This is a genomic window from Maribacter aquimaris, assembly GCF_014596745.1.
In the GTDB taxonomy this organism is placed as follows: Bacteria; Bacteroidota; Bacteroidia; order Flavobacteriales; family Flavobacteriaceae; genus Maribacter_A; species Maribacter_A aquimaris.
Map to the genome: position 1 here is coordinate 230,686 of NZ_JABTCF010000001.1, position 230,686 is coordinate 461,371.

Genomic DNA, 230,686 nt, shown 5'->3' on the forward strand with positions numbered 1-230,686 from the left:
AAGGGGATGCCCGATACGAAACCCCCGCATGTGTACTACAATATCGATTGGAATTGGAACCTGAACAAGAAAAAACCTATCGATTTTTATTCGGCCCCGCCAAAGATGAAACTGAAATTGCAGATATTGGAAAACGTTACTTTAACGATACTGCCGAGAATGGAGCGAGCGGATTTGATACGGTCAAGCAGGAATACGACAACTACATATCCAAAGGCAAGGGGTGTCTGCAGATCAAAACCCCGGATCCGGCATTGGATAATTTCGTGAACCATTGGCTGCCACGACAAATTTATTACCACGGGGAAACCAATCGATTAAGTACCGATCCACAAACCCGGAATTACCTACAGGATAATATGGGTACTGGTTACATACAGAAAGAAGTAGCCCGTCAGGCCTATATTACTGCTTTAAGCCAACAAGAAGAGAATGGCGCCATGCCCGATGGCATCTTGATCCATGAAGATGCCGTATTGAAATACATCAACCAAGTGCCCCATACCGATCATTGTGTCTGGTTACCGGTCTGTTTAAAGGCCTATTTGGATGAAACCAATGATTACGGTTTATTACAGGAAATCGTCCCTTTTGCGAATACCAAGAAAACCGCGACCGTTGCGGAGCATATATCCCTCGCTATGCTTTGGTTGTATACGACCAGGGATGAAAGAGGTTTGAACTTTATTGAGCAAGGAGATTGGTGCGACCCCATGAACATGGTCGGTCCTAAAGGAAAAGGCGTCTCGGGATGGTTATCTATGGGAACCGCTTACGCCTTAAAAACATGGGCTGGGATATGTAGAAATAACAATACCATTGCACTTGCCGAGGAATTTTCCAAAAAGGCAGCGGAATTGAATTCCGCAATCAACACCCACCTGTGGGATGGCAATTGGTACGCTCGGGGTATTACCGATGACAATGTTGTTTTTGGTGTTAAGAAAGACCCTGAAGGACGTATTTTCTTAAACACCCAAGGTTGGGCCTTATTATCGGGTTGTGCCGACGAGGAAAAAAGTAAAAAAATCATAGCTGCTGTACAAAATGAATTGGAAACGCCCTATGGCGTGGAAATGTTGGCCCCTTCATTTACAAAAATGCGTAAGGATGTGGGGCGTGTTACCCAGAAACACCCGGGTTCTGCCGAAAATGGGGCCGTATATAACCATGCAGCAACCTTTTATATATTTGGCCTGTACACGACGGGGCATACTGAAAAAGCCTATGAGGTACTTCGTAAAATGATTCCAGGTCAGGATGAAACCGATTTGGTGCAAAGAGGACAACTACCGGTTTTTATCCCCAATTACTATCGGGGTGCCTATCGACAATTTCCGCGCACTGCGGGTAGATCAAGCCAATTGTTCAATACAGGGGCCGCCCCATGGTTCTACCGCTGTTTGATTGATGGTCTGTTTGGTCTAAGGGGTGATATAGACGGACTCCATATAAATCCACAACTACCGAAGGAATGGGATAGGGTAGAGGTCCTTCGTCAGTTTAGGGGAGCTACTTACAAGGTGAACATACAACGGGAAGCCGGTATTTCAAAAACAATAGTCGCTGTAAATGGCCAAATTTTGGAATCACCGGTCATTACAAACATCGAAAAAGGTATTTTTGATGTAGACGTTCGCATTCCGAAAGTATAGTTTCTCTATATCGGCAAATAGGTTAGGCCCACCAATGATATTCCGAATTCTAAAGCATGGGTGGTAATTGTGTGGCATACAATTATTCACGCACACCTCATATTATGTGTTGTTTTATGGGTTTACGCCCAAATTTTGTTCAATCGATCTAATTTTAAATTAAGTTCGTAAAATGAAAAAAATACTTGTTCTGTTTTCTCATCCCAAGTTCGAAAGTTCTAGGGCCAATGCCGTTCTGGTCGACCATATCAAGGATATAGAGGGAGTAACCTTTCATGATCTCTATGAGCGCTACCCTGATTTTCATATTGATGTACCGGCTGAAAAAGCATTATTAGATCAGCACGATGTCATTATATGGCATCACCCATTGTATTGGTATAGTTGTCCTCCTTTAATGAAACAGTGGATGGATATGGTTTTGGAGTTTAATTGGGCCTATGGCCCAAAGGGTAAGGCCTTACAATCCAAAATATGCTTCAATACCATTACCGCTGGTGGTTCACGAGATCTTTACTGTTCGGCCGGCACGAACACTTTCTCGGTAAACGAGTTCTTAAGACCATTTGAACAAACCGCAAAATTATGTGGAATGACCTTTTATCCACCTTTTGCCGTCATGGGAACCCATCAATTGACAAATGATGAATTAATACAACATGCCCATCAATACAGTTCCTTGATCGATTTATTACAACAAGGTGTTACTGTGGGCGATTTTAAAGGCTGTGCATTTCTAAACGATATTCCCCAACTAAATACCAATTAATTTATGACAGGAAGTATACTTTTTCAAGCCATCGTATTTTTAGCGGGCGCCATTATCTGTGTATCCATCGCCAAACGACTGGGTCTAAGCTCTGTTTTGGGATATTTGTTGGCCGGTGTTTTAATAGGTCCATACGTGTTGGGATATATTGGGGAAGACGGTCAGGATATTCTTCATTTTGCGGAATTTGGGGTAGTGGTCATGTTGTTTTTGATCGGACTCGAAATCGAACCCAAAAACTTCTGGAAAATGCGGAAAACCATTCTCGGTATGGGGGGCATTCAAGTGGCGGGGACCATGTTGCTATCGTATGCCCTTTTTTTGTTTATGGGTTTTGAATGGAAAGTATCCCTAGTCATATCAATGGCCGTTGCCCTATCGTCTACGGCTATCGCATTGCAAACGATTAAAGAAAAAGGGTTGATGGATACTACCTTTGGTTCTTCTTCCTTTTCTATTTTACTCTTTCAGGATATCATCGTGATCTTCATGCTGGGTGCCATTCCCTTATTGTCAAACGCAGAAGGGGGAACCACCGGGGGAAATCATGGCGAGCATGCCAATTTACTCGATACCTTACCGTTAGGGTTTCAAACACTGGCTATTATTTTATCGGTGGTATTGATTATCGTCGCAGGTAATTATTTAATCGTACCCATGTTACGAAAAGTGGCTAATACCGGGGTACGTGAACTGTTGATCGCTGCTGCCTTATTGATTGTTTTCGGTATCTCGTACTTAATGGAATATGTAGGGTTGAGTCCGGCATTGGGGGCGTTTCTAGGGGGTGTTGTACTTGCCAACAGCGAGTTCAAACACGAACTCGAAAGCACATTGGAACCCTTTAAGAACTTGCTTTTGGGATTGTTCTTTATGGCAGTGGGCGCTTCGATAAATTTTGTGGTCATTGCTAAAAGTCCCTTGACCATTGGGGGGGTATTGCTTGCCATCATTCTTTTAAAAGCCTTGGTTTTGTTTATTACCGGACATATTTTCAAATTAAAACTGGATCAAAAATTATTGCTCACCTTCAGTTTGGCCCAAATCGGTGAGTTTGCCTTTGTATTGCTCTCCTTTGCCTTCAACCTGAATATCCTGAATAATGACCAAATGGATATGATGTTGGTGATTACCGCCTTGACCATGACCTTCACACCGATTATCGGGATGCTGAACGAACGATTGATACTCCCTAGACTTGGAACCAAGGAATCGATACAAAGACCTATGGACCATATTGCAAAATCCCAAAAGATAATCCTTGTCGGTTTTGGACATTTTGGCAGTACCGTAGGTCGCTTTTTACGCTCACATGGGGTAGAGGCTACCATATTGGAACAAGACTCCAACCGGGTCGATTTTCTTCGTAAAATGGGCTTTGAAGTCTATTACGGAGATGCAACACGTATAGATTTGTTGGAATCGGCAGGTATTGCCGAAGCAAAAATACTGATATGCGCCATAGATAACCCCGATGTAACCCGTGAGGTAGCCAAACTGGTTAAAACCAAATACCCCCATGTGGAACTAATGATCCGTGCACAAAATAGATTTGACGCCTATGGATTGTTGAACATGGGTATTGAAAATATTTATCGTGAATCCCTGGAAACTTCCTTAACGCTCGCCAAGGACGTTCTCAGTAAGATGGGCTTCAGAAAATATACACTGAACAGGCAGGTGAAAAATTTCATAAAGTATGATGAAGAGACCCTAAGGCGGTTGGCAAAGGAACCTAAAGACGAAAAGAACTATATTTTTAAGGCAAGGCAGGAGTTGGAACAACAGGAAAAATACTTGAATGAGGATTTCAAAAGAGGCATCGTAGAATACGATAAGCATTGGGATAGTGAAGCCATTCGGAAGACGTTATTAAAAACTGAAGACAATATGTAGCACCCATAATGTTGTTCATCGATGAATTGTACGTGTTTGTCGAGATACTTACTTTATTGGTACATTAACGTTTTCAATACCAAGTGATACAACTAGCTTTGCTTTCAAATAATAATTGTTCTAAACAAAATAAATGAAAAAAATAGTAGTATCACTAACCCTAATAGCTGCATTATCAAGTTGCAATAGTGTTAAAAACATGAACACTTCAAATATTGCCGACGCAGCGTCCTTATTAAGTTCTTTAAGCTCAAATTCAACGGTACAACAAGTAGCCAGTCTGTTTAGTTTATTGGACACGAATAAAGATGAAGCCATCCAATCAACCGAAGCCATAGGATCGGTAGCCGACAATTTCGATGTGTTGGATACCAATAACAATTCAAGCCTTAACCTAACGGAATTGGAAGGAATACTTGCCTTATTAAAATAAAGGAACTGTTTCTTTAAGAAAAGGTATATTCTTTGGAATATGCCTTTTTTTTATGCCTTCTAATACCACTTTCTGTAAAATGTATACATCATTCCGTAAAATATATACGTTCTACCCGTAACATCACAGTACTTTTACACCGTAGAAATCCGAACTCCTGATGAATTCAAAATACAATGATCAATAAGGAATTATGGAATTGACGGAAAAAATTTATATTTAAGATCATGACAACCTTCATCCATATAGACTCGATTACCAAAGCGCATGAGTTATTGGGATTGCAGCCACCAAAACACCCTTTGGTTTCTATAATACCCGTTGAGGACGTGCGGCATGACTTTGATTTCGAAGATGTTCGATTAACTTTGGGCTTATATATTGTTAGCTTAAAGGAAGGAATGCAATGCAATTTCGGCTACGGACGAAATTCGTATGATTTCACTAATGGTACCATGATCTTCACGAAACCAGGGCAAGTTTTAACTCCTGAAAATCAAGGCACCTCTGAAAATCCAAAAGGGTGGATGCTTTTGTTCCATCCCGATCTTATCCGTAAATCGCAATTGGGCAATTCTATCGAAAACTATTCCTTCTTTTCCTATGAAATTTTTGAGGCACTTCATCTTTCTGAAGAAGAAAAACAGACCGTTACGGACCTTATCCATAAAATCGAAGCGGAATTCCGTCAGCATATCGACAAGCACAGTCAAAAATTAATCATAGCCACTATTGGGTTGCTGTTAGACTATTGCATGCGTTATTATGACCGTCAATTTTATGTACGCACTAACCTGAACCAAGATTATGTGTCGAACTTCGAGACCTTGTTGAGCTCTTATTTCCAGTCGAGCAAACCATCGGAACTCGGTCTTCCAACCGTGAAATATTGTGGTGAGCAACTTCAGATGTCCTCCAACTATTTAAGTGATCTCTTAAAAAAAGAAACAGGAAAAAGTGCTAAAGACCATATCAATACATTTGTAGTAAACAGGGCCAAAAACAAACTTATGGGCAGTAAGGCTTCAGTAAGTCAAATTGCCTATGACCTTGGTTTCGACTATCCCCAACATTTCAGTACCCTTTTTAAAAAGAAGACCGGTATAAGTCCGGCTAAATACCGAACCCTCAACTAAAACATATTGAAACGATTTTTAAAATTTCTTAAAAGAATGATCATAGCTTTAATTCTACTTGTGGCCGTATTGGTTAGTACATACTTTTTATTCAACGCCTACTACCCATCGTTTGGGGGTGAAGTAAATAAAGAACGACAAACAAAATATGCGACTTCGGCCCAATTCGATAATGGTAAATTCGTAAATATCCACCGTGTGAATATGAATAAAGGTTTTTCTGAAACCCTGGCTATGGCCCGCAAATTCTTTTTTGAGAAAGTAGAGAATGGAAGACCTAAGCACGATTTAGCGGTTCAAAAAATAGATTCTTCCAATATTGCCGATTATGCAAGTCCGACCCGATTTGTTTGGTTCGGACATTCTTCCTTCTTGATCCAGATGAACCATAAGAACATTTTATTGGATCCCATGTTCGGTGAAGTCCCGGCTCCGCTTCCCTTTTTAGGGGGAAAACGTTTTAGTGCGGAACTGCCCATTGAAATACGGAAACTGCCAAAAATCGATGCCGTTATCATTTCCCATGACCATTATGACCACTTGGATTACGAGTCCATTTCATTGTTAAAGGATAAAGTGGGTACATTTTACACACCCCTAGGCGTTGGTGTGCATTTGGAAACTTGGGGTGTTTTAAAGGAAAATATTGTTGAGATGGACTGGTGGCAGGAAACCACTTTTGATGATTTACAGTTTGTCTGCACACCAGCGAGACACTTTTCTGGCCGAAAATTCTCCAATGGCCAAAGTACCTTATGGTCTTCCTGGGTTATTAAATCGGCTACGGAAAATATCTTTTTCAGTGGTGATAGCGGATACGACAGTCATTTTAAGGCAATTGGGGACAAATACGGTCCCTTTGATTTTGCCATGATGGAATGTGGACAATACAACAAGATGTGGCCCGATATCCATATGTTCCCCGAAGAAACGGCCCAAGCCGGAATGGACTTAAAGGCAAAAAGGATAATGCCCATCCATTGGGGTGCCTTTAAATTGGCCTTACACCCATGGACAGATCCCGTACAACGTGTTACCAAAAAAGCAAAAGAATTGAATTTACCGATAATTACGCCCCAAATAGGCAATGCCTTTTTACTTCAGGATCAAAACATCGATAACCAGGATTGGTGGCGATAACTATAGATGACCTATTACCAAACCCATACCTGTATGGCATCCAAATGTTGAAAAAGGGATTTAATACATTGTTTCCCATTTCCGCCAAAATATAAAAAGTCTGATCCATGGCCATGGATTGCCGATTTTAAAAGGATCTCATTGACCTATAATGGTTTCTGAATTCCGACGGGGTACTTTTTGTTTTTAATTTGAATATCCTTGAGAAATACGCATAATCATCATACCCCAAAATTTCCGCAATAGCTGCCAAAGGGCTTTCGGAATGTACCAAAAGGCGTTTGGCCTCCAATAAAACACGTTCTGTTATAAGTTCTGAAGAGGTTTTGCTTAGGGTACTCTTTGTAATCCTATTCAAGTGCTTGGTGGTGATATTTAGTTTTTCAGCATAAAATGCAGGTGATTTTTCCGTTCTATAGAACTCTTGAACCAGGATTTCCAGATGTCGTAACGCGTTGAGGTAGGTCGATGACACCTCGGTGCCCTGTGATTCGGAAGTCGCGTACAAGCGGGTAAGGTCTATATAGGTAAGATGGATAAGGCTTGATAATTTCTGTTGCTTGAAAGGGTCCATTTTATGATATTCATCGTTTATCTCTTTAAAACGGGAAATCACAGGTTCAAGCGTATCGGTGCTCAATTGTAGATTTGGTGGATTCTCATAGGAATAATAAAATGGGAATTGGATAAGCTTGGCATTTGAAAAGGTAAATTCAAAGAAATCCTGCGTATGGAAAAAGATATAACCTTCGGGGTCATGCTCGAATTTCCACGAATGGGTCTGTCCCGGTTTTAGAAAAAACACACTACCAGACAGCACAGGGTAAGTGACAAAGTCAATTTCATGACTTCCTGTACCTTTTGAAAAAACGACACATAAAAAAAAGTCGTGCCGATGGGGAACATAGACAAGGTCTTTATTCTTACTCAAATGAGGCCCAAGTCGATTACTATAAAAATCATTTAAGGATTCTTCATTCTCAAATTGTTCAATATTCAGTATCGGTATCAAGGGCATATTCTTTAATAATGTCCTAAAAGTACAAAAAATAGCGATTATTATGTAAGTTAGAAAAGGGTTGTACAACTATCTTTGTTGGTGCTAAAACAGCGGTATTCAGCGATTCTTTAAATAAAAAACAATCAAAACCAGTCGTTATGAGCTTTTTAAAGGGAACAAAGATTTATAGTATATTCACAGGTGCATGTCCTGTTTGTCATAATGAAAGTATGTATAGGGTACAAAACCCCTATAAACTTGGCAGTACTTTGAAAATGAACGAACGCTGTAGTCATTGTGATACGAAATACAAAATGGAGCCCTCTTTCTTTTACGGGGCCATGTATGTGAGTTATCCGGTTGGCCTGTCATTTGCAGGTGCCGCATTCGTCCTGTGCTATCTTATCCTCAATTTAAGCTTGATTACGACTTATTGCATTATCGTTGCTGTGATGATCGTGGCACTGCCCATAATACTCCGGATTTCAAGGAATATATGGATCAATATTTTTAAAAATTATCAGAAACAGGAGTTAGGGACAGAATAAAAATAGCCATAGCCAAACGATTTACCATCCTGTACCATGCAACCTATGCTTGCCCTAGATCTGGATTATTTTGGAATGCTCCATAAAGTAGGACTCAAAACGTTTTAATTTGGGATGTAATTCTTCTGAATACAGCACATATTGGCATTTTTGAATGCTCTGGGTAATGGAAATAATAGCACTGGAGTCTGATTTTTGAATCAAGAAACCTGCATCGTCGATACTGAATATCTTCAATTGTGAGGTACTCACCCCATTCAATAGGAACAACTTATTCATGGTCTTGGGCGTTGAAATAAGAATATCCACCCCCTCAAAAATCTCAGATTTCTGTATATCGATATGCAATTCTTCATAACCGACATAAACACGTAACGAATTGTATTTGGTATACGTTAAAAAAGCTTGGTATAATTCCAACGCCTTTTCCTTGTTTTCTACCAGAACGACTGCCCTTGGAGCGTTTCCCACCGCTTCACATTTTAATTTGTGCAACGTGGTAAGTATAAGCGTGGTGGTTTTCCCACTATCTTTTGGTGCGGCACAAAATACGTTGGCTCCACTTTTTATAACCGGTATACTGCGGCTTTGAAAAGGGGTAGGGGTTGTAATATCCTTACGCTCTAGGCGCTCAAGTATATTGGTGTGTAATTTTTTAAAAGGCATAGGCTTTAAAAGGATAACGTTTTGGTATACTGTTCCATTTGAACAGGGCAAATATAACACCTTGAAATGAAAAGAAATCCTCTTCGCAAAATAGTTGCTTTTATACGTTTTGGACCCTTCCCTTTTTTAAAGCTGTTCCGGCTAAAATAAAAAAGCCTGTTTTTACGCTAAGTGGTTCAGAATAAAGGTGTAGTTTCGCGCCTCGTAAAAAAAGACTATGAAACGTATAAATCAATATAAGAAGCTCTTTGGTGTTGAAAAGGATATCGAACTTAAGACATTAAAGACCACATACCGTAATTTGGTAAAGGAATGGCATCCTGATAAATTTCAAGAAGGTGATGTCGAACGGGAAGAGGCTGAAGTGAAAAGTCGTTCTATTATTGATGGATACCATTTTTTGGTAAGTATCGCCCCAGAAACCTTGACTGCGAATCTAGACGCGTATACTGAGACCATCTCCAATTCAGGAATCGCGGAGTTTATCCATAACGGCTTGGTTTTGGAAATCACTTTTTCTGATGGAACGACGTACGAATACTTTGGGGTTACCAAACCTATTTATATAAAGATGGTAAATGCCAACAAATTGAATCGATTTGCAAAACGCTCAATCTATCCAAAATACACGTACAGAAAATCAAAACGTACCCTTCAGGAAGCTTAAACTGCGGAATAAACATACATCGTTAAGGCATATTTTATAGCCTTTAAGAAGAATTAGTACAGCACTTTACACGATTGCCCATTTCGTGTAGTTATCTTTGTGCAAATCCATTACATTATATGTCAAATCAATTTTCCGCTTTAGGAATCAATGAACAACTTCTAGAAAGTCTAACCGAATTAAAGATTTCCGTTCCCACGGATATCCAAAAAAAGACCATTCCAATACTCTTGAACCAAAAAGAGGATGTCGTTGCTTTGGCAAAAACGGGAACCGGTAAAACGGCTGCGTTCGGTCTGCCTTTGTTGCAATTGATAAACCCGGAAAAAACGGATGTACAGGCGCTTATATTGGCCCCTACACGGGAATTGGGTCAACAAATTTACACGAACCTCGTTTCGTATGCATCCCACAGTCCGGCCATTTCCATTGCCTCCGTTTGTGGTGGTATTCCCATAAAACCCCAAATAGAACGCTTAAAAGAAGCGACGCATATTATTGTGGCCACACCAGGCCGATTGATCGATTTGATCCAGCGTGAGGCCGTCAGCATTAAAAAATTGAAATATTTGGTCTTGGACGAGGCTGACGAGATGGTCACAGCCTTAAAGTCCGACTTGGATACCTTAGATGCGGAGATGCCCAAATCGAGAAGGACATTGTTGTTTACCGCCACCATGCCGGGAACCGTAAAGCAATTGGTACAAAACTATATGTCGAAACACGTGGTGCACCTAGAGGCCGATATGGCCCAAATGGGACACCAAGGTATAGACCATAAATACATCGTCGTTGAGCCCATTGAAAAGTTGGAGGTTTTACTTCATTTTCTAAATAGCAAGGAAGGACAACGTGGAATTATTTTTTGTAAGACCAAAGCGGCCGTAAATAAATTGGCAAAGAAATTGGCCATTAATAAATTCTCCTCCGGGGCCATCCATGGTAGTCTAAGCCAAGGCATCCGTGATCGGATCATGGGACAGTTCAGGGAAGGATACATAGATATTCTCGTGGCCACCGATTTGGCAGCCCGTGGTATCGACGTAAAGGAAATTTCCTATGTGGTCAATTATCACCTACCAGATACTTATGAGGCCTATGTACACCGTAGTGGCCGAACAGCTAGGGCAGGGGCAAAGGGACTTTCACTAAGCATCATACAAGAAGAGGAACTTCCTGATATTCCCGAGTTTGAAAAGGAATTGGGACTGGTTTTCTCCGAGTTGAAGAAGGAAAGTGAAGCCGATCGGGAAGAAATAAATTTGGTGCTTTGGGCCAAGAAAATATTCAAAACCAAACCCAACCGTACCGTTTCTTCTGAAACCAAAGAAAAAATAAAGACTATTTTCCATCATTTGACCAAAGAGGAATTGATGGAAAAAGTACTGGCCGATCATTTGATGCACGGTACTCCCCATACTAAAACCGAAGCTTCGCAAAAGAAGTAGTCCCTATGGCCAATACAATTCGCAATCAACAGGAAATACTGGACAAATTAAGGATTCCCGCATTGAACCCCATGCAAGAGGAAGCACTCGAGGTCATCGAGAAAACAGGGAATACCGTACTGCTTTCCCCAACGGGTACCGGAAAGACTTTGGCTTTCTTATTACCGCTTCTACAAAACTTAGATCCTGAATGCACCGAAGTTCAGGCTTTGATACTAGTCCCTTCGCGGGAACTGGCCATTCAGATAGAACAAGTGGTACGTGATATGGGTTCAGGTTTTAAAGTGAATGCCGTATATGGGGGTAGACCTATCTCCAAGGATAAAATTGAATTGAAACACACTCCCGCTATTTTAATCGGAACCCCAGGCAGGATCGCTGACCATTTTGGTAGTGGCCGTTTTTCGAAATCGGATATCAAGACCTTGGTATTGGATGAATTTGACAAATCGTTGGAAACCGGTTTTGAGGGAGAGATGAGTACCATCATCAATCAATTGCCAAATCTTGAAAAACGTATTCTTACCTCCGCCACCCAGGGTGTTGAAATTCCGGCTTTTGTACGATTGGACAAGCCGAGCATCATCGATTATCTGGACTTGAAGCAAGAATCCAGACTGGCCATTAAAACGGTGATTTCCCCCGATAAGGACAAATTACGGACCCTTGTGGATTTACTCCTCCACATCGGTAATCAACCGGGTATCATATTTTGCAACTTTAAGGACAGTATAGAACGGGTTAGTTCGTTTTTGGATAAAAACCGTATCAACCACACTTGCTTTTCAGGAGGTATGGAACAGCGGGACAGGGAACGCTCATTGATCAAATTCAGGAACGGAACTTGCCAAGTATTGGTCGCTACGGATTTGGCCGCACGGGGCATCGATATTCCCGAAATGAAATACATTATCCACTATGAGCTTCCAAGAGCCGAGGAAGAGTTTACCCATAGAAATGGCAGAACCGCCCGGGTAAACGAAAAAGGAACCGCGTATGTGTTGCAATGGGAAAAAGAATTCATACCCGAGTTTATCAAAGGTGTGGAAACTATCGATATATCAAAAAAAGCACCCCGTGAACCCCAATTCTGGGAAACCCTCTTTATTTCAGGAGGCAGAAAAGATAAGATCTCCAAAGGGGATATTGCCGGACTCTTCTTTAAACAAGGCGGTCTCAACAAAGACCAATTGGGTGTTATCGAATTAAAACAGGATTGTGCCTTTGTTTCCGTTCCTTTGTCCATCGCCGATCAATTGGTTCAAAAACTGAACAATTCCCGTTTAAAGAATAAGAAAGTACGTGTTACCGTCCTGTAATAATCGAGGGTGGCCGAACTTTTAACAACTCCTTATTATTATTTCTTGGAGCGAATCTTATTTTTGCAAAAATTAAAATAGGTGTAATACATTGATTTTACCATTAGACAGTTTGTATATACACCCCTTTTCAATTTGAAAAACAGTAATAATCATCATGGATAAAAGTCCTAAAGTAAGTGCCAAAAAGTCTAGAATACGGTTGTTGCACCAATACTATTCCTATACTGGTTTTTACGCCTTTGTCAAGTCCAGCTTAGGTAAGGTAATCATACCTATATCCTTATTTATCATAGGATTGTGGCTCGTTCATTTATATGTTATCGATTTTCATGATCTATTCACTTCGATTACCACAACGTATAGCCCCATAGTGATCCTTAGTGTTTTCCTTGCTACGGAATCGCTTTTAGGGTTGGTACCTCCTGAGATTTTTATTGCTTGGGCCGGTAAGACCGATACACCGATTATCTATTTATCGATCCTTGCGTTTTTATCCTATCTAGGGGGTATAATTTCCTTTTTTGAAGGAAAGGCCATTTCAAAAGTACCCTCGATGAAGACCTATTTTGAAGTGAAGATGGCAAAACATATGAAGATGATCCGCAAATGGGGTGGATTTTTAATTATAGTAGGAGCATTATTACCCATTCCCTTCGCTTTGACCAGTGTTGCGGCCGGACTTATCCATTACCGATTTCGAAATTATTTGCTCTTCGGATTATTGCGATTTGTACGTTTTTACCTGTATGCTATCGTTATATTCAATGTTTTTTAGGGAATAGCACTTATTTCTATCGAATTCATAACCGTTACGTGGGTTACGAGCACAGTTTATCTACATCGTAATATAAAGTATAAGCCCCTACCTTATACGTTGATTCCAGTTTTGGAAGCAAGGAATAAACGTAATTGCCGCCGCATCTATCCAAGATAAAAATATCCGAAAATTGATGAAACACGTATTTCAACCTTTTTTAATGCCCCCATGGTTGATGTTAAGATAATAGTACCTAATTCTGTATTATCGTATTTAATAATAAAATATCTTTAGACAGAATACATTAACAATCCATCGCATATGCATGCATACCTATTCCCTGGACAAGGCACCCAATTTCCCGGTATGGGAAAAGCGTTATATGAATCCTCCGAATTGGCACAAGACTATTTTAAAAAAGCCAACGCTATTTTAGGATTTTCAATTACCGATGTCATGTTCGAAGGGTCCAATGAGGATTTGAAACAAACACAGTTTTCCCAACCGGCCATTTTTTTACATTCCTATATCCTGACCAAGACCCTTGGAAGTACCTTTAAGCCCGATATGGTCGCAGGACATTCCCTGGGTGAGATAACCGCTTTGGCCGCCATTGGTTCCTTGGATTTTGAATCGGCATTGAAACTCATCGCCAAACGGGCCTCACTTATGCAAAAAGTATGTGATGATAAGAATATGGGTATGGCCGTGGTAGTGGGTTTATATGATGTAATCGTATCGGATATCTGTAAGCATATCGACGGTATTGTTGTACCGGCCAATTACAATGCCCTTAAACAAGTGGTTATTTCCGGAGAAAGGAAAGCACTGAAAGAAGCGTGTGACAAACTACGCCCGGGGGCACTTGCCATCGTGGATTTACCGGTAAGTGGCGCCTTCCATTCTCCCCTTATGGAACCTATTGTTGAGGAATTCAGTTTGGCCATTGCCGAAACCGAATTCAAAAAACCAACCTGTCCCATTTATCAGAATGTCACAGCACGCCCTTGCTATGAAGTTGGAATGATAAAGAAAAACCTCATCGATCAATTGACGCATCCGGTAATGTGGCGACACATTATGCTCCATATGGAAGAGGATGGGGCTACTGAATTTACGGAGATCGGTCCAGGAAACTTTTTAAGGGGACTTGTGCGTCAAATCCATAAAAATGTAACTACAAACGGAATTTCGTAAGTGGCAAGAATACATTCCAAACCATTTGAATTACAATCATTAAAGGACTGCCTAGGTCTTATGCGGTTTTCGAGTCAAACCACCACAGAATAATCCGGCTTTTCTTATTTCCCTGTGCCATGGGAATGATATGGTAATCCGCCTTTGCTTTTTTTAGTTGTTTTTCAATCTTAAGGAGGTTTTCCGCCTTGGCGACCAGACTGGAAAATACGCGTACCTGATCTTTGAACACCAAACTTTCCTTGATCAATCGTTTTATGAAGAGCGCCTCCCCACCATTACACCAGAGTTCATTCGCTTGTCCCTCGAAATTAAGCCTGAGTTCGTGTTTGTTGATGCCACCTTCCAAATTCCTAAGTTTTCTAAACGAACCTCTTTGGGCTTCTTCCTTAGTGCTGTGGAAGGGTGGATTGCAAATGGTAAAATCAAATTGCTCCCCGGGTTGGATAATATCCTTAAAGAGATACCCCTTATTCCCTTGGTGACGCACCTCGACGCGATCTTGTAAGGTTTTGGTGGATTCTATGTTCGCTTTCGCTATGGCTACGGCTTTGGAATCACTCTCCGAACCTACCATAGTCCAATTGAAATGTTGGGCTCCCAGAATACAATAGATACCGTTAGCGCCCGTGCCAATATCCAGTCCGCATAATTCGGCACCGACATCCATGCCAAATTTTTCCGAAAGAAAATCTCGTAAATGCAAGAGATAATCCAATCGTCCTGGAATAGGAGGGATGAGATACCCTTCTGGCAATCCGTAATCGGTGAGTTTAAAATCGGCCAAGAGTATCGCTTTATTCAAAGTATATACCGCCTGGGAAACACTAAAATCAATGGTCTCCTCTCCAGTAGGGTTCAAAACGATATACTTTTTCAATTCAGCATGGTGCGCTACCAATCTTTTTAGATCGTATCGTTCACCATATGGATTTTGTGGATGCATAATGGCAAAGATATAGGATTTAGAAAGGCCAAACTTGAAAGTTTTGCCTGAATGGAACCTATGCCCATTAAAATTTCAATTCAAGGCCGATATGATCAAACAACCCTTTTTTTATTACAATTTCATTTCCATCTAGGACAAAAAATCATTAAAAGATCCAAAAAACCGACCATTTTTTAAGATTTTACGTTAAATATTCTTTGAGCCATTTTATAGCCTTTAATTTAGCCGCCGATAAAGAATTAAGTTAAATAATTGAAATTTCAGAATATGAGTAAAGTAAAGGCCAACGATACGGTTAAAGTACACTACACAGGAAAATTAAGTAACGGTCAAGTTTTTGACAGCTCAGTGGATAGGGACCCTTTAGAGGTAACCTTGGGCCAAGGGGCCTTGATACCAGGTTTTGAAAAAGGCCTTATCGAAATGGAGGTCAATGAAAACAAAACAATTACCATTCCCAAGGAAGAGGCTTATGGTGAAGTACAAAAAGAACTTTTTCAAAAGGTAAGGAAAGAAGAGCTTCCTGAAGACATGGTACCTGAAGTAGGTATGGGACTTATGGCTAAAAATCCCGATGGGACCGAGCAGCCTTTACGGGTAGCCGAAGTAAACGAGGCCGATATTATCATCGATGCCAACCATCCCTTGGCTGGTCAAGATCTGACCTTTGAACTGCAAGTGGTTGAAATAAAATAGATTCCATCAATACATACTATAGAAAAAAAAAGGAAGGCGGTTCGCCTTCTTTTTTTTTGCATATCAAGCGATTTACAAAACCAATATCCCCTAAGGGGAACCATAACCAACCGCTGTCGTTTTATTCTATCAAAAATCCTTCTTTTAGACCAATAAAACCCTTCTTCCTACTAACTCTCTTTGGCTGAAATGTATTAATTTTGATTGTTCTACAATCAATACAATCAATACAAACCATGAGTATCCTAGTTGCCACAAATTTTTCCAAACTATCTGAAAACGCTATTCTCTATGCAGCTTCCGTAGCGAAAAAACTTCATACCAAGCTAATACTATATAACGCCTTCAAACTTCCTATCCATGCTTCGAATGCCCGTTTGTCAGCAACATTTGTTGAGGGGTTAATCGAAAAGAACAGGAATAGATTGCACGAATCCGCCCAGGATTTATATCAAAAATTCGGCATTGAGGTAATTGTCGAAACCAGTTTTAGTAGTTTGGACCAGGAAGTGGACCATTTGATGAAAGTACATGATTGCCGATTTTTAGTGATAGGGATGTCCCCTAAATCCATGGAACAAAATTTATTGGGAAACCCTGCAACGACCTTAATAAGTATGAAACGGTTTCCGGTTTTGGCCATTCCGATACATGCAAAGTTCACAGAATTCAAAAAAATACTGCTTGCTTGTGATTTGCTGGAAGATATCCCCGTTAAAACATTGGCCAAATTACGGCAATTAGCGGTTCAACTAAAATCGGAAGTCACTGTTTTTTATGTGGAGAAAGAACTTAACCAATTGAGGACGGTTACCCATGATTCCATTGATAAGGAATTGGAAGATGTGACCTATTTTTATAAGAATGTACAATCGAATACGGTTATTGATGCCTTAGAAGAGGAAATCAAAAAATCACAGCCTGATTTATTGGTAATGATGCCCAAAAAATATGGGTTCTGGGAGTCCATCATGCACAAGAGTAAAACAAGGGTAATGGCATCGGGATTGAATATTCCCTTATTGTCGATTCCAATCAAATAGTATTTGAAATCCTGTCTATCAAGATTACTTGGTATGCTTTACTACCAACCGTCCAATACGCATTGCATGGTATACGGTTCTTTTTCCGACAGGGGTAATTCTTCCAATTGATCACCTAGATAATTACCACTGGCGAAGCCCGTGGTGTTCTTAAAACGGTACGACCAACAGTATCTAAGATTGGTATATTCCTCGGAATAGGTAACCAGATTATCGACCAATACGGCATTATCAAAATCAGAGAACGCCAAAAAGTACCCGAGGAACTTATTGCGTCGTACGTCGGCATCCGAACTTTTATACATGTACATGCCACAATTGTTCATCACATTGTCATGTACGAACGTAATTCTGTTATGACCCTTATCGCCACCGTGGGAGTATTGGATATACCCCAAACGACCGTTGGCGGATCCACTGAGCATGGTCACCGTATTCCGGGCGATAATGTTATGGGTCTTATGCCAGCTAACGATAGGTCCGTCAGTATATTCACTGCCATCACCTTGTTCCATCACATTATCAAGAATATAGACGTTCTCTCCCGTGGCATTGACAATATCACCACCCGAATTGTGATGGAAATAATTGTCCTGTATCAAAATATCCTCGTCCACACGACCCGGGCCTTCGATATCAATCCCAAATTGTGGCGAAGTACCTTTTATATGATGGATTTCATTGTCCTTTATTTCAATACGGACACCGCCAACAATGGATATTCCTTGACGTCTGTTGTTATAAATGTTGTTATCGACAAAAGTAACATCGTTGGAGTCGAGTACCAGTGAACCATCCCCCGTGAGACTATGTATTTCCATGTTTTGGATCAAGACATTGTTATTGCCCCAAACGCAGATACCGTGTCCTTCATCATGGGCGGTCTTACCATCCTCGCGTGGGGTAAAAATATGGGTATCGCGTTCCCCTTTGATGACCCCATCACGTACGATGATATTATCGCCATTTAAGCGCAAGACACAGTAGTTCCATTTATCATTGGTGTCGATGGTCAATACGGCACCTTCACTGAAAACGAATTCCGTATTCCCGAAAATATCAATACCCCCATAATATATATCATTGATATCCTCACCCACCAAATATTCACCGGCAGGCAATACCACCCGGGTGTAACCTTCGTCATGGGCCCAATCAATAGCCTCTTGTAGATTGGTAGTGGTCTTGGCCGCATCGGTATTCGTATTCGGGATATCCCACCGGTCCAATTCGATCGTATATTCATTGACTGTCGGTATTTGAGGCAATTGGGCACTAAAAATCCGAATAGGCAAGCCTTCAGCATCCAAATCCTCCTGATCGGGAGTACTTGTTCCGTTTGCATCGGAATCATCATGGCTGCAAGAAGTATTAAAAATAAGGACAAAAATCAGTAGATAGTAAGAAAGGTGCTTCATGGGAATACTATAATCAAGGTTAAACGGAAACAACATCCATAAATCAATTTGTAACATGTCTGGATAAAGGTTGTAGCCATTATTTTAGAAACGTTTGCCTTATGAGTATAGTGTGAAAGATGGTATTTTTTCGATTAGATGCACCCTCAGGAAGACCCCCCGCTTCATTTAAGTTGACTATTTACCGCTATAAACGATAAGAACCCTGCTCTTGACACGCGCTTTGCCCATAATAATTAAAGTAAGTATCGGATGCGGTAAAACGATGTAACCGTCTAGCATAAAATGGAATAGCTTTAAAATAACAGTAGATAACCCCAGTGGCTAGACATAATTAATTGAAAAGAAACCAATTAAAATATTGTCCGTCGGAAAAATGGCACCATCTTTGCAAACAATAAATTATAATAAATTAAATTACATTACAATGAGTAAAGGAACAGTAAAATTTTTCAACGACACAAAAGGTTTTGGATTCATAACTGAAGAAGGAGTTGAAAAAGACCACTTTGTACACGTTTCAGGATTAGTAGACGAGATTCGTGAAGGCGACGAAGTTGAATTTGACCTTCAAGAAGGAAACAAAGGATTAAATGCAGTGAACGTAAAAGTTATCTAACATATACTTCAAGTTTCAAGAAGCCCTGACGGTAACCGTTAGGGCTTTTTTTATACCCCATTTCCAAAGGTCATGATACAGTATCACTTATGATACCTCCCAAGGTTTGAGAGAGGACCAGTATGTATGGAATAATCATTTATCTTTATTCCATAATAGGATATCATGACAATCACAGATTTCACCACACGCCTTATTGTTGCCTTATTGGCCGGATTAGCCATTGGATTTGAACGACAGTGGCATCATAAAACCGCAGGTTTAAAAACAAATATGCTCGTTGCTACCGGAGCGGCCATTTTTGTTTTATTATCCTTTTTATTGAAAGCGGATGAAGCAACCATCGATGTGTCAAGAATTATTGCACAAGTCGTTACCGGTGTCGGATTTTTGGGAGCAGGCATTATTTTCAGGGAAGGGGCCAACGTTCATGGGTTGGGTTCTGCGGCGACCATTTGGTGTAGTGCCGCCATAGGCTGCATCGCTGCTGCTGGTTTTTTTGTGGAAACCTTGATCTGTACGGCACTTATAGTTCTTATCAATTCCTTTTTGCAACCATTGGATAATTGGTTGAAAAAACGAAAGTGAAAAATATTTAAGCTACGGATATAGTTTCTTTTGGTTGGTTGTATTCGCTCCAACAACTTAGTAAATCCATTGCCACGAATTGAGCCCTACTTAAAATCAATTTCTTCATTATTTAGCATTTTATGATTATTCTATTATTTGTTTTACTTCACCACAGGTAAGCATCGCATCCCCAAAATAGGGGTTGACTACTTCTTTATTCTTACTCAACCAATACGCTCCTTTATTCGTATCTGCCATGGGACAGAATTCCACGTATACCTGTTCATTGACACCAAATAACTGGAGTGCATTAATCAAGTGGGACGAAAGATGTTTAAAATGATTTCTTTGTTCCGAAATGTCCGTTGAATTTAGAATTAAAGTTGCAGATGTCCTTATTTCATTTGCCAATGACATCCAATGATTATGTGCCTCTTTAACCGTTACTAGTTTCATATCTACCAAAGATAGATTATGCAATACCCTTTTTGATTCTGACTGCACTATTTTGGAATCATCTCTGGCCAAAGCATTCGCCATTTTTAAATAAGCACCATAAACCTCTTTCAACTGATTTTGAAATTCCTTTGATACACTTACTCTTTCATTCATATTGAAATGTCCGCCCTTCTTGTTTACCACAGCGGTACCTCCCATACCAAGATGTTCCCCATGGACCGTCTTGACTTTACCCCCTTCTTTGTTCATCATGGATTTTTTACCTTGTAATTGTGCTGCCGCATCAACGGTAAATGCTCCATTGGTTACTATTTCATCGCCATTGTCCACCCCTTCCAATACTTCTTGATTATTCCCGATTTGTTTGCCCAATGAAATTTCACGCATCTCAAAAACAGGTTGGGTCGAATTTTTCTTTAAATATACCACAGAACGTTCCCCTGTCCATAAAACAGCCGAGGATGGAATTATCATTGACTGTCCTATACTTGAGGTGATACCCTTGATTTTTCCCTCAACAAACATTCCTGGCTTTAAGGCTCCGTCTTTATTGCGAAGTACCACCCGTAATTTTATGGTTCTTGTTCTGGTATCTAAAACAGGATCAATAAAATCCACTTTCCCTTTAAATGTCGTATTGCCGTATGCATTTGTGGTTATGGAAATTTCTTGTCCTTTTTTAAACTGGTCGATTTGATTTTCATAGACATCAAAATGTGCCCAAACGGTGTTCAGGTTTGTGATTTTAAGCAAGGGTTGACCTTGCTTTATATAATCACCTTGTTCGACTAATTTTTCCGTAACTGTTCCTGAAACCGTTGCATATACAGGAAAGTTTTCTTTTACCTTACCTGTTTTTCCAATTTGGTCGATCTCACTTTCAGACAATTTCCATAGCTTTAGTTTATTGCGTACCGCATTGTACAATTCGGGTTGCGATTCCCGTAAAGATGCCGCTGTAATCAATTCTTGTTGGGCGGCATACAATTCTGGGGAATAGATCGTTGCCAGTAATTGTCCTTTGCGAACTTCTTCACCTTTAAAATTCACATTAAGGCGTTCTATCCTTCCTGAAAAATAACTGACTTGAACAGCATTAGCCTCCTCATTTTCAACAATCTTTCCGGACAGTTTTATTGTATTGTCCATTGCGTTACCATTCCCGACAATTGACGTTTGAATGTTTGCCAATGCCATGGCATTCTCAGTTAACCTAAATTGATCTGCCAATAATCCTTCTGAATCACCCGATGCAAGAATCAGATCCATGCCACAAATAGGACATTGCCCGGGTTCTGGTTGCATAATCTGAGGATGCATGGAACATGTCCACATTTGATCGGTTTCGGTTACCCTATCGTGATCATGCTTTATTTCATTCGTTGATGAACTGCTAAAGAGCAGCCATCCTAAAAAGAATCCTGCCCCCAATATCCCAATATATATGATATATTTTTTCATGGTTTAATTACTTAAATAATTTATGATTGTTGTTTGAACATAATAATTCCTAATAGATTCAATTTGGTTCATTTGAAACTTCAATTGCAATTCCTGGATATCCAATACATCATTGAAATCTATCGTACCCGTTTCATAGTTCTTAATTAAAATAGATTCCGCATTTTTGGCTTGCTTTAAGTTCTTTGCTTGTGTCACATAACTTATCCGTGCTGAAATCCTTTCGTTTAGCGCTTTATCCAATAGCGTTTGCAGCACATTTAAGCGTTCTTGCTTTTGCGCTACGATTTCCTGTTTTTTCCACTCGTTTTGTTTGGTTTTGGATTTGAATTTTTTATTGAAAATCGGTATTGACAAGAAAACCATTGGCATAATGATATCCTTTCCGTTATCACTAAAATCCATAGCCGGTCGCTCGTTTACATTAATATAATCCAATCCAAAACCAATCATTGGACTGCTTTCATTTTGATTTAATAATTCTGATTGTGTTACAGATTGATAGAGTTTATCGTATTTCAACAATTCAGGGTGCAATGCCAAATTTTCGATAGCGGATTCAAAATCCTTCGAAGGGATATCCAATTCATCGACTACCTGAACAGCCCTAGCTTTTTCCCTATTTAAAAGATTGTTGAAAGCGGTTTGTTCGGCAAGAAATTGTTGACCAAGAACATCCGATAATTGTTGCATTTCATTTTGACGCATTTGCAAACGCAAAACATCGACGGCCGAAGCCTTACCAACTTCGACAGATGTTAATGCCAATGTTTCGTACGTTTCAAGTAGTTTGATGTTTTCGGTCAAAACGGCTTGTTTTGCCTTATTTGCGTATAAATTATAGTACGATTGTGAAACCGAGGCTATTAATTTTCTTTTCGCTAAAACGATTTCCTCATATTGCACGTCGGCCAAAGAAGCCACATAATTTTCCCTTGCGGTAATATTGCCGAACCAGGGCAACATTTGTTTCGCCGATATTTTATAGCGTTGCGCCCCAGTACGTGTCTCCGGCTCACTTATAAAGTAACCCACATTAAATTCTGTATTTGGCAGGGTGTTCACTTCATTCTCTTTTTCGGTGGCAATCTTATATTGCAATTCAAACTTTTGGATCTGCGGACTATTGGTCAACGCCTCATCTATAAGTGTTTCCAATTGCTGTGCACTTGAAAAACCATAGGACATGAGTCCTACACCTAATAAAATAATTCTTCTCATTATATTGTTTTTTTAAGTTGCAACTCTTGTTTCCAACTAAATAAAACCGGAACTACAAATAATGTAATCAATGCGATCAACATTCCGCCAAAACTTGGAATTGCCATAGGAATCATAATATCACTTCCACGCCCTGTTGAAGTTAATACAGGCAATAATGCCAAAATCGTGGTTGCTGTTGTCATAAGACAAGGGCGAATACGTTTTTCTCCCGCCTCTACGATCGAATCCTTAATTTCTTTTATGTTTTTAGGTGTATTTCTACCAAAAGTCTGTGTTAAATAAGTTGCCATTATAACGCCGTCATCAGTTGCAATACCAAATAGGGCAATAAACCCGACCCAAACCGCAACACTTAAATTAATGGGATGTATTTGGAATAGGTTTCGCAGGTTATCCCCAAATAAATTGAAATTTAGAAACCAACCCTGACCATAGCACCAAATCATTATAAAGCCACCGGCAAAGGCTACTGCTATCCCGGTAAACACCATAAGTGATGTGGCTATGGAACGGAATTGGAAATAGAGGATCAAAAATATGATGGCTAAAGCCAAAGGTACGACCACGGATAATGTCTTTTCTGCCCGTAATTGACTCTCATAGGTACCCGTGAACTTGTAACTGATTCCCTTGGGTACTGTTAATTCCCCGGAATCTATTTTCTGTTGAATCAAGATTTGTGCATTCTCAACTACATTCACTTCTGCAAAACCTTTCAACTTATCGAATAGGACGTAACCTACCAAAAAAGTGTCTTCACTTTTAATTACCTGTGGACCCTTTTCATACCTTATGGTTGCCAATTCACTTAATGGTACCGGACTGCCTTTCCCAACGGGAATATAGATTTGCTTTAAATCCGTTGGATTGGTCCTTAATTCCCTTGGATAACGTACCCGCACCCCATAGCGTTCCCTACCTTCGACAGTTTGTGTCAATACCATTCCGCCAACAGCTACTTTCAATACATCTTGTACATCCTGTACCGTAATACCATAACGAGCCAATCTATCCCTATCAATGTCAATCAACACATACGGTTTACCTACAATACGGTCAGCAAATACAGCTTCTTGTTTTACACCTTCGACCTGTTTGAGGATATTTTCCAATTGAACACCAAAAGCTTCTATTTGATTTAAATCTTGACCTTTTACCTTTATTCCCATGGGTGCGCGCATTCCTGTTTGAAGCATCACCAGTCTGGTTTCTATGGGCTGCAACTTGGGAGCAGAGGTAACGCCTGGTAATTTGGTGACACGTATGATTTCGTCCCAAATATCATCCGGCGATTTAATCTCCGGTCGCCAATTGCGGTAGAATTCCCCATCATTGTCAGGGATCAGTTGTGTATTTCTAACATTGAGCATCATCGAATTAATTACCGTTTTGTTCTCGACAGAGCCTGTACTGAGCGTAGTCGAAGTGCTCGAACCGACAGCTATATTTTCGTTTTGGATCAATCGACCGTCTTTCATTACGAATAAACCATCATCGGTTTTATACCGTTGGCGTTCCCCATCTTCATTCAGCATATATTCAGGTTTATACTGAATAATATTCTCATACATCGAAAGAGGTGCGGGATCCAAAGCCGATTCTGTTCTTCCCGCTTTTCCTACAACGGTTTCAATCTCAGGAATGGTGGCTACGGCCATATCCAATTGCTTTAAAACACGTTTATTTTCTTCAACACCGGCATGGGGCATAGAGGTCGGCATCAATAAAAATGAGCCTTCATTCAACGAGGGCATAAACTCTTTACCCATATTCCCCATTATGAGAAACCCGGCAATAACGATAACTATCGGTATGGATAGGAACAAGGCTTTATGATCTAAACACCATCTTAAAATGCGTGTGTAATACCTTCGGAACAACGTAAATACGCCCAATAACCCAAAACAAACGATACTTACGAACATAAGATTCCAAAAGATACTTTTTTCTATTCCCAACGGTCTCCAATATTCCGCCAATAAAATGATAATCGCGAATACCGAAATGATGATATTACACTGGTTTGCCCATTTTTCAGTTACTTTTTCTTGAAGTTTCAATATTCCTACAACGCCAAAGGCAATTAAGGTAAATCCTAACCAATGGCCATATAAAACAACGGTTAGTCCCAATAGAATTAGAATACCATATAGCATATAATTAATAGACTTTCTTAAAGGTTTCCTTCTAAATAAAAATGCCGCAAAAGGTGGAATTAAAAACAAGGCCACAATAATTGATGCTGTTAAGGCAAAGGTTTTTGTGAAGGCCAGAGGCCTAAACAATTTCCCTTCCGAACCAATCATCGTAAAAACAGGAATAAAGCTAATTATAGTTGTCATTACCGCTGTAACTATAGCACTAGATACTTCTGCGGTTGCGTTGTAGACAATTTCATTAATTGAAAGTTTGTTCTTCGCAGCAGCATGAAGAACCCCTTTTATGGGTTCTACTTCGTTGGTTCCTTGCCCTGATGGCTCCATGTGCTCATTTTCATCGAGATGTCGAACAATATTTTCGGAAAGAATAACCCCTACATCGACCATTGTACCAATCGCAATCGCAATTCCGGAAAGGGCCACGATATTGGCATCAACGCCAAAGAACTTCATAGCTATAAACACCATTAAAACGGCAACCGGCAACAAGCCCGATATTAATATGGAGGCTCGAAGATTGAACACCATAATGATGATTACGAGGATGGTTATTAAAATCTCCAATGTTAAAGCTTCATTCAGTGTTCCCAACGTTTCCTGAATGAGTTCGGTTCTGTCATAAAAAGGAACAATCGTAACCTGTGAGGTCCTACCATCTGCAAGGACTTTAGAAGGTAATCCCGCACTTAACTCCTTTATTTTTTCTTTTACATTATTGATGACTTCCAAAGGATTAGCACCATATCGGGCAATCACAACAGCCCCAACAACCTCCGCACCTTCTTTATCCAATACTCCCCTTCGTACTGCAGGTCCCAAGGATACTTTCCCTAAATCTTTTATGCGTATTGAGGTATGGTCCTCAGAAGTGACCACTGCATTCTCGATATCCGATATCGATTTTACATAGCCCAGACCACGCACTAAATATTCCACTTGATTGATTTCCAACGTTTGTGCCCCAATATCCTTATTGCTTTCCTTAACGGCTTTTACCACCTGGTTTAAGCCTATGTTGTATTGTCGCATCAATTCCGGATTGACATCGACTTGATATTCCTTAACATAACCACCGATAGATGCCACCTCGGACACCCCACTCGCAGCCGATAAGGCATATTTTACATAGTAATCCTGAATACTGCGCAATTCGTGCAAATCCCATCCACCGGTAACATTTCCGTTTTCATCACGACCTTCAAGCGTGTACCAAAATATTTGCCCTAAACCTGTGGCATCTGGTCCCAAAGCGGGATTAACCCCTTCGGGTAGCAACCCACTTGGTAAGGAGTTCAGTTTTTCGAGAATACGACTACGACTCCAGTAAAATTCTATATCCTCTTCAAAAATGACGTAGATACTTGAAAAACCGAACATAGAGGAGCTACGAATGGTCTTTACCCCAGGAATACCCAATAGGGAGGTAGTTAAGGGATATGTAATCTGGTCTTCAATATCCTGAGGGGAACCACCGTCCCATTTGGTAAAAACGATTTGTTGGTTTTCGCCTATATCCGGAATGGCATCTACGGCTACTGGATTCCTTGGCAAAATTCCCGTATCCCAATTGAAAGGGGAATTAACAGTTCCCCACCCAAAAAAAAGGAGAAGTAGCAGCACAGCTACTAGTTTGTTTTCTATTAGAAATTTGATGCTTTTATTTAGCATTGATCTTGATTGTTAAACAGTTGGACATTGGCGTTTGAAAAACACCGAATACAGCAAATCATCCTTTTGGCCATAAGCCATAGGACAACACAGGTCTATTGTTTAAAAATCAGATTAAATAAGTCTCGTCAAGCTTGAAGATTTGCCTAAAGACGAGTGGTGGTTCGTACTTCTCGTAAGAGGATACGTTATTATCCAAACCTTCGAAAAGGTTCAAATATGTATAAACAAATGAGGCTATAAAAACGTGCTGGTCGAAAGAAATATGATCAACCTGTTGTTGTAATTCGTTTTGACCATCAACTACAAGTTTTTCGTTGTCACAGCAATTCTTTTTTGTAAGGGTACAACCTTCGGTAGAAGGCTTTTGGATTTCCATACCACATCCCTTTGCTTTATGGAAGATAGCGGCTTCTACTAAAATATCACCACAAAAATGCATATCCACGGTAAACGACATTGTAGAAAACAACACTACAACAGCCATTGTAAAAGACATTATTTTATGCAATACATTTTTCATAATACCGGTCAAAGGTAGAAAATTCATGGGCATTCTATTGAATATTGTGCTAATTTTAAGATTTCCGGGGTTAATTTAGTAGTTTAATTTGGGGGTAGTGACGATACGAATTTTGGGTGCGGTATTTGGTAATCGCCCAATTGTTGGTTTAAGTTACCCAAATAAAGTAATGCCAACATTAGACTTATAAAAAACAATGGCAAACCACATAAAAAGAGTTAAGAACAACCTTTTCCATTTTATAAGAAATTCATAATAAATCTTTTAGTTTTACGGCATGGTAAGAAATGTGCAAATTAGATTGTCCTTAAAAGAGGAAGGCGATCCTGACGGACTTCAAAAAAGGGTAGCAAAATATCTGGGCCTACCCGAAAAGGAGCTAACCATACATGTATTGCGTAAATCGATAGACGCCCGTAAGCCAAAAATCCAATTCAATTACAAACTGGCGGTTTATATCAACGAAGCACCTGACGATACGAAAAACACCTATCAATTTGATTATAAGGATGTTTCCAAGGCCAAGGAAATCCATATCATCGGCTTTGGACCTGCGGGCATGTGGGCAGCGCTACGGTGTTTGGAACTGGGGTACAAGCCTATAGTTTATGAACGTGGTAAAAATGTAAAAGATCGCCGACGCGATTTAAGGGCCATCAATATTAACCACATCGTCAATAGCGAAAGTAATTATTGCTTTGGGGAAGGTGGTGCAGGAACCTATTCCGATGGAAAATTATATACGCGAAGTTTAAAACGGGGCGATGTACAACGCATTTTCAAAAGCTTGGTCCATCATGGGGCAACCCCTCAGATCCTAGTTGATGCCCATCCCCATATCGGCACGAACAAATTACCCAAAGTGGTAAAAAACATTCGGGAAACCATCCTAAAATTTGGTGGCGAGATCCATTTCAACACTAAAGTAACGGATTTTATCATCAATGATAACCAGTTGAATGCCATTGTGTTGAACAATGAAACGGAAACCAAGGTGAAACGTGTCATTTTGGCCACCGGACATTCGGCCCGAGACATTTTTGAACTCCTCCATAAAAAAGAAATTTTACTTAAGGCCAAGTCCTTTGCGATGGGCGTACGGGTTGAACATCCTCAACATATCATAGATTCCATACAGTATCATTGCAAAGGGGATCGCAATGCATTGCTTCCTGCGGCAGCATACAGTTTGGTGGAGCAGGTAAAAGGCCGGGGTGTATATTCGTTTTGTATGTGTCCGGGCGGATTCATCGTACCTGCTGCAACTGCTCCCGGTGAAATCGTCGTCAATGGCATGTCCCCCTCAAAGAGGAATAACCTATTTGCCAATTCCGGTATTGTAGTCGAAATCAATGTGGATGAGGATATTCCAAAATACGAGCATTTGGGCCCCTTAAAAGGATTGGCCTACCAAAAGGATTTGGAACGGTTGGCATTTACCTCAGGGGGAAGGTCGCAAACAGCACCTGCCCAACGCTTAACGGATTTTGTTGAAGGCAAACTTTCCCAGGACCTGAATCCAACATCATACCAACCGGGATTAAAATCGGTTCCCTTACATTCCTTATTGCCCAAATTTATAGGAAGCAGATTGCGCGGTGGCTTTGCGGCTTTCGGCAAAAAAATGAACGGATTTTACACTTCCGAAGCCAATATCATTGGGGTTGAATCCCGTACCTCATCACCTGTAAACATTCCTCGGAACGATGCCTTGGAACATCCCGAGGTACATGGACTTTTCCCTTGTGGGGAAGGTGGTGGCTATGCCGGGGGCATTGTTTCCGCGGCCATGGATGGTGAACGCTGTGCCGAAGCCGCCATAGTGGGCTTATAATCTTAAAATAAAAAAGTCCGTCTAAAAAATATTCAGACGGACTTTCGATATCAACCAATAACTCGTTATTCCTCTTCGCTAGACAGCACATCGGCCATCTCCAACTTTTCGTCCATATCATTGTTTACAGGTACGGAATCTTTAAGGGCTGTAAATTTCCCCAAACGTTCAACCTCGTCCTCTTCCCCTGAAAAATAAGGGAAGACATCCATAATTGGGGATTCTGTGATGGCTGGGATGGTATAATCACCCATGGTATCCTTCATCACCACAATGGTATTGTCATAGGCTTCCTTTACATCGTTGGCCTGTACCAACAGATACATATTCGTTTTACGTTCCTTCCCACTTTCCTCATCAAAGGCGATCAAGGACACTTTGGATTTAAACCATCGATCCGAATTCTCAAAGGGATGTATCTCAGCGTAATTGGCCACTTTGATATTCGTAATCTTGATTTCCTCACTATCACTCAAATAGGCCGCCATTTCTTCGGTGATCCTACTTTCAGCCTCGGTATAGGAAACGGCATCGACCAAATAGGGTTCTGTCTTTACCTTGAGCATGCCTGATGCTTCATCCAATTTTCTGTATTTTACTTTACACTCATACCATGTTGCACTCATACTATTTTGTTTTAGGGGTGCCAAATATAGGGTTTCGCTTGAGGTATAAAAGTCAAAATCGGGAATAGATATCCACAATTTTAAGCAAAAAATTATATTGTTTTTAGCATGAGGTAGTTAGGGGCGTCCAAAGGTGTTATTAAAAACCTAAAGTGCATTCCTTTCCTATTAAAACCTCTGGCGTTATGTAACTTTGCACCGATAGAATACATATATTCATGAAAACGCAACATACCGCTTATTCCATATTGGACCTTGCCTTGGTTTCTGAAGGCCACACGCTTAAACAGACCTTTGATAACGTTCTTGAACTGGCACAACATGCCGAAACATCCGGTTACACCCGGTATTGGTTGGCTGAACACCACAATGCGTCGAATATCGGGAGTAGTGCCACTTCGGTATTGATTGGTTATGTTGCCCAAGGCACCAAAACACTTCGCATCGGTTCTGGGGGCATTATGCTTCCCAACCACTCCCCATTGATCATAGCGGAACAATTTGGGACATTGGCATCCTTGTATCCCAACCGTATTGATTTGGGATTGGGTAGGGCACCGGGAACCGATAGGGAAACAGCACAGGCCATACGTTCCGATTTTATGAATGCCGCACATGCATTCCCCGATGAATTGGAAAAATTGGAAATGTACTTTTCCAAAGAAAATGCCCATGCTAACGTACGCGCCACCGTAGCGGAAGGGGTAGAGGTACCCTTCTATATTCTGGGTTCCAGTACCGATAGTGCCCATTTAGCGGCAAAAAAAGGATTACCCTATGCCTTCGCCAGCCACTTTGCAACTACATATTTATGGCAGGCGCTGGATATTTATCGTAAAGAGTTTAAACCCTCAAAGGAATTACAGCAGCCGTATGTCATGGCTGGAGTGAATATCATTATTGCCGATACCGATGAGGAAGCCGAACGTTTGTCTACCTCCTTGATTCGTTTGATCGTTGGGATATTCACGGGCAAACGTCAATATGTGCAACCGCCAACTGCTATGACCCCAGATCTTCAAGAGGTGATGAAAAACCCTCAAGTACATCAAATGCTTAAGTATTCCTTTATCGGAAGTAAAGCCACGGTCAAAGCCCAGGTCAAGGAGTTTATCGAACAGACCAAGGCGGACGAATTGATTGCCGTAACCAATATTTATGGTGCAAAGGAAAGAATAAGGTCCTTTGAGTTATTTGCAGAGATCATGAAGGAGTTGAATTAAAATCCGGAGGTCAATTCCCATATTTACCCACGTTTCTTATTCTTCTTTTATCGTTCATCATTTATAAACATCACGGTATAAACGAAGGTAGTTCCACGACATAAGACTCTACAGACATACCATCATCACTGCCACTCCAATCCGACCCGAAAAGTACCCGGGTTCCGGTCGGACTGATAACGGCATGGGGTTCGCCCCAATAGTCAAATTCGTCCTCATCGGCCCTATGGTGTCCTATTCGGTATACCTCAACACTTCCTGGTGCTACCTTGGCAATTACCAGCTCTTGGTCCAAAAGTGATTGTCCGTCTTGTTCAAAACCCATCATGGAAGCTGCTACCCATCCCGGGTTTTTATGGGCCACTGCCGAAATATGCGTCCCGCTTTTAGGATAATCATACCCCAAATCCTCAGAAATTACGGGAATACATTCCCCGGTATTCAAATCATAGGCGATGATATTCCCTTGACACCCCCCATTTGGACCTTCACTAAAACTTACCGAAAAGTCGGTATCGGTTCCATTGGCCATTCTACCCAAACAGGAATGCTCAACCCCACTTTTATTCAGTCGGGCCTTCAAATCCCCATTGACATCGTAAGAGGATACATTATGGTAAAATAGGTTTCCACTCGGTGCGGGCATAGCCGCCGTATAATTCACATCATCAAGGTGGATCGTGGTCAATTGTTCAGTGGAGAACCGGTAGGCATAGGATGTATCATTATTACAACGAAATCCGATGACATCGGAATCCCACGACATCATTTGAACATCATCGCCCATACTAATGCTTCCATCACAGCCCGAAAGCTCCTTTAGATTCACCATGGTTTCTTTGCCCCCCGTTGATACGGTGTATTTGATAAAATCATCCGTAGTGGCATCCAAATAATATAGGATATCAGGATCATTGAAATCCCAAAACAATTGTTCCAGGTCATCAGGACGCACATCATCGAGATTCTTGATAAATGTATAGTCCATCCCATTCAATAATTGATGTACACCATGGGTCTGGTCGTACAGGATCATTCTGGTCTCATCGGCATTCCATGCCTGAATGGTACTGTACATGGGTTTTATCACACCGCCGTTTCCTGCATCCGAAATCCTACGAATGATCGTTCCGAAGGAGGGATCTACAATGGTTTCCAAATATTCTGGTTTTGCAATATCCTGCATGGGATGGGGTGATAGGTCATTGGCCGTCAGCTCTGTGGCCACATCTACCGTAGATTCATTTTCATCATTGGCTTCCCCTTCTTCATCGGGAGTATCATCAGGGGTTTCTGTTTCCTGTTCTTCGATGGCCTCCGTAGTCATCTGGGCTAAATTATCGTCGGAACAACTGTTTATGGCACAAGCAAGGCCTAACAACCAGAGGTGGATTTTCAATTTTCGCATAAGATTTCAGTAATGGGGTTAAAGGATGTACGAAATAAACTAGGGCAGTGGTTGTTTTGGTTATGTATTTCTTGAAATCCATTTTGTTTATTAATCTACAGACAAACCCTATCCGTCGAAAAATTTCTTTGGTATGCCATTAATCCCGTAAGTTGTCATAGCTTAATCAAAATAGCATCTATATGAAAAGGTACCTCTTACTTCTTAGCACTCTTGTACTCCTTTTTTCCTGTGAAAAAAAGCAATCCTTGGTCCATTATGTGGATCCTTTCATTGGTACCGATGCGCACGGACACACCTTTCCTGGGGCTACTACACCTTACGGCATGGTGCAATTGAGTCCGTCTAACGATTTTAAAACGTGGGATTGGTGTTCTGGGTACCATTATTCGGATTCCATCATCAAAGGGTTTGCCCATAACCATATCAGTGGTGCCGGACTCTCCGGTCTGGGGGATATCCTCATTATGCCGACCATGGGCAAGGAAACTACCTATGCCGGTTCTGATGAGGAAGTGGATACCAGCTATCGTTCCCGTTTTTCCCACGACAGCGAAAAGGCCTATGCCGGGTATTACGAGGTACTCTTGGAAGATTATAACATCAAGGTAGCCTTGACAGCCACCACGCGTTCCGGGTTTCATAAATACACCTTTTTAAAGGCAGGGGAAGCCGCCATTGTGTTGGACCCAACCCATACATTATTGCAGGTACCTGCTGAAACCGGTATCGAGAAAGTATCGGATACGGAGGTCCGTGGGTTTAAAAAGATGAATATGGGGGAACACCGCATGCGATCCGTATATTTTAGTGCCAAATTTTCAAAACCCTTTAAAAAAATTACGCTCACCGAAAACGATGAACCTATTCAGGGAACCGAAAACACCTCGAAAAGAACCAATGCCCTTGTCTATTTTGATGTGGATATGGATGAGGATATTGAAATCGTTGTTACCCTATCCCCAACGGATTATGAGGGCGTAGCCAAAAATTATGAAGTCGATTCGAACATGGATTTCGATGCTGCCCTAAAATCCGCCGAATCATCATGGGATGCGATCCTAAACAAAATCGTTTTGGGGGAAAATACTACGGAAGCTGATAAACGGACTTTCTACACCGCATTGTACCATACCGCTATTTCACCCAATATCATTTCCGATGTGGATGGGAATTATACGGTGGAAGGGGAAAAACAACATTCCGACTTTACCCAATTCAGTAATTATTCCACTTGGGACACCTATAGGGCCCTTCATCCATTAATGACGATTATCAATCCGACAAAAACCAGTGAAATCGTAAACAGTATGATTTCCCGAACCACCGAAGCCGGCGTGGGTCAGCCCGTTTGGGAACTTGGGGGATTCGATAATTACTGTATGATCGGATATACCACCGCACCGATTATCGCGGAGGCCGTGTTAAAGGATATTGATGGGGTCGATACCGAGGCCGCTTTTGAGACCATACGAAGTGCTGCTTTTGATATTACAAAACACAGTGCCGTCTATGATGTGAGTGGTCTGGCGGATTATATCAACTATGGCTATGTTACGGGGGAAACCGGTTCTTCGGTATCCAAAACCACGGAATACAACTATCACGATTATGCCATTGCCCAAGTAGCCCAAAAATTAGGCAAGACCGAAGATGCCGCACTGTTTACACAAAGAAGTTTGGGGTATCGCAGTCTCTACGACCCCAAAACAGGCTACCTCATGCCCAAACTAAGTACTGGGGACATGAATTATATGGATACCTCGGTTTGGGACGGAATGATCACCAATTATGTTTCAGGGAATATTTGGGCCTATTCGGCCTATACGCCCCAAGATATGGCCGGTAGCATTGCGCTGCATGGCGGTAAGGAAAAATATGCCGCTTGGCTCGATGGTATTTTTACCGACACCACCCAAGTAGGCGGGGCCCAGCATGTCGATATCTCCGGATTTATAGGAAAATACGGTCACGGCGATGAACCCGGACACCAAATGCCCTATTTGTACAATTACGTGAACCAACCTTGGAAAACCCAAAAGTACGTCAATACCGTTATGCGTACCATGTACTCGGACCGACCCGACGGAATGATCAACAACGAGGATTTGGGCCAAATGTCCGCCTGGTACGTCTTTAGTGCCCTCGGCTTTTATCCGGTTTCCCCGGCCAGTTTGGAATATCAGTTGGGAGCACCCTTTCAGGAGGAAGCCAACATACATTTAGACAATGGGAAAACCTTCACGGTACGGGCCAAAAACAGGACCAAGGAAAATTTGTATGTGCAATCCGCCACCCTTAATGGTGAAGACTATACCAAAACCTATATCCATCATAAAACGATTATGGACGGTGGGGTTTTAACCTTTACCATGGGGCCTGAACCCAACAAGGTATGGGGTGCTAAGGATGAGGATTCTTCTGTGGGGACCATAGGCCCAGCAAAACCCGAAATCTTGGTAATGGCCTCGGTAGCGCCTTATGACACTACGGAAAGTGCTTTCTTTACAAACGAACACCAAGCCGTGTTACAAAGTAATGACCCTAAGGCGACCATCTATTATACGGTGGACGGTAGCACCCCAACGGTAAAATCCGCAGAGTTTACCAAGCCCATTGTAATCAAGGAGAACACCACCCTTAAGGCCATTGCCATTTCGGACGGACTAAAACCTAGTAAGGTATACGAAAAACCAGTGTTCAAAAGCATCTTCCCTGCCCTTAAAAAAGGATATCCCAAATATACCATGGCATATCCCGACACCCCTTATGGCAAAGGGGACGGAAGCTTTTTGTTTGATGAACGTATCGGGAGCAGCAGTTATAGTGATGGCAAATGGACCGGGATAAAGAATACAATCGAGGTGGATTTGGATTTGGGGGAACAGGTAGCCCTCAAAGGGATTTCGGTAGGGATGTTAACCGATATTGCCTCTTGGATCTTCCCTGCCAAAAGCATTGAGGTCTTTGGCGGAAATACTACAAACAAGCTACAGCCGATTGCTTCGAAGATCATTGAACCCAATACGGATTATCCCAAGGAAGTCAACCGGTATTCCGTACCACTTTCCGGTAGGTATCGCTATCTTAAGGTAAAGGTACTTCCGTTGGCTGAAGGCCCCGACTGGCATGATGCCATAGGGAAAAAGGTTTGGTTGTTTGTGGATGAGATTATTTTGTATTAGAGGAAGCCTCTACATCCAGGATTAACCCTTATGTATAATTTAGCCAGTGTGTCATCATTCTTGATTATGGCTTTAGCCACTGGCCCAACCGATACAACGCAGAAACAAAAGGTACTTATGATAGGGTACGGATACCTGATTGGAAGCCTTACGTCCCTTTAAAGAGTATTAAGACTCTTGTCTGTATGTTACGTGGGAATTTGTACCGAACTACTTTGAGGATTCGTTTTTAGGATAATGGACTTCCACCTTACGGTGCATGGTATACAATCGGAACTTATCTCCATCTGGCACCAAGAGACCGCTAGATCTATTCCCTCCCATAATAGGGTTTTGACCATACTTCTTCCAATGAACCAAATCCTTGGAAGCGGCTACATTGGTAGACCAATCATGCCAATCTTCAAACGAGGTACCATGGTAATAGGCATAATACCATCCCTTATATTTGATTATTTGGTCTACAGCAAGTCCGTACTTATCATAGGTTTCCGGGCCCATGGCGATTACCGGGTCGTCTTGTACATTAGTCCATGTTTTAAGGTCTTTGGAAGTGGCCAACCAAACGCCCAAATCATTCCGTTCATAAAACAAATACCACAAATTGTTTTCCCTCCAAACGGTTGTGGTGCCAAACGGGCCTTCACTTAAAGGGGAACCGTCGGAATTCCGGATATCCAATACCTCATGATCTTCCCAATGTATGCCATCTTTTGACGAAAGCCTATGGGCCCTATCGTTTTTACCTTCGGCGAACATATGATAGATACCATCTACCTTTATGACCATCATATCTTCCGTCCAACTTTCATCAAAAATCGGTTTGTCGCTATACCGTTTCCATGAAATACCATCCGTGGAAGTTGCATAGCCCAGGAATACAGGTTCATCTTCCACGCGTTCACCACTATACCACATATGATATGTATCCCCTTCCTTTAAAATATACCCTCTTTCCCGTATGCTTTGATCCCAAGTTGCTTCACCCGTACCTTCAAATAAAGGATTCTCCGAAGCGGTCTCGAAGTCTACCAATTCATCGGGAAAAGGAATGGTATCCACTACAACAGCACTAATGCCAGGTATATCATTTTTTTCTGCTTGTTTTTTTGATTTGTTCTGACACGAGCAAAAAAGAATTGCCGAGATCAATATAAGAAGGTTTGTTTTCATAGCATTGGTCTAAATACCCTGTTTTGATTTTTCCAAGCTTTAAAGGTACTAAAGACATTTAAAATGGATATGCGTTTTTATTTTTATAACAATTACGGTAAAACAGAAAACAGAATTACTACTTAAGTACCGTACTGAGGTAGGAGGGGAGGGGAACCGTTAAGGTAAAGAACACCCTAACTAACCATCGATAAGACATTTACTGAAAATTTTTAATATCCTAACAGATTTCCGTAGTCATATACTTACTTGACCGGCATGTTTGCCGTAGGTTTTCCTTAAAACCATCCATAAAATCGAAGCCAGGTCATAGGTTCCCGGTAGTTTTCCGTATAAGAAGGCAAACGGACAATTACGCGACAGCTCCAAGGCTTAACCATACATATATTCCTACTAATTGAACAGAATTTCTTACTGAATGTACAATTGTATTCCTGATAATGAAGGAATTAGAATAGTTTTATACAGTTTTGGAATTTTGGTGAGCCTATTTTTTTCGATTATCCAAACTTAGGCTCTATTCCTAACAATCCCCCCTTTATTTACAAGCTATAAAAACTTCCCTCAGGATGCATAATGTATTCTTATTCAAACGAATATAACATTTTTAAATATTCTGTAATATGGAAAAAAAAGCAAAAAGTAAAGATAGACCGAAAAATGGTCCCGTCGTTAGGGTTCGATTGGTTTTTAAAAACCAAAAATACCATCTGATAAAATCCAAGGCCATTGAAAAAATGGGCCTTTTAAAATCAATAGAACTTCCCAAAAGCGAAAAAATCATAGGAAACTATATCGAATTAACGGATGCGAAAGGCAACGTGTTGTACCGTAACAACTACGAGGATGTCAGTGACCCATACGTGTCAATCCCTAATGAGAATGGCACTTCCACCATGATAAAAAGTAATTTGAAGGAAAGGCATCTCGAAATACTTGTCCCAAATATCCATTCTGCCGACACCTTACGATTGTACAGTTCTGGAAATGAGAATAACAAATGTGAAGAAGTTTTTAGACTTACAATGAAGGAGATTAAAGATTCCATTGAACCCAAAAACAGAAAAAAATGAACCAGATACTAGGAACTACGAAAATTTTGGACAACGGCCCTGACTCAGATCGATTGAATATTGTTTTTCTTGCGGAGGGTTATCAAGATACGGAACAAACCAGCTTTAATGATAGCTGCGATGAAATTGTAATCGCCATACAGAACGAACCATGGTTCGGTGATCTTCTTAAGGCCGTAAACATACATCGTATCAATGTAGAATCCAATGAATCAGGGGCTGATGACCCCGATTGTGACGGTGATGGTGCTGGAACCACCGCAGATACCTTTTTTGATGCTACATTTTGTGCCGACGGGGTAATTAGAAGGTTGCTGGTTGCAGATGCGACCAAAGCTCAAGATGCCATGGATGATCAAGTTCCCGAATGGCATGCTGGCGTTGTACTCGTGAATACTACAACCAGAGGAGGTGCAGGAGGGGCCATTGCCACTGCTTCGGTTCATGGAGGCGATTGGATCGATGTTATTCTTCATGAACTGGGCCATAGTCTGTTCGGTCTTGCCGATGAATATAACTATTGGGCAGGCTGTGGTACTGATACGGATCGGGACAATGCCCCTAGTGGCGAACCCATAGAGCCTAATGTGACCTCCAACAATTCGATCACCGGTTTAAAATGGGGCCATTTGGTCGATACCTTGACCACCCCGATTCCTACCATGGAAAATCCGGACTGTTCAACTTGCGATACCAGACCCAATGTACTCCCTAGCGTTGACATCATCGGATTGTATGAAGGGGCAAAATACTATCATTGTGGTAGGTACAGACCGGCTTATAATTGTAAAATGAGAAGTTCCTTCGTTCCTTTTTGTAGGGTCTGTGCAGAGGCAATCCATGATAGGGTACGCCCTTTTTTCGGTAGCGATCCGGCTTTAGGGGCATCGGTAAGCGAATTGGATTTTGGGGATATTGGCACCGGTGCTACCCGCACCCTGGATTTTGATATCAGTAATCTAGGAACAGTCGATGTAACCGGAATTAACATTACTATTGACAACCCTAATTATTTATTCAGTACTGTACCGGCCGGAAGTACTTTGGGTTCTGGTAATTCCGCGACGATCAGTGTCACCTTGGGCCCAGTATTCACTGTAGGAAGCCAACCGGGCTCAATTACCATCACCAGTAATTCCGATACCATTACGATTGGGCTTATCGCCAATGTATGTACGGCATCACCAGATTTGGATACAATTCCATTCGATGGGGATGACTTGGATTTCGGGGATGTGACCCAAGGACTCACCATGTACCGCAGTTTTGAAGTCCAAAATAGAAAAACTTCTTGTCCAGGTCCATTAAGGGTTGTCCTGACAGATCCAGTAGGGAATTTTTCATATGCCCCAGGCACTGTGCTCGATTTTGTATTACCGGCAGCAGAAGAGGACGAAATTTATACGTCACAAACCGTTTTCGTTGCATTTACGGCCTCCACAGGGGGATCAGGCATAGAATCAGGTTCTTTGACCATTACCACTCCGGATAATACGGGTATATCAACGGTCACCCTGAATTTGGTGGGTAACGTGGTACCTGAAAAAACTATAGATACCGTTCTGGTAATCGATCGCTCGGGTAGTATGTCCGATCCGACAGGTGAAGCATCGAACCGAAAGATTGATCACGCTATATATGCTGGTGACCTATATGTAGATCTTATGAAGGATATTGATCGAACGGGAGTAATAGGCTTCAACACAAGCACTGATGAATTGATAGGACTTACTTTAGCTGGATCCTTAGGTGCAGGAAACAGGGGTACGATTAAAAACGTCATCGATATTTCCAATTTAAATCCTACCGGTGGTACTTCCGTAGGAGCTGGAATTATTGCGGCAAGTGATTTGTTGGATGCAAGTACGGCGGATGACAAAGCCATAATCGTCCTTACCGATGCCAGACAGAATGTTGACCCCAGTATTGCCGAAGCAAATGTTGTAGTCTCAGGGAAATCTCCACAACAAAGGGTATTTGCAGTGGGACTTGGACTCAATCAGATAGAGGAGAATTTGGATTTGATGGCCAGCCTCACGGATGGGTACACCCAAATAACTCCAGATTTAGTGGGTTCCAAAGAGTTTTTATTACAAAAACTTTATGTTCAGATTCTTTCGGATGTCGAAGATAGCGCATTCGTCAAAGATCCCTATCGGGTATTGCAAGGAGGGAATAAACAATTTACCGAAATTAAAATAAGTGAATTGGAAACCTCCGTAGATTTCATTCTTTGTAACAGACCGAGTTCCGTTCACCCTAAATACATGAGAATTTGGTTGGAGGCCCCCGATGGTACTATTCTTAAACAAAGTGATGCAGCTTCCCATCCCAACTTAACTTGGACACAACAGGAAGCACATCAGATTGCAAGGTTAAGGTTGCCCTTTTTCCCTGCAAAACCACAATCACATATCGGCTCTTGGAAAGTTTGGGTAGAAAATTTTTATACCTACGAAGCGGTATACTCCCATTATGTGGAAAATCAGCCACCTCGTTATCCTTTGTATTATTCCGTAATGTCAAAAGCGAAAAGCAACTTCTTACTTAGGGGAAATTTGATTCAGGACGGCTATATGCCCAATACTTCATTTGAATTTATTTTAGATCCAACCATGCATGGTTTGTCCATTGAACTGGACTATAATCCAATTATTTCGATACGTAAACCTAATGGGAATAAAAAGGAAGTACAGCTATGGTTAGATGCTGACGGTGTATACCGGGGCACCTTTACAGATACCCATGCAATCGGTGTTTATGCGGCACAAACGGAAGTGAAAGCTACGTCGCCCATGGGCCATTCTTGTACCAGATTCAGGTATTTTACGGGCATCATAAGCAGAAAACCGCAAAATACGATTGATGACGGGCAAGGTGGCAACAACGGCCAAAATGATGAAATGAAGCGTTGTTGCAAGGAAATCAATCATCTATTGAAGAAGCTGATTGAGAAGGATTGTTAGGCACCTCCCAAGATGATTTGTAATTGTTCCTTGAGAATTAAGGACGAGAGTTAGGGTCTGTTCAAAAATAAGTATTTAGCTTGTTTTTAGGGCAGACCCTCTCTATTCAACCACAATGGTTCTCACCGAACCTACCTTATTCATTATTCATTCGGATTAGTCGAGGAAATAGGGTTGCAACCACCCAATGCATTTTGTCAATTTCTATTTATCATACTGTAAAAAGCATCTCCATTCTTTTACCACCCAACCAAACGTACACTATTTCTTACAGAATATACACTACTCGAGCGAAACGATCCATACCCTTTGTAATTTAAAGGATGCTAATGTCCTAATACCGATGTCAAGGTATTTTCCAATGTTCTCCCAAAACAAGCTATAGAAAACCTGCTGTTTATTCCGATACGCAGCACAAAAACCACCATTATGAAATTCAAGAACTACCTAATACCCCTTGTGTTATTGGCGTTTCTGGTGCTACTCTTATTTCAATCCTGTTATTCGGTACGCCTGGCGAGCGTTGAAGGGACACCCAACCCTGCGGCCCCTATGGTCAGGGATGACTATTACAGGGCCATGGAAGTTACCGAATTGGATACCGTGATAACCATTGGTGTGGAAAACAAGGATTTCACCTATCTCATCAAGGTAACCGATTTATGTCCCACCGGAAAACTGCACACCGTGGAATACACCAATACCTTCGGTGCGGTATTATTGAGCGCGGTTACTTTTGGCCGAAAGCGAAAAGTAAAAATCAAATATGTCTGCATGAAACCATAAAACTATTGCGATGGCCACAACAACAAAATTGACCTTAACGGAATGGGATACCTTGCATAATAACGGACCTTTTCCCCTTAAAATATTGTACAAAACCAAGTTGGCATCACCTGCAGTGATGTCTTCCGACTTGGACCGCTACAATGATGCGGCACAGGAAATACAGACGCTGATTACCGAAGCAAAGAACAAAAACGAAGGTTTTAGGGCCTATGGTTCTGCTTGGTCCATGTCCAAAATAGCCCATCAAAAAGATCGTATGCACTTCAATGCGCATATGAATACCTATTTCTCCTTTAGAAACCAAGATTTACATGCGCTGTCGGGCTATCAGGCGGAAAACCTTTTCCTTTTCCAATGCGGCAATGTGGTCAAAGAGATCTCGGAGAAATTGGCCGGACATGGAAAATCGTTAAAAGCCTCAGGTGCGAGTAACGGGCAAACGATTGCCGGTTGCATCTCTACCGGTGTACATGGTTCGGGAATCAATGTAGGTTCCGTTCAGGATTATGTTGTGGGACTTAACCTTATTATTGGTCCCAATCCTGGTGATATCGTCTATTTGGAACGCCATTCCAAACCGGCCCTGAATGATGCGTATGTGCAAAAACTGCGGTCACGGGTAATCCGTAATGACGGACTCTTCAATGCGGCCTTGGTTGGTTTAGGCTCCTTCGGATTCATCCATGGTGTGGTGATCGAAGCCCAGAACCTGTTCCTATTAAAACGGTATGTAAAGGAACTGAAAAAGGATACAGCCATTGAACTCGCCCAAAAGCAGCATTTTAAGGAATTTGATGGTATACCCGAAGAAGTGAAAAGTAATGGGGATGCCAATATTCCATATCACTTTAAGATATTCGTAAATCAATACAAGGATAACGGAAAGTATGTAGTGGAATTCATGTACAAGAAGCCTTATAAATTGAACTATCCCGATCCATTTCCTGTAATTAAAAAATCGCTTTATCGGGATTTGATCAATCTCGTGGTACAGATAGGGTCGAGCGTCCCTGCGAGTATTCCGGTGTTCATCAATATGCTCAAAAACTCCATTCTTCCCACAGTCAATGAAGTTTCCATAGGAACCTTGGCCGAAACGTTTTGGGATGCACCCTACCAAGGTCCCGCTTTCGCCATTTCGTTCGGGGTGAGTCACACCAATGCGGAAAAGGCGCTGAAAGTACTTACCAAAGTGAGTATTGATGAAGGACCCGTACCTGGGATTTTCGCGATGCGTTTTATTAAAAAATCCGACGCCACCTTATCCTTTGCCCGTTTTCCCACTACCTGTATGATCGAAATCGATGGTGTTCTATGGAATGAAAAAAAGAAATTGGGAACGCTCGAAGGCCTATCCAAAAAAATGATAGAGGCCCTACAGCACGAAAACATACCGTTTACCATGCATTGGGGAAAGAATGCCGATTGGAAGTTCACGGGGTTGGTCGATCATATGTATGGCACGGATGCGGTTACTTGGCGAAAATACCGCTGTTCCCTGCTGTCCGACGATATGCAGACCCTATTTTCCAACGCATTTTTAAAGGAAGTGAATCTGGACAAAAAAGAACCCAGTAACCCAATATTGGTGCAATCCCTTTTATAGTAAAAATGATTGTACCCAATTTGTTTTTATACCTAAGGAAATTTTCGGAAAACTGACAAGGAGGGGCATAGCTGGAATTTTACAATATATCCCAACTTACATTTGTAAATAATTCCATACCATCGCCCTATAATCCATTCATTGAAATTAAAGTACCTAATCAGATTGTAAACAACGAATTACATATTAATTTCCAAAAATTTAAACAGGGTTGAAAAAACCTAAAAAGGTTAAATCTATCTTAATTGCTATTGCCCGGCACATTATCATTTAATGGTAGTGTAATTTTGCTTATTGAATAATCGTAAAGGATCCTACGCTATGAGCAATCAATATTTATTACAACCCTATAAAAAGAACAACCTCAACCTAAAAAACAGGGTAGTTATGGCGCCCATGACGCGTAGCCGTGCCAATAACGAAGGTAAAGTCGCAACAGACGGGTTGCAAGGTTTATATTATGGGCAACGTGCTTCAGCAGGTCTGATAATCACAGAAGGGTCCCAGGTTTCGGAGCAGGCAGTGGGTTATATCAATACCCCGGGAATCCATACCGATGCACAGGTGGAAGGTTGGAAAAAAGTCACCCAACGCGTGCATGATAAAGACGGGAAAATATTCATTCAATTATGGCATGTCGGTAGAATATCGCATCCCGATTTTCATAATGGCGCATTACCACTATCGGCTTCCGCTATGAACCCCAACGCCAAATCATTTACCCCAGAAGGCTTTAAAGATACGGTTACGCCAAAGGAAATGACCATTGAAGATATCAAAAACACCGTCAACGATTTTAAAAATGCTGCTGCAAATGCTGTAGTAGCAGGTTTTGATGGTATCGAGATCCATTCCTCCAACGGCTATTTATTCCAGCAATTCCTTAATGGATGCTCCAATAAAAGAACCGATGATTACGGTGGAAGTATTGAAAATAAAACCCGTTTCTTTTTTGAGGTTTTGGATGCCATGAAAGATGTGATTCCCCAAGAAAAAATAGGGGTTCGTTTCAACCCCTCACTAAATGGATTATTTGGTATCACCATCGATGAAGAAACGATTCCGACGTTTGAATACATCATCAAAAGATTAAACGATTACAATTTAGCCTATGTACATCTTTCTGAACCGTTTACAGATGTTTCCGAAGTGCCTTTTGCCGTTACGGAAATCGCTAAACATTTCCGTCCCTTATATAAAGGCACATTAATGATCAATTCAGGGTTTGATCAAGACAAAGGGAATAAAGTGATACAAGAAGGTTATGCCGACTTGGTCGCCTATGGCAAACCCTTTATCTCCAATCCGGATTTGGTAGAACGTTTTAAGCATAATCTGGACTTGGCGGCATGGGACCAAGAAACCTTTTACACCCCTGGGGCGAAAGGGTATACCGATTATCCAAAAGTATCTGAATAGTAACTGATAGTTGAATTTAAAATATACACATTATGAAATTTACAAGAAAAGCAAACGCAGCATGGAAGGGTAGTGGAAAAGAAGGACAAGGGAATCTATCCACAGCAAGTAAAGTGCTTGACAAAACAAAATATTCTTTTCACACACGTTTTGAAGATGGCGAAAAAGGTACCAATCCTGAAGAGTTGATAGGTGCAGCCCATGCGGGATGTTTTGCCATGCAATTAAGCTTCTTATTGAACGAATCGAATTTTACGGCAACCACTTTGGATGTAGATGCCACAGTTACTTTTGAAGATGGGGCCATTACAAAAATCACCTTGAATCTTGAAGGCGATGTTCCGGAAATCGATGCGGAAAAATTCCAAGAAATAGCACATAAGGCAAAAGAAGTCTGTCCTGTTTCCAAATTATTGAATACGGAAATCGAATTAAAAGTGACCTTAAAAACAGTATAATAACGGTCTTATTTCGGAAAATCGAATTCGTCCTTATCGACCCTATGAAGTTCAGGGAAGACCTAGTTGTGGTCAATGATCAAATCACCCTATTGTTCGTGAATATGCCCTATGAGTATAAAAATGGTCCACGAGCATCATTCCCCTTTGAAGCTATAGGAAAATTGGGAACGTACGGCATCAGACCGTGAATACCCCCATATTGGGTTCGTGCCAATGGGAAAGTCCATAGGATTTTCCCCTTGGCACGTTCCTTTTGCTGTTTGTGGGGTACTGGCGCAAACAACATTCTGTCCCCCTTTCCGTTATTTTATTTGAAGCCCATTGTACAAAACCACAAAAGATGAAGAAAGCATATTTTTTTTGGATGCTTCTAACAGCATCTATTTATCCGATGTGTGGACAAAGTTTGGAAGAACTTCCCCTTTTCGATATATCACAATTGACCTATGAAGGCGCCTTCCGTATAAAAGCAAGTGAAAATGGCATATCGGACCTCAACTATGCCCAAGGACCCATCGCTTATAATTACGAAAACCATTCCCTCTTTATCGTTGGCCATGCCCACCAGCAGGCCATCGCGGAATATGCGATTCCCGAAATCGTAAAAAGTGAAACACTATCGGAACTGAACATGGTAGAGACCCCAATTCAGGTTTTCAGTGATGTGTTATCCCAAACTGCCGATGGGAACCCCGAAGGCATCGATAGGGTAGGTGGACTTTATTACGTGAACCATGGCGGGCAGGCCAAACTGATCGTCAATGCCTATGAATATTACGATGCCCCAGCGGACAATACCGTGAGTACCCTGGTCGTAAACGATGCCAATGCCTTGGAAACCGCTTCGGTAAGCGGTTATTACAATTTTGAGGGCAGCCCCCCAGCACATAGTTCTGGTTGGATATCTGCGATTCCCGAAGCTTGGCAAGAAGAATTGGGCGGTACGCATATTACCGGACATTCGAGCGGTATCCCCATTATATCAAGGGCCAGTGTGGGTCCCTCTGCATTTGCCTTCAAGATCAACGATGCCCTAAATACGACCCAATCCATCCAAACAACCACCCTGTTGGATTTCAAGCTGTCGAACCCCTTACACAGCGACCTGAGCAATGATTCGAAGACCAATGATATATGGACACATCTGTCAAGGGCTACCTATGGTTTTATCGTACCCGGTACCCGGACCTATTTGACCATAGGCAGTAGCGGGGGCCACGAAAGTGGTATCTGTTATAAATGCACCCAAGACAATGGTAACCTATGCGGCGGATATTGTACCCCCGAAGCCGATGACAATTACCAATACTATTGGCTTTGGGATATGAACGACCTGGTAGCGGTTAAAAATGGCTCCGTAAACCCCTATGACGTGAGACCGTACGACCACGGCTATTTCAATACCCCGTTTCAGGCCAATGGCTCAAAAAAAATCGGTGGGGGAACCTTTGACCCCAGTACCGGAAACCTGTACTTGTCCGTTCAAAGCGGGGATACCGAACAAGGCACCTACGCCAGACCCCCTGTTATCGTAGTTTACAATACCAATGGGGAAATACTGACCGAAAACGAACCGATCAACCAAGTTGAGATCATTATGTATCCGAACCCCACTTCCGGGATTCTTTATATAGAGGGACTCGTATCCAATTCGATCGTTCAGATAAACGAAATGAGTGGCAAACGCGTAAAGTCCATAACCACCGACGAAGCCTCCTTGGAAGTCGAAATGGGTGATCTTTCTTCAGGTGTATATGTGGTCTCCGTTAGCAATATGGCGACGAATCAGGTATATGCCCAACAGATCATTAAGGCCGATTAAGGCATTATACAACCCTAATGAATACTAGAGAAGAGGGAAAGGAATGCAACCATTGGGTTGCGTAAAAGTTAAAGATGGAAACATCAGATATTGATTAAATAATTTTTCTGAAACATCTTTTCGTAAACATCCTTACTGAACATATACAGTTTTGCGGGTTTTTTGGACACCCCGAATTGTTTCTCGTCCAAAGGGATGATGTATTTTTTATTAATGAGTTTTCTTCTAAAATTACGATTGTCTATTTCTATTCCTAAAATGGATTGATAAGCATCCTGTACTTCATTAATAGTGAATTTATCGGGTAATAATTCAAAAATAATGGGCTCTACCAAACACTTTGTTTTTAGATCCCCGTAGGCCTCATTAATAATCTGTTTGTGATCAAAACCCAATTCCGGCAGGTCCTTAACCGGAAACCACTTGGCGTCATATTTATTGTTTTTTAGGTCTACATCCTCGGTTTTCAGTAAAAAGTAATAGGCAATCGTCACCGTTCTTTTATCAAACTTTTCATTCTCGATCCATAACAAATCCTTTGCATTGGTCAAACGATCTGGGTCACCGAAAGCTTTAAATTGCTTTTTATACTGCTGTGTTAAGCCTGTAAGTTCTTTTAGGACACGGGTAGCCGCATTGTCCAGGGTTTCATCTTGATACACATGATATCCGGTAAGCACATGATCATCAACAAGTATTTCGCTTTTATCTTCAGATTCCAAGTAGCGTTTAATCAATAAGGCATTAAGGGACTTTGTATTGGTATCATACCCGAATACCACACAATCCACTGATAAATTCTGGATTATTTTAGATTCCATAGACCTTCAAATTCGTTTAAAAACAATTCATTAAAATTATTAAACGTCAATATAACATTTTATACCTCCCTTTTAAAACCCCTTGTCCACGGGCATTAAATATCAATACAACACATTTTAAAGCTAAAATAGCATATATTTATGACTAAAATCATAAAAGAATCTAAAAATAATTTATACATTTGAATAACAAACGTTTAAATGACGTTTATTAAAAGCAATTCACAAAAAGCAAAAATGACCCCATCCGAAGCACACTGTTATGTAACCCATGGTTTGCCTAGGACGAACTTAGGACATCACACTATTTTAAACCCATATTCCAATGTATTCAACGGATAGATCAAAAATCGCAAAACTGTCTTTCAAAATGTCGGGCCATCCCTGTATTTGTATAAAGCAGCAATCCTTAAAGAATATCATATAAGCTAATTCCAAAATTACAAATCATGGATACGACCAATGAATTCCAGCAATTCGAAAAATTAGAAGTAGATCAATTACCGATTGCAAAAAACAAATTGCACAATTGGACCCACTTTGCCGGTTTGTATGCCGCTGAACATGTTGCCGCCACCGAATTTGTCATTGGAGCGACCTTCGTGGCTTTGGGCGCAACGACCAAGGATATCTTATTGGGCTTATTGATCGGTAACATTTTGGCCGTATTAAGCTGGACATTGATTACCGCCCCCATTGCCGTAGAAACCCGATTAAGCTTATATACCTATCTTAATAAAATAGCGGGTGACTCCATGACCAAGCTTTATAATTGGGCCAACGTCATAATTTTTACGGTAATATCCGCAGCCATGATCACCGTTTCCGCTACGGCTGTTCGTTTTGCGTTCAATATTCCCCCTCAATTGAACTGGTATCCGACCAATATGTGGTTTGTGCTCATTGTATTAATCGTTGGTCTTGTTGTGGTTTCTATTGCTATCTATGGTTTTAGTGCCGTTTCTGAATTTTCGAGTATTTGCGCCCCATGGCTGTTCGTTATGTTCACCAGTGGTGCATTTGTTCTTTTACCCGCTTTATCGTTGGAAGTATTGGGAAAAACCATACCTGATGGCTGGACCGACTTTATAACGCTCGGCGACCAATCCATATGGACCGGTGTCAACAGTGATGGGCAACCAGGCATTGGTCTTACCGAAGTGATCGGTTTTGCTTGGGCAGCCAATACCATAACACATTTTGGACTTATAGATATGGCTCTATTCCGTTTTGCCAAAAAGAAAGTGTACGGATTGGCCACCAGTACAGGAATGATGTTCGGACATTATGTGGCATGGATTGCTGCGGGTATCATGGGAGCAGGAGCCGCCGTGATTCTCGGAAAATCCATCGTAGAACTAGATCCCGGTGATGTTGCGTACTACGCCCTTGGCTGGTCTGGTTTTGTAATCGTAATTGTAGCCGGTTGGACTACCGCCGTTGCCAATCTATACCGTGCCGGTTTGGCCGCACAGGCTGTATTTCACAATACGTCAAGGAAAACAACAACATTGATCGTAGGTTTGGCAACGTGTATCGTGGCCTGTTTCCCTTTTGTGTTTACACAGATCCTTCCGTTACTTACCTATGCCGGTTTAATAGTCGTACCCGTTGGGGGCATCGTATTTGCCGAACATCAAATATTTCCCCGCATTGGATATTCAAGATATTGGTTGCACTATAAACAACTAAAAACCAGTACCCCTGCGATAACATCATGGATTCTAGGTCTCGCATTCGGTTTTGGCTTAAATGCGCTTAACGTCATGTCTTTCTTTTATCTTTTTATACCCACTTGGATCTTCACCATAGCCGTCTATACGTTTTTGGCCGGAAAATATGGTGCTAAAAACAAATACCCTGAGGCCGAGGAAAAAGAAAGAACACGTAATGCAAACATTGAAAGATTCCAAGAACAACAAGCCAAAAAAGAAAGCAAACCCATAAAGGATACTACACTTTTTTCAAAGGTATTGAAGGTCATTTCAATGCTAACATTGCTAATCAGCTTAGTATTGGCCTGTATCGTACTGTTCGGCAGCTCCAATGAAACCATATACTTGGAGAATCGCGAGATTTTCTATCGGTATACATTTATATGTACTCTAATTTATTTTGCCACTGCATATTGGGCGCTCAAACGGGGAAAATCCCAAAAAAAATAAATCTCATGAATAATAGCATTAAACTTAATCAAAAGAATTTGGCAGAAATCGCCAAAAGAATGCCTTGTCCAACCTATGACAGGAGTAAATTGAAAACAGGGATTGTACATGTTGGTATCGGCGGTTTCCATAGAGCTCATGAAGCTTTTTACACCGATCGGTTATTGCATGATGAGAACATTACGGATTGGGGTATATGTGGTATCGCCTTATTGGAATTCGATACGAAGATCCATAATACCCTAAAGGAACAAGATGGGCTTTATACCTTGATTATCAAAGAATTGGATGGCTCACTTACCAAACGTGTCATTGGTTCTATTGTTGAGAATTTATATGCCCCCGAAAATCCAACAACGGTAATCGAAAAAATGGCAAGTAGCGAGGTTAAGATCATTACCTTGACCATTACCGAGGGGGGTTACAATTATAGTGAGGCCACCCAAAGTTTTGATTTTACCAATCCTAATATCCAATATGACTTAAAGCATCCGGAAGCCCCAAAAACAATTTTCGGTTATTTAACACAAGCCTTTAAGCTTAGAAAAGAACGAGGATTACAGGGCTGTACCCTGCAATCGTGTGATAACATCCAAGGAAACGGTCATATGGCCAAGAGGATGCTATTGAGCTATGTGCAAAAAGCGGAACCGGAATTGGTATCGTGGATAGAAACTCATGTGTCGTTTCCAAATAGTATGGTCGACCGAATCACACCGGCCACAAGTGCAGCCGATATTGAAAACCTTAAAGCATCCTCAGGCATTGATGATGCTTGGCCAGTGGTTTGCGAGCCCTTTAAACAATGGGTCATAGAAGATGATTTTACAGCAGGCAGACCTTCATGGGAAACCGTAGGTGCCCAATTTGTGGAAGATGTGGTTCCCTATGAAAAAATGAAATTAAGCCTATTGAATGCAGGCCATACCGTTTTAGGGATCATAGGTGCCTTACTGGGATATGACACCATCGATGAATCGGTTCACAATCCTCAAATAAGTGCCTTCTTAAAGCATTACATGGACATAGAGGTAACACCTACGTTGGGATCCTTGGAAGGCGTTGATCTGGACGGTTACAAAAAATCCTTATTGGAACGGTTTGGAAACATCAATATCAAAGACCAAATCGATAGGATTTGTTCTGAAAGCTCTGCAAAATTCCCAATTTTCGTTTTACCGACCGTAAACACCAATTTGGAAAAAAAGGGCTCCATTGCATTTGCATCCTTGGTGATTGCCGCATGGGCAATTTACAGCCTAGGAAAGGACGAAAAGGGCAATAATTTGAACATTAAGGATGCCATGAGGTCCATCTTGAACGAAAAAGGTCTTGCCGCCTCAAAAGGCGATCCAAAAGCCTTTTTGGAAATTGAAACCGTATTTGGCAAACTCAAGGATTCACCCACTTTTGTAGAGGCGTTTACAAAGGCCTATAAAAACATAACAGAAAAGGGTATTGCAACCTGTGTTATCGAACAAAACGATAAGGCACTTAAAAATTAGCGAAATGAAAAATATCGTTTGTTTTGGAGAGGTGCTATGGGATGTGTTCCCTTCACATAAAACTATAGGGGGCGCCCCATTAAACGTTGCCCTAAGGTTGCAATCATTGGGCAATACTGTTTCCATCATCACAAGAATAGGTGATGATGCGCCCGGTAAGGAAATAGTGGCCTTCGCAGCCAAGCATGGTGTTAACGTCGATTACATACAGGTAGATACAACTTTAGGGACAGGAGCGGTAAAAGTGACGTTGAATGAAAAAGGTTCCGCCTCCTATGACATTAATTTCCCAAGGGCTTGGGATAATATCCAATTCACCGAACAGGCCAAGAAAAAAGTCCAGGATTCGGATGCCTTCATTTTTGGTAGTTTGGTGGCTAGGAGTGAAACCTCCAGGGATACGTTATACGGACTTTTAAAACTGGCAAAATATAAAATCCTTGATATTAACTTAAGAAAACCACATTACACCCTAGAGGTTTTAACTTACCTTATGAAGCAAGCTGATTTTCTTAAATTCAATGACGATGAGATTTTTGAAATTGCGTCAGCCTTGGGGGCTACTTCAAAATCCATGGAAAATATCGTTCTATTCATGGCCGAACACACCCATTCAAAATCCATTTGTGTAACCAAAGGACGCCACGGGGCGCTGCTCTACCACAACGACACCTTTTATTACAATAGCGGATATAAAATAATCGTTTCCGATACGGTAGGTGCCGGGGATTCCTTCTTGGCCGCCTTGACGGATAAATTATTGAAGGGCACCCCTCCCCAAAAGGCAATCGATTTTGCCAGTGCCGTAGGTGCTATTGTGGCCAGTAAACAAGGAGCCAATCCTAAGATTGAAAATCAAGAAATCGAGGGTTTTATTCAATAATGTAGACGAAAATAAAGGTTTCCCAGAAATTATTCGATCCTTCAAATCTTAAGTAATCAATAATCTTGAAAGATAGTAGAAAACCGAGTGTGAAACCCAGGTTTAACCATAGCGTATTCGAACGATAAGGAGGAAGCACAGAATTTAAAGAATGACAGAAATCAACTCTTTACTTCAATTTGTTTTAACTGAATAAAGCCAAAAGCATTCAACAGTCTGATTATCAAATATGTAATATCAATTTCATACCATTTTACGCCAAAATTGGCTCTACTTGCGAACTTATGATGATTGTTGTGATAGCCTTCGCCCATCATTAAAAAATCGAATCGAAAAAGGTTTTTACTTGTGTTCTTCATTTTATAATTCACATAGCCATAAATATGTCCAAACCAATTGATTATAACTCCGTGAATAGGTGCCATTAAAAAAGTCACAGGTAATAATGACCATTGCCATGGTGAAGTCGTAAAGAATGCAAAAAATAGAATATAAAGCGAAATCCATAGTATTCGTGAAAATCGTGAACTTGCAAAGGCATCAAAAGCTTTCCATTGCGGAACGTTCTTGGTAAAACGCTGGTCAATTTCAATACGCTGTTTATTGATATCTTGATAGATGTTTTTTGTTCTCCACATCATCGCAAACAAATTAGCATCATGCGATGGTGAATGTGGGTCATTTTCAGTATCTGTATATGCATGATGCATACGATGCATAACACCGTACCCATAAGCACTTAAGTAACTTGACCCTTGAAATACCCATGTAAGGACAAAGGTGATGCGTTCCATGGTTTTTGACATGGTAAATACCTGGTGTGCCGCATAACGATGCAAAAAGAAAGACTGAAAAAACAAGCCTCCATACCAAAGCACTAAAACGAAAATAACGATTGCCATAAGTTTTTTCACAAATATAGCTTCAGACTATAAACAAAACAATGAACCTAAATCAATAAAAATGGGTCACACGCGTTTTCGAATTCTACTTAAAGCTTGGGCTGTTACCCCAATATAAGAACTGATGTATTTAAGGGGAACAACCTTTAGAAGTTCAGGACGCTCTTTAAATAACTTTAGATAGCGCTCCTCAGCCGTTAAATTCAATAAGTATTGTTCGCGTTTCGATTTGAGCAGAAAGAGTCGTTCTGCCGTAAGCCTACCAATAAGATTTCCTATTTGGGTGGTTTTATATACCTCCTGCAGATCATCATACGTAATACTTAAAATGGATGTCTCTGTCAGTGCCTGTAATTGATAAGTAGAAGGTTTCCTTGTTAAAAAAGAATCATATGCACTTATAAACTGGTTTTTGAAACTAAAGCCAAAAGTGATTTCCTTTTCGGGGTTTTCCTTTGGAATATATAAGCGCACAATACCTGCTTCAATAAAGGAAATATGGTTTTCTATCTCGTTGAGTTTTAAAAAAACCTTTTTCTTCGGAATAACGGATGGCTTTAATTTTGATGTGAAAAAATCCCAATCAGAATTAGATATGATCGCTATATGATCTAAGTAAGCTTTTATCTGTAACAAATCTTATAAACCTTATATTATGGCGTAAAGTTAAGGATTCCTGAAATTACATATAATGACTCGTTAAATGAAGTAACCTTACCAAGTATGGAGCTTCCTTATTACGGAATACCCGAATCATAATAAAGAGTAAAAATCATGGCAGAATTAAATGTATGCTTTAATTTTATAAAAAGTTTTAAAAGAGCCCATCGGTAACGATGAGCTTTTTTTATGAAATTACAAAGGTGCTTTTAATGCTACTAAAAGAGATTTAATATGAGCAAGGAAAAGTTTATGCAAGAGGCCGTAAATGCGGCTTTAAAAGGGATGCAAAATAATGAAGGGGGACCCTTTGGCTGTGTGATCGTCAAAGACGGAAAAATTATCGGTAGAGGTAATAACAGAGTAACATCGACCAACGACCCAACGGCACATGCTGAGGTTATCGCTATCCGGGATGCCTGCAAGAACCTGGATTCATTTCAATTGGAGGGTTGTGAGATTTATACCTCCTGCGAACCCTGCCCCATGTGTTTAGGTGCTATTTATTGGGCCCGACCCGATAAGGTCTATTATGGAAGCAATCAAGCCGATGCCGCCAATATCGGCTTTGATGATGCCTTTATCTATAAAGAGATTCCCTTACCCTATAACGAACGAAGTATCCCCTTTGAGCAATTGGTACCGGAAATAGCGATAAAACCTTTTCAGGAATGGGAGAAAAAAGAGGATAAAACGGAATATTAGTTCTAGATAGATCACATTCCACCATAAAGATCAAGCCTTTAGGGGTTTAAAGCTGATAAACAGTACGGTGTAAACAAACAACAGCAGTAAATACCATGAATTGAATACTAAGTCCAGATAATCTATCCTTCCTTTAGAAAAGCTCAAGATCATTAAAACCTGTGCACCATAAGGGAGTAACCCTTGGGAGATACAAGCAAAAATATCCAAAATGGAAGCTGTCTTTTTATTATCCAAATGATACTCATCGTTCAGGGTCTTGGCTATAGGACCGGCAATGATAATGGATACCGTATTATTTGCAATGGCCGTATTGATCGCCCCCACCAATGTAGCAATTCCATACTGGGCCGTTCTCTGGTTTTTTATAAGCCTTCTTATCTTGATCAAGATAAATCCAATCCCCCCATTTTTTTCTACCAAAGCTGCCAATCCCCCTGTAAGTAGGGATAATAGGAATATTTCCGACATGTTCGTAAACCCCGTATAGGCGATTTTAGTGGATTCCAAAAGGGTGAAATCACCATAAACAATCCCTAAAAGTCCGGCCGAAACCACACCTAACAATAAGGTTACGAAAACATTAACGCCCATGATGGAAAGGATGATGACCAATACATAAGGCATGATTTTCAAAACGGAATAACTATAGGCTACGGTAGCTGTTTCCATGGACTTTAATCCCAACCCTTGAAAGATCAATAAGGCCATAGTGAATAGGGCGGCAGGAACGGCCATCTTGATATTCTGTTTGAACTTATCGCTCATTTTACACCCCAGGGATTGGGTTGCGGCAATGGTGGTATCTGAAATGACCGATAAATTGTCACCGAACATACTACCCCCCAATAAGGCGCCAGATAATATGGCCAGGTCCGCACTGCTTTTATCCGCAAAACCTACCACTATAGGGGCCAAAGCGACAATGGCACCGACCGAGGTCCCTGTTGCTATCGATAAAAATCCGGAAATTATGAAGATGCCCACATAAATATATTGAATGACAATATAATCCAAACCAAGATTTACGATCGAATCCACACTACCGGTCTCGTTCGTAATTGCGGCAAATGCCCCGGCGAGTAAATAGATCAGGCACATGGTTACTATTTTATCATCACCACATCCTTTTAACAAGGTTTCTATTTTTGAACTTAACGATTGTTCAAATAGTATGAATGCGACAATAATGCCCATGATGACAGCAATAGGGGCAGGTAACGCATAAAAATCGTCTTGATAGATCCCAACACCCAAAAACGTGAAAACGAAAACAAATAGGGGTATTAAAGCTGAAAATTTAGGGGTAACGCTTTGAATAGTTGCCATTTCTCTTTCTTCATTTCAAAAAGGAAACAGCTCCCAATAAATGGGATCATGATGTAACATTGGGTCCTATTAATTGGCTTATCTATTTAGCACCTTGCTCTTTATTGCAGGTTGCTATCTCCTCTTATGGGATTCTTGATACTAATTTAGGGCCGCAAAATTAGTGCAAATAACGATCTGCTGTTCTTAAAAAAAGTTAATTTCCGAGGTGGAATTCAACGGCTATTTTTTACAACTTTCAGTGCCACTATTCCTTGGGCATGGGAACTTTCCCGTTTTGAAGGAAGAATGTAATTACACTACCTTTGTTGCACGTATTTCGTTAAAGCTGCTGTCCCTAAAAAATGGGAATGCCCATTTTGGAAATAAAAGAAATTCAGTGTAAAGAAATATGAGGTAAATCTATAGAGGATTCCATTTTTATAAGCATTCTGCTATAACGTTATACATCAGCACATTTCCAGCAATGAAAAGAACACTTTCTATTTTCACCCTTATACTATCTTTAGGATATAGTGCTACAATATATTCCCAACAAACGGTTGATGCTGCTGCTATAGACAATCATCTGACTTCCATTTATAAAAAGTTTAAGGACAATAAGCACGACTACGGTGGTACTTATGGGGAAGCGAGGGATAGCATTTTAATACGATTTCAAAATACCTTGGCTGAAACCCTTAAAAATGAATCATTAATAAATGTGAAATACGATTCATTATCCAAGTTTGTAAGAATCATTTCTTCTGAAGACGATAAACTAAGAATTTTTTCTTGGAATGAGTTTAGTGGTGGTACATGGCACATCTATAATTCCATGTATCAGTATAAAATAAACAATGAATTGGCTGTTGGTTTTTTGACAACTACCGAGAATCATAACATCATCGATAACACGGAAGTTTACCATTATCAAATACATCGTATCGACAATGATAAATACCTAGTAAAGGGGTACGGAACACACGGTAGCGGTAAAGAGTTTTATGTTTTTAGATTATTAAGCTTTAGTGATGGGGTTTTAAAAGATTGCAATGGCTGCTTTCATGGGGATGATAAATTCATGTATGAAATAACTAGAGGTCACGATGAGTTGATACCCCAATACAACCCCGAAACAAAAGAAATATCATACCATGGGTTAGTCGAAACCTATATCGATGGAGACTTGGATTCCCCATCGGGCTTCATGAAATCTACCGGTAAAATTCTAAAACTGACGTATGAAAACGGAGCATTTATACCCATGGAAGATTAATTCATTTTAAAATAGTGATTTCTCCTTTTAAAACCGCATTAAATTGCGGCGGCTAACCGACAAGCTTGATTTATGGCTCGTTTAGCATCTAATTCGGCAGCAACATCTGCACCACCAATTACATGTACTTTTATGCCTTTTGCCTGCAATGGTTCTAAAAGTTCTTTAAAGGGTAATTGACCTGCACAGATAACAATACTATCTACTGCCAATAATTTCTGCTCATTATTTTGGGTATAATGCAAGCCTTCATCATCTATTTTGGTGTACTGTACTTCATTGATGAACTGTACTTTTTTCTTTTTTAAGGTAGAACGATGGATCCAACCCGTGGTTTTGCCGAGATTGCCTCCAAACTTACCTTTGCTACGCTTAAACATAAATATTTCCCTAGGGGAGGGGGGTATTTCTGCCTCTATATGCTCAACCCCACTGCGAGCCTTTAGGGTCTTATCAATGCCCCATTCTTTAAGCCAAGCATCAATATGTAAAGCTGTACTTTCCCCTTCATGGGCGAGATATTCAGAGACATCAAAACCGATTCCGCCTGCGCCGATAACCGCAACACGCTTACCCACTGGTTTTTTCAGCTTCAATACATCTATATAGTTTAGGACTTTTGGGTGGTCAACACCCTCAATTTTCGGGGTTCTTGGTTTGATTCCGGTCGCTACAATAATCTCATCAAAATTGCCATTCTGTAAATCTTCTGCAGTTACTCGTGTATTCAGTTTTACCGTTACTTTATGCAATTCCAATTGTTTATTGAAATAGCGAATGGTTTCATAGAATTCCTCTTTGCCAGGTATTTGCTTTGCCAGGTTAAATTGCCCTCCAGTCTCTTTTTCAGCATCAAAAAGCGTAACATCATGACCGCGTTGCGCTGCTACTGTAGATGCTGCCAAACCTGCCGGACCAGCACCTACAACGGCTATTCTTTTCTTTTTTTCTGTCGGGTTATAATTCAGTTCCGTTTCATGACATGCCCTTGGATTCACCAAACAACTGGCAACCTTACGTTTAAAAACATGGTCTAAACAGGCTTGATTACAAGCGATACAGGTGTTTATCTCATCTGCCTTATTTGCTTCCGCCTTATTGACCCACTCTGGATCTGCCAAAAATGGTCGTGCCATAGAAACCATATCGGCATGACCTTCCGCTAAAACTCGTTCGGCAGTTTCTGGCATATTTATTCTGTTGGACGTAATTAACGGAATCGATAATTCTTCCTTCATCTTTTTGGTCACCCATGTAAATGCCGCCCTGGGTACTGATGTAGCAATGGTGGGTATGCGGGCTTCATGCCAGCCAATCCCTGTATTTATAATTGTCGCTCCTGCTTTCTCTATTTCCTTGCCTAAGGCAACCACTTCTTGCCAAGAGCTTCCTTTTTCTACCAAATCCAACATGGATAAGCGATAGATAATAATAAACTCCTTACCAACGGCTTCACGAGTTTGCTTTACGAGTTCAATCGGTAAACGCATCCGGTTTTCATAGCTACCCCCATAAGTGTCGGTACGTTTATTTGTTCTTTCCGCAATAAATTGATTAATCAAATAGCCTTCAGAACCCATAATTTCCACCCCATCATAACCCGCTAGTTTGGAAAGTTTGGCAGAATTCACAAAATCACGTAGAGTACGATTAATACCGGATTGTTTCAGCTTAAAGGGTTTAAAAGGGGAGATGGGCGACTTTATAGCCGATGGTGCCACTGCAAAAGGATGATATCCATACCGACCAGCATGTAGTATTTGCATACAAATCTTACCACCTTCCCTATGTACGGCATCCGTAATGACTTTATGGTGTTTCGCATGCTTTTTAGTGCTCATTCGCGCAGAAAAGGGACCTGTCCAACCTTGTACGTTGGGCGCAATGCCACCCGAAACAATTAATCCGACCCCACCCTTTGCCCGTTCGGCATAATAAGTGGCTATTTTTTCCATGCCATTTTTTTCCTCTTCCAATCCGGTGTGCATAGAACCCATTAATATTCGATTCTTTAGGGTGGTAAATCCTAAATCCAAAGGCTCAAAAATATGCTTGTACTTGGTCATTCTAGATTGCTTTTTAGTTCCACTTTATTATGCGTGCATAATAATGAACAAGATACGTTTTTAAAACATGACAACTAATGATACAGTTTTTTTTGAGTCCGGACAACCTATTTACAATCATATAAGTAGGTTTTGATTACCCGCAGTACTTCAACCGATTGTTTAAGACAAAACCGGGCAAACCCCTGTGGTGTATCGTTATCGGTTGAATTAAATAGGCGTCAAAGGGATAGGAGTGAAGTGGGAATGTATCTGGAATGGTATTCTAGTTGAAAGCATAACGATTCAATACCCTAATACGACACTTCAACATATAATGCTTTTGTTTTTTGGTGATTCCCAAGATATTTGATCCGCTGACCATTGCTTATTTTTTTGGTTTGCATGCCATATAAATAATCCCGTTATTCGCTTATAGGGTATCCAGGGAAAGGTGCCTTCATAGAGAAGAAGAATTGTTATGATTCTTTTCGGAAAAGTATCTTCTTCATGGATTGCATGTACATTCCACCCTATTAAGCAGAGCGTATACCACTAATAAGGTCACATTTATGCCATTATTGAATAAAAAGAAACGAATACAATATCTAGGGTTTGATGATTTCTGGTATTCGATCATGGGCATTCTTGTATTAAGTATTATCACAAACTATTTATTCAATAACCCATCCGAGAGAACATCCACAGCACTCGTTTTCATAGGTTGGGTCGCTTCCTTATTCTTTACCCTTTGCGATTGGGTCATTATACGAAGTATCTTAATTTCTTTGCGAAAAAAATACCCCGATTTCAAAGACGATAAAAAGCGGATTGGCATCCTTATTCTAGCTGTAATTTCCACGGTTTTTTTGGTGGATTTACTGGGGGGATATTTATCGGCGGGCGTCATCAAACTATTTGGGTATAGCTCACAACATGTAATACATTTAAAAGTACTTATTCCGGTCATTATCATGACGATTATGGTGATGGCCATTTATGAGGTCATTTACTCGTATGTACGCTTAAAAAAATCGATACGGGAAGAGGAACAAACCAAACAGGTAATGATACAGGCGCAGTTAGACACCTTAAGAAACCAGGCGCGTCCCCATTTCCTTTTCAACAGTCTAAATACCCTGCGGGATATCATTGACCAAGACACCAAGGAGGATGCCAAGGATTTTGTGGATAATTTATCCGGTGTATATCGTTTTATTATCGAGTCGGGCAACTCCAATTTAATTTCGCTAGGGGAGGAGTTGCAATTCGCGAAAGCCTATATTCATATCCAGTCGGAAAGATTTGGGGATAACTTGAAGTTGAACTGGAATATTCCTGACGCTAAACTTAGCACAATGATCGTCCCTATGAGTTTACAGCTTTTATTGGAAAATGCCATAAAACACAATATTGTTTCCAAAGCCAAACCATTGACCATAACCGTAACCATTACGGATGACCACCTGGTAGTACGTAATAAAATCCAACCCAAATCGAGCCAAACACCCTCAACACAAATCGGTTTGCAGAATATAAAAAAACGGTATCAACTTATAGCAAGTAAAACGCCTATCATCAAAAATGAGGGAGGGCATTTTACAGTTTCCCTTCCATTATTAAAACCATCCAAAGAAAAGTCATGAAAATATTGATCGTTGAAGATGAACCCCGTGCAGTAAGTCAATTAAAGCACTTATTGAACAACAGTGATTTTGATTTTGAAGTACTGGCTGTTATCGATTCCGTCGAGGATACGGTTTTATGGTTTAGAAATAATAGGACACCGGATTTGGTGTTCATGGATATTCAACTGGCGGACGGTTTAAGTTTTGAGATTTTCCGGAAAATAGAAGTAACCGCACCTATTATTTTCACTACGGCTTTTGACCAATACGCCATTCAGGCCTTTAAGGTAAACAGTATTGACTATCTCCTAAAGCCCATCAAACAAAACGACTTGGATGCTGCATTGATCAAATTCTCGAAATCCAAAAGGCTATCAACTCCCATAGAACCGAATATTTTAAAAGAACTTTTAGGTAGTATCCAAACACCACAAAAACGTTCGGGAATCTTGGTAAAGGAGGGGAGTGGCTTTGTACAAATACGGGTATCGGAGCTTTTGTATATGTATTCGCAGGACAGTATCACGTTTGGTATTACCCATAACAAACGCTACATCATAGATGAGACCATGGACGAATTGTTTGGGTCCTTGGATGACACCAAGTTTTACAGAATCAATAGGGGCCAGATCATCTCCAAAATTTCAATCCAAAAAATAGAACCCTATTTTAACCATCGCGTAAAGTTATCCCTATCAAATCCCCGTGACCAGGAATTTATTGTAAGCAGACAAAAGACCAGCGATTTTAAAGACTGGTTGAACCAATAGGACGTCCGTGATGTTTCAAGTAACATTCCCTACGTTTCAACACAAAGTACTGCTATTCGGAGGGGATTAAAACCATATTTGTGATGTAATCAAAAAACGACATCATGAAAAAATTACTTGTTATCCTCAACCTATTCATCTTCTTTCAATTATCGGCCCAGAAGGACGTAAGCGCAACGCAATGGCAAGAAGACCTTCGTTTTTTACAGAACACGATCCATAAAGACTATTCGTTTCTTTTCGTAAAAACGACCAAAGAGGATTTTGATACCCAGGTTGAAGCACTTTACCATGAGATTCCCAACCTAAGGGAACACGAGATCCGTGTGGGATTGGCACGTATGATATCCCAATTTAAATATGGTCATACCCAGATCCCCTATAGCACCATGGCCAAGAGCGGAATCTTACCCATCAATCTGTACCAATTTAAAGCGGATATCTATATTGAAGGCGTTCAAAAAGACCACAAAAAGGTTTTGGGCGCCAAAGTCTTGAAGATAGGTGATACGGCTATAGACAAGGCTATGGAATTGATTTATCCTGTAGTTCCCGTAGAAAACGAGCAATACTTTAAAGCCTATGGACTACGCTTTTTATTGGCGCCGGAAGTACTGCATGCACAAGGCGTTATCCCGGAACTTTCAGGGACGGTCACCCTTACTTTGGAAAAAGAGGGAAAGGTCTTTACGCATGAATTTAAAACCATCGCTATGGAAGATAAGCCGAAAGCCTTCAATTTCACATTACCGACGGCGGAGTGGCTCACGGCCCGAAATACGGAGACGACCCCTTTGTATTTAAAACATCTCGAGGATAAACTGTTCTATTTTGAATATTTGGAAGACATAAAAACACTCTATGTTCGACAGAGTTCCGTATTTGATGATGAAAACGAAACCCTTGAGCAATTTTATAAGCGACTGTTTGAATTTATTGATACGCACCATATAGAAAAGTTGGTCTATGATGTCCGTCTTAACGGTGGTGGTAATAACTACAACAATCTCCCATTGATAAAGGGCTTGATGGCAAGACCGAAAATCAATAAAAAGGGTAGTTTCTATTTTATTATCGGTCGTGAAACGTTTTCGGCCTGTCAAAATCTGACCAATGAAATCACTAGGTATACAGAAGCGATTTTAGTAGGGGAACCAACAGCGGAGAATGTCAATTTTTATGGGGATACCCGACCCGTAGTATTGCCCAATAGCAAGATTACAGCGTATTTATCGTATTTATGGTGGCAAGATATGCCCGCCTTGGAAAATGCCGATTGGACCGCCCCCAGCATTCCCGTTACCATGGGTTTTGATGACTATGTAAACAATCAAGACCCGGTATTGGAAGCCGCATTGACATTTAATGCCCATGATTTTGAACCCAAACCCATCGAATATATAACGGACCTGTATCTATCCGGACAAACACAGCAATTGGCCGAAGTACTTCCCAAAATGATACAAGACCCCCGTTATGCTTTTTGTGATTTTGAAATGGAATTAAACAAAAAAGGAAACCTATTATTGCAGAGTGGCCGTGTACCACAAGTACAGGCTTCCATTCAGGTATTTTCGATGGTTTCACAACTATTCCCGAATTCTGCAAGCACATATAAAAATCTAGGGGAAGCGTACATCGCATTACAAGACACCCCTAAAGCAAAAGAGGTACTCAAAAAGGCCATTTCCTTGGATACTAATGGAAAAATTGGCAAAGCTGCAAAAGGGATGTTATTGGAGATAGACCAATAATAGCGATAAAATCAAGTTTCTTGACCCAGCCTGTCCTGAGCGGAGTCGCAGGGATAGGAGGGGAGGGGAATCGAAGATTCGTGGCTTCATTGCCATGACTTTTAGATAAAGCAGGCGGTTTGACCATATAGTTGATTGTAAACCATATCAATTGAATGGTAGAATTCAGTTTTTGTAAAGGGCTTTTTGATAAAATCCGCACACCCAAGTTCCCTAGCTTCTCCCTCAAAACCTTGTTTGGTAGAACTGGATATAAAAGGCACTCGGTTTCCGAACATTTCAAGAAAAGAAAATCCATTCATACCCGGCATTTCAATATCGGACAATACCACCTGTGGTTTTGCTGTTTGTATGTACACCCAAGCATCATAAGAATCGATGAAAGATGTTGTGCGACCAATTAAAGGGTGGGTTTTGGCTAGCTTTTCAGCCAAGGATAACCATAGAAAAGAGTCATCTACGATGATCAGGTCAAGTTTCATATGTTTTGATTTAGGAACTTTAAATCTATCCTATTGTTTCAGAATGACAAATTATATTGGACGAAAGGAGCATTAGTGTCTTTAAAAGTCCATATCCGATGATTTTTCATCTTTTGAAATGTTCAATAAAACGCATAGTTTGAAAACACGTTAAGTGTCCGCAAAAGGAATAAAGGGCTACTTTACACGTGACACGTGCCAAAAGGAATTAGCCAGTGGCTGATTGCTTTTGGCGGCGGGTTGGGGCAGTGGCGTTTATTGCAGAATTTCCTTTTACATAATACCTGCCAATATGGTTTTAAAGAAACTTATTATACAAGCCAAGCCTGTCCCAAGTGGAATAGGAGGGGAGGGTAATGTGTATGCAATGGGTAAAATTAATTTTCAATACCAAGGACTATCCCTTAAAGGGTATAAAATATGCACTAAACAAAATCATACCACAAACTATTTTCGTTATAATCAGTAATTACGCTTGCTGTATTTTGTGCATGAAATGAATTAATTAAGTTAGAAACATCGAGTTTTATTAATTCTAGACAATTTGTGGTTAAGTCTTTCCTAAAGCCTTTCCCTTCCATTTCCAACACAAAATTCAAAGTAATTACTCTAGAAAATATTTTACCCAGATCAATCATTTTTCTTTGTTTTAACCCAGGATCAAAACTAAAATCCAATTCATTTTTGAAGTAAGGATAAGACTGATCGGTTAAATTGAAATCTTTAAGAAAATGATAGATATTAAACTCTTTTTTACGTTTCATAAGCTTTACAATCATCTCAGAAATTTGAGTGTATAGCATTTCGTTAGATCCCTCGAATATTTGAAAAGCCCTACTATCCATAATACCTCGTCCACCAACATTGTCAATTTTAAACCCTTTTGCTCCAGAAAGCTGTGTTAGTGTTTGTGCTGCTTCTTGCATTAAATCGGTTACAAATGCTTTCATGGTATTTGCCTCGATGCCTTCATTGGACAAGTCGTTTTCTATTCCACTATGACCACTACTTCTAAAACACATGGCAGAAGCAATAGTGTAAGCACCTTGAACTCTGGAAATTTGATATTGGATTTGGTCTAATTCAATTAGTTTTTTTCCACCAACAATTCGTTCATTACAATATTTGATAGACTCGTCTAACATTCTTTTAATGAATCCTGTTGCCATTCCCGGAAACTGCATTCTACTTCTGTGCAAAATGTCTAACATCATTTTTACACCAGAGGTTTCTGGTTGTAGTTTAAATTGAGCAGGAACTTTGACATCAACCTTATTTCTCCCGTAAGGAATCATGTATAAGCCTATATTGTCGTAATATTCCTCTACCGTTATTTGCTGATTTGGTTGGGTAACATCACAGATAAAAAAATCAATATCCCTGCTTAAATTGCCATTACTATTTTTTTTCCGGGAAGTAATTAACCAATAATCGGCCATACCTGTTAAACCTTGCCAATGTTTTGTTCCTTTGATGATATATTCATCCCCTACTTTTTCATTAAAGGTTTCCATACCCAAAGCATCACTGCCAAAACTAGGTTCAGTAATCATTAAACCGCCCATATTCTGCTTTTCTAAAAAGCGTTTAAAGATGTCGGCTTGAACGGACTTATTGGAATATTTTGCTACGGGCTCTAAAAACAAAGCAATGTTAATTCCAAATGTTAGTGATAAGGCAAGCGATTCGTATGAAGCACTTGATAAAAGTCTAAGGCATTCTTTTACTTTTACCCCTCTACCTCCAAAATTTTCCGGTATAGCTACAGATAATGGAGCTTTTGCCATAATATCCCTTAAGGCCACCACTGGTAAACCTCTTTCTTTACTAAATTGGTTTATGTCATACCGCTCATGAAAAACACTTTTTAAACTGTTTTCAAACTCTTTGATGTACTCTGAAAATTCTTGGAGCATTTTTTTCCCTAATTAGTTTTATACTTGTTAAAGATATGAGGTTTAGTATTTCTACAGCAATCATTTTTGATACTTTCAATAATGATATTCTAAGTAAAATTATTAAGACTCATTCTAATTAAAAATTAATTATAGCTTTTTTTTTAAAAATAGCCAATAAAAGACCAAAACATGTATTAAGATTAGCGTGGCCTCAGAAAACTTTTGAAAACCAATAGCTATTTTGATGCCGCTGTTAAAAAAGCATAGGAAAATATTAGTTCAATGTCTTAGCTATTGTTTTTTAAGGTTGTCCCTATCGGCGTAGAAGGAATAGGAAGGGAGTGAAACCTTTAGGTTCATGAATTCCTTATTATAAAATAACCAACCATGAATAAAGGAGTGTGGAATGGTATTTTATATGCAAACGCGGAAAAGAATAGAAGAGTTACAGTAATTTTGTGTTTCATATACATTATATAATTTCAGAAGCTTGTTAGAGAAAAGACAACAATTACCCCAAGAACAATTTATAGATGCAACTAATTTCATTTATTGTTTAGAAGCGGTTCATGAAACAGAAACGGACAAGGTTACCGAAGCACAAGAAAGCTTGGAACAATTGGCCTTGAAATATGGAATAGCAAGCATCTATAAAACCTGTGACACCATTGAAGGACTGGAAGATAGCTTAAACACACTGGTCTTGGATGATCATCATTTTAAGGATTATGAAATCATCTACATGGTTATGACCGGTGAGGCCAATAGTATTTGTTTGAATGACTACTACTATAGTTTACAGGAAATTGCTGAAATTTTTGAAGGAAGGTTACAAGGAAAGATCTTACATTTTTCAAATGCGAAAATCTTGGATTTGGACGAAGAGGAAGCACAATATTTTTTGGATATCACCGGGGCAAAAGGTGTTTCTGGCTATGGTAATGCACATAATGGAATAAGTAGCTCAAATCTTGACAAGGCCTTCTTCAACTTATTCAAGGAAGATGATACTATGTTGGATGTGGTAGAAGAGCTGCACCAAAGACACTACAATGTCTGTAAATTACTTGATTTTAGATTGTATTACTAAGGGCCGAGCGTTAAAAAAAGGTCTAGCAGACCTTTTTAGCGAAAGAGCCAGCCGGCGCGTTGGCCTTTTATCTACGGTTTTCTATAATACCAATAGGGTAGGGGTTCAATTAAGAATTACATTAGATCCTGAAATATAGCGTAGCGAGGCGTAATTGTTTCCATCCCGAGACTTCGGGAATCTGTAAGCCTTAAATGCAAAAAAGAACAGAACACGAACTCCGGGATAGTTTATACTTTCTTTTTCTAATCCACACACACTTTTGGGATTGAATCTTTATTTACCTTCCCTCGATGTGTACTACAAGGGATATTCTACGGATTACAAAGTTCGTTTGGCCTAGCACAATGGGGGAAAATCGACCTATATGTGTATGCTTTCTTTTTCCAATTCACACCCAACTTATGGGATTGATCCATCACCCCTTTTATTTATTTCACTACTTCCTTTTCGACTTCAATAACGAATTTCAATAAGCGTACAACCTACTTACTTTTTGACTAAAAAAATAGACCCGTTTTATTGTATAATAAATTGTTACTTTCACAATTCCATACACACCTAAAAATGAAGAAAAAAAGGCAATATTCTATCTTAAAAAGTATATATTTAATACTATTCGTGAGTTCTTTGATACAATGTTCACCAAAAGTAGCATCCTCGATTTCAGAAGAAGCATGGGATGCGCTACCCGCAGATGGTCCAAATATCTCATCGTTTGACGGTATCTATTACATTTCTGATACCGCATCTGGAATGTATGCAGCAACTGAATTTCAACGACTTTTTAAAGCATTTACAGGTAAAGAGTTGCCTATTGACAGTTCCGGATCAACGATTGGAAAAACCATTGTAATAGGTCCTAATGCAGCTACTAACGTTGGTTTAGAAATAAACACAAAAAATCTAGGTAAAGAAGGGTTTACTATCGAGATCTCTAAGGATCAAATAGCTATTTTCGGGGATCAACCTCGTGGAACGCTCTATGGTGTCTATGAGTTTTTTGAAAAATATTGTGGTGTTCGATTCTTGACTCATGATCATACTTTTTATCCAAAAGAAGGGAGAAATGATGATTTTAGAATCAAAGGAAAAAATTATAGTTACGTACCTCCTTTTGCTTTCCGTTCTTCGTATTATGGTGAAACACTCAAAAACCCTTCGTTTGCTGCCAAACTGCGGACCAATACGGTTAAAGGTGAAGATCAATTTGGCGGTATATCCGAGTATATACGTGTAAGTCATAATGTTTCTTCTCTTCTTCCCCCTTCCATTTATGGCAAGGAACATCCAGAATACTATGCATTGGTCAACGGAAGGCGTGAAGTAAGCATGCATGGCGGTGGGCCACAATTATGTTTAACGAACAAAGACGTTCTAGACCTTGTAACAGAGGCCACTTTGGAGGCCATTGAGAAAAATCCAACCCGTAAGAATTTCAACGTTGCTCAAATGGATAATGGTAGTTACTGTACCTGCGAATCTTGTGCGGCTCTCGATGCGCAAGAGGAATCCCATGCGGGTACCATGATTTCTTTTGTCAATGCCGTTGCAGAGCGTGTTGAAAAAACGCATCCAGAGGTTTTAATTGGCACCTATGCCTACGAATACACGCGTAAGCCACCGAAAACAATAAAGCCAAGGGACAATGTCATGCTTATGCTATGCAGTATTGAATGTTGTAATTATCATGCGATTGACGATCCTACTTGTATGCTGAACGAAGAGTTTAGCAAGGATATGGATGATTGGAATAAAATAGCCAAAAACATCTTTATCTGGAATTATAACACCAATTTCAGGGGGTATCTCCTCCCTTTCCCGAATCTACAAAGCATCGGAAAGAATGTTGACTATTTTGCGAACCATAGTGGTCGTGGCGTATTTATGCAGGCAGCCGGAAATGGTTTTTCCACGGAGTTAAGTGACTTACGAAATTATGTGATATCACGCTGTCTATGGAAACCGGGTCGCGATAGTTGGCAAGAAACCATTGACTTTTGTCGCATGCATTATAAGGAAGCCGCACAACCTATTATTGATTACTTAAGTTATTATCACGATTTGATTGAAAAAGAAAAGCGGCACCCCGGTCTTTATTCTACTGAAGCGACTTTATGCTTAAATGCCGAAACCGTAAATCAAATGGATTCTTTTTTTAAGGAAGCACTTTCATTGGCAAAATCAGAAGAGGTGCGTACGCGGGTAGAAAAGGCTTCGCTATGTGTATATCGTGCAAAACTGAGTGTAGCGACTATGAATCTCACCTATGAAAATGGTTTATGCAAGCCTTCTTTAAATGATACTGATGCGTTTATACTGGATAAATACACTGATCTATGTGCAAAATACAATGTAATCAGGGACAATGAATATGTGAAAAATGAAACCTACCTAAAAAATATGCGTGCAATTTTTTCAGGTATGAAAGCAGTTCAATTAGAAAATAAGTATTGGCGATTACTTGTATTACCTGAAAGTAATGCTAAGGTGGTTGGGATGACCTATAAGCCTACGGACCGAAACGTTGTTCAACCGACACGTGCCTTTGATCGTTTTCGTTTTGAAGAATGGGTTAGAGCCGGGGATGGCCCAAAAGCTGATGGAATTTTGGGGTATGAAATTGTTGCCCAAAGCCCTACGGAAGTTAATATTGCACTTACCACAAAAGATGGTGCCCGAATTGAACGTACCATCAGTCTCGAAGGAGAGGGCATCCACTTTGAAACAGCCTTAAAATCGAAGACAGACCGTTCCTTTAATTTCTTCGTACACCCCGAATACAATGCTGGGTCAGGCACTTTAGACCCTCAAGAAGTCGGTGTGTATGTGAAAGCTGACCATTGGTTGCAGGTGAACCAAGGTTGGGAAAATGCAAAACCAACAGAAAGGACAAATTCCATACTGAATAAAGGGCTTAAAGGAGGGTCCTTTGCCTATTTTAACCAAAAATCCGGATTTGGTGTTGAGCAACGTTTTAAACCGGGTACTTTTGAAAATTTAAATCTTTTCTGGAGTCCAGAGCGTGTACAGATCAATTTGGAAATGACCCCTAATGTCAAAGAATTGAAAGCCGGGCAAGAGGCAAGTTACGCCTATGAGATCCATTATTTGGATGAAGCACCAAGGAACAATTAAAACATCATTTTTCAAGGCTTCGGGAAGAGGTTTGTCGCAGGGGTTCTAAGAATTGGAAATTTTGTAGAAAGTCTTTCCTATGTATAAAATTTGAGGCTAGGTGAACCTATAAGGATTGCCAGCCGCGTTCACAAAATAGTGCTACAGTATCTTTAAAAAATTTATTCTAAAATACCTCTTCTACAAGGGTAATGAAACCGGAGGTTAACGAGGACCTATTTATCAAAATAGAAATGACCCGAGTAAACACTTTTTATGCGACGACGTAGGAGGGAAGCGTAATGTGTGTGGAATGGCAATTATACTAAATCACTAATTTCTTTTTAAAATACTAATTATTGTTAAAATTAAAACAAGTTTCAGTATCTTATTATAGTCTTTTATTATTATTCTCAAAAAATATTCTATTTATTTTTTTATTACTAATCAATTGATTAGTTTTGTGCAATAATTTAGTTTATGCCTAGAGTAAAACAATATAATGAAGCAGAAGTAATAGAAAGTGCTATGGGCGTATTCTGGCAGAATGGCTATAAAAGTACTTCTTTACGAATGTTATCCAAAGAAATGGGTATCAATCAATTTTCTATAAATGCTAGTTTTGGTAATAAACAAAATCTGTTTTTAGAAAGTTTAAAATTGTACAGAACTAAGCTACAGCAATTATTAAAAACCTTTGAAGAGAATTCTAATGGTATTGAGAGTATTAAGAACTTCTTTTATGCATTTGCAGAATTTTCAAACCAAAATGAGTACAAAAGAGGCTGTTTAATGATCAATACAATGTCTGAATTTGGTCTTGAGGTAGATAAAGAAGTTGGTGCTCTTATTTCAAATTACGCAGAACAGTTAAAGGCTTTATTTAAGAAGAATCTTGAATTCAATACTACAAAAGATAACGACACTATAAAAAGACAAGTAAATTACCTTGATTTGGCTATTGGTGGTTTAGGCTTAGCAACAAAAGTAAAAGACAATACAGCCATAGAAGATTATATAGAAATGACATTTAATAACTTATAACATTTTTTTTACCTTAAAACTAATCAATTGATTAGAAATAAATATAGAACACATGAAAACAAAGAACAACTTAGGAAAAACAGTACTACTCACGTTAACAATTGTATTATTAATGGGAAACAATATGCAAGCACAAGAAAAGGAAGTATATAATAAGGATATTACCAACAAGAAAGAAAGACCATTTATAGTGGATAAGGGCGAGTATCCTTTTAAAAGTAATTGGTTTGAAAAAGATGGCGTTTCTATGCATTATATAGATGAAGGTGAAGGGATACCTATTGTATTAACTCACGGTAACCCAGATTGGTCTTTTTTAAATAGAAATATTATTAAAGGACTTTCAGGTGAAGCTAGAGTAATAGCTTATGATTTACCAGGATTTGGTTTTTCAGACACGCCAGAAAACTATGGTTTTACACCACAAGAGCATGTAGAATGGATTAGCGCACTTCTTTTTGAGCATTTAAAGTTAGAGAAGTTTATTATTGTTGTTCAAGATTGGGGTGGACCTACAGGGCTATCCGTAGCTACAAGCAACCCAGATAAAGTTTTAGGAGTAGTTATCAGTAATACTTGGGCTTGGAAAGCAGAAGGAAAATTAGAAGGTTTCTCTATGTATATGAGAACACCAGAAATGGAAGCAAAGGTTATCGATAACAATTATTTTGCAACCACATTAATGCAAAGCTCTATTAATAAAAAATCGAGTAGTACTAAAGCAATTACAGATGCTTATGAAATGCCGTTCCCAACCAAAGAATCTAGAAAAGGAACAGCAATATTCCCGCAGCAAATTACATTAGCAGCAGATTGGTTAGTAGATTTAGAAGGCAAGCTGAATACGCTACAAGATAAACCTGTTGAATTTATTTTTGGTTTAAAAGATGATACAGTTGCTTCACAAGACATTCAAGATAAATGGCGTTCTATTTTCCCTAAAGCACCAGTACAATTGTTACCAGAAGCTGGTCACTTTACACAAGAAGACAGTCCTGAGAGTTTTGTGTTTTCATTGAGAAGAATTCTAAAAAATATAGAATAGATTAAATGGCTGATTCAACCGATTATGTAGACTTTATTTTGGACCAATTATCAAATTGGAAAACGATCATCACAAAAAGAATGTTCGGTTGTGTCGGTCTTTATGCAGATGGTTTAATGTTTGGTATAATCGCCAAAGAAACTATTTATTTTAAAGTAGACGACTCCAATAAAAACAAGTATTTAGAAGCTGGTTCAGAGACTTTAAAACTTTTTAAAAGTAACAGTGTGGTCGCTTCTTTTTATGAGGTTCCTGTTGAAATTATTGAAGACGCAAATCAATTTGTGGTTTGGGCTGAAGCCTCTTTAGAGATTCAAAAAAGAAAAAACGAAGTATGAAAGTAATTATAACAGGAACCACGGGTATGGTAGGACGAGGCGTTTTAATAGAATGTTTAGAATCTCCAAATGTTGAAGAAGTATTGGTCATAAACCGAAGCTCTTTGCAAATGCAGCATCCAAAATTAAAAGAAGTAATTCATAAAGATTTTTTCAATTTTAGTTCCATTAAGGAAGAATTAAAAGGGTATGATGCTTGTTTTCATTGCATGGGAGTTTCTTCTATTGGAAAGAAAGAGGAAGAATATCATCGTTTTACCTACGGAATAACGGAAGAATTAGCTAAAACGCTTTATACTATAAATCCAGAAATGGTATTCAATTATGTTTCTGGAGAAGGCACAGACAGTACCGAAAAAGGAAAATTGATGTGGGCTCGTGTAAAAGGAAAAACCGAGAATATGATTTTGAATATGGGCTTTAAAGATGCTTATATGTTTCGACTTCAAGTAATTCTTCCTTTGAAAGGGGTGAAATCCAAGACCGCATGGGTAAATGCATTCTATTTTATCGCTCGTCCGTTTTTTGGACTTTTAGAAAAAAAGAAAAATAACACCACAAGTGTCAACGTTGGTCTCGCTATGATTAATAGTGTTCTTTTTGGAACCGACAACAAACTTTTAGAAAATGAACAGGTAAATAAACTAGCAAAAAATTAAACCAATCAAAATGAATAAAATATTTAAAACAATAGTTCTAATAGCAGGTGTCTTAAACTTCCCAATAGGTATTATGATGATTGTACAAGCAATCTCTAGTAAAACGGGCGAAGCCTTAATAACCAATTCGGTAGCAGGTGCTTTTATAATCTTCGCGGGAGCATCACTAATTTGGGCGATACAAGAAGTAAACACCAGAGCACCCATAATCCTTTGGAATGGTTTTGTGCGCTTATTTAACGTATTTCTAGTATCCTATGCCACAACGGTTGGGGATGTGCCACAAGAAATGATATACACTACGGGAATGGATTTAGTATTAGCAATTGTCTTCATAATTGGAAGTGTAAAAGTTACGGGAATACCATTTTCAAAATTAGTAATAGGAAAAACAAATTAATAAAAACTTAAAATCAAATACAATGAAAAATAATATAGAAGGTAAAGTAGTAGTAATTACAGGAGGAAGTAGTGGATTAGGAGAAGCTACAGCACGTTTTTTAGCAGAAAAAGGAGCAAAAATAGTTTTAGGTGCTCGTAGACTAAATAAATTAGAAGTAATTGCTGATGAAATAAGAAAAAGCGGAGGAGCAATTGAAGTTTTAAAAACAGACGTTACCAAAGCTAATGATGTAAAAGCATTAGTAAAAAAGGCAATTGACAGTTTTGGTAAAATAGATGTAATGATAAATAATGCAGGCATTATGCCATTAGCACCATTAGCTGCACTTAAAGTAGACGAATGGGACAGCATGATTGACGTAAATATCAAAGGAGTATTATACGGAATTGCAGCTGCATTACCAGAATTTCAGAAACAAAAATCAGGTCATTTTATAAATCTTGCTTCCGTAGCCGGATTAAATGTGAGCCCAGGTGGAGCCGTATATAGTGGGACTAAATTTGCCGTAAGAGCTATTAGTGAAGGCTTACGAAAAGAAGTAGGTAAGGACATTAGAACCACCATACTTACACCAGGTCTTATAGATTCTGAATTACAACTAGGAAGCTCAGACGAGGCTACTTCTCAGTTTGTACAACAAGTATATAAAGATGCTATTCCTGCTATTTCTATTGCTAAAGCAGTGGCTTATGCTATTGAGCAACCTGATGATGTAGATATTAATGAATTAGTAATTCGTCCTACGGTACAGGAATTTTAATAATATAAAATCTAGTATGAAAAAAACCTTAGTTATAGGAGCAAGTGGGCAAATAGGCAAAATGCTTGTTGAAAAATTGCTCCAAGAAGAAAATTCTGTAGTTGCCTTGGTTCGTAATGAACAGAAGGGGCAAGAACTTGAAAAACTAGGAGCAGAAATTGTAGTTGGAGACCTTGAAAATGATTTTGAACACGCTTTTAAAGATTGTGACAAAGTTGTATTTAGTGCAGGTTCTGGCGGTAATACAGGTTACGATAAAACACTTTTAATAGATTTATGGGCAGCAAAAAAAGCTGTTGATTATTCTTTAAAAAATAATATACAGCATTTTATTATGGTAAGTGGTCTGGGTGCTGGTGATCCTAACGAGTTTGTATCTGACTTAAAACCATATTTAGTAGCGAAGTATTTTGCCGATTATTATTTATTAGAAAGTGGTTTAGCGTATACGATTTTACGTCCTGGTAGTTTAATCAATGAAAAAGGAACGGGTTTAGTTAGAACTTCAAGATCTGAAATTTTTAAAGAGTTAGTCATTCCAAGAGAAGATGTAGCTCATGTAATTGCGTATTGTCTAGAAAATAACGACACAAAAGGCAAAACATATGAGCTATATAGCGGAAAAGAGTCTATTCGTGAATCTTTAAATTAATGAACCAATAATTCGTCCAACAGTACAAGATTTTTAGAATAGAAATGAAAAACTATCTTCAAGAAATAGAAATAATCACTTCTAAAGCAGGTGATACAGTTCCTTTACAAAGGAAAGCTTTTAATGCGGGCTTTAGTTTTAGCCTTTTAACTTTTGGTGAACAACTAGAGATATGGGATTTTATCTGGAAAAACACTCAAGATTACAGAACAGAAATGTTTTGTTTGTATTTCTTGGAGGAGCATATTAAAAATAAAGAAGATATACTTACCTCTTGGTCAACGATTAAATTATGGCAAGACAAAATTAATCGTTGGGAAACAAGTGATAGTATTTCAAAAATATACGCTCAATTGGTTGAATATGATGCAGAACTAATTATGCCAACGTATAAAAAATGGAATACATCTAAAAACCCATGGCATAGAAGACAAAGCATAGTAGGTTTACTTTATTATAGCGCACATAGAAAACACTATTTACCTTTTCAAGTACTTATAGATTTGGTAGCACCTTTAATTTCTGACAAAGCTTATTATGTGGAGAAAGGAGTAGGTTGGACACTTAGAGAAATAGGAAATATTTACCCAAAAGAGCAGGAAGAATTTCTTTTTGAAAATGCTACTAAAATTTGCGCTTATGGATATAGTGCAGGTACGGAAAAATGGGATAAAACAAAACGAGAAAAACTGAAGGAAATTAGAAAAGTGGGAAGAGTTTTAAACCGCAAAAGTTCAATTTCAAAATTTAATAAATAAAAAATATGACCAACAAAAAACAAATATCAGCAGCGTTTCCTTTTGAATCTAAATTTCAAGAAGTATTAGATTCTAAAATGCATTATGTAGATGAAGGAGATAAAAATTCAAAAGATACTTTTGTACTGCTACACGGTAATCCTACATCTAGTTATTTATGGCGTAATATTATTCCGTATGTAAGTCCGTTAGGTCGTGTAGTAGTTCCAGATCTTATTGGAATGGGCAAATCTGACAAACCAGATATAGACTATACATTAAAAGATCATATTGCTTATTTAGATGCTTTTATTGAAAAGTTAGAGCTAAAAAATATCATTCTAGTAATACAAGATTGGGGTTCTGGTTTAGGTTTCAATTATGCCAATCAGCATAGAGGAAATGTAAAAGGAATAGTGTTTTTTGAAGCTATGGTTCAAGTTTCTTATTGGAAAAATACGACTAAAGAGACCGAAACACTATTCAAGAAATTTCGTGACCCTGTAGAAGGACATGAAATGATCGTTAAAAACAACTTCTTTATTGAAGCTATGCTACCTATGATGGCAGGCAGAGAATTAACTAAAGAGGAAATGGACCATTACCGAGCTCCTTATTTGGAAGAAAAGAGTCGTAAACCACTGTTTATGTGGCCAGGTCAAATTTCGTTTGATGGTGTTCCAAAATTCACTACAGACATTGTTAATTCATATAATGAATACCACAAAAATTCAGACGTTCCTAAGTTGCTCTTTTTTGCAGAACCAGGACTCATAATTAATCGAAAATTAGGAGAACATATAGCTGAAACTTGGAAAAATGTTACTGCAGTAGATTTAGGTGAAGGAAAGCATTATCTACAAGAATCACATCCACACGAAATTGGAGAAGGTATTGTAGATTGGTATAAAAAAAATATTAAATAAATAAAAAGATGAAAATGAAAAATAATTTTAGTTTAAAACAGTTTATTGTAATCACACTAATAACTAGTATTTGGATACATATTGCAGAAATAGGAAGAGCTATGTTAGTGGCCTTCCCATTGATAGAAAAATTTATTGCGGGCAGAATACCAGTTGGTGCAATGGAAGTAAGTAATGCTTTGATTTGGGGAATTTGGGATACTTTATTGACTGCAGTTTTAGTATTTATATTTTGGCTTTGTTCCGTAGCTTTTGGGAATAACTTAAAGTCAATTATTATTTCTGGTACAACTACAGCTTTAGCAACCATAGGTATTTTCTGGATAGCCACTGTAAATACAGGCTTGGGAGCGTGGAGTGCGGCAGCTGTTATATTTCCTATCGCATGGGCTGAAATGATTATCGGCGCTTGGATAGCATCAAAATTGTATTCAAGAAACAAATAGAAATGGCTGTTTCAAGTTATTTTACACAGTTTGTTCTCGACCAACTATCGGTTTGGGGTAAAGTGTCTATCAATAAAATGTTTGGCTGTGTTGCATTGTATAAGGATAATTTTGCTTTTCATTTTTTGGCTTTGTGCAAAAGCTTTTGGCAACACTACTAAGGCTATTTTTATAAGTGCAACTGTAACAGCTTGGGCAACTATTGGCATATTTTGGATAGCAACTGTTAATACAGGTTTAGGAGAATGGTCTACAGGCTTTTTGGCGATACTATTTGCTTGGATTGGTCTCTTAATTGGTGCATTTATAGCCTCTAAGCTATATAAGACAGAACGTTGGGTTAGTAAGTAAAGTTTTATTTTGCTTATTTATTCTGAATTTTATCTAAAAAGGAGAATTCTAATAATGACCTTGGCCTCATAACCCCGAAGCTTCGGGGTGGTAAAACAATAAGGTGAAGTGAGCGTAAATATTTTAGGCTATCCAAATACAATGATCCAGTGGATGATTGTATTTGGATACAACACTTTACTAAATGTTAGTTTCAAATCGTATTTAACTAAAAATGTATTTTGGGTACATTTTCTTAACGCCAAATAGTCTAGAATATAGCGACTGAGCGCCACCGCGCCAGCTGGCTCCTTCGCTAAAAATGTACTTTGGGTACATTTTCTTTACGCTCGGCCCTGTTTCTTTTTTTATCAAGAGGGCATAAAATGAAATTATCCAGTGGATGATTTTATTTTATGAGCCAGGCGTTGCAGCGGACTTAACCATTAAGAAAATAAGGCCAACGCATCAGCTGGCCCAAAATTTCAGAGATACTTAATCTCTAAAATTTATATCCTATTTTACATAATATTAGAAACACCTAAAGTAAAACTTCAAACAGAGGATAGTGGTAGCAAGTGCTAAGAATTTTGCTCGGTTTGCCAGCGCTTCATCTCGCTCATATTTTAAAAGGTCTACCAGACCTTCCAAAATACTGCCGTGCGGCAAGCTGACGAGAATGCTGTAGAAAAAAATCTTGCACACATTTCCTCGAATACGAGAATTTCAAATGAATCTAAAAGTTTTGCTTTTTTTGGTCCTTCGACTGCGCTCAGGATAAACTATGGCAAGCGATGGAAATCCGGTGGATGATTTTATTTGGCGGCGAGATGGCGCAGCTGGGAAACGCTGCGCAGCAAATCGCTTATTAGTTTCATGACCCAAGTTCCAATTATTCTTATGAAAACGAATTGCTTCTAGGATATTTTATATAATGCAATTATAGCTGTCTAATATGAACCAACATTTCAGTAAAACGGCTTTTACATACGTGACAAAAGGAATTAGCCCGTGGCTGATTGTTTTTGGCGGCGGGTTGATGCGGCTGCGACGATATAGAACACTGGCGTGTTGCTATATCTACAATTATATCAAATACGTGGTATACGCCGTTTTATGCATTCCCAGCCGCACAGGTCTCGCCGCCAATCTAAAAAGTCTACTAGACTTTCTAGATTGTCACGTGTACTATAATTTATATTATGTAAAATAGGATATTTAAAGAGGTGTACAACCACCCTTTATCGAATATCCCTGCATCTTATCCCAAATGTCCCTTTTCAAACTCCCCGACTGATCCTGATCAGTTCATCCCAAAGAATTACAAGATAAATTAGTTTCCTAAAACGTGATACAATGAAATACACAAGTTCCCCCTTTGTGCTCATTTGGGCATTGATGTTCCTTTTCCTGGGTTGTAACAATGATGATGTCAAGGAAGCCGTCATCCTACAAAGTGTTGCATATCCCATATATGATATCTCAAATTCAGGCATCTCCGGTACGGCTACCTTTACCCAAGAGGACAATGGTTCCACACACGTATTGATCGAACTCGAAGGCGCCTATACCTCCGAAAACCCGGCTTACATCCGGTTTAACAGTGCCGCTGAAGGCGGTACGGTGGCCTTTACCCTTAAAAACTGTGAATGTGCCATTAGCAATTCCACCATTACCCATTTGGATAACGGAAACGCCATTAGCTATGAAGGTTTGATTAGCTTGGACGGACATATTACCATTCATGGTGGTGTTGGCTATAACGCCCCTATCGTGGCCGTAGCAGACATTGGTTCCAATGCAAAACCAAGTTCAACGTCCCTATAACAGATTTTGAAAATAGTCTAGGCTTTTATTTCAGCCTATTAAAAGGATACAAATTCCGCTTAACGATCCGTATTATTCCTATCGTAAATTTATTCCAAAGGAATATCTGGTTTTGCCATTTTCGAGGCTTCCTTTGGAAAAATATCCTTGAATATTCGCAAAATCGGTTCGATAAAAAGCGTTTTATCCTACTAAAAACTGCTCTACGTCGGAATTTTCACCCTTTTGGTAGAAAAGCCATTTCCAAATACAATATCATATCAACCAATTTCTAATTTTGGAGGGAATAAACAACACTTAAGAAATATGAAAATTAAAAGTTCCCTCTCTGTATTAGCTTTGCTATGTGTAATGGTTTTTACTGGTTGTAAAAAAGATGACGTTGAAAAAGCCGTTATCCTCAATAGCGTAGAATACCAAATTTATGATGTATCCGATTCTGGTGTTTCCGGTACGGCTACCTTTACCCAGGAAGACAATGGTTCAACCCACGTATTGATCGAATTGGATGGAGCCAATACCTCTACCAATCCTGCTTATATACGATATAACAGTGCCGCTGAAAGTGGTGATGTCGCCATTACCCTTTCCGTTTGCGAATGTGCTATCAGTAATACCACGATTACAACATTGAACAATGGCAATACCATTACGTACGAAGGACTGGTTGCCTTGAACGGACATATCACCATACATGATGCCAACGGTAACATTGTAGCCGTTGCTGATATAGGAGCTAATTCAAACTAATCACATATACAATAAACCAAAAAAAGCCCTGACGCAACCGTCAGGGCTTTTTTTATACTCGAACATCATCATACTCAATGATGAACGTATTTTGTCCTGGCCTCCTCCATATACGCTTCCACGCCCCGTTTCAAGGCATTGAATTCCGAATATTGTTCTTGTACCTTTTCATAATATCTTTTTGTCGGATACTTATCCTCCCTTATGGACAGGATAATGGCCCTATTGACCTCGCCAAGGGTATCCAATCTGTTTCGCAGTGATTCTATCCGCTTAAAATCCGTATAGGTTTGCGGTTCGCAACTGTAGGAATTCAAATAATTACGTAATTGACCTACGTCCTGTAAATTACGTTCCAATCGATGGATCAATGCATTTGCGCTGGGCTCAAGACCTGTTGAACCCCTGGTATTTAATAATGTTCTCATAGGATTTGATTTATGGGGTTAAACAAAAACTATTCTATTCCATTAAATTACGAAATTATACCCACCCTTATCGATTCCAAATTCCTTATTATCAATATTTAACGGTAATTTAGTATTCCCTTAAAATAACTTTAGCATAAGGCATGAAAAAACCGGATCAAGAACAGTTTCTGGGTATTTATATTCATGCAAATAATCGAGTTAACCTAAATAGGAAGAATCCTGTATTTCTAACGCCTCTGAACGGGGTGCTAAAGAAGAAAGGACCCATTTTCAATTTCGTTTTAAATCAAGTGGTTTCCGCATTGGGCGGGGGAAGCCGTCCATAGCGATAGCGCATAAGACCTTGTCATTTCGACAGAGCGAGGAACAAGCGACGAGAAATCCCATACCCCTATGCTAGTGCGATTCCTCTTCGTACCTCATTCGGAATGACAGGCTGACTTTAAAAAGAATGTCAGTCTTGTAAATCAATATTTCCATTGGTTTCAGTAAGTTAATCGTAAACTTTCCCGGCCTATTTTCAATTTCGTTTTAAATCCAGTGATTTCCGCATTGGGCGGTGTGGCCCAGGGGGTTTACTTGCTTTTCCCAATATAGATCTCAGTAAAATGGCCAGGCTGTAGCTGGCTCCTCTAAACCACGGTATACCATACCTTGGTTTTTCGGCCCTGTTTCTTTTTTATTCATCGGCTTGTCTATTGTTATTTAACGGTATTCATGAATGCTATGCATTTGAGGCAATACAAAAAAGAACAGAACACAAACTCCGGGATAGTTTATACTTTCTTTTTCCAATTCACACCCAACTTTTGGGATTGACCAAAAAAACCTCCATATGATTGGAGGTTTTTTACAATGTAGTTTGGTTAAAAGGTTTATTATTCCTCTTCAACAAAATCAATATCGGCCATAGCCTTGTTCATCTCATTGGAGAACGGATTTTTGCTGAGTACTTTCAAAAGTCTTTCCCTACGTCGTTCAGAAATATCCAATGTATCCAAAATCCGCTTCCGGAGCGCAATGGTATTTTCGCGTTTTTCCTTTAGTTGCTTCCGTTCTGCAACACTAAGCACCAAATCAGGTTCATACATTTCCATAATCGTATGCTTTTTCACTTCTTGGGCCGATGGCTTGTACTCCTGTGCCATAAGAAGGTTGGTCCCCAATACAAAAAACAGGAAACCCACCACAGTTAATGTGTTTTTTTTCATTTCGTAAGTAATAGCGTCTACCGAACAAGATAGTGAAAATATGATTCACCTCCCTTTCGCCTAAGCTTTTATCGAGTAAATAGGTCCTTAGGTCGGTATAATCCCCTATATCCAGACCTTGTAAGTATCATACGACACGGACAACGGGTTGTACTTCCTCTTGTACGGCATAAAAAAACCGATATAACCCCTACCCTTTCGAATACGATTATATCGGTGTGACTACCTTACTTAAATGATAAGGTCCTTAGGGCTGTAACTTCGCCTTGGCCTTAAGGTATTTTTTGAGTTGCCCCTTGGAAAGCATGGCTGCCATATCCTCATTCTCTTGGGAGGTCAATTGTTTGAGCATTACGACCTTATCCGATTCCGAAATATTCAGTTTCCCTACTTTCGATTTTTTTACCATATAACCGGTAAGGGTTTGTTCAAAGTCCGCCAATTGGTCGGCCTCCAACCCCAATTCCGCCGTATACTTTTTTGTCAATTCCTTGGCCTTGGCCTTGATCAAGGCATCCCCATCCTGTAATATGGTATTGGCGCTACCTATTTGTGCCAATAACAATGCACTAAAAAGCAAAATAAATTTTCTCATGGTTTGTGATTTTTATTTGATATCGTTTATCCTAAATGTCTTTATATATCGTGAAAAGGTATAAAAAAAACGGATGACCGTGGTGGCAAATCCACCAATTTATGAATCAATTACAATTTTCAGGCCAAAAGTGGATAACTGCCAAAAGGTTTGTTACCGGATATCAAAAATACTGCTTAACTTCGGGGCTTTAAATTTGAGAAATATGTTGGTTTGGATCCTGTTTATTGCTTTGGTAATCGTTTTTTTAGCCCTCGACCTTGGTGTTTTCCACAAAACGGAGCATGTTATAAAAAGTAAGGAAGCTGGCTTATGGACAGCCGTTTGGGTTACCGTGGCACTAAGTTTCAGCGGGGTCATCTATTGGTTGTTTTCTTCTGGTATGGTTGAAAACCCTACCGGCCTCACCCCCAACAATGCGGTACTGAAATATATTACAGGCTATCTTATTGAATTGTCCCTCAGCATCGATAATGTTTTTGTGATCGCCGTCATCTTCCAAGCTTTCAAGATTCCGGCCCTTTACCAACACCGGGTGCTGTTCTGGGGTATTCTTGGGGCAATCATCTTTCGTGGACTTATGATCCTCTTTGGAGTGGCCCTGATAACCAAATTTGATTGGATCATTTATGTTTTCGGGGTTTTCCTACTGTACACGGCCTTTAAAATGTTGAAATCCGATGAATCCCATTTCGATCCCAAAAAATCCTGGGTATTCCGACAGATAAAAAAGATATATCCAATAACCTCTACGATCAACAACCATGATTTCTTCGTTAAACGAATGGGCATCAATGCGGCCACTCCCCTATTTGTGGCCTTGATCATTATTGAGTTGACCGACGTGCTATTTGCGCTGGACAGTATTCCCGCGATTTTGGCGATCACAGCAGATCCCTTTATCGTCTTCAGTTCCAATATATTGGCCATACTGGGATTGCGATCCATGTATTTCCTGATCTCCAGGATGCTGGAAAAATTCAGGTATATCAACTACAGCCTTGTCGTGATCTTGGCTTTTGTCGGACTCAAAATGCTGTTCTCACACAATATTGAATTGCCTGAATGGGTTTCCTTAACGGTGATATCGGTTTCCTTGGTTGCCGGTATCATTGCCTCTTTGGCCATACCGGAAAAAAAGAAATAAAAAAATCCCGACACCAAAATGTCGGGATTTTTTTTAAGGGTTATGCTTTGACCCTACTTAATTTCCGGTTTTCTGTTGGGCCTCTTCCTTGAGTTCCTCACTGGCCACAATAGCCAATTCTACCCTACGGTTTTTGGCTTTACCCTCTGTAGTGGCGTTATCGGCCTTCGGTTGGTTCTCCCCATACCATTTAACCGTGAAGCGTTCCGGACTGATTCCCTGTGAAATCAAGTAGTTCGTTACTGATTCGGCCCGTTGTTGTGACAATTTCATATTGTAATCCTCTGGTCCGGCACTATCGGTATGCCCTTCAACAAGGATATTACTTTTAGGATATTCCTTGAAAATACCGGCCAATTTATCCAATGTGGTTGCTGATGTTCCCTTTACATAGGATTTATTGGTGTCAAAATAAACACCGGCATCCTCAGTGAAGGTCACATTGATGCCCTCTCCCACACGGGTCACCTCTGCACCGGGTATTTCTTCCTCAATACGTTCGGCCTGGCGATCCATACGGTCTCCGATATAACCACCGGCTACACCACCGACCACGGCTCCGATGATGGCCCCTAAGGCCGTATTGTTCCCTTTACCGATGTTGTTTCCCAAAACTCCTCCGATTACGGCACCTCCACTGGCACCTATAACAGCTCCTTTTTGCTTTTTATTGGCATTTTGGGTAACGCTACATCCTGTAATCAACACCATACATAATAGTACGTAAACACTCTTTCTTGCTAAAATTTTCATTTGTTTTAATTTATTTTTTCCGTTGGATGAATTGGGGCAAAACCATAATCCCTTATAGTGCTAGAATAGCTTTGTCCCTTATATTATTTTTATTTCTTGGTAAAATTATAAACGATGGTCACTTGTTCCCCATCAACTTGATTGTTCGATTTCAAGATCATATTGGTTGGGGTCAATGTGTCTATATTCAAACGATACCCCAGTCCACCATCAATATCCTTGTTTTTGGCATCAATGAACTTAAACTGTAATTGGCTGGCGTAATTTTCTTCCCGATCGACCACCGACCATCGAATGTAACGGTCCCCACCATTACAAAGACTTGAAGGCGCTATGGTATATCGCCCCGTACTGTTGTTATCCCTAAAAAACCAATTACTGCCCTCAAAACAGATATCCTGGGCATCATTGAAAATAATGGAAGAGAAGTTACCGGTGTTGTTCTCATAGGAAACGTCTTCCAGGATCCATGTACCACTTAAAAGATTTCTTTTTTCACGCGCTGCCTTTGATACAGAACAGGATGTCATCAACAATCCCACTATCCCTATCAATACTACTATTTTTTTCATGTTACTATTTTTGGGTTACAGCATATATATACGTTTCCAAAAAGATCTTGGATGTATTTTTTGAAGGAATTTTTGACCCAATCGATAAATTTTATTGTCCATGACGTTCTCTGGAATCAATACGCCAACAACTGCAATAAGGCACTTTCGAACCGACCTCTGGACAAGTAATTGTCTTCCAAGGTCTTGGCAAACGGAATCGGTGTTTCCAAACTGGCCACCCGTTTTACGGGAGCATCGAGATACTCGAAACAATTTTCCATCACCAAGGCTGAAATATCACTGGCAATACCCCCAAAGAGACTATCTTCCTGAAGAATGATGAGTTTCCCCGTCTTTTTCACCGAATCATACACCGCATCTATGTCCAAAGGTTGCAACGAACGCAAATCAATGACATCCGCTTGGATATTCGTATTGTTTTCCAAGGTTTCCAAGACCCAATGTACGCCCGCCCCATAACTGACGATACTGATATCATTTCCTTCCTTCAAAAGACTGGCCTTACCTAACGGTAAGGTGTAGTAATCCTTGGGCACATCCTGATATACTCTTCGGTATAATCCTTTGTGTTCAAAAAACAATACTGGATTTGGATCGTTTATGGCCGTAGCCAACAAACCTTTGGCATCATAAGGGAAAGCGGGATATACCACTTTCAATCCCGGGGTTTTCGTAAACCAAGCCTCATTGGTCTGGGAATGGAAAGGTCCCGCAGCCATCCCTCCGCCACAAGGCATGCGAATGACCACATCGGCGTTTTCCGACCAGCGATAATGCGCCTTGGCCAGATAATTTACAATAGGATTAAACCCTGAACTCACAAAATCGGCAAATTGCATTTCCATGACGGCTTTCATTCCGTGGATTGAGAGTCCCATGGCCGCAGAAACAATGGCCGACTCACAAATGGGGGTATTTCGGACCCGTTCTTTTCCAAATGCTTCCACAAATCCATCGGTAATCTTGAACACCCCTCCATATTCGGCCACATCCTGCCCCATGATAACGAGATCCTCATGTCGTTCCATCGATAGCCTTAGTCCGTCAGAAATGGCATCCACCAAACGGATGTTCTTGATGTCCGGCCCCGGCCCTACTTCCTTATATTCAAAATCCTTATAGACATTGCGTATTTCAGTAAAGGTATCCGGAACAACTTCCTGTTCGGTAAAAGCCTTTTTCAAGTGTTCATCTATTTCAGCAATTAGCTGTTTTTTATACACTACGTCCTGCGCTTCGGTAAGAATGTTTTCATCCCGCAAATACGCTGAATAGTTTTCCAAGGGATCCTTTGCCGCCCAGCGATCCATTAATTCCTGGGGTACATATTTGGTGCCACTGGCCTCTTCATGGCCCCGCATGCGAAAGGTCTTGAACTCCACCAACACAGGCCGTGGATTTTCCCGCATACTTTTACATAGGGAATCGATTTTGGTATACACTTCCAAGATGTTGTTCCCATCAATGATATGCGATTCCATGCCATACCCTTTGCCTTTATCGGCCAAATGCTCGCACTTGAATTGTTCAGAAGTAGGTGTTGATAGTCCATACCCATTGTTCTCCACACAGAATAATACGGGCAACCCCCATACCGCGGCCACGTTCAGGGCTTCATGGAAATCGCCTTCACTTGTGGCACCCTCCCCGGTAAACACTGCGGTTACCTCCTTTTTTCCCTGTAAAAGTCCGGCCAAGGCAATGCCATCCGCCACCCCCAATTGAGGCCCTAGATGCGAGATCATACCCACTATCTTATACGCTTGGGTACCAAAATGGAAACTGCGGTCGCGTCCGTTGGTAAAGCCATTGGCCTTGCCCTGCCATTGTGAAAAAAGTCGGTACAAAGGAATGTCACGGGTGGTAAACACCCCTAAATTCCGATGCATGGGTAGTATATATTCCTCCGTGGCCATAGCTGTGGCCACCCCTACTGCGATAGCTTCCTGCCCTATACCACTGAACCACTTGGATATCTTGCCTTGCCGTAATAAAATAAGCATTTTCTCCTCGATCATACGAGGTTTCAACATCGAGGTATAAAGCCTCAACCTCAAATCATTATCAAGATCGTATTTACCGTAATCCATGCGTTATAGTATAATCACCATAAATGTAACAAAAAAGATAGGAGAGGCATTAAAAAGCGCCTCCGTTTCAATTGAACATTAATTTGTAATTTTGATTTCAGTTAAAAATACAACTATGGATATGATACCCAGTGTGGACTTGAAGGATTTTGTTTCTGGTGATCCCCAAAGAAAACAGAAATTCATTACCGAAATAGGAAATGCCTTTGAGGAGATTGGCTTTGTGGCCTTGAGCGGACATTTTCTTTCGGATATGTTGGTCAAGGACCTATACAAAGAGGTTAAGAACTTTTTTGACCTACCACAGGAAATCAAGGATAAATATGAAATCGAAGGTATTGGCGGACAACGTGGGTACACTTCTTTCGGAAAGGAACACGCCAAGGGTAAAAAGGAGGGTGACTTAAAGGAATTCTGGCATTTCGGCCAATATGTGGTGGACAATCCAAAATTGGAGGCCGAATATCCGGCCAATATCATGGTCACTGAATTGGAAAGATTCAATAGCGTAGGCAAAGAGACCTATAAGATGCTTGAAAAGACCGCAAAATATGTCCTACGCGCCCTAGCCCTGCATTTGGGGCTGGACGAATATTACTTTGATAAGTTCATCTTGAACGGTAACTCCATTCTAAGGCCTATCCATTATCCGCCCATTACCTCAGAACCCAAAAATGCCGTTAGGGCTGCCGCCCATGGCGACATCAACCTGATAACCTTATTAATGGGTGCCCATGGTCGTGGCCTACAGGTCAAGAACCATGAAGGGGAATGGATCGATGCCATCGCCAAACCGGACCAATTGATGATCAATGTTGGGGATATGTTATCACGCCATACCAATAATAAATTGAAATCGACCATACACCAAGTGGTGAACCCACCCAAGGAATTATGGGGTACCTCGCGATATTCCATTCCGTTCTTTATGCATCCCATTAGCGAAATGCCCTTAAATTGCCTGGAGCATTGTATCGATGCGGAACACCCGAAACAATTCGAGGACATTACCGCCGGGGAATTCCTTCATGAAAGGTTGATTGAATTGGGATTGATAAAAAAATAGTTTATGGATTTAAGTGACCAGCTCAAGAACCTTTTCCCAGAACACGAACCCTCCGAAAATAAACCCGAGACACCCACATCGGATATATGGATGCAGGAGGCCCCTATTCTATGCAAATACGAGAAACGCAAGGGTAAACCCATTACCATCTTGGAAGGGTATACCGGTGCGGATACCGATTTTAAGAAGTTGACCAAGGAGTTAAAAACGAAATTAAGCGTTGGGGGCACCTATAAAAATGAACGAATCATCATTCAGGGGGATTACCGGGATAAGATCATGCAAATACTTCAAGATAAAGGATTTAAAGTGAAACGTGTCGGAGGGTAACCCCACCCAAAAAGCAACTTGATTTTTAAGGGTTGCGTAGTTTACTGTTAATTTTTTTTGTAATTTTCAATTATATATTACTTTTATTCGCCAAAACCAAAAAGAAACCTAAAGATGAGTTCCCTATTACATATAACCAATGGTGATAGCTTGACCGATAGGTTGAGGTCCCTGAATTTAAAAGGAGATATAATCACATGGCGCGAAATGCTATGTGAAGGTAAGACGTTGACCACTGTGGGAAGCGAAACTTTTTGGAAAACCAGATTCGAATTCCTTAACAAGAATTATAAGGTTTCAAAATCCTGGTTTATTGAAAAGACCTTAAAGGAATACCGCTCCCTCTGTAACCACAAGCAACAGGATGAGATTGTGCTCTGGTTCGAATACGACCTGTTCTGTCAAATAAACATGTTGGCTGTTATTAGCTGGTTAAAGACCCACCGTAAATATGCCAAAATCTCATTGGTGAGCTGTGGCAAGGAGGACAAGACCGATAAAATGTACGGTTTCGATGAGTTGAAGAATGATTACATCATGGACCTTTTTGAGAAAAGGGTCGAATTAAAACAGGATGATATCGAATATGCCGACTATGTTTGGCAATTATACTGTAGCGACAACCCGATACGCTTGGAAAATCTTTCCGATTTTGACAATTACAGGTTCGACTACCTTTCCGGAGCTATAACGGCCCACCTAAAAAGGTTCCCGACCATTAAAAACGGTCTGAACGAATTGGAAAACCATATTTTGGAATTGTCGGTCGACAAAAAACCCAAATCGAAGAAAGAACTCTTAACGACAGTCATCTCAGACCAAGGATTATACGGTTTTGGAGACACCCAGATCGATCGCATCATCACCACGTTAAAACCCTTATACCACTCCTTCAACCCCGTCCGCTTAACAAAAAAAGGAAAAGAAATACTAGAGGCACAAACCAGTTATTACGCCTGCATTCAAGATAATGATGCGTATTTGGGAGGCGCCCTAAAATACAATTACCTTTACAACACTGAATCTGACAGAATTCTAAAATTATAACATGTTAGAAGCTTCCGAGCTCATCCTAAATGCTGATAACAGCATCTACCACCTTAATTTATTACCAGAAGACCTATCGGATACCATTATAATCGTGGGCGATCAAAATCGTGTAGCACAGGTATCCAAGCATTTCGACATTATTGAGGTCAAAAAAGAAAAACGGGAGTTCATCACCCATACCGGAAGATTGAAAGGTAAACGACTCACCGTACTATCCACGGGAATAGGAACGGACAATATCGATATTGTCCTGAACGAACTGGATGCCTTGGCCAATATCGACTTTGATTCAAGGAAAATCAAAAAGGAATTCAAGCAACTGAAGATTGTACGTATCGGAACATCGGGAGCCGTTCAAAAAGACATTCCGGTGGATTCCTATGTATTGAGCGATTACGCCCTAGGTTTCGATGGGGTGTTACACTTCTACGAAAATGAAGGTCTATGCGATGACGAATTTTCGAAAGCCTTTGTAGAACACACCAACTGGTCAAACAAAAAACCTTGGCCCTATCTCGTCAAATGTGATGAAACCTTACGGGAAAGACTGCGTTCAAATCGTATACGATATGGTGTAACAGGTACTAATTCAGGTTTTTACGGACCTCAAGGCCGTAAATTACGTTTAAACCTGCAAGATGATACCCTAAATGACAAAATAACCTCTTTCAAGTATAAGGACTTGAAGATCACCAACCTCGAAATGGAATCTTCGGCTATTTACGGACTGAGCAAGTTACTGGGACACCAAGCGGTCTCCCTAAATTGTATCATCGCCAATAGGGTTTTGGGTGAATTTTCCGAGAATCCACGAAAAACCATAAATGGTTTGATCAAGTATACCTTGGACAAGTTGACCGAGTAACCAACAGGTCATTTTATTGGGGAGCTACAACTGAAATCCCCAAAAGATAATATCTTTGAAAAGAAAGGATATCTTTCGCTATAATTATTGTATTTCATAGCCATTTAAAATGAAAAAAGTAAAGATCATCGGTGTTCCCGAACATTTCAACATGCCCTGGCACTTAGCCATCGAAGAAGAGGCCTTTGAGGAACGGGGAATTGACCTTGAATGGACCGATATACCTGAAGGCACAGGCAAAATGTGCCAAATGCTCGAAAACCAGGAAACCGATTTGGCCATTATCCTGACCGAAGGACTCGTTAAAAGCATTACCGAGGGTAATCCCGCAAAGATCGTTCAGGAATATATTGCCACCCCATTGCAATGGGGAATCCATGTAGGGGCAAAAAGCACCTACACGTCCATCAAAGCGCTTAAAAACACCAAAACGGCCATTAGTAGGTTTGGCAGCGGAAGTCATCTTATGGCATACGTACATGCCCAAGATGAAGGCTGGGACACGGATAAACTACAATTTGAGGTCATCAACAACCTCGATGGTGCCGTGGAAGCCTTAACAAAGGGTACCGCTGATTATTTTATGTGGGAACACTTTACCACCAAACCCTTGGTAGACCAGCAAGTATTCCGAAGATTGGGCGATTGCCCCACCCCTTGGCCTTGCTTCGTCATTGCCGCTACCGATAGTTTTATACAGGAAAATGCTTCCACCCTAGCGCATATTCTGGAAATCATAAACATCTATACGGACGACTTTAAAAAAATACCGAGCATTGACCGAACCTTGGCCAACCGCTATGAACAAAAACTTGAGGACATTCAGGAATGGCTGTCCATGACACGATGGAGTCAATCCCAATTAAAACCCCAAACGGTTGAAAAGGTACAGGACACTTTGATGGACTTAAAATTAATAGTGAAACAAAAGCCATATACCGACATCACCTTCTCCAAAGGGTAGCCATTATCCTTGGATACACCTAAATACCACGATTGGAAATTTGCGGAATAGTATGCTTTCTTCATTAAGGCCATCCAGCGGATCGGTGCAGTAATACGCACTATCGTTCAAATCAATCCCTTAACGAAAACCCATGGCGACCTTCATCTTCCCAAACAACGCTATAAACATTACATTATTTTCTCAATAATCTAAAATAGAGTGTTTTAAGTATATTACTTAAAGCTTTAGTTTTATTTTATGGCTATGAATTTTATACTATTTTTAATATTTTGGGTCTTGACATTACGGTTATCCCATTCTAATTTTGTGGTGGAAACTTAACGGTTCATTGATTTAAACCTTTTGTAATTATGAAAGCCAGTACCTTTTCATTAGCAAGATTTTTGATTGTATTGATTTTTCTTTTTCTTACCCCTTCCCTCTTTGCACAAACCTTATATGCCTTGAAAATAGATCGGAAGATTCGATTCAAGGCAGCGGACATAACGGCCAAATATCAACCTAGATTGGTCATGGGTCCTGAACAGGCTTTGGACTTTCAATCAACCGTGGCCCGTTTTTTAGTGAAGAAAAAAGCCGTGGAAGAGGATCAAACCCTTTCCCCAATGGCCAAATATGAATTATTGAAACAACTATCGAGTCGTGAAACCTCAGCAATGGCCGATGTACTGGAGTCCTATCGTTGGCAAGAATACATGCGCATCAAAAGTGAGATCCAACCCATACCTAAACCCGAGAAGGCCATAACGCTGGAGGATGCCATTGTCATTCATTGACAGTACCCCAACTATACATTTACCAATCAATAGGTTCCTTTCCCATTTGCTGCAAGAGCGCATTGGTGGCACTAAAATGCTTGTTGCCAAACCAGTACCCGCGATTGGCACTTAATGGGGATGGGTGTCCCGAAGTTAGGATATGATGCTTGTTTGCATCAATCAACTTGGCCTTTTTTTTGGCATATCCACCCCAAAGTAGGAAAACAATACCTTCACGTTCTTTGGAGATGGTCTTTATGACGCTATCCGTAAAGGTTTCCCAGCCTTTTCTTTGATGGCTTCCCGCTGCATGGGCCCTTACGGTCAAAGTAGCATTTAAAAGCAATACACCATGGTCTGCCCAGCGTTCCAGATTACCACTTTTGGGATAGGGCTTCCCCAAATCGGTTTCGATTTCCTTAAAGATATTGATCAATGATGGGGGATGCGGTATGCCATCCGTTACGGAAAAACAGAGTCCATTGGCTTGGTTAGGGCCATGATAAGGGTCCTGCCCAATAATGACCACTTTGGTCTTTTGAAACGGACTATGGTCAAAAGCCGCAAAGATCTGTTTGCCCGGTGGGTAACAGGTATGCTCTTGATACTCTTTTTTGACAAAATCGACCAGCCCCTTAAAATAAGGTTGATCAAATTCGTTTGCAAGCGGCTGTTTCCAGCTATCGTGGATATCGATGGTCAAAATGGATGTTTTTTCATGATTACAACCACAAAAATAATCATCCCGGACTTTAATCCTTGAATTTATAGGGAATCTTCCGTTTACGTGCGCAATTTCCACCCACGACGCGGGAAGCCTTACATAAAATAGTCCACCTAAGATAGGTCGGCCCTACGCCGACGCTTGGACAACAGGTTATTTCGACAATTGCTGGTTGAGGTTTTCTTGCTGCCTTACACGATATTTTAGGGTATTCAAATAACGGAGTGCATCGTTTATTTCGTAATCGGTATAGGATTTTGAGGCCCATTGTATCGCGGATTCCAAATCCCCGTTGATCTCATTGCTTATGGCCATATTATAACAGGCACGTCCGGCCACCTTGCTATCTTTATTCGAGGTTTCCAACTGCCAAAGTTCAGCGGCACCTTCCCAATCCCCCGCCTGGGCCCTCCGTTGGGCAATTTTAAAATTATTGGTGCCCTTTACGAAATAATCCCTATTGACCCGATGTGAATAGGGCAATATACGCTGGGCATAGTCCTTCCCGATATATGTACTTGTACTCAAAACCGCTTCTTTTCTACCCATGATAGCTTCATAGGCCTTAACGGGATTGATCCCTTTCCCTACAGAAACCACGGGGTCATTATAAACCAACTCATCGGCAATGCGACGGCTATAGGGGTCATAGATACGCCATCCGTTCTTAACCAAGGTATTCAAGGTCAATTCATGGGCGGGCACCGATGCCTTTATTCCCAGATCATTGGGCAATTGCATGGTAGTCATCTTATAGGTCACTCGGGTATCGGTATCGTAAAACGCCAATGAAAATATGGCGTCTACTTTATATTGCTCGCACAGGGATTCTATATCTTCCCAGTTCAATGGCGCTGGAAACACACTGAGCCCCTTCTTCAATTGGGGATTATCCTGGATAATCACCACCTCTTGTATGTTTTGGTTTTGTTGCAGTTGTTCTTTTAAGGCCAAAACAGCGGCTTTGGAACCCTCTTCATCAAAATGCAAGCCCTCCACCGATAAAAGTTTATCGACCTGATCGGCAACCTTATTTCCCTCGGCAGGCAAACTGCGGTTGATAATCCCTATTCGGGTTACATCCTTGGAAAGGGTTACGGGTGCCGGTTCAATGGCACTCATGGTCAGATTGTTGGTCGCACTGCAACCTACAAAAAGTAAGGATAACAAGGCTATTGCAATAAATGGGTTACGATTTCTCATTGGGTTGGATTTTGAATAGAACGTAAAAAGAATGGCTTATCGTATATACAAGCAGTAAAATCAATCGATCAGGAAGCCAAAAAACCGATAGAAAAACAAGGTATTTGGTTAAGGATTTCAAAAGTTCGCCATATCATCCCTAAATCATACCTTTGCAATCGATTTATAAAGGCAAATGGGTACGATTCATTCAAAAACACTTCAAGATTTAGAATTCGATACGGTATTGAAACAGCTTTCCGTACGCTGCACTACCGAATTGGGTAAACAGAGGGCTTTGGACATTGCCCCATTACCCGATGTGGAAGCCATACATCGCCAACTGGGACAAACTTCTGAGTATTTATCCTCCCTGATCAGTGACAATCGTATTCCCAACCATGGGTTTGACAGTATAGACGGAGACCTGAAATTGCTCAAAATCGAAAACACCACCCTTGAGATCATTGGTTTTCGACGTATTGGAAACATTTGCAAGACCGTTGCCGACCATAAAAAGTTCTTTAAGAAATTCAAGGAGTATTTCCCTTTGTTGTTCGAGGCTACGGAAGAAATCCAACTAAACACCGAAATACCGGCACATATTGATTCCGTTATCGACCGTTTTGGGGAGATCAAGGACAATGCCTCCGATAAATTATTGAGCATACGCCAAGAAATCAATGAGGTAAAAGGAAAGATCAACCAAAGTTTCGCTTCGGCATTGAACACCTATAAAACTTCCGATTATTTGGATGACATTCGGGAGTCGGTCGTTGAGAACCGTCGGGTCTTGGCGGTAAAGGCGATGTATCGCAAGAAAGTAAAAGGTACGGTTATGGGATCCTCCAAAACCGGTAGTATCGTCTATATAGAGCCTGAGGCCTCCTTGCGATACAGCAGGCAACTGAACAATCTGGAATTCGATGAACGGGAGGAAGTACAGCGGATCCTTAATGAACTAACGGGGCGCATTCGGCCCTTTTCCCCTTTTTTAAGCGATTATCAAGAATACTTGGCCCATATGGATATTACCGCGGGCAAAGCAAAGTACGCCTCTGAAATGAACGCCATATTGCCGAAAATCAGTGAGGAGCGTAAGATGTTCTTAAGGGATGCCTACCATCCCCTACTTTTCCTAAGCAATAAGTTGAAACGTGCGAAAACGTATCCGCAGACCATAGAATTACAGCCAGACAACCGGATCATCGTTATTTCGGGTCCCAATGCCGGGGGGAAGAGTATTACCCTAAAAACCATTGGCTTGCTACAGGTCATGTTGCAAAGCGGTTTTTTGGTCCCTGTGCACGAACGCTCCTCCATGTGCTTGTTCAAAAAGGTCCTTACGGATATCGGGGACAACCAATCCATCGAAAACCATTTGAGCACCTATAGCTATCGGCTAAAGAACATGAACAATTTCTTGAGGAAATGCAATAGCAAGACCTTGTTCCTAATCGATGAATTCGGGACCGGAAGTGACCCTGAGTTGGGAGGGGCCTTGGCCGAGGCCTTCCTAGAGGTGTTCTATGAACGTGGAGCCTATGGAGTGATTACCACCCACTACGCCAATTTAAAGGCCTTGGCCAATGAATTGCCGCATTGTACGAATGCGAACATGCTCTTTAATTCGAAAACCTTGGAACCCACCTTCCAATTGGTATTGGGACAAGCGGGTAGCTCGTTCACTTTTGAGGTGGCACAAAAGAACGGCATCCCCTACTCGCTCATCAACAAGGCAAAGAAGAAGATAGAGCGCGGAAAAGTACGCTTTGATGCCACCATAGCCAAACTACAGAAAGAACGCAGCAAAATGGCTGAAACAGGCTCTAAACTGCATGAGGAGGAGTTAAAGGCAAGGGAAGAAGCCCGTAGACTTGAAACCTTGAACTCCAAGATCAAATCCAAACTGGAGAATTATCAGGAATTATACGACCACAACCAGCGAATGATCTATTTGGGAAATAAGGTGAATACTGCTGCGGAACACTATTTCCACGATAAGAAAAAACGGGTGTTGGTTTCAGAATTGTTGCGTATTGTGGAGACCGAGAACAGTAAACGCAAGAAGAAGCCCGTCAAGGAAGTGAAAGCAGCACGGGCCAAGAAAGTCCAGGTGGCCCAGGAAGTAGAAAAAGAAGTCAAGGTTATACGCGAAAAAAAGAAAGTAGCGAAAAAGAAAGCGGTCATCGCCGAAAAGAACAAGCCCCGCCCTGTTTTTAATATCGGGGACCGTGTGCGAATGATAGATGGTAAGGCCGTTGGCAGTATCGATAACCTGGAAAAGAACAAGGCATTCGTGAATTATGGCCTGTTCACCACCAATGTAAGTGTGGATCAGTTGGAGTTGGTGGAGGCCAAAAAATAAGACTGCTTCTCCCCAATATTGGGTTGTACTGAATTTGATTATCAATATATTACAATAATCGTATATGATTTTTAACTAAAAACAAACACCTTTGATTATGGAATTGGAAACCATTTCCTTTGAAAAGGTTATACTTATCTTTCCAGGGAATTGAAACACAACAACAGTGAAATAAAATATGGAGGATACTAAGAAAATAGTGCTTTTTGATGGCGTTTGTAATCTCTGCAATCGGTCTATCCAATTTATCATAAGACATGATAAAAAGGATGAATTCCGTTTTGCAACCCTTCAAGGTGACCTAGGAAAACAACTGGTGAAAGAGCGTCATATCGATACGGAAACCGTAGATTCCATTATTCTTATCGAACCTGGTGTAGCTTATTATACCAAGTCGACCGCGGCCTTGAAAATAGGGATTTCCTTTGGTGGCGCATGGAAAATGCTAACCGTACTGGAATTGATTCCCAGTAGCTTAAGTGATATCGTATACGATTTTATTGCCCGTAACCGATACCAATGGTACGGCAAAAAAGACGCCTGTATGATACCTACACCCGAACTAAAGTCCAAGTTTTTGGAATAGAAGCCCCCCCCTTGTCATTTCGAAGAAGCAACGCGACTGAGAAATCCCATCAAGCCAAGCCACGTCCTAATCAACAATCCACAAAGATTTACGAAAACTAGGATGTGATTCCTCGGCGCTATCGCTTTGTCGGAATGACCAACACGTCATTTCCAAGGAGGAACGACTGAGAAATCACAGTATGCCAAGCTGCGTCTTAAACAACATTCAACAAAGGTTTACGAAAACTAGGATGTGATTACTAGCATACGTTCGGAATGACCCACCGTCATTTCGAAGAAGCAACGCGACTGAGAAATCCCATCAAGTCAAGCCACGTCTAAATCAACAATCCACAAAGATTTACGAAAACCAGGATGTGATTCCTCGGCGCTATCGCTTTGTCGGAATGACCCACCGTCATTTCGAAGAAGCAACGCGACTGAGAAATCCCATCAAACCGAGCCGCATCTTAATCAACTATCCACAAAGGTTTACGAAAACTAGGATGTGATTCCTCGGCGCTATCGCTTTGTCGGAATGACCCCTCCGTCATTTCGAAGGAGGAACGCGACTGAGAAATCCCATCAAACCGAGCCACTTCTTAATCAACCATCCACAAGGGTTTTTACCAAGCGGGATGTGATTCCCCACATACGTTCGGAACGACCCACCGTCATTTCGAAGGAGGAACGACTGAGAAATCACATCAAGCCAAGCCACGTCTAAATCAACAATCCACAAAGATTTACGAAAACCAGGATGTGATTCCTCGGCGCTATCGCTTTGTCGGAATGACCCACCGTCATTTCGAAGGAGGAACGACTGAGAAATCACATCAAGCCAAGCCACGTCTTAAACAACAATCCACAAAGATTTACGAAAACCAGGATGTGATTCCCCACATACGTTCGGAACGACCCACCGTCATTTCGAAGGAGGAACGCGACTGAGAAATCCCATCAAACCGAGCCACGTCTTAATCAACCATCCACAAGGGTTTTTACCAAGCGGGATGTGATTCCCCACATACATTCGGAACGACCTACCGTCATTTCAAAGGAGGAACGCGACTGAGAAATCAAAGTATGCCGAGCTGCGTCTTAAACAACATTCAACAAAGGTTTACGAAAACTAGGATGTGATTCCTCGGCGCTATCGCTTTGTCGGAATGACCAACACGTCATTTCCAAGAAGGAACGATTGGGAAATCACATCAAGCCAAGCCACGTCTTAATCAACAATCCACAAAGATTTACGAAAACCAGGATGCGATTCCCCTCATACGTTCGGAATGACCCACCGTCATTTCGAAGGAGGAATTATTGGGACACCCTATCCCCTACCACAAACCAGCACACGGCTTAAATCGTATACGGTTATTCGTCCAGTTAAAAGTAAAATGCTATTGGTTTACCAGGACGATATACATCTTCCCTAACCCAAAACACACTTTTCCTCACCCCTTGCCCCCTTTCACGCAACCGTGGTTTTTTAATTGTCTTTCAAGAGGGACCTTAGATAAACTTTAAAATCCAACACAATGAAAAAATTAGTACTTCTCCTCTTTCTAATCCCCATACTATTCTACGGGAACGATAAAAAAATACCGACGAAGATCAAAGAGGTCACCGTATTCCTAAGTGGTGCCCAAATAACACGAGTGGCACAGGTACAGCTTACCCCTGGAACGAGTGAATTTACACTTATCGGACTCTCCCCCCAAATCGATGAAAGCAGCATCCGGATTTCAGGGTTAAAGTCAGCCTCCATCCTGTCCTTGCAATTTGACATTGATTATTTATCCCCTTTAGAAGACAATCCGCAAATAACCAATCTTCAAAAAGCAATCGATGGGCACGAACATCAAATTGCGTTACTAAAAAACAATATCTCCGGGTTCGAGGAAGAACAAAAGGTCATCAATGCCAATAGATTGATCGGTGGAAACAACACCGCCTTGGATTTGGACCGGATCAAACAGATAAGCTCGTATTACCGTGAGCGGATAATAGCCATTAAAAATGAAATACTGCAAACCGATCAAACCATAGGGTTGTTGAACCTAGAACTTGAAAAATATCGCAAACAATTGGTCGAAATCAACAACACCCCAATCAAGGAACAAGGCGTAATACGCCTGAAAATAGACACTTCCATAGCTACAACCTTACCACTTCAAATATCGTATACGATTAAGGATGCCGGATGGATACCGAATTATGACATAAAATCACGTCAATTGGACGCCCCCTTGCGACTGACCTATAAAGCCCATGTGTATCAAAAAACGGGGGTGGACTGGAATAACGTCAAAATCAGTCTATCCACAGGAAATCCATCCTTGAATATCGTCAAACCGGATATGGGCCCAAAGTATCTCAACTTTATAAACCCTAATGCTGCGCGACATCAAGGGCCTATTAAGAAACAAAAATATTTTTATAACCCCACGGTCAAAGAAGTCATGGGTCAGGTCACAGACGCATCGGGAATGCCCCTACCCGGAGCAAATGTAATGATCAAAGGCACCTCCTTGGGTACCCTAACCGATTATGACGGCAATTATTCGTTGGAAGTCCCTAATGGAAAGGAATTGGCCATTACATACATAGGGTACACCCGTTTAGAAATCCCCATCTATAGTTCGATTATTAATTGCCGTTTAGAGGAAAGTGCCGAACTCCTTGAAGAAGTGGTGGTAACAGGTTATGGTATCTCCGGATCTTCGTCCGGGGTAAGGATTAGGGGCTTATCCAGTAAATCAAACCATACGAAAACCCCTGAACCCGTTACCCCACTATATATTATCGACGGAGTGCCTGTTGATGGCTTTATTGAGGGGGATTTGGATGAAAACGAAATCCAATCCATCGACATCCTGAAAGGAGACAATGCCATCAGCTTATATGGTAATCGCGGAGGTCATGGTGTTATTGTCATTACCACAAAGAAAAGCACTGTGGATACAGGGGCTACAAATACCAAGTTCGTCATTAAGAAACCTTATTCCCTACCCTCAAATGGGGACATAACGGCCATTGAACTGAATACTTTTGAATTAAAGGCCGAATACAGCTATTTTGCGGCTCCCGTCCTCAATGAAAATGTTTTCATGACAGCAACCGTTATGGATTGGGAACAACATAGCATGTTGCCGGGAGAGGCCAACGTTTATTTTGAGGGAAGGCTTGCTGGAAAAACAACGATTGATCCGTATACAACGGACAAGGAAATAACCTTATCCCTGGGTATTGATCCCGACATCACCGTGACCCGCTCACAGGATCGGAATTTTAAAAGTAGATCTTTCACTGGGAGCAATCGCATCCTCGACAGAACCTACGAATTAGTGGTAAAAAACAACAAATCCACTCCCGTACAAATAAAACTGATGGATCGTGTGCCCTTATCCCAGAACAAGGAGATAAAAGTAGATGACATCGAACCGAACAATGCTTCCTTGAATGCCAAAAAAGGCCTATTGACTTGGGAGCTTCAAATAGCCCCAAAACAAAGTACAACGGAAACTTTTTCCTTCAAGGTAAAATACCCAAAACACAAGTCCATTTCGATTTAATATCAGTTTTCATAAAGAAGTGTGAAAAGCAACGTAAATCGGAAGTGATCCGTTAATTTTGCACCACTCAATTGGGGTTCGTCAATACACTGTACGAACCCCAAAAATCAAAATTTATGATAATGACTTCACATTGGATTTTTGATTTTTTGGTAGATCGTGGATTTTCCGATTCATGGGCTGAGACTATCAATATGCTCATTTTGCTGTTAATAGTTTTGATCGTACTTTTTGTTTTTGATTATTTTTTACGAAAAGTCATTGTGGGTATATTCAATCGCCTATCCCTCTTATCCAAATCAAAATTCGATGACCTATTGGTAAAAAACAAAGTACCTAGGAACATTGCCCATATTATTCCCGTGGTTGTGGCTTATAAGGCCATTCCAGAAATATTCCGGGATTTCCCGAATGCAGAAATCTTTTTCTCCAAAACCATAGAGGTCTTTGGTATAGTGTTATTCCTATGGGTCGTTCGCAGTTTGCTGAATACGTTTAAGGACTTCCTTAAATCCCTCGCCAGTCTTCGGGATAAACCCATAGATAGCTACATACAGGTATTTATGATATTTGCTTGGTCTATTGGGTTGTTCTATGCCTTTTCGATTATTTCAGGTATTGAACTTTGGAAATTCCTTACGGCATTAGGTACCGCATCGGCGGTCATAATCCTTGTTTTCAAGGATACCATTTTAGGGTTTGTTGCCAGTATACAAGTCTCTATCAATGATATGGTACGTATAGGGGATTGGATTACTTTTGAGAAATACGGGGCTGATGGTGATGTTATTGAAATAACCCTAGCAACGGTAAAAGTGCAGAATTTCGATAAGACCATTACCACGATTCCAACCTATGCCTTAATCTCCGACTCCTTCAAGAACTGGAGGGGCATGGATGATTCAGGGGGAAGACGTATCAAAAGGGCCCTTATCATCAAACAGGAAAGCATCAAATTCTTGACCAAAGAAAGTGTTGAGGCCCTTAAAAAGATTGAATTGATTCGTAATTATCTTGAAACCCGGGGTAAAGCCATTAACACCTTCAATAGTGAAAATGAAATAGACAAATCACTTTTGATCAATGGAAAGAACCTTACGAACGTGGGGGTTTTCAGAAAATATATCGATACTTATATCAACGCCCATTCCGGAATAAACAAGGACATGACCATTATGGTGCGTCATTTGGAACCTACCCCTCAAGGATTGCCCATTGAGGTCTACGCCTTTAGTAGTGATAAACGGTGGGCCAATTACGAATATATCATGGCCGATATTTTCGATCATCTTTTGGCGGCCATACCCTATTTTGAACTGGAAGGTTTTGAATTGCCCAGTAGTGCCAATTTTAAGAAATAGGAAGTCATTTCGAAGGAAGAACGACTGGAAAATCACAGTAAGCCGAGCTGCGCCTTAAACAACATTCAACAAAGCTTTACGAAAACTAGGATGTGATTCCTCGGCGCTATCGCTTTGTCGGAATGACCAACCCGTCATTTCGAAGGAGGAACAACTGGGAAATCACAGTATGCCGAGCTGCGCCTAAACAACATTCAACAAAGTTTTACGACAACTAGGATGTGATTCCTCGGCGCTATCGCTTTGTCGGAATGACCTACCGTCATTTCGAAGGAAGAACGACTGGAAAATCACAGTAAGCCGAGCTGCGCCTTAAACAACATTCAACAAAGCTTTACGAAAACTAGGATGTGATTCCTCGGCGCTATCGCTTTGTCGGAATGACCTACCGTCATTTCGAAGGAGGAACGACTGGGAAATCACAGTATGCCGAGCTGCGCCTTAAACAACATTCAACAAAGGTTTACGAAAATTAGGATGTGATTCCTCGGCGCTATCGCTTTGTCGAAAGGACCTACCGTCATTTCGAAGGAGGAACGACTGGGAAATCACTGTATGCCAAGCTGCGCCTTAAACAACATTCAACAAAGATTTATGAAAACTAGGATGTGATTCCTCGGCACTATCGCTTTGTCGGAATGACCAACCCGTCATTTCGAGGAAGGAACGACTGGGAAATCACAGTATGCCGAGCTGCGCCTAAACAACATTCATCAAAGGTTTATGAAAACTAGGATGTGATTCCTCGGCGCTATCGCTTTGTCGGAATGACCTAGCGTCATTTCTAAGGAGGAACGACTGGGAAATCACAGTAAGCCGAGCTGCGTCTTAAACAACATTCATCAAAGGTTTATGAAAATCAGGAAGTACTCTTACCAAGGGTCTTTATAAAACCCTGCGTCCTACTTGACTTCATCCAAGTGGTCATCCCAATTCTCAACATGGGGCTCGCCGAGTTTACCTACCGATTTTGCCACAACCGTCGCAACCGTGGCATCCCCGGTCACATTGATTATGGTACGACACATATCCAAGGGACGGTCTACCGCGAATATCAAAGCCAAGCCAATAGCGAGTTTATCCGCTGGGAAACCTACGGATTCCAATACAATGACCAACATAACCATGCCCGCTCCTGGTACCGCAGCAGAACCTATTGATGCCAGTAAGGCCGTAAGTACGATGATCAATTGGTCCCCCAACCCTAGGTGAAAGTCCAACGCTTGGGCGATAAATACGGCTGCAACACCTTGGTAAAGGCTTGTACCGTCCATATTGATGGTAGCCCCTACCGGTAATACAAAACTGGAAACTTCCTTGTCCACACCAATGTGCTCTTCCACCCTTTCCATAGTCACAGGCAAGGTTGCTGCACTCGAACTGGTCGAAAATGCCAATAATTGGGCCGGACTAATCTCCTTTAAAAACCAAAATGGATTCTTCTTTGTATATACCGAAATTAAGATCATATAGAAAACAACCATGAAAAACAACCCCAACACCACAACCCCAGCATACTTAAGCAAAGCCAATAACAGATCGGGGTCACTTGAGGATACCACAACACCGGCCAATAGGGCAAAAACAGCCACTGGTGCTGTTAACATGATCAAATCGACCATTTTCAAAACCACATCGTTAAGGGCATCAAAAAATCTTTTAAGGGGTTTTGATTTTTCCTCCCCGATCAACAACATGGAAATACCCATAAAGATGGTGAAGAATATCACCTGGAGCATCAATCTATTATCGCTCATCGACTTTATGGCGTTGTCCGGCACCATATTGACCAGAAAACTAAGCGGACCCGCCTCCTTTTGTTTTGAAGCTTCCGCTATTTTAGAAGTGACCCCACTATCATTGGCGTAGGCCGTAGTCAACCTATCAATGGTGTCTTGTGAGATGCCGTCACCGGGACGCATGATATTGACCAAAATCAACCCAATGGTAATGGCCACAATCGTGGTACATACATAAATCACTATGGTTCGAATACCGATATTCCTGAATTTTGAAATATCCTTAAGATCGGAAATACCCTTGATCAAGGACGCAATTATCAATGGAATGGCTATTAACTTCAGGAGTTTGACAAAAATAGTACCTAGTGGTTGGATCCAGTCTGAAACAAAATCCCCACCCCAACTTATCTGTGTCATGGCAAATCCGAATAATATTCCAAGGAACATTCCCAAGATTATCTGCCAGTGCAATTCCATTTTCTTCATAGACCTATATTTAAATTGGAATGGAAATATACCAATTTGTTTGGAAAGGTCGAAGAAGTGGCTACAATTTTATCGTCCGCTCCAGTAAAGAATAATCGGCAAGGACCAATGCCGCCATGGCCTCAACAATAGGTACCGCCCTTGGAACGACACAGGGATCGTGACGGCCTTTACCCTTTGTCACTACCTTGTTTCCTTCTTTATCAATGGTTTCATAAGGCTGTATCACCGTGGCTACCGGCTTAAAGGCAACATTGAAATAAATATCCATTCCATTACTGATGCCTCCTTGAATACCCCCACTGTGATTGGTTTTAGTGCTTCCGTCCGGGTTGTATTGATCATTGTGCTTACTACCCTTCATTTTGACCCCTTCAAATCCACTTCCGTATTCAAACCCCTTTACAGCATTGATAGACAACATGGCCTTACCCAATTCAGCATGTAGTTTGTCAAAAACAGGCTCTCCCAAACCAATGGGTACATTTTGGATAACACAGGAGATCACCCCCCCGATAGTATCTCCCTCTTTACGCACATTCTTGATATAATCCTCCATTTTCGAAGCCATCTCGGGGTCTGGGCAACGTACAGGATTTGATTCAATCAATGAAAAATCGAGCTCTTGATAATCCTTGGCCAGTTTCAAGTCACCAACCTGGGAAACATAAGCATTGATTTTTATACCTGACAGGAATTGTTTGGCAATAGCCCCGGCCACTACCCTACTGGCGGTTTCCCGGGCCGAACTCCGACCCCCTCCGCGATAATCGCGGAAACCATACTTTTGATCATAGACATAATCGGCATGGGAAGGCCTGTAAGAATCTTTAATATGCGAATAGTCGCCAGATTTTTGATTCGTATTGTGAATGGCAAAACCAATGGGTGTTCCCGTGGTTTTGCCTTCGAATATTCCGGAATAGAATTCCACGGTATCGGGCTCCTTACGCTGGGTCACTATGGCCGATTGACCTGGTTTACGCCGGTCAAGTTCCTTTTGGATGGCCTTGAGGTCAATTGAAATCCCTGGGGGACATCCATCTAAAACCCCGCCAATTGCAGCGCCATGCGATTCCCCGAAAGTGGATAATTTAAAAAGGTTACCAAAAGTATTCCCAGCCATACATATTTATTAAGTGAGTGCCAAAGATAATTGTTAATGAACGGATTCAAAAATCAATTTACCAAAGCATTTTTTAAGATTGTAATAGGATGCATTGCATCCCTGTCGGTGCCGTCCTTTATTTGGTGTCTACAACTGGTTCCGTTGGCCGATATAATGGTCGAATCACCACTCTGACGGATGGCAGGAAACAATTTAAGCTCCCCGATTTGCATACTTACATCGTAATGCTCTTTTTCATACCCAAAGGAACCGGCCATACCACAGCAACCGGAACTAATGATGGTCACCGAATAATTTTCGGGCAAATTGAGGATATCAAAAGTCACTTTTTGATTCGACAATGCCTTTTGATGACAATGGTTATGTATTTTAATGGTTTTGGCCTCTTTGGTAAATCTATCGGAAGTCAATAGACCTTTCTCAATCTCTTTGGCCAAAAATTCCTCAATTAAAAATACGTTATCCGCAATCGCCTTCACCCCTTCTTGATCCGGGACCAATCTTTTGTATTCATCCCTAAAGGATAATATGGCCGATGGTTCTATTCCAAGCACCGGGGTATCCTGTCCTAAAAACAATTTCAATTCCTTGACATTTGCAATAGCCAATTTTTTAGCCTGTTTCAAAAACCCTTTTGACAAATAGGTCCGTCCACTTTCCGCATAAAACAATTGAATATCATACCCCAGTCGGGTAAGCAATTCTATAGCATCCTTACCGAGATCGGTATCCATATAATGGGTAAACTCATCAATATAAAGAACTACCTTTCTTTTTATTTTATTTTCCTGTAATTTAGTATTTTGAAGATGCTTGTTAAAATTAAAACTTGAAACTTTTGGCATAGACCGTTCCTTGGCGACGCCAACCGATTGCTTTAACAATCCACTAAGCCATTCGGAGCCATAAACAGCATTGGTAAGCCAGGCCACCTTACTACTGATTTTATTGAGTTCGGTATTGTATGCAAAGAGTTTGCTTCGCAAAGAATACCCATTTTGTTCTTGGTATTGATATAGAAATTCCGCCTTAAGGCTGGCAATATCCACATTACTGGGACATTCACTGGCACAAGCCTTACAACTTAAACAAAGGTCGAAAACCTCCTTTAATTCACTTTGATTGAATTTATTGGAGCCAGCCCCGTTGGTCAAAAATTCACGAAAGGCATTGGCCCTTCCCCTCGTTGTATCTTTTTCGTTCTTTGTGGCGTGGTAACTAGGGCACATACCTCCTTTGGCATGGTGGGTCTTTCGGCAATCGCCACTCCCATTACATTTTTCCGTAGCCTTTAAAATCCCCTCACTATCGGAAAAATCCATTAAGGTCGGGATTTCCGGTTCATCCCTATCGATCTCATAACGCAGGGATTCATCCATAGGGTAGGCATCGACGATCTTTCCAGGATTGAAAACCCCCTTAGGGTCAAAAGAAGCCTTGATCCGCTTGAGAAGTTCGTAATTCTTTTCCCCAATCATCAATGGGATAAACTCTGCACGGACAATACCATCACCATGTTCCCCACTAAAAGAACCTCGATATTTTTTGGTCAGTTTAGCGACATCCGTGGTTATAGAACGAAACAAAGCCACATCCTTGGATTTCTTAAGGTTCAGTATCGGCCTCAAATGCAGTTCACCTGCACCGGCGTGGGCATAATAAACCGCATTTTGTTTATACCCTTTCATGATTTCACTGAATTCTGCAATAAAATCCTTCAGGTCCTCAAGAGCAACCGCCGTATCCTCAATACAGGCCACGGCCTTCATATCCCCAACGATATTACCCAAGAGCCCAAGTCCCGCTTTTCGAAGTTCAACGGCTTTCGCTATATCTCCCCCATAAAGAATAGGATTGGCATAGCTTAATCCGGAAGCTTTTATAGTCACAATAAGTTTTTGGATCTCGTTTTGAAGTTCTTCCTCACTATCTGCCTTTAGTTCCAGCATCAATAACGCCGCTGGATCCCCTTCCACAAAAAATCGATTTTTGAGTTGGGTGGTATTGTTTTTGGTACAATCCAAAATAACCTTATCCATCATTTCGCATAAGTGCAAACCATGCCCCATAACAGGGACCACATCACTCAAACAATCTTCCAAGGTCGTATAATGCGTGACCACCATGGCGGAATACTTTGGTGGTATTTCATCTAAATGTACCGTAATTTCAGTGGTGAAAGCCAAGGTTCCCTCACTTCCTGTAAGCAGGTTACAGTAGTTGAAGGTTTCTTCGGGACCATCGAAGATGCTGCTTTTCAGCAATTCATCAATCGCATATCCGGTATTTCGCCTATGAATTTCCGGTTTTGGGAATTCACTCTTTATCTCTTCTTGTATTTCCTTATTAGACAACTCATTGAATACGTCTTTATAAATCTTTCCTTCAAGGCCGTCCAAAGCAATTTTTTCTTGGAATTCCCTTTTTGAAAGAGGTTTGAATTCCACTTCGGAACCATCGGACAATATTGTTTTTAAGGAAATAACCTTATCCCTAGTCACCCCATATTGGATGGATGTAGTCCCAGAAGAGTTGTTTCCGACCATTCCCCCCAACATACAACGGTTCGATGTAGACGTATTCGGTCCAAAAAACAATCCGTGTGGTTCCAGGTATTGATTAAGTTCATCACGAATGACGCCCGGCTGTATGGTTACCCGTTTATTTGCAACATCCAAATCAATGATCTGGGTAAAGTGTTTTGATACATCAACAACGATTCCGTCACCCACACACTGTCCGGCCAATGAAGTACCTGCCGTCCTTGGAATAATCCCCATGTTATTTTTGGAAGCGAATTCCACTATTTTCTTAATGTCCCCAACATTCTTAGGAAAAGCAACAGCCTTAGGTATTTTACGGTAAACCGAGGCGTCTGTGGCATACAAGGTTGTACTTAAGTTATCCGTCAGTAATTCGCCTGCAAGTTCCTGCCTCAACACATTCATATTCTCCATGATCGATACGGTACAATTTATCGCGTAAAATTAAGATATTATTTTCAGCAATGTAAAGAATCCTTATTTTTACAACTCAAAAATCAAATCTTATGAAATTTTTAAAAACACTTACGTTAATTGCTTGTATTGCTTCATTTTCGACTGTGTTCAGTCAGGAAATCTCAGAACACGCCATAGGTTTACGTATGGGGGACAGTGATGGTTTTGGAGCGGAAATCTCTTATCAAAAGTCACTTTCACGATATAATCGACTTGAGGTTGATTTAGGATGGAGGGACAATCGTAATTTCAGTGCCTTTAAACTTTCAGGAATTTACCAATGGGTGTTGCCCCTAGACGGTAATTTCAATTGGTACTACGGTGTAGGCGGTGGATTGGGAAATGTAGATTTTGACTATCTTACCAATGATGATGACGGGCTATTTATTTTTGGTGCGGGTGATATAGGTGTAGAATATAATTTTGACATACCCCTTCTGATTTCACTGGATTTCAGACCTGAAATAGGTTTGATAGGATACGATGGTTTCTCGGACAATTTCGACTTTGATATTGCCTTGGGAATACGGTACCAATTCTAAACAACTGACAACCATACAAGAACAAAGCCCCCAACATTTGCCGGGGGCTTTTTATTTATGGGCAGTTATAACTACATTTACACTTCTATAAAAAACATAACGAATGAAAAACATTTTATTACCCCTGATTGCCTTGGGAATTTTAGCTTCTTGCAACTCAAAACCAGAAGGTTACACAATCAACGGAACATTAACCGGTGATGTCGCCGATAGTACTGCGGTATATTTAAAGAAAGCAGGCAAGCAAAATGGCCTTGTCAATGTTGATACAACCATGGTCGTTAACGGAAACTTTGTGTTCACAGGTCAAAAAAACAGTCCTGAAATGCATTTTATCTTTGTAGACCAACTTGGTGGTTATGCAGCTACTATAGTGGAGAATGGTGAAATTGAATTTACGGCCCACAAAGACAGCCTTGGTTTTGCCAAAGCCATCGGCACCCCACAAAATGAATTTCTATACGATTTTCAAAAAAACTCAAGGGAAGTATCAAATCAGGCAATAAACATACAAAAAGACCTTAGAACCGCTACCGGGGCAAGGGATACTGTTTTAGTAAACTCATTACAAGAAGAACTGAATGAGTTACGGGGCGAGTACGAAGCTTTTGAACTTGACTATATAAAATCACACCCCAATGCTTTGATTTCCGCTTTATTGATCGATAGAGCCATTAACACCAAAACATCGACTGGGGAAGAGCTTCGGGAATTGTATGATGGTCTCACCCCTGAAATCAAGGAAACTGAAGCCGCCAAGAAAGTCATGAAAACCCTGGATGCCTTAAATAAGAAGGAAGCCAGTTCCAAAAACACCAGCGTAGGTGCCATTGCCCCTGATTTTTCAGCCCCATCACCCTCAGGGGAATTTTTAGCCCTTAGCGATGTCAAGGGTAAGGTTACCCTTATTGATTTTTGGGCCGCATGGTGCAGACCTTGTCGTGCCGAAAACCCCAACGTTGTAAAGGTGTACAACAAATACAAGGAAAAAGGACTGAGTATCATCGGTGTTTCCTTGGATAAAACAGCGGAAGCCTGGAAAAAGGCCATCAGTGATGACGGATTGGAATGGCACCATGTTTCAAATATTGCCTATTTTGATGATGCCATCGCGAAATTATACAATGTTGACGCCATACCCGCTACTTTCTTACTGGATGAAAATGGAGTCATTGTTGCCAAAAACCTAAGAGGCCCTGCTTTGGAGGCCCGTATTTCGGAATTGCTTGATTGATCGGGCAACCCGCAATAACAAAAAGCCCTTCAAGTGTATTATACTTGAAGGGCTTTTTATGTTTTACAACCTTATTACAAAAAACAGGCGTATGGCAATTAAAATCACCAAGAGCTATTTCGAAGCTCCATAAAAACAAATGGCTTTTAAATTTTACCCAATTTTTCCATCACGAATAGGATAACAATAGGAATGGCCAAGAGAATAACCATTAAGGTGTCGGTAACCAAAAGCTCGGGCTTGAACAACAATGTCGCGACATAACCTCCAATCGCACCTCCAAAATGGGCTGTATGTCCAATATTACCCAAACGCTTTTTCATTCCATAAATAGAATATAACAAATATCCGATACCCAATACATAGGCCGGTAAAGGTATAGGTATGAACATGATTCCCAATCGCATGTCGGGCTGTAATAATATGGCCGCATACAATATTCCCGTAACCGCTCCACTTGCCCCAACAGCACTATAGTAAGGTTCATCCTTATGGAAAAACAACGCCAATAGGCTTCCGGCAATTAGACTTACAAAATAAATCCCCACGAATTTCGCTGGACCGAACCACGAAATGACCACATCGGCAAAAAAATATAGCGTGAACATATTCATAAAGAGGTGGGACATATCCACATGCAGAAAACCTGATGTCAACATTCTATCTTTTTGTCCCGCCTTTATCGCGCCAATTCCAAACTTATACCGTTCGAAAAAATTGGTGTCATTAAATCCTTTTAAGGATACGAGTACATTGGCCGCTATAATGGCAATGGTAGCGATGTGTAAATTATACATGTTATGAAGCGTTACATTTCGTGTCAAATATAGCTATATTTGCGGTTTACTACATAATTCATGCAGCTACTTGCCTTTATTTTAATCTACCCATTATTGTGGGTTATTTCAATTCTGCCCCATCATTTGTTTTATGGGTTTTCCAATTTTATGTTCTTTTTGGTATATCGGGTTATCGGGTATCGTAAAAAAGTGGTTCGCGGTAATCTGGAATTGGTTTTTCCAGACAAATCCAAAGAGGAATTAAATGCAATAGAAAAGGATTTTTACCACCATATGTGCGACATGTTCCTGGAAATGGTCAAAGGTATGAATCTTTCAAAAGAAGCCTTTAAAAGGAAATACAACGTTACCAATATCGAGGTTCTTCATGAAATCGAGAAAGAGAAAAGCATATTACTTGTTTGTGCACATTACGCCAACTGGGAATGGAACGTAAGCCTTAGCAATTACACGGCTTCCAAGGGCTATGCCGTTTACCAAAAAATAAGCAATCCTTATTTTGACAAACTGGTCAAGAAAATCAGGGCCAAACACCACACCAGCCTAATCACCCAAAAAGAAACCATCAAAACCGTTATACAGAATCACCAAGATAACATTAGGGCCATATACGGTATGGTCAGTGACCAATCTCCCCAAGCCCAACGAGCCCAATATTGGAAAGAATTCATGGGGGTTAAGGTCCCAGTCTTTAACGGTGCGGAAAATTTAGCACGAAAACTTGATCTTGCCGTTGTATTCTTAAAAGTCAGTAAAGTAAAACGTGGTTACTACAATGCAGAGTTCATACCTATTACCACGGCCGGAAGCAACACTGCAAAAAACGAAATCACGGATAAGTTCCTCGCCCTTACCGAACAACAGATCAAGGAACGTCCGGAACTATATTTTTGGACCCATCGCCGTTGGAAACACAGAGACAAGGCCCCTAAATAGGGTACACAAACTTCTAGTTCGATTGATAAACCAAGGTGGCTATTACAATGCAATGATCACTGGCATAATTTTCACAAACTATTTCATAATCGATGACCTTCCACCGTTCTGGCATGTTGTACAAAATATGATCCAGACAAACTTTCGGTTGATTTGCAGGCCAAGTTTTTTGTCTGGCCTCGGGAATTTGGGGTTTATAGAATGTTTTCCTTAGTATTTTCAAGGTTTCACTGTCAGGACCATCATTCAAATCGCCAACCAACAACGTTGGGTATTCGGATGCTCCCAAGACCTCATTAATGGCTTTTGCCTGCATTAGTCGATCCGTATTATCGCCCAAATGATCCAAATGCGTACCCACGAATTGAATGACATTTCCGTTTTTTGTCTTTACCCTAGTCAATAGCGCAGCTCTCGGTTCAGAACTACTCTGGTGTGGCAACGGAATATTCTCGGAAGCAATAAAACTTAACTTGGAAAGAACCGCCTCACCGTACTCCCCTCCATCAAAGTACATCGCCCTTGCGAATAAGGATACCATATTGGTACGTATGCCAATTTCTGTCGGCAAATCAAATTTCTTTGCCCTATTGGTTTTAAAATCGACTTCCTGCATGGCAACCAAGTCAGGCTTGTACTTATTTATCACTCCGGCAATGGTGTCTAGATTGAAATCATTTTTAGTGGTTGCCCCATGCAGTATATTAAAACTTATCACCTTTAAAGTATCGGTTTGGGAATACCCATTGAAGTAAACACAGAATACAACACAAAGTAGTAACCTTATTTTATTTGCCATAGCTTGAATTTTAGATGCCTGAAATCTCCTTGATCTCACCGATAATCCGATCCGCCAGTCCGTCAGCTTCACTTTGACTTTTGGCTTCCGTATAAATTCGGATAATAGGTTCGGTATTCGATTTACGTAAGTGCACCCAATTTTCGGCAAAATCAACCTTTACACCATCAATGGTGGAAACTTCCTCCCCTGCATATTTATCTGCCATGGCTTTTAAGATACCATCAACATCCAATTCAGGAGTCAATTGAATTTTCTTTTTGCTCATAAAATAGCTTGGATAGCTATCACGCAGTTCCTTAACCGTTCCACCCTTTTCTGCCATCAACATCAAAAACAAGGCTGTACCGACCAAAGCGTCACGACCATAATGACTTTCAGGATAGATGATACCACCGTTACCTTCACCTCCAATTATAGCCTTATTCGCCTTCATCTTGGTCACTACATTCACTTCACCTACCGCTGCAGCCTCATAAGTGCCCCCATGCTTTTCGGTAATATCCCGTAACGCCCTTGAGGACGAAAGGTTGGAAACCGTATTTCCTTTTGTTTTCCCCAGCACATAGTCGGCACAAGCCACCAAGGTATATTCCTCACCGAACATTTCCCCATCATTACTGATAAATGCCAATCGATCAACATCCGGATCTACCACAATACCGAAATCGGCCTTTTCCTTGACAACCCGTTCACAGATATCACCCAAATGCTCCTTTAATGGCTCAGGGTTATGGGGAAATTCACCGGTTGGATCACAATACAATTTCACCACTTCAACCCCTAAGGTCTCCAATAACTTAGGGATAACGATACCCCCTGTTGAATTGACCCCATCGACCACCACTTTAAAGTTGGCCTTTCTAATGGTATCGGCATCAACCAAGTCAAGGTCTAAAACCTCATCAATATGAATATCGATATACGCATCATTCTTGGTTATACTACCCAAGTCATCAACCGCTGCGAATGTGAAATCCTCACTTTCCGCAATCCCAAGGATCTTGGCCCCCTGCGAAGCATCCAAGAACTCCCCTTTTTCATTCAGGAGTTTCAAAGCGTTCCATTGTTTGGGATTATGACTGGCAGTCAATATAATGCCACCATCCGCTTTTTCCAAAGGAACGGCAATTTCAACGGTAGGTGTTGTTGACAAATCCAAATCAATGACATCAATTCCCAATCCCACCAAAGTGGAAACCACAAGGTTTTGAATCATCTCACCGGACAATCTTGCATCCCTACCTATGACCACTTTCAATTTTTCCTTTTTTGAATAGCCTTTTAGCCATATACCATAGGCGGCTGCAAATTTAACCGCATCAATAGGTGTTAGGTTTTCACCTGGTTGACCCCCTATAGTACCTCTTATCCCTGAAATTGATTTAATAAGCGTCATGATTTTTATAAATTTTTATGCAAATATAAAAGACTAATGCCAATCCTAACCTTCAATTTGGTAAATTCGACCTTATGAACCATATAATAGCCCTATGAATTTTCTGGCCCATATTTATCTTTCCTTCGGTGATAAGGAAATTGCCATAGGCAACTTTATTGCCGATAGCATCCGTGGAAATAAAATTGACCACTTACCAAGTCGCATTCAAAAAGGGGTCATATTGCATCGGGAAATAGACACCTATACCGATTCGCACCCTATCCCCAAAATAAGTAGCAAACGCTTACACAAAAACTACAGTCATTATAGCCGGGTAATCGTTGATATCTATTATGACCATTTTTTAGCCAAGAATTGGAAACACTATTCCGATACGCCATTAAAGATATTCGTGAATGATTTTTATGACCTATTGGAAGATAATTACGCGATACTACCAACAGGTGTCCAACGAATGATGCCTTATATGATCAGTGATGATTGGTTGTTCAATTATTCTAAAATGGAGGGTATCGACAAGGTATTGCAGGGTATGGACCGAAGGACAAAAAATAGGTCAAAAATGAATTTTGCCATTTTAGACCTGGAAGAACACTATTCGGATTTCGAAAAGGAATTCACTTCTTTTTTTAATGAATTGATAACTTTCTCAAAACAAAAATATAAATCACTATAGCTTGTATATCAAATGTTAGTAACAAATAAATTAAAGCCTTACTTTAAATATTTTTTTCTGGTATCCATTGCGCTTTCCCTAACAGAATGCAAGAAACAACCAGCCAAACCCACGGGATTGGTAGCGGAAAAAGCCATGGTTGTTTCCGCACGTAAAGAAGCTTCGTCCATTGGGATCGAAATACTTAAAAAAGGGGGAAATGCCTTCGATGCCATGGTCGGCACGGAACTGGCCTTGGCTGCGGCTTATCCATTTGCAGGAAATCTAGGAGGTGGTGGCTTTATGGTCTACCGAAAGGCTAACGGGGATGTAGGCGCCTTGGATTATCGCGAAAAAGCCCCGTTATCCGCCCACAAAGACATGTATTTGGATTCGCTTGGAAATGTCATTCCCGGAAAAAGTACTATTGGAGCCACTGCCGTTGGTGTTCCCGGCACTATCGCTGGCATCTTTAAAGTACACGAAGCATTTGGAAGCTTACCCATAAAAGATATCATCAACCCGGTAATCAGGTTGGTTGAACAAGGTGTTGTTGTCACAGAAAAGCAAGCTGCCCGACTCGAACATTACAGAAAACAAATACTTGAGGTAAATGGTGATAATACATTGTTTTTCAATACCTGTTCAGCAGGTGACACCTTAAAATACCCTGCTTTGGCAAACACGTTGAGGCGTATCGTCAAGAATGGACGTGATGAGTTTTATAAGGGAGAAACCGCAAAGATATTATCGACATTCATTCAAGACCAAGGAGGGTATGTCACTATGGCAGACCTAGCCAAGTACGAGGCAAAATGGCGCCAGCCCATCACATTCGACTATAAGGACCTTAGAATAATATCAATGAGTCCCCCTAGTAGTGGAGGCGTTACCATGAATCAGATATTCAAAATGATCGAACCCTATGAAATATCCGATTTTGGACATAATTCCACCAAAACCATTCAATTGTTCACTGAAGCCTGCAGGCGTGCTTATGCAGACCGTAACTTCTATTTGGGTGACCCTGATTTTGTCGATATTCCCCTTGATGTATTGTTGAGCAATACATACTTAGCAGGTCGCATGGAAGACTTTACTTTCAATAAAGCTACCTTATCCTCTGAAATGGAACGCGGTAAGATTCAAATTTCAGAAAGTTCCGAAACCACGCACTACTCCATTGTCGACCAAGAAGGCAATGCCGTATCGGTTACCACCACCTTAAATGGGGCTTATGGTTCCAAGTTGTATTGTGATGAATTAGGGTTTTTCCTTAACAACGAAATGGATGATTTCAGTGCCAAACCCGGAGTACCGAATATGTTTGGACTTATAGGTGCCGATGCAAATAGTATCGCTCCAGAAAAAAGAATGCTAAGTTCAATGACCCCAACCATTGTTGAAAAAGATGGTAAACTTTGGCTCGTGGTTGGAAGTCCAGGGGGATCGACCATCATTACGGCAGTGGCCCAAACCATCTTGAACACTTACGAATTCGACATGAGCATGCAAGAAGCCGTCAACGCACCGAGATTCCACCATCAGTGGTTACCAGACTTTATCGTATTTGAACCAGATGGTTTTTCAACGGAAATTAAGAAGGAATTAAAATCGAAGGGATATATCATCAATGAAGACCGTACACCAATCCTCGGCAAGGTAGATGCCATCCGAATGTTACCCGACGGAAGCTTGGAAGGCGGTGCAGACAAACGGGGTGATGATACTGCCGTAGGCTTTTAAGTAAACAACCACAATAAAATGATCCAGTCCTATAAAAGAAAACCCGAATTGGCCACCCATTATGACGCCATCCTCATAGGCTCAGGTATGGGAAGTCTTGCAACTGCTGCGATTCTAGCGAAAGAAGGGCAAAAAGTATTGATTTTAGAGCGTCATTATACCGCAGGCGGCTTCACCCATATCTTTAAGCGTAAAGGTTATGAGTGGGATGTGGGTATCCATTACATTGGGGAAGTGCAACGCGCCAATAGCGTCACAAAACTATTATTTGACTATATCAGTGACGGTAACCTAAAATGGGCCGATATGGGAGAAGTCTATGACCGTATCATCATTGGGGACAAATCCTTCGATTTTGTAAAGGGCGTCAAAAACTTCAAACAACAACTATCCGAATACTTTCCCGAAGAGCAAAAGGCCATTGACGACTATATCGATATGGTTTTTGCCAGTACCAAGACAGCCCGAAGTTTTTTTGCCGAAAAGGCCTTGCCTCCCCTAATTTCCAAGTTTATAGGCAAGAGGATGCGCAAGCCATATCTTAAATTCTCCGACCAGACCACTTATGATGTATTGAGTCGGTTGACCAACAACAAAGAACTCATCAAAGTACTGACCGGACAATATGGAGATTATGGATTACCCCCAAAAAAGAGTAGCTTTTCAATGCATGCCGCCCTGGTTAGACATTATTTCAGCGGCGGGAGTTTTCCGATAGGAGGTTCATCGCAAATTATCGAAACCATCGCTCCTGTCATCGAAAAATCCGGTGGTACCATTCTGATCAATGCCGAAGTGGACAAAATACTGATCGAAAACAATACAGCGACCGGTGTATTAATGGCGGATGGAAAAACCCTACATGCCAAGCACATTATTAGCGGGGCCGGAATTATGACGACCTACAAGAAACTATTGCCCGACGCCATTCGGAAAAAACACAACTTAGACGAACAATTAAGGCATATACAACGTTCCGTATCCCATGCATGCCTTTATATTGGATTGGAGGGCTCACCAGAAGAATTGAAATTACCCAAAACCAATTTATGGATTTATCCTGAAGGGACCGAGGACCATGACACCATCGTGGATAATTTCCTAAAGGACAATGAAGCCCCCTTACCGGTTATATACATATCCTTTCCCTCAGCAAAAGACCCGGATTGGTCCAATCGCTACCCTGGAAAAAGCACTATTGACATCATCACCATAGAGCCTTATGAAAATTATGCCAAATGGGAAGGCACACGATGGATGAAACGGGGTACGGATTACGAAGAACGCAAAGAAAAAACCGCACAAAGACTGTTGGAAGCCCTATACAAACAACTACCCCACTTAAGGGGTCATGTGGATTATTATGAGCTTTCCTCCCCCCTAACCACAAAACACTTTGTAAATTATGACCAAGGGGAAATTTACGGCATAGACCATACACCCAAACGCTTTAGACAGAGATTCCTGAAACCGGGCACCCCAATCAAGAATTTCTTTTTAACCGGACAGGATATTGTTACGGCAGGAGTGGCAGGTGCCCTATTCGCAGGGGTATTGACCGCATCGGCAATCACGAAAAAGAATATCATTAAAAAAGCAATGCAAAAGACCACATAACCCAATGATCAAAAAACTTTTAAAAATTGGCCTTGTACTATCCATTATTTTTTTGGTCGGAGCCTTTGCCATCTATTTAATTTATAATGAACCCGTACCCATAGGACAACCTGGTGCGCAAGCGGATGCCTTGGCCCATAAAATGGTAAATGCCGTGAACGGAAAAGCTTACAGCCATACCCGTTATATCGAATGGTCGTTCCGAGATGGAAAACACAGGTACAAGTGGGACAAGGAATTGGGTAAAGTCAGTGTCACTTGGGACGAGACCACCGTAAACCTGAATCTTAATAATCCCCAAAAGAGCCAAGTGACAAAAGCCGGTGAAGTGATTTCCGACATGAAAAAACGTAAATCGACCATTGAAAAATCAATTTCAATGTTCAACAATGATTCATTTTGGCTTGTGGCCCCTTTCAAGGTCTTCGACAAAGGGGTTGTCCGTAGCCTAGTAAATATGGATGATGGCTCTGAAGCCCTATTGGTTTCTTACACTTCAGGGGGCAGCACACCTGGGGATTCTTATTTATGGGAATTACAGCCCAACGGTTTCCCTAAAAGTTTTAAAATGTGGGTCAGCATTATTCCCTTGGGTGGCATGAAGGCAACCTGGGATGATTGGCAATTGACAGAAAGTGGTGCCTTTCTACCCAAAACACACCAGTTAGGACCAATGACTATTGACATGGGCAATGTAAAAGGTTACAATTAAAGTGAATATCCATCAGATATTTAGTTTAACACTATCCTAGACGTTATTTTTATATCCCAGAAGCAAACAATACAATCGAATGCCGGAAAAAAAGAAGTTCGGAACCTTTGCAGGTGTTTTCACACCGTCTATCCTCACCATCCTAGGGGTCATCATGTACATGCGGCTGGGCTGGGTAGTTGGCAATGCCGGACTCTTGGGTACCTTGGGGATCATACTCATCGCCCATCTGATTGCCGTGAGCACTGGCTTAAGCGTTTCGTCCATTGCTACAGATAAAAAAATCGGAGCCGGGGGCATCTATTATGTGCTTTCAAGAAGTATGGGCATTCCCATTGGCGGGTCTATCGGTATTGCCCTATATGTAGGTACCGCTTTTTCCATTGCCTTATATCTTATCGGTTTTTCAGAAAGCTTCAATTCGTATTTCGGTTTTGGAACGACAGTAGACGATTTTCGGATTACGGGAACAATAGCCCTTTTGGCTTTGACCGTATTGGCAATGATCAGTACATCCTTGGCCCTTAAAGCCCAATTTTTTATATTGGCGGCCATAGCATTATCCTTAATTTCCATTTTTTTCGGAACCACGGAATTGGCCCCACATTCGGTGGCCATGTTTTCCAATGAGAATTCTGTTTCCTTGGAAGTTGTTTTCGCTGTTTTTTTTCCAGCCGTTACGGGCTTCACAGCAGGTATAGCCATGAGTGGCGACCTGAAGGACCCCAAAAAATCAATACCCATCGGCACCCTTGCCGCCATCGCAACAGGACTCATCGTCTATATCGTTTTAGCCGTATTTATATCTTTTACCGTTCGACCTGATATTTTAAGGTCGGATTATAATATCCTAATGAAAATAGCCCTATTCGCCCCTGTCGTGGTTGCAGGCATCTGGGGAGCTACGCTCTCCTCTGCATTAGGCGGCATTCTAGGAGGTCCCAGGATTTTACAAGCCATGTCTATCGACAAGGTCACCCCTAGGATCTTCGGAAAGGGACGAGGCAGCAACAACGAACCTATCAACGCCCTTTTCCTGGTTTTTGTAATTGCTGAGGCAGGTATTCTAATTGGGGAATTGGATGTTATTGCCCGCGTGGTATCCATGTTCTATTTAACCGCATATGGCTTTATCAATATTTCATATTTCCTCGAAAGCTGGGCCAATCCGGATTTTCAACCCAGCTTTAAGATCAAACGGTGGATCGGACTGCTTGGTTTTATCGCCTGTTTTTCAGTCATGTTCAAATTGGACATGACCGCTATGATAGCGGCCCTTGTCGTGATAACGGTATTATACTATGCCTTGCAACGGAAAGAAGTAAAAATACAGTCCAACGACGTTTGGGGCAGTGTCTGGGAAAATGTCGTCAACAAAGGACTAAAGAAAATTGATGCCAAAGAATACCAAAACACAAATTGGAACCCCAATATAATTCTGTTTAGCGGTAAGAGCGACCATCAAAAGTATTTGCTCGAATTGGGAAAAACAGTTTCTGGCAGAACTGGAATAGTGACTAATTTCAAACTTATTCTTGATACCGAAAACAACATTCCCCTGCGCAAGACCGAACAAACGATACGGGATGAAAACTTTCAAGAACTGGGTATCTTCGCCAGACAAATTAAGATTGATAATATTTATTCGGGTATTACCAACATCGCTTCCACCTTTGGTTTCTCAGGGGTCGAACCCAATACCATAATGATGGGTTGGCCCAAAGGGTTGGAAAATTCAATAGAATATTCCAAAATGACAGAAACACTCCTGCATTTGGACTATAACCTGTTGTATTTGGATTTTGACCGGAAAGCAAAATTCGGAAACTATGGTTCTGTGGATTTTTGGTGGCGAGAAACCGATAGCAAAAATGCGGAAATGATGCTTAATATCGCCCGATTCATTATCGCTTCACCCCGATGGGATAATCCGGATATCAGGGTTCTTTTCGTAAACAACAATAATGTTGCCGTTGACTTGATCCATGATAAGATCGCTAAATTAGTGGAAGACCTTCGGGTGAAGGTACAGATCAAAATCATTAATAATGCCGTGGAACAAAAACCGTTTTATGATATAATCGCCGAGGAGTCCTCCTCAACCGACTTAACTTTAGTGGGCATTCCCGATTACAAAATTGAAAAACAGGCTGAATTTGTAATGAGGACCAACCATTTATTCCAAACTATCGGTTCCACACTACTTGTAAAGGCCTCCCATAATTTCAATGAATTGGATCTGGACTTGTCACAAAGCAAAGCAACCGAAAAATAATGGGTATGAATCCAACAAAACAGTGGTTTAGCATATTGGTGTTGGCCCAGGTAATTTCAGCGATAATAGCCACTGCGACGGACGTGTTCATTTTTAAGATAAGTGTTGCCGCCATTGGTGCGATAATCCTATTGATTGCATTTTCCAAAAAATTAAGGAGCGCATTTGATGTATGGGTCGTTATTCTCGCTTTTGTCAGTTCTATGATCGGGGATTACTACCTATCGCACATGAACGGAAACAACTCCATGTTCGTTATTGGTATTTCCCTGTATTTATTGGCGCATATTGGTTATTTGATTTTTTCCTTACTCAACGGTACCATACGATGGAGGTATACCCTTTTAATCACAACTGCGTTTTTGATTTTCTTTTACTTTTCGCTTTACCCGAACATTCCCGATAAAGGCCTTATGGTTACGGTATTGTTTTACTTGATTGTATCCTGTGTTTCTTTGGGTGCTGCAATGGGTATTAAAGCTTTACCTAAAATAAAACTGCCCTACGTTTTTGGAATCGCATTGGTTTTATTTTCTGATACTATTATCTCCTTTAAGGAATTCGTGCATTATGATGCATTGAACGTCCTGATTTTGCCCACTTATTATCTTGCCCAAATTGCTATTACCATTGCCCTGTACAATAAAAGCAAGTGCAATTAGCATCAAAAAAATGCAGGGTGTTATAGGGCGTGCCGTGGTTGGAATAACCTCGCCAGTCATTTCGAAGGAGGTACGACTGAGAAATCGCATTAAGCCGATTAAAATAACCATACATTAATTTTTTGCCCAATAGCAGGATGTGATTCCTCGACCTTATCGCTTTGTCGAAAGGACCAAAACGTCATTTCGAAGGAGATACGACTGGGAAATTGCATTAAGCCTATTAAAATAACCATGCTTTACATTGTAGTCCACCAGCAGAATGGGAGTCCCTCGACCCTATCGCTTTGTCGGAAGGACCAAAACGTCATTTCGAAGGAGGTACGACCGAGAAATCGCATTAAGCCGATTAAAATAACCATACAATACATTTTTGCCGGGTTTAACTACATAACAATAACCCACAATAAAAGAATCCCTAAAAATTCGCTATTTTTAAACCTATAAAAGAAGACTCCTATGACATTACGTATTTTACAAAAAGATGATATAACCCCTGATTTAAGTAAGCAGGTCCATGACCTGTTTCAAGTATTGAGCGCTGACATAGTACAACGGGATATAGCCCAAGTAATGGCACAAGGCAACGAATTCATCTTTGCAGGCTGTTGGGAGGACGAAAAATTGGTAGGAATGGCTACCTTGGCAACCTATAAGGTCATCTCGGGCTATAAAGGAATGGTCGAGGATGTGGTACTATTAGAGGAATATCGAGGCAAAGGGCTTGGCAGAAAGTTAATGGAGCTCCTTATTCGGGAAGGGCAAAACCTTCATCTGTCCGAAATATTGCTTTTCAGTGGACACCATCGAAAACCGGCCATTGCCCTATACACCAGTTTGGGTTTCAATCTAAAGAACAGCGGCATGTACACCCTGAAGCTATAAGTTAGTTTCTACCTTGGTTGAACTGATTTTTCAATTCCTCCATGGACTCTTGTAATTGTCGTAATAGTCCCTTTTCCGTAGTGGCATCTATCCCAAAGGTTATCTTACTGTTTACCTGCCATATTTCCTGCACCTGTTGCGGTTCAATTTCGTAAGGTGGATAGGTTTCATTCAAGGATATTAAAGTGATATTGTTGGAAGCAGGGGCCTTTTCGATTTTCTTGACCAAGACAGCATCCTGCAAAACCACCACATAAATTTTATTGGGACTTACATGTGAAATATCCTCAACCGCTTTGGCCAAAACCCATTCCCCCGGTTTCAAATTAGGCAACATACTATCACCCTCAACCTGAAAACCCCTATACGTGGCATTCCTGAATTCCGGCAACGGCAAATCAAATGCCGGTAATTGCTTATACCAACTCGTATCCTGTATGTTTTGCGGATACCCTGCGGCAGCCTTCGCATTTACCAATACCATATTTTCATTATCCGAGGAATCCACGGTAACGACCTTAGGAATCACACTTGTGTTGGAAGTCTCCAAATACTGCATCCCACTTTCCCCAAACAACCATAAGGGGTTTATCTTGAATTGTTTCAAAAGCTCGGCAACTACCCTACCCGATAATTTTGTCCTCCCTCTTTCTATATCCGCCGTTGTACTACTAATACCCAAAACCTTTGCAAATTCGGCCTGCGTATACCCCAAGGTCCTTCGAACCTCGGTAAACCGTTTTAATATAAGTTCATTTTCCATAATCCCTGTCCGGTCGAGCGCAGTCGAGACCTAAATCAATGAATAGTACTACCTCTCGACTGCGCTCGAGGGGCTATATTGGTTTTCACTTCCCAAAGATACATATTTAGGAATATATCCAAAATATTATTGGAATATTTCCATAATTAGGAATTATTCCATATTTTTGGATTATATACCAATAGCAAGATGACAAATACTACAATTCAGGACAAACTTGGTTTTTTCGCCCAAGCAGGCACAAGGGAGGTCCTTAGTGGAAACAAGATGGTCAATATTATTTTGGCCCGAACGAACACCCGGCCCGTATTGGCCAAAAAGGGTGTCGATAAAGATCGATTTGCCAGAAACAGCGTTCAATTAAGCTTATTTTAAAAATTATGGAGAATTCTAGGGTATTAATCTATGATGGGAGTTTCAATGGTTTTCTTACTTCCTTACATATTGCACTTGAAAACAATATAGAAGTAATGGGGTTCCAAAAAAACAAAACCAAGCAAGAAGGACTTTTTATGGACCAGCTGGTCATTACCACCGATAAGACCAAGGCGGAATCCATTTGGAAAAGCCTCGAAAAGAAAAGTCACACGGCCATTCGAAGGATTTATTTTGCCTTTTTGAGTGAGGCTGATGGGATTGATTTTATGCTTTACGAATATGTCAGGAAATTATACGGCATGCTGAATGTCCACGATTTGGAACAATCCGCATTGATTGAAACCAAAATTTCCAAATTGGCATTGCAAGTGAACAGGGAGAAATCGTATACTGAAAGCACTGTGGATTTTCAAAAGGACGATGTTTGCATATATTATGCTGAATTGGAACCCAGTTTCAATATACTACCCCTCATCTCCCGACATTTTAGGTATAAATACCCGAAACAACATTGGATCATCTATGATAACAAACGCCAATATGGTGTATATTACAATGGCATTTCCCTAGAAATTATTTCAAGGGAAACCAAGGAGAGCTACTTAATGGGTAAAATACATGCCAATCCTTATTTAGAGACAAGCTACAGGATGGCCATGTAATAACCGTCAAAATCACTTGGTCCTATCCCCAACAAAATGGTCGCTCTTATTTTGGAAAAGCACATTAAAAGAGGTTAAACTACCATAAATACGGGTTATATATTGCTGTAAATCAACTTTTTCCTGGTCATCCAAATTCTTGCTGGCGTTTATCTTTTGTTCCATCACCCGAATCCTGTCCCGCACCATAACAATTTTATGAAAGAAGGTATCTATGGGTATTTCCTTATCCGAAAGACTGGCCTCACCAGGTTTGAGGACCAAGGAGCCGCCTTTCCATTTACTGGCCAAAGCTGTCGCATTATTGATATCGCTCCACTTTCTCAAAATCGATATCAAACTTAACTCAACATCAGAAAAGCTAACCGTGTCCACTTCATCGGTAACAGCTTCTATAACATCAAATTGCGAATCGATATCAATAGTTTCCAATCCGCCATCGATAAAAGTTACCCAATACTGTTGTGAGGTAAGGTTGGTCACAACCCCTTTACCCAATTCAGGATGCTCGATCCTAGAACCTATGCCTAATAATTTCATAATAAAAATGATGAATTTTAAATCAAAAATAACTTTCAGGATTGATAAATCAAAACTTCGGCAGCTTCCATTTAATAGGGCAAAACCGTACCTTTGCAACTTTGCCATAAAAGGATGACAAACTACGAGGAAAATATCGAGGTCAAAGGAGCACGCGTGCACAACCTCAAAAATATAGATGTAACGATACCCAGGGAGAAATTGGTGGTCATCACCGGTCTGTCCGGAAGTGGTAAGTCATCACTTGCCTTCGACACTATTTATGCCGAAGGTCAGCGTAGGTACATCGAAACCTTTTCGGCCTATGCCCGACAATTCTTGGGTGGACTTGAGCGGCCCGATGTCGATAAGATCGATGGACTCTCCCCTGTTATAGCCATTGAACAGAAGACCACCTCCAAATCACCGAGATCCACAGTGGGCACCATTACGGAAATCTATGACTTCCTAAGGTTGCTTTTTGCCCGTGCTGGAGATGCCTATAGCTATAATACTGGAGAGAAAATGGTCAGTTATAGCGATGAGCAGATCAAAGAACTCATAAAAACGGATTATGATGGCAAAAGAATTAATATTCTCGCCCCAATCATCAAATCGAGAAAAGGACATTACCGGGAGTTGTTTGAGCAAATCGCAAAACAAGGCTTCGTAAAGGTCCGTGTAGATGGTGAAATCAAGGATATTGTCAAGGGAATGAAGGTCGACCGTTACAAGACCCATGATATTGAAATTGTCATAGATCGCCTAAAAATCTCCGAGGACGCGGAATTGGACAAACGAATAACCGAATCCTTGAATACCGCTATGTATAGTGGTGATAATGTATTGATGGTTTTGGAGGAAGGTACCAAAGAACCTCGGTATTTCAGTCGTGACCTTATGTGTCCGTCAACAGGTATTTCCTATCCAACGCCCGAACCCAACACCTTTTCCTTCAATTCACCCAAGGGCATGTGCAATCGATGCAACGGCTTGGGTCACGTATACGAGGTAAATGAGTTGAAGATTTTCCCAAATAAAAAACTTTCTATCCATGCCGGTGGTATTGCCCCCTTAGGGCCGTACAAGAAGTCTTGGGCATTCAAACAAATCGAAACCATAGCCAAACGTTATGATTTTGAACTATCAGACCCCATTGATAAAATTCCCAATGAAGCCATTGATGTTTTATTGCATGGAGGAAAGGATAGTTTTGATATCGAATCGAAAACCTTGGGCGTAAAACGCAATTATAAGATCGATTACGAAGGCATATCGCACTTCATCAAAAACCAGTTCGAAGAATCTGATAGCACTTCCATTAAACGATGGGCCAAGGAGTATATGGACAAGATTACCTGTCCCACCTGCAACGGTACACGGTTACGCAAAGAATCGTTGAATTTTAAGATTGAAGAGAAAACCATTGCCGAAATATCCCATATGGATATTGCTGAAGTCGCTGATTTTTTCAACGGATTGGAAAAGAGATTAAAAGGCAACCAGCTTAAGATTGCCGAGGAAATCATCAAGGAGATCAAAACCAGGATCCAGTTCTTATTGGATGTCGGTTTGGATTACCTTTCCTTGGACCGCAGTTCCAAATCACTTTCTGGGGGCGAGGCGCAACGTATTCGTTTGGCTACCCAAATAGGGACTCAATTGGTCGGTGTACTTTATATATTGGATGAGCCGAGTATTGGCCTTCACCAACGGGACAACAACCGATTGATAAGCTCCTTGGAAGCCCTTCGGGATATAGGAAATTCAATCATTGTGGTGGAACACGACCGCGATATGATCGAAAGGGCCGATCATGTTATCGATATCGGACCAAAAGCCGGTCATCATGGAGGTGAAATCATATCACAAGGTACCCCTGAGGAACTAAAACACCACAACACGTTAACGGCCGATTACATTACGGGGGTGCGAACAATAGCCATACCCAAAAAACGCAGAAAAGGGAATGGTAAAAACATTGTACTATCGGGTTGTACAGGGAATAATTTAAAGAACGTAAGTATTCGTATTCCCTTAGGCAAAATGATCGGGGTAACCGGGGTATCAGGCAGTGGCAAATCCACATTGATCAATGAAACCCTCTACCCTATTATGAACGCACATTATTTTAATGGCGTTCGTAAGCCCATGCCCTATAAATCAATAAAAGGGCTAGAGCACATCGATAAAGTCATAGACATCAACCAAAGTCCGATTGGACGCACCCCCCGGTCCAACCCAGCCACATATACAGGCGTATTCAGTGAAATACGCTCCCTTTTCTCAAAAACCCCAGAGGCAGCCATAAGAGGTTATAAGCCAGGACGGTTTAGTTTTAATGTCAAAGGTGGTAGGTGTGAAACTTGTCAAGGTGGTGGTCTCCGGGTAATTGAAATGAACTTTTTACCGGATGTATATGTCGAATGCGAAACATGTAATGGCAAGCGTTTTAATAGGGAGACCCTGGAAATACGATATAAGGGGAAATCAATCTCCGATGTTTTGGAAATGACCATAAACGATGCCGTCGATTTTTTTGAATTGATCCCCAAAATCCACAGAAAACTAAAGACCATTCAAGATGTGGGATTAGGTTATATTTCACTAGGGCAGCAATCCACCACTCTTTCCGGTGGAGAGGCCCAACGGATAAAATTGGCAACCGAACTTTCAAAACGGGATACTGGCAATACTTTTTATATCTTGGACGAGCCAACCACGGGGCTACATTTTGAAGATATAAGGGTCTTAATGGAAGTACTGAACAAACTCGTAGACAAGGGGAATACCGTCTTGGTGATCGAGCATAATCTGGATGTCATTAAAATGGCCGACCATATCATCGATATAGGATACGAAGGTGGTCGTGGTGGAGGAATGGTCGTTGCCGAAGGCACGCCCGAAGAAATCTGTAAAAACCAAAAAAGTTACACCGCACAATTTTTAAGACCTGAATTGGGTTTATAATTGTGATCAATACGATTAGTAATGGTAAAGCATTATTAAATCGAATGAAATACATCATAAAACATAAGTTATACAATGAGAAAAGAGCAACATTTTAAAGGTTGGAATGAAATCAAGACCAACGATTCCTGGGCCATATTCAAAATCATGGGTGAATTTGTCAGTGGTTTTGAGAAAATGAGTAAAATTGGACCTTGTGTCTCTGTTTTTGGTTCTGCTCGGACCAAGGAGAATATGGAATTTTACCAACTTGCCGTCGATATTTCGAAAAGAATCGCTGAGGCCGGCTATGGGGTTATTACCGGTGGTGGACCAGGAATAATGGAAGCAGGTAACAAAGGGGCCCATTTGGCAGGAGGTACTTCCGTTGGACTGAATATAGACCTTCCTTTTGAGCAACATGACAATCCATATATAGACAGTGATAAAAGTCTTGATTTTGATTATTTCTTCGTTCGAAAGGTAATGTTCGTAAAGTATTCCCAAGGTTTTGTGGTTATGCCAGGGGGTTTTGGTACTTTGGACGAGTTATTTGAAGCCATAACCTTGATACAAACCAACAAAATTGAAAAATTTCCTATTATCTTAGTGGGTTCCAAGTTTTGGGGAGGATTAATCAATTGGGTCAAAGACACGATGCTAAAAGCCGGAAATATTAGTGAGAAGGATTTAGACCTTATAAAAATGGTCGATACAGCGGATGAAGTTGTTGATATCCTTGATTCTTTCTACAAAGGCCGTTCTTTAAGCCCAAATTTCTAAATGGGATCATTGAAAAAGAAAGTATATCATAATTTCCTTTTGGGTATTACAACCTTTCTACTAGGGTTTCAATATGCGCATTGCCAGCATGTGAACACCCTATCCGTTAGGTTGAACGGGGATACCAAGGAATTGAACATACAGCAAGAATTCATTTATAAGAATTCTTCAAAGTATACGTTGGATGTACTCTATTTCAATGATTGGGCACACGCCTACTCAGACAAAAACACAGGTCTTGCCAAAAGATTTGCGCAGGAATTCAAAAAAAGCCTCCACTTGGCAAAAGACCAGGAACGTGGCAAAACCACCATTCTAAGTGCCGTGGATGACGAGTACAGGGGGTTGAACTGGGAGCGGACAGCTGAAAAGGACATTCTAAAGATTGCCCTGAATAAACCCCTAAAACCGGGTGACCAGGTTCAGCTCTATATGACCTACACTGTTAAATTACCTCCAGACAAGTATACATCATATGGTTACAATAACAGGAATGAGTACTATTTAAAAGATTGGTATTTGTCCCCTGCCGTTTTCAATAATGGCAAATGGCATTTGTATTCCAACAAGGATCTCGAGGATTTATATACCGATATTACCACAACCCGGGTTAGTTTCCAATACCCTAGGAAACTTTACCTAACCACCAATTACAGAAACCTTGGCACTTCCAATTTTTCTAACGGCAAACAAACCCAGCTCGAAGCCTTAAAGCAAAAGAATTGTGAGATCATCCTGAGTCCGTTCCAAAAATTCAAGACACATGTAACGCCCTATATGACCGTGGTCACCGATTTGCATTCACCCAAATATGATGCAATATCCCAAGGTATTTCAATAGACAAGATATCCAAATTCATATATGATAATCTTGGCAAATACCCCCATTCACAACTATTGGTAAGCCAAAAAAATTACAATAAGAGTCCTTTATATGGTATAAGCCAATTACCGAATTTTATAAGGCCTTATGAAGAGCAATTTCAGTTTGAAATGAAATTCCTGAAAACGGCATTGAACAAGTTCCTGGAAGAAACCCTATACCTCGATCCCAGAAAAGAACAATGGTTAAAGGATGCCATTGCCAATTACCTAATGATAGATTATGTGGAAGAGTATTATCCCAACCAAAAACTCTTGGGTAAACTATCGAAAATGTGGGGTATACGCGGGTTTAATTTGGCGAAAATGGACTTTAACGAACAATATCCATTTCTGTATATGCTCACGGCCCGGAAAAATCTGGACCAACCCCTTAGGACACCGAATGACTCCCTTATAAAATTCAATCAAAAAATTGCCAATAAATATAAGGCCGGTATGGGTTTATCCTATTTGGCCGATTACATTGGAAAGGACAAGATCGATAAAAGTATCAAAACCTATTTCAAGCATTATTCCTTGAATTCCGCCAAAGTAATCGATTTCGAATCCATTTTAAAACGATCGACCGATACTGATATTGATTGGTTTTTCAGGGATTACCTCTCAACATCCAAAAAGATAGATTTCAAAATAAAAAAAATCACCAAATTGGATGATTCCTTAAGAATCACACTCAAGAATAAGGAAGGGACGAATGTTCCCATTTCCCTTTTTGGCATCAAGAACGATACTGTTATTTCCAAATACTGGTTTACCGATATTACATCCGAGAAAACCTTTACCATTCCACGAGGCGAGGAAGAACGAATGGTCTTGAACTACGACCACAAAATACCTGAATTCAATGAAAGGGATAACTGGAAATCATTGAAAGGATTTTTTTCGAGCAACAAAAAATTACAATTTCGGTTTTTTAAGGATACCGAAGACCCTTATTACAATCAAGTCTTCTATGTTCCCGTCCTTAATTTCAATATTTATGACGGTTGGTCTCCCGGTATGCGGATCTACAACAAAACCTTTTTGGAAAAACCCTTCGTTTACGACTTTGCTCCCTCGTATGCCATTAAGGAAAAGGCTTTGGTCGGGTTCGGTAAATTCAACTACCGTAAATATTTAAGCAAAAGCGGCCTTTATGTGGCCAATTACGGCCTAAGGGGCTCAACATCACATTATCAGGCGAATTCAAGATATACGACCATTACCCCTTCGATAGGTTTTGGATGGCGCCCTGACGACCTACGATCGAACAAAAGGGATTTCCTGAGTATACGCCACGTCAATGTATTCCGAAGTCTGGATGAAAACCTTGAAAATGTCGAAACAGACCCCGATTACAGCGTTTTAAACGCACGTTTCACCCATAGGGACAATGGTATAGTCGATTATTTTTCTTGGTTCGCAGATGCTCAATATAGTAAAGACTTTAGCAAACTTTCTTTTGAACTCGAGTATCGTAAATTGTTTGAGAACAATAGGCAATTCAATTTTAGGTTTTTCGCAGGTAAGTTCCTGAACAACACCATACAACCCAACATCAAGTTTTTCGACTTTGCCCTTGACAGGCCCAATGATTACCTCTTCGATTATAGCTACTTGGGGCGATCTGAAGAGACGGGCATTTACAGTCAACAAATCATTATCGCAGAAGGCGGGTTTAAGTCAAAATTGGACAACCCATTCTCGAATAACTGGATGGCTACCGTAAATACCAGCATCAATGTTTGGCGTTGGATTGAATTCTACAGTGATTTCGGGTTTATAAAAAGAAAGGAGACAAAAGAGCGGTTGGTCTACGACTCGGGTATTCGCTTAAATTTGGTCACTGATTATTTTGAACTCTATTTCCCATTGTACTCCAATAATGGATGGGAAGTATCCCAACCCAGTTATGAGGAGAAAATACGATTCATAGTTACCCTTAGCCCTAAGACACTGACAGGGTTGTTTACGAGAAAATGGTTCTAAATCCTTGCCATATCCCCAATTATTAAGCCAATATTTTTTCAAATCAGAAATATTACCTACTTATTTACAAAATTTATTAATAATTGTTAAATATTTTAACCTATTTATCAATTGCAAAATCGCAAGTCGTTTGGTACTTTTGTAAAAAGTCAAACCACAGTATATGGACATCTCTCCAAAAACAAGTACAGATATTTCTTTTGATGATTTTAGAACCCAGATCCTACAAGATTACCAAATAGCCTTCATGAGTAGGGTGTGTAGCCTTTTAGGGCGAAAAGAAGTACTTACGGGGAAGGCTAAGTTCGGTATATTCGGAGATGGTAAGGAATTACCCCAATTAGCCATGGCTCGAGCTTTTCGCAATGGGGATTTTAGAAGTGGTTATTATCGCGACCAGACCTTTATGATGGCGTTGGGACTGCTTAGCCCCAAGGAATTCTTTCATGGTCTTTATGCCACTACGGACATCAACAAGGAACCCATGAGTGCCGGAAGGCAAATGGGTGGCCATTTTATGACCTTTAGCTTAAACGAAGATGGCTCTTGGAAAGACCTAACACAACAAAAAAACAGTAGTGCCGACATTTCTTGTACTTCAGGCCAAATGCCGCGATTACTTGGACTGGCCCAAGCTTCCAAGGTATATCGTCATTTGACTGGCGTAGATGCCACCAAATTCTCTGACAAGGGCAATGAGGTCGCTTGGGGTACAATAGGGAACGCCAGTACAAGTGAAGGATTATTTTTTGAAACGATCAATGCAGGTGGTGTACTTCAAGTCCCTATGATCGTGAGCGTTTGGGATGATGAATATGGTATTTCCGTACCGGCCAAATACCACACGACCAAAGAGGATATTTCGAAACTGTTATCCGGATTTCAAAGGGATGAAGATCACGCAGGATATGAATTGTTAAAGGTAAAGGGTTGGGACTATACGGCATTGATGCATGTATATGAAAACGCTTCGGATATCGCCAGGGAACAACATGTACCCGTAATCATACATGTAACGGATCTGACACAGCCTCAAGGCCACTCCTCCTCCGGTTCACATGAAAGATATAAAAGCGCTGAACGCCTTCAATGGGAAAAGGACAATGACTGTAATAAACGTTTTAAGGAATGGATTTTGGAATCGGGAATTGCAACACCCGAAGAACTTTCCAAAATGGAACGGGAAATACGACAAAAGGTAAGGGCTTCAAAAAATGATGCTTGGGCCGAATTTTTGGATCAGCATAAAAAAATGAAAAAAGTGCTGTTAGACCTAATGAACAATGTCGCCAGCAAAAGTGCCAATCGCAATTTCATAGCCAAGTTAAGAAACGACCTTATCGCCATAGAAGAACCCCTTAAGAAGGATTTAGGGGTTATTTCCCGAAAAGCCTTACGCTATCTGATAGGGGAAGAATCCCAAGAAAAGGATGCCTTGGTCAATTGGGTAAATGATTTTCTCGACAAGTCGCAACATAAATTCAGTAGTAACCTATATAGTGACAAACCTAATAGGGCCACCAATATCCCGGCGGTCAAACCCATTTACAACACCGACATTCTAGAAGAAGTTGATGGTAGGGTTATATTAAGGGATAATTTTGACAGATTATTCGATAAATATCCAGAAGCCATGGTCTTTGGTGAGGACAGTGGTACGATAGGAGACGTTAACCAAGGCTTGGAAGGGCTTCAAAAAAAATATGGGAAAATACGGGTTGCCGATACGGGAATACGGGAATCCACGATTATAGGACAAGGTATAGGATTAGCGCTTAGAGGGTTACGCCCCATAGCTGAAATCCAGTACCTGGATTATATTTTTTATGCCACTTCTCCGCTAACCGATGATTTGGCCACGATGCTTTACCGAAGTTCAGGAAAACAAAAAGCGCCACTTATTGTGCGTACCAGAGGACATCGACTGGAAGGTATTTGGCATTCCGGATCCCCAATGGGAGGCCTTATTAACCTTTTGAGGGGTATGTACATTCTGACGCCCAGGAATATGACCCAAGCAGCTGGTTTTTACAACACCTTAATGAAAAGTGACGAACCGGCCTTGGTCATAGAAAGTTTGAACGGGTATCGCTTAAAAGAGAGAAAACCTGAAAACCTTGGGGAGTTCTGTACCCCCATCGGGGTGGTCGAGACCTTAAAAACCGGTAATGACATTACTTTGGTTTCCTATGGATCTACAGTGCGCATTGTGTTAAGGGTGGCCAAGGAACTTGCCGAGGTAGGTATAGATGCCGAGGTCATCGATGCCCAGACCCTATTGCCATTCGACATCAATCATGATACCGTTAAAAGTGTTCAAAAAACCAATAGACTATTGGTTATAGACGAAGATGTACCAGGTGGATGTTCAGCATATTTAATACGCGAAATAGTAGAGAAACAAGGTGCATTCAAGTATCTGGATAGCCAACCCCAAACATTGACCAGTAAAGCACACCGACCAGCATATGGCTCGGATGGTGACTACTTTTCAAAACCAAATGCCGAGGATATTTTCGAAACGGTTTATGCCATCATGCATGAAGCCAGTCCTTCCGATTATCCTAAATTAAGATAACCTTATACTACCTTTTTAAAAATCCACCGATCGGTGGATTTTTTTATGTTCCATTTCATCTAAAACTTTTTTGGCAAGAAATATAATAAATGTCGAAAAAATGGATTCCAGGAACGCCAAAAATCCTCTGTTTTAGCATAAATCTTTTGTTCACAAGCCTTTACCAAACCCAACATCGCCTTTTAGATTAATTAAAAAATTGGTACTTTTAATGGCTTTCAAATTTTACACTTTATGAAAAACAACCTTACCTCCCAAATCGGCTTGGCTTTCCTAAGAATAGCTCCTTCAATAATGATGATCACCCATGGTCTTCCCAAGTTCCAGAAGTTGATAAGTGGTAATTTTGAATTCGGAGATCCTATCGGAATCGGCGCAACCCCTTCCTTGTTTCTTACCGTAATTGCTGAGTTCTTTTGCCCTATTTTAATCATCATAGGGATTAAAACGCGTTTAATGGCCATACCACCGGCGATAACCATGTTGGTCGCTGCATTCATAGTTCATGCGGCCGACCCTTTTGGTAAAAAGGAAATGGCTTTGGTTTATTTGGTTTTCTTTGTAGCGATTATCTTATTAGGACCTGGAAAATTCAGTGTTGACAAGCGGTGATTTATAAAATATTCACCAATAACTCCTTCAATAAATCCGATGAGGGCAAGGCATTGGCCCCTACCCCTTTTCCTTTAAGATCCATCTCCCGTAAATGGGAAACGATGGCACTTACCTTTTTCATGGGATAATTCCTTGCAGCGACTTGGTACTCTTCCACAAAATATGGGTTTATCCTTAAGGCACTGGCCACATTCTTCGGTGAACGGTCATTCAGTCCATGATACTGCAGTAATTGTGAAAAAAAGCTGTGCAATAAGGTTACCGTCAATACAAACGGATTGTCTTTTGGGTTTTGGGAAAAATAGTTGATTATCTTATAAGCCTTAAGCACGTCTCTCTCCCCGATGGCCTTTTTCAATTCAAAATTATTGTAGTCTTTACTTATACCAATATGTTCCTCAATATTTTCAGAGGTTATCTGACTTTCTTTGGGAAGGATCATGGTAAGCTTCACCAATTCCTTACTGATCCTACTTAAATCGGTTCCCAAATTTTCAACAAGTAATATCGATGCCTTATGGGAGATGCTGTAACCTTTACTTTGCAGTACCTTCCGTATCCAGTCGGAAACTTGGTTCTCATATAATTTCTTACTCTCGAATAAGACGCCATTTTTTTGTACTACCTTGTATAACTTCTTGCGTTTATCCAACTTTTTATACTTGTAACAAATAACCAGTACTGTTGTCGGTTGTGGATTTTCCGCATAATGGATCAGTTGCTCAATGGTTCTTGAAAGGTCCTGGGCCTCCTTGACGATAACCACTTGACGTTCGGACATCATTGGGTAGCGCTTGGCTTGCCCCACGATTTCATCGATATTGACGTCTTTACCATAAAGGACCATTTGGTTAAAACCCTTCTCCTCTTCCGACAGTACATTTTTCTCAATGAACTGGGAAATCATATCAATATAATAAGGCTCTTCCCCAAAGAGGAAATATAACGGACTAATATTTCCCTTTCGAATATTGGCTACTATTTGTTTTACTTCTTCCATTCAAAAAAAATCATCAAATTTGTCACATGCAACGGCTAAACTTCCCTGTCTATGATTTTCGATTCAAAAATAGCGAAAATAACATCCATATTTTTGATGCCATCCGTAAAAAATTCGTGGTATTGCAACCCGAGGAATGGGTTCGCCAAAATGTGGTGCAATTCTTGATCCACGAAAAAAAATATCCAATAAGCCTGATCAATGTTGAGAAACAAGTTACTGTAAACAAAATAAAGAAAAGGTATGATGTCGTTGTTTTTGACAGCTTGGGCAACATTATCCTCTTAGTTGAGTGTAAAGCCCCACAAATTGCCATTACACAACATACTTTTGATCAAATTGCAAGATACAACATGCAATTAAGGGCTACGTACTTAATGGTTACCAATGGCCTGCAGCATTTTTATTGCAAAATGGACTATGACAGAGAAAAATATATGTTTTTAGAGCAAATTCCTGATTTTAGCCGTTAATTTGCAAGCGTTTTGAAAATAGCGATAGTCATATTAAATTGGAATGGAGAGGTTCTTTTGGAAAGATACCTGCCTTCAGTAATACAATATTCGGAAGGCGCCGATATTTATGTGGCCGATAATGCTTCCACCGATAGTTCAATCGATTTCCTAAACAACAATTTCCCTCAGATCAACATCATAAGGAATACCTCCAATGGAGGGTTTGCCAAGGGCTATAACGACGCTTTGAAAAAAGTAGAGGCCGATGTGTTTTGCTTATTGAACAATGATGTTGAAGTTACCCCGAATTGGTTGGCACCTATTAAAGAGGTTATGGAAAACAGGCCTAATGTCGATATCGTACAGCCAAAAATCCTTGACCTAATGCGCAAGGATCATTTTGAGTATGCTGGTGCGGCAGGAGGATTCATAGACCAATTGGGATACCCTTTTTGCCGGGGACGTATTTTTCAGGAACTGGAAAAAGACGAGGGGCAATACGATGATATTCGTGAGATATTTTGGGCCACTGGCGCATGTATGTTCATCAAAAGTGAGGTATTTCATGTCTTGGGTGGTTTTGATGAGGAATATTTTGCACACCAAGAGGAAGTTGATCTGTGTTGGCGCGCCAAGAATATTGGCTATGGGGTGTATTATGTAGGCACTTCAAAAGTATATCATTTAGGTGGCTCGACACTGAGCAACATGAATCCTAAAAAGACTTACCTGAATTTTAGGAATTCCCTTTTCTCGATAACAAAGAACCTACCCAGACGCAAAGCCTTATTGATTATTTTATTTCGATTGCTCCTAGATGGCGTTGCTGCCCTACGTTTTGTCTTTCAAGCTAAATTCAGTCACTGTGCAGCCATTCTAAAAGCCCATTTTAGCTTTTACACTAAGTTTTGGAAGATGTATAGAAAACGGGAGAAATCAAGTTTTTTAAAAAATTACTACATCACTAAATCCATAGTATGGTCCCATTTCGTAGATGGAGTAAGGAAATTTAACATTTTAGTAAAAGATTAACTAATTTAGCTGATACAAAGAACGCGAATTGTATAATTTTGATACAGAATTTAGTCCTTTTATTCTTTAAGAAGTTTATCAATAATTAAAACAAGTTATAACGGAGATTATGAAGAAAATTATTTTAGGTTGTTTAGGCATAACTATGTTGTTATCGTCATGTGTTTCACAAAAGAAATATTCAGATTTAGAGGCCAAGCACAAAGAAGCCCAGGATTTATTAAATTCAGCAACGGTTAAATTGAACAGTTGTTTGGAGGATAAAGCCACGGCATCTTCAAGATTGCAGACCCTTGAGGATCAAAATGCATTCTTAAAGGCGAATAATCAAGAGTTGATCAATAACATGGGTAATTTGACCACCTTAACGACAAAAGGTGCGGAAAACCTTGAAAAATCACTAGAGAGCTTACAGGAAAAAGACCTTACCATCAGAAAATTACAAAATGCCATTACAAGAAGGGATTCTGTAAACCTTGCTTTGGTACAGAGCTTGAAAGGTGTGTTGGGTAATTTGGATGATGAGGATATTGAGATCAGCGTTGAAAAAGGCGTTGTATTTGTCTCCATTTCCGACAAACTATTATTCAGTAGCGGAAGTTATAACGTAACCAATAGGGCCAAACAAGTCCTAGGTAAGGTTGCACAGGTCGTTAACAACAAGCCTGATTTCGAATTCATGGTAGAGGGCCATACTGATGATGTCCCTTACAGAAAAGGTGTTTTATTGGATAACTGGGACTTGAGTGTTAAGAGAGCTACTGCTGTTGTTCGAATCTTACAGAAGGATTACAACGTTGATCCTAAGCGTATGACTGCTGCCGGTAGAGCTGAATATGTACCTGTTTCACAAACAGAAAAATCCAAAAACAGAAGAACACGAATCGTGGTACTTCCAAAAATCGATCAATTCTATAGTATGATTGAAGAAGGAATGAAAGATCCTGCTATCAATAATTAGATTGCATAACAAATTCTAAAAAACCGCCCAAGCATATTGTTTGGGCGGTTTTTTTATACCTTTTTATTTCTTAAAAAATATCTATACTTCCTTTTCCTTCCCTAAGAATTTCGGGTTCTTCCTCGGATAGGTCAATTACGGTAGATGCGACATTGTCCCCATACCCCCCATCAATAACTATATCGACAAGGTTATTCCACTTTTCATAGATAAGTTCGGGATCCGTAGTATACTCCAACAACTCATCCTCATCATAAATCGATGTGGATACAATTGGATTCCCCAATTCCCTGACCAAAGTCTGGGCGATGGCATTATCCGGAATCCGAATACCAACAGTTTTCTTTTTCTTGAAATCCTTAGGCAAATTGGAACTACCGGGTAAAATGAACGTATAAGGGCCAGGAAGTGCCCTTTTTAAGATCTTAAAGGTTGAAGTGTCTATCTGACGTACATAATCGGAAAGGTTGCTTAAATCGGCGCAAATAAAGGACCAATTGGACTTTGCCAATTTAACACCCTTGATCCGTGCTATTTTCTCCAACGCCCGGGTGTTCGTAATATCACAACCAAGTCCGTATACCGTATCCGTTGGATAAATGATAAGTCCTCCTTTTCGAAGGACCTTGATTACTTTTGCTATCTCCTTCGGATTGGGGTTCTCTTCGTATATTTTGATCAGTTCCGCCATAATGCTATTTCTTTATTGGGTTACCTGGTAAACCCTAACATAATCAATTTCCATAGTTGACGGAAAAATAGTATCATCCACGCCTTCTTTTCCGCCCCAATTGCCGCCTACAGCAATATTCATAAGAAAGTAAAAGGGTTTTGAGAAAGGCCAATTACTTTCATTATAATCCTTTGGCCTCCTAAAGGTAAATATAATATTTTCGATATCATCAATATAGAATTTCATATACTCCTCGGACCATAGCATCCCATAATTATGAAAATCCTCTTCTGCCGACTCCAGTTCAACAGGTCCCGAAGAGGCCTCCGTACCATCAACATGGTTATTGGCCGTACTGTGTATGGTAAAATGAACGTTGTTCGGGTCATAACTTACATATTCCATGATATCTATTTCACCACAAGCAGGCCATCCCACAGTGGAAATATTGTCCCCAAGCATCCACAAAGCCGGCCATAGACCGTTCCCTCTTGCTTCAGGTAATTTTGCCCTTATTTCCATTCGGCCATAAACAAATGATTTCTTACTGTTCAATCGTGTTGAGGTATAATCCCCCACTTTTTGTCCTGTCCCAACTTTCTTGGCAATGATCTTTAAAGTGCCATTGCTTATTTCTACATTGTCATTTGCAACATAGTTCTGCCATTCATTATTGCCCCAGCCGTGCTGTCCGGTTTCAAACTTCCAATCCGTATCGGCAAGGGAATTACCATCAAATTCATCGCTCCATACCAATGTTGCTCGATTCCAATAATCTGGGGCATTTACATCCCAGTCTTCTTGCTGAACCCCACTCCCCTGTTCCTTTTCCTTACTGCTTGGGGATTCATTACAGGATTGAACCATCAATACCAAAAAAATCAAAACAGAATATCCTAAATGATGATTTTTCATTGAACCGTATATTATTAACCATTATTATTTAATCCCCTTTAGAGGAAATCACTTCCAATTTAGCAAAACGCAACAACAACTTCTTCACATCTCCCTGATCGAATTTTATTTCCGCTTTTCTGTCATTTCCTACACCTTCCATGTTGATGACCTCCCCTCTCCCAAATCGGGTGTGGTTAACAATGGCCCCTACTTTGAGGTTACTATCTATTGCATTTGTATTACCTATAGGTTTTGCCAGTTCTGGTTTCAACTTTCTTAGCTTACGCAATTGGTTTTCGTTGGGCTTGCCTATTGGTGGGGGTGTGCCTGTTTTAGGTTTTATTTGTCGTAACCTGCTTTTATCCACTTCCCCGAAAATATCGGCATCAATCAATGTTTTATATCGATACCCTTTATCTATCGGTGTTAGGTTCTCCACGTATTTTTCGTCAATTTCCTCAAGGAACCGACTGGGTTCCGCATCGATAAGCTTACCCCACCGATATCGATTCTGTGTATAAGTTAAATAGGCCTGTTCTTCGGCCCTGGTCAATGCCACATAAAACAACCTTCGTTCCTCTTCCAATTCGCTGCGGGTATTCATACTCATGGCCGAGGGGAATAAATCCTCCTCCATCCCTACAATATATACATAGGGAAATTCGAGGCCTTTTGCCAAGTGGATAGTCATCAAGGCCACCCTATCATCATCACCGGTATCATTGTCCAAATCTGTAGCTAGGGCCACATCCTCCAAAAACTCCCCTATATTTCCGTTGGCATCGGCAATTTCCTTTTGTCCCTCAACAAAATCCTTTATACCATTAAGCAATCCCTCAATATTTTCCATTCGGGCAATCCCTTCGGGGGTGCCATCCTTTTTAAATTCAAGAAGAATCCCTGTTTTTTTGGCAACATGTTCCGCTAGGGCAAAGGCATCGGCACCTTCGTTCATAATTTGAAAACTCTTGATCATGGTGACAAAATCCTGTAGTTTTCGTTTCGTACCAGCATTGATTTTCAGATTGATCCTATCCAAATTCTCAATAACCTCAAAAATGGATCGGCCGTAATGATTGGCGGCCACAACCAATTTATCCAACGTTGTCTGACCAATACCCCGGGCAGGGAAATTGATGACCCGTTTTAAGGCTTCCTCATCCTTCGGGTTTATCACCAGTCGTAAATAGGACAACACATCCTTGATCTCCTTCCGCTGATAAAATGAAAGTCCACCATAAATACGGTACGGAATATCCCTTTTTCGCAGTGCATCCTCAATGGATCTGGACTGTGAATTGGTGCGATAGAGCACTGCAAAATCACCATTGGGCAGCTGTTGTTGCATTTTGTTCTCAAAAATGGAACCTGCCACAAACCGGCCTTCCTCGGCATCTGTAATGCTACGGTGTATTTTTATAGGCGGACCATCATCATTGTCCGTCCATACTTCTTTTTCAAGTTGGTTCTTATTGTTCGCGATAATGGAGTTCGCTGCGTTAACGATGTTCTTGGTAGAACGGTAATTCTGTTCCAACCGATACATCCCAACGTTATCGTAATCGCGCTGAAAGTTTAGGATATTACTGATATTGGCCCCCCTGAACGAATAGATACTTTGTGCATCATCACCTACCACGCAAATATTCTGGTACCGATCGGAAAGTGCCTTAACAATCAAATACTGGGAATGGTTGGTATCTTGGTACTCATCTACCAAAATATATCGGAACCGGTCCTGATATTTCATTAAAACCTCTGGGAACCGCGTCAAAAGCTCATTGGTCCGCAATAATAGATCATCAAAATCCATTGCACCGGCCTTAAAACAACGATTTACATATTCTTCATAAATTTCACCTGTTCTAGGACGTTTGGCCATGGCATCCGACTCGATCAATTCGGGATTCTGCATATAAGCCTTTACCGTAATCAAACTGTTCTTGTATGAAGATATCTTATTCTGTATCTGTTTATACTTATAAATATCCTTATCCAATCCCATTTCCTTGATAATGGAAGCTATCAAACGTTGGGAATCCTGTGTATCGTAAATAGTGAAATTACTTGGGTAACCCAGTTTATCCCCGTCATAACGCAATAATCTTGCAAAAACGGAGTGAAAGGTACCCATCCAAAGATTTTTAGCTTCCGAATCACCAACGATATCAGCGATTCGTTTTTTCATTTCCCTTGCCGCTTTATTGGTAAAGGTCAGTGCCAAAATATTAAATGAGTCCACACCTTGCGCCATTAAGTGCGCAATACGGTATGTTAGAACCCGCGTCTTTCCAGAACCGGCACCGGCAATAACCATTAACGGACCGTCTTTATGCAGTACGGGAGCCTTTTGGGCCTCATTTAATTCATCTATAAAATTTTTCAATACAATCAAGAATTTAGTGCGGTGAATTTAGCACTAATTCACCGGACCCTAAAAAGCTAAACCCAATAATTATGAACAATGAAAATTGAATATTCTTTCAATTTGAATATATTTAGGCATAAAAAGTCCGAATATGCCCCAATTTAACCCGATTCCTTTATTTCTTGGTTTCATTCTTAGCCTATCTTTAGGTGCACAATCCAAGAAAGCCGGACCGATAATTTCAGATTTCGGGGAAGTATGGACCATAAATGCCCCTGATTTCAAAACCGATACCTCGATGGATTTCAAAGCGGTCTTCGACATTATGAATTCCCCTGATGACCCCAGTAAATTAAATACGACCATTGAAACTGCCGCCCGTTTCTTGAATATGCATGCCCAAAACAGCGTTCCCGTTGAACAGTTGAAAGTCGCATTGGTAATACATAATAAGGCCTCAAAAGATATTATCACGAACAAAGCCTATCGAACACGATACGGAACCGATAACCCTAATATTGAATTGATCAAAGCCCTTTTAGCTTCAGGTGGACAATCATCTATGGCACGGGGCATAGCTAAGGAAGAACTAATCGATGGGGTTCAATTATCACTTTCGGCAATGACCGCTTTGATCCAATTTCAAAATAACGATTACAAACTAATCAAATTCTAAATCGGATACTTATGAATAAATGCTACAGCTTAGTGCTACTTCTTATCGGAAGTTTGGCGTTCGCCCAAAATCCAAATCTTAACAAAGACTACCGGGCCATTGAAAATAAGGTCATTGAATGGCGAAGGGAAATACATCAAAATCCTGAACTTTCGAATCGTGAGTTTAAAACAGCCGAAAAAATTGCCAAACACTTAAAATCCTTGGGTCTTGAGGTTCAAACCGGGGTTGCCCATACCGGGGTTGTTGGTATTTTAAAAGGAGAACAGGATGGAAAAGTCATTGCCTTAAGGGCCGATATCGATGCCTTACCTGTCTATGAACGGAATGACCTTCCTTATAAATCCAATGTTACTTCGGAATTCCTGGGAGAAAAGGTCGGAGTGATGCACGCCTGCGGCCATGACACGCATACTGCTATTTTAATGGGGGTTGCCGAGGTCCTATCCAAAAATAAGGACAAGATCAAAGGAACCGTAAAATTCATATTCCAACCTGCTGAGGAAGGTCCACCACCAGGAGAAGAAGGCGGTGCCCTATTAATGGTGAAAGAAGGGGTTCTAAAAAATCCTGATGTCGATGCCATTTTCGGACTTCATATTAATTCAAATACGCCGGTTGGCATAATACGGTATAAATCAGGAGGAACAATGGCCGCTGCCCAGAGTTTCACCATAAACGTTAAAGGTAAGCAAAGTCATGGTTCCCAGCCCTGGTCGGGTGTTGATCCTATTTTGATCAGTGCCAAAATCATTGACGGATTACAAACCATTATAAGTCGAGAAACTGATTTGACCAACGAAGCAGCTGTAATTACCGTTGGAAAAATCAAAAGTGGGGTGCGGTTCAACATTATCCCGGAAAGTGCAGAAATGATTGGAACGATACGAACGTTAGACTACGATATGAAAGACCATATCAACAAAAGAATGATGGAAATGGTGCCTGCTATTGCCAAGGCTTTTGGTGGTGATGCTACCATTGAAATCAAGGATGCCACAGACATCACCTATAACGATCCTGCCCTTGTCGAACAAATGCTGCCCACCATGCAACGCATAGCCGGCGCAAGCAATGTACAAACACAGAAAGCGGTGACCGGTGCTGAGGATTTCTCTTATTTTCAGCGTGAAGTGCCCGGTTTTTTCTTTTTCCTGGGGGGAATGACCCCGGGTACAACCGAATCATTTCCGCACCACACTCCCGATTTCCTTATTGATGATAGTGGATTACTGCTTGGGGTCAAAACCCTTACGGAAATGAGTTTGGATTATTTGAACCAATAGTCAATACAACGATAATAAAAAAAGGTCAGACATCATTTATGACCTTTATGGTAGATTTTTAAGTTATAATTAAATATTCATGGATTCTTTTCTTAGTGTTTTAGGTAATATTTCTTGGTGGATGTGGGTGCTCATCCTTTTATTGGTCGTAGCCGTCCGGGATATCTTTTTCCAAAGTGCACATACCATATCCCATAACTTTCCCATTGTCGGACATTTGCGCTATTGGTTGGAAAGTATTGGTCCGGAAATGAGGCAGTATTTTGTAGCGAACAATCGGGAAGAACTCCCTTTTAACCGTATCGAACGCAGTTGGATCTATGCCTCCGCCAAAAGGGAGAACAATTATGAGGGTTTTGGAACAGACAGGGATATCTATGCCCACCAACATATCTTCGTGAAAAACCAAATGATGGCCTACAAGATCGGGCCCGATCATCCCAACGCCAAGGACAAATGCTTTTTGCCCTGTGCAAAGGTCATCGGTAGTTACAACAAACGCGAAAAACCCTTTAGACCAGGGTCTGCCATTAATGTTTCCGCCATGAGTTTCGGCTCCTTATCGGCTGCAGCCGTTGAATCCTTGAACGTGGGTGTCTTAAAGGCAGGTGCCTACCACAACACCGGGGAAGGAGGCTTATCGCCATACCATAAACAAGGCGGTGATATCATTTTTCATTTCGGGACGGGTTATTTTGGTGTTCGAAGTGAAGATGGTAATTTTTCGATGGAAAAATTAAAATCATTGGTTAATGAAAACCCATGCATCAAGGCCATAGAGATCAAACTTTCCCAAGGAGCAAAACCTGGTAAGGGCGGCGTTTTGCCAGGTGCCAAGATAACCCATGAAATTGCAAGGATAAGAGGTGTGGAAGTCGGCAAGGATGTCCTCTCCCCTGCCACCCACAAAGCTTTTGACACCATTCCCGAGCTGCTACAACTCATTGAGGATATTGCCGAACAAACAGGCTTACCCGTAGGAATCAAAGGTGCTATTGGCAAATTGGACCAATGGGAAGCATTGGCCGACCATATGCTTAAAACAGGGAAAGGACCTGATTTTATTACCGTTGATGGTGGTGAAGGTGGCACGGGTGCTGCCCCACCGAGTTTTGCCGACCATGTATCCCTACCCTGGGTATACGGATTTTCAAGTCTGTATAAAATGTTCTTGGAAAGGAACTTAACCCATAGAATCGTTTTTATCGGGAGTGGAAGACTGGGATTCCCCGCCAAAGCGGCCATGGCCTTTGCTATGGGGGTCGACTGCATCAATGTCGCCCGGGAGGCCATGATGAGTATAGGATGTATCCAGGCCCAGATTTGCCACACCAATCGGTGTCCGTCTGGTGTGGCCACACAAAACAAATGGCTTCAGAGAGGTATCCATGTACCTCTAAAATCCGACCGATTGGCACAATATTTTAAGACTTTTAGAAAAGAACTGATTGAAATCACCCATGCGGCCGGTTATGAACACCCTTGCCAATTTACCATGGATGACATACAAGTGAATGTGGATGATGATTTCTTACATAGTGACCTGAAATCAACCTATGGTTATGAAAAATCGAAAGTGCCTTTCAAAAATATGCAGGAACTCTATGCTTGCGAATTCTTAGGGGGACAACATTTTCATGACGTTCCCAAATAGTATATTTTTGCATCAAAATTTTATTATACCATAATTACCTATTAAGCCCTATGAAACAACTTTTACTTAGCCTAGCCCTTATCCTAATTTCCACAACTGCAATTTTTGCACAACGCAAGAGTGACCTGATTGCCGAGATTGCATCACTTAAAACGGAATTGGATTCAACAAAAGCCATTGTCATTAAAGCCAAAAAGAATGAAAGAGTGGGTTTGGCACGTGCGGAATCTTTCGAATCCCAAGTCAAGGAACTTCAAGATGCCAATGCTACCTTACTTAAAAATTTGAACAGTTTTGCTAAAGTATCGAATAAGAATTCCGAAAACATCAATAAGGTGATGGAAAAACTGGAGCAGAAAGAAAATCAGTTGAAAGCCATCAACAATAGTATAGCTTCGAACGATTCAACTTCAGTTGTCGTATTGACCCATGCCAAACAATCCCTTGGTGAGAATGCCAAAATTGGAATAGCCAATGGATCTGTGATCATTGCGTCGAAACTGGAATCCTTATTTGGCAATACCACAGGTACCACCCTAACTCCTGAAGGTACAGCGTGGATAGAGAAGATCGGTAACCTATTAAAAGTAAATCCTGGAGTTTCATTGACTATTGAAGGATTAAGCATGACCGGGGAATTGGATTTGGCTGCCGATCAGGCATCCGCTATTGGCTCCGTTCTTCAAAAACAGTTCTCGATTGACTCCAATAGGATTCATACCTTGGGAAAAGACGGTAATTTCAAGGAAGGCATCAACTTGGTACTACATCCTGATTATGCACGGTTTTATGATATGGTCAAAGAGCATATGAAAGCATCAAACTAAATTGGGAGCTTATTGAAATTGCATATACTTTTTCAAAAAAACCTGCGTTTTAGTTTGCGTAAACCGAGCTAAATACCCATTAAAATGACAGGAGATCAAATCTTTCAATTATTTGCTTATCTATTACCCTCAGTAGTCGTAGGGGCAATTTCTTTTTATTTTTTTAGAATGCACACCAATAATGAGGAAGGGCGTCGACGGTATCTTTTGCATAAGGATTCCCAACAAAACACCCTTCCCATCAGATTACAGGCCTATGAGCGGATGGCTTTGTTTTTAGAGCGTATCGCCATTCCCAGTCTGGTAGTTCGTGTGGCACCAAAAACTTCGGATAAAAACGATTACGAAAACCTTTTGATACGTACTATCGAAAACGAGTTTGAACACAACCTATCACAACAGATTTATTTGTCGGATGAATGTTGGAACATAATTAAGGCCGCCAAAAGCGCAACTATCCAAATGATTCGTAAAGCAGCCTTGAGCGAAACCGATTCGGCGGATAAACTTCGGGAAGACGTTCTTAACCAAACGATGGACAAACAATCACCTTCGGCCACTGCCCTTTCGTATGTAAAAAAGGAAATCGGGGAACTTTGGTAGAAGCCTTCAAGAACAACTTACGGTAAAATTGTAGTCCCATTGCATTCGCGTTCATGGAGTTTAATCGAACGACGTTGGGATATCAATCCGCATCAAGTTCCAACTGGGAGGTCTCCAAATTCTTATATTTGGCGAAATTATAACCACTCGCCCACCATGTAGTCATTTTTTCCTTGTTGAAAATCAACGAATTGGTTGTGAGTACGGCGGGGGTATAATAAAAATTGATAACCGCTCCTTGATGATTCGCCACATACTTCCCGATACGAATGTTCTGATGTTCAATCCGGTCCAACATAAAAGCGAACATTGAGGTAAGCAAAGCAAAGGCATTCTTTGACGGCAGACGATTGAACATGGTGGTCTCGGTCTGTAAGATAATGGCATCTATTTCCGTTGCACCGCGTTTTATGGCTTCCTCTATGGGAACCATGGACCCCAGTCCACCATCGGCATATTCACATCCATTCTTTTTAACCAAACTCATAAAGGGGGTATAGTTACAGGAAATCCAAATCCATTCACAGAACTCTTCGTAATTGAAATCGTTGATCGATTTATATTCCACTTGATTCATGGAAAGATTGGAAACCGTAGCGACAATATCCTTTGGTCCGTTCTTGAGCCTGTGGAATTCTTCCTCCGTAAGCGTATTCTTGATTAATTTTAGAAGGTTCTTGCTCTCCCCAAAGGTTTTACGACCCCTATAGAAATTCTTAAGAACATTCCAATGGTCAATTCCGATACTTTCAACCCCATGCTTTTTTTGAATAACAAAAGGACAGTTACTAAAAATACTATTTTGGTTCACCGAGGTATAGACTTCTTTTATCTTTTCGATTTTCTGAAGTGCCAAATGGGAGATTAACAAACTCCCTGTTGAAGTCCCTAAAAAAAGATCATAGGAATGTCCCAATCCCTTCATTAAATATTCGGCGACGCCCCCTGCAAAAGCTCCTTTGCTTCCTCCTCCCGATATGACCATTGCTCTCATTGCAGACTCAATTTGGTCCTAATATAACGAAGTTCATTATCATTCATTCCTTTTGCTAGACCTATAATGCGATTTCTTTGACGATCATCCTTTAGAAGGGTATCAAGTAGCTGTCTGGCATATTTTCGAAACTGCCATGAATGATGTATACTGGCATCAATCAGATCCAATATGTTTTGATCCGTGTATTCAAGAACATCCCCAATGATCCCAAATGCGGCTTGTCTGGTTTCCATTGAAAACTGCGGGGAAGTATACCCGTACAATTCTGAAAGATATACTTCCTTCGAATCATCATCATAATCCTTGGTCAGTGATGCCAATAACAACCATAATAAACGTACATTTTTATTGGGCAAACCAATTACACCTTTGGTCTTCTCTAAATATTGGCGCCGGTCTTGGGGGAATGAAATCCATAATCGATATAATGCATTTTCTTGGGTGATATAGCTTTCGTCCTCCAGTAGGGATTCATAATCCTTTTTCAGGGACAAGGGAATTTTTTGGGAATAGACTAAAGCCAAGGCCTGTCGTATTTTGATGGATTCACTGTTAAATGCATTCTTAAGCATTTCAGGGGTAAACGATTTATGGTATTTTAAAACCATTCGCATCTTAAGTTCCTCCTCGTTGGAAGCATTCCAGTATTCCTTAATAATATTTGATTTGTGTTCCAAACTTGTAGTCAGCTTCCATTTTAATGCTAGGAATTTGGAAATACCATTGGCATTGGACACAAGATATTCCTTTACTTTTTCATACGGGAAATCCGGTGATCGCAACCATACCTTTTCAAACGATTTCAAATCCGTGGTACTAGCAGACTCCATTTCTGAAACGAAGTCATCAATGGTCGCATTCTTGAATCCGTATTTCCCCAAATAATTCTTGATTCCTTTTTTAAAGGCATCATCGCCTAACTCATTACGCAACATTACAAGGGCCCAAGCCCCTTTTTCATAAAAGGTAAGGCTACTCGCTTTCGGGTTCGTTAATGCTTCCCCTTTTCCTTCACTAGACTGCTCTTTTAATTGTTGGGCCGAATCATAAAGCTTCCAATAAAAATAATCATCCCCAAAGATCTCCTTTTCGGCCAAATAAGCATAATAGGTGGCAAACCCTTCATGGAGCCAATGATGGCTCCCGTTTTTTTCCGTAACCAAATTCCCAAACCATTGATGGGCCAATTCATGCGCATTGACGTTCACGAAGTTTTTATCAACAAATGCGATGGAATCAATAACATATCCATCGGAAAAAATAGTTGTTCCTGTATTTTCCATTCCCGCGTATAAAAAATCCTTCACAGGAATCTGTTTATAATTTTGCCAAGGATAGGGTACACCTATCTCCTGCTCCATAAAATCAAAAATTGACCTGGTATATCGATAGGTAGGTTCCAATTTTAGACTGTCTTTGGGGTAATAATAATTCTCAATAGAAATACCACTCGAGGACGTTAATTGTTGTTTACTGTATGTTCCGATGGCAAAAGCCAATAGATAACTACTCATGGGATCCCTCATATCATAGGACCAGGTTTTTAGTCCTTCATTCTCCCTGACTTTAGTAAGAACACCATTGGCGATGACCTCGTATTCTGGATCAAATGAAATATTCAGGTCAAATTCCACCTTCTCTTCCATATCATCAAAACTGGGCAACCAATGACTGGTATATTTCCCTTGACCCTGGGTCCATATTTGTTCATTACCGATTATAGTATCATGTATACCAAGGAAATAAACCGTCTGTTTCGGATGAGCAGTATATTCCAAGGTTAGTGCATAACTTCTGTTCTTTTTGAATTTCCTATAGATGGCAATTGAGGTGTCGGATATTTTAAATGTGGCTTTTTTATGATTCAATAGTACGGTTTTAAATGCCATTTTTTTTGCATCGAGGAAGACGGAATCGACATTCTCCAGAATCTTGAATTTATAATTTACTGTGCCCTCTATAGCTTTTTCCAAAACAATAGGATGAATATTTACTTTCGCGTGAACAAAGTCAACCTTATCTTGATGTTGGGCACAAGTATTGGTGAATACCAAACCAAAAATAACCGTGAGGACAATCCGTTGAACCATAGATTAAAATTACAATGTTTTTATTGAATTTGACCATGGAGCAAACGTCATTTTTGAAGGATCAATGTTAAGGAAAAGATCTCTCGATGCGTAATAATACCTAATTCACAACAAGATGGCCAAAGTAGGATGGGATTCCTCGTCGCTATCGCTCTGTCGGAATGACAACGAACAGAATAATGACTTCAATGGGCTTTTCGAAAGAGGAACGACCGGTAAATCCCAAAAAGCTGAGTTTTTGTTACCTAATTTAGGCTTCGATCCCAATTAAGGATAGGATTTCTCCCTTTGGTCGAAATGACCAAGCGTCGTTTCATATGAATTGATTTTTATATCCTATTCATAGTTCCATACCCTATTTTTTGAAATACTTGATATGATTCCTCGTCGCTACCGCTCGCTCGGAATGACTGCTTACGTCCTTTCATTAGCGGTAAAAACAAGTAACTCCGTGCTATGATTCAATTAAAGTACTGTGTGGGATTTATCCCCTAGGTCAAAATGACTCCATTTCAATATTGCATCGCATTTAGTTTACCCCTATTTTTATCCCATGAATGCCAATTTCCTTCAGACTCCCATTACCTACCTTAAGGGTGTAGGTCCACATAGGGCCCAAATATTGCAGTCGGAGTTGGGAATTGGCACTTATCAGGACTTACTGAACCTTTTTCCCAACCGATATATCGATAAAACCCAATATTATACGATCGGACAATTACAACGCAGTAATGCCGATGTTCAGATTGTTGGGAAAATCATTCACTTAAAAACCGTGGAACAAAAGAAAGGGAAGCGTTTGGTGGCCACGTTTGTCGATGATACGGGTGAAATGGAATTAGTGTGGTTCCGAGGTCAAAAATGGATACGGGAAAATCTCAAATTGAATATACCCTATGTCATTTTTGGACGATGTAATTGGTATAACGGAAAGTTCTCAATGCCCCATCCTGAAATGGAATTACTCACCGAGCATGAAAAAGGATTGAAAGTGACCATGCAACCCATTTATCCATCCACTGAAAAACTGGGGAACAGCGGTATTACCAATCGTGTTATCAATAAATTACAACAACAACTCTTTATTGAAACCAAAGGACAATTCAGGGAAACCTTATCAGACAGTTTGCTGCACGACCTTAAATTGATTTCAAAAAGCGAAGCCTTGTTCAATATACATTTCCCCAAAAACCAGTCTTTTTTGGCCAAGGCCCAATTTCGTTTGAAATTTGAGGAACTGTTCTTTATACAGTTTCAGTTGATTTCGAAAAAAATGTTGCGAAAGCAAAAAATAAAGGGGTTTAATTTTGATCAAGTTGGCGAACGTTTCAATGATTTTTACAAGAACCACCTACCCTTTGAATTGACAGGGGCCCAAAAAAGGGTGATTAAGGAAATTAGGGCCGATTTGGGGAGTAATGCCCAAATGAACCGATTATTACAGGGTGACGTGGGCTCGGGTAAGACCATTGTTGCATTAATGATCATGCTTTTGGCCATTGACAATGATTTTCAGGCCTGTTTAATGGCACCTACTGAAATCCTGGCCAATCAACATTTTAATGGTATCAAGGAACTTTTGGAAGATATGGGGGTGCGAATTGCACTATTGACGGGTTCTACAAAAAAATCGGAACGCAATATTATCCATCAGCAGCTTGAAAGTGGGGAATTGCACATTCTTATTGGCACCCATGCCCTGTTGGAAGATAAGGTGAAATACAAAAACCTAGGATTGGCAATAGTCGATGAACAACATCGATTTGGGGTGGCACAACGCTCCAAATTGTGGCATAAAAATGAATTCCCACCACATATTCTGGTCATGACCGCTACCCCGATTCCCAGAACCTTGGCGATGAGCCTATACGGGGATTTGGACATTTCGGTCATTGATGAGCTCCCACCCGGACGTAAGGCTATTAAGACCGTACATCGCTACGATTCAAATCGTCTTAAGGTATTTGGCTTTATCAAGGATGAAATTAAAAAAGGACGTCAGATTTATGTGGTCTACCCGCTGATCCAAGAATCAGAAGCCCTGGATTATAAGGATTTAATGGATGGTTATGAGAGTATCGTAAGGGATTTCCCCCTACCCGATTACCAAATTTCGATTGTTCATGGAAAAATGAAACCTGCGGACAAGGATTATGAAATGGAACGCTTTGTTAAAGGCGAAACCCAGATTATGGTCGCGACCACGGTCATTGAGGTGGGTGTGAATGTTCCCAATGCTTCGGTAATGATCATTGAAAGTGCCGAACGTTTCGGGTTGTCCCAATTACATCAGTTACGGGGACGTGTAGGTCGTGGTGCCGACCAAAGTTATTGCATCTTAATGACAAGTCACAAACTTTCCTCTGAGGCCAAGACCCGATTGGAAACCATGGTGCGTACCAATGACGGATTTGAAATCGCCGAGGTGGATTTAAAACTTCGAGGCCCCGGGGATTTAATGGGCACCCAACAAAGCGGTATCCTAAACCTAAAAATTGCCGATATCGTAAAGGACAATGATATTCTTAAAACCGCGCGCCACTATGCCATAAAGATATTAAAGGAAGATCCCGGACTTGAAAAAAACGAAAACCTAACCATTCGGCATACCTATGCCCAAATCGTTAAACAAAAAAATATTTGGAATTATATTAGTTGAATCAATTCCTTGGATATAAATCGGTTTGGCATATCCCTAATCATCTTTTATAAATTAATATATTCACTTCGTTACCTACGAGCCTTTGGCTGTTAATCAAAATAGGGATGTTCCACCATTATCCAATAAATCCAATCACCCCAAACCTTTACTTTTCCTGGATTTAAGCAGCGATTATCATAAGTAGCGGATAAATTCTTAACTTTCCGTAAGCATCACTACGTTGAAAAGTTCGAGACGGTAATGGAATACATGGTTTTTCTATTTTCATTACTTCCATAGTTCAGTGAACTATTATCCTAAGAATATGAAATTCCTTAAAAACATAAGGTGAAGTGAAAACAAAAACCCTATTTACCATTAACCAATGTGTTACGATATAAAAGCGAGTCTGGAGGGCCAATTGGCAAAGGCCAAAAAAGATCAGGATTATCTGGCTGTGGAAGAGATTTTGGAAAAATTAATTCCCTTCACCGACCTGCCCATCCACCATGCCTCGGGTTTTAGCCATCCTGATTTACTTATCTATACCGACCGTTCCCCCAATTTTCCTGAAGTGGCAACATGGGGACTTGTTCCCTATTGGGTTCATGATGACGAACAACGCAAAAAAATATGGAACAGTACCCTTAATGCACGCGGGGAAACCATTTTCGAAAAACCGGCATTTAAAACCGCTGCCCATAACAATCGCTGTATCATCTATATCGATGGGTTTTACGAACACCATCATTTTAAAGGTAAGACCTATCCTTTTTTTGTTCATCTAAAAAACAATGAACCTATGGCATTGGCCGGATTATGGAGCGAATATGAAAATAATGAAGGGGGCACCTCGATAACCTTCACTATAGTGACCACCAAAGGTAATTCCCTTATGGCTAAAATCCATAATAACCCAAAACTAAAAGAGGCTCGAATGCCTTTGCTCCTGAATGATACAACTATGGATACATGGTTAAGCAACACAGATCAACATACGATTGAGGAAACCATTCAACCATATCCGAAAAATGAACTTAAAGCACATACGGTAAGGCGATTAAGAGGAAAGGAATATCTGGGAAACATAGCAGAAATCTCCCATCCTTTTGAATACGCCGAGTTGGAATTCAACAATCAAGAATATTAATCAATAAATTAAAAAGGATATGGAACATAATTACCTCATCATGAAAAATGCCGACCCCCTGGTTGGTCTTTTTCAAGGTATGTTCGAAAACAATATTCTCACCTTTAATCCGGGTTGGAACGCTAACGCCAACAAGCTGGAGTCTTTTATTGATATAAGGGAAATCCAAAGTAAACTAAAACAAAAAGGTATAACCTTACTTCAAGAGGCAGACCAAAGTACTTCGGGCCCAGCAAGTATTATGTTAACCGACCCTGATGGAAACACCATTCTAATCGATCAGCATGTGTAACATTAAATAATGATGTATTTATTTAACAAACGCACTACGGATCATAATCAATAGGTACATTTCCCTGCTGTGTTATCCAATAATCCTCATTTAGTGCTATTATAAATAAATACCGGTATGATGCACCCTTTCAATTTGGTCCGAAAACCATATAATGAGTGGGGATCGGATTTTATTTATTACCTTTTCATCTACTTAGTTAATTCGAATACGACATGAAAAATATCCCATTGCTTTTATTGCTTTTTTGCCTAATTGAATCAACAAATGCGCAGATTAGTGCCCAATTACTACAGCATCCCGATGTTTCCAAAACACATATCACTTTTATATATGGTGATGACGTATGGATCGTTCCTAAATCCGGTGGCGTTGCCCATCAACTGAGTTCCCCGGAAGGAGCTGAAAGTTATCCACGGTTTTCACCCGATGGAAGTATGGTCGCCTTTACCGCAAACTACCACGGAAATAGTGATGTATACCTAATTGACATACACGGAGGTATCCCCAAACGATTAACTTTTCACGGACAGTTTGACCGGGTTTTAGGTTGGACTCCGAATGGTGATTCCATTCTATTTGCATCATCTAGGGAGAGTGGTCGTCAACGCTATAATCAGTTTTATACCGTTTCAAGACATGGTGGTTCACCCAAAAAACTACCCATACCATATGGAGAATTTGCCTCCTTTTCCCCTGATGGACAAAAAGTAGCTTATACGGATAGATCTAGGGTAAACAGAAATTGGAAAAGATACCGCGGTGGCACGGCACCCGATATTTCTATTTTTGACCTGAACACCTTTAGCACCGAAAACATAACCAATACGGATGCAAATGATGAATTACCCATGTGGAATGGGGATATCATTTATTATATGTCCGATAATGGCCCCAACAAAAGAAATAATTTGTGGAAGTATGACCTGTCAACTAAATCGAATACCCAGCTGACCAAATTTACGGACTTCGACATAACCTTCCCAGAGAGTGGGCCTGATGATATCGTATTCGAGGCAGGTGGGAAATTATACCTGTACAATCTATCATCAAATACCATTTCAGAAGTTGAAATTCAAGTGGTTTCTGATCAAAAAGGACGGATTCCCCAACAAAAGAAAGTGGCTTCATTCATCCAAAACACTACCCTATCCCCTGACGGAAATAGGGTCATTGTCCAGGCGAGGGGGGAATTGTTCAATTTACCCGCCAATGAAGGTTTTACAGAAAACATCACAAGAACATCCGGAAGTGCCGAACGGAAACCAGCTTGGTCACCAGATGGTAAACATGTTGCCTATTGGAGTGATTCTAGCGGCGAGTATCAATTATATCTACACGATATGACCGGAGAACAATCGCCAAAAATGGTCACTGATTTCAAAAACGGATTCAATTATTCCATTCATTGGTCCCCTGACAGCAAAAAGATAGCATATGTGGATCAAGCCATGGGAATTAATTATTTGGATCTGGCTACCGGTAAGGTCGTACGAGCCGACAAGGGAAAATATATGTTTGAAGGTGGTTTGGAAAATTTCCGTGTAACATGGACCCCTGATAGTAAATGGTTTACTTATGCCCGTGGTACAGAGAATCCATCGACCACTGCGATTTTCGCATTCAATACGGCCAACAACAAACTGTCACAACTTACTTCGGGATACTATTCCGATAATTCACCGACCTTCAGTGCCGATGGAAAGTATCTTTTTTTTACGACCAATAGAACCTTCGAACCCGTTTATTCAGACCTCGACAACACATTCATCTATCCCAATACAACAAGTATTGCCGTAGCAACCCTAAACAAATCGGTAAGTTCTTTGTTGGCCTTGAAGAATGATTCGACCAAACTATTGGAAGAAGGCAAGAGTAAAGACGAAAAGGATGGAAAATCAAAGAAGAAAAAAGATGATGATACCGATGGGGATGCTAAAAAAGAAGTGCCAAAAACCACCATTGACATTGTAGGATTCGAGAATCGCGTAGAGATGTTGGACATTCCCGCAGGTAATTTAGGCAACCTAGCCGCAATTGAAGGTAAACTGCTGTTTACCCGTTTTCCTAATTCAGGAGCGCCGGAAGATACCTTCCCTTCCTTGGATTACTATGATTTCGAAGAAAGGGAAGTAAAAAACATTATTTCAAAAGTCGACGATTTTGAGGTTTCTGCAGATGGCACTAAAATTTTGGTCAACCAAGAAAAAAAACTTGCCGTATTAGAAATTACGGCCGATCAAAAAATAGACAAAACAGTACCTACACAAAATATGGTCATGTACGTGACCCCTCAGGATGAATGGAAACAGATATTCAATGATGTCTGGAGGTTTGAGCGTGATTATTTTTATGATCCCGGTATGCATGGTGTGGATTGGAATGTGATGAGAACAAAATACGGGCAGTTGATCGAGCAATCGAACACACGGAATGACGTAAACATCATCATTGGGGATTTGATCGCAGAGCTCAATGCTTCCCATACCTATACCGGCGGAGGTGACACAAAAAACGCCGATATGATGAATGTGGGGTATTTAGGGGCTGACATAGCCCTAGAAAACGGAAAGTATAGAATCAAAAAAATAATCTCAAGTGCCCCATGGGACGTTGAAGTGCGATCACCCCTTGCAAAACCTGGGATAAACATCGGCGAAAATGATTATATTCTAGCGGTTAATGGGCGTCCTATTGACGTTACCAAACCAATCTTCGAGGCCTTTCAGGGGTTGGCCGATGCCACCGTCCAAATAACAACCAATAGCACCCCCTCGTTGACCAACGCCAAAAAACATATTATAAAATTGATGGAATCGGAAACCAGGTTGCGCCATTTGGCCTGGATCGAGAACAATCGCAAACAAGTTGAAAAAGCCACAAATGGGAAAATAGGCTATGTCTATGTTCGCAGTACCGGACTTGATGGTCAGAATGAATTGGTACGGCAATTCTACGCCCAAATGAACAAGGAAGGTTTAATTATTGATGAAAGATTCAATAGTGGGGGACAAATTCCGGATCGATTCGTAGAGCTTTTAGATCGTGAGCCCTTGGCCTTCTGGGCTGTTAGGGATGGGAAAGACTGGGCTTGGCCACCCTCGGGGAATTTTGGTCCAAAAGTCATGCTTATTAATGGCTTTAGTGGATCTGGAGGTGATGCTTTTCCCGATTATTTCAAAAAGAGAGGTATTGGTCCATTGATCGGTACCCGAACTTGGGGTGGACTTATCGGAATTTCAGGTGCACCCGGTTTAATCGATAATGGAAGAATTACCGTTCCTACTTTTAGAATGTACGATCCAAACGGTGAATGGTTTAAAGAAGGCCATGGTGTTGATCCCGATATCAAAGTAGTTGAGGATTTTCAAAGATTGGCGAATGGGATAGATGTACAATTGGAGGCTGCCATTAAGGAGGTTCTTCGATTACTTGATAGTCCCTCCAACTTTAAAACACCATCCAGACCCAATTATGAAAAGCGGAATTAGCCTATTGGGTAGTTTTTTAACAAATAACTTCCAAAAATCAATTCAGCTAAGCAATTAGACGTTGTATCGTAATAATATTTAACAAGATCAAATATCCGTACGGATAAGACCGTCCTAAGGATATCTTTTTTTTAAAATTATCATAGAAATCATGAGTACAAATAAAAGAGTAAGGACTTTAATCCCTGTATTTACTATAGATATGGGAGGAATCCCCATTAAACAAGCCCTACCTACCACGAAAGTGAACCAAGTTGATCCATTTCTATTATTACATCATGGTAAATTGAAGTACAGAAAGCATGGCAAAGCGATTCACCAAGGAATCGGGCCGCACCCGCATCGTGGATTCTCCCCGGTGACCTTCATTATCAATGGTGAAATCCATCATCGGGACAGCCGTGGAAATAATCAAATCGCAAAGAAGGGAGAAGTACAATGGATGCATGCCGGTTCAGGTATCATTCACAGTGAACGTCCCTCCCAAGAACTAGTTGACCAAAATGAATACAATGAGTTTGTCCAGCTTTGGATAAACAGTCCGGCTGCAAAAAAAATGCAACAACCCAAATACCAATATGTTCCTGAAGAAGACATCCCAAAATTTTATTCAGAGGACAAACAAATCACCAGTAAATTAATTGCGGGCACTTATGGTGACCTTAAAGGTAAGATTATTGCTGAGAGTGAATTACTGATACTTTGGTCTACAGCCCATGGCCCAGGGAAAGAGACTTTCGATCTTCCTAAAGGTTTTAGTGCCATGCTATACACCATAAATGGTGAAATAAAGCTTAAAAATTACGGTAAGGTTGAAAAGGAATGTTTGGTGGTCTTTGAGAATGAAGGTGAACGGATTACCGTCGAAACTATGGATGCAACCGAATTCCTGATCCTTTGCGGTGCACCCCTAAACGAGAAAATAGTACAACAAGGACCTTTCGTCATGAATTCCGAAACGGAGATTTTAGAGGCTATGCGCGATTATCAGATGGGGAAAATGGGGATTTTGATAGAAGAATAATCTAGGGCCTTATTTCGAAGGAACCTGATATTCACTTCAACTTCAATATAAAGCACCTGGATGATTGTGCCATTTGTTCTTATAGGCAAATTATTAATATCCAACGTAAAGTTTTGATCGAATCCAAAGACATGAATCAGTTTTTTAGTTGTACTATTAAACAGCTTTTTTTACCAACCAACACCAAATGAAGATTATCCCGAATGAACCACCATTAAAGCGGTTTCACAAAATGTAAAATCGCATGAAAAGATATAACGAGGACTTTTTAGACAAGATCAAGGGTTTTAACTTAGAAGTCCTTAAAAACAGTAAGTACCCCATTTACGCCTTATCCAAAGAGCTTAAATTCATATATTTCAATCCTGCTTGGTCCCATTTTGCGAAAGACAATCAATTTGAAGGAACAGCATTAAAAAATCTTTCCCTTGGCAGTCCATATTTAAAATCAATCAAAGGTGTTTGGCTGAAACTTTTCTTTCAAAAAAATTATAAAAAAGTCATACGAACTGGGGAAACATGGCATCATGAGTACCAATGCTCTAGCGATGAGTTATATCGTTTTTATCATCAAATCGCTTATCCCTTACTTAATAAATCAGGGGTTTTGATCGTAAATACGGAAGTATTCAAATTACCCATGGACCAAATGAACATCAAAACGTTTGAAGTCATTATCGAAAGATACACCCAACCGAACAACCGTATTAATCAATGTAGTAATTGTAGACATACACAGCGTGCCGATGAACCTGATTTATGGGACTGGGTACCGAATTGGGTAGAAAAATTACCAATCAACTCCGACTTAAGCATTTGTCCCACCTGTAAGCATCTTTATGAAGATTCTTAAATCCAGCTTACGTGCCTAATCGTTTAACTTTTCGTTTCAAGGTTTGAAATTTACTTCTAAATACAAAAAAGGCGCCAAGAGAAATTATCTTAGCGCCTTTTCCCTATCCTAATAAGGCCCTAATCAAGAGCTGGGGTAACCACAATACTTCTAAATTCAACAGGTCCATGATCCCCTTGAATTAAGAATGGTCCGGCCTCAGCCTCATTATTGTCCAACGCCCCACCGGTCATTCCCGGTATATTTTGATTGGTGATTATTTCTTTTCCGTTGGCTACGATGGTTACCCGTCTTCCGATTAAGGTGATGTCGTAAGCTTGCCACTCCCCTGCTGCTTTTGCTACCATTTCATTGGGGGTAAGAAAACCATAGACGCCCCCAAACAGGATACTTGCCGGCTCCAACTGTATATCATCGACAATTTGCACCTCATATCTACCCCGAAGATAGATACCGCTATTACTTCCCTCAGGATAACGGAATTCAATATGTAATTTAAAATCATTGAACTTTTCATCGGAAACCAAATTAGCCCCAGATTTTTCGCTGGCAAGAATCCCGTCCTTTACGATCCATTGGTTTGTACCCATTGCATGCCATCCTTCTAGGTTTTTACCATTGAACAGCGCTTTCGGCGCTCCCCATACAGGTTGTGGATTATAGTCCAACTGTGGTGCCCTAGTCCCTGTCCAATCATATGTTTTACCATCGGTATAGACCATTTTACCCTTTAGTTGATCTCCTTCCATTACCCCCTCGAACTCCATATCCCTTTTACCCGGTTCCCATTGCGGTGGTATGGCAAAACTGAATTTACCTTTGTTCAATTTCACCTCCGCTATAGGTCTTGCACTTCCAAAAGCATAAACAAAACGCCCTACCAAAGTATTAAAACCCGAATGGCTGATCTCTAACCAGGAAGGAAGTTGCTTCCCGTCTTGTGATATGGTTAAATTCCATTTTCCTTCAATCGATTTTCTTTCTTGTGCATTCAATTGGAATGAAAGCGTAACGAGCATTACAACCGCTACTATTCTAAGCTTTTTAATATTCATTTTACAGTGTATTTATTAGGTTTCCTAAATGTTAAAAATATTTTATTGTTCACAACCTTCCCTTCTCCTAGTATCGATAAGGTAAATGATTTTCCAATTTCCGTTATCCTTGAACAATTGGAAGGAATTTACCCCGCAATGGCTAAAATTGCCATTATACCAGAATTCATAGGGGGTCCATGCATTCGCCAAAGCACCATCGATCTGTATGTTAAACGATCTTATTCGTTCTTGAAAATCGACAGAATCGGGAATTTGCACTATTGATTTTAAAAACGAGTTGAAATCCTCCGCCTTTAAGACCTCCTTGCCGTCTTTTGAGGCACCAATGGTTTGGGTTATTACCCCATCCATAACCGATTGTTTCATCAAGACGGAATCCTTGGAATGAAAGCCTTCGAAAAAAGCTTCAATGGTGTGCCTTATCTGGGCCTCTTCATTGACTTGGGCTGCCATATCCATAAAAACAAGAAGCAATACCAGTGGTATCCATTTTTTCATATCCCCTTATTTCTTTCAAAAATAAGTTAAAATAGACAAAGGACAACTAGGATCATGGTCAATATAAAAATCATAATCCATCAACCCCTAAACAACTACAAAATCATTACTTTTATCGATTGTAAATTAAATGCAATGTCTACAGCAAAAAAAGAATACAAAAGGGTTACCGTAAAATCCCTCGTTGATATGAAAAAACACGGCGAAAAGATTTCAATGCTTACCGCATATGATTACTCAATGGCCAAAATAGTCGATGCAGCCAAGGTCGATGTAATCCTTGTAGGGGATTCGGCCAGTAATGTCATGGCGGGTTACGAAACCACATTACCCATTACCTTGGACCAAATGATCTATCACGCCTCATCGGTTTTGAGAGCGGTAAAACGGGCATTGGTCGTCGTCGACATCCCTTTCGGGAGTTATCAAAGTGACCCCAAGGAAGCCTTGCGTTCCGCGATTCGAATTATGAAAGAAAGCAGGGCGCATGCCGTAAAAGTCGAAGGTGGTGAAGAAATCAAGGAATCGGTAAAAAGAATACTGAATGCCGGTGTTCCCGTAATGGGACATTTGGGATTGACCCCACAAGCCATATATAAGTTCGGAACCTATACCGTTAGGGCGAAGGAAGAAGAAGAGGCCGAAAAATTGATTGCCGATGCCAAGTTATTGGAACGTTTGGGTTGCTTTGCGATCGTTCTTGAGAAAATACCTGCTGAACTGACCAAAAGGGTTTCAGAAAGTATTTCCATCCCTACCATAGGCATAGGCGCTGGCAAACATGCCGACGGACAAGTACTTGTGATACATGACCTTTTAGGAATGACCCATGAGTTCAATCCCCGATTCCTTCGAAGATATATGAATCTATATGAAGAAATGGGTAACGCCATATCACAATATGTCGATGATGTTAAAAGCAAGGATTTTCCAAATGACGAAGAACAGTATTGATTTTTAAATCTTTCACCAATTCAAGGTACATGTTAAAACGAATAAGCATTGTTGTATTTGTGCTTTTGAACGTCGGGTGCGATCAATTGTCTAAAGAACTTGTTCGAAAACACGTTGAACCGATGGATTACATTCAAGTGGTGAACGACAATTTCATTTTGACCAATGTAGAGAATACTGGGGCTATGCTAGGATTTGGACAAAGCTTGCCCCCTACCCTTAAAATGATATTCCTACAAGGGATACCCTTAATCGTATTATTGATTTTACTGACCAGAACCATTCAAAAATCAAATCTGAATCGTTGGTTGGCACTAGCATTCGCCTTTGTAATAGGGGGTGGTATCGGTAATTTGATCGATCGTATTGCCTATGGATCTGTCACGGACTTTTTTCTGGTGAAGTTGGGATTCATTAAAACCGGTATCTTTAACATGGCCGATGTTTCTGTAACCATAGGGGTTTTCTTGCTGCTATTTGTAACGATTAGATATAGAAATTTATCAATTTAAGGATGGCAAAGATAATCTCAAATCCGAAAAACCTTCAGGTTCTTCATGAAGACAACCATCTTATTGTCGTCAACAAACGCCCTGGGGACATTGTTCAAGGGGATAAAACCGGGGACACACCATTGAGTGAAGTCGTAAAGCAATTTATTAAAGCAAAGTACAACAAGCCCGGCAATGTTTACTTAGGGGTTCCACATCGGTTAGATCGCCCCACCTCGGGTATTGTGGTTTTTGCCAAAACCTCAAAAGCACTACCAAGACTGAATAAACTTTTTGCCGATAAAGAAGCTAAAAAAACCTATTGGGCAATCGTAAAAAACAGACCTCCAAAAGATTACGACACCCTTACCCAATGGTTGCGACGCAATACCAAACAGAATAAGTCCTATGCCAACAACAAGGAAGTACCGGATAGTAAGAAGGCCATTTTAACCTACCGTTTGATCAAAGAATTAGACAACTTCTTTTTGTTGGAAATTGATTTACAAACGGGTCGCCATCATCAAATTAGGGCGCAATTATCAGCAATCGGCTGCCCTATAAAGGGTGACCTGAAATATGGCTTTGACCGCAGTAACAAAGATGGTAGCATCCATCTACATGCAAGAAGGTTATCGTTCATACATCCTGTACAAAAAGAACCCCTGGAAATTATCGCTCCTACACCCAATGATCCCGTTTGGAACGCTTGTTGATGTTTTTTGTTACTTTTAATACGTACACAAAACACTATACCATGATTAAAAAAGGAATATTACTTATATGCCTTGTTCTGATAACTTCGTGTGGAAGCTATAGTTCAATAGACACATTTTATAATGCCCATAAGGAAGATAATCAGGTAACGGCCATTCGGGTTCCCCGATTTATGTTGATATTGGTTAGCGGTATTTCACCCGAAATGCAATCCCTGGTAGGCAACACCAAAGACTTACGCTATATGCGCTTTCCTAGTACCACCCCGGCAAGAACCCAATTTCTGAACAAGCAAATGAATGGTATTACGGGAAATTCCTTTATTGAAGTATTTCGCAAAAACGACGAGTTGAAAAGAAACGTAGTTTCGATACGTGAAAAACGGAACAGTGTCAAGGAAATATTGATCTACAACAATGACAATCTAAATGGATCATTCCTGTATTTTAATGGGGATTTTGACCCTGTTAAAGTACGTGAAATGGCCAAGAACAATGAGTTTGGTAAAATGGGTGACGGACTTATACAACAATTCAGTGCACAAACCCCTGGAATCAACCAATAAGTGTTTACTAGAAGGAGATATCCTATCGGGAAGCCCTTACACTCTCAATGACCACTGACCCCAAAATGAATACCCCACCGATTATTGTTGTTAAGGCCGGAATCTCCGATAAAAAAACAGCCCCGATCACAATACCATAGACAGGTTGAATACTACTGATAATACTGATGGTTGTTATGGAAAAATGCTTAAAAGTCATTAGAAAGAGGGTGTGACCAATAGCAGTGGTCAAAACGGCCAAAGCAACGATTCCTTCCCACTGCGACAAGAGTGTTGGAGGCGCTACAAAAAACAAGGCCGGAAATAATAGCAACCCTATGATTCCTGTTTGATAGACCATCAAAGTCGAACCATGGTAACTTGCTGATTTTGATTTAAGTATAATATTCCTTAAAGCATAAAAAAGGGCCGATAAAACACCCATGCCAATAGCCGCGGTTGTCGAATTACCGATATTAAAATCAGGTGCTAAAAAATAAATTCCGCATAAAACCAATAATCCCAATAACAGATGAATCCTTTGAAACCTAGTCTTTAGGATCAGAGGTTCCAAAAAGGCGGTAATCACAGGATACGTAAACAGGGACAACATCCCTATGGCCACATTGGACATTTGCAAGGCATAAAAATAGGTAAGCCAATGGAGGCACATTAAAACACCCCCCAAAATAACCATTAGCCTATCGCTAGCATTGATATGCAATGGGATTCCTTTATACCTGCAATAGACAAACAAGATAAAAAAGGCCAAAATACCCCTGGTCGCAATCGTTACGGGTACCGGTAAATCAACATACCTACCTAGTGCCCCTGACGTACTGACAAAGAGCATTGCCAAATTTATTTCCAAGAGATGGGACAGGTGCTTACTATTCTTCAAACTGTAGTTATCGGGTTTGCTGCATGGCTTTCTCCCTGATAATCTGGGCTACAGGTTTATTTTCCAAATGGCTTTCCAACCAAGAGAGAATATCCAAATAAAGAAAAGCACGTTTCTCATACGGATGGTTCTCATACTTTTTAAGTTCGTTATACAATTTTTGGAATTCATTGCGTAGGTCACTTGGATAAATGCCCCCTAAATTCCGTAAAAACTTGATCATCTCTTTCTGAACCGCGTGAAGATCGTTCATCTTCATCAAAAACTTATACGTGCTTTTCAATTGGAGTTCCATATGGTAATCCATACCCGCTTCATAGTGGGCAACCAAACTCAAGACCCTGGCAAAACACATGAGGTCTTCGCGCATTTTCAGGTTCTTATTGTCAATGATCTTTTTTAGATATAAAATACAATTCTTATTGTCGCCAACACCAAAGTACAAACTTGCTATCTTATAGTATAAAAGCATAATATGGTGTGCATCCAACCGATCCTTGTGTTTGGCAATACCATATTCTATGATTTTCACTAGATACAGTCCCTTTTCAAAAGTGCCCTCCATAAAATGGAGATTCAATTTGTTGGCATTGATATACAAAAAGGCCAGTGAGCTAATGTTATCATTTTTCGGAAAACTTTTTGCCTCGATCATCGCTTCCAATCGATACAGTGTTTCCCTAAATTGTGAGCTGTATTTCACGTAGAACAAGGACTCCAATAAATAATGGTTTCCCTTTATGAAAAACACGGGATTCAATTGGATCATTTTTTTATTGTCATAAAAAAGATCGACCCATTTATTCGAATACTTATAACAGGAAAGGAAATCCTGGATTAAAAAACTATACCATAAATGTGCCTTGTACAACCATAATTTCTCCCTAAAACCAAGTTTATCAATTTGGTATTTGGGTAATTTATTCTTAAAATAAGTCTTTACCTTTATTAAATCCTCATCACTTCGAACATATCCGACCTTTAGCATGAGTCCATAAAGCTGTAACGATAAATTGGAAAGCTTGCTTGCCATCACATTTTGCTCTGACAATTGCTTTGCCTGTACCACCAATTCATCTGCCCGGTCCGGAATACTTCTGGTAATATATTGGGTCTCAATTAATTTTTCGAGTTCAACGATCTCATAGGCAATATTCTTCTCTTCATTGTCTATGGCGATATACTTCGATTTATCGAGTATTTTCAGACTCTGCTTATAAAGTCCTTTCTGGTATAATATGGTTGCAAAATCCAATTGCTCCCGTAATTGCACCCTAATATTCTGATTTACAGGATTTAAACGAAGACTTACAAGAATCTGTTTGTACAAATGGGCCTTCAGGTTAGAAAGTTGCGATTTCTTAACAATACCACTGTCCAAAATTATCTTTTCGTCATAGCGCTTTGTTTTATCCAATAAATTGAACAATGCTAAAAATTTAGCATCCGTATTCACCCCCAAACGCCCAACATAAAGTTTAAACTGACGTTTTTCTGACTTGGAGAGTGATTTCACCAGAACAAACAATGCATCTTTATGCGTATTTGTCATCGTAATCTATATAGTTTAAATAATTGTTTATCAATAACTTAGACTGGCCAAAAAGTTACTTAACGTTGTAAATGTGATACTAAACCCCAATTCAACAAACCTATTGGCCATATATTCGTAAACGGCTAGTAAAACTACGTAAATATAATGAGTAAAGATATAGTACAGATTTTTGACACGACACTACGTGATGGGGAGCAGGTTCCGGGATGCAAATTGGACAAAGAACAGAAATTGGTCATTGCCAGGCGTCTCGATGATCTTGGCGTCGATATCATCGAAGCAGGATTCCCTATTTCGAGTCCGGGCGATTTTAATGCTGTCTTTGAGATTGCTAAAATTGTGAAAAATGCTACTGTATGCGGATTGACCCGTGCGGTAAAAAAAGATATTGAAGTAGCTGCCGAAGCTTTAAAACCTGCCAAAACCCCAAGAATACATACAGGTATAGGAACATCCGATTCCCACATACGATATAAGTTCAACTCGAACAAAGAAGCTATAATAGAACGAGCGGTCAGTGCCGTTAGTTACGCGAAAACTTTTGTTGAGGATGTTGAGTTTTATGCAGAGGATGCCGGTAGAACGGATAATGAGTTCTTGGCAAGGGTATGTGAGGCAGTCATAAAGGCAGGTGCAACAGTGTTGAACATTCCTGATACCACTGGGTATTGTCTTCCTGAGGAATATGGGGCCAAAATAAAATATTTAAAAGAAAATGTGACTGGTATACATAAAGCCGTACTTTCGTGCCATTGCCACAACGATCTAGGTTTGGCTACCGCCAATTCCATCGCAGGGGTAATCAATGGAGCCCGTCAGATTGAATGTACAATCAATGGCATCGGTGAACGTGCCGGAAATACTTCTTTAGAGGAAGTAGTCATGATATTAAGGCAGCATCCTTATCTAGGGATTGATACCAATATCAATAGTAAATTACTTTATGACACCAGCCAAATGGTTTCCGACAAAATGGGAATGTTGGTGCAACCCAATAAAGCCATCGTGGGAGCCAATGCCTTTGCACACAGTTCGGGTATCCATCAAGATGGGGTAATAAAAAACAGGGAGACCTATGAAATCATGGACCCTGCTGAAGTAGGGGTAAACGAATCCTCGATTGTCCTTACGGCAAGAAGTGGTAGAGCGGCTTTGGCGTATAGGGCTAAAAAAGTGGGTTATGAACTTACTAAGGTGCAATTGGACATTGTTTACCAAGAGTTTTTGAAATATGCCGATCAGCAAAAAGAAATCGTGGATGGAGACATTCATGAAATCATAGAGAGTAGTAATATTAAAATTGAAAGCATTTCATAAATGAAATTGAACATTGCCGTTTTAGGTGGGGATGGTATAGGACCCGAAGTTATCGCGCAAGCCGTGAAATGCCTACAAGCCGTTGAAGAAAATTTTGGCCACGATTTCACATTCACTAATGGATTGATCGGTGCCGCTGCCATGGAAAAAACAGGCAGCCCAATTCCTGAGGAAACCATAACACTCTGTAAAAATTCCGATGCCACTTTATTTGGAGCCATTGGGACACCGGAGTACGATAATGACCCTATGGCCAAAGTGCGGCCGGAAGATGGACTTTTATATTTACGGAAAGAACTGGATCTTTTTACCAATATAAGGCCCATAAAAGCATTTCCTGCTTTGATCAAAAACTCCCCTTTAAAACGCAATATTATCACTGGGACCGATTTTGTCATTTATCGGGAACTTGTAAGCGGTATGTACTTCGGTGAAAAAAGTTTGAGCGAGGACGGCACCATTGCCACCGATCTTTGTAGGTACACAGAAGACGAAATAAGCCGTGTGGCCCATATGGCCTTTAAGGCAGCAAAAAAGAGGAAAGGGAAACTAACCTTGGTAGACAAGGCCCATGCGCTTGAAACCTCAAGATTATGGCGGAAAGTAGTCACTAACATTGCTAAAAGCTATCCTGGGGTAGAATTCACTTGTATGTATTTGGATCACGCCTCAATGTCCTTATTATTGGAACCGAGTTCCTTTGATGTGATTTTGGCCAGCAATATGATTGGAGATATTCTCTCCTCCCAATGCAATGTACTCATTGGATCCGCGGGATTGCTGCCCTCAGCGTCTATCGGTACTGAAAATGCAATGTTCGAACCTATACACGGTTCTTATCCACAAGCGAAGGACAAGAATATTGCGAACCCAGTGGCCGCCATTTTTAGCGCTGCTTTACTTCTTGAACATTTTGGGCTTCAAGAAGAATTTAATGCTATTGTTTCTGCGGTCCATAAATCATTCATGAAGAAAATAGTTACCATCGATATTATGGGGAGTACAAAATACGGCACATCCAGTGTTGGTGACTTTATCGCAAGCAATATTGTTGATGCCGATGACAACCTGAACATCAATGATGAGAACATTGGTCTGGGCAAATCAACCATTATCTAAATCTAATAAAGTCTATTTATTCGGATGCCAATTGTTTGACAAATGCATCGAATTCTTTCTTAAAGGAATCATACTTTTCACCAGTGGCGGGGCCATTGAATCCCGTGTGTATCTTTTTCACCACTCCATTCTTATCTATAAAAATAGTTGTAGGGTACGAAAGTACATGGTTTAACATGGGTAATTTCTCTTGTGCCCTTATTTTGCTAGACGACCCGTATTGGGCCAACAATACGGGATATTCAATACCTATGGCGTTCTTTAACCTATTGATACGCTCAAAAGCCTCTTCCTCGGTCTTGGCATACTCAAAAGCCAATGCGACCACAGCCACATTCAGTTGTGGATTTTCTTCTAAATAGTTAACGAGGAATTTTGATTCATCCAGGCAATTCGGACACCAGGTACCCATAATCTGAACGATGATGGCTTTGTTCTTGAATGCAACATCCTCTAGGGAAATTTGTTCCCCTTTCGTATTCGGAAAAGAAAAATCGAATTTCCCATGTCCGGATTTTAAGAATGTCAAGGAATCTGCATCGGGTAATTCGAAATTCACATTTCTTCGCCCTTCAAAAGGCTCCTGGAAATGATTGCCCGAATAGAAAGTTCCGTTCATCGTACTATCTGTGACTTTTGCAACGAATAAAAACGCATGGGCTCCATCAAAAGCGGATAATTTCATGATATCCCCATCCATAATGCCTTCTAAATAACGGTAGTCGCCTGTGGTTGTCCTAAATGTCCCTTTTACTTTATTTCCTTCTTGGGTGAAAATTCCTTTACCCAAATAACTACCTATCGTATCCGGACTAAATTCGGTCTCCCATATTCCAGATACATTCATTGATGCACCCTGTTTTGCCTTGAAACGTGCCAACTCCCCTTGGGTGGCCTTAAAAGGCACAACGCGATTCAAACTTTCCTTTATAAATTCCCCCGTAATTGTCGTGTCTGTGAATTTTCCTGCAATGTACCCTTCGAAAACCGGCATCCGTATAATCAAGGAATCTTTCAAGATTTCTATTTCATCAACATGTATTATCTCTTCCGCATTATGGATTTCGATAACCGGGCGCCCATCCAATTGTTTTAAATCGAATGAAAAAGGGAGAATTTCATTATCTTGAACTGTTAATTCAGCTCGCCATGTACCTTCAGCGAGTGAAGTGCGTTTTAAGTTTTCGCAAGAATAACAGACTATCAGGACTAAAAAAACCAAAATAAAGTTTCGCATAAGTGAAGTTTTCAAAAATTGTATCGAAAAAACAACTAATTACTTACAAAAAAAATTAAAACAATTCAATTGAAACAGTATTGAATGTCTTATTTCATTGTTTTATCTTTACCAGCTTTAAATACAACCAATGAACATTTCTTATAACTGGTTAAAACAGTTTCTCAAAATAGACTGGGAAGCAAAGGATACTGCTGAACTTTTAACCGATCTAGGCTTAGAGGTCGAAGGTATTTCACATTATGAAACCGTTAAGGGAGGACTTAAAGGTATTGTAGTAGGTCATGTACTTACTTGTGAACAACACCCAAATGCAGACCGCCTTAAATTGACCACTGTTGATATTGGCCTTGAAAAGCCTTTGCAAATAGTGTGTGGTGCCCCCAATGTGGCCAAAGGCCAAAACGTACCGGTAGCCACTATAGGTACTGTCCTTTACACCAAAGAAGGGGAATCCTGGAAAATAAAGAAAGGAAAAATCCGTGGTGAAGAAAGTCACGGAATGATCTGTGCCGAAGATGAATTAGGTATTGGGGAGAGTCATGACGGAATTATGGTCTTAGATGATTCCCTAACACCGGGAACCCCAATGGCCGAAGTTGTCGAGATAGAAAGTGATGAGGTTTTTGAGATAGGCCTCACCCCCAACAGGGCTGACGCCATGAGTCATTATGGTGTTGCAAGGGATTTGAAAGCTGGACTCAAGCAAAAAGAAGTCGAAAAAGAACTTATTACCCCTTCAACAAGTAATTTTAATATTACCGACCGTTCCTTGAAAATGGATGTATTGGTTGAAGATAATAGCCTGGCTCCACGTTATTGCGGAGTAACCTTAAGCAATTTAATCGTACAACCCTCTCCAAATTGGTTGAAAAACCGTTTAAAAGCCATTGGTTTAAATCCAGTCAACAATATTGTCGATGCCACTAATTATGTGCTGCATGAGATGGGGCAACCCCTTCATGCCTTTGATGCCGATCGTATTTTTGGCAAGAAAATCGTTGTGAAAACATTACCCAAGGGAACAAAATTCATGACCTTGGATGGTATTGAAAGGGAACTTCATGAAGAAGACCTGATGATTTGTGATGGAGAAAAGCCTATGTGTATTGCCGGGGTCTTTGGTGGAATAAATACAGGGGTTACCGAAAATACCAAATCAATCTTTTTGGAAAGTGCCTATTTTGATCCCGTATCCATAAGAAAAACAGCAAAAAGACACGGGTTGAATACCGATGCTTCTTTCCGATTTGAAAGAGGTATCGATATCGAAAATGTAGAATACTGCCTCAAAAGGGCTGCGATGTTGATCAAGGAAATCGCCGGAGGGGACATTACCTCCGATATCGTTGACCTATACCCTAACAAGAAAGATAACTATCAAGTATTTTTATCCTTTGATAAGATTGATAAGCTAATAGGTCAAAATATACCACGGGACACCATAAAATCGATCTTGGCTTCACTTGAAATAAAGGTCAAGAATGTTACCGAATCAGGAATGGGCTTGGTTATACCTTCCTATAGGGTTGATGTTCAACGTGAAGTTGATGTTATTGAGGAAATACTTAGGGTCTATGGCTACAATAATATTGCGTTTGGCGATAAATTGAATGCATCCATTGCCCCCATTTCAAAATTCGAGGATTACAACCTGCAATATATCATTGGCGATTTACTTGCCGCCAGGGGATTCCATGAGATAATGACCAATAGTCTTACCTCACCCGATTATGTTGATTTAATCGAAGAACTGAAACACGAGCAATCGGTAACCATTTTAAATCCTTTGAGTACTGATTTATCAACGATGCGCCAGAGTATGTTACTGAATGGGTTAGAAACCATATCGTACAATATAAACCGGAAAAGCCGCAACCTAAGATTCTTTGAGTTTGGAAAGACCTATCATCAATACAGCGATGGACATGTAGAGGACAAACATTTAAGTCTTTTCGTTACAGGTAACAGAAACAGTACCGGTTGGGCCTCCCCTGCCAAACCTACCGATTTCTTCTTTTTTAAATCCGTGGTCGAGAACATTCTAAACCGATTGGGAATACTGGATCTCAATACCAAACCCTTAGAAAGCACGATATTTTCAGAGGGCTTGACATTTACCTCCAAGAAAAAGAAAGTGGTACATTTTGGGGTTGTCAATAAATCATTGATTAAGCAATTTGATATAAAACAAGAGGTTTTATATGCTGATTTTAATTGGGACAATATTATAGAACTGGTGCCTAAATCAGAAATAAAATTCGACCCAATCCCTAAATATCCAGAAGTAAAAAGGGATTTAGCCTTATTGCTTGATGAACGTATCGGATTCAAGGAAATACATGACATTGCTTTTCAAACGGAACGGAACCTCTTGAAGAAGGTGAATTTGTTTGATGTATATACAGGTGACAAACTCCCCCAAGGTAAAAAATCCTACGCGGTAAGTTTTACCCTGTTAGATGAAAAAAGCACGTTGACCGATAAGCAAATAGACAAAATAATGTCTAAACTGCAACAGAAGTATGCTACGGAACTTGGTGCGGAACTAAGGTAAAAAGTTTACGGTCTTAGGTAAGATCACACTATCTATTTCGTGGATAATACCATTACATTGGTCTGAATCCGCAGTGATGATTTTTGCCGAGTTCCCATAGCTGTCGGTCAAGACTATGTCTATCCCATCTATGGTAGCCGTAAGCACTTCACCTTGCACGGTCATAAAGGTCGCCTTACCTTCCCCCCTACATAATTCCTTGAGAATCTTAGAGGCCGAAAACCTTCCCGCGATGATATGGTAACGTAAGAGTGCCTGTAAATCACTTTTGTTCCCAGTATCGGACAAATCCATACCGGTATTCGCAAAAAGCGTGTTCAAAGCCTTATCCGAGGGTGCAAAAACAGTGAATGGACCATCAAAACCAAGTATACTATGCATTCCTGCAGCCTTTAATGCTGCTATTAAGGTAGTGTGGTTTCCGGAATTGGTTGTTGTAGAAATAATCGACTCTTCAATATCCAAGGTAACAAACTTATTGTCCAAACCTATATAACTATCTTGGGCCGATGCAAAAAAAGTCAAAAAAAGAGTCAGCAAAGCCATGGGGGAGGCATAACATTTCATTTAGGTTTAATTTAGGGCGTGATAATAAATCTTCGATGAACGGTATCAAATTACCGACAATATACAATTTATACCCATGTACAAAACTGACAATTTACATGTTTTTGATATTTAACATAATATTAACATTTGTGGTTTAACATTTCAAAATTTGAAACCAAGGCAAATTGTATTACTTTGAAACGTCTTCACGTAAAACGATATGCTATGTTTCTGGAAAATACGGATTTAAAAAGAGCGCTGAACCATGCCAGGCATAAGGATAACCAAGATATCGATATTCACGAAGAGCTCGATAAAATATTCAAGGCCAGTGACGACCATGGAAATAAAATTGAAAAAAAACTTCTAAAGAATAGTTCTACAGTCGCCCATCAACTCAATTTTGACCTGTTGGAAGCAGAAAATATTTATCACATCAACCACATTAAGAAGATTTGTATTGATTATCGCCTTCGATTTCTCGACTCGAAGTATTTCAAGGGAACTATTCCCCCTGAAGCGATTTCAAAAATCAAACAGATTGAAAAAGCGCACAAAACCGAACTTTCCGGTTTCAAGATCATCGCTCCTTCGAAACTTTTTAAACTCAAGGATAAAGATGACCCCCTACTATTCGTTCCGCTGGGTAATGGCTATTATTATTTCATCCACAAATGGGGCAATGACCTACACCCTTTGCGAAAAGTGTTGATGTGGCCGTTCAAGAACATCGTAAACCTATTGGTTACCATCATCATTTTAAGCTATTTCACTACCCTGATCACACCTATTGGTCTTTTTACCAAAACCACTTCAGGTTATGAGTTTTGGCTGTTGTTCTTTTTTATGTTCAAATGGGCCATAGCCGTGGTATTGTTCTACGGTTTCGCCAAAGGAAAGAATTTCAACCATGCCATTTGGAATAGCAGGTATTGCAACTCGTGAGTAGACTTTGACCCTACTCGTTCTTGTAGAAAATTTGATAGGGAACCCCATCTAGATCAAGGTTGTCCAAAAATTTAGGTTCTGGTTCCAATTGGATTCTCAACAAACCTCCCTTAAGCCCATTATCGCTCTTCTGGTACCCTACGAGCATAACATGGTTCGCCTCGTCATAACTCACCATAGAGGTTTGCCCAATTTTAAATTCAAAAGTCAATTGGGTTTCCGTTAAAAAATTTTCATAATAATACAACAGTGCCTTGTTATTGGCAAAATCGTATATCGCCGGCACTCCCGATGATTCTGTTTCATCCGGTCTAATATAGAAAAGCCTCCCGGAAGCATCAAAACAATTCATTTTGGATCCAGAGAATTTTGGTGCGGTCGCTTCTTCGTAGTTCACGTATTTCACCGCCAGGGTGCTACTATTCAATACCGTATGTAATTCTTGGTATGAAATAATGATGTTTTTCTGGTTATCTTCAAAAATCCGTTTAACATTATACCCCAAACCAATCCCATGTACAACCGCTAGGGTCTGCGTATCAATTACCGATAGTTCATATTCATTCGTTATATCCCAATCCAAGGTCAACACGAACAAACGGCCATTAGTCACAACCATTTGTGACGGTTTTTTATCCAATTCGATATCCTCCCTATTATTTGCATCATTGGCAAGATCAAGAGTCCTTATGTAGTATTTGTTTATTTTTGAGGTTTCCTCGATATAATAGGCTACATATAAAATATCCTCGTCAAGGGTTATGGAAGTTACTGTTAGGTTACATGCCAATAAGTCGTCAAAGACATCAACAGCGGTTGATATATCCTCATCAAAATCGTGTATGGTCACTTGTCCATCACAATCGCTGACTTTGGTATAAAAAGCGAAGGTTGATCCGTTCTGGAAAGTAAGGTCTGGTAGCGGAACATTTGCAAACGTACTTTCCGCGCTGCTTACGTCCAATTCGGACTCATCCGCTTCAAGCATCTGAACGGATAATTGCCCATTGCTTTGCTGCAATAAGACATAATCCGCCTCATAGACTATTTGTTCTTCTTCTTTTTCTTCGGGAAGTGTGGAATCATCTGATGTGCTACAACCTATGACCACAAATGCTAATAATGCATAAATAATGCTGTAGGTTTTCATAATGTAAGATTTAAGGGCTGATAAAACTATGCCGTCACATCGTACATCTTATTGCGTTGCTCCTTAATGGTCTTATCAGACATATATTCATCAAACGTCAAATATCGGTCAATGTTGCCCTGAGGTGTCAATTCTATGATACGATCGGCAACGGTCTGTGCGAATTCATGATCATGGGTGGTAAAGAGCACTGTTCCTTTAAAATTCTTAAGGGAATTGTTGAATGCGGTAATACTTTCCAAATCCAAATGGTTGGTGGGTTCGTCCAACATTAGCACATTGGCCCTAAGCATCATCATTCTACTCAACATACAACGCACTTTCTCCCCACCGGATAAAACCGTACATTTTTTCAAGGCCTCTTCCCCACTAAAAAGCATCTTTCCTAAAAATCCACGAATATAAACCTCTTCGCGCTCTTCCTCGGTCTTGGCCCATTGGCGCAACCAATCCACTAGATTGATATTTTCAGTAAAGAATCCTGAGTTATCGGCTGGCAAATAGGATTGGTTAGTGGTAACCCCCCATTGAAATTCCCCTTCTTCCTGCTTCCTATTCCCATTCAGAATTTCATAAAAAGCCGTGGTGGCCCTGGAGTCCCTTGAAATGATCGCAACCTTATCGCCCTTGGCCAAATTGATATTCACCTTATCGAACAATAAATCACCATCTTCCGAAGACGCCTTTAATCTTTCAATGTTCAATATTTGGTCGCCGGCTTCACGTTCACGTTCAAAAATAAGTGCAGGGTACCTCCTACTTGAAGGTTTAATATCCTCGATCTTTAGTTTGGAAAGCATTTTTTTACGTGAAGTAGCCTGTTTACTCTTAGCAACATTGGCACTAAAACGCATAATGAACTCTTGTAATTCCTTAGCTTTCTCCTCTGACTTTTTATTCTGTTGGGCACGTTGGCGCGCAGCCAATTGACTACTCTCATACCAGAACGTATAGTTACCTGAAAACAGGTTCATCTTGCCAAAATCTATATCCGCAATATGCGTACACACCGCATCTAGGAAGTGACGGTCGTGGGACACAACGATAACGGTGTTTTCATAATCCGCCAAAAAGTTCTCCAACCAACCAATCGTCTCATAATCCAAATCATTGGTAGGCTCATCCATGATCAATACATCAGGGTTTCCAAAAAGGGCCTGGGCCAACAGCACCCTTACCTTAAGTTTGGAATCCACATCGGACATCAATGTATAATGCAACTCCTCATGAATACCCAAATTGGACAACAAGGCTGCTGCATCACTATCGGCGTTCCATCCGTTCATTTCTTCAAATTGGACCTGAAGTTCCCCAATTTTATCTGCCTTTTCATCGGAATAATCCGCATAAAGAGCATCTATTTCATTTTTAATGGCAAAGAGTGGTTTATTACCTATGACCACAGTCTCGAGTACCGTATTTTCGTCGTAGGTATTATGGTTTTGCTCCAATATCGACATACGTTTACCCGGTTCCAAATGTACGTGTCCCGAGGTCGGATCAATCTGTCCCGATAGTATTTTCAGAAAGGTACTTTTACCCGCCCCATTGGCTCCGATAACCCCATAACAGTTCCCTTGGGTAAACGAAACATTTACTTCATCAAACAAAACGCGTTTACCAAATTGAACAGATAAATTTGAAACTGATAACATTCTCACTTATTTTAAAATCCGTGCAAAAATAGACAATTTAATAGCTCTACACCAATAAACTTTTCCCTTAGGCCCTATGGATATATTAACTCTATCCGATGGATATTTAACTCGCAATTAACAAGGTAACATATTCCTGTTGCTTAAATTTGTTGACATATCGTAGATATTCTTATATGAATAAAAGTTTACTTTATTTATTTCTTATCTTTTTAGCAGGCTGCAGCGATAGCGAAAAAATTTCCCCTAGAGTTTTTTTTGGTGGTGAAATTGTAAACCCTACCAGCAAATATGTTGTTCTTTATAAAGGGGATGTTGTAATCGACTCCTCAGCCTTGGACACCAACAACATGTTTTCCTTGCAATTGGATTCCATACAGGATGGTCTCTACTATTTTAAGCATGCCCCTGAATATCAAAACGTTTATCTAAAAAAAGGGGATAGTCTTTTAATACGATTGAACACGGTTGATTTTGATGAATCCCTGGTGTTTTCAGGAAAAGGTGAGGAAGTCAACAACTTTATGATGGAGGTTTACCTGACCAAGGAACGTGAAAAAAGAATCGTCGATGATTATTACTGGTTAAACCCGACCGAATTCAGCAGGAAAATCGATTCCCTACAACACCAGAAATTAGACCTACTCAGTGATCTTAATATGGACTTTTCGTTGACCGAGAAGGAGCTTGAAATCGCCAAAGCCGACATCATATATAATTATGCCATGTTTAAGGAACGTTATCCTTTTAAGCATAAAAGATTGGCGAAGGCTAAAAAAGTACCAAAATTAGATGATGATTACTATGCGTATCGTAAAAACCTAACCTACAACAATGAGGATTTCACCTATCTAAGACCCTACTACGAGTTTATGGTAAACCATTTTGGTAATTTGTCCTATATGTCCTGCACCCATGGTTGTGATATTAAGGATAAGATGGCCAAAAACCACCTTCATTTCAATAAACACAAATTAAAACTTATTGATAGCCTGGTCGTTGAGAAACAATTAAAGGACAACCTTTTTAGGAATGTGGCCGTTGATTATCTATTGAAAGTACATGATACCGAAAAGAACAATAAAATATTCATGGAAGTTTTTCGGGCATTATCCGGGGATAACAGGCATATGGATGAAGTTAATGACCTTTATTCCGGAATTAAGAACATACAACCCCATAAAAGAATACCAAGTATAGATTTGACCGATTATAATGGCGGTCAGGTCTCTTTATCCACTATAGCCAAAGACAGAAAAACCGTATTCTATTTCTGGTCCGCATCAAACAAAAAACACTTGAACGACATTGCTAAGCGCATCCAGTATTTAAGTCAACATGAACCCAAGTACAACTTTGTAGGTATCAATGTTCAGACCAATTTGGACGAATGGAAATCCTTGGTCAAGGTAAAAGGCTTCGACCCCAATAATCAATATCGTTCAGACAATTTTGAGAAACTCACAAAAACCCTGATCATTTATCCGATGAACAAATGCATCATTACCGATAACGAAATGATCGTTGATGCCTTTGGGGACATTTATCATTCTTTTAAATAAAAAACCCAAAAACCATCGGCTTTTGGGTCTATCTATTCATAGCCTGTTTAAAAGATAAAGCCATTTCCTTTAGTTCCCTTTTTTATAATCTGCCAAGAATTTCTCCAAACCACTATCCGTCAAAGGATGTTTTAAGAGGCCTTCAATTGAAGAAAGAGGTCCGGTCATTACGTCTGCACCGATTTTAGCACAATCAATGACATGCATGGTATGTCTGATCGACGCAGCCAATATCTGTGTTTCAAAAGCATAGTTATCATAAATATGACGAATTTCAGCAATCAGGTTAAGTCCGTCAGTTGAAATATCATCCAATCTTCCTATAAATGGGGATACATAGGTAGCTCCTGCTTTTGCTGCCAATAATGCCTGACCGACCGAAAACACCAAGGTGCAGTTGGTACGGATACCATTATCGGAAAAATATTTTAGAGCCTTTATACCATCTTTGATCATGGGTACTTTAACCACAATCTGTTCGTGCAGTTCGGCCAACTCCTCACCTTCTTTGACCATAGCATCAAATTCAGTTGCAATGACCTCGGCAGAAACATCGCCATCTACGATATTACAGATGTCAACATAGTGCTTTAGAATATTATTGCGTCCCGTAATGCCCTCTTTGGCCATTAATGATGGATTGGTGGTAACACCATCCAAAACCCCCAGTTCCTGGGCTTCCCTGATTTGATCTAAATTGGCTGTATCGATAAAAAATTTCATGGATTTGTTTTTAATTAATTTTCTAGGTAATGTTTTAAAAATGAATATTCCAAAATTACAACTTATAATGATTCAATAACAGCTTCTCATAGGCTTTATCGGGTAAAGCCCGTTTAAGGAAAATAGAGAACTTTTGCATAAATGAACCCACCTTATAATGCACTTTGGGATTTTTGGTGTTAATAATACGATATACTTTTTCGGCCACTTGAATGGGATTATTGCCCGAAGAAACATCATCATTGATTGATTGTAAGGTTTTTCCGTATGCCTCCTCATATGGGGAGCCTTTTAAAACGGGTGCATGATATCTTCCGCTGGCTATGTTCGTAGCAAAATCGCCAGGGGCCAAATTGGTCATTCGTATACCGAAATTCCTGGTTTCCATTCGAAGCGCCTCCGTCGTAACTTCCAAAGCACCTTTGGTAGCCGAGTAAATACCACGATAGGGTAAGCCCATATAGCCGGCAATAGAGGTTATATTGATAATGAGTCCATCCCCCTGCTTTCGCATTTGGGGCAAAACAGCCTTTATCATATGCAACGGACCATGGAAATTTGTCTCAAAGGTTTTAAGGATCTCTTCGTGTGGGGTTTCTTCAATCGGGCCTGTTATTCCCACACCTGCATTATTGACCAATACATCCAACCGACCTTCCTTTTCTATAAGTTGGGAAACAGCCTTTGCGATTGTATTTGTATTCCTAACATCCAACTCCAAGAGATCAAAATCACTGAAATCGGGGTATTTAGCCAGATTCCTTGTTGTTCCGTAAACTTTAAATCCTTTGGATTTCAATAAATTTCCGATGGATTTCCCTATTCCAGAAGAGCCTCCCGTTATAAGAACTATTTTTTGTTCCATAAAAGTTATAGATTAAGATTAAAAAAAAGGTCTGGTAAAAAGCGATTTACAAAGAAGCCTAAAGTACAATGACTATATGGTCCCAAAATCAGATACACGCTTTTTATGAAAAATGAAGGTATAAAAAAACGGCAAGCTACCTACATCGCACCGCTACAACCATATACCCTTGCTGCGTTCCCACCCTGGGGGATTCTACAGGAGCTGGTCGTGTAGGACTTGCCGAATGCAAATATACAATCTTTTAAAACTTTTTCAATCGTTTTATATTCTAATTTTTATGAATTAACTTGCCTTTTTTATTGGTATTCCTAAGTGTTTCTAAAAGAGAATAATACAGTCGGGAATACCTAAATCAACAAATAAATATATTCATGAATCTTATTAAGCTTACCTCTTTTAGTTTTCTCATACTGCTTTTCATGTCCTGCGGCAGTGGCAATACCAAGGCAACTTCTTTATTCGAAATTCAATTGGAAGGCAATAAAACGGATTTCAAACAACATCAAACCGTAAGTGTCGGTATTAAGAACAAGAAGGAGAAATCAATCAATTCGGTAACCTATACCATCGATGGCAAGGAACTCGAGGTTAAGGAAGGCAAAATTACATTTGATCTTACGACTTTGGGAGCCAAGACCCTTATGGCCACTGTCGATTATGATGATACCAGTATAGATATTACAAAAAAAATAAAAGTTTTGGCGCCTACCCCTCCTGCCCTATACACCTATGAAATCATAAACGAATTCCCACACGATATCAAGGCATATACCCAAGGTTTGGAATTCCATGATGGCATACTCTACGAGAGTACCGGAAAAAAAGGAAGGTCTTCTTTAAGGAAGGTCGATTTTAAAACCGGGGAAATCCTCAAACAAATACGCCTTGAGGATTCCCAATTTGGCGAAGGCATCACCATCATGAACGGTAAGATATACCAACTTACGTGGCAAAATGGAATTGGATTCGTGTATGACTTGGAGAAATTCGAGAAGATAGATACTTTTCAATATGGGGAAAGCAAGGAAGGCTGGGGCCTTTGTCATAATGGAAACAAAATATTCAAAAGTGATGGTACCGAAAAGATTTGGTTTTTAAATCCCGATACCTTAGCTGAAGAGGGCCATATTGAAACAGTGACCAATAAATCGGTATTCAACATGGCCAATGAACTGGAGTATTTGGATGGGAAGATCTATGCCAACGTCTACCAAAAACCAAGCATGATGATCATAGATGCCCAAAGTGGAGCCATTGAGGGTGTCATCAATTTCGGTGGTTTAAAGGAAAGGGTCACCAAACACCAAGAACTGGATGTTCTTAACGGGGTAGCTTATCATCCAGAACGAAAAACCTTCTTTGTTACAGGAAAAAACTGGGACAAAATGTTCGAGGTCAAAATCATCAAAAAATAATGGAGTCCTACGAAAAGAAAATAATAGTCTCCCAAGCGGATCTAGACGACTTAAACCACGTAAACAATGTGCGTTATGTACAATGGATCCAAGACATCTCTAAAGAACATTGGCAATCAACCGCTCCTAAAGAGATGCAGGCCGGTATACTCTGGGTCGTCAAAAACCATAATATCGATTATCTCAGTTCTGCCGTCTTAGGGGACGTGATTTTGGCAAAAACGTTTATTGCCAGCACAAAAGGGGCCATTTCGGTACGTTGTGTGGAGATGTACAATGATAAAACGAATGAGCTTTTAGTACGTTCCGTTACGGAATGGTGCCTGCTCAACGCGATGACCTTACGACCGATTCGCATTTCAGGGAAAATCCAAAAGGTCTTCCTGAGTGATTAAACGGAAAAACCAAAACTATGCAGCGGATCGTATTACCAATTTCTGCCTTTATACTTATAATGGTATGGAGTTCGTGCAGAAATGATTTCGAGTATGCTTCCAATCCCGGCAATCTGAGGTTTTCAAAGGATACGGTTTTTCTCGATACCGTTTTTTCCAAGATATCGAGCAGTACCTACACCTTAAAAGTGTACAACCCCAATGATGATGCCATAGAAGTAAGTTCCATCCGCCTAAAACAAGGGGAAAACAGTGCTTATAGACTTAATGTAGACGGCATGGCAGGAAAGGAATTCACGAACATACCCATCCTGGCCAAGGACAGCCTTTACATATTTATTGAAACCACCTACAGCCCCACCAATGATGAGAAGCAATTTTTATATACCGATGCTATTGTATTTAAGGGGTTATCCAACACCCAAGAAGTGCAATTAGTCACTTTGGTAAAGGATGCGATTTTACGCTATCCTAAAATATTGGAGGATGGCACCAAGGAAACCCACCCTTTAAATATGGATATCGATGGGAACCAAAATAATGTAGACGGATTTTTTTTAAAGGATGATGAATTGATATTTACCAATGATAAGCCCTATGTGATCTACGGGTATGCGATAGTTCCGGAAAACCAGACCTTACAGGTCAATGCGGGAGCCAGGATTTATTTTCATGAAGGTTCTGGGATTTATGTTTCCAAGGGAGCATCCCTTCATATCAATGGTACATTAAGTTCTTCCCAGGATACCTTGGAAAACGAGGTTATTTTTGAAGGAGATCGACTAGAACCCGAATATTCGAATGTTCCTGGACAATGGGGTACGATTTGGATGGCTGAGGGAAGTCGCAATAACTCCTTTAATCATGTAACGATTAAAAATGCAACATTCGGCGCCATTGTTAAAGGTGATGGATCATTACAATCCCCCACACTAACCATCAATAATACCCAAATATACAATTCCTCGATTACCAATCTGCAGGCCACAAACGCCTATATTAAGGCAACAAACACGGTATTGGGTGGTGCCGGAGGCCATTCATTACAATGTACGCTCGGTGGTCGATACGAATTCACCCATAGCACCATTGCGAATTATTGGTCCCATGGTTCGAGAATGGGAACGGCTTTAAAAATTGACAACTATGATTCCACCACCTCAGGGGATTTGGTTTTGGCCCAGTTCTATAATTGTATCATAGATGGTAGTGCCCCCATCGAAATATCATTATATCCTAACGAAGTCAATACATTTAATTTTGTTTTCGACCATTCCCTTATAAAATTTGAGGATGCCGCAGGGCTATACACAAACAATACTTTGTACGATTTTAATGACAACACCAAGTACATTGGGGTCCTTATTAATCAAAACACTGATTTTAAAGGATTTAATCGTAATGTATATCAATTAGGGGAGGCTTCATCGGCCATTGACAAGGCTGATTTGGCATATTCCTTATCTCTTCCCTATGACATCATAGGTACGGAAAGAACCCAAAATCCGGATATTGGGGCATATGAATATACCCCAAAATGATTATTTGCCGCATATTCCCCCCAATAGATAAGTATTTTCTTTCAAATTAAAATATTTTTATACATTATAAACACAAACCTTATTATTTATAAGGTTTTCCTATGTCCTTGGTTCCCCGACTATCATAACTTTGCTATTGACAAATAGCTAATACATTGGAATTCAATTACTCCATTATCGATTCTGACGCCACCTCCAATCTGCAACTGCAGCATTTTTTGGAGGAATACGGTGATTTTTCGTGCTCTTCCTTAGCTAAAAACAGTAACGACGGTCTAAATGCAATCTTAAAGTATTCCCCCGACGTCGTTTTTGTAAACCTGAATGAAAATGCTTCCGAATATTTTCAAATGGTCATAGAACTTCATCAGTATGTCAAGAAATTACCGGTCATCATAGGTATATCCAAAACAAAGAATCATGCCTATGAAGCCATTAAAAATGGTTTTTTCGATTATTGGTTAAAGCCCTATAATGAATTCGATATACGAAAATCCTTGTTGCGCCTTAAAAAACAAATGCCGGAATCTACTCCCGCTCATTCCCAGGCTGCAACGATTTGTTTAAAATCCTATCGGGATTTCCAATACTTGAACACGGATGATATTCTTTACCTACAGGCCGATAACAATACCACGGAATTTGTGATGAAGGATGGAAGCGTGGTCAATGCTTTCAAGACCTTGAAAACATTTGAAAACCAATTACCCTCGAATTTCATACGAATCCATCAGAGTTATATTATCAATACCATCTTTATTTCAGGTATCAGCTATGGAAAATCGGTTTGCACCCTAAAACTTCGAAACCTTCAATTGCCCTTTTCGAAATCGTATAAAGCAAACATCGATGAGGTAAAGAATCTTTTATCAAAAAGCACTATCCCATCGATTAATTAAGTGAATTCTCTCAAAACCGGGTTAAATACTCTTCAAACCAGGCCACATACTCATACTTTTTAATTTACACTATCTTACTCTAGAGGTCTTATTAGTTTTACAACATAATAAAAAGAAACCCCTAATAAAAATTATTTAAGATTATGAGAAGAGCACTTAGTATTTTAGCAGTATTGGCCTTAATGATTGGATCTATGGCTATGATCAATGTAAATGATACCCAAGAACAAGAGACCATTGCGTGTGATGACTGTTCACACGACAAGGACAGACGCGAGGCCAAGGATGTGGTCTACTGTGATGACTGTTCTCACGACAAGGACAGACGCGAGGCCAAGGATGTGGTTTACTGTGATGACTGCTCACACGACAAGGACAGACGTGAGGCCAAGGATGTGGTTTACTGTGACGACTGTTCACACGACAAGGACAGACGTGAAGCTAAGGATGTCGTCTAATCGGATGTTCACCCTACCTATATAAATAGAAGGTCTAAAAATAGCCTTCTTTCAAAACAAAAAGGTCCTAATCTTGGTAAGATTAGGACCTTTTTGTTTACATTAGTGTTACCATGCTTAAAACCAACCTACCAAAATCCACCCTCTTGAATAAATGGTTCATGTTTATTCTATTATGCACTGCCATAGGCTCTTGCTCCTTCCCTAGTACAAAACAGGATGCTCCAGAAATTACTGAAAATGATAGTATTTTAAGTTGGATATCCCTTGGAAGAAATTCCGAAATGCCTTTAAAGCAAAAAACCGAATTACTTAAAAAAGCCTATCTAGCTGCCGACAATAGCACTATTGACAGTGTCCGATCAAAATATTACTCCAGACTTTCCTTAGCCTATTTGGAAATCAATGATTCTTTATTGTTCCGATCCGTCAACCAAAAAGCAATTTCCCTTTCGAGAAAGATTAATGATACGATTACCGAAGCCAATGCCCACTGGGATTTGGCCGACTTTTTTGAAATAAAAAAGGTAATGGACAGTTCCTTTTACCATTACTCCGAGGCACAAAAAAAGTTTACTTCTGTTGGTGAAAATTACTATTCAGGACGAATGTTTTACAACTTGGCGGTTATCCAAACCAATGTCAAGGATTATACAGGGGCCGAAATAAATGCTTTTAAGTCCATAGAACTATTAAAACCATTGAATGAATATCTAAGGCTTCACCGCTGTTATAATTTATTGGGTTCGATCACAAAAGAACTAAAGGAATACGATCGATCACTCGAATACTTCAACATCGCTGATGAATATCTGTCTGAAGTTGACGACGAAGAAACCAAGAGGGAGTACTATTCCAAGCTACAGAACAACCTTGGTAATGTCTATAAAGATCAAGGCAATTATAAAGCTGCCAAAAGTTACTACCAAAAAGCCACGTTTGATTATGATAGTTTAAGATATAAGGATCCTTCCAACTATGCCCGACAACTTAACAATTTAACCCTCAGTCGCTTTAAATTAGGGGACACTTTAAATATTTTCAAGGATTTGGAAACGGTAAAACAGATTCGTGAAGAGCAAAACGATATAGAAGGCCTATCGCTATTGGAATACACCTATGCCGAATACTATTTATCCCTTAAGGACACGGTCAATGCCTTGGTCAATGCCCGAAAGGCCAAGCAACACGCAGAGCAAGGCTCAAATAACAAACGTTTGTTGGCCTCCCTGGGTTTGCTGGCCCGTATCGATTCCAAAAATCACCTCATACATACCGAACGATATATTACGCTGTACGATAGTCTAGTTCAACTAGAACGACGGGAACGCAATAAGTTCACACGAATACGCTTCGAAACCGATGAATTTATCGCAGAAAATGAATCCCTAACCCGAAAAAAGCAACTTTGGACAGGGCTAGCATTGGGTATTTTCCTGCTTGGGGTTTCGGTTTATGTTATTTTCCATCAACGCGCCAAAAACCAGGCTTTACGATTTCAACAACAGCAACAGACCAGTAACCAAGAGATTTTTGATTTAATGTTGTCCCAAAAACAAAAAATCGCTGAAATAAAGAAAGCGGAACAAAAACGGATTTCCGAAGAATTACACGATGGGGTCCTTGGTAAAATGCTTGGAGCCAGAATGGTACTTACCGGATTGAATAAGGTCAATACCGAGGAGGCCATTTCCGAAAAGGCCAAAGCCATATCGGCTTTAAAGGATGTTGAAGGTGAGGTACGTGCCATATCACACGAATTAAGCCATGCGGCCTATCACAATATAAACAACTTCATTAACTCCATTCAGGAATTATTGAAGAACATATGCTCTGCCAATCATCTTGATTATTCTTTCGAGTTTAATGAGACACTGGATTGGGACACTATGAAAGGGGATATCAAAATCAATCTATATCGTATGATCCAAGAGATATTACAAAATGCGGTCAAACACGCTTCTTGTAAGAATATTTTGGTTAGTTTTGTACGAACAAATGAAGAGATTCTGGTAACCATTACGGATGACGGAAAGGGATTTGCAATAAAATCGGGCAAAACCAAATCCGGCATAGGTATGCGAAATATCAGGTCAAGAATAGAAAAACTGGGTGGAACTTGGAATATTGATAGCGCGTTGAACAAAGGAACAACGATAACCTTGGACATACCGATTAAGAATTAAAAGGGAACCCGGAATTGCAAAAAATACGAAAATAACGCACTATAGAATAGTACTAATAGACTGAAAATGAAGATTGTACGACTTTTATCGGTAGATGACCATGCCATGACGGCCATGGGTTACAAATACATCTTGGAAGGCGCCGAATTTGATGGTTTCCAGGTTAAGGTAGATACGGTGAACACCTTTGAGGGGGCTATAGAAAAGATTGACTTTTCTGAACGTTCCATTCCTTATGATATTCTTTTATTGGATATATCCCTTTTTCCTACACATTCCAATGATACCAGAAGTGGAGAGGATTTAGGTGTATACGCCAGGTCAAAGGTCCCTACATCCAAAATCGTGTTCATGTCATCATTTAGTGACAGTTATCGTATTAATAGTATTTTCAAGACCGTGGACCCTGATGGCTATATGGTAAAATCGGAAATAGATGAAAAATCACTATGCGCAATGGTTAGGACCGTCTTGGAAAGACCTCCGTATTATACGGCAAGTGCCCTATCTGCGATTCGAAAAAAAATGGCCAATGATTTTGATCTCGTAGATGAAACCGATAAAAAAATCCTCCACTATATTTCCACAGGCATCCGTACTAAGGATATTGGCCCCTTAATATCGGTCGCACCTACAACCGTGGAATCAAGAAAAAGACAATTAAAACAACATTTCGGGATCGAACAAGGTAATGATATTGAGCTTATTGAAGAGGCCCGAAAACGCGGATTCATATAATCCCAGTTTTTTAACATTTTATTTAATTTTTTAAATATCTAATAATCAGCTATTTAAAAAATATACTACATTTCACAAAGGACAACCTTATATTTCATAAGGTTGTCCTAAGCCCTATATTATAGACATACCATTAAATTTGAGGTTAATTGTAATCCAAATAGCCCTAACCAATGTCTACAGCCCCTGAAAATTCTAGAAACAACTTTCCCAAAAGGCGAGCACAAAGTGTTTCCTTTAGGGGTCTTTCTGCATTTACCAATAATCTTGAAAAATTCTTTTTCTCAGAAATCTCAATACGGAACATCGCTACAAACGATAATCAGGTCCGTTTGATTATCGATTTAACTTGTGATTTGAACTTGATCGAAATGATCATGCACTCCTATAAAGGTACATGGGGAACGTTCAGCGAATGCAAATACCCTTTTGCCCATGAATTAGCAATATTGGAACAATATAACAACATTTCTTTCGACGTCGAAGAGTTTACCATCAACCTAAAAGACACCAGTATAATCATAAACAAAATATACGAACAAAGTATATCAACCCACTTGGACTGTGTTATTAGGAATCTGGAAAAACACTACGTTCAATTAACCAAAGGAAATGTTGAAATTCCTTATGAAATTTTTGTGGCTGTTTTTGAAGATGACATATTAACACCGGAACTTGTTAGTAACCAAACAAAAAAGACCCATAACTATGCTAGCTATTGGGCCTTATATTTTGAATCAGAGCAAGATGCCGTTATTTACGACCTCAAGAACAACAGGTTCATCTATGAGGATTTACATATGATAAACGAATAAGTTTATCTATCAGGCATTGAACAAAGCCCTGTCATGCATTAAGGCGTTCACCTCACTCTTAACCTGAGCTATTACATCCTCGTCTTCGGCATGGGTAAGAACGCGATCGATGAAATCAACTATAGTCGACATTTCATTTTCTTTTAGTCCACGTGTGGTAATCGCTGCAGTACCAAATCGGATTCCAGAAGTTACAAATGGTGATTTATCATCGAAAGGAACCATATTCTTGTTTGCGGTGATATCGGCCTTCACCAACACTTTTTCCGCATCTTTTCCTGTAATGTCCTTATTGCGCAAATCAATCAACATCATATGATTGTCGGTTCCCCCTGAAATAATATTATACCCTTTGGCAACAAATGCTGAAGCCATGGCCGCCGCATTTTTCTTGACCTGCAGCATATAATTCAAGTATTCATCGGTCAATGCTTCTCCAAAAGCTATGGCTTTTGCCGCAATAATATGTTCCAACGGCCCCCCTTGATTCCCAGGAAAGACAGCCAAATCGAGCAATGCGGACATCTTTCTCAAATTTCCGTTCTTCAAACGAATTCCAAAAGGATTGTCAAAATCCTGCCCCATCAAAATCAATCCACCCCTCGGACCACGTAAGGTTTTATGGGTTGTAGTGGTTACAACATGACAATGTGGAATCGGATCATTAAGTATGCCTTTTGCAATTAAACCTGCTGGGTGCGCTATATCCGCCATAAGGATGGCATCTACACTATCCGCGATTTCACGAAAACGTTTAAAATCCATATCCCTTGAATAGGCAGAGGCTCCGGCTATGATCAATTTGGGTTTTTCCTTTAATGCGATTTCCTGTATGGCATCATAGTTAAGCACCCCTGTCTCAGCATCTACACCATAAAATACAGGATTGTACAATCTTCCAGAGAAATTCACGGGTGACCCATGGGTTAAATGCCCTCCATGTGAAAGATCGAATCCCAGAATCTTATCACCCGGTTTTAAAAAGGCGTGAAAAACCGCGGCATTTGCCTGCGACCCTGAATGTGGCTGCACATTGGCGTAAGTTGCCCCGAATAATTCCTTTGCCCTATCAATAGCGATTTGCTCAACTTGATCCACTACTTCACATCCGCCGTAATATCTTTTTCCAGGATATCCTTCGGCATATTTATTGGTCAATACCGAACCCGCTGCCTCCATTACCTGGGGACTTGTGAAGTTCTCTGAAGCGATAAGTTCAACCCCGTTCAATTGTCTTTGTTTCTCAGCTTCTATTAAATCAAAAATGAGATGGTCACGTTGCATATTTTCTTTTATGTTAAATGAGCGGTAAAAATACGAATTGCCAATTGGTTATTGATGGAAAATAATATATTTGATTTGGAATTTATCAAATACAAATTAACAATTTGAGATATGGAGATACTTGCGAACAACCCCGATAAAAAAACTTGGATTCCTACCCCGGAAAATACGGACTTTCCCATTCAGAACATACCCTTTGGTGTATTTTTGACCAGGGATGACATCATTACCATAGGTACCCGTATCGGTGATACCGCCATAGATTTGGGGGCTATGCACCAATTGGGATATTTCGATGGAATTCCTTTGACCGATGATATTTTTCTGCAGGACACCCTAAATGATTTCATCTCGGACGGACAAAAAACATGGCGATTGGTGCGTAATCGTATCAGTGAGGTATTTGATATGGGGAATGGGACCTTGAAAAATAATGAGAACCATAAGAACATCATTCTTTTTGACCTCAAGGAAATAGAAATGCAACTACCGGTTCAAATTGGTGACTACACCGATTTTTACTCCAGTAAAGAACATGCCACCAACGTGGGTACGATGTTTCGTGACCCCGAAAATGCACTGCTCCCGAATTGGTTGCATATCCCCGTAGGGTACCATGGTAGAAGTTCTACGATCATTCCCAGTGGGATACCGATTCATAGGCCCATGGGACAAACTATGCCCAAAGGTGCGGAAAAACCTGTCTTCGGTCCTTCAAGATTGATTGATTTTGAATTGGAAATGGCCTTTATCACTACGGATGCCAACTCTTTGGGAGAACCTATTGCCGTGGAAGACGCCGAAGACCATATCTTTGGAATGGTCTTGTTCAACGACTGGAGTGCACGGGATATACAAAAATGGGAATATGTACCCTTAGGCCCATTCCTAGCCAAAAGTTTTGCTTCCTCGATTTCCCCCTGGATCGTAACATTGGATGCGTTGGCACCTTTTAGATGCAAAGGCCCAAAACAGGAGCCAAAACCTTTTCCATATTTAGCCCTCGAAGGGGAACACAGTTTTGATATTAACTTGGAAGTGGATTTAATTACACCGGAAGGCATCCCCACAACAATTTCAAAATCGAACTTTAAATACATGTATTGGTCCATGGCACAGCAATTGGCCCATCACACCACAAACGGTTGTAAAGTCAATAGTGGGGATATGATGGGTAGCGGAACGATTTCCGGTCCAACCCCCGATTCATATGGTTCTATGCTGGAGCTTGCGTGGCAAGGGACAAAACCCATTACCTTAAAGGACGGCAGTGAACGTAAATTCATTCAGGACAATGATACCGTAGTCATTAAGGGCTTTTGTGAAAGAAACGGACATCGTCTTGGTTTTGGTGAAGTTTCCACAAAACTATTGCCTGTTTTTAATTCCAAAAAAGATAAAAAGAGCATATAAAAAGGTTTTTCATCGAAACAATACGATAATTTATCGTTTTACGTTATCAACAAACACAGTTTTGGCACGAGTGTTGAAAATGTAGTATACAACGGTAAATTAAATATCATGAAGAAACTTTTACTTTTAAGCGGAATCTTACTTTTAATGTTGTCTTGCGGCGGGGTAAAAAAGACCCAACAAGCCTTAAATACGGGCAATTATATGAACGCCATAAACAGTGCCGTTCAAAAGTTAGCGGAAAACAAAGACAAAAAAAGCAACCAATCTTATGTGCTTTTATTGGAGGAAGCCTTTCAAAAAAACACCGAGAGGGAGTTGGAACAAATTGCTTTTCTGCAAAAGGACGGTAATCCCGCAAATCTTGAAACCATCTATAAAGGATACGAAAACCTTAATCGCATTCAAGAAATGATAAAACCATTATTGCCCTTGCGCATTAATGATCAAAATAGAAATGCGGAATTTTCCCTAACCAACTACGACAGGGAGATTATTGCTACAAAAGATAAACTTTCATCGTATTTGTACGATAATGCTTTAAATCTTTTGACCAATGCCACCAACAAATACGATTATAGAAAAGCCTATGATGATTTCGATTATTTGAGCGAAATTAATCCTGGCTATGGCGATACTAGGTTAAAAATGGAAGAAGCCTATCAAAAGGGCCAAGATTATGTAAAGGTAGAAATGATCAATAATACAGAAAAGATCATTCCTGTTAAGCTTGAGGAAGAACTATTGAATTTCAATGCCTATGGATTGGAAGACAAATGGACAAAATACCACACCAACCCCCTTGCAAACATCGACTATGATTATGATATGCAAATAGAGTTAAGGGAAATCAATATTTCCCCCGAACAAGTAAACGAAAAACAGATCATAAAGGAAAAACAAATAAAGGACGGCCAAAAATACCTTTTGAACAATGACGGGAATGTTGTCAAGGATAGTTTAGGCAACAAAATAAAAGTGGACAAGTTCAAAACGGTCAAATGTAATTTTTATCAGTTCACACAATTCAAAACTGCACAAGTTGCAGGCTTTATAAGCTATTTTGACTTGGAAACAAAACAACAACTAAATTCCTACCCCCTTTCCAGTGAATATGTATTTGAACATGTTTATGCCAATTACGATGGTGATAAAAGGGCTTTGGAAAATGAATTGGTTTCTTTGTTAAACCTTGCCTCGGTTCCGTTTCCATCAAACGAACAAATGGTATATGACGCTGGTGAAGACCTTAAAAATCGTATAAAAGGAATTATAACCTCACACCGATTCAACTAAAAAAAAGGCCCTGAATTTACTTTCAGGGCTTTTTTATTACACATAAGAATTAAGGTCAATGGAATTGATACCCCCATGGGAATCATGGGCTACCACTACCCCATTTCGTATTACCAAAAGCTGTGGCGATTGGTGCACTACCTGGAATTTGATGCCTGTTTCATTGGAAACCTCCCTAAAACTATGTAAATCCAAATAATAGAGATCGAATTGATCTTTGGGATAATCATAATTGGTGTTAAACGTATTCAGCACCATTCTACTGATACCACAGGTCGTTGAATGTTTAAATATTACCTGGGTCTTATCTTTTGATTTTTCTACAATTTCATCCAATTGGTGTACGGAAACCAGGGGTTTCCATGGTACATTGGGTTGTTCTTTCTTAGGTTTTTCACCACTTTTACCAAAAAGGTCCTTAAATAATCCCATAGTGTATTTTTATCTCTAAGTCGCTTATAATCCAAATCCTTACTCTGCCGTAATGTCTTGTGTTTTTAGGCTTTTACAGACATTTTGTCCGCTTGTTCCACTTGGTAGGATTATTGACATTCATATACCAAAAGTAATCTATAACAAGAAAAAACAACGCTGATGAACTTTAATAATTTTACCATAAAATCACAGGAAGCCGTTCAGCTTGCCCAACAAATTGCGCAAGAGATGGGCCACCAACAGATAGAGAACGAACATCTTTTCAAGGCTATTTCACAAGTCGATGAAAATGTACTTCCGTTCATTCTAAAGAAATTGAACGTCAATACCAATTTATTGAACCAAATCCTCGATAAGGAGTTGGAGAGTTTCCCAAAGGTAAGCGGCGGTGAGATCATGGTCTCAAGAGAAGCTGGAAAAAGCTTGACCGAAGCGGGTATCATTGCCAAAAAAATGGAAGATGAATATGTTTCCATAGAACATATCCTATTGGCGATACTCAAGTCCAAAAGTAAGATTTCACAAATCCTTAAAGACCAAGGAGTCACTGAAAAAGACCTTAAAAAAGCCATAGAGGAACTTCGAAAAGGAGGTAAAGTAACCTCTCAAAGTGCGGAAGAGACCTATAACTCCCTTGAAAAATATGCCCGTAACCTTAACCAATTGGCCGACAGCGGAAAATTGGACCCTGTTATTGGTCGGGACGAGGAAATCAGGCGTATTTTACAGATCCTCTCAAGAAGAACCAAGAACAATCCTATACTGGTCGGTGAACCCGGTGTTGGTAAAACCGCAATTGCGGAAGGATTGGCACATAGGATCATACAGGGAGACATTCCTGAAAACCTAAAGGATAAAGTCATATATTCTTTGGACATGGGCGCCTTGATTGCAGGTGCCAAATACAAAGGTGAATTTGAGGAACGATTGAAATCGGTGATTAAGGAAGTCACCGCCTCAGATGGTAACATTGTACTGTTTATTGATGAAATCCATACCCTCGTGGGTGCTGGTGGTGGCCAAGGGGCCATGGATGCCGCCAACATTCTTAAACCTGCTTTGGCCAGGGGTGAACTAAGGGCGATAGGTGCAACTACATTGGATGAATATCAAAAATATTTTGAAAAGGACAAAGCCTTGGAACGTAGATTCCAAAAGGTCGTAGTCAACGAACCGGACACTGAAAGTGCTATTTCCATCCTTAGGGGTATCAAGGAAAAATATGAGGCACACCACAAGGTACAGATTAAGGATGAAGCTGTTATTGGGGCCGTAGAACTATCCCAACGGTATATAACCAATAGGTTCTTGCCTGATAAGGCAATCGACCTTATGGACGAAGCCGCTGCCAAACTCCGTATGGAAATCAATTCAAAACCTGAGGAATTGGATATATTGGATAGAAAGATCATGCAACTCGAAATTGAGATAGAAGCCATTAAGCGTGAAGATGATCAGGCCAAACTTAAACTTTTGTATATCGACTTAGCCAATATCAAGGAGAAACGAAATGAAATATATGCCAAGTGGGAAAGTGAAAAAACGGTGATAGACTCTATTCAGAAAATCAAGAATGACATAGAGAACTTTAAAGTGGAAGCCGAACGGGCCGAGCGTAGTGGGGATTATGGCAAAGTAGCGGAATTGCGTTATGGCAAGATCAAGGAAGCCCAAGAAAAATTGGATGTCCTTCAACTAGAAATGTCAGAACAGCAACAAGGGGATACCTTGATTAAAGAGGAAGTCACTTATGAAGATATTGCTGAGGTCGTTGCCAAATGGACCGGTATTCCTGTAACCAAAATGTTGCAAAGTGAGCGTGAAAAATTATTGAAACTTGAGGAAGTCCTTCATAAACGTGTAGTAGGTCAGGATGAGGCGATACAGGCCGTATCCGATGCCATACGTAGAAGTAGGGCCGGACTCCAGGATGCCAAGAAACCAATAGGATCATTTTTGTTCCTCGGTACTACGGGGGTCGGTAAAACCGAACTTGCGAAAACCTTGGCTTCTTATTTATTCGATGATGAGAACGCCATGACCCGGATAGATATGAGTGAATACCAAGAACGTCATTCCGTTAGTAGATTGGTAGGAGCACCTCCAGGATATGTAGGTTATGACGAGGGTGGTCAGCTTACCGAGGCCGTGCGAAGAAGACCCTATTCCGTGGTGTTGTTGGATGAAATTGAAAAAGCCCATCCAGATACATTCAATGTGCTCTTACAAGTGTTGGACGAAGGTCGACTTACCGACAACAAAGGACGTATTGCGGACTTTAAGAACACCATAATTATTATGACCAGTAATATGGGTAGTCACATTATCCAAGAGAAGTTCGAAAACAATAAAGATATCTACAGTGCCTCAGAAGCTGCACGGGTAGAAGTTCTTGGACTATTGCGAAAAACAATTCGTCCTGAGTTTTTAAACAGGATTGATGACATTATCATGTTCACACCTTTGAACAAGGAAGATATCACACAGATCGTAAGACTGCAATTGGAACAATTGAGGAAAATGTTGGACAAACAGAATATCACAATTGACTTTACCGATGAAGCTATTACACATCTAGCCAATAAAGGGTATGACCCCCAATATGGTGCGAGACCTATCAAAAGGATCATTCAAAAAGAAGTCTTGAACAATTTGTCCAAAGAGCTTCTTGGCGGAACCATTAAAGCGGATAGCATTGTTTTGATCGACTCCTTTGATGGCCAATTGGTCTTTAGAAACCAAAATGAATTGGTAAATTAATAGCGTACTTTTTATAAAAAAAGCCATGTCGATACCGACATGGCCTTTTTTTTATCAATAACATATACCATACAGTATATAGTTTTTTTATATTCGTAGAAAATAGCTGTAACATGACAACCAAAGCTAAACGAACAACTGCTTTTATAATTGAGACCGTTGCCCCAGTTTTTATCAAACACGGATACGTGGGCACTAGTATGAGTGACCTCACCGATGCTACGGGGTTAACCAAAGGAGCTCTTTATGGCAATTTCGAAAACAAGGAAGCACTTGCGCTTGCCGCTTATGAATACAGTGTCAATAAACTTTTCAAGGCGATCGATAAACGATTGGACATTGAAGGTGATTCTTTGGATAAATTATTCTCCTTAACTGAATTTTATAGCCATTATGATGTTTTTACCTCAGAATTGGGCGGTTGTCCCGTATTGAATGTTGGGGTAGATGCGCAAAACAACAATAAATCCTTGGCAGCAGCTTCGCGTGAAACGATAAGGACCATAGAAGGTAAAATTGCCTTGGTACTTGAAAATGGCGTAAACAACAATGAACTGCGATTGCCGGTAACCCCGCTACAATTTGCAAAACAGTTCTTTACCATGCTACAAGGTGCCGTTGCAATGAGTACGATGACCCTTGACCGCAAATACCTTACGAATACCGTGGCCTATTTAGAAGTATTGGTCAAAAAGGAAATCAAGAAATAACCGTTTCTTACTTATTTGGGCACTACCCTATAAATCCAAGTCTTTTCGGTATAACGACCATCGAACTTACTATCGCGTGCCTTACGGGCCTCACTCATGGAATCAAAGCGTCCTAAATACACATAGTTCAATTTATTCTTGCTTCTCAAAAATGATTTTGGCTGTAACCCTTTCTTGGTAAGATCAGCCTTAAATGCGTCTAAATATCTTTTGGTTCCAAAAACATTGGCTATTAAATAATAACCAGGTTTTAGACCATCTTCCCCTACAACCTCCTCATATTTCTCACCGGCCTTAGGCTTTTCCTCCTCGGTCTGTTTGACCAATTCAGCCTGTTTGACCAATTCGGCCTGCAATTGTTCTTCTTTGACCGCATTTTCCGCAGCGATTTTGGCGGTATTGATGGAATCCATTTTTTGTTGCATCCTTAATTTTTGGGTGTCAACCAATGCCTTGTTCTTTTTTGCCTTAGCGATGGAATCCAATCTTTGCTTTTGGTATTTTCGCATTTGTACGGCTAAGTCGTCATTCGCTTTCTTTTCCCGAATAACGGAATCCCTTTTCCTTTTGCGTTGGCTTATATCCTTTTGCCTAGCCTCACGTTTAAGGGCCAACGCTTCCGCTTTGGTCAATTCCTTTGAAAGCTCATCAACCTCGGCAATCTGTTCCAATTCTTCCTCTTTAGGCTCTTCTTCCCGGTCTATCCTATCTACTTTCTTTCTTGTTACAGTCCGTCCAAAATCATAGGCCGTGGTAAATTCAAAAGTCGGATCATTCCCCTTTAAATCGGAATCGGTCGCAAATTCGACCAAGGCACCAATAGAAAAACGCTTCATGATCCTTCCACCTCCCCCAATGGCTATTCCATAGAAACTATTATAACCTGCCTGTGCCCAAAATTTACTTGTTGACAAAACCGCACTCAACCCTACTTGCGTATCATACGTTGGAATCGACTTTATATAGAGTATTGGCCTGATGACGGAAGTACTATCGGAAGCCCCTAAGGAAACCGGGATATCGTAAGAGACCGTTCCCAAAAATATTTTCTCGTCAGAAGCCGTATTCCCTTCTTTCTCGGCCATATTATAGTCGAACATGTTCTCTGATGAGAACCCAATACGCAGGCCATCATAAGTAAATTGCACCCCTGGGGCAAATTGAAGTATAAAATCTTCTGAGGGAGTAAAAAATGGTAACAGTATTTGCGGGTCACCTTGAAAAGGATTTCCTGAGAATTCCTGTTGGTAGGCGAAAAAGTTCAAACCGAAGGTCAAACTTGCCCGATCGTTGAAATCATAGCGATACGCATAGTTTAAAACCCCTCCGGTATTCAGGTAAACATCGGTATTATGCTGATAAAACCCTGCCCCTATTGATGATGAGTTATTTAACTTCCCCGTATAATTCAAAAAGAAGGTAGTCGGGTCTCCATCGACAGTCTGCCACTGCCAGCGGCTCCATAACCCAACGGAATGGGTGTTTCCGTAATTACCGGAAAAGGCCGGATTTAAAATACTTGAATTGGAATCAGTAAGGTTATGCTGTCTTAAATCCACAGGAAGACCTTCATTTTGCGCGTGTAAGACACTTACAAATGCTAGAAACAAAAGAGACAGTTTGATTTTAACCATATGCAAAAAAACAAAAAACAAAGGGTATTACATACTATTTTGAGGTATTTTTAGTTAGAATAAATGATAAAGTCACAAACTAACGAATTACTGATTATGAAGGTTTTAAAAGCGTTGCTCATTTTTGTTTTCGTATTAGGTTTTGCGGGTTGTAAGGAAGAACCTGCCGTGGTTGAAGATACCATATCTACCTTTTATTTTATCAGACATGCCGAAAAGGACAGGTCTGACTCCGGAAACATGGATCCCGAATTGTCGCAAAAAGGCCTAGGTAGGGCGATGCATTGGGCAGAGATTTTGGATGATGTCGACATCGACGCCATTTACACAACGGACTATAAAAGAACCCAAATGACAGCAGCCCCCACAGCCGTCAAAAAAAACTTGACCGTTCAAATCTACGATCCGGCCCTTATCGATCTGGAACAATTCAAAGCTGACAACCTAAATAAAAATGTCTTGGTGGTGGGCCATAGCGATTCTACCCCGGATTTTGTGAACAAACTGATAGGTCAGGAAAAGTACCAGCAGATTGATGACAATCAAAATGGAAGCATATTCGTGGTTGAGATCATCAATGGTATTACAGCGGATACGCGTTTGAATTTTAATTGTAATTGCCCGGACTAACCGCTACATCCTTTAATTCTATTTTCGACAATAATTCCAATTCCCCTTTCATAAAAAGATGGTCAATTTCGTTTATAGACGAAGAGGATGCCTTGGGCTTATAATTCCTGTAATCAACAAATCGAATGCCATTCACCACCCTTTCATTATAGGCCTCCCTAAATCGCATACCCCCACCATTGACATGGAACCCATAGGCTAGATAGTCGGGCTTAAAGGTTTTTGTATTGAACCAATATAGATATACATCATCAAAGTCATCCCCACCATTTTCTTGGCTAAAGGTTACTTTTATTTTATGGTAATTGTTTTCATGGATTTTAATATCCCCCAAATATTCCTTGTTTACGGCAGGATCGTTTAAACCATACGGTAAATACGCAAAATAATGCACTGAATTAATGGAGTTGCCGTACAGATTCGCTAAAGAATCCGGTGTAGCGATCAATTCGCCATCAATATAGCGCTCAAAGCCCTTGGAAGTCTTTATGTCCACTATATCGAGTGAGTCATTTTTCTGTATCCGCTTTAGGATCTTTTGGCCCTTGGCATTTTCCTTAACATAGGTCATTCCTCGAAAATCAAAGGATATACTACTTGTCCGATATAAGTCACCCCCACAGGCATCAATACTTTTATCCACGATCTGTTGGGCCGTTATGCCATGGGTTTGTTTCTCCTTACAGGAAATAAAAAAGACCACCATTGCGGTTATTAGGGCACTTCTTGTTTTTTTCATTTTTATGGGGTCGTAAAATGACATGGTACATTACAAAGATTAAGGAATAATTCCAATTTCAGGAAATTGCGGATAGAATTATTGTTCCTATTTTTGTACCGTTATGCAGAACAAAATCAATATAAAGAATAAGAAGGCCAGGTTCGAATATGAAATATTGGATAAATACACGGCTGGTATCGTTTTGGCCGGAACAGAAATAAAATCCATTCGTCAAAGTAAAGCGTCAATATCCGAAAGTTTCTGTGAATTCAATGACCGTGGTGAACTGTACATTATCAATATGCAGATTGATGAATATTCGCATGCATCACATTTCAACCATAAACCAAAGGCCGAACGTAAGTTGCTTTTGAGCAAGCGTGAACTTAAAAAACTACAAAAGGAAGTCGCTTCAAGCGGTCTGACCATCGTACCCTTGAACCTGTTCTTAAACGATAGGGGGTTGGCAAAAATGAACATTGCCCTTGCCAAGGGTAAAAAATTGTACGATAAACGGGAAACGATGAAAGACCGGGATAACAAACGCGACCTTGACCGGATCAAAAAAAGTTACAATCGGTAATCGACCTGTAACTTCATCAACAACCTAATTCTTATCCTCCAGTAAGGGAACAAACCTAAAAGAGCCCAATTCCTTCTTCTCGAATTCCTTTTCCGATTTTCGAATGAACAAGGTCATGATCTGGTCATCAATCCCTACGGGAATAACGAGCCTCCCCCCTATTTTCAATTGCGACAAAAGGGCCTTGGGAACTTCAGGGGCACCTGCGGTAACGATGATACTGTCAAAGGGAGCCACCTCAGGAAGTCCTTTATACCCATCGCCAAAAATGACCTTCTTGGGTCGATAACCCATTTTTTTGAAAAAAAGATTGGTTTTCTTAAACAATTCCAACTGTCGCTCAATGGTATATACTTTTGCCTTCAATTGCATTAAAATGGCTGTCTGATAGCCACTACCTGTACCGATTTCCAGGACTTTGTGCCCGGGTTCAACTTCCAATAAACCGGTTTGAAAAGCGACCGTGTAAGGTTGCGATATGGTTTGATCGGCTGCAATCGGGAATGCCTTGTCCTGATAGGCATGCCCTTCAAAACTACTATCCATAAACAAGTGTCTAGGCACCGTTCGAATAGCGTCGAGCACTTTGGTGTCCACTATTCCTTTGGCAATCAATACATCGGCCAATTTATTGCGCATTCCGCGATGTTTAAGCGTATCTCTCAAGGGTAATTACTATGGTTTGGTTTGAAAAGCGAAGTTAACAAAGTTTGCCTTAAGATTTAAAGATCTTATGCTTTCCCACGCAAAACTTTTGAAGTGCAATGTAAAGAAACTAGCAAACTATCGTTATTTTTGAAAAAAATACTACCTATGCTTAAAGTCGGAGTCTTAGGAGCCGGACATTTAGGAAAAATACACCTTCGTCTGCTCAACGAATCCCAAAAATATGATCTTATTGGCTTTTATGACCCGGATGTTATCAATGGTCATAAAGTAGCCACCGAATTTGGGTACACCTATTTCGATAACATCAATGAACTTATTGATGCAGTGGATGTGGTTGATATCGTAACCCCTACACTTTCACATTATGATTGTGCCAAAAAGTCCATGGAAAAAGGGAAACATGTTTTTATTGAAAAACCGATTACAAATACCTTTGAAGAGGCTGAGGATTTATTGCTTTTGGAAGCAAAACACGGTGTTAAAGGGCAAGTGGGACATGTCGAACGATTCAATCCCGCATTCTTGGCCGTAAAGGACAAAATACACAATCCAATGTTTATTGAAGCCCACCGATTGGCCGAGTTTAATCCTCGGGGCACCGATGTCCCCGTCGTTTTGGATTTAATGATCCATGATATCGATGCCATTCTAAGTGTGGTGAACTCCAAGGTAAGGCAAATTAATGCCAGTGGGGTTTCGGTCATAAGTAACTCCCCGGATATTGCCAATGCCCGAATCGAATTTGAGAATGGATGTGTGGCCAATCTTACGGCAAGTAGGATATCACTTAAAAACATGCGAAAATCACGATTCTTTCAACGGGACGCCTATATCTCGGTCGACTTTTTGGAAAAAAAGGTTGAGGTGGTTAAAATGAAAGATGCCCCCGAGTCACCTGGGGATTTTGACATGATCCTACAAAATGCCGAAGGGATCAAAAAACAGATTTATTTTGAAAATCCGGATATAGAGACCAACAATGCCATTCTTGATGAATTGGAAACATTCGCGGATGCCATTTCCAAAAACGCAACACCTGTTGTTTCATTGCGTCAAGGAACGCAGGCTTTACAGGTAGCATTGCAAATCATAGCCTCATTTTAAAGATTCCCTTATGAAAAACATAGCTGTTATCGGTGCGGGTACAATGGGTAATGGTATTGCCCACGTTTTTGCGCAAAATGGATATAAAGTGAATTTGATTGATATTTCCGAAGAATCCCTTGATCGTGGAATTGCCACGATTACCAGGAATTTAGATCGGATGCTATCCAAAGAAAAAATCACTGGGGAAGATAAAACACAAACCCTAAACAACATTACCACCCATAAACAGCTTTCCACAGGGATTCCGAACACCGAGTTGGTCGTTGAGGCGGCTACGGAGCGATTGGAGACAAAACTAGGCCTGTTCAAGGAAATGGACGCCATAGCGGGACCAAACACTATTTTGGCCACGAATACCTCGTCCATATCGATTACGAAAATTGCAGCTGCCACCGAAAGACCCGAAAAGGTCATTGGTATGCACTTTATGAATCCCGTACCTATCATGAAATTGGTGGAAATCATTCGGGGCTACAACACCTCAGATGCAACCACGAAGGCTATTATGGACCTTTCCCTGAAACTGGGCAAAACGCCTACCGAGGTTAATGATTACCCGGGATTTGTGGCCAATAGGATCCTGATGCCGATGATCAATGAATCTATTGAGACCTTATATCATGGTGTTGCAGGGGTCGAGGAAATCGATACCGTTATGAAATTGGGTATGGCCCATCCTATGGGCCCATTGCAATTGGCCGATTTTATAGGTTTGGATGTATGCCTCTCAATTCTTAATGTCATGTACGATGGATTCAAAAACCCAAAGTATGCTCCCTGTCCCCTTCTCGTCAATATGGTCATGGCCAATAAACTAGGGATAAAGTCAGGTGAGGGTTTTTATGATTATAACGTTTCAAAGAAAGCAGAGATAGTCTCCTCCCAATTTAAATAGGACCTATGGCTGTTATAAAACCTTTTAAGGCGGTTCGACCCACAAAGGACAAAGTGGTCCATGTTACTTCCCGGTCATATCAAGAATATTCCGAAGAAGAGTTGGAGGCTACACTGCGTTTCAACCCGTTCTCCTTCTTACACATCATCAATCCTGGATACAAGTTTTCCAAGGAAGTGTCGGGCGAAGAACGTTTTAAATTGGTCCACAATCGCTATCTCGAATTTTTAGAGGACAATATTTTTTTAAAAGACAGTAAGGATAGCTTTTATATTTACCAGATAGAAAAGAACAGCTTCAAGACTTGTGGCTTTTTTTGTGCGACAAGTGTTCAGGACTATCGCGATGATATTATAAAAAAACACGAAGACACACTAAGTCAACGGGAACAATTGTTCGCCAAATATCTAAATACCGTCGGTTTTAATGCGGAACCTGTTTTGATCACCTATTCCGACAATGATTCGATCCAAGTACTTATCGACCTGGAGAAACAAAAAAAACCCGAATACTATTTTACCACCCCTGATAAAATCAAACATACCCTTTGGGTGGTTTCCAATGCTGATTCCATCAAAGAATTGATACGTGAGTTTGAAAAAGTAGATTCGTTGTACATTGCGGATGGCCATCATCGAAGTGCATCTTCCAATGTATTAGCCTTCATGTCCAAGGACAGGAACCCCAATCATACGGGAAAGGAGCCTTATAATTATTTTATGAGCTACCTGATTCCCGAATCGGAGATACGCATTTATGAATTCAACCGTATGGTAAAGGATTTGAATGGTTTGACCAAAGAAGAGTTCCTGATACGATTGGATGCTTTCTTTAGGATGGAAAACAAAGGAAGTGTTCTCTATAAGCCTTCCAAAAAACACCATTTCAGCATGTATTTGGATGGGGATTTTTATTCGCTTTTCCTTAGAAAAAAAGTTTATGGATTTACGGATACCTTAAGCCAACTCGATACACAAATCCTTTATAAGACCATATTGGAGCCTATTTTAGGCATTAAGGACCTTCGAAATGATGAACGCATACATTATGGCTGTGGCAAGCATAATGTCATTCAAATGAAGGATGACATCGACAACGGAAAATTCCAGGTTGGCTTTGGTCTTGTACCTTTGAAAATAAATGAGCTAAAGGCCATAGCCGATGCCGGCTTGGTCATGCCCCCAAAAAGCACTTATATAGAACCAAAACTGAGAAGTGGCATGGCCATTTATGAGTTTTAAAATAGAAGATGATATGTCTGTAAAATCAAACCTTGAGGCTATAAAACAAACATTGCCCGAGCATGTTACCTTGGTTGCCGTTTCAAAGACAAAGCCCCAAGAAAGCATTCTGGAAGCCTATGATGGCGGTCAACGAATATTCGGCGAAAACAAAATACAGGAAATGGCCGAAAAATGGGCAGCCCTGCCCAAGGATATCGAATGGCATATGATAGGCCACGTACAGCGCAACAAGGTCAAATATATGGCCGAATTCGTTTCATTGGTTCATGGAGTGGATAGTTTCAAACTCTTGAAGGAAATCGACAAACAGGCAAAAAAGCACAACCGTACCATACCCTGTTTATTACAAATGCATATTGCCCAGGAAACGACAAAATTCGGACTGGATCAAACCGAGCTAAACGATCTTATACAATCAGAGGCATTCAAGGCCCTTGACCATATCGAAATCGTCGGATTGATGGGTATGGCAACCAATACCCCAGATCACGTCCAGGTAAGCAATGAATTTAAACATTTAAAATCCATATTCGACAAATTAAGGGGTTCCTTACCCCATGTTTCCGTATTATCAATGGGCATGAGTGGCGACTATAAAATAGCAATTGAAGAAGGTAGTACCATGGTGCGCATAGGAAGTAGTATCTTTGGATCACGAAATTATGCGCATTAACCAAAAATGACCGAAGGCGATTGATGTATACGATACTTGACATAGAAACAACGGGCGGAAAATACAATGAAGAAGGTATTACAGAGATAGCCATCCACAAATTTGATGGCCATAAGGTCGTCGACAAGTTTATAAGTTTGATAAACCCAGAAAGGGAAATTCAACCTTTTGTGGTCAATTTAACAGGAATCAACGCTAAAATGCTCCGTACGGCCCCCAAGTTTTATGAGGTGGCCAAACGAATCATTGAAATAACCGAGGATTCGGTCCTCGTTGCCCACAATGCCCAATTCGACTATAGAATATTAAGGACCGAATTTAGGCGCTTGGGCTATAATTTTGAGCGAAAGACCTTATGTACCGTTGACCTTTCAAAAAAACTCCTTCCTGATGCCGAATCGTATAGTTTGGGTAAATTGGTAAGGGCCCTCGGAATTCCCATGAGTGACCGACATAGGGCAAATGGTGATGCTATCGCCACCCTTAAGCTTTTTAAATTGTTGCTTACAAAAGACACTGAGAAAACCATCATCAAAGAAGTCGTTCGCGAAGAAACCCATGGTGAACTTTCACAAAGGCAATTGGACATTGTTGAACAAATGCCTTCGGAAACCGGGTTATATTATATGCATGACAAAAAAGGGGATATACTTTTCCTTGGCAAAAGCACCAATATAAAAAAACGCGTAAATCAACACTTTACAAAGAGTGGGGATAAGGCAAGACAGCTTCAAAAAGAGACAAAGACAATTACTTTCGAGGAAACAGGAAGTGAGCTTGTGGCCTTATTGAAAGAGAATGGGGAACTCTTGAAAAACAACCCAAAATACAATCCCAACACACGTAAAAAACGATTACAGGCCCTTTATATGATTCCCGATATCAATGGCTACCAAAAATTTGAAATTGGACCATACAATAAAGGTAAAGCATGTGTGACAACCTTCAATGGCGCTCTTTCGGCAAAAAACTTTCTTCAAAAAATCACAGCGGAATTCCAACTTTGCCCGAAACTCAATGGTTTGGAAGAAGCGGTTTGTGATAATGGACAAAACAACCAATGTCTCGGGGCCTGTAAAGGTCAAGAGACGCCATTGGACTATAATCAAAGGGCACAACAAGTATTGGAGAAATACAGCCTGTTGGGTAAGTCGATGATCATAATCGATAAAGGACGTGAAATAGGGGAATATAGCGCCATATTGATTAAAAACGGTATATTTCAGGGATTTGGGTATTATGACCTTAACCATCAAATCAATAATATTCATATCTTGGAATCAATTATCACCCCAATGAAAGGTGATGTAACAACGAGTCATATAATAGATTCCTATCTAAGAAAAAAACGAGTTAAAAAAATAATCGACCTTAATAACTAAGTCTTGAGCACCAAAAAAAAGAACCGGGATTGGCGGGCAACCATACATGAGGTTATATATGGGACCCACACCCCGGCAGGTAAATTATTCGATATTGTATTACTGATCGTTATCCTATACAGTATCATAATCGTAATGCTCGAAAGTATCCCAAGTTTCGATAATAAATATCATCGATTTTTCAATATTTCGGAATGGGTGGTCACCATTCTTTTTACCATTGAGTATATCCTGAGACTTGTTAGCATCAAAAGGCCTAGTAAATATATCTTCAGTTTTTTCGGTATTATCGACTTGCTCTCGACGGTTCCAAAATATCTTACATTTTTCATTTTACAATCCCAGTTCTTAACGGCATTTAGGGCCCTCCGTTTGTTGCGGGTCTTTAGAATACTTAAATTGGTGCGGTTTGTAGGGGAATCGAATAATTTGGCCAGGGCCCTCAAGGCGAGTAAGACCAAGATATTTGTATTCGTGTTTTTCGTGCTCATCGTTTCCGTTTTATTGGGTACCATTATGTATTTGGTAGAAGGCCCTACCCATGGGTTTACCAGTATTCCCCATAGTATTTATTGGACGATTGTAACATTGACCACTGTAGGGTACGGAGATATATCCCCACAAACCCCTTTAGGACAGTTTATCGCTACCCTTATTATGATCATTGGTTACGGTGTTATTGCGGTACCAACCGGAATCGTTTCGGCAGAATACAGCACTTACTCAAAAAACCAGAGGGAAAATGACGATGGTCGTTCCTGTCCGAATTGTGGTGCCGAAATCAAACGGTCCGATGCTGAATACTGTAGAAAATGCGGATATAAGCTAATTGAGGAATAATGAAAGCCAAAACCCTTATTTCGGTAGTAGGGCCGACCGCAATCGGTAAAACCAGTTTAGCCATTTCTTTGGCCAAACATTATAGTACAGAGATTATTTCTGCCGATTCACGCCAGTTCTACAAAGAATTGAAAATAGGGACCGCCGTGCCTAGTGAAAAAGAATTGATTTCCGCCAAACATCATTGCATACAGCATATAAGCATCTTTGACCACTACTCTGTTGGTGATTTTGAAAAGGAAGCCATTGCCATCTTGGACGATTTGTTCAAAACCAATGACATCGCCATCCTTGTAGGAGGTAGTGGGCTGTATGTCGATGCGGTGACAAATGGATTGGATGATTTCCCTACGGTTCCCTCAAGCTATCGGGAAGCTTTGAACAAAACCTTGGAACAATCGGGAATTGGGGAACTTCAACACCAATTAAGAATTTTGGACGAAGCCTACTACGACAAGGTCGATTTGGAAAATCCACATCGCTTGATCCGGGCGTTGGAAATCTGTATGGCCACTGGCAAACCTTATTCCTCATTTTTAAGGAAGAAGAATGTAAAAAGGCCATTCACTACCCTGACCATTGGTCTTAAGGCCGAACGGGAGACCATTTACAACAGGATCAACCAACGTGTCGATATAATGATCGGTAACGGACTTTTAGAGGAAGCGCGGCAAGTATATCCACATAGAACGCTAAACGCCCTACAAACGGTCGGATATAAAGAGCTATTCAATTATTTTGATGGTACTTGGACCTTGGACTTCGCCATTTCAGAAATCAAAAAGAATACGAGACGATTCGCAAAAAGGCAAATGACCTGGTATAGAAAAAATGAGCAAATTTGCTGGTTTAATAGTGATGATGACCCTAGTCTTATCCTAGAAGGCATTGATGATAAATTAACTGAATTAACACATGGATAATAAGTATATCTATATCGTAATGGGTGTTTCCGGTTGTGGAAAGTCGACCATTGGCACCTTATTGGCCAATGAACTTGATATTCCTTTTTTTGATGGGGATGATTACCATCCCAAGGCGAATGTGGAAAAAATGGCCAGTGGCCAAGCGCTCAATGATGACGATCGGAAAGGATGGTTGCAGTCGCTGAACAAACTTGCCATCGAACATAGGACACCAGGGGCCGTAATAGCCTGTTCAGCTTTAAAGGAGAGCTACCGGGCCTTATTAAGAAATCATTTGGAGGAGGAAATGGTTTTTGTTTACCTACAGGGAAGTTTTACCGAAATACACGAGCGATTAAAGAAACGAAAAGGACATTATATGCCTATTGAACTTTTAAAATCGCAATTTGAAACCTTGGAGCCCCCAAAGAATGCCATAGAAATTTCAATCAACCATAGTCCAAAAGAAATCATAGCCAAAATCCTGGATAAAAGGGCATAAAAAAGCCCCGACGTATACGTCGGGGCCTTACTTGATTTTTAAACTTTTAAATCTTATTCAGATTCTGTCTTAACGACCAACCTAAAGCCTTCACCGTGGATGTTAAGAATTTCAACGGTATCATCACGTTTAAGATATTTACGCAATTTGGCGATATAGACATCCATACTTCTGGATGTAAAATAATTATCATCCCTCCATATTTTGGTCAAGGCCAATTCCCTAGGCATCAAATCATTTTCGTGCAACGCCAATAGTCGCAATAATTCATTTTCCTTAGGAGAAAGTTTAATAGACTCCTCGTCTTTGTATTTCAAGAACCGCAATTTGGAATTCAAATGGAAGCCACCAATTTGGAATTCAAATTTCTTACTGTCCGCCAACGTTCCGGAAGCCTTTCTTTGAATTATTGCTTTGAGTTTCATCAACAATACCTCAGAATCGAAGGGTTTGTTCAAATAGTCATCCGCACCAGCCTTATATCCTTTAAGGACATCTTCTTTCATTGTTTTGGCAGTTAGGAAAATTATGGGCACATTCTCATTTTTTTCCCTAATCTCACGAGCAAGGGTGAAACCATCCTTATAAGGCATCATAACATCTAGAATACAAACATCATAATTATCCTTTTTAAACTTCTCAAAACCCTCCATACCGTTCTTAGCCAATGTAACATCAAAGTTGTTCATTGACAGATAATCCTTCAATACAATCCCAAAATTGGGATCATCCTCTACTAAAAGTATTTTTTTGTTAATTGTTTCCATAATTCATTAAATTAAGGGTAGTTTAATATAGAAAGAACTTCCTTTATCTTTTTCACTTTCTGCGTAAACCTCACCTTGGTGATCTTCTATTATTCTTTTTACATAGGCTAGGCCCAAGCCATGCCCTTTTACATTATGTATGTCTCCGGTATGTTCCCTATAGAACTTCTCGAAAACCTTTTTCACTACGGCCTTACTCATTCCTGCTCCTTGATCCTTCACTTCAATTACGATATTATTCTTGACCACTTCGGTATAAATATCAATTTTAGGGGCATTCGGGGAATACTTGATGGCATTATCCAATATATTGACGATAACATTGGTAAAATGCATCTCATTAGCTAAAATCTCTGACCTACCAGCCTTCAAATGCGTTTCAATATAACCTCCCCGATCGTCTACAATCAATTCTACATGGGCTATGGCATCTTGTATTATATCATGTACATCGACCCGATCCTTACTGATATCCAATTGGTTCTTCTCCAGTTTTGATATACGAAGCACATTTTCCACTTGGGCATGCATTCTTTTATTCTCATCGCGTATCATTTGAAGATACCTCATAACTTTTTCCTTATCATCAATCACCTGTGGGTTTTTTATCGCTTCAACCGCCAAATTGATGGTTGCTATCGGTGTTTTGAACTCATGGGTCATATTATTGATGAAATCAGACTTTATTTCCGATATCTGCTTTTGCCTGATCAGTTGGTATATGGCACTTGAATAAGCCACTATAATAACCAGGGTAAACAAAAGGGACAAGGCTGCCATTCCTAAGATCGACCGAATTAAAAACCGCTTTTTCTTTGGGAATGTTATCAGCAAAGAATAATTGGAATTGCCTTCGGAATCCTTAAATATCAAGGATTTGTAAGGTGTTGGATTTCTAAAGCTGAATTTTCTCGATTTTACCGAGGTTGGCAATCCCTTACTAGCGATACCGTATTCATAATCCGTGTTGATGTTGCGATTGGTCAACTCCCGCTCCAACAACAATTCAATCTCTTGTTTCGATACCCTGTTATGGATAGGAACCCGTTTGGCAAATTCACCGAACATATCCTCAAAAGCCGAAATTTCCATGGACGTCAACCCCCCGATCTTTTCGACCTTTTCAATTGGGGTAAATCTACTCTGGTGACCATCAAGGCCTAAATCTTCCTTAAAGGTCGCTTTTAAACGCCTACTGGTATAATTTTTTATGGTCGTGGTATCCTCACCCGAACCATTGTCAAAGAACGTTGATGCGATATTATATTCCTCCTCTAAAATACCGTGGGAATAATAATGTATCTCATCGGAACTAATATCCTGGTCAATAAAAAAGAAGTTCTTGAAATGTGAGCTTTTCAGATCCCCTACGCTATCCTTTATATTCACATATCTATCAAAATAGTCATTCCGCTCCCTTCGAGTGATCTTATCGGCGACCTTATCCAGTACATCCGACACGCTGTTCGAAAATTGTTCCTCCTTATCTTCGACAGATTTCTTTATCCAATACCCCTGTACAAAGATAATCCCTATCAACGAGAGGCTCATTAGAATGACCAAAAGCACAAATAACCTCTTATTCATCTAAATGTAAAATTAAAGATTTAACAACTAGTATTTTAACGTTTAACCTAACCTTAACAAAATTGTTAAAATTGCTCACAGACCGCAATGGTTAAGAAGAAACTTATGAACCTCCTTTACTTTTGATTCGGTGTCAGACAACGATATATTTTCGATGACATAGTCAGACAATGAAACTTTGTGGGAATCGTCCCATTGATTGCCTATACGGGCCCTTATTTTGGATTTTTCGGAGCCATCCCTTTCAACTACCCTTTGGATGCGGACCTCTTCCGGGGCAGTAACCAAAATGACCTTGTCGTAGAAGTCTTGCTGCCCATTTTCAAACACAATCGCGGATTCTTGAATTACATAGGGCGCTTTTTGTTTCCCGGCCCATTTTAAAAAATCCTTACGAACCGCGGGATGTACTATACCATTCAATTGACTGAGCAGTTCTTTATCGCCAAAAACCCTTTGGGCGATAAAATCCCGGTTTAAGGTTTTGTCCGTGTAAGCCCCATCTCCCAAAAGTCCTTTTATGGCCTTTCGTATTTTCTTTGAGGAAGCCATAAGCTTTTTAGCCTTCTTATCCGAATTATAAATAGGAACCCCTAGTTTCTTGAACATATTGGCAACTGTAGACTTTCCACTGCCAATTCCCCCTGTCAATGCTACAATAGTCATTGTTTTCTCAATATAAATTCAACCTCTTTTTCATTCAATTCCGCACTCTGAAGGTTATCGGTCTTTTTTAGTAATTTCAGGTTCATTGTTTTTGATTCATCGTTCGTTATCGAATTATAATCGGCAATTACCTCAAAACCATTACTGTTTAAAAGCTTCAACTCGTCCAACGTACCCCTACAGAGTACCCCCACCTTATCAGGAAATATCCTGATCTCATACCTTTGGGGAAGATTGATCACTTTTATGGGCACTTCAATAACCTTTTCCGAAAACCGTGACACCTTACCCCGTACCACAACCTGATTATTGGAATAGGTTACGTTGGCCCAACCCGGATTTTTATAAAGCGTCACCTCCTTGATAAAGTCCGACGACACATCGGGTAAGTCCATCGAAACGGTATTGACCCTATTTATGGTGTCAATAATGTCCATAGGCCCTTTTATCGTAATCTCTTTCGGCTCTATGGCCAGTTGACCATCCAAAATATGGTTTTGCAACAAAGAGATATTAAGCCTTGAAGACACTGGTACGACTTTTGTCCCCAATCGTGTAAATTCAAAAAACAAGGTATCCCTATCAACTTCAAGAACCGTCATAGACCGTAACTGTTTGTCTATTTGTTTTCTATACACGTTTGGTGGTATATAATACCTTCCCTTTAATAAACTTACGGTGGATACATCGACCCCTACCTCTTTATTCTTTACATTAAAACCTAAAAATTGAAACCCATTGGCCTCTATCCGCACATCGATCTGCTTCTTTGATACTTTATTAAGCAATAGACTATCGGGAATGTTCTGAAAAACCAGATTGAAAGTGGCATTGTTGGTGTACGTCTCGGATAACTTGTTTAAAAACCAAATCAAACTAGAACACAACAAAAACATCAAAAACATTTTTGCCTTCCTTTTTTTAAGTATGTTCTTGATTTTTGGTATCACTTTTTGATCATTCTAATTGAAAAATAATTTAGGAAATAATTCTTGGGGTTTCTTTTTGCTGAAATTAATCCAAAAGGTCGATTTAAGAAAACCCAGACCGTAACCTGCGAATTGGATACATACCGCTATCAGTGAAAGAATGGCCACTTGAACATTCCTGTTCTTTATCAGTGAATCGATAAACAACACTGTAAAATACAAAATATAAATACCCAAAGGTATAACGATCTTAAACAGTAATAAGATTAAGGAAGCTATAAATCCCATACAAAAAAGTGTCGGAAACCAATAGGTTATCTTGGCCGTTCCCGGATGCCACTTGTTTAAAATAGGCCTAACCATCCCGAACTTGTTCACTTGTATAAAAAATTTATTCCAATCAATTCGGCGCTTATGGTACACAAAAGCCTCTGGAATCAATTTTGTATCATAACCATTGTCCCAAATACGGATGGTCAAATCCGGATCTTCTCCTGGGTGTATCTTACCATACCCCCCTACTTTTTCAAAAGCCTCCTTGGATATTCCCATATTAAAACTCCGTGGCTGAAATTTATCTATAGTGGATTTCCCTCCTCGGATTCCCCCTGTGGTAAACAAAGAGGTCATCGCATAATTAATGGCTTTTTGTACGTTTGAAAAGGATTCATGTGCCGCATCGGGACCTCCATAGCAATGTACATAATCCTTATCGAGTGATTTTCTGGCTTCTTCCAAATACTGTGGGGGTAGGATACAATCGGAATCCAACACAATAAAATAATTACCTTTTGCCCGTCTCATTCCGTAATTCCTGGAATCCCCTGGCCCTGAATTATCCTTTTTCAAATAGGAAATATCTAATTGGGAACGAAAGACTTCCACTTCACTTTCCGAATCAATGCTTGATCCATCCTCAACAACGACCACCTCAAAAGGTTTTTTGTAGGATTGTTGGGTCAGACTTGCCAACAACTCCCTTATTTCATTGGGTCTATTGTATACAGGAATGATAAATGAAAAGAAAATATCCATAGAAAGCATTCTAAGATTTTTGGGCACTTCCTGTTTGCACAAAGATCACGGCCCAATACCCATCACAAAAACCAATGACAGGAACAATAAAAAGTACTATACAAATTTCTCCATAACTTCCTGACTTACCCCGGTATTCGAGAATCCGCCATCATGGAAAAGATTTTGCATGGTCACTTTCTTGGTTAAATCGGAGAACAATGTCAAGGTATAATCCGCACATTCCAGTGCAGTAGCGTTGCCCAAAGGGGACATTTGCTCAGCATAACTGATAAAGCCATCAAAGCCTTTTACACCCTGACCTGCCGTTGTTGGTGTTGGGGATTGTGAAATGGTATTGACCCTCACTTTCTTTTCTTTTCCAAAGAAATAGCCAAAGCTTCGTGCCACAGACTCCAAATAAGCCTTATTATCGGCCATATCATTATAGTCTGGGAAAGATCGTTGTGCCGCCATATAGGTCAAGGCCACGATACTTCCCCATTCGTTCATGGCATCAGCCTTGAACAAACTTTGCATCACCCTATGGAAAGACAATGCGGAAACATCCCACCCCTTATGGGTAAACTCGTAATTCTCATCGGTATAGTGCCGTCCTTTTCGAACATTGATAGACATACCGATGGAGTGTAATACAAAATCGATCTTACCTCCCAATATTTCCATGGCCTGGCTAACCAATTTGTCCAAATCTTCCGTACTGGTCGCATCGGCTGGTATGATTTGGGATCCGGTCTTTTCTGCCAATTCGTTGATTTGACCCATACGCATGGCAATCGGGGCATTGGTCAATACAAATGTGCCACCTTCTTCATGTACCCTTTCCGCTGTTTTCCAAGCAATTGAATTTGCATCAAGCGCTCCAAAAATAATCCCTTTTTTCCCCTTTAATAAGTTATAAGCCATGTTCAATTTTTCTTAGTTGATAATATCGCCAAAGATATTTAAAAAATGTTATATAAAAAGTTTGCTTTTTCCAATAGTCAAAAGACGTTAATTCAATAGTTGTCGGGCGTGGGCCAAAGCGGAATCGGAAAGTTCCTTTCCTCCCAACATTTCAGCCAACTCCACTACCCTTTCTTCTTGGGAAAGCTCTTTCATATTCGTTAATGTACCGCCACCCTTATCTTCTTTATACACTTTAAAATGGTGGTCTCCCTTTGAAGCCACTTGTGGTAGATGTGTAATGGAAAAAATCTGCATACTCTTGCTCATCTCGAACATAATCTCCCCCATTCGGTTTGAGATCTCCCCGGAAACACCCGTATCGATCTCATCGAACATCATGGTGGGAAGGTTTTCATATTTCGCCATAATTGATTTTATGGTCAACATGATACGTGAAAGTTCCCCTCCGGATGCAACTTTCTTGATGTCCCCAAAATCAGTTCCCTTATTGGCCGCGAACAAAAATAACAATTCATCCTTACCATTGGGCTTAAAATCCTTGGCCCGACCCAATTCTATTTTAAAACGGGCACTAGGCATTCCCAATAAAGCCAATTGCCTTTCCATTTGCTGCTTTAATTCCGGAATGATTTTTTGGCGCTTTTTCGAAATTTTAGAGGCTAATCCCTCTAGTTTCTCTATATGTACAGCCAATTGCTTTTGTTTGTCGGCGATAGTTGACTCTATATTCCCTGTTGCATCCACCTTTTCGGAAAGTTCCTCCTTGATCTCGATCAACTCTGAAATTTCCTGTACGCTGTGCTTTTTCTGCAAGTTATAGATCAATTGTAATTTCGTATTGACTTCGTCCAATAATTTGGGGTCTAGATCTGCTTGCTCTGAAAGGTTCTCCAATTCAGAAGCAATATCATCCACTTCTATAAAAACGGATTGTATCCTGCCGTCCAAGGTCTCATATGCGGACCCGAAACCGGAAAGTTTACTTGATACCTGTTTTAATTCCGCCAATAAGTTTAATACACCTACTTGTTCATCATTCAATAAATGATGGCCTTGCGCCAATTGCTCAACAATGGTTTCCACATTGCTCAATTGTTGGTATTGCTCCTCCAATTCCTCTAACATTCCTTCTTTCAGCTGGGCTTCCTGAAGTTCTTTCAACAAAAAACTGTTGTATTCATGCTCCTTTATGGCATTACCCTGAAAATCAATCAACTCGGTCAACTCCTTGGAAATATCATGATAGACCTTCAATTGGGCGGAATACGCTTTACGCAGTTCCTTAGTATCCGCAAGGGAATCAATTACCTTAAATTGAAATTCGTTTTCGGCCAATTGCAAGGTTTGATGCTGGGAGTGCACATCGATCAAGCGATTTCCCAATTTCGAAAGCACATCCAAGGTCACTGGGGTATCATTGATAAAGGCCCTTGATTTTCCGCTGGGTAAAATTTCCCTTCTTATTAGGGTTTTCTCCTCATAATCCAGGTCATTTTCCTCAAAAAAAGAAGAAAGTCCATAGTTCCCGATTTCAAACTCACTTTCAACAATGCACTTTTCCTCCTTATTACGCAAGGTGGAAAGGTCGGCCCGTTTGCCCAAAACCAATGAAAGTCCGCCCAACAGGATTGACTTACCTGCTCCAGTTTCACCCGTAATACAAGTAAATCCATGGCCAAATGAAACATTTAGCCTATCGATCAACGCATAATTTTTAATAGAGAGATTGCTTAGCAAAACCTTGAATTTAGAATGGCGTAAAGATAATTTTTATTTCAGTTGAAAAAAACGGAGATCAATATTTTATCTCGTTCCAAGTACTCGAATAAAGCGGTGCAATTCTATTTAGGGTTTCCTTTAGCTTAATTATGTCCACTTTAGGGCCATCTGAGAAAATATTACGGATCTCATCCGATTTGGCATCGAAGAAAGTTGAGATCAAAAAAGCATTTGGCCTCCTTTTGATCATCGTCTCAAACAAGTTTAAAGTCCCGGCTATAACCTGTTTGCCGGTACTGTTATTATCGGCAAGTATATCGATTCCCTTACGATGGTAGTTATACATAGCAACACGGTATTCCCTATACGTGTTCGACATTAGGTTATCGACCAATTCAAAACGGCTACGATCTGTGGATTGACTCCAACCCAAGGAACTACTGCTCTGGGCTTGGGTTACAATATTTTGGGCTTTCCTAAAATATTCCGCCCCTCCTTCGAGTGAAAAGGTATCCGCATCCAACCCAAGAATAACATATGCATAATAGGCCGTGACACTTACCAAGTTCGATTCAAAAACGTTTTCATTGAAAACCAAAGGTTGAAATTCTATATATTCAAAACTGAATTGGTTATCCTTATAATTGAATATTGGTGTTTCGTACGAAGTATTGAAGACAGGTCTCGAAGATTGGATCTGTATATTTCCTTTGAATCTATTGGATTCGTATTCGGTGATGGTGATAAACATTTGAGCGTTAACACGTTCGTTTTCCTTATAGATACGATTTGTCCATTTGGTCTTATTGACAAAATCATTCAATGAACGTTCCAAGGTCTCGAAGATCTGCTGGTTGGTTTGCGACACCTGGTCCGAATTCACGGTCACCACACAGTTCAGTTCCTGAGCAGAAACCGTAGCAAGGGAAAAGATAAAAATTAAGACAATTAGGAAATTACGCATTCAATCGAATTATGATTTCATTTAAAATATCCTTGGCAACTTCGGCCTTGGTTTTTAATTGAAACGCTTTAATCTGTGAATTCTTATCCAAAAAGGTTATTTTATTGGTATTACTGGCAAAACCAGCACCTTTATCATTCAATGAATTCAAAACAATGGCATCCAAGTGCTTTCTTTTTAATTTACCCTTGGCATTTTCGAGTTCATTTTCGGTCTCTAGGGCAAAACCAACCAAAAATTGAAGGTTCTTTCTTTCTCCCAACGACAATAGAATATCCTTATTTTTTACCAATTCCAAGGTGAGGTTCGTTTCCTTCTTTTTGATTTTTTGGTCCGCCACGGTTTTCGGTTTATAATCAGCCACGGCAGCAGCGGAAATCGCTATATCACAATCTTCAAAATGATCATGGGCAGCATTATACATTTCATCTGCCGAAACTACATTAACCACGGTAATCAAATCATGGGCAAGGGATAGGTTTGTAGGTCCGGAAACCAAAATTACCTTGGCCCCTAGATTGGCGGCAGCTTTAGCCAACTCGTACCCCATTTGTCCGGTCGAATGGTTACCGATAAATCGAACGGGATCTATAGCCTCATAGGTTGGACCTGCCGTAATCATTACTTTCTTACCTCTCAAAGGAAGCCCTTTAAGCAAATACCCCTTGATGAAGTCGATGATATCCTCTGGTTCTGCCATTCGACCTTCTCCATGTAAACCACTTGCAAGCTCGCCAGAAGTAGCCGGAATCATGATATTCCCATAGGACACCAAGGTATCAATGGCCACTTTTGTTGCAGGATGCTTATACATATCCAAGTCCATGGCAGGCGCAAAAAAGACTGGACATTTGGCGGACAGATAAACGGCCAACAAAAGATTGTCCGTAGCCGCATTGGCCATCTTGGACATGGTATTGGCAGTCGCTGGGGCTACAATCATGATATCGGCCCAAAGTCCGAGATCCACGTGATTGTTCCAATCTGTCACGGCTCCTTCTTCCTTTACAAATGACGTTACCGTCGGATTTTTTGAAAGGGTCGCCAAAGTCAATGGGGAAACAAAATGGCTGGCACTTTCCGTCAAAACAACTTTGACATTTGCACCAGCCTTAATCAATAAACGTACAAGAAAGGTAGTCTTGTAAGCAGCAATTCCTCCAGTAATGCCTAAAAGGATATTCTTGCCACCCAACATACTACTCTGTATCTTTGTCTGTATTTCTATAATAGATTTTATCCGTCAACCATTCCTCAACAGCCATGGCATGTGGTTTAGGTAGTTTTTCATAAAATTTAGAGACTTCGATTTGTTCCTTGTTCTCAAAAACTTCTTCCAAACTATCGCTGTATGTGGCAAACTCTTCCAATTTTTCCAAAAGCTCCTTTTTGATTTCAGAATTGATCTGAACGGCTCTTTTAGCGGTTATTGATATTGCCTCATATATGTTGTTCGTTTTTTCATCGAACTCATTTTTATTGATAGTGACCGTTGAAACGGGCGCTTTAGAGTTCTTTAAATCGTTCATATTCATAATAACAGCTGTTTATTTTGTTTCTTTATCCTCATTGGAAACGGGTGCTCCAGTTTCCTTTTGAATTTTATTTATCAATTTATTGGCATCCTCCTCGAATTTGGTCTCCGGATACTGCTTTTTAAGTACGTTATATGCCGTTTTTGCATTTTCCAATCGCTCTGGCTTCCATCTTGCAAAACTATTCAACGCATACTGTGTGGCAGATTCGAATTTTAGATACAAGGCCTCTTCCCTGAAGATCGATCCTGGGTAATCCGATATAAAATTATCAAAGGCAGCCATGGCAGGTGTCAGGAACGAGTAATCGAAATGCCCTAATTTATTGAATTGCTTCGCTATTTCAAAGGCTTTCTTCTCCTTTTTGGTAGTTAGCTCCTTTGCCATTTTATTAGCCTCATCAAAATATTCCGAATCAGGATACATATTAATAAAGGTCTGCAATTTGACCAAGGCCTTATCGGTATCCGTTTGATCCAACGAATAGATGGGTGAAAGCATATAATAACTTTTGGCCCCTAAAAACGAAGCTTGAATAACCTTTTCACTTTTCGGATAGGATTTAATGAACCTTTCAAACTGATAGCCGGCCATATTGTAATCCTTTCGTTCAAAATAGGTGTTCGCAAAAAAGAACATGACCCTTTCCCCTTGGGGTTTCCCTATATATTTTGGCGCTATCTGTTCGAACAAACGGTTGGCCCGTTTAAAATCCCCTTCCTCATAAAACTTTTGGGCAAGTTCATATTTGGCCTTTACATCTTCATTCTTAAGTACCTTTTGATACTCATTACATGATGACATGACCAACATCAAACCAAGAAAAGGTAAGTATTTCCTCATTTTAAAAAACATTTTGCAAAATTAGGGATTCTCAATGGAATTAAAAAACAAATTTTATGCCACTAAAATAGTTTGCAAAAAGCACTAATCGGTCTTAATTGGCTTAGATTTAACGTTCAAGAAGTAAACTTCATGCGTGCAGACGCACAAAAGGTTTCATGAATTGACTTATTTTTCGCTTAAGTCCCTCTGTTGCTGGCACGAGAGGTAGTCTCACTATTCCCGTCGCCAACCCCAATGTTTCAAAAACAGCCTTGATTCCTGCTGGATTTCCCTCCTCAAAAATAAGTCCTACCCCATCCTGTACGGCATATTGTAAATCAAATGCCTCCTTCACCTTGGCCTGAAGACCCAAGGATATCATCTTTGAAAAATCGTTGGGAACACCTTGTGCCAAAACTGAAATTACCCCAGAACCACCTGCCAAAACCGTAGAAAGGGCAGTCATATCATCACCCGAAATAACCATGAAGTCCTTGGGTTTATCCTTAATAATCTCCATTACCTGGGTCATGTCCCCGGAAGCTTCCTTTATCGCAATTATATTATCAAAATCGTTGGCAAGGCGAAGTACCGTTGCAGGAAGTATATTACTGCCTGTCCTTCCTGGTACGTTATAAACAATCAATGGCAATGGCGAATTTTCCGCTATAGCCTTAAAATGTTGGTATATCCCTTCCTGTGTAGGTTTATTGTAATACGGGGATACCGATAGAATAGCATCAAAACCATCCAAATCCTGTTGCTTGATGGATTCGATAACGGCGCTGGTATTATTGCCCCCTATACCAATAACCAAAGGCAATCGACCGGCATTGGTTTGAACAATGGTTTTTACCACCAACTGTTTTTCCGCTGGGGTAAGGGTTGCTGTTTCAGCCGTGGTCCCTAAGGCCACCAAATAATCTATGCCACCTTCAATACAATGCTCCACGATATTGGCCAATGCCTCCGTATCTACCGAAAAGTCATTCTTAAATGGGGTGACTAAAGCAACTCCCGTTCCCATCAATTTATCCATCATTCAATTTCATTCAGAACCCTAAGATATTTCTTGAGTTCTAGTTTAAACATTTTAAAATCCTTAAAGGGGGTTCCCAATATCAGATCGTTCAAATTCCGATCTACTTCCTGAAAACCAACCTTAATCCTGGCATTTGTCCTTACGGTCATCAATTGTAATAATAATTTTTCCTCATTATAATAATTGACCAATAAATCATAATCCCTACTTAAGAACTCCAAGGCATAACTATTGGCAACCTCCCCTTTCCATCCCAAATCCTTGTCTGAAAAAACAGGCGTAGAATAGGGCGAATTATTATCATAATAACTCTTATAACCAATAATCTTGACTGCATTGGGCCTTAAATCAAACTCTTCAACAAACTCAAAAAAAAGCTCTGGTTTTTCAAAGTGATCCAAATCCACGATACAACCAATAGATGTTATTCCATTGGGCCTTTCTATTGATTTTGGAGTTTTGGATAGCCTCTCCTTTAAAAATTTTATGCCAGATTTGTGCTTGAATTTTTCCTTTATTCCTCTTAAAAACATGTACATTTACATTTACACAAATGTAAATAATAAACACTCATATTAATGGGGCGAAGATAAAAACAATAATGATTTTAAAAATAAAACATTTTGTTATATTTATAACTTTACTAGGGTTTGTTTCTTGTAAACAGGAAAGTTCAAGGCTTGTCAAAATCGAAGGAAAACAAATAGCAATAGATAGTACCCTCGCAAAAACAGAAGGTATTGAGGAATTTATCACACCTTATCGAAACCGCATCAATGAGGTGTTGGACAGCACCCTGGCCTATGCCCCTAAATCCATATCCAAGGAAGATGGGGAATTCAATACAACAGCGGGCAATTTAATGGCTGATATTGTAAAGATACAAGCCAACCCTATATTCAAATCGCGTACCGGAAAGGATATAGACATCGTTTTGCTCAACCACGGAGGGATTCGATCCGTGATTTCCAAAGGGAATGTTAGTGCAAGAAACGCTTTTGAGGTAATGCCTTTTGAGAATACCATCAAAGTTGCCGCTATCAAGGGCGACTATATAAATGATATGGTCACTTATTTGGTTCAATCCGGCAGGGCACACCCGATTTCCGGAATGCAGATCATTTTAGATAAAAACAGAAAACTAAAAAAAGCTTTAATACAAGGGAAGTCCATAGATGCCGAACAAACATATTACGTTGCTACCTCCGATTATTTAATTACCGGAGGGGACCATATGGACTTCTTTAAAAACAACACTTCGATTACAGATACGGACTATTTGATCCGAAATGCCATGATCGACTATTTTAAAAAAGTCGACACCCTTGCCCCTGTTGTTGATAATCGATTTTATATGGAAAAATAATATGGATAGAAGAAAATTTATAACCAAGACTTCTGCAAGTACCGCTTTTGTTGGATTGGGAGGACTTTCCTTAAACTCCTGTCTGGGGGAGACAAAAAAACATATCACCATACTGCACACCAATGATGTGCATAGCCATATCGATACATTCCCAAAAAGCCATACCACCTACCCTAATTTGGGAGGGATTGCCCGAAGGGCCACTTTGGTCGAATCGATCCGAAAGGAAAACCCGAATACATTATTACTTGATGCCGGCGACATTTTCCAAGGAACCCCCTATTTCAATTTTTATGGAGGTGAACTGGAGTTTAAATTAATGAGCAAGCTCAAATACGATGCAGCAACAATTGGCAACCATGATTATGACAATGGTATAGACGGACTATTTGCCCAATTGCCCAATGCGACCTTTGAATTGCTATCGGCCAATTATGATTTTAGCAATACCGTGATGAATGGCTATGTGAAGCCTTACAACACCTATATGGTCAACGGCGTGAAAATCGGAATATATGGACTGGGTATTGAACTCGACGGTTTGGTAACCAAGAAACTTTATAAAGAAACCCAATATTTAGATCCTTTTGAAATCGCGACCGACACGGAAAACCGATTGAAGATTGATGAAAAATGCGATTTGATCATTTGCCTTTCACACTTGGGGTACCATTACAAAAGTGTTCACAAACCAGACGATTTAAAACTTGCGGCAAAAACGAAATATACCGACCTCATCATAGGAGGCCATACCCATACGTTTCTCGATAAGCCCACAGTGACGAAAAATGCCCAAGGCAACAATATCCTCGTGAATCAAGTGGGTTGTTTTGGAATTAATTTAGGAAGGATCGACTTTTTCCTTGATGATGCCAACAATGTAAAAGCTGATGGCGTAAGTATCATTGTTTAGGAAAATCCCTTTCCAGAACGAACAGCACCAATTGCTTGAATTCCCCATCCAAGGATATTTTAGGGAATGGCCTACCCGCCTTGCCATACCAATACCCTGCATTCCACTCATCGCCTTCCTTTCTATGCAAATAGGCGTGTATCCAACTACCCGTATTATCATGGATATCCTGGGCAATATTGTGGGACGCCTCCCAATTCCCCTGGGCATCGAACCAAAGCGACCGTAAGGATGCAGGCCATTTTCCTGAAGGATGTTCCTCCTCCAAGGTCTTCAAAAAACCATTGTAATCAAGAGATGCCATTATGATAATCTTTTAATCAATTTACCTACTGTCAATCCCTGAACAATAATCGAGAAAACTACCACCACATAGGTAATTACCAAGAAAAGATCTCGGTGCATATCCTGGGTGAGCCCCAAGGCCAATGCGATCGAAATACCACCCCTTAATCCCCCCCAGGTCATTATCAAATTGGTATTGGGTACAAAATCGAGCTTTTTCTTAAAAAAGGTAATTGGGAGTAAAAGTGACAAATACCTACAAATAAGTATGATGGGTATCGCCAATAATCCAGCGATGACATAGTCGAGTTGAAAAGCCAAGACCAACATTTCCATTCCAATCAACACAAACAGTACGGTGTTTAAAAGGATATCTATCAACTCCCAAAACTTATCTACATACGTCTCGGTAATCTCGGACATGGAACTATCGCGTATGGTATCGTTACCAACCATTAAACCCGCTGTCACCATCGCCAATGGAGCGGAAAGATGCAATTTTTGTGCAATCACCGTTCCTACCATAACGGTAGCCAGGGTAATGATGACTTCAATATCATAATCGTCTATTGATTTCATAAGACGATAAGTAACCCATCCTAAAAGCAATCCAAAGACAACCCCTCCTATGACCTCAACCCCAAAAAGTTCCAAAACATCCAACGCGGATACGGTAGCGCTGCCAGAAGAAGCAAATTGGAATATGGTCAAAAAGACCACTACCCCAACCCCGTCATTGAACAAGGACTCCCCTACGATTTTCGTTTCCAATTTTTTGGGAGCCCCTGCCTGTTTTAAAATCCCCAATACCGCAATGGGATCTGTAGGGGAAATCAAGGCTCCGAACAAGAGACAGTACACATAATCAATATCAAGACTGAAAAGCATTAGTAAATAATAGGTTCCCGTGCCCACTAGAAAAGTAGAAACAAGCACTCCGAGTGTCGAGAACACAAAAATTGGCCAACGTTGTACGTGCAATTGCTGGAAATTCGTGTGCAAAGCACCTGCAAAGAGCAAAAAACTCAACATAACATCCAGCAGTAACGTCTTAAAGTCGATCTGGGTAATAATGTACTTTTCCGCATTCAACAAAGTATCATCAAAGTAACTCAAGGCAAATACACCCAACGTAAAAAATATGGTAATCACCATTAAACCAATGGTGTTGGGCAATTTTAAAAAGCGCACATTGATAAAACCAAAGGCCGCGGAAAGAAAAACCAATATAGTGGTAATTAAAAAAAAGTTCATCTATTGAATTTGTTTGGACATTTTCCCCAAATGTAAGCGCATTTATTGTTTAACACAACACCTTGGTACTTCGGAAAAACATCTTTTTTTGATTGTTGGGTATTTTCTTTATCCCGCTATTTTGTACATTGGCGAACGAATGGATAAAAGACCGACCAAACTAACGCGCCAAATGGGGTTATTGGCCCTTACGGCAACTGGAGTATGTTCTATGTTGGGTGCCTCGATCAATGTGGTGCCTTTTATGATTCAACGAAATGTTCCCGGTATTGGTCCATATGTGCTTCCTGCCTTTGCCTTTGCTGCCATTCCCGCCTTATTTGCCGCCTTTGCTTATGCTATTTTGGCATCCGCGATGCCTCGTGCCGGGGGTAGTTATATCTATGCCAGCCGAGGATTGAATCCCTATTTGGGTTTCGTCGCGAGTTTTTCCCAATGGTTCGGGCTCTCCATAGTTATAGGGGTTATTGCCTATGTCACCATACCCTTCATTAGGGATGTTACCTTAGGTTTAGGCTGGGATAGGCTTTCAACTGCTCTCGAAGTGGGTTGGATACGTGTCTGCCTTGCCCTATCCCTTATCTGGACGTTTGTGTGGATCAATATAAAAGGGGCCAAATCTTACGAAAGGGCCTTACTACCCATGATGTTCCTCATGTTTGCCTTGGGAGCCATAGTTATTGTCGCAGGCTTCAGTTTTGATTCAAACGATTTTTTGATGGCCTTAAAAACCAAGGAAGGAAGGGATTTTTCCCCAACTACCAGTATTGATTTTGACTGGAGGATTTTTCTATCTGCCGCCGCTTTGTTATTCTCCAGTTTTATCGGTTTCGATTCTATTGCACAGGCTGGTGGGGAAGCAAAAAATCCTACCAAATCCTTGCCTAAGGCTATTTTAATTGCCATCCTAGGGGTAGGTGTTTTTTATTTCCTGTTTGCCGCGGCGGTCTATCATACCGTTCCATGGAGTTTTGTTGCCCAAGAAGCCCTCGTTAAGGATATTACGGCGCCCGGTTTATTAAGTTATGTGCTTCCTGCAAGTTTGGGTGTGACTATTCTTATTGGTGCTGCCATAGCTTTGATCAATGACCTTCCGGCCATGTTATTGTCGGTTTCCCGATTGATGTTCGCCTGGGCCAAAGACGGGATTTTCCCTGAAATGATATCAAAAATACATCCAAAACGACATACCCCCCATTATGCACTTATCGCAGCGGGATTAATGGCCAGTGTAGGCGTCCTAGGTTCCCATTTTGCTGGTGATTTCTTCCTTGGCATCGACATTATGGTCACCTCCATGATGGTCAATTTCTTGTTGATGTGCATTACCTTACTAACCATCGGCAGTAGAAATCCTGAATTGACCCAGGAAATCAAAATCATTAAGAATAGAAAAACACAGCTCTTTATTGGCGCGGTTGGCACTATGCTGCTATTGGCTTTTTTAGGTATACACACGTATAAAGACCTCACATCCAACGTAAGCGACTGGTATTTTCACTCCACACCCATTTGGCTTATTGTAATGGGATTGGCAAGTGTATTATTTGCCTATAAATGGCAACAGCATAAGAACAAAGGTGTGGATATCTCAAAACGGTTTAAAAAACTTCCAAAAGAATAACGAATGAAGATGACTACCACTTTAGCCCCCGGACTTGAAATTTCCCGTATAGTTACAGGCCTATGGCAAATCGCTGATATGGAAAGGGATGGCAAGACATTAGACCCAAAAACAACCTCTAAATTCATGGAGGCATATGCGTCCGAAGGTTTTACCTCCTTCGATATGGCCGATCACTATGGGTCAAGCGAGATCATCGCCGGTACTTTTAAAAATAATTACGAACATGGAAATCAAATACGCTTATTTACCAAATGGGTACCAGAACCGGGAAAAATAAACAGATCTGAAGTAAGAAGGGCTATAGAACTGGCACTTTCACGTATGCAACAGGATTCAGTGGACCTAATGCAATTCCATGCGTGGCATTACCCAGACCCCAGTTGGTTGGATGGCCTATTTTACCTAAAGGAATTACAAGAGGAAGGATTGATCAAACATTTGGGTGTCACTAATTTTGATTCAGCCCATTTACGCATCGCATTGGCCAGTGGAATTCCCATTGTGAGCAATCAGATATGCCATTCGGTAATCGATCAGCGGGCCAATGGTAAAATGCTTGATGTATGTGAAAAATATGGTGTTAAAATCCTAGCCTTTGGAACATTGGCCGGAGGTTTCTTGACGGATAAATGGTTAGGGGTTAAAGAACCCACACAGGATGAATTGAAAACCTGGTCGCAAATGAAATATAAACGTTTCATTGATGCCTCTGGTGGTTGGGAACCCTACCAAAACCTTTTAAGCGTTCTAAGGAAAGTTGCCGACAAACACGGCGCATCCATAGCGAACATTGCAAGTCGGTATATTCTTGAGAACGATGCTATGGCCGGCGTTATCATTGGTGCCCGCCTAGGGGCCAGTGAGCATATTACCGACAATAAGAAGATTTTATCCATTGACCTGGATGCGATTGATATTGCGGCCATCAAAGGAGCGCAAAACAAGCTTAAACCGATACATGGCGATTGTGGGGATGAATACCGTAAACCTCCTTTCTTAACTGCCTCCGGGGATTTAAGCCATCACCTTAAGACTATCCCACAAACTTTTACACCCATAAAATCAAGAACGAATAGGGAACAGGTCTTTAGTGGAACTGTTTGGGAGGAATTTGCTGGATATTGCCGTGCGGTAAAAGATGGCAATCGCATACATGTTTCCGGGACAACAGCCACCCACGGTGAAAAAATGATCGGAGGAACGGATGCCGCAGCCCAGACCCACTTTGTCATTGACAAGATCGAGGCTGCCCTTGAGAGTTTGGGCGGTAGCCTGGCCGATGTTGTCCGTACCCGGATTTTCGTAAACGACCTGAAGGACTGGGAAGTGGTTGCCCGTGCCCATGGAGAACGATTTGCAGGGATCAATCCCGCGAATACCCTAGTTGAGGCCCGATTGGTCGGCGAAGGTTATTTGGTCGAAATTGAGGCTGAAGCCGTAACTCCAGCCTAAACGTATGGGCCTGTAACCTAGGGTTGTCAATTGTCTTTGGTGATTCTGGGTCAATCCCATTCATCCGACCATTTTAAATCACTTTGCTTGATTTCCTTGGTGAACGACCTCCATGGATCCTCCATAAAATCATCCACCTCATTCGTATAATGGGCTATCATAACTTTCAAATCCCCAAGCAGTTTACTGTGTTGGGACGATAAGGGAGCTGTCCTTGCACTAGCTACCCTTAATAGATTCCCAAGCCTTGAATAAGGGGTTATCTCCAAAGTTTGCCATGCTCCTACCTGTCGTTTGGGCCGTGGTGTTTGCCCTTTGGCTCGAAGTCCTTCCAAGGCATTTTCCATTTCCTGTATTTTTTTAGCTAGGTCCGGGGTTTTGATCGATGCGCTATCTTGAAGTTGTTTTTTCAATTTTCCTACAATGTTCATTGTTTTGTCTATGGCTTCCAGACCTCGACCCAATTCCATTACTTGGGTTTCCAATGCCTTTTTAAAGGAATAACGTTCTTCATCGATCTTCAGATCCAGGTCAAATCGTGGGTCGGCAATGACCCTCACTTGCGTTGAATCCTTTACACCTCCATAATCGACAAGAACTTTATAGGTCCCTGGTAAGACCGAAATCTTTTGTGCACTACGGGAAGCACCTGGTAGGTTCGCCGATTCTTCATCCAAATCCCATATCAAATAATTCAATCCTTGAACAAGGGAATCCCCTTCAACAGTCCTTATCCTTTCATTTTTATCATTATATATCGTTGCCGTTACCATGACCGAAGAATCTTTAAGGGACTTGAGATAGTACGGTATTTTTGTCTTTTGAAAAACCTTATTCTCCCCTTCGAAGGTCGTATGAAAACCGCTCCATATATTTCCCGGCGGATTAATAAAGAGTCCCTTTACCTGTACTGCATCGTTTACGGGCAAAGCCGTAATTGTATTTTTGATTCTATTGGCTGCTATTTCCCGTAGGCTCAACAAATCATCCAAAACCCAAATGGCACGACCAAAAGTACCAACTACCAAAGCCGATTCAGGTTCTTGTATGGTCAAGTCCATGGTAGATACTGAAGGGAATCCATTTTTAAATTGCGTCCAACTCCTTCCTTCATCAATACTGACCCACAAACCATTTTCCGTACCTAAAAAAACCAATTTGGACTCAACAGGGTCCTGAACCACGCTAAGCGCATATCCTTTTACGGTACCCCCACTCGCCAGGCGCTCCCATGTCTTTCCAAAATCATTGGTTTTGAAAAGGTAAGGGGAATAATCCCCTTTTCTATAATTATTGGCGACGAGCCAAGCGGTACCCTCATGATATCGTGACGCCTTAACTTGGGCAATCCATGCTTCCTTAGGCAATCCCTTTACGTTTTTGGTCAAATTCTTCCAGCTGGCACCTCCATTTTTGGTGAGCTGTACTTGTCCGTCATCGGTTCCTACCCAAATAACGTTCTTATCCAACGGACTTGGGGCAATATCAAGAATACTATTGTATTGCTCGGCTCCAGAAACATCCAAGGTGAGTCCACCATAATCCCCCTTTTGATGTTCTGGGTTATTGGTCGACAAATCTGGGGATATGATTTCCCATGAAGCCCCCTTATCCTTGGTGACATGGACGAACTGTGAACCATAATAGGCTTTATTGCTATCCCAAGGGTCCCGTGCAAATGCGGCATTCCAATTAAAACGCAAACTGGTTTCCGTATCAGGTGCCGGTGGTTGTATACTTACATAGTAGCCCGTTAACTTGTCGTATCTATAGAGATTTCCGTTTTGGGAAGACCCATAGCCAAAACGGGAGTTTTCAAGATCTGGTGAAATATCAAAGCCATCACCCCCAACCAAATATTGCCAATACAAAGTTCGAATGCCCCCTCTTTTCCATGTATAGCCTGGTCCTGACCAATTGCCATTATCCTGCATACCACCATAAACATTGAAAGGACGGTCATGATCAACCGCTATATGATAAAATTGTGCCACGGGAATAGACTCCGGAAAATACCAGCTTTTACCGTGGTCATAGGTTATCCCTAGTCCACCATCACCACCAATGATAAAATGTTCAGGGTCTTTTGGGTTCACCCAAAAAGCGTGAAAATCGGCATGGATACCTTTGGTCTCGTCTGCGGGGATCATGGGTGTCGGATCAAAGGTCTTACCGCCATCATAACTGACCGTTAAAGGCTGATAGATATTATATAATCGATCGGGATCTTTCGTATCTACCGCCAATTCCTGAAAATAAAACGGGCGGTTGTTCGTAAACTTCGGGTCCTCATTGACCACATACCATGAACTTCCCCCATCATCACTACGGTACAAAGCATTTTTAGCGGCTTCAACCTTTGCATATACCCGGTTGGGATCACTGGGTGCTATAGCCATACCTATACGGCCTAAATCCCCGGAAGGAAGCCCTTGCTTTTCCGCTATTTTTTTCCAACTACCACCCCCGTCAAGGGTCAAGTACAAACCAGAACCCGATCCCCCCGAGGTAAAATAGTATGGGGTTCTTCGATGCTCGTATACCGCAGCGAACATTTTGTCGGGGTTAATGGGGTCCATTACCAAATCGGCTATCCCCGACTGGGTATTTGTATATAATATTTTTCGCCATGTCTTTCCCCCGTCTATGGTCTTGTATAACCCCCTATGTTCGTTTGGCGTAAAGGGATCGCCCATGGCGCCAACAAAAACTGTATTACCATCCCTAGGATCCACTACAATACGATGTATGGTCTTCGTATCGGATAATCCCATATGCTCCCATGTTTTACCACCATCGGTACTTTTGAACACCCCGAGACCTAAATTCATGGAATTTCGAGGATTACCCTCCCCTGTTCCTACCCAAATAACATCAGGATTATCCTGCTGAATGGCCAAAGCTCCGATATTTTGGGTGGGTTGGTCGTCAAATACCGGTTTCCAAGCACTACCGCCATTTTCAGATTTCCAAACCCCTCCTGAGGCTGCCCCAACATATACGGTCTTCGGATTATCATTGACTACGTCGATGGCCGTAATACGTCCGCTCATGTTGGCAGGACCAACATTTCGGATATTCAGGTTTTTAAGATCATCAAAATCCAAGGTTTGTGCTAGCAATACACTTGCGTTGAAAATCAATACTAATGCTAAAAAAGTTCTTATTCGTTTATGCATAGAAAAGGTTTTACTGTCTTGAAGTTATATGTATTACAACTTAAAAAACAGTATAATTAAAAAAAATCAATGTATCATCCCCACAAAATCCTGTTCGGATATAATTGGAACCCCCAAACTCTCGGCTTTGGTTCTTTTGCTAGGCCCCATTTTATCACCAGCGACCAAGAATGAGGTTTTTGAAGATATTGAAGAGCCTACCTTGCCCCCATTATCCTCAATCATTTTCTTGAGATCATTTCTGCTGACGGACTCAAAAACCCCGGATACCACGAAGGTTTTACCTTTTAATACTTCGGTCTGGTTCAACAACTTATCGGCGGACAATTCAAATTGTAGTCCGTAACTCCTTAACCGAGAAATGATTTCCAAATTTCTCTCGTTTTGGAAAAAATCGACCACACTTTGTGCGATACGCTCCCCGATTTCATCAACAGCCATCAAACTTTCAACCGAAGCGGCCATTAAAGCATCAATATTTTTAAAGGCTTTTGCCAGCTTTTTAGCGACCGTTTCACCCACAAATCGAATACCCAAAGCAAACAAAACACGTTCAAAAGGAATATTGACCGATTCCGCCACCCCTTTCACCAAATTCTCTGCAGATTTATCGGCCATACGTTCCAAAGGCATCACCTGCTCTTTGGTTAAAATATAGAGGTCGGCATAATTTCGAATTAGGCCTTCCTTATAAAGAAGTTCGACGGTTTCTCCACCAAGACCTTCAATATCCATGGCCTTACGGGATATAAAATGCTGTATACGCCCCGTGATTTGGGTAGGACAACCATAAAAATTGGTACAATAATGCTTGGCATCCCCTTCTGTACGCACCAATTCGGTACCACATTCA

Annotated in this window: 198 protein-coding genes, 1 other RNA gene and 1 riboswitch (2 of these 200 running past the window's edge); of the genes, 126 read left to right on the forward strand and 73 right to left on the reverse strand. The window is 40.4% G+C overall.

Annotated features, from left to right (window positions below; translation table 11 throughout):
* From HPE56_RS01010 to HPE56_RS01035, 6 genes are all read left to right on the forward strand, one after another.
* Window positions 1–1,655 carry the 3' portion of a GH36-type glycosyl hydrolase domain-containing protein gene (locus HPE56_RS01010; RefSeq protein WP_188241907.1) on the forward strand. It extends 724 nt beyond the left edge of the window, so the window shows 1,655 of its 2,379 coding nt (coding positions 725–2,379); the start codon falls outside the window, past its left edge; the stop codon is at window positions 1,653–1,655.
* Window positions 1,656–1,827: 172 nt separating this feature from the next.
* Window positions 1,828–2,424 (forward strand): NAD(P)H-dependent oxidoreductase, encoded by a 597-nt coding sequence (locus HPE56_RS01015; RefSeq protein WP_188241908.1) that lies wholly within the window; start codon window positions 1,828–1,830, stop codon window positions 2,422–2,424.
* Between the two features lie 3 nt (window positions 2,425–2,427).
* On the forward strand, window positions 2,428–4,320 hold the full coding sequence (locus HPE56_RS01020; protein ID WP_188241909.1) for a monovalent cation:proton antiporter-2 (CPA2) family protein: 1,893 nt from the start codon (window positions 2,428–2,430) through the stop codon (window positions 4,318–4,320).
* Between the two features lie 133 nt (window positions 4,321–4,453).
* Window positions 4,454–4,753: a hypothetical protein gene (locus HPE56_RS01025; RefSeq protein ID WP_188241910.1), complete on the forward strand. Its 300-nt coding sequence runs from the start codon at window positions 4,454–4,456 to the stop codon at window positions 4,751–4,753.
* A gap of 227 nt (window positions 4,754–4,980) precedes the next feature.
* A complete protein-coding gene (locus tag HPE56_RS01030) occupies window positions 4,981–5,889 on the forward strand; it encodes a helix-turn-helix domain-containing protein (protein ID WP_188241911.1) in 909 nt (302 codons plus the stop codon).
* Window positions 5,890–5,925: 36 nt separating this feature from the next.
* Window positions 5,926–7,029: an MBL fold metallo-hydrolase gene (locus HPE56_RS01035; RefSeq protein ID WP_188241912.1), complete on the forward strand. Its 1,104-nt coding sequence runs from the start codon at window positions 5,926–5,928 to the stop codon at window positions 7,027–7,029.
* 127 nt (window positions 7,030–7,156) lie between these two features.
* Here the strand turns inward: HPE56_RS01035 and HPE56_RS01040 are convergent, their stop codons facing one another.
* A complete protein-coding gene (locus tag HPE56_RS01040) occupies window positions 7,157–8,047 on the reverse strand; it encodes an AraC family transcriptional regulator (protein WP_188241913.1) in 891 nt (296 codons plus the stop codon).
* A 140-nt stretch (window positions 8,048–8,187) separates the two neighbouring features.
* Between HPE56_RS01040 and HPE56_RS01045 the strand changes: the two genes are divergently transcribed.
* Window positions 8,188–8,577, forward strand: a complete 390-nt coding sequence (locus HPE56_RS01045) for a DUF983 domain-containing protein (RefSeq protein ID WP_188241914.1) — start codon at window positions 8,188–8,190, stop codon at window positions 8,575–8,577.
* A 54-nt stretch (window positions 8,578–8,631) separates the two neighbouring features.
* On the opposite strand, the gene HPE56_RS01050 is transcribed toward HPE56_RS01045, so the two are convergent.
* Window positions 8,632–9,243, reverse strand: a complete 612-nt coding sequence (locus tag HPE56_RS01050; protein ID WP_188241915.1) for a DEAD/DEAH box helicase — start codon at window positions 9,241–9,243, stop codon at window positions 8,632–8,634.
* A gap of 217 nt (window positions 9,244–9,460) precedes the next feature.
* Between HPE56_RS01050 and HPE56_RS01055 the strand changes: the two genes are divergently transcribed.
* From HPE56_RS01055 to fabD, 5 genes are all read left to right on the forward strand, one after another.
* Complete coding sequence (locus tag HPE56_RS01055) at window positions 9,461–9,910, forward strand: KTSC domain-containing protein (RefSeq protein WP_188241916.1); 450 nt, start codon at window positions 9,461–9,463, stop codon at window positions 9,908–9,910.
* Between the two features lie 119 nt (window positions 9,911–10,029).
* Window positions 10,030–11,358, forward strand: a complete 1,329-nt coding sequence (locus HPE56_RS01060; RefSeq protein ID WP_188241917.1) for a DEAD/DEAH box helicase — start codon at window positions 10,030–10,032, stop codon at window positions 11,356–11,358.
* A 5-nt stretch (window positions 11,359–11,363) separates the two neighbouring features.
* The gene (locus HPE56_RS01065; RefSeq protein WP_188241918.1) at window positions 11,364–12,677 is read left to right on the forward strand and encodes a DEAD/DEAH box helicase; all 1,314 of its coding nucleotides are present in this window, start codon (window positions 11,364–11,366) and stop codon (window positions 12,675–12,677) included.
* Window positions 12,678–12,834: 157 nt separating this feature from the next.
* Window positions 12,835–13,455 (forward strand): YqaA family protein, encoded by a 621-nt coding sequence (locus HPE56_RS01070; protein ID WP_188241919.1) that lies wholly within the window; start codon window positions 12,835–12,837, stop codon window positions 13,453–13,455.
* 303 nt (window positions 13,456–13,758) lie between these two features.
* Window positions 13,759–14,634, forward strand: a complete 876-nt coding sequence (fabD, locus tag HPE56_RS01075) for an ACP S-malonyltransferase (protein ID WP_188241920.1) — start codon at window positions 13,759–13,761, stop codon at window positions 14,632–14,634.
* A gap of 58 nt (window positions 14,635–14,692) precedes the next feature.
* Here fabD and rlmF read toward each other — a convergent pair whose 3' ends face one another.
* The gene (rlmF, locus tag HPE56_RS01080; RefSeq protein WP_188241921.1) at window positions 14,693–15,580 is read right to left on the reverse strand and encodes a 23S rRNA (adenine(1618)-N(6))-methyltransferase RlmF; all 888 of its coding nucleotides are present in this window, start codon (window positions 15,578–15,580) and stop codon (window positions 14,693–14,695) included.
* Window positions 15,581–15,850: 270 nt separating this feature from the next.
* On the opposite strand from rlmF, the gene HPE56_RS01085 reads away from it, so the two are divergent.
* Window positions 15,851–16,279 carry an FKBP-type peptidyl-prolyl cis-trans isomerase gene (locus HPE56_RS01085; RefSeq protein WP_188241922.1) on the forward strand — a complete coding sequence of 143 codons (429 nt, stop codon included), beginning with the start codon at window positions 15,851–15,853 and terminating at the stop codon, window positions 16,277–16,279.
* Window positions 16,280–16,515: 236 nt separating this feature from the next.
* A complete protein-coding gene (locus HPE56_RS01090; RefSeq protein ID WP_188241923.1) occupies window positions 16,516–17,322 on the forward strand; it encodes a universal stress protein in 807 nt (268 codons plus the stop codon).
* A gap of 41 nt (window positions 17,323–17,363) precedes the next feature.
* On the opposite strand, the gene HPE56_RS01095 is transcribed toward HPE56_RS01090, so the two are convergent.
* Window positions 17,364–18,797, reverse strand: a complete 1,434-nt coding sequence (locus tag HPE56_RS01095; protein ID WP_188241924.1) for a right-handed parallel beta-helix repeat-containing protein — start codon at window positions 18,795–18,797, stop codon at window positions 17,364–17,366.
* A gap of 370 nt (window positions 18,798–19,167) precedes the next feature.
* On the opposite strand from HPE56_RS01095, the gene HPE56_RS01100 reads away from it, so the two are divergent.
* Both HPE56_RS01100 and HPE56_RS01105 read left to right on the forward strand, forming a co-directional pair.
* Window positions 19,168–19,359 (forward strand): cold-shock protein, encoded by a 192-nt coding sequence (locus HPE56_RS01100; protein WP_013995610.1) that lies wholly within the window; start codon window positions 19,168–19,170, stop codon window positions 19,357–19,359.
* Between the two features lie 165 nt (window positions 19,360–19,524).
* Window positions 19,525–19,947 (forward strand): MgtC/SapB family protein, encoded by a 423-nt coding sequence (locus HPE56_RS01105; protein WP_188241925.1) that lies wholly within the window; start codon window positions 19,525–19,527, stop codon window positions 19,945–19,947.
* Between the two features lie 126 nt (window positions 19,948–20,073).
* Here HPE56_RS01105 and HPE56_RS01110 read toward each other — a convergent pair whose 3' ends face one another.
* The 4 genes from HPE56_RS01110 to HPE56_RS01125 form a co-directional block, all read right to left on the reverse strand.
* Window positions 20,074–21,849, reverse strand: coding sequence for an efflux RND transporter periplasmic adaptor subunit (locus HPE56_RS01110; protein ID WP_188241926.1), 1,776 nt, complete (start codon window positions 21,847–21,849; stop codon window positions 20,074–20,076).
* A gap of 3 nt (window positions 21,850–21,852) precedes the next feature.
* Window positions 21,853–23,070 (reverse strand): TolC family protein, encoded by a 1,218-nt coding sequence (locus HPE56_RS01115; RefSeq protein ID WP_188241927.1) that lies wholly within the window; start codon window positions 23,068–23,070, stop codon window positions 21,853–21,855.
* On the reverse strand, window positions 23,070–26,900 hold the full coding sequence (locus HPE56_RS01120) for an efflux RND transporter permease subunit (RefSeq protein WP_188241928.1): 3,831 nt from the start codon (window positions 26,898–26,900) through the stop codon (window positions 23,070–23,072). Before HPE56_RS01120 ends, HPE56_RS01115 begins: the two co-directional genes overlap by 1 nt.
* Window positions 26,901–27,009: 109 nt before the next feature.
* Complete coding sequence (locus HPE56_RS01125; RefSeq protein WP_223170178.1) at window positions 27,010–27,423, reverse strand: HYC_CC_PP family protein; 414 nt, start codon at window positions 27,421–27,423, stop codon at window positions 27,010–27,012.
* A gap of 277 nt (window positions 27,424–27,700) precedes the next feature.
* On the opposite strand from HPE56_RS01125, the gene HPE56_RS01130 reads away from it, so the two are divergent.
* Window positions 27,701–29,257 carry an NAD(P)/FAD-dependent oxidoreductase gene (locus HPE56_RS01130; protein WP_188241929.1) on the forward strand — a complete coding sequence of 519 codons (1,557 nt, stop codon included), beginning with the start codon at window positions 27,701–27,703 and terminating at the stop codon, window positions 29,255–29,257.
* A 65-nt stretch (window positions 29,258–29,322) separates the two neighbouring features.
* Here HPE56_RS01130 and HPE56_RS01135 read toward each other — a convergent pair whose 3' ends face one another.
* Window positions 29,323–29,883 (reverse strand): DUF4494 domain-containing protein, encoded by a 561-nt coding sequence (locus HPE56_RS01135; RefSeq protein WP_188241930.1) that lies wholly within the window; start codon window positions 29,881–29,883, stop codon window positions 29,323–29,325.
* Between the two features lie 218 nt (window positions 29,884–30,101).
* Here HPE56_RS01135 and HPE56_RS01140 point away from each other — a divergent pair, with 218 nt between their 5' ends.
* Entirely contained in the window at window positions 30,102–31,106 is a 1,005-nt protein-coding gene (locus tag HPE56_RS01140) for an LLM class flavin-dependent oxidoreductase (protein ID WP_188241931.1), read from the forward strand.
* Window positions 31,107–31,176: 70 nt separating this feature from the next.
* On the opposite strand, the gene HPE56_RS01145 is transcribed toward HPE56_RS01140, so the two are convergent.
* Window positions 31,177–32,514, reverse strand: coding sequence for a hypothetical protein (locus HPE56_RS01145; protein ID WP_188241932.1), 1,338 nt, complete (start codon window positions 32,512–32,514; stop codon window positions 31,177–31,179).
* Between the two features lie 182 nt (window positions 32,515–32,696).
* Between HPE56_RS01145 and HPE56_RS01150 the strand changes: the two genes are divergently transcribed.
* Window positions 32,697–35,699 carry a GH92 family glycosyl hydrolase gene (locus HPE56_RS01150; protein WP_188241933.1) on the forward strand — a complete coding sequence of 1,001 codons (3,003 nt, stop codon included), beginning with the start codon at window positions 32,697–32,699 and terminating at the stop codon, window positions 35,697–35,699.
* Between the two features lie 210 nt (window positions 35,700–35,909).
* On the opposite strand, the gene HPE56_RS01155 is transcribed toward HPE56_RS01150, so the two are convergent.
* On the reverse strand, window positions 35,910–36,872 hold the full coding sequence (locus HPE56_RS01155) for a glycoside hydrolase family protein (protein WP_188241934.1): 963 nt from the start codon (window positions 36,870–36,872) through the stop codon (window positions 35,910–35,912).
* A gap of 623 nt (window positions 36,873–37,495) precedes the next feature.
* Here HPE56_RS01155 and HPE56_RS01160 point away from each other — a divergent pair.
* The 7 genes from HPE56_RS01160 (at window position 37,496) to HPE56_RS01195 (ending at window position 47,008) form a co-directional block, all read left to right on the forward strand.
* On the forward strand, window positions 37,496–37,945 hold the full coding sequence (locus HPE56_RS01160) for a hypothetical protein (protein WP_188241935.1): 450 nt from the start codon (window positions 37,496–37,498) through the stop codon (window positions 37,943–37,945).
* Complete coding sequence (locus tag HPE56_RS01165; protein WP_188241936.1) at window positions 37,942–40,911, forward strand: M64 family metallopeptidase; 2,970 nt, start codon at window positions 37,942–37,944, stop codon at window positions 40,909–40,911. The genes HPE56_RS01160 and HPE56_RS01165 overlap by 4 nt, the downstream gene beginning before the upstream one ends.
* A 429-nt stretch (window positions 40,912–41,340) precedes the next feature.
* Window positions 41,341–41,697, forward strand: a complete 357-nt coding sequence (locus tag HPE56_RS01170; RefSeq protein ID WP_188241937.1) for a hypothetical protein — start codon at window positions 41,341–41,343, stop codon at window positions 41,695–41,697.
* Window positions 41,698–41,707: 10 nt separating this feature from the next.
* The gene (locus HPE56_RS01175) at window positions 41,708–43,306 is read left to right on the forward strand and encodes an FAD-binding protein (RefSeq protein WP_188241938.1); all 1,599 of its coding nucleotides are present in this window, start codon (window positions 41,708–41,710) and stop codon (window positions 43,304–43,306) included.
* 321 nt (window positions 43,307–43,627) lie between these two features.
* Entirely contained in the window at window positions 43,628–44,725 is a 1,098-nt protein-coding gene (locus HPE56_RS01180) for an alkene reductase (RefSeq protein ID WP_188241939.1), read from the forward strand.
* Between the two features lie 32 nt (window positions 44,726–44,757).
* Window positions 44,758–45,183, forward strand: coding sequence for an OsmC family protein (locus HPE56_RS01185; RefSeq protein WP_188241940.1), 426 nt, complete (start codon window positions 44,758–44,760; stop codon window positions 45,181–45,183).
* A gap of 343 nt (window positions 45,184–45,526) precedes the next feature.
* The gene (locus HPE56_RS01195) at window positions 45,527–47,008 is read left to right on the forward strand and encodes a T9SS type A sorting domain-containing protein (RefSeq protein WP_188241942.1); all 1,482 of its coding nucleotides are present in this window, start codon (window positions 45,527–45,529) and stop codon (window positions 47,006–47,008) included.
* A gap of 83 nt (window positions 47,009–47,091) precedes the next feature.
* Here the strand turns inward: HPE56_RS01195 and HPE56_RS01200 are convergent, their stop codons facing one another.
* Window positions 47,092–47,829 carry an NUDIX hydrolase gene (locus tag HPE56_RS01200; RefSeq protein ID WP_188241943.1) on the reverse strand — a complete coding sequence of 246 codons (738 nt, stop codon included), beginning with the start codon at window positions 47,827–47,829 and terminating at the stop codon, window positions 47,092–47,094.
* A gap of 449 nt (window positions 47,830–48,278) precedes the next feature.
* Between HPE56_RS01200 and HPE56_RS01205 the strand changes: the two genes are divergently transcribed.
* From HPE56_RS01205 to HPE56_RS01215, 3 genes are read left to right on the forward strand one after another with little or no spacing between them, the layout of a single operon-like run.
* Entirely contained in the window at window positions 48,279–49,994 is a 1,716-nt protein-coding gene (locus tag HPE56_RS01205; protein WP_188241944.1) for a purine-cytosine permease family protein, read from the forward strand.
* Between the two features lie 5 nt (window positions 49,995–49,999).
* Complete coding sequence (locus HPE56_RS01210) at window positions 50,000–51,499, forward strand: mannitol dehydrogenase family protein (protein ID WP_188241945.1); 1,500 nt, start codon at window positions 50,000–50,002, stop codon at window positions 51,497–51,499.
* Between the two features lie 4 nt (window positions 51,500–51,503).
* Complete coding sequence (locus HPE56_RS01215) at window positions 51,504–52,382, forward strand: carbohydrate kinase family protein (RefSeq protein ID WP_188241946.1); 879 nt, start codon at window positions 51,504–51,506, stop codon at window positions 52,380–52,382.
* Window positions 52,383–52,543: 161 nt separating this feature from the next.
* Here the strand turns inward: HPE56_RS01215 and HPE56_RS01220 are convergent, their stop codons facing one another.
* Both HPE56_RS01220 and HPE56_RS01225 read right to left on the reverse strand, forming a co-directional pair.
* Window positions 52,544–53,284 (reverse strand): acyl-CoA desaturase, encoded by a 741-nt coding sequence (locus HPE56_RS01220; RefSeq protein ID WP_188241947.1) that lies wholly within the window; start codon window positions 53,282–53,284, stop codon window positions 52,544–52,546.
* 66 nt (window positions 53,285–53,350) lie between these two features.
* Complete coding sequence (locus tag HPE56_RS01225; RefSeq protein WP_188241948.1) at window positions 53,351–53,920, reverse strand: Crp/Fnr family transcriptional regulator; 570 nt, start codon at window positions 53,918–53,920, stop codon at window positions 53,351–53,353.
* A gap of 258 nt (window positions 53,921–54,178) precedes the next feature.
* Here HPE56_RS01225 and HPE56_RS01230 point away from each other — a divergent pair, with 258 nt between their 5' ends.
* On the forward strand, window positions 54,179–54,649 hold the full coding sequence (locus tag HPE56_RS01230; protein ID WP_188241949.1) for a nucleoside deaminase: 471 nt from the start codon (window positions 54,179–54,181) through the stop codon (window positions 54,647–54,649).
* 30 nt (window positions 54,650–54,679) lie between these two features.
* On the opposite strand, the gene HPE56_RS01235 is transcribed toward HPE56_RS01230, so the two are convergent.
* A complete protein-coding gene (locus HPE56_RS01235) occupies window positions 54,680–55,978 on the reverse strand; it encodes a Na+/H+ antiporter NhaC family protein (protein WP_188241950.1) in 1,299 nt (432 codons plus the stop codon).
* Between the two features lie 49 nt (window positions 55,979–56,027).
* Window positions 56,028–56,125, reverse strand: a riboswitch (SAM-I-IV-variant riboswitch).
* Window positions 56,126–56,444: 319 nt separating this feature from the next.
* Here HPE56_RS01235 and HPE56_RS01240 point away from each other — a divergent pair.
* Window positions 56,445–57,236, forward strand: a complete 792-nt coding sequence (locus HPE56_RS01240; protein ID WP_188241951.1) for a hypothetical protein — start codon at window positions 56,445–56,447, stop codon at window positions 57,234–57,236.
* Window positions 57,237–57,274: 38 nt separating this feature from the next.
* Here HPE56_RS01240 and HPE56_RS01245 read toward each other — a convergent pair whose 3' ends face one another.
* Window positions 57,275–59,302, reverse strand: coding sequence for an NADPH-dependent 2,4-dienoyl-CoA reductase (locus HPE56_RS01245; protein WP_188241952.1), 2,028 nt, complete (start codon window positions 59,300–59,302; stop codon window positions 57,275–57,277).
* A gap of 551 nt (window positions 59,303–59,853) precedes the next feature.
* Here HPE56_RS01245 and HPE56_RS01250 point away from each other — a divergent pair.
* The 3 genes from HPE56_RS01250 (at window position 59,854) to HPE56_RS01260 (ending at window position 63,433) form a co-directional block, all read left to right on the forward strand.
* Window positions 59,854–60,927, forward strand: coding sequence for a sensor histidine kinase (locus HPE56_RS01250; protein WP_188241953.1), 1,074 nt, complete (start codon window positions 59,854–59,856; stop codon window positions 60,925–60,927).
* Window positions 60,924–61,679 carry a LytR/AlgR family response regulator transcription factor gene (locus tag HPE56_RS01255; RefSeq protein ID WP_188241954.1) on the forward strand — a complete coding sequence of 252 codons (756 nt, stop codon included), beginning with the start codon at window positions 60,924–60,926 and terminating at the stop codon, window positions 61,677–61,679. Before HPE56_RS01250 ends, HPE56_RS01255 begins: the two co-directional genes overlap by 4 nt.
* A 104-nt stretch (window positions 61,680–61,783) precedes the next feature.
* Window positions 61,784–63,433, forward strand: coding sequence for a tetratricopeptide repeat protein (locus tag HPE56_RS01260; protein ID WP_223170135.1), 1,650 nt, complete (start codon window positions 61,784–61,786; stop codon window positions 63,431–63,433).
* Between the two features lie 101 nt (window positions 63,434–63,534).
* Here HPE56_RS01260 and HPE56_RS01265 read toward each other — a convergent pair whose 3' ends face one another.
* On the reverse strand, window positions 63,535–63,915 hold the full coding sequence (locus HPE56_RS01265) for a response regulator (RefSeq protein WP_188241955.1): 381 nt from the start codon (window positions 63,913–63,915) through the stop codon (window positions 63,535–63,537).
* A gap of 425 nt (window positions 63,916–64,340) precedes the next feature.
* Window positions 64,341–65,831, reverse strand: coding sequence for an acyl-CoA dehydrogenase family protein (locus HPE56_RS01270; RefSeq protein WP_188241956.1), 1,491 nt, complete (start codon window positions 65,829–65,831; stop codon window positions 64,341–64,343).
* Between the two features lie 472 nt (window positions 65,832–66,303).
* On the opposite strand from HPE56_RS01270, the gene HPE56_RS01275 reads away from it, so the two are divergent.
* From HPE56_RS01275 to HPE56_RS01340, 14 genes are all read left to right on the forward strand, one after another.
* On the forward strand, window positions 66,304–66,903 hold the full coding sequence (locus tag HPE56_RS01275; RefSeq protein ID WP_188241957.1) for a DUF6642 family protein: 600 nt from the start codon (window positions 66,304–66,306) through the stop codon (window positions 66,901–66,903).
* Between the two features lie 567 nt (window positions 66,904–67,470).
* Window positions 67,471–70,041 (forward strand): DUF4838 domain-containing protein, encoded by a 2,571-nt coding sequence (locus tag HPE56_RS01280; protein ID WP_188241958.1) that lies wholly within the window; start codon window positions 67,471–67,473, stop codon window positions 70,039–70,041.
* Window positions 70,042–70,500: 459 nt separating this feature from the next.
* Window positions 70,501–71,064, forward strand: a complete 564-nt coding sequence (locus tag HPE56_RS01285; RefSeq protein WP_188241959.1) for a TetR/AcrR family transcriptional regulator — start codon at window positions 70,501–70,503, stop codon at window positions 71,062–71,064.
* A 52-nt stretch (window positions 71,065–71,116) separates the two neighbouring features.
* Window positions 71,117–72,109: an alpha/beta fold hydrolase gene (locus tag HPE56_RS01290; protein WP_188241960.1), complete on the forward strand. Its 993-nt coding sequence runs from the start codon at window positions 71,117–71,119 to the stop codon at window positions 72,107–72,109.
* Window positions 72,110–72,114: 5 nt separating this feature from the next.
* Window positions 72,115–72,447 carry a TfoX/Sxy family protein gene (locus tag HPE56_RS01295; RefSeq protein ID WP_188241961.1) on the forward strand — a complete coding sequence of 111 codons (333 nt, stop codon included), beginning with the start codon at window positions 72,115–72,117 and terminating at the stop codon, window positions 72,445–72,447.
* A complete protein-coding gene (locus HPE56_RS01300) occupies window positions 72,444–73,106 on the forward strand; it encodes an NAD-dependent epimerase/dehydratase family protein (RefSeq protein ID WP_188241962.1) in 663 nt (220 codons plus the stop codon). Before HPE56_RS01295 ends, HPE56_RS01300 begins: the two co-directional genes overlap by 4 nt.
* Window positions 73,107–73,116: 10 nt before the next feature.
* Window positions 73,117–73,506 carry a hypothetical protein gene (locus HPE56_RS01305; protein WP_188241963.1) on the forward strand — a complete coding sequence of 130 codons (390 nt, stop codon included), beginning with the start codon at window positions 73,117–73,119 and terminating at the stop codon, window positions 73,504–73,506.
* Between the two features lie 22 nt (window positions 73,507–73,528).
* The gene (locus tag HPE56_RS01310; protein WP_188241964.1) at window positions 73,529–74,269 is read left to right on the forward strand and encodes an SDR family oxidoreductase; all 741 of its coding nucleotides are present in this window, start codon (window positions 73,529–73,531) and stop codon (window positions 74,267–74,269) included.
* A gap of 16 nt (window positions 74,270–74,285) precedes the next feature.
* The gene (locus HPE56_RS01315) at window positions 74,286–74,921 is read left to right on the forward strand and encodes an SDR family oxidoreductase (protein ID WP_188241965.1); all 636 of its coding nucleotides are present in this window, start codon (window positions 74,286–74,288) and stop codon (window positions 74,919–74,921) included.
* A 44-nt stretch (window positions 74,922–74,965) separates the two neighbouring features.
* Window positions 74,966–75,679, forward strand: a complete 714-nt coding sequence (locus HPE56_RS01320) for a DNA alkylation repair protein (protein ID WP_188241966.1) — start codon at window positions 74,966–74,968, stop codon at window positions 75,677–75,679.
* Between the two features lie 5 nt (window positions 75,680–75,684).
* Complete coding sequence (locus HPE56_RS01325) at window positions 75,685–76,584, forward strand: haloalkane dehalogenase (protein ID WP_188241967.1); 900 nt, start codon at window positions 75,685–75,687, stop codon at window positions 76,582–76,584.
* Window positions 76,585–76,598: 14 nt separating this feature from the next.
* On the forward strand, window positions 76,599–77,030 hold the full coding sequence (locus HPE56_RS01330) for a hypothetical protein (protein ID WP_188241968.1): 432 nt from the start codon (window positions 76,599–76,601) through the stop codon (window positions 77,028–77,030).
* A 1,686-nt stretch (window positions 77,031–78,716) separates the two neighbouring features.
* Complete coding sequence (locus HPE56_RS01335; protein WP_188241969.1) at window positions 78,717–79,187, forward strand: hypothetical protein; 471 nt, start codon at window positions 78,717–78,719, stop codon at window positions 79,185–79,187.
* Window positions 79,188–79,493: 306 nt separating this feature from the next.
* Window positions 79,494–79,937, forward strand: a complete 444-nt coding sequence (locus HPE56_RS01340) for a hypothetical protein (protein ID WP_188241970.1) — start codon at window positions 79,494–79,496, stop codon at window positions 79,935–79,937.
* A gap of 74 nt (window positions 79,938–80,011) precedes the next feature.
* On the opposite strand, the gene HPE56_RS01345 is transcribed toward HPE56_RS01340, so the two are convergent.
* From HPE56_RS01345 to HPE56_RS01355, 3 genes are all read right to left on the reverse strand, one after another.
* Window positions 80,012–80,365: a hypothetical protein gene (locus HPE56_RS01345; RefSeq protein WP_188241971.1), complete on the reverse strand. Its 354-nt coding sequence runs from the start codon at window positions 80,363–80,365 to the stop codon at window positions 80,012–80,014.
* Window positions 80,366–81,246: 881 nt separating this feature from the next.
* Entirely contained in the window at window positions 81,247–81,579 is a 333-nt protein-coding gene (locus HPE56_RS01350; RefSeq protein ID WP_188241972.1) for a hypothetical protein, read from the reverse strand.
* Window positions 81,580–81,826: 247 nt separating this feature from the next.
* The gene (locus HPE56_RS01355; protein WP_188241973.1) at window positions 81,827–82,174 is read right to left on the reverse strand and encodes a hypothetical protein; all 348 of its coding nucleotides are present in this window, start codon (window positions 82,172–82,174) and stop codon (window positions 81,827–81,829) included.
* 205 nt (window positions 82,175–82,379) lie between these two features.
* On the opposite strand from HPE56_RS01355, the gene HPE56_RS01360 reads away from it, so the two are divergent.
* On the forward strand, window positions 82,380–83,321 hold the full coding sequence (locus HPE56_RS01360) for a TerC family protein (protein WP_188241974.1): 942 nt from the start codon (window positions 82,380–82,382) through the stop codon (window positions 83,319–83,321).
* Between the two features lie 57 nt (window positions 83,322–83,378).
* Here HPE56_RS01360 and HPE56_RS01365 read toward each other — a convergent pair whose 3' ends face one another.
* From HPE56_RS01365 to HPE56_RS01375, 3 genes are all read right to left on the reverse strand, one after another.
* Entirely contained in the window at window positions 83,379–84,074 is a 696-nt protein-coding gene (locus HPE56_RS01365; RefSeq protein WP_223170136.1) for an OmpA family protein, read from the reverse strand.
* 89 nt (window positions 84,075–84,163) lie between these two features.
* Window positions 84,164–84,646 carry a lipocalin family protein gene (locus HPE56_RS01370; protein ID WP_188241975.1) on the reverse strand — a complete coding sequence of 161 codons (483 nt, stop codon included), beginning with the start codon at window positions 84,644–84,646 and terminating at the stop codon, window positions 84,164–84,166.
* A 116-nt stretch (window positions 84,647–84,762) separates the two neighbouring features.
* On the reverse strand, window positions 84,763–86,739 hold the full coding sequence (locus tag HPE56_RS01375; protein ID WP_188241976.1) for an alpha-ketoacid dehydrogenase subunit alpha/beta: 1,977 nt from the start codon (window positions 86,737–86,739) through the stop codon (window positions 84,763–84,765).
* Window positions 86,740–86,854: 115 nt separating this feature from the next.
* On the opposite strand from HPE56_RS01375, the gene HPE56_RS01380 reads away from it, so the two are divergent.
* The 6 genes from HPE56_RS01380 (at window position 86,855) to HPE56_RS01405 (ending at window position 91,793) form a co-directional block, all read left to right on the forward strand.
* A complete protein-coding gene (locus HPE56_RS01380) occupies window positions 86,855–87,805 on the forward strand; it encodes an isopenicillin N synthase family dioxygenase (protein ID WP_188241977.1) in 951 nt (316 codons plus the stop codon).
* A 3-nt stretch (window positions 87,806–87,808) separates the two neighbouring features.
* Window positions 87,809–88,135, forward strand: coding sequence for a translation initiation factor (locus HPE56_RS01385; RefSeq protein ID WP_188241978.1), 327 nt, complete (start codon window positions 87,809–87,811; stop codon window positions 88,133–88,135).
* Window positions 88,136–88,249: 114 nt separating this feature from the next.
* Complete coding sequence (locus tag HPE56_RS01390; protein ID WP_188241979.1) at window positions 88,250–89,182, forward strand: DUF1835 domain-containing protein; 933 nt, start codon at window positions 88,250–88,252, stop codon at window positions 89,180–89,182.
* A gap of 1 nt (window position 89,183) precedes the next feature.
* A complete protein-coding gene (locus HPE56_RS01395) occupies window positions 89,184–90,050 on the forward strand; it encodes a nucleoside phosphorylase (RefSeq protein ID WP_188241980.1) in 867 nt (288 codons plus the stop codon).
* 109 nt (window positions 90,051–90,159) lie between these two features.
* Window positions 90,160–91,014, forward strand: coding sequence for a substrate-binding domain-containing protein (locus HPE56_RS01400; protein ID WP_188241981.1), 855 nt, complete (start codon window positions 90,160–90,162; stop codon window positions 91,012–91,014).
* A 353-nt stretch (window positions 91,015–91,367) separates the two neighbouring features.
* Window positions 91,368–91,793, forward strand: a complete 426-nt coding sequence (locus HPE56_RS01405; RefSeq protein WP_188241982.1) for a hypothetical protein — start codon at window positions 91,368–91,370, stop codon at window positions 91,791–91,793.
* Window positions 91,794–91,812: 19 nt separating this feature from the next.
* On the opposite strand, the gene ung is transcribed toward HPE56_RS01405, so the two are convergent.
* Window positions 91,813–92,478, reverse strand: coding sequence for a uracil-DNA glycosylase (gene ung / locus HPE56_RS01410; RefSeq protein ID WP_188241983.1), 666 nt, complete (start codon window positions 92,476–92,478; stop codon window positions 91,813–91,815).
* A 174-nt stretch (window positions 92,479–92,652) separates the two neighbouring features.
* Window positions 92,653–93,702 carry a DUF6340 family protein gene (locus tag HPE56_RS01415; protein WP_188241984.1) on the reverse strand — a complete coding sequence of 350 codons (1,050 nt, stop codon included), beginning with the start codon at window positions 93,700–93,702 and terminating at the stop codon, window positions 92,653–92,655.
* A 175-nt stretch (window positions 93,703–93,877) separates the two neighbouring features.
* Between HPE56_RS01415 and HPE56_RS01420 the strand changes: the two genes are divergently transcribed.
* From HPE56_RS01420 to HPE56_RS01435, 4 genes are all read left to right on the forward strand, one after another.
* Window positions 93,878–96,049, forward strand: coding sequence for an endonuclease MutS2 (locus tag HPE56_RS01420; protein ID WP_188241985.1), 2,172 nt, complete (start codon window positions 93,878–93,880; stop codon window positions 96,047–96,049).
* Window positions 96,050–96,227: 178 nt separating this feature from the next.
* Window positions 96,228–96,635, forward strand: coding sequence for a thiol-disulfide oxidoreductase DCC family protein (locus HPE56_RS01425; RefSeq protein ID WP_188241986.1), 408 nt, complete (start codon window positions 96,228–96,230; stop codon window positions 96,633–96,635).
* 1,522 nt (window positions 96,636–98,157) lie between these two features.
* Window positions 98,158–100,194: a DUF4139 domain-containing protein gene (locus tag HPE56_RS01430; RefSeq protein WP_188241987.1), complete on the forward strand. Its 2,037-nt coding sequence runs from the start codon at window positions 98,158–98,160 to the stop codon at window positions 100,192–100,194.
* Window positions 100,195–100,310: 116 nt separating this feature from the next.
* Entirely contained in the window at window positions 100,311–101,555 is a 1,245-nt protein-coding gene (locus HPE56_RS01435; protein ID WP_188241988.1) for a mechanosensitive ion channel family protein, read from the forward strand.
* Window positions 101,556–102,457: 902 nt separating this feature from the next.
* On the opposite strand, the gene HPE56_RS01440 is transcribed toward HPE56_RS01435, so the two are convergent.
* The 3 genes from HPE56_RS01440 to HPE56_RS01450 form a co-directional block, all read right to left on the reverse strand.
* Entirely contained in the window at window positions 102,458–103,783 is a 1,326-nt protein-coding gene (locus HPE56_RS01440; RefSeq protein ID WP_188241989.1) for a dicarboxylate/amino acid:cation symporter, read from the reverse strand.
* A gap of 61 nt (window positions 103,784–103,844) precedes the next feature.
* Complete coding sequence (gene aroC, locus HPE56_RS01445; protein WP_188241990.1) at window positions 103,845–104,909, reverse strand: chorismate synthase; 1,065 nt, start codon at window positions 104,907–104,909, stop codon at window positions 103,845–103,847.
* 53 nt (window positions 104,910–104,962) lie between these two features.
* Window positions 104,963–107,869: an FAD-binding and (Fe-S)-binding domain-containing protein gene (locus HPE56_RS01450; RefSeq protein WP_188241991.1), complete on the reverse strand. Its 2,907-nt coding sequence runs from the start codon at window positions 107,867–107,869 to the stop codon at window positions 104,963–104,965.
* A gap of 92 nt (window positions 107,870–107,961) precedes the next feature.
* Between HPE56_RS01450 and HPE56_RS01455 the strand changes: the two genes are divergently transcribed.
* Entirely contained in the window at window positions 107,962–108,453 is a 492-nt protein-coding gene (locus HPE56_RS01455) for a hypothetical protein (RefSeq protein WP_188241992.1), read from the forward strand.
* A 103-nt stretch (window positions 108,454–108,556) separates the two neighbouring features.
* Entirely contained in the window at window positions 108,557–109,687 is a 1,131-nt protein-coding gene (locus HPE56_RS01460) for a TlpA disulfide reductase family protein (protein WP_188241993.1), read from the forward strand.
* A gap of 146 nt (window positions 109,688–109,833) precedes the next feature.
* Here the strand turns inward: HPE56_RS01460 and HPE56_RS01465 are convergent, their stop codons facing one another.
* Complete coding sequence (locus tag HPE56_RS01465) at window positions 109,834–110,484, reverse strand: rhomboid family intramembrane serine protease (RefSeq protein ID WP_188241994.1); 651 nt, start codon at window positions 110,482–110,484, stop codon at window positions 109,834–109,836.
* A 60-nt stretch (window positions 110,485–110,544) separates the two neighbouring features.
* Between HPE56_RS01465 and HPE56_RS01470 the strand changes: the two genes are divergently transcribed.
* A complete protein-coding gene (locus HPE56_RS01470) occupies window positions 110,545–111,423 on the forward strand; it encodes a lysophospholipid acyltransferase family protein (protein ID WP_188241995.1) in 879 nt (292 codons plus the stop codon).
* Window positions 111,424–111,436: 13 nt separating this feature from the next.
* Here HPE56_RS01470 and HPE56_RS01475 read toward each other — a convergent pair whose 3' ends face one another.
* Complete coding sequence (locus HPE56_RS01475; protein ID WP_188241996.1) at window positions 111,437–112,222, reverse strand: endonuclease/exonuclease/phosphatase family protein; 786 nt, start codon at window positions 112,220–112,222, stop codon at window positions 111,437–111,439.
* 10 nt (window positions 112,223–112,232) lie between these two features.
* On the reverse strand, window positions 112,233–113,621 hold the full coding sequence (glmM, locus tag HPE56_RS01480; protein WP_188241997.1) for a phosphoglucosamine mutase: 1,389 nt from the start codon (window positions 113,619–113,621) through the stop codon (window positions 112,233–112,235).
* Between the two features lie 94 nt (window positions 113,622–113,715).
* Here glmM and HPE56_RS01485 point away from each other — a divergent pair, with 94 nt between their 5' ends.
* From HPE56_RS01485 to HPE56_RS01515, 7 genes are all read left to right on the forward strand, one after another.
* Window positions 113,716–114,300, forward strand: a complete 585-nt coding sequence (locus HPE56_RS01485; RefSeq protein ID WP_188241998.1) for an acyl carrier protein phosphodiesterase — start codon at window positions 113,716–113,718, stop codon at window positions 114,298–114,300.
* A 12-nt stretch (window positions 114,301–114,312) separates the two neighbouring features.
* On the forward strand, window positions 114,313–116,025 hold the full coding sequence (gene ggt, locus HPE56_RS01490) for a gamma-glutamyltransferase (protein ID WP_188241999.1): 1,713 nt from the start codon (window positions 114,313–114,315) through the stop codon (window positions 116,023–116,025).
* A gap of 18 nt (window positions 116,026–116,043) precedes the next feature.
* Window positions 116,044–117,642, forward strand: coding sequence for a phytoene desaturase family protein (locus tag HPE56_RS01495; protein ID WP_188242000.1), 1,599 nt, complete (start codon window positions 116,044–116,046; stop codon window positions 117,640–117,642).
* A gap of 4 nt (window positions 117,643–117,646) precedes the next feature.
* The gene (locus HPE56_RS01500; protein WP_188242001.1) at window positions 117,647–118,354 is read left to right on the forward strand and encodes a hypothetical protein; all 708 of its coding nucleotides are present in this window, start codon (window positions 117,647–117,649) and stop codon (window positions 118,352–118,354) included.
* A gap of 79 nt (window positions 118,355–118,433) precedes the next feature.
* The gene (locus tag HPE56_RS01505; RefSeq protein WP_188242002.1) at window positions 118,434–120,629 is read left to right on the forward strand and encodes an APC family permease; all 2,196 of its coding nucleotides are present in this window, start codon (window positions 118,434–118,436) and stop codon (window positions 120,627–120,629) included.
* Window positions 120,630–120,634: 5 nt separating this feature from the next.
* Window positions 120,635–121,291, forward strand: coding sequence for a lysoplasmalogenase family protein (locus HPE56_RS01510; RefSeq protein WP_188242003.1), 657 nt, complete (start codon window positions 120,635–120,637; stop codon window positions 121,289–121,291).
* Between the two features lie 459 nt (window positions 121,292–121,750).
* On the forward strand, window positions 121,751–122,176 hold the full coding sequence (locus tag HPE56_RS01515; protein WP_188242004.1) for a GNAT family N-acetyltransferase: 426 nt from the start codon (window positions 121,751–121,753) through the stop codon (window positions 122,174–122,176).
* 1 nt (window position 122,177) lies between these two features.
* On the opposite strand, the gene HPE56_RS01520 is transcribed toward HPE56_RS01515, so the two are convergent.
* The gene (locus tag HPE56_RS01520) at window positions 122,178–122,939 is read right to left on the reverse strand and encodes an XRE family transcriptional regulator (RefSeq protein ID WP_188242005.1); all 762 of its coding nucleotides are present in this window, start codon (window positions 122,937–122,939) and stop codon (window positions 122,178–122,180) included.
* Window positions 122,940–123,128: 189 nt separating this feature from the next.
* Between HPE56_RS01520 and HPE56_RS01525 the strand changes: the two genes are divergently transcribed.
* Together HPE56_RS01525 and HPE56_RS01530 are read left to right on the forward strand one after the other, a co-directional pair.
* Complete coding sequence (locus HPE56_RS01525; protein ID WP_188242006.1) at window positions 123,129–123,314, forward strand: hypothetical protein; 186 nt, start codon at window positions 123,129–123,131, stop codon at window positions 123,312–123,314.
* A 5-nt stretch (window positions 123,315–123,319) separates the two neighbouring features.
* Window positions 123,320–123,979, forward strand: a complete 660-nt coding sequence (locus HPE56_RS01530; protein WP_188242007.1) for a TIGR03915 family putative DNA repair protein — start codon at window positions 123,320–123,322, stop codon at window positions 123,977–123,979.
* Window positions 123,980–123,991: 12 nt separating this feature from the next.
* On the opposite strand, the gene HPE56_RS01535 is transcribed toward HPE56_RS01530, so the two are convergent.
* Window positions 123,992–124,519, reverse strand: coding sequence for a hypothetical protein (locus HPE56_RS01535; RefSeq protein WP_188242008.1), 528 nt, complete (start codon window positions 124,517–124,519; stop codon window positions 123,992–123,994).
* A gap of 114 nt (window positions 124,520–124,633) precedes the next feature.
* Between HPE56_RS01535 and uvrA the strand changes: the two genes are divergently transcribed.
* The 5 genes from uvrA to HPE56_RS01560 all read left to right on the forward strand — a co-directional run bounded on the left by uvrA (window position 124,634) and on the right by HPE56_RS01560 (window position 134,273).
* Complete coding sequence (gene uvrA / locus HPE56_RS01540) at window positions 124,634–127,468, forward strand: excinuclease ABC subunit UvrA (RefSeq protein ID WP_188242009.1); 2,835 nt, start codon at window positions 124,634–124,636, stop codon at window positions 127,466–127,468.
* Between the two features lie 75 nt (window positions 127,469–127,543).
* Window positions 127,544–128,230, forward strand: a complete 687-nt coding sequence (locus HPE56_RS01545; RefSeq protein ID WP_188242010.1) for an LOG family protein — start codon at window positions 127,544–127,546, stop codon at window positions 128,228–128,230.
* Window positions 128,231–131,083, forward strand: a complete 2,853-nt coding sequence (locus HPE56_RS01550; RefSeq protein WP_188242011.1) for a M1 family aminopeptidase — start codon at window positions 128,231–128,233, stop codon at window positions 131,081–131,083.
* Between the two features lie 163 nt (window positions 131,084–131,246).
* Entirely contained in the window at window positions 131,247–133,661 is a 2,415-nt protein-coding gene (locus HPE56_RS01555) for an alpha-ketoacid dehydrogenase subunit alpha/beta (RefSeq protein ID WP_188242012.1), read from the forward strand.
* A 234-nt stretch (window positions 133,662–133,895) separates the two neighbouring features.
* Window positions 133,896–134,273 carry a DoxX family protein gene (locus HPE56_RS01560; RefSeq protein WP_188242013.1) on the forward strand — a complete coding sequence of 126 codons (378 nt, stop codon included), beginning with the start codon at window positions 133,896–133,898 and terminating at the stop codon, window positions 134,271–134,273.
* A 1-nt stretch (window position 134,274) separates the two neighbouring features.
* Here the strand turns inward: HPE56_RS01560 and holA are convergent, their stop codons facing one another.
* Entirely contained in the window at window positions 134,275–135,276 is a 1,002-nt protein-coding gene (holA, locus tag HPE56_RS01565) for a DNA polymerase III subunit delta (protein ID WP_188242014.1), read from the reverse strand.
* A 26-nt stretch (window positions 135,277–135,302) separates the two neighbouring features.
* Here holA and HPE56_RS01570 point away from each other — a divergent pair, with 26 nt between their 5' ends.
* From HPE56_RS01570 to HPE56_RS01580, 3 genes are all read left to right on the forward strand, one after another.
* A complete protein-coding gene (locus tag HPE56_RS01570; RefSeq protein ID WP_109650167.1) occupies window positions 135,303–135,749 on the forward strand; it encodes a type I restriction enzyme HsdR N-terminal domain-containing protein in 447 nt (148 codons plus the stop codon).
* A gap of 12 nt (window positions 135,750–135,761) precedes the next feature.
* Complete coding sequence (locus tag HPE56_RS01575) at window positions 135,762–136,763, forward strand: glycosyltransferase family 2 protein (RefSeq protein ID WP_188242015.1); 1,002 nt, start codon at window positions 135,762–135,764, stop codon at window positions 136,761–136,763.
* A 109-nt stretch (window positions 136,764–136,872) separates the two neighbouring features.
* Complete coding sequence (locus HPE56_RS01580) at window positions 136,873–137,724, forward strand: OmpA/MotB family protein (protein WP_188242016.1); 852 nt, start codon at window positions 136,873–136,875, stop codon at window positions 137,722–137,724.
* 70 nt (window positions 137,725–137,794) lie between these two features.
* On the opposite strand, the gene HPE56_RS01585 is transcribed toward HPE56_RS01580, so the two are convergent.
* Genes HPE56_RS01585 through HPE56_RS01595 form a run of 3 tightly spaced genes read right to left on the reverse strand, consistent with a single transcriptional unit; the run spans window position 137,795 to window position 141,680 of the window.
* Complete coding sequence (locus HPE56_RS01585) at window positions 137,795–138,415, reverse strand: L-threonylcarbamoyladenylate synthase (RefSeq protein WP_188242017.1); 621 nt, start codon at window positions 138,413–138,415, stop codon at window positions 137,795–137,797.
* A 12-nt stretch (window positions 138,416–138,427) separates the two neighbouring features.
* Entirely contained in the window at window positions 138,428–139,312 is an 885-nt protein-coding gene (locus HPE56_RS01590; RefSeq protein ID WP_188242018.1) for a glycoside hydrolase family 16 protein, read from the reverse strand.
* A 28-nt stretch (window positions 139,313–139,340) separates the two neighbouring features.
* Window positions 139,341–141,680 carry an ATP-dependent helicase gene (locus HPE56_RS01595; protein ID WP_188242019.1) on the reverse strand — a complete coding sequence of 780 codons (2,340 nt, stop codon included), beginning with the start codon at window positions 141,678–141,680 and terminating at the stop codon, window positions 139,341–139,343.
* A gap of 133 nt (window positions 141,681–141,813) precedes the next feature.
* Between HPE56_RS01595 and HPE56_RS01600 the strand changes: the two genes are divergently transcribed.
* The 5 genes from HPE56_RS01600 to HPE56_RS01620 all read left to right on the forward strand — a co-directional run bounded on the left by HPE56_RS01600 (window position 141,814) and on the right by HPE56_RS01620 (window position 146,708).
* Window positions 141,814–142,338 carry a DsrE family protein gene (locus HPE56_RS01600; RefSeq protein ID WP_188242020.1) on the forward strand — a complete coding sequence of 175 codons (525 nt, stop codon included), beginning with the start codon at window positions 141,814–141,816 and terminating at the stop codon, window positions 142,336–142,338.
* An 11-nt stretch (window positions 142,339–142,349) separates the two neighbouring features.
* Window positions 142,350–143,624, forward strand: a complete 1,275-nt coding sequence (locus HPE56_RS01605) for an amidohydrolase (RefSeq protein WP_188242021.1) — start codon at window positions 142,350–142,352, stop codon at window positions 143,622–143,624.
* Between the two features lie 79 nt (window positions 143,625–143,703).
* Complete coding sequence (locus HPE56_RS01610) at window positions 143,704–145,278, forward strand: FMN-binding glutamate synthase family protein (RefSeq protein ID WP_188242022.1); 1,575 nt, start codon at window positions 143,704–143,706, stop codon at window positions 145,276–145,278.
* A gap of 50 nt (window positions 145,279–145,328) precedes the next feature.
* Entirely contained in the window at window positions 145,329–146,105 is a 777-nt protein-coding gene (locus tag HPE56_RS01615; RefSeq protein ID WP_188242023.1) for an OmpA family protein, read from the forward strand.
* A gap of 84 nt (window positions 146,106–146,189) precedes the next feature.
* Complete coding sequence (locus HPE56_RS01620) at window positions 146,190–146,708, forward strand: DUF7935 family protein (RefSeq protein ID WP_188242024.1); 519 nt, start codon at window positions 146,190–146,192, stop codon at window positions 146,706–146,708.
* 82 nt (window positions 146,709–146,790) lie between these two features.
* On the opposite strand, the gene HPE56_RS01625 is transcribed toward HPE56_RS01620, so the two are convergent.
* Both HPE56_RS01625 and HPE56_RS01630 read right to left on the reverse strand, forming a co-directional pair.
* Complete coding sequence (locus HPE56_RS01625; protein WP_188242025.1) at window positions 146,791–147,702, reverse strand: patatin-like phospholipase family protein; 912 nt, start codon at window positions 147,700–147,702, stop codon at window positions 146,791–146,793.
* Window positions 147,699–149,795 (reverse strand): M1 family metallopeptidase, encoded by a 2,097-nt coding sequence (locus HPE56_RS01630; protein WP_188242026.1) that lies wholly within the window; start codon window positions 149,793–149,795, stop codon window positions 147,699–147,701. Before HPE56_RS01630 ends, HPE56_RS01625 begins: the two co-directional genes overlap by 4 nt.
* Before the next feature lie 115 nt (window positions 149,796–149,910).
* Here HPE56_RS01630 and HPE56_RS01635 point away from each other — a divergent pair, with 115 nt between their 5' ends.
* The 7 genes from HPE56_RS01635 to HPE56_RS01665 all read left to right on the forward strand — a co-directional run bounded on the left by HPE56_RS01635 (window position 149,911) and on the right by HPE56_RS01665 (window position 159,246).
* Entirely contained in the window at window positions 149,911–150,066 is a 156-nt protein-coding gene (locus HPE56_RS01635; RefSeq protein WP_188242027.1) for a hypothetical protein, read from the forward strand.
* 282 nt (window positions 150,067–150,348) lie between these two features.
* Window positions 150,349–152,454: an ATP-dependent DNA helicase RecG gene (recG, locus tag HPE56_RS01640; protein WP_188242028.1), complete on the forward strand. Its 2,106-nt coding sequence runs from the start codon at window positions 150,349–150,351 to the stop codon at window positions 152,452–152,454.
* A 367-nt stretch (window positions 152,455–152,821) separates the two neighbouring features.
* Entirely contained in the window at window positions 152,822–153,586 is a 765-nt protein-coding gene (locus HPE56_RS01645) for an SOS response-associated peptidase (RefSeq protein ID WP_188242029.1), read from the forward strand.
* Between the two features lie 19 nt (window positions 153,587–153,605).
* Complete coding sequence (locus HPE56_RS01650; protein WP_317173165.1) at window positions 153,606–153,878, forward strand: VOC family protein; 273 nt, start codon at window positions 153,606–153,608, stop codon at window positions 153,876–153,878.
* Window positions 153,879–154,093: 215 nt separating this feature from the next.
* Entirely contained in the window at window positions 154,094–157,369 is a 3,276-nt protein-coding gene (locus HPE56_RS01655) for a S41 family peptidase (protein ID WP_188242030.1), read from the forward strand.
* Window positions 157,370–157,520: 151 nt separating this feature from the next.
* Entirely contained in the window at window positions 157,521–158,393 is an 873-nt protein-coding gene (locus tag HPE56_RS01660; RefSeq protein WP_188242031.1) for a pirin family protein, read from the forward strand.
* Window positions 158,394–158,637: 244 nt separating this feature from the next.
* Window positions 158,638–159,246 (forward strand): hypothetical protein, encoded by a 609-nt coding sequence (locus HPE56_RS01665; RefSeq protein WP_188242032.1) that lies wholly within the window; start codon window positions 158,638–158,640, stop codon window positions 159,244–159,246.
* Window positions 159,247–159,365: 119 nt separating this feature from the next.
* Here HPE56_RS01665 and HPE56_RS01670 read toward each other — a convergent pair whose 3' ends face one another.
* Window positions 159,366–160,301, reverse strand: coding sequence for a 3-keto-disaccharide hydrolase (locus HPE56_RS01670; RefSeq protein WP_188242033.1), 936 nt, complete (start codon window positions 160,299–160,301; stop codon window positions 159,366–159,368).
* 42 nt (window positions 160,302–160,343) lie between these two features.
* A complete protein-coding gene (locus tag HPE56_RS01675; protein WP_188242034.1) occupies window positions 160,344–160,802 on the reverse strand; it encodes a nuclear transport factor 2 family protein in 459 nt (152 codons plus the stop codon).
* Window positions 160,803–160,937: 135 nt separating this feature from the next.
* Between HPE56_RS01675 and panB the strand changes: the two genes are divergently transcribed.
* Genes panB through HPE56_RS01695 form a run of 4 tightly spaced genes read left to right on the forward strand, consistent with a single transcriptional unit; the run spans window position 160,938 to window position 163,529 of the window.
* The gene (gene panB / locus HPE56_RS01680; RefSeq protein WP_188242035.1) at window positions 160,938–161,756 is read left to right on the forward strand and encodes a 3-methyl-2-oxobutanoate hydroxymethyltransferase; all 819 of its coding nucleotides are present in this window, start codon (window positions 160,938–160,940) and stop codon (window positions 161,754–161,756) included.
* A gap of 29 nt (window positions 161,757–161,785) precedes the next feature.
* Window positions 161,786–162,268, forward strand: coding sequence for a signal peptidase II (gene lspA / locus HPE56_RS01685; RefSeq protein ID WP_188242036.1), 483 nt, complete (start codon window positions 161,786–161,788; stop codon window positions 162,266–162,268).
* Between the two features lie 2 nt (window positions 162,269–162,270).
* Entirely contained in the window at window positions 162,271–162,963 is a 693-nt protein-coding gene (locus tag HPE56_RS01690) for an RluA family pseudouridine synthase (protein ID WP_188242037.1), read from the forward strand.
* Window positions 162,964–163,004: 41 nt separating this feature from the next.
* Window positions 163,005–163,529 (forward strand): DUF4252 domain-containing protein, encoded by a 525-nt coding sequence (locus HPE56_RS01695; RefSeq protein ID WP_223170137.1) that lies wholly within the window; start codon window positions 163,005–163,007, stop codon window positions 163,527–163,529.
* A 22-nt stretch (window positions 163,530–163,551) separates the two neighbouring features.
* Here the strand turns inward: HPE56_RS01695 and HPE56_RS01700 are convergent, their stop codons facing one another.
* Entirely contained in the window at window positions 163,552–164,409 is an 858-nt protein-coding gene (locus tag HPE56_RS01700) for a DMT family transporter (RefSeq protein ID WP_223170138.1), read from the reverse strand.
* A gap of 7 nt (window positions 164,410–164,416) precedes the next feature.
* Entirely contained in the window at window positions 164,417–165,961 is a 1,545-nt protein-coding gene (locus HPE56_RS01705; protein WP_188242039.1) for a hypothetical protein, read from the reverse strand.
* 147 nt (window positions 165,962–166,108) lie between these two features.
* On the opposite strand from HPE56_RS01705, the gene HPE56_RS01710 reads away from it, so the two are divergent.
* Together HPE56_RS01710 and leuB are read left to right on the forward strand one after the other, a co-directional pair.
* The gene (locus HPE56_RS01710) at window positions 166,109–167,281 is read left to right on the forward strand and encodes a 2-isopropylmalate synthase (RefSeq protein ID WP_188242040.1); all 1,173 of its coding nucleotides are present in this window, start codon (window positions 166,109–166,111) and stop codon (window positions 167,279–167,281) included.
* The gene (gene leuB / locus HPE56_RS01715) at window positions 167,282–168,400 is read left to right on the forward strand and encodes a 3-isopropylmalate dehydrogenase (protein WP_188242041.1); all 1,119 of its coding nucleotides are present in this window, start codon (window positions 167,282–167,284) and stop codon (window positions 168,398–168,400) included.
* A gap of 16 nt (window positions 168,401–168,416) precedes the next feature.
* Here the strand turns inward: leuB and HPE56_RS01720 are convergent, their stop codons facing one another.
* Complete coding sequence (locus HPE56_RS01720; RefSeq protein ID WP_188242042.1) at window positions 168,417–169,637, reverse strand: peroxiredoxin family protein; 1,221 nt, start codon at window positions 169,635–169,637, stop codon at window positions 168,417–168,419.
* 130 nt (window positions 169,638–169,767) lie between these two features.
* Between HPE56_RS01720 and pheT the strand changes: the two genes are divergently transcribed.
* The gene (pheT, locus tag HPE56_RS01725; protein ID WP_188242043.1) at window positions 169,768–172,194 is read left to right on the forward strand and encodes a phenylalanine--tRNA ligase subunit beta; all 2,427 of its coding nucleotides are present in this window, start codon (window positions 169,768–169,770) and stop codon (window positions 172,192–172,194) included.
* Here the strand turns inward: pheT and HPE56_RS01730 are convergent.
* Window positions 172,186–172,761, reverse strand: a complete 576-nt coding sequence (locus HPE56_RS01730) for a fasciclin domain-containing protein (RefSeq protein ID WP_188242044.1) — start codon at window positions 172,759–172,761, stop codon at window positions 172,186–172,188. The two genes, pheT and HPE56_RS01730, sit on opposite strands and share 9 nt — an antisense overlap.
* Before the next feature lie 207 nt (window positions 172,762–172,968).
* On the opposite strand from HPE56_RS01730, the gene HPE56_RS01735 reads away from it, so the two are divergent.
* On the forward strand, window positions 172,969–173,688 hold the full coding sequence (locus HPE56_RS01735) for a hypothetical protein (protein WP_188242045.1): 720 nt from the start codon (window positions 172,969–172,971) through the stop codon (window positions 173,686–173,688).
* 13 nt (window positions 173,689–173,701) lie between these two features.
* Here the strand turns inward: HPE56_RS01735 and HPE56_RS01740 are convergent, their stop codons facing one another.
* Together HPE56_RS01740 and HPE56_RS01745 are read right to left on the reverse strand one after the other, a co-directional pair.
* On the reverse strand, window positions 173,702–174,841 hold the full coding sequence (locus HPE56_RS01740; RefSeq protein ID WP_188242046.1) for a hypothetical protein: 1,140 nt from the start codon (window positions 174,839–174,841) through the stop codon (window positions 173,702–173,704).
* A gap of 26 nt (window positions 174,842–174,867) precedes the next feature.
* On the reverse strand, window positions 174,868–176,496 hold the full coding sequence (locus tag HPE56_RS01745) for an ABC-F family ATP-binding cassette domain-containing protein (protein WP_188242047.1): 1,629 nt from the start codon (window positions 176,494–176,496) through the stop codon (window positions 174,868–174,870).
* Between the two features lie 176 nt (window positions 176,497–176,672).
* Here HPE56_RS01745 and HPE56_RS01750 point away from each other — a divergent pair, with 176 nt between their 5' ends.
* Entirely contained in the window at window positions 176,673–178,058 is a 1,386-nt protein-coding gene (locus HPE56_RS01750) for a TlpA family protein disulfide reductase (protein ID WP_188242048.1), read from the forward strand.
* Window positions 178,059–178,127: 69 nt separating this feature from the next.
* On the opposite strand, the gene fsa is transcribed toward HPE56_RS01750, so the two are convergent.
* From fsa to ffs, 3 genes are all read right to left on the reverse strand, one after another.
* Entirely contained in the window at window positions 178,128–178,781 is a 654-nt protein-coding gene (gene fsa / locus HPE56_RS01755; protein WP_109650201.1) for a fructose-6-phosphate aldolase, read from the reverse strand.
* A 55-nt stretch (window positions 178,782–178,836) separates the two neighbouring features.
* The gene (locus HPE56_RS01760) at window positions 178,837–179,646 is read right to left on the reverse strand and encodes an SDR family oxidoreductase (RefSeq protein WP_188242049.1); all 810 of its coding nucleotides are present in this window, start codon (window positions 179,644–179,646) and stop codon (window positions 178,837–178,839) included.
* Between the two features lie 126 nt (window positions 179,647–179,772).
* An RNA gene (gene ffs / locus HPE56_RS01765) (signal recognition particle sRNA small type) lies at window positions 179,773–179,871 on the reverse strand.
* 149 nt (window positions 179,872–180,020) lie between these two features.
* Between ffs and HPE56_RS01770 the strand changes: the two genes are divergently transcribed.
* The 8 genes from HPE56_RS01770 to HPE56_RS01805 all read left to right on the forward strand — a co-directional run bounded on the left by HPE56_RS01770 (window position 180,021) and on the right by HPE56_RS01805 (window position 188,096).
* Window positions 180,021–181,064: a glutaminyl-peptide cyclotransferase gene (locus HPE56_RS01770; RefSeq protein ID WP_188242050.1), complete on the forward strand. Its 1,044-nt coding sequence runs from the start codon at window positions 180,021–180,023 to the stop codon at window positions 181,062–181,064.
* Window positions 181,064–181,459, forward strand: a complete 396-nt coding sequence (locus HPE56_RS01775; protein WP_223170139.1) for an acyl-CoA thioesterase — start codon at window positions 181,064–181,066, stop codon at window positions 181,457–181,459. The genes HPE56_RS01770 and HPE56_RS01775 overlap by 1 nt, the downstream gene beginning before the upstream one ends.
* Before the next feature lie 17 nt (window positions 181,460–181,476).
* On the forward strand, window positions 181,477–183,000 hold the full coding sequence (locus tag HPE56_RS01780; protein WP_188242051.1) for a hypothetical protein: 1,524 nt from the start codon (window positions 181,477–181,479) through the stop codon (window positions 182,998–183,000).
* A gap of 155 nt (window positions 183,001–183,155) precedes the next feature.
* On the forward strand, window positions 183,156–183,899 hold the full coding sequence (locus tag HPE56_RS01785; protein ID WP_188242052.1) for a LytR/AlgR family response regulator transcription factor: 744 nt from the start codon (window positions 183,156–183,158) through the stop codon (window positions 183,897–183,899).
* A 143-nt stretch (window positions 183,900–184,042) separates the two neighbouring features.
* Window positions 184,043–184,357 (forward strand): hypothetical protein, encoded by a 315-nt coding sequence (locus tag HPE56_RS01790; protein ID WP_188242053.1) that lies wholly within the window; start codon window positions 184,043–184,045, stop codon window positions 184,355–184,357.
* 161 nt (window positions 184,358–184,518) lie between these two features.
* The gene (locus tag HPE56_RS01795) at window positions 184,519–186,543 is read left to right on the forward strand and encodes a tetratricopeptide repeat-containing sensor histidine kinase (RefSeq protein ID WP_188242054.1); all 2,025 of its coding nucleotides are present in this window, start codon (window positions 184,519–184,521) and stop codon (window positions 186,541–186,543) included.
* Between the two features lie 66 nt (window positions 186,544–186,609).
* Window positions 186,610–187,281: a response regulator transcription factor gene (locus HPE56_RS01800; RefSeq protein WP_188242055.1), complete on the forward strand. Its 672-nt coding sequence runs from the start codon at window positions 186,610–186,612 to the stop codon at window positions 187,279–187,281.
* Between the two features lie 173 nt (window positions 187,282–187,454).
* The gene (locus HPE56_RS01805) at window positions 187,455–188,096 is read left to right on the forward strand and encodes a hypothetical protein (protein WP_188242056.1); all 642 of its coding nucleotides are present in this window, start codon (window positions 187,455–187,457) and stop codon (window positions 188,094–188,096) included.
* A 9-nt stretch (window positions 188,097–188,105) separates the two neighbouring features.
* On the opposite strand, the gene glyA is transcribed toward HPE56_RS01805, so the two are convergent.
* Window positions 188,106–189,380, reverse strand: a complete 1,275-nt coding sequence (gene glyA, locus HPE56_RS01810; protein ID WP_188242057.1) for a serine hydroxymethyltransferase — start codon at window positions 189,378–189,380, stop codon at window positions 188,106–188,108.
* A gap of 111 nt (window positions 189,381–189,491) precedes the next feature.
* Here glyA and fahA point away from each other — a divergent pair, with 111 nt between their 5' ends.
* Together fahA and HPE56_RS01820 are read left to right on the forward strand one after the other, a co-directional pair.
* The gene (gene fahA, locus HPE56_RS01815; protein WP_188242058.1) at window positions 189,492–190,793 is read left to right on the forward strand and encodes a fumarylacetoacetase; all 1,302 of its coding nucleotides are present in this window, start codon (window positions 189,492–189,494) and stop codon (window positions 190,791–190,793) included.
* Between the two features lie 108 nt (window positions 190,794–190,901).
* A complete protein-coding gene (locus tag HPE56_RS01820; protein WP_188242059.1) occupies window positions 190,902–192,089 on the forward strand; it encodes a hypothetical protein in 1,188 nt (395 codons plus the stop codon).
* A gap of 36 nt (window positions 192,090–192,125) precedes the next feature.
* Here HPE56_RS01820 and ytxJ read toward each other — a convergent pair whose 3' ends face one another.
* Window positions 192,126–192,521, reverse strand: coding sequence for a bacillithiol system redox-active protein YtxJ (ytxJ, locus tag HPE56_RS01825; RefSeq protein WP_188242060.1), 396 nt, complete (start codon window positions 192,519–192,521; stop codon window positions 192,126–192,128).
* 162 nt (window positions 192,522–192,683) lie between these two features.
* On the opposite strand from ytxJ, the gene clpB reads away from it, so the two are divergent.
* Together clpB and HPE56_RS01835 are read left to right on the forward strand one after the other, a co-directional pair.
* On the forward strand, window positions 192,684–195,284 hold the full coding sequence (gene clpB / locus HPE56_RS01830) for an ATP-dependent chaperone ClpB (protein WP_188242061.1): 2,601 nt from the start codon (window positions 192,684–192,686) through the stop codon (window positions 195,282–195,284).
* 113 nt (window positions 195,285–195,397) lie between these two features.
* On the forward strand, window positions 195,398–195,994 hold the full coding sequence (locus HPE56_RS01835; RefSeq protein WP_188242062.1) for a TetR/AcrR family transcriptional regulator: 597 nt from the start codon (window positions 195,398–195,400) through the stop codon (window positions 195,992–195,994).
* Window positions 195,995–196,005: 11 nt separating this feature from the next.
* Here HPE56_RS01835 and HPE56_RS01840 read toward each other — a convergent pair whose 3' ends face one another.
* Window positions 196,006–197,604 carry a PorP/SprF family type IX secretion system membrane protein gene (locus HPE56_RS01840; RefSeq protein ID WP_188242063.1) on the reverse strand — a complete coding sequence of 533 codons (1,599 nt, stop codon included), beginning with the start codon at window positions 197,602–197,604 and terminating at the stop codon, window positions 196,006–196,008.
* A 120-nt stretch (window positions 197,605–197,724) separates the two neighbouring features.
* Between HPE56_RS01840 and HPE56_RS01845 the strand changes: the two genes are divergently transcribed.
* Window positions 197,725–198,258: a SixA phosphatase family protein gene (locus HPE56_RS01845; RefSeq protein ID WP_188242064.1), complete on the forward strand. Its 534-nt coding sequence runs from the start codon at window positions 197,725–197,727 to the stop codon at window positions 198,256–198,258.
* On the opposite strand, the gene HPE56_RS01850 is transcribed toward HPE56_RS01845, so the two are convergent.
* Window positions 198,236–198,997 (reverse strand): DUF6503 family protein, encoded by a 762-nt coding sequence (locus HPE56_RS01850; protein ID WP_223170141.1) that lies wholly within the window; start codon window positions 198,995–198,997, stop codon window positions 198,236–198,238. The two genes, HPE56_RS01845 and HPE56_RS01850, sit on opposite strands and share 23 nt — an antisense overlap.
* Window positions 198,998–199,100: 103 nt before the next feature.
* Here HPE56_RS01850 and smpB point away from each other — a divergent pair, with 103 nt between their 5' ends.
* Window positions 199,101–199,562: an SsrA-binding protein SmpB gene (gene smpB, locus HPE56_RS01855; protein ID WP_188242065.1), complete on the forward strand. Its 462-nt coding sequence runs from the start codon at window positions 199,101–199,103 to the stop codon at window positions 199,560–199,562.
* Window positions 199,563–199,586: 24 nt separating this feature from the next.
* On the opposite strand, the gene HPE56_RS01860 is transcribed toward smpB, so the two are convergent.
* Window positions 199,587–200,228 carry a protein-L-isoaspartate(D-aspartate) O-methyltransferase gene (locus HPE56_RS01860; RefSeq protein WP_188242066.1) on the reverse strand — a complete coding sequence of 214 codons (642 nt, stop codon included), beginning with the start codon at window positions 200,226–200,228 and terminating at the stop codon, window positions 199,587–199,589.
* A 147-nt stretch (window positions 200,229–200,375) separates the two neighbouring features.
* Between HPE56_RS01860 and HPE56_RS01865 the strand changes: the two genes are divergently transcribed.
* Genes HPE56_RS01865 through HPE56_RS01900 form a run of 8 tightly spaced genes read left to right on the forward strand, consistent with a single transcriptional unit; the run spans window position 200,376 to window position 207,779 of the window.
* Window positions 200,376–201,335, forward strand: a complete 960-nt coding sequence (locus tag HPE56_RS01865; RefSeq protein ID WP_109650221.1) for a Gfo/Idh/MocA family oxidoreductase — start codon at window positions 200,376–200,378, stop codon at window positions 201,333–201,335.
* A gap of 10 nt (window positions 201,336–201,345) precedes the next feature.
* Window positions 201,346–202,233 (forward strand): 3-hydroxyacyl-CoA dehydrogenase family protein, encoded by an 888-nt coding sequence (locus HPE56_RS01870; RefSeq protein ID WP_188242067.1) that lies wholly within the window; start codon window positions 201,346–201,348, stop codon window positions 202,231–202,233.
* Window positions 202,234–202,238: 5 nt separating this feature from the next.
* Window positions 202,239–203,474: a DUF1015 domain-containing protein gene (locus HPE56_RS01875; RefSeq protein WP_188242068.1), complete on the forward strand. Its 1,236-nt coding sequence runs from the start codon at window positions 202,239–202,241 to the stop codon at window positions 203,472–203,474.
* Between the two features lie 13 nt (window positions 203,475–203,487).
* On the forward strand, window positions 203,488–204,150 hold the full coding sequence (locus tag HPE56_RS01880; RefSeq protein WP_188242069.1) for a YggS family pyridoxal phosphate-dependent enzyme: 663 nt from the start codon (window positions 203,488–203,490) through the stop codon (window positions 204,148–204,150).
* Window positions 204,151–204,173: 23 nt separating this feature from the next.
* Window positions 204,174–205,532, forward strand: a complete 1,359-nt coding sequence (locus HPE56_RS01885) for an exonuclease domain-containing protein (protein WP_188242070.1) — start codon at window positions 204,174–204,176, stop codon at window positions 205,530–205,532.
* A gap of 3 nt (window positions 205,533–205,535) precedes the next feature.
* On the forward strand, window positions 205,536–206,372 hold the full coding sequence (locus HPE56_RS01890; RefSeq protein ID WP_188242071.1) for an ion transporter: 837 nt from the start codon (window positions 205,536–205,538) through the stop codon (window positions 206,370–206,372).
* Window positions 206,372–207,295 (forward strand): tRNA (adenosine(37)-N6)-dimethylallyltransferase MiaA, encoded by a 924-nt coding sequence (gene miaA / locus HPE56_RS01895; RefSeq protein ID WP_188242072.1) that lies wholly within the window; start codon window positions 206,372–206,374, stop codon window positions 207,293–207,295. Before HPE56_RS01890 ends, miaA begins: the two co-directional genes overlap by 1 nt.
* Complete coding sequence (locus HPE56_RS01900) at window positions 207,288–207,779, forward strand: gluconokinase (RefSeq protein ID WP_188242073.1); 492 nt, start codon at window positions 207,288–207,290, stop codon at window positions 207,777–207,779. Before miaA ends, HPE56_RS01900 begins: the two co-directional genes overlap by 8 nt.
* 53 nt (window positions 207,780–207,832) lie before the next feature.
* Here HPE56_RS01900 and HPE56_RS01905 read toward each other — a convergent pair whose 3' ends face one another.
* The 13 genes from HPE56_RS01905 to HPE56_RS01965 form a co-directional block, all read right to left on the reverse strand.
* Window positions 207,833–208,546, reverse strand: a complete 714-nt coding sequence (locus tag HPE56_RS01905; protein ID WP_188242074.1) for a response regulator transcription factor — start codon at window positions 208,544–208,546, stop codon at window positions 207,833–207,835.
* A gap of 6 nt (window positions 208,547–208,552) precedes the next feature.
* Window positions 208,553–210,133: a sensor histidine kinase gene (locus HPE56_RS01910; protein WP_188242075.1), complete on the reverse strand. Its 1,581-nt coding sequence runs from the start codon at window positions 210,131–210,133 to the stop codon at window positions 208,553–208,555.
* 75 nt (window positions 210,134–210,208) lie between these two features.
* A complete protein-coding gene (gene coaE, locus HPE56_RS01915; protein ID WP_188242076.1) occupies window positions 210,209–210,799 on the reverse strand; it encodes a dephospho-CoA kinase in 591 nt (196 codons plus the stop codon).
* Complete coding sequence (locus HPE56_RS01920; RefSeq protein ID WP_188242077.1) at window positions 210,796–211,704, reverse strand: CdaR family protein; 909 nt, start codon at window positions 211,702–211,704, stop codon at window positions 210,796–210,798. The genes coaE and HPE56_RS01920 overlap by 4 nt, the downstream gene beginning before the upstream one ends.
* A 57-nt stretch (window positions 211,705–211,761) precedes the next feature.
* Window positions 211,762–212,763: a glycosyltransferase gene (locus HPE56_RS01925; RefSeq protein ID WP_188242495.1), complete on the reverse strand. Its 1,002-nt coding sequence runs from the start codon at window positions 212,761–212,763 to the stop codon at window positions 211,762–211,764.
* Window positions 212,764–212,859: 96 nt separating this feature from the next.
* Entirely contained in the window at window positions 212,860–213,669 is an 810-nt protein-coding gene (locus HPE56_RS01930) for an enoyl-ACP reductase FabI (protein WP_188242078.1), read from the reverse strand.
* 87 nt (window positions 213,670–213,756) lie between these two features.
* Window positions 213,757–215,409, reverse strand: a complete 1,653-nt coding sequence (recN, locus tag HPE56_RS01935) for a DNA repair protein RecN (RefSeq protein WP_188242079.1) — start codon at window positions 215,407–215,409, stop codon at window positions 213,757–213,759.
* A gap of 58 nt (window positions 215,410–215,467) precedes the next feature.
* Window positions 215,468–216,355 (reverse strand): type IX secretion system protein PorD, encoded by an 888-nt coding sequence (gene porD / locus HPE56_RS01940; RefSeq protein WP_188242080.1) that lies wholly within the window; start codon window positions 216,353–216,355, stop codon window positions 215,468–215,470.
* Window positions 216,348–217,553 (reverse strand): bifunctional phosphopantothenoylcysteine decarboxylase/phosphopantothenate--cysteine ligase CoaBC, encoded by a 1,206-nt coding sequence (gene coaBC / locus HPE56_RS01945; RefSeq protein ID WP_188242081.1) that lies wholly within the window; start codon window positions 217,551–217,553, stop codon window positions 216,348–216,350. Before coaBC ends, porD begins: the two co-directional genes overlap by 8 nt.
* A 1-nt stretch (window position 217,554) precedes the next feature.
* Window positions 217,555–217,890: a DNA-directed RNA polymerase subunit omega gene (locus HPE56_RS01950; RefSeq protein ID WP_188242082.1), complete on the reverse strand. Its 336-nt coding sequence runs from the start codon at window positions 217,888–217,890 to the stop codon at window positions 217,555–217,557.
* Window positions 217,891–217,902: 12 nt separating this feature from the next.
* Window positions 217,903–218,745, reverse strand: a complete 843-nt coding sequence (locus tag HPE56_RS01955) for an outer membrane protein assembly factor BamD (protein WP_188242083.1) — start codon at window positions 218,743–218,745, stop codon at window positions 217,903–217,905.
* 118 nt (window positions 218,746–218,863) lie between these two features.
* Entirely contained in the window at window positions 218,864–219,754 is an 891-nt protein-coding gene (gene dapA / locus HPE56_RS01960; protein ID WP_188242496.1) for a 4-hydroxy-tetrahydrodipicolinate synthase, read from the reverse strand.
* Window positions 219,754–220,290, reverse strand: a complete 537-nt coding sequence (locus HPE56_RS01965; protein ID WP_188242084.1) for a DUF6913 domain-containing protein — start codon at window positions 220,288–220,290, stop codon at window positions 219,754–219,756. Before HPE56_RS01965 ends, dapA begins: the two co-directional genes overlap by 1 nt.
* A gap of 68 nt (window positions 220,291–220,358) precedes the next feature.
* Between HPE56_RS01965 and HPE56_RS01970 the strand changes: the two genes are divergently transcribed.
* Together HPE56_RS01970 and HPE56_RS01975 are read left to right on the forward strand one after the other, a co-directional pair.
* The gene (locus HPE56_RS01970; RefSeq protein WP_188242085.1) at window positions 220,359–221,123 is read left to right on the forward strand and encodes a 5'-nucleotidase C-terminal domain-containing protein; all 765 of its coding nucleotides are present in this window, start codon (window positions 220,359–220,361) and stop codon (window positions 221,121–221,123) included.
* A gap of 1 nt (window position 221,124) precedes the next feature.
* Complete coding sequence (locus HPE56_RS01975; RefSeq protein ID WP_188242086.1) at window positions 221,125–222,036, forward strand: metallophosphatase; 912 nt, start codon at window positions 221,125–221,127, stop codon at window positions 222,034–222,036.
* Here the strand turns inward: HPE56_RS01975 and HPE56_RS01980 are convergent.
* Window positions 222,026–222,340 carry a hypothetical protein gene (locus HPE56_RS01980; protein WP_188242087.1) on the reverse strand — a complete coding sequence of 105 codons (315 nt, stop codon included), beginning with the start codon at window positions 222,338–222,340 and terminating at the stop codon, window positions 222,026–222,028. The genes HPE56_RS01975 and HPE56_RS01980 overlap by 11 nt on opposite strands.
* On the reverse strand, window positions 222,340–223,575 hold the full coding sequence (locus HPE56_RS01985; RefSeq protein WP_188242088.1) for a cation:proton antiporter: 1,236 nt from the start codon (window positions 223,573–223,575) through the stop codon (window positions 222,340–222,342). The genes HPE56_RS01980 and HPE56_RS01985 overlap by 1 nt, the downstream gene beginning before the upstream one ends.
* A 139-nt stretch (window positions 223,576–223,714) precedes the next feature.
* Between HPE56_RS01985 and HPE56_RS01990 the strand changes: the two genes are divergently transcribed.
* Together HPE56_RS01990 and HPE56_RS01995 are read left to right on the forward strand one after the other, a co-directional pair.
* Window positions 223,715–225,199: an APC family permease gene (locus HPE56_RS01990; protein ID WP_188242089.1), complete on the forward strand. Its 1,485-nt coding sequence runs from the start codon at window positions 223,715–223,717 to the stop codon at window positions 225,197–225,199.
* A 3-nt stretch (window positions 225,200–225,202) separates the two neighbouring features.
* On the forward strand, window positions 225,203–226,654 hold the full coding sequence (locus HPE56_RS01995) for an aldo/keto reductase (RefSeq protein WP_188242090.1): 1,452 nt from the start codon (window positions 225,203–225,205) through the stop codon (window positions 226,652–226,654).
* 50 nt (window positions 226,655–226,704) lie between these two features.
* On the opposite strand, the gene HPE56_RS02000 is transcribed toward HPE56_RS01995, so the two are convergent.
* Together HPE56_RS02000 and ligA are read right to left on the reverse strand one after the other, a co-directional pair.
* A complete protein-coding gene (locus tag HPE56_RS02000; RefSeq protein WP_188242091.1) occupies window positions 226,705–229,833 on the reverse strand; it encodes a VPS10 domain-containing protein in 3,129 nt (1,042 codons plus the stop codon).
* A gap of 66 nt (window positions 229,834–229,899) precedes the next feature.
* Window positions 229,900–230,686, reverse strand: partial view of an NAD-dependent DNA ligase LigA gene (ligA, locus tag HPE56_RS02005; RefSeq protein WP_188242092.1) — the 3' end only. Its footprint extends 1,211 nt past the window's final position; the window shows 787 of its 1,998 coding nt (coding positions 1,212–1,998); its start codon lies off the right edge, out of view; it ends in the stop codon at window positions 229,900–229,902.

Coding starts and splice junctions, on each gene's coding strand:
- HPE56_RS01175 (WP_188241938.1), top strand. CDS start 41,708: ATGGCCACAACAACAAAATTGACCTTAACGGAATGGGATACCTTGCAT.
- HPE56_RS01230 (WP_188241949.1), top strand. CDS start 54,179: ATGAGCAAGGAAAAGTTTATGCAAGAGGCCGTAAATGCGGCTTTAAAA.
- HPE56_RS01655 (WP_188242030.1), top strand. CDS start 154,094: ATGAAAAATATCCCATTGCTTTTATTGCTTTTTTGCCTAATTGAATCA.
- HPE56_RS01970 (WP_188242085.1), top strand. CDS start 220,359: ATGATTTTAAAAATAAAACATTTTGTTATATTTATAACTTTACTAGGG.
- HPE56_RS01215 (WP_188241946.1), top strand. CDS start 51,504: ATGAAAAATATCGTTTGTTTTGGAGAGGTGCTATGGGATGTGTTCCCT.
- HPE56_RS01300 (WP_188241962.1), top strand. CDS start 72,444: ATGAAAGTAATTATAACAGGAACCACGGGTATGGTAGGACGAGGCGTT.
- HPE56_RS01380 (WP_188241977.1), top strand. CDS start 86,855: ATGGATATGATACCCAGTGTGGACTTGAAGGATTTTGTTTCTGGTGAT.
- HPE56_RS01235 (WP_188241950.1), bottom strand. CDS start 55,978: ATGGCAACTATTCAAAGCGTTACCCCTAAATTTTCAGCTTTAATACCC.
- HPE56_RS01150 (WP_188241933.1), top strand. CDS start 32,697: ATGAAAAGGTACCTCTTACTTCTTAGCACTCTTGTACTCCTTTTTTCC.
- HPE56_RS01845 (WP_188242064.1), top strand. CDS start 197,725: ATGAAGGTTTTAAAAGCGTTGCTCATTTTTGTTTTCGTATTAGGTTTT.
- HPE56_RS01415 (WP_188241984.1), bottom strand. CDS start 93,702: ATGAGAAATCGTAACCCATTTATTGCAATAGCCTTGTTATCCTTACTT.
- HPE56_RS01065 (WP_188241918.1), top strand. CDS start 11,364: ATGGCCAATACAATTCGCAATCAACAGGAAATACTGGACAAATTAAGG.
- HPE56_RS01335 (WP_188241969.1), top strand. CDS start 78,717: ATGAAATACACAAGTTCCCCCTTTGTGCTCATTTGGGCATTGATGTTC.
- leuB (WP_188242041.1), top strand. CDS start 167,282: ATGAAATTGAACATTGCCGTTTTAGGTGGGGATGGTATAGGACCCGAA.
- HPE56_RS01055 (WP_188241916.1), top strand. CDS start 9,461: ATGAAACGTATAAATCAATATAAGAAGCTCTTTGGTGTTGAAAAGGAT.
- HPE56_RS01470 (WP_188241995.1), top strand. CDS start 110,545: ATGCAGCTACTTGCCTTTATTTTAATCTACCCATTATTGTGGGTTATT.
- porD (WP_188242080.1), bottom strand. CDS start 216,355: ATGCGTAATTTCCTAATTGTCTTAATTTTTATCTTTTCCCTTGCTACG.
- HPE56_RS01290 (WP_188241960.1), top strand. CDS start 71,117: ATGAAAACAAAGAACAACTTAGGAAAAACAGTACTACTCACGTTAACA.
- HPE56_RS01620 (WP_188242024.1), top strand. CDS start 146,190: ATGACAGGAGATCAAATCTTTCAATTATTTGCTTATCTATTACCCTCA.
- HPE56_RS01730 (WP_188242044.1), bottom strand. CDS start 172,761: ATGAAATGTTATGCCTCCCCCATGGCTTTGCTGACTCTTTTTTTGACT.
- HPE56_RS01660 (WP_188242031.1), top strand. CDS start 157,521: ATGAGTACAAATAAAAGAGTAAGGACTTTAATCCCTGTATTTACTATA.
- HPE56_RS01200 (WP_188241943.1), bottom strand. CDS start 47,829: ATGGAATCTAAAATAATCCAGAATTTATCAGTGGATTGTGTGGTATTC.
- HPE56_RS01270 (WP_188241956.1), bottom strand. CDS start 65,831: ATGCTCCAAGAATTTTCAGAGTACATCAAAGAGTTTGAAAACAGTTTA.
- HPE56_RS01630 (WP_188242026.1), bottom strand. CDS start 149,795: ATGGTTCAACGGATTGTCCTCACGGTTATTTTTGGTTTGGTATTCACC.
- HPE56_RS01795 (WP_188242054.1), top strand. CDS start 184,519: ATGTTTATTCTATTATGCACTGCCATAGGCTCTTGCTCCTTCCCTAGT.
- HPE56_RS01345 (WP_188241971.1), bottom strand. CDS start 80,365: ATGAGAACATTATTAAATACCAGGGGTTCAACAGGTCTTGAGCCCAGC.
- HPE56_RS01525 (WP_188242006.1), top strand. CDS start 123,129: ATGACAAATACTACAATTCAGGACAAACTTGGTTTTTTCGCCCAAGCA.
- HPE56_RS01550 (WP_188242011.1), top strand. CDS start 128,231: ATGGGATCATTGAAAAAGAAAGTATATCATAATTTCCTTTTGGGTATT.
- HPE56_RS01105 (WP_188241925.1), top strand. CDS start 19,525: ATGACAATCACAGATTTCACCACACGCCTTATTGTTGCCTTATTGGCC.
- HPE56_RS01375 (WP_188241976.1), bottom strand. CDS start 86,739: ATGGATTACGGTAAATACGATCTTGATAATGATTTGAGGTTGAGGCTT.
- HPE56_RS01205 (WP_188241944.1), top strand. CDS start 48,279: ATGGATACGACCAATGAATTCCAGCAATTCGAAAAATTAGAAGTAGAT.
- HPE56_RS01160 (WP_188241935.1), top strand. CDS start 37,496: ATGGAAAAAAAAGCAAAAAGTAAAGATAGACCGAAAAATGGTCCCGTC.
- HPE56_RS01100 (WP_013995610.1), top strand. CDS start 19,168: ATGAGTAAAGGAACAGTAAAATTTTTCAACGACACAAAAGGTTTTGGA.
- HPE56_RS01965 (WP_188242084.1), bottom strand. CDS start 220,290: ATGTTTTTAAGAGGAATAAAGGAAAAATTCAAGCACAAATCTGGCATA.
- HPE56_RS01110 (WP_188241926.1), bottom strand. CDS start 21,849: ATGAAAAAATATATCATATATATTGGGATATTGGGGGCAGGATTCTTT.
- HPE56_RS01385 (WP_188241978.1), top strand. CDS start 87,809: ATGGATTTAAGTGACCAGCTCAAGAACCTTTTCCCAGAACACGAACCC.
- HPE56_RS01035 (WP_188241912.1), top strand. CDS start 5,926: ATGATCATAGCTTTAATTCTACTTGTGGCCGTATTGGTTAGTACATAC.
- HPE56_RS01520 (WP_188242005.1), bottom strand. CDS start 122,939: ATGGAAAATGAACTTATATTAAAACGGTTTACCGAGGTTCGAAGGACC.
- HPE56_RS01180 (WP_188241939.1), top strand. CDS start 43,628: ATGAGCAATCAATATTTATTACAACCCTATAAAAAGAACAACCTCAAC.
- HPE56_RS01530 (WP_188242007.1), top strand. CDS start 123,320: ATGGAGAATTCTAGGGTATTAATCTATGATGGGAGTTTCAATGGTTTT.
- HPE56_RS01705 (WP_188242039.1), bottom strand. CDS start 165,961: ATGACAAATACGCATAAAGATGCATTGTTTGTTCTGGTGAAATCACTC.
- recG (WP_188242028.1), top strand. CDS start 150,349: ATGAATGCCAATTTCCTTCAGACTCCCATTACCTACCTTAAGGGTGTA.
- HPE56_RS01990 (WP_188242089.1), top strand. CDS start 223,715: ATGGATAAAAGACCGACCAAACTAACGCGCCAAATGGGGTTATTGGCC.
- HPE56_RS01510 (WP_188242003.1), top strand. CDS start 120,635: ATGAATCCAACAAAACAGTGGTTTAGCATATTGGTGTTGGCCCAGGTA.
- HPE56_RS01210 (WP_188241945.1), top strand. CDS start 50,000: ATGAATAATAGCATTAAACTTAATCAAAAGAATTTGGCAGAAATCGCC.
- HPE56_RS01500 (WP_188242001.1), top strand. CDS start 117,647: ATGATCAAAAAACTTTTAAAAATTGGCCTTGTACTATCCATTATTTTT.
- HPE56_RS01220 (WP_188241947.1), bottom strand. CDS start 53,284: ATGGCAATCGTTATTTTCGTTTTAGTGCTTTGGTATGGAGGCTTGTTT.
- HPE56_RS01820 (WP_188242059.1), top strand. CDS start 190,902: ATGAAGAAACTTTTACTTTTAAGCGGAATCTTACTTTTAATGTTGTCT.
- holA (WP_188242014.1), bottom strand. CDS start 135,276: ATGGAAGAAGTAAAACAAATAGTAGCCAATATTCGAAAGGGAAATATT.
- HPE56_RS01420 (WP_188241985.1), top strand. CDS start 93,878: ATGGGTACGATTCATTCAAAAACACTTCAAGATTTAGAATTCGATACG.
- HPE56_RS01040 (WP_188241913.1), bottom strand. CDS start 8,047: ATGCCCTTGATACCGATACTGAATATTGAACAATTTGAGAATGAAGAA.
- HPE56_RS01400 (WP_188241981.1), top strand. CDS start 90,160: ATGAAAAAAGTAAAGATCATCGGTGTTCCCGAACATTTCAACATGCCC.
- HPE56_RS01615 (WP_188242023.1), top strand. CDS start 145,329: ATGAAACAACTTTTACTTAGCCTAGCCCTTATCCTAATTTCCACAACT.
- HPE56_RS01090 (WP_188241923.1), top strand. CDS start 16,516: ATGAGTATCCTAGTTGCCACAAATTTTTCCAAACTATCTGAAAACGCT.
- HPE56_RS01835 (WP_188242062.1), top strand. CDS start 195,398: ATGACAACCAAAGCTAAACGAACAACTGCTTTTATAATTGAGACCGTT.
- HPE56_RS01015 (WP_188241908.1), top strand. CDS start 1,828: ATGAAAAAAATACTTGTTCTGTTTTCTCATCCCAAGTTCGAAAGTTCT.
- HPE56_RS01515 (WP_188242004.1), top strand. CDS start 121,751: ATGACATTACGTATTTTACAAAAAGATGATATAACCCCTGATTTAAGT.
- HPE56_RS01245 (WP_188241952.1), bottom strand. CDS start 59,302: ATGACCAAGTACAAGCATATTTTTGAGCCTTTGGATTTAGGATTTACC.
- HPE56_RS01465 (WP_188241994.1), bottom strand. CDS start 110,484: ATGTATAATTTACACATCGCTACCATTGCCATTATAGCGGCCAATGTA.
- HPE56_RS01750 (WP_188242048.1), top strand. CDS start 176,673: ATGAATAAAAGTTTACTTTATTTATTTCTTATCTTTTTAGCAGGCTGC.
- HPE56_RS01985 (WP_188242088.1), bottom strand. CDS start 223,575: ATGAACTTTTTTTTAATTACCACTATATTGGTTTTTCTTTCCGCGGCC.
- HPE56_RS01740 (WP_188242046.1), bottom strand. CDS start 174,841: ATGAAAACCTACAGCATTATTTATGCATTATTAGCATTTGTGGTCATA.
- HPE56_RS01020 (WP_188241909.1), top strand. CDS start 2,428: ATGACAGGAAGTATACTTTTTCAAGCCATCGTATTTTTAGCGGGCGCC.
- HPE56_RS01870 (WP_188242067.1), top strand. CDS start 201,346: ATGAAAAACATAGCTGTTATCGGTGCGGGTACAATGGGTAATGGTATT.
- HPE56_RS01130 (WP_188241929.1), top strand. CDS start 27,701: ATGGTAAGAAATGTGCAAATTAGATTGTCCTTAAAAGAGGAAGGCGAT.
- HPE56_RS01485 (WP_188241998.1), top strand. CDS start 113,716: ATGAATTTTCTGGCCCATATTTATCTTTCCTTCGGTGATAAGGAAATT.
- HPE56_RS01125 (WP_223170178.1), bottom strand. CDS start 27,423: ATGAAAAATGTATTGCATAAAATAATGTCTTTTACAATGGCTGTTGTA.
- coaE (WP_188242076.1), bottom strand. CDS start 210,799: ATGACTATTGTAGCATTGACAGGGGGAATTGGCAGTGGAAAGTCTACA.
- smpB (WP_188242065.1), top strand. CDS start 199,101: ATGCAGAACAAAATCAATATAAAGAATAAGAAGGCCAGGTTCGAATAT.
- HPE56_RS01695 (WP_223170137.1), top strand. CDS start 163,005: ATGATTAAAAAAGGAATATTACTTATATGCCTTGTTCTGATAACTTCG.
- HPE56_RS01475 (WP_188241996.1), bottom strand. CDS start 112,222: ATGGCAAATAAAATAAGGTTACTACTTTGTGTTGTATTCTGTGTTTAC.
- HPE56_RS01265 (WP_188241955.1), bottom strand. CDS start 63,915: ATGAAACTTGACCTGATCATCGTAGATGACTCTTTTCTATGGTTATCC.
- HPE56_RS01395 (WP_188241980.1), top strand. CDS start 89,184: ATGTTAGAAGCTTCCGAGCTCATCCTAAATGCTGATAACAGCATCTAC.
- HPE56_RS01555 (WP_188242012.1), top strand. CDS start 131,247: ATGGACATCTCTCCAAAAACAAGTACAGATATTTCTTTTGATGATTTT.
- HPE56_RS01320 (WP_188241966.1), top strand. CDS start 74,966: ATGAAAAACTATCTTCAAGAAATAGAAATAATCACTTCTAAAGCAGGT.
- HPE56_RS01625 (WP_188242025.1), bottom strand. CDS start 147,702: ATGAGAGCAATGGTCATATCGGGAGGAGGAAGCAAAGGAGCTTTTGCA.
- HPE56_RS01720 (WP_188242042.1), bottom strand. CDS start 169,637: ATGCGAAACTTTATTTTGGTTTTTTTAGTCCTGATAGTCTGTTATTCT.
- HPE56_RS01760 (WP_188242049.1), bottom strand. CDS start 179,646: ATGGAACAAAAAATAGTTCTTATAACGGGAGGCTCTTCTGGAATAGGG.
- HPE56_RS01670 (WP_188242033.1), bottom strand. CDS start 160,301: ATGAATATTAAAAAGCTTAGAATAGTAGCGGTTGTAATGCTCGTTACG.
- HPE56_RS01195 (WP_188241942.1), top strand. CDS start 45,527: ATGAAGAAAGCATATTTTTTTTGGATGCTTCTAACAGCATCTATTTAT.
- HPE56_RS01585 (WP_188242017.1), bottom strand. CDS start 138,415: ATGGCGGAACTGATCAAAATATACGAAGAGAACCCCAATCCGAAGGAG.
- HPE56_RS01875 (WP_188242068.1), top strand. CDS start 202,239: ATGGCTGTTATAAAACCTTTTAAGGCGGTTCGACCCACAAAGGACAAA.
- HPE56_RS01355 (WP_188241973.1), bottom strand. CDS start 82,174: ATGAGAAAATTTATTTTGCTTTTTAGTGCATTGTTATTGGCACAAATA.
- HPE56_RS01025 (WP_188241910.1), top strand. CDS start 4,454: ATGAAAAAAATAGTAGTATCACTAACCCTAATAGCTGCATTATCAAGT.
- HPE56_RS01365 (WP_223170136.1), bottom strand. CDS start 84,074: ATGAAAATTTTAGCAAGAAAGAGTGTTTACGTACTATTATGTATGGTG.
- glmM (WP_188241997.1), bottom strand. CDS start 113,621: ATGACGCTTATTAAATCAATTTCAGGGATAAGAGGTACTATAGGGGGT.
- HPE56_RS01800 (WP_188242055.1), top strand. CDS start 186,610: ATGAAGATTGTACGACTTTTATCGGTAGATGACCATGCCATGACGGCC.
- HPE56_RS01260 (WP_223170135.1), top strand. CDS start 61,784: ATGAAAAAATTACTTGTTATCCTCAACCTATTCATCTTCTTTCAATTA.
- HPE56_RS01885 (WP_188242070.1), top strand. CDS start 204,174: ATGTATACGATACTTGACATAGAAACAACGGGCGGAAAATACAATGAA.
- HPE56_RS01330 (WP_188241968.1), top strand. CDS start 76,599: ATGAAAAATAATTTTAGTTTAAAACAGTTTATTGTAATCACACTAATA.
- HPE56_RS01495 (WP_188242000.1), top strand. CDS start 116,044: ATGATCCAGTCCTATAAAAGAAAACCCGAATTGGCCACCCATTATGAC.
- HPE56_RS01440 (WP_188241989.1), bottom strand. CDS start 103,783: ATGAAGAAAATGGAATTGCACTGGCAGATAATCTTGGGAATGTTCCTT.
- HPE56_RS01255 (WP_188241954.1), top strand. CDS start 60,924: ATGAAAATATTGATCGTTGAAGATGAACCCCGTGCAGTAAGTCAATTA.
- fsa (WP_109650201.1), bottom strand. CDS start 178,781: ATGAAATTTTTTATCGATACAGCCAATTTAGATCAAATCAGGGAAGCC.
- ggt (WP_188241999.1), top strand. CDS start 114,313: ATGTTAGTAACAAATAAATTAAAGCCTTACTTTAAATATTTTTTTCTG.
- HPE56_RS01430 (WP_188241987.1), top strand. CDS start 98,158: ATGAAAAAATTAGTACTTCTCCTCTTTCTAATCCCCATACTATTCTAC.
- HPE56_RS01675 (WP_188242034.1), bottom strand. CDS start 160,802: ATGAAAAAATGGATACCACTGGTATTGCTTCTTGTTTTTATGGATATG.
- HPE56_RS01240 (WP_188241951.1), top strand. CDS start 56,445: ATGAAAAGAACACTTTCTATTTTCACCCTTATACTATCTTTAGGATAT.
- HPE56_RS01955 (WP_188242083.1), bottom strand. CDS start 218,745: ATGTTTTTTAAAATGAGGAAATACTTACCTTTTCTTGGTTTGATGTTG.
- HPE56_RS01120 (WP_188241928.1), bottom strand. CDS start 26,900: ATGCTAAATAAAAGCATCAAATTTCTAATAGAAAACAAACTAGTAGCT.
- HPE56_RS01925 (WP_188242495.1), bottom strand. CDS start 212,763: ATGGATATTTTCTTTTCATTTATCATTCCTGTATACAATAGACCCAAT.
- HPE56_RS01370 (WP_188241975.1), bottom strand. CDS start 84,646: ATGAAAAAAATAGTAGTATTGATAGGGATAGTGGGATTGTTGATGACA.
- HPE56_RS01390 (WP_188241979.1), top strand. CDS start 88,250: ATGAGTTCCCTATTACATATAACCAATGGTGATAGCTTGACCGATAGG.
- HPE56_RS01535 (WP_188242008.1), bottom strand. CDS start 124,519: ATGAAATTATTAGGCATAGGTTCTAGGATCGAGCATCCTGAATTGGGT.
- HPE56_RS01905 (WP_188242074.1), bottom strand. CDS start 208,546: ATGGAAACAATTAACAAAAAAATACTTTTAGTAGAGGATGATCCCAAT.
- HPE56_RS01850 (WP_223170141.1), bottom strand. CDS start 198,997: ATGAAAAAAACAAGAAGTGCCCTAATAACCGCAATGGTGGTCTTTTTT.
- HPE56_RS01605 (WP_188242021.1), top strand. CDS start 142,350: ATGAATAAATGCTACAGCTTAGTGCTACTTCTTATCGGAAGTTTGGCG.
- HPE56_RS01060 (WP_188241917.1), top strand. CDS start 10,030: ATGTCAAATCAATTTTCCGCTTTAGGAATCAATGAACAACTTCTAGAA.
- HPE56_RS01450 (WP_188241991.1), bottom strand. CDS start 107,869: ATGGAGAATATGAATGTGTTGAGGCAGGAACTTGCAGGCGAATTACTG.
- HPE56_RS01295 (WP_188241961.1), top strand. CDS start 72,115: ATGGCTGATTCAACCGATTATGTAGACTTTATTTTGGACCAATTATCA.
- HPE56_RS01140 (WP_188241931.1), top strand. CDS start 30,102: ATGAAAACGCAACATACCGCTTATTCCATATTGGACCTTGCCTTGGTT.
- coaBC (WP_188242081.1), bottom strand. CDS start 217,553: ATGTTGGGTGGCAAGAATATCCTTTTAGGCATTACTGGAGGAATTGCT.
- HPE56_RS01070 (WP_188241919.1), top strand. CDS start 12,835: ATGGATAAAAGTCCTAAAGTAAGTGCCAAAAAGTCTAGAATACGGTTG.
- HPE56_RS01950 (WP_188242082.1), bottom strand. CDS start 217,890: ATGAATATGAACGATTTAAAGAACTCTAAAGCGCCCGTTTCAACGGTC.
- HPE56_RS01085 (WP_188241922.1), top strand. CDS start 15,851: ATGAGTAAAGTAAAGGCCAACGATACGGTTAAAGTACACTACACAGGA.
- HPE56_RS01920 (WP_188242077.1), bottom strand. CDS start 211,704: ATGTTTTTGATGTTTTTGTTGTGTTCTAGTTTGATTTGGTTTTTAAAC.
- HPE56_RS01505 (WP_188242002.1), top strand. CDS start 118,434: ATGCCGGAAAAAAAGAAGTTCGGAACCTTTGCAGGTGTTTTCACACCG.
- HPE56_RS01435 (WP_188241988.1), top strand. CDS start 100,311: ATGATAATGACTTCACATTGGATTTTTGATTTTTTGGTAGATCGTGGA.
- HPE56_RS01650 (WP_317173165.1), top strand. CDS start 153,606: ATGGAACATAATTACCTCATCATGAAAAATGCCGACCCCCTGGTTGGT.
- HPE56_RS01185 (WP_188241940.1), top strand. CDS start 44,758: ATGAAATTTACAAGAAAAGCAAACGCAGCATGGAAGGGTAGTGGAAAA.
- fahA (WP_188242058.1), top strand. CDS start 189,492: ATGGAGATACTTGCGAACAACCCCGATAAAAAAACTTGGATTCCTACC.
- HPE56_RS02000 (WP_188242091.1), bottom strand. CDS start 229,833: ATGCATAAACGAATAAGAACTTTTTTAGCATTAGTATTGATTTTCAAC.
- lspA (WP_188242036.1), top strand. CDS start 161,786: ATGTTAAAACGAATAAGCATTGTTGTATTTGTGCTTTTGAACGTCGGG.
- HPE56_RS01975 (WP_188242086.1), top strand. CDS start 221,125: ATGGATAGAAGAAAATTTATAACCAAGACTTCTGCAAGTACCGCTTTT.
- HPE56_RS01145 (WP_188241932.1), bottom strand. CDS start 32,514: ATGCGAAAATTGAAAATCCACCTCTGGTTGTTAGGCCTTGCTTGTGCC.
- HPE56_RS01600 (WP_188242020.1), top strand. CDS start 141,814: ATGCCCCAATTTAACCCGATTCCTTTATTTCTTGGTTTCATTCTTAGC.
- HPE56_RS01745 (WP_188242047.1), bottom strand. CDS start 176,496: ATGTTATCAGTTTCAAATTTATCTGTTCAATTTGGTAAACGCGTTTTG.
- HPE56_RS01790 (WP_188242053.1), top strand. CDS start 184,043: ATGAGAAGAGCACTTAGTATTTTAGCAGTATTGGCCTTAATGATTGGA.
- HPE56_RS01880 (WP_188242069.1), top strand. CDS start 203,488: ATGTCTGTAAAATCAAACCTTGAGGCTATAAAACAAACATTGCCCGAG.
- HPE56_RS01570 (WP_109650167.1), top strand. CDS start 135,303: ATGCAACGGCTAAACTTCCCTGTCTATGATTTTCGATTCAAAAATAGC.
- HPE56_RS01315 (WP_188241965.1), top strand. CDS start 74,286: ATGAAAAAAACCTTAGTTATAGGAGCAAGTGGGCAAATAGGCAAAATG.
- HPE56_RS01165 (WP_188241936.1), top strand. CDS start 37,942: ATGAACCAGATACTAGGAACTACGAAAATTTTGGACAACGGCCCTGAC.
- HPE56_RS01995 (WP_188242090.1), top strand. CDS start 225,203: ATGAAGATGACTACCACTTTAGCCCCCGGACTTGAAATTTCCCGTATA.
- ytxJ (WP_188242060.1), bottom strand. CDS start 192,521: ATGGGATTATTTAAGGACCTTTTTGGTAAAAGTGGTGAAAAACCTAAG.
- HPE56_RS01805 (WP_188242056.1), top strand. CDS start 187,455: ATGTCTACAGCCCCTGAAAATTCTAGAAACAACTTTCCCAAAAGGCGA.
- HPE56_RS01635 (WP_188242027.1), top strand. CDS start 149,911: ATGGCCAAAGTAGGATGGGATTCCTCGTCGCTATCGCTCTGTCGGAAT.
- HPE56_RS01455 (WP_188241992.1), top strand. CDS start 107,962: ATGAAATTTTTAAAAACACTTACGTTAATTGCTTGTATTGCTTCATTT.
- HPE56_RS01325 (WP_188241967.1), top strand. CDS start 75,685: ATGACCAACAAAAAACAAATATCAGCAGCGTTTCCTTTTGAATCTAAA.
- HPE56_RS01170 (WP_188241937.1), top strand. CDS start 41,341: ATGAAATTCAAGAACTACCTAATACCCCTTGTGTTATTGGCGTTTCTG.
- HPE56_RS01735 (WP_188242045.1), top strand. CDS start 172,969: ATGTTTCTGGAAAATACGGATTTAAAAAGAGCGCTGAACCATGCCAGG.
- HPE56_RS01360 (WP_188241974.1), top strand. CDS start 82,380: ATGTTGGTTTGGATCCTGTTTATTGCTTTGGTAATCGTTTTTTTAGCC.
- HPE56_RS01460 (WP_188241993.1), top strand. CDS start 108,557: ATGAAAAACATTTTATTACCCCTGATTGCCTTGGGAATTTTAGCTTCT.
- HPE56_RS01280 (WP_188241958.1), top strand. CDS start 67,471: ATGAAGAAAAAAAGGCAATATTCTATCTTAAAAAGTATATATTTAATA.
- HPE56_RS01340 (WP_188241970.1), top strand. CDS start 79,494: ATGAAAATTAAAAGTTCCCTCTCTGTATTAGCTTTGCTATGTGTAATG.
- HPE56_RS01690 (WP_188242037.1), top strand. CDS start 162,271: ATGGCAAAGATAATCTCAAATCCGAAAAACCTTCAGGTTCTTCATGAA.
- HPE56_RS01095 (WP_188241924.1), bottom strand. CDS start 18,797: ATGTTACAAATTGATTTATGGATGTTGTTTCCGTTTAACCTTGATTAT.
- HPE56_RS01285 (WP_188241959.1), top strand. CDS start 70,501: ATGCCTAGAGTAAAACAATATAATGAAGCAGAAGTAATAGAAAGTGCT.
- fabD (WP_188241920.1), top strand. CDS start 13,759: ATGCATGCATACCTATTCCCTGGACAAGGCACCCAATTTCCCGGTATG.
- HPE56_RS01135 (WP_188241930.1), bottom strand. CDS start 29,883: ATGAGTGCAACATGGTATGAGTGTAAAGTAAAATACAGAAAATTGGAT.
- dapA (WP_188242496.1), bottom strand. CDS start 219,754: ATGGATAAATTGATGGGAACGGGAGTTGCTTTAGTCACCCCATTTAAG.
- HPE56_RS01930 (WP_188242078.1), bottom strand. CDS start 213,669: ATGGCTTATAACTTATTAAAGGGGAAAAAAGGGATTATTTTTGGAGCG.
- HPE56_RS01775 (WP_223170139.1), top strand. CDS start 181,064: ATGGAGTCCTACGAAAAGAAAATAATAGTCTCCCAAGCGGATCTAGAC.
- HPE56_RS01770 (WP_188242050.1), top strand. CDS start 180,021: ATGAATCTTATTAAGCTTACCTCTTTTAGTTTTCTCATACTGCTTTTC.
- HPE56_RS01310 (WP_188241964.1), top strand. CDS start 73,529: ATGAAAAATAATATAGAAGGTAAAGTAGTAGTAATTACAGGAGGAAGT.
- HPE56_RS01900 (WP_188242073.1), top strand. CDS start 207,288: ATGGATAATAAGTATATCTATATCGTAATGGGTGTTTCCGGTTGTGGA.
- HPE56_RS01610 (WP_188242022.1), top strand. CDS start 143,704: ATGGATTCTTTTCTTAGTGTTTTAGGTAATATTTCTTGGTGGATGTGG.
- HPE56_RS01980 (WP_188242087.1), bottom strand. CDS start 222,340: ATGGCATCTCTTGATTACAATGGTTTTTTGAAGACCTTGGAGGAGGAA.
- HPE56_RS01050 (WP_188241915.1), bottom strand. CDS start 9,243: ATGCCTTTTAAAAAATTACACACCAATATACTTGAGCGCCTAGAGCGT.
- HPE56_RS01590 (WP_188242018.1), bottom strand. CDS start 139,312: ATGAAAAATCATCATTTAGGATATTCTGTTTTGATTTTTTTGGTATTG.
- HPE56_RS01030 (WP_188241911.1), top strand. CDS start 4,981: ATGACAACCTTCATCCATATAGACTCGATTACCAAAGCGCATGAGTTA.
- HPE56_RS01155 (WP_188241934.1), bottom strand. CDS start 36,872: ATGAAAACAAACCTTCTTATATTGATCTCGGCAATTCTTTTTTGCTCG.
- miaA (WP_188242072.1), top strand. CDS start 206,372: ATGAAAGCCAAAACCCTTATTTCGGTAGTAGGGCCGACCGCAATCGGT.
- rlmF (WP_188241921.1), bottom strand. CDS start 15,580: ATGCATCCACAAAATCCATATGGTGAACGATACGATCTAAAAAGATTG.
- uvrA (WP_188242009.1), top strand. CDS start 124,634: ATGACAAACTACGAGGAAAATATCGAGGTCAAAGGAGCACGCGTGCAC.
- HPE56_RS01045 (WP_188241914.1), top strand. CDS start 8,188: ATGAGCTTTTTAAAGGGAACAAAGATTTATAGTATATTCACAGGTGCA.
- HPE56_RS01405 (WP_188241982.1), top strand. CDS start 91,368: ATGAAAGCCAGTACCTTTTCATTAGCAAGATTTTTGATTGTATTGATT.
- HPE56_RS01250 (WP_188241953.1), top strand. CDS start 59,854: ATGCCATTATTGAATAAAAAGAAACGAATACAATATCTAGGGTTTGAT.
- HPE56_RS01780 (WP_188242051.1), top strand. CDS start 181,477: ATGCAGCGGATCGTATTACCAATTTCTGCCTTTATACTTATAATGGTA.
- aroC (WP_188241990.1), bottom strand. CDS start 104,909: ATGGCTGGGAATACTTTTGGTAACCTTTTTAAATTATCCACTTTCGGG.
- HPE56_RS01545 (WP_188242010.1), top strand. CDS start 127,544: ATGAGAAAAGAGCAACATTTTAAAGGTTGGAATGAAATCAAGACCAAC.
- HPE56_RS01865 (WP_109650221.1), top strand. CDS start 200,376: ATGCTTAAAGTCGGAGTCTTAGGAGCCGGACATTTAGGAAAAATACAC.
- panB (WP_188242035.1), top strand. CDS start 160,938: ATGTCTACAGCAAAAAAAGAATACAAAAGGGTTACCGTAAAATCCCTC.
- HPE56_RS01580 (WP_188242016.1), top strand. CDS start 136,873: ATGAAGAAAATTATTTTAGGTTGTTTAGGCATAACTATGTTGTTATCG.
- pheT (WP_188242043.1), top strand. CDS start 169,768: ATGAACATTTCTTATAACTGGTTAAAACAGTTTCTCAAAATAGACTGG.
- HPE56_RS01645 (WP_188242029.1), top strand. CDS start 152,822: ATGTGTTACGATATAAAAGCGAGTCTGGAGGGCCAATTGGCAAAGGCC.
- HPE56_RS01665 (WP_188242032.1), top strand. CDS start 158,638: ATGAAAAGATATAACGAGGACTTTTTAGACAAGATCAAGGGTTTTAAC.
- glyA (WP_188242057.1), bottom strand. CDS start 189,380: ATGCAACGTGACCATCTCATTTTTGATTTAATAGAAGCTGAGAAACAA.
- HPE56_RS01305 (WP_188241963.1), top strand. CDS start 73,117: ATGAATAAAATATTTAAAACAATAGTTCTAATAGCAGGTGTCTTAAAC.
- HPE56_RS01350 (WP_188241972.1), bottom strand. CDS start 81,579: ATGAAAAAAAACACATTAACTGTGGTGGGTTTCCTGTTTTTTGTATTG.
- HPE56_RS01115 (WP_188241927.1), bottom strand. CDS start 23,070: ATGAGAAGAATTATTTTATTAGGTGTAGGACTCATGTCCTATGGTTTT.
- HPE56_RS01910 (WP_188242075.1), bottom strand. CDS start 210,133: ATGAATAAGAGGTTATTTGTGCTTTTGGTCATTCTAATGAGCCTCTCG.
- clpB (WP_188242061.1), top strand. CDS start 192,684: ATGAACTTTAATAATTTTACCATAAAATCACAGGAAGCCGTTCAGCTT.
- HPE56_RS01710 (WP_188242040.1), top strand. CDS start 166,109: ATGAGTAAAGATATAGTACAGATTTTTGACACGACACTACGTGATGGG.
- HPE56_RS01425 (WP_188241986.1), top strand. CDS start 96,228: ATGGAGGATACTAAGAAAATAGTGCTTTTTGATGGCGTTTGTAATCTC.
- HPE56_RS01560 (WP_188242013.1), top strand. CDS start 133,896: ATGAAAAACAACCTTACCTCCCAAATCGGCTTGGCTTTCCTAAGAATA.